164 protein-coding genes, 13 tRNA genes and 1 pseudogene (1 of these 178 running past the window's edge) are annotated in these 230,686 nt (G+C 46.6%); 73 read left to right on the forward strand and 105 right to left on the reverse strand.

Annotated features, from left to right (window positions below; translation table 11 throughout):
• Nucleotides 1–125: 125 nt before the first annotated feature.
• Nucleotides 126–914, reverse strand: a complete 789-nt coding sequence (locus ACSF8X_RS10975; protein ID WP_500849948.1) for an HNH endonuclease signature motif containing protein — start codon at nucleotides 912–914, stop codon at nucleotides 126–128.
• 351 nt (nucleotides 915–1,265) lie between these two features.
• On the opposite strand from ACSF8X_RS10975, the gene ACSF8X_RS10980 reads away from it, so the two are divergent.
• Nucleotides 1,266–2,222: an IS110 family RNA-guided transposase gene (locus tag ACSF8X_RS10980; RefSeq protein ID WP_500849941.1), complete on the forward strand. Its 957-nt coding sequence runs from the start codon at nucleotides 1,266–1,268 to the stop codon at nucleotides 2,220–2,222.
• Nucleotides 2,223–2,261: 39 nt separating this feature from the next.
• Here the strand turns inward: ACSF8X_RS10980 and ACSF8X_RS10985 are convergent, their stop codons facing one another.
• Nucleotides 2,262–2,666, reverse strand: a complete 405-nt coding sequence (locus ACSF8X_RS10985; protein ID WP_080544944.1) for an SH3 domain-containing protein — start codon at nucleotides 2,664–2,666, stop codon at nucleotides 2,262–2,264.
• A 410-nt stretch (nucleotides 2,667–3,076) separates the two neighbouring features.
• Between ACSF8X_RS10985 and ACSF8X_RS10990 the strand changes: the two genes are divergently transcribed.
• Nucleotides 3,077–4,039 (forward strand): integron integrase, encoded by a 963-nt coding sequence (locus ACSF8X_RS10990; protein WP_500849949.1) that lies wholly within the window; start codon nucleotides 3,077–3,079, stop codon nucleotides 4,037–4,039.
• A gap of 501 nt (nucleotides 4,040–4,540) precedes the next feature.
• The gene (locus tag ACSF8X_RS10995; RefSeq protein ID WP_500849950.1) at nucleotides 4,541–6,199 is read left to right on the forward strand and encodes a putative transporter; all 1,659 of its coding nucleotides are present in this window, start codon (nucleotides 4,541–4,543) and stop codon (nucleotides 6,197–6,199) included.
• A 222-nt stretch (nucleotides 6,200–6,421) separates the two neighbouring features.
• Here the strand turns inward: ACSF8X_RS10995 and rlmC are convergent, their stop codons facing one another.
• Nucleotides 6,422–7,561, reverse strand: a complete 1,140-nt coding sequence (rlmC, locus tag ACSF8X_RS11000) for a 23S rRNA (uracil(747)-C(5))-methyltransferase RlmC (RefSeq protein ID WP_500849951.1) — start codon at nucleotides 7,559–7,561, stop codon at nucleotides 6,422–6,424.
• Nucleotides 7,562–7,798: 237 nt separating this feature from the next.
• Between rlmC and ACSF8X_RS11005 the strand changes: the two genes are divergently transcribed.
• From ACSF8X_RS11005 to ACSF8X_RS11015, 3 genes are all read left to right on the forward strand, one after another.
• Nucleotides 7,799–8,776: a LysR family transcriptional regulator gene (locus ACSF8X_RS11005; RefSeq protein ID WP_500849952.1), complete on the forward strand. Its 978-nt coding sequence runs from the start codon at nucleotides 7,799–7,801 to the stop codon at nucleotides 8,774–8,776.
• 154 nt (nucleotides 8,777–8,930) lie between these two features.
• Nucleotides 8,931–10,040 carry an NAD/NADP octopine/nopaline dehydrogenase family protein gene (locus tag ACSF8X_RS11010; RefSeq protein WP_047880541.1) on the forward strand — a complete coding sequence of 370 codons (1,110 nt, stop codon included), beginning with the start codon at nucleotides 8,931–8,933 and terminating at the stop codon, nucleotides 10,038–10,040.
• Between the two features lie 50 nt (nucleotides 10,041–10,090).
• Nucleotides 10,091–11,497 (forward strand): YfcC family protein, encoded by a 1,407-nt coding sequence (locus ACSF8X_RS11015; RefSeq protein ID WP_500849953.1) that lies wholly within the window; start codon nucleotides 10,091–10,093, stop codon nucleotides 11,495–11,497.
• A gap of 437 nt (nucleotides 11,498–11,934) precedes the next feature.
• Here ACSF8X_RS11015 and ACSF8X_RS11020 read toward each other — a convergent pair whose 3' ends face one another.
• The 12 genes from ACSF8X_RS11020 to pheS all read right to left on the reverse strand — a co-directional run bounded on the left by ACSF8X_RS11020 (nucleotide 11,935) and on the right by pheS (nucleotide 28,644).
• Nucleotides 11,935–13,794: a methyl-accepting chemotaxis protein gene (locus tag ACSF8X_RS11020; RefSeq protein ID WP_500849954.1), complete on the reverse strand. Its 1,860-nt coding sequence runs from the start codon at nucleotides 13,792–13,794 to the stop codon at nucleotides 11,935–11,937.
• A gap of 450 nt (nucleotides 13,795–14,244) precedes the next feature.
• A complete protein-coding gene (locus ACSF8X_RS11025; RefSeq protein ID WP_500849955.1) occupies nucleotides 14,245–15,768 on the reverse strand; it encodes a DUF1501 domain-containing protein in 1,524 nt (507 codons plus the stop codon).
• A 3-nt stretch (nucleotides 15,769–15,771) separates the two neighbouring features.
• Complete coding sequence (locus ACSF8X_RS11030) at nucleotides 15,772–17,295, reverse strand: DUF1800 domain-containing protein (protein ID WP_500849956.1); 1,524 nt, start codon at nucleotides 17,293–17,295, stop codon at nucleotides 15,772–15,774.
• Between the two features lie 720 nt (nucleotides 17,296–18,015).
• On the reverse strand, nucleotides 18,016–18,384 hold the full coding sequence (locus ACSF8X_RS11035; protein WP_500849957.1) for a hypothetical protein: 369 nt from the start codon (nucleotides 18,382–18,384) through the stop codon (nucleotides 18,016–18,018).
• Complete coding sequence (locus ACSF8X_RS11040) at nucleotides 18,385–19,185, reverse strand: hypothetical protein (protein ID WP_500849958.1); 801 nt, start codon at nucleotides 19,183–19,185, stop codon at nucleotides 18,385–18,387.
• A 259-nt stretch (nucleotides 19,186–19,444) separates the two neighbouring features.
• A complete protein-coding gene (locus ACSF8X_RS11045) occupies nucleotides 19,445–21,235 on the reverse strand; it encodes a M3 family oligoendopeptidase (protein WP_500849959.1) in 1,791 nt (596 codons plus the stop codon).
• A 67-nt stretch (nucleotides 21,236–21,302) separates the two neighbouring features.
• Nucleotides 21,303–22,064, reverse strand: coding sequence for a vitamin B12 ABC transporter ATP-binding protein BtuD (gene btuD / locus ACSF8X_RS11050; RefSeq protein ID WP_500851182.1), 762 nt, complete (start codon nucleotides 22,062–22,064; stop codon nucleotides 21,303–21,305).
• A gap of 37 nt (nucleotides 22,065–22,101) precedes the next feature.
• Nucleotides 22,102–23,094: a vitamin B12 ABC transporter permease BtuC gene (btuC, locus tag ACSF8X_RS11055; RefSeq protein ID WP_047880546.1), complete on the reverse strand. Its 993-nt coding sequence runs from the start codon at nucleotides 23,092–23,094 to the stop codon at nucleotides 22,102–22,104.
• Between the two features lie 147 nt (nucleotides 23,095–23,241).
• Nucleotides 23,242–24,297: a succinylglutamate desuccinylase gene (locus ACSF8X_RS11060; protein WP_500849960.1), complete on the reverse strand. Its 1,056-nt coding sequence runs from the start codon at nucleotides 24,295–24,297 to the stop codon at nucleotides 23,242–23,244.
• A gap of 188 nt (nucleotides 24,298–24,485) precedes the next feature.
• The gene (gene ihfA / locus ACSF8X_RS11065) at nucleotides 24,486–24,782 is read right to left on the reverse strand and encodes an integration host factor subunit alpha (RefSeq protein ID WP_047880548.1); all 297 of its coding nucleotides are present in this window, start codon (nucleotides 24,780–24,782) and stop codon (nucleotides 24,486–24,488) included.
• 466 nt (nucleotides 24,783–25,248) lie between these two features.
• Complete coding sequence (pheT, locus tag ACSF8X_RS11070) at nucleotides 25,249–27,636, reverse strand: phenylalanine--tRNA ligase subunit beta (protein ID WP_500849961.1); 2,388 nt, start codon at nucleotides 27,634–27,636, stop codon at nucleotides 25,249–25,251.
• Nucleotides 27,637–27,660: 24 nt separating this feature from the next.
• The gene (gene pheS, locus ACSF8X_RS11075) at nucleotides 27,661–28,644 is read right to left on the reverse strand and encodes a phenylalanine--tRNA ligase subunit alpha (RefSeq protein WP_047880550.1); all 984 of its coding nucleotides are present in this window, start codon (nucleotides 28,642–28,644) and stop codon (nucleotides 27,661–27,663) included.
• Between the two features lie 418 nt (nucleotides 28,645–29,062).
• Here pheS and ACSF8X_RS11080 point away from each other — a divergent pair, with 418 nt between their 5' ends.
• Nucleotides 29,063–29,323 carry a YiaA/YiaB family inner membrane protein gene (locus ACSF8X_RS11080; protein ID WP_047880551.1) on the forward strand — a complete coding sequence of 87 codons (261 nt, stop codon included), beginning with the start codon at nucleotides 29,063–29,065 and terminating at the stop codon, nucleotides 29,321–29,323.
• Between the two features lie 6 nt (nucleotides 29,324–29,329).
• Complete coding sequence (locus tag ACSF8X_RS11085) at nucleotides 29,330–29,800, forward strand: hypothetical protein (protein ID WP_500849962.1); 471 nt, start codon at nucleotides 29,330–29,332, stop codon at nucleotides 29,798–29,800.
• Here the strand turns inward: ACSF8X_RS11085 and ACSF8X_RS11090 are convergent.
• The 6 genes from ACSF8X_RS11090 to ACSF8X_RS11115 form a co-directional block, all read right to left on the reverse strand.
• Nucleotides 29,797–31,380 carry a trypsin-like serine protease gene (locus tag ACSF8X_RS11090; protein ID WP_500851183.1) on the reverse strand — a complete coding sequence of 528 codons (1,584 nt, stop codon included), beginning with the start codon at nucleotides 31,378–31,380 and terminating at the stop codon, nucleotides 29,797–29,799. The genes ACSF8X_RS11085 and ACSF8X_RS11090 overlap by 4 nt on opposite strands.
• Before the next feature lie 510 nt (nucleotides 31,381–31,890).
• Nucleotides 31,891–32,244, reverse strand: coding sequence for a 50S ribosomal protein L20 (rplT, locus tag ACSF8X_RS11095; RefSeq protein ID WP_005367388.1), 354 nt, complete (start codon nucleotides 32,242–32,244; stop codon nucleotides 31,891–31,893).
• Between the two features lie 41 nt (nucleotides 32,245–32,285).
• Nucleotides 32,286–32,480, reverse strand: a complete 195-nt coding sequence (gene rpmI, locus ACSF8X_RS11100; protein ID WP_036832349.1) for a 50S ribosomal protein L35 — start codon at nucleotides 32,478–32,480, stop codon at nucleotides 32,286–32,288.
• 97 nt (nucleotides 32,481–32,577) lie between these two features.
• On the reverse strand, nucleotides 32,578–33,129 hold the full coding sequence (infC, locus tag ACSF8X_RS11105; protein ID WP_047880552.1) for a translation initiation factor IF-3: 552 nt from the start codon (nucleotides 33,127–33,129) through the stop codon (nucleotides 32,578–32,580).
• A gap of 3 nt (nucleotides 33,130–33,132) precedes the next feature.
• Complete coding sequence (gene thrS, locus ACSF8X_RS11110) at nucleotides 33,133–35,061, reverse strand: threonine--tRNA ligase (RefSeq protein ID WP_047880553.1); 1,929 nt, start codon at nucleotides 35,059–35,061, stop codon at nucleotides 33,133–33,135.
• 309 nt (nucleotides 35,062–35,370) lie between these two features.
• Nucleotides 35,371–36,114 carry a sporulation protein gene (locus ACSF8X_RS11115; RefSeq protein WP_500849963.1) on the reverse strand — a complete coding sequence of 248 codons (744 nt, stop codon included), beginning with the start codon at nucleotides 36,112–36,114 and terminating at the stop codon, nucleotides 35,371–35,373.
• Between the two features lie 211 nt (nucleotides 36,115–36,325).
• On the opposite strand from ACSF8X_RS11115, the gene hutI reads away from it, so the two are divergent.
• The 7 genes from hutI to ACSF8X_RS11150 all read left to right on the forward strand — a co-directional run bounded on the left by hutI (nucleotide 36,326) and on the right by ACSF8X_RS11150 (nucleotide 44,166).
• Complete coding sequence (hutI, locus tag ACSF8X_RS11120; RefSeq protein WP_500849964.1) at nucleotides 36,326–37,582, forward strand: imidazolonepropionase; 1,257 nt, start codon at nucleotides 36,326–36,328, stop codon at nucleotides 37,580–37,582.
• A complete protein-coding gene (gene hutG, locus ACSF8X_RS11125) occupies nucleotides 37,575–38,591 on the forward strand; it encodes a formimidoylglutamase (RefSeq protein ID WP_500849965.1) in 1,017 nt (338 codons plus the stop codon). Before hutI ends, hutG begins: the two co-directional genes overlap by 8 nt.
• Nucleotides 38,592–38,606: 15 nt before the next feature.
• Complete coding sequence (gene hutU / locus ACSF8X_RS11130) at nucleotides 38,607–40,307, forward strand: urocanate hydratase (RefSeq protein WP_500849966.1); 1,701 nt, start codon at nucleotides 38,607–38,609, stop codon at nucleotides 40,305–40,307.
• Between the two features lie 16 nt (nucleotides 40,308–40,323).
• Nucleotides 40,324–41,859, forward strand: coding sequence for a histidine ammonia-lyase (hutH, locus tag ACSF8X_RS11135; protein WP_500849967.1), 1,536 nt, complete (start codon nucleotides 40,324–40,326; stop codon nucleotides 41,857–41,859).
• A gap of 161 nt (nucleotides 41,860–42,020) precedes the next feature.
• Nucleotides 42,021–42,890, forward strand: a complete 870-nt coding sequence (locus ACSF8X_RS11140) for a fructosamine kinase family protein (protein ID WP_047880559.1) — start codon at nucleotides 42,021–42,023, stop codon at nucleotides 42,888–42,890.
• A gap of 87 nt (nucleotides 42,891–42,977) precedes the next feature.
• Nucleotides 42,978–43,637 (forward strand): hexitol phosphatase HxpB, encoded by a 660-nt coding sequence (gene hxpB, locus ACSF8X_RS11145; RefSeq protein WP_047880560.1) that lies wholly within the window; start codon nucleotides 42,978–42,980, stop codon nucleotides 43,635–43,637.
• Nucleotides 43,638–43,962: 325 nt separating this feature from the next.
• The gene (locus ACSF8X_RS11150; RefSeq protein WP_047880561.1) at nucleotides 43,963–44,166 is read left to right on the forward strand and encodes a CPXCG motif-containing cysteine-rich protein; all 204 of its coding nucleotides are present in this window, start codon (nucleotides 43,963–43,965) and stop codon (nucleotides 44,164–44,166) included.
• A gap of 84 nt (nucleotides 44,167–44,250) precedes the next feature.
• On the opposite strand, the gene ACSF8X_RS11155 is transcribed toward ACSF8X_RS11150, so the two are convergent.
• Nucleotides 44,251–44,859 (reverse strand): riboflavin synthase subunit alpha, encoded by a 609-nt coding sequence (locus tag ACSF8X_RS11155; RefSeq protein WP_500849968.1) that lies wholly within the window; start codon nucleotides 44,857–44,859, stop codon nucleotides 44,251–44,253.
• A 226-nt stretch (nucleotides 44,860–45,085) separates the two neighbouring features.
• On the opposite strand from ACSF8X_RS11155, the gene ACSF8X_RS11160 reads away from it, so the two are divergent.
• From ACSF8X_RS11160 to ACSF8X_RS11175, 4 genes are all read left to right on the forward strand, one after another.
• Nucleotides 45,086–46,456, forward strand: coding sequence for an MATE family efflux transporter (locus tag ACSF8X_RS11160; RefSeq protein ID WP_500849969.1), 1,371 nt, complete (start codon nucleotides 45,086–45,088; stop codon nucleotides 46,454–46,456).
• Nucleotides 46,457–46,787: 331 nt separating this feature from the next.
• Entirely contained in the window at nucleotides 46,788–47,744 is a 957-nt protein-coding gene (locus tag ACSF8X_RS11165) for a DUF3080 domain-containing protein (protein WP_500851184.1), read from the forward strand.
• Between the two features lie 134 nt (nucleotides 47,745–47,878).
• Nucleotides 47,879–48,139: a DUF5062 family protein gene (locus ACSF8X_RS11170; RefSeq protein ID WP_047880565.1), complete on the forward strand. Its 261-nt coding sequence runs from the start codon at nucleotides 47,879–47,881 to the stop codon at nucleotides 48,137–48,139.
• Nucleotides 48,140–48,209: 70 nt separating this feature from the next.
• Complete coding sequence (locus tag ACSF8X_RS11175) at nucleotides 48,210–48,995, forward strand: ParA family protein (RefSeq protein WP_047880566.1); 786 nt, start codon at nucleotides 48,210–48,212, stop codon at nucleotides 48,993–48,995.
• Nucleotides 48,996–49,120: 125 nt separating this feature from the next.
• On the opposite strand, the gene ACSF8X_RS11180 is transcribed toward ACSF8X_RS11175, so the two are convergent.
• From ACSF8X_RS11180 to ACSF8X_RS11210, 7 genes are read right to left on the reverse strand one after another with little or no spacing between them, the layout of a single operon-like run.
• A complete protein-coding gene (locus ACSF8X_RS11180) occupies nucleotides 49,121–58,291 on the reverse strand; it encodes a retention module-containing protein (protein WP_500849970.1) in 9,171 nt (3,056 codons plus the stop codon).
• 7 nt (nucleotides 58,292–58,298) lie between these two features.
• A complete protein-coding gene (locus tag ACSF8X_RS11185; protein ID WP_500849971.1) occupies nucleotides 58,299–60,227 on the reverse strand; it encodes a bifunctional diguanylate cyclase/phosphodiesterase in 1,929 nt (642 codons plus the stop codon).
• A 1-nt stretch (nucleotide 60,228) separates the two neighbouring features.
• Complete coding sequence (locus tag ACSF8X_RS11190; RefSeq protein WP_047881128.1) at nucleotides 60,229–60,909, reverse strand: transglutaminase-like cysteine peptidase; 681 nt, start codon at nucleotides 60,907–60,909, stop codon at nucleotides 60,229–60,231.
• A 5-nt stretch (nucleotides 60,910–60,914) separates the two neighbouring features.
• Nucleotides 60,915–61,520, reverse strand: coding sequence for an OmpA family protein (locus ACSF8X_RS11195; RefSeq protein WP_500849972.1), 606 nt, complete (start codon nucleotides 61,518–61,520; stop codon nucleotides 60,915–60,917).
• Nucleotides 61,517–62,824 carry a TolC family outer membrane protein gene (locus ACSF8X_RS11200; protein WP_500849973.1) on the reverse strand — a complete coding sequence of 436 codons (1,308 nt, stop codon included), beginning with the start codon at nucleotides 62,822–62,824 and terminating at the stop codon, nucleotides 61,517–61,519. Before ACSF8X_RS11200 ends, ACSF8X_RS11195 begins: the two co-directional genes overlap by 4 nt.
• A 45-nt stretch (nucleotides 62,825–62,869) precedes the next feature.
• Nucleotides 62,870–64,243, reverse strand: coding sequence for an HlyD family type I secretion periplasmic adaptor subunit (locus ACSF8X_RS11205; RefSeq protein WP_047881131.1), 1,374 nt, complete (start codon nucleotides 64,241–64,243; stop codon nucleotides 62,870–62,872).
• The gene (locus ACSF8X_RS11210) at nucleotides 64,233–66,368 is read right to left on the reverse strand and encodes a type I secretion system permease/ATPase (protein ID WP_500849974.1); all 2,136 of its coding nucleotides are present in this window, start codon (nucleotides 66,366–66,368) and stop codon (nucleotides 64,233–64,235) included. The genes ACSF8X_RS11205 and ACSF8X_RS11210 overlap by 11 nt, the downstream gene beginning before the upstream one ends.
• A gap of 614 nt (nucleotides 66,369–66,982) precedes the next feature.
• Between ACSF8X_RS11210 and ACSF8X_RS11215 the strand changes: the two genes are divergently transcribed.
• From ACSF8X_RS11215 to ACSF8X_RS11255, 9 genes are all read left to right on the forward strand, one after another.
• Nucleotides 66,983–67,059 (forward strand) — tRNA-Val (locus ACSF8X_RS11215).
• 36 nt (nucleotides 67,060–67,095) lie between these two features.
• Nucleotides 67,096–67,172, forward strand: a tRNA-Val gene (locus ACSF8X_RS11220).
• 53 nt (nucleotides 67,173–67,225) lie between these two features.
• Nucleotides 67,226–67,301, forward strand: a tRNA-Val gene (locus tag ACSF8X_RS11225).
• Nucleotides 67,302–67,310: 9 nt separating this feature from the next.
• Nucleotides 67,311–67,387, forward strand: a tRNA-Val gene (locus ACSF8X_RS11230).
• Nucleotides 67,388–67,423: 36 nt separating this feature from the next.
• Nucleotides 67,424–67,500, forward strand: a tRNA-Val gene (locus ACSF8X_RS11235).
• 53 nt (nucleotides 67,501–67,553) lie between these two features.
• Nucleotides 67,554–67,629: transfer RNA gene (locus ACSF8X_RS11240), tRNA-Val, on the forward strand.
• 8 nt (nucleotides 67,630–67,637) lie between these two features.
• Nucleotides 67,638–67,714, forward strand: a tRNA-Val gene (locus tag ACSF8X_RS11245).
• A 36-nt stretch (nucleotides 67,715–67,750) separates the two neighbouring features.
• Nucleotides 67,751–67,827: transfer RNA gene (locus tag ACSF8X_RS11250), tRNA-Val, on the forward strand.
• 52 nt (nucleotides 67,828–67,879) lie between these two features.
• Nucleotides 67,880–67,955: transfer RNA gene (locus ACSF8X_RS11255), tRNA-Val, on the forward strand.
• Nucleotides 67,956–68,019: 64 nt separating this feature from the next.
• Here the strand turns inward: ACSF8X_RS11255 and ACSF8X_RS11260 are convergent.
• Nucleotides 68,020–70,566 (reverse strand): Ig-like domain-containing protein, encoded by a 2,547-nt coding sequence (locus tag ACSF8X_RS11260; RefSeq protein ID WP_500851185.1) that lies wholly within the window; start codon nucleotides 70,564–70,566, stop codon nucleotides 68,020–68,022.
• A 522-nt stretch (nucleotides 70,567–71,088) separates the two neighbouring features.
• Here ACSF8X_RS11260 and ACSF8X_RS11265 point away from each other — a divergent pair.
• Together ACSF8X_RS11265 and ACSF8X_RS11270 are read left to right on the forward strand one after the other, a co-directional pair.
• Complete coding sequence (locus ACSF8X_RS11265; RefSeq protein WP_047876969.1) at nucleotides 71,089–72,171, forward strand: hypothetical protein; 1,083 nt, start codon at nucleotides 71,089–71,091, stop codon at nucleotides 72,169–72,171.
• Between the two features lie 37 nt (nucleotides 72,172–72,208).
• A complete protein-coding gene (locus tag ACSF8X_RS11270; protein WP_500849975.1) occupies nucleotides 72,209–74,854 on the forward strand; it encodes an ExeM/NucH family extracellular endonuclease in 2,646 nt (881 codons plus the stop codon).
• A 31-nt stretch (nucleotides 74,855–74,885) separates the two neighbouring features.
• Here the strand turns inward: ACSF8X_RS11270 and deoR are convergent, their stop codons facing one another.
• Entirely contained in the window at nucleotides 74,886–75,635 is a 750-nt protein-coding gene (gene deoR, locus ACSF8X_RS11275) for a DNA-binding transcriptional repressor DeoR (RefSeq protein WP_500849976.1), read from the reverse strand.
• Between the two features lie 277 nt (nucleotides 75,636–75,912).
• Between deoR and ACSF8X_RS11280 the strand changes: the two genes are divergently transcribed.
• From ACSF8X_RS11280 to ACSF8X_RS11290, 3 genes and pseudogenes are all read left to right on the forward strand, one after another.
• The gene (locus ACSF8X_RS11280) at nucleotides 75,913–77,022 is read left to right on the forward strand and encodes an efflux RND transporter periplasmic adaptor subunit (RefSeq protein WP_500849977.1); all 1,110 of its coding nucleotides are present in this window, start codon (nucleotides 75,913–75,915) and stop codon (nucleotides 77,020–77,022) included.
• Nucleotides 77,022–80,102 (forward strand): annotated as a pseudogene (locus ACSF8X_RS11285) (efflux RND transporter permease subunit); the annotation flags it as partial. The gene ACSF8X_RS11280 and the pseudogene ACSF8X_RS11285, both read left to right, overlap by 1 nt.
• Before the next feature lie 413 nt (nucleotides 80,103–80,515).
• Nucleotides 80,516–81,763, forward strand: coding sequence for an NADH:ubiquinone reductase (Na(+)-transporting) subunit B (locus ACSF8X_RS11290; protein WP_500849978.1), 1,248 nt, complete (start codon nucleotides 80,516–80,518; stop codon nucleotides 81,761–81,763).
• A gap of 98 nt (nucleotides 81,764–81,861) precedes the next feature.
• Here the strand turns inward: ACSF8X_RS11290 and ACSF8X_RS11295 are convergent, their stop codons facing one another.
• Both ACSF8X_RS11295 and ACSF8X_RS11300 read right to left on the reverse strand, forming a co-directional pair.
• Entirely contained in the window at nucleotides 81,862–82,743 is an 882-nt protein-coding gene (locus ACSF8X_RS11295) for a GNAT family N-acetyltransferase (RefSeq protein WP_500849979.1), read from the reverse strand.
• A gap of 165 nt (nucleotides 82,744–82,908) precedes the next feature.
• Nucleotides 82,909–84,795, reverse strand: a complete 1,887-nt coding sequence (locus tag ACSF8X_RS11300; RefSeq protein WP_500849980.1) for a diguanylate cyclase — start codon at nucleotides 84,793–84,795, stop codon at nucleotides 82,909–82,911.
• Nucleotides 84,796–85,725: 930 nt separating this feature from the next.
• Here ACSF8X_RS11300 and ACSF8X_RS11305 point away from each other — a divergent pair.
• Nucleotides 85,726–86,655: a carbamate kinase gene (locus ACSF8X_RS11305; protein WP_047876975.1), complete on the forward strand. Its 930-nt coding sequence runs from the start codon at nucleotides 85,726–85,728 to the stop codon at nucleotides 86,653–86,655.
• Nucleotides 86,656–86,744: 89 nt separating this feature from the next.
• On the opposite strand, the gene ACSF8X_RS11310 is transcribed toward ACSF8X_RS11305, so the two are convergent.
• Entirely contained in the window at nucleotides 86,745–89,105 is a 2,361-nt protein-coding gene (locus tag ACSF8X_RS11310) for an ATP-dependent helicase (protein ID WP_500849981.1), read from the reverse strand.
• 269 nt (nucleotides 89,106–89,374) lie between these two features.
• Between ACSF8X_RS11310 and ACSF8X_RS11315 the strand changes: the two genes are divergently transcribed.
• Nucleotides 89,375–90,478: a phosphoribosylaminoimidazolesuccinocarboxamide synthase gene (locus ACSF8X_RS11315; RefSeq protein WP_047876977.1), complete on the forward strand. Its 1,104-nt coding sequence runs from the start codon at nucleotides 89,375–89,377 to the stop codon at nucleotides 90,476–90,478.
• Between the two features lie 77 nt (nucleotides 90,479–90,555).
• On the opposite strand, the gene ACSF8X_RS11320 is transcribed toward ACSF8X_RS11315, so the two are convergent.
• A complete protein-coding gene (locus ACSF8X_RS11320) occupies nucleotides 90,556–90,945 on the reverse strand; it encodes a hypothetical protein (RefSeq protein ID WP_500849982.1) in 390 nt (129 codons plus the stop codon).
• A gap of 357 nt (nucleotides 90,946–91,302) precedes the next feature.
• Nucleotides 91,303–93,477, reverse strand: coding sequence for a catalase/peroxidase HPI (gene katG, locus ACSF8X_RS11325; protein ID WP_500849983.1), 2,175 nt, complete (start codon nucleotides 93,475–93,477; stop codon nucleotides 91,303–91,305).
• Nucleotides 93,478–94,078: 601 nt separating this feature from the next.
• Here katG and ACSF8X_RS11330 point away from each other — a divergent pair.
• Nucleotides 94,079–94,681 carry a hypothetical protein gene (locus ACSF8X_RS11330; protein WP_500849984.1) on the forward strand — a complete coding sequence of 201 codons (603 nt, stop codon included), beginning with the start codon at nucleotides 94,079–94,081 and terminating at the stop codon, nucleotides 94,679–94,681.
• A gap of 248 nt (nucleotides 94,682–94,929) precedes the next feature.
• Here the strand turns inward: ACSF8X_RS11330 and ACSF8X_RS11335 are convergent, their stop codons facing one another.
• The 3 genes from ACSF8X_RS11335 to ACSF8X_RS11345 all read right to left on the reverse strand — a co-directional run bounded on the left by ACSF8X_RS11335 (nucleotide 94,930) and on the right by ACSF8X_RS11345 (nucleotide 99,645).
• Nucleotides 94,930–95,328: an NUDIX hydrolase gene (locus tag ACSF8X_RS11335; RefSeq protein ID WP_500849985.1), complete on the reverse strand. Its 399-nt coding sequence runs from the start codon at nucleotides 95,326–95,328 to the stop codon at nucleotides 94,930–94,932.
• An 82-nt stretch (nucleotides 95,329–95,410) separates the two neighbouring features.
• Complete coding sequence (locus ACSF8X_RS11340; protein ID WP_500849986.1) at nucleotides 95,411–96,508, reverse strand: efflux RND transporter periplasmic adaptor subunit; 1,098 nt, start codon at nucleotides 96,506–96,508, stop codon at nucleotides 95,411–95,413.
• A 92-nt stretch (nucleotides 96,509–96,600) separates the two neighbouring features.
• Nucleotides 96,601–99,645: an efflux RND transporter permease subunit gene (locus ACSF8X_RS11345; RefSeq protein WP_500849987.1), complete on the reverse strand. Its 3,045-nt coding sequence runs from the start codon at nucleotides 99,643–99,645 to the stop codon at nucleotides 96,601–96,603.
• A gap of 500 nt (nucleotides 99,646–100,145) precedes the next feature.
• On the opposite strand from ACSF8X_RS11345, the gene ACSF8X_RS11350 reads away from it, so the two are divergent.
• A complete protein-coding gene (locus ACSF8X_RS11350) occupies nucleotides 100,146–102,599 on the forward strand; it encodes a hybrid sensor histidine kinase/response regulator (protein ID WP_500849988.1) in 2,454 nt (817 codons plus the stop codon).
• Nucleotides 102,600–102,689: 90 nt separating this feature from the next.
• On the opposite strand, the gene gnd is transcribed toward ACSF8X_RS11350, so the two are convergent.
• From gnd to ACSF8X_RS11385, 7 genes are all read right to left on the reverse strand, one after another.
• A complete protein-coding gene (gene gnd, locus ACSF8X_RS11355) occupies nucleotides 102,690–104,138 on the reverse strand; it encodes a decarboxylating NADP(+)-dependent phosphogluconate dehydrogenase (protein WP_047876984.1) in 1,449 nt (482 codons plus the stop codon).
• A 10-nt stretch (nucleotides 104,139–104,148) separates the two neighbouring features.
• Complete coding sequence (gene pgl / locus ACSF8X_RS11360; protein ID WP_500849989.1) at nucleotides 104,149–104,871, reverse strand: 6-phosphogluconolactonase; 723 nt, start codon at nucleotides 104,869–104,871, stop codon at nucleotides 104,149–104,151.
• Nucleotides 104,868–106,367 carry a glucose-6-phosphate dehydrogenase gene (gene zwf, locus ACSF8X_RS11365; protein WP_047877475.1) on the reverse strand — a complete coding sequence of 500 codons (1,500 nt, stop codon included), beginning with the start codon at nucleotides 106,365–106,367 and terminating at the stop codon, nucleotides 104,868–104,870. The genes pgl and zwf overlap by 4 nt, the downstream gene beginning before the upstream one ends.
• Before the next feature lie 329 nt (nucleotides 106,368–106,696).
• Nucleotides 106,697–108,289, reverse strand: coding sequence for an ABC transporter ATP-binding protein (locus tag ACSF8X_RS11370; protein WP_500849990.1), 1,593 nt, complete (start codon nucleotides 108,287–108,289; stop codon nucleotides 106,697–106,699).
• A gap of 30 nt (nucleotides 108,290–108,319) precedes the next feature.
• Nucleotides 108,320–109,336 carry an ABC transporter permease gene (locus ACSF8X_RS11375; protein WP_047876987.1) on the reverse strand — a complete coding sequence of 339 codons (1,017 nt, stop codon included), beginning with the start codon at nucleotides 109,334–109,336 and terminating at the stop codon, nucleotides 108,320–108,322.
• Between the two features lie 2 nt (nucleotides 109,337–109,338).
• Nucleotides 109,339–110,424 (reverse strand): microcin C ABC transporter permease YejB, encoded by a 1,086-nt coding sequence (locus tag ACSF8X_RS11380; RefSeq protein WP_500849991.1) that lies wholly within the window; start codon nucleotides 110,422–110,424, stop codon nucleotides 109,339–109,341.
• Nucleotides 110,425–110,426: 2 nt separating this feature from the next.
• Nucleotides 110,427–112,361: an extracellular solute-binding protein gene (locus ACSF8X_RS11385; RefSeq protein WP_500849992.1), complete on the reverse strand. Its 1,935-nt coding sequence runs from the start codon at nucleotides 112,359–112,361 to the stop codon at nucleotides 110,427–110,429.
• A 161-nt stretch (nucleotides 112,362–112,522) separates the two neighbouring features.
• On the opposite strand from ACSF8X_RS11385, the gene ACSF8X_RS11390 reads away from it, so the two are divergent.
• Both ACSF8X_RS11390 and fusA read left to right on the forward strand, forming a co-directional pair.
• On the forward strand, nucleotides 112,523–112,840 hold the full coding sequence (locus ACSF8X_RS11390) for a c-type cytochrome (RefSeq protein ID WP_047876989.1): 318 nt from the start codon (nucleotides 112,523–112,525) through the stop codon (nucleotides 112,838–112,840).
• Nucleotides 112,841–113,464: 624 nt separating this feature from the next.
• On the forward strand, nucleotides 113,465–115,552 hold the full coding sequence (fusA, locus tag ACSF8X_RS11395; RefSeq protein WP_500849993.1) for an elongation factor G: 2,088 nt from the start codon (nucleotides 113,465–113,467) through the stop codon (nucleotides 115,550–115,552).
• A gap of 111 nt (nucleotides 115,553–115,663) precedes the next feature.
• Here the strand turns inward: fusA and ACSF8X_RS11400 are convergent, their stop codons facing one another.
• The 4 genes from ACSF8X_RS11400 to ACSF8X_RS11415 all read right to left on the reverse strand — a co-directional run bounded on the left by ACSF8X_RS11400 (nucleotide 115,664) and on the right by ACSF8X_RS11415 (nucleotide 119,283).
• Nucleotides 115,664–116,446 carry a DUF4922 domain-containing protein gene (locus ACSF8X_RS11400; RefSeq protein ID WP_500849994.1) on the reverse strand — a complete coding sequence of 261 codons (783 nt, stop codon included), beginning with the start codon at nucleotides 116,444–116,446 and terminating at the stop codon, nucleotides 115,664–115,666.
• A gap of 334 nt (nucleotides 116,447–116,780) precedes the next feature.
• Complete coding sequence (locus ACSF8X_RS11405; RefSeq protein WP_047876992.1) at nucleotides 116,781–117,956, reverse strand: amino acid permease; 1,176 nt, start codon at nucleotides 117,954–117,956, stop codon at nucleotides 116,781–116,783.
• A 450-nt stretch (nucleotides 117,957–118,406) separates the two neighbouring features.
• Nucleotides 118,407–118,847 (reverse strand): DUF6691 family protein, encoded by a 441-nt coding sequence (locus ACSF8X_RS11410; protein WP_500849995.1) that lies wholly within the window; start codon nucleotides 118,845–118,847, stop codon nucleotides 118,407–118,409.
• A gap of 10 nt (nucleotides 118,848–118,857) precedes the next feature.
• Nucleotides 118,858–119,283: a YeeE/YedE family protein gene (locus ACSF8X_RS11415; protein ID WP_500849996.1), complete on the reverse strand. Its 426-nt coding sequence runs from the start codon at nucleotides 119,281–119,283 to the stop codon at nucleotides 118,858–118,860.
• 224 nt (nucleotides 119,284–119,507) lie between these two features.
• Between ACSF8X_RS11415 and ACSF8X_RS11420 the strand changes: the two genes are divergently transcribed.
• On the forward strand, nucleotides 119,508–121,181 hold the full coding sequence (locus ACSF8X_RS11420) for an FAD-dependent oxidoreductase (RefSeq protein ID WP_500849997.1): 1,674 nt from the start codon (nucleotides 119,508–119,510) through the stop codon (nucleotides 121,179–121,181).
• A gap of 73 nt (nucleotides 121,182–121,254) precedes the next feature.
• Here ACSF8X_RS11420 and ACSF8X_RS11425 read toward each other — a convergent pair whose 3' ends face one another.
• The gene (locus ACSF8X_RS11425; protein WP_157037757.1) at nucleotides 121,255–122,151 is read right to left on the reverse strand and encodes a hypothetical protein; all 897 of its coding nucleotides are present in this window, start codon (nucleotides 122,149–122,151) and stop codon (nucleotides 121,255–121,257) included.
• Between the two features lie 289 nt (nucleotides 122,152–122,440).
• On the reverse strand, nucleotides 122,441–122,842 hold the full coding sequence (locus tag ACSF8X_RS11430) for a DUF805 domain-containing protein (protein ID WP_500849998.1): 402 nt from the start codon (nucleotides 122,840–122,842) through the stop codon (nucleotides 122,441–122,443).
• 180 nt (nucleotides 122,843–123,022) lie between these two features.
• Here ACSF8X_RS11430 and ACSF8X_RS11435 point away from each other — a divergent pair, with 180 nt between their 5' ends.
• Nucleotides 123,023–123,397, forward strand: a complete 375-nt coding sequence (locus ACSF8X_RS11435) for a YcgJ family protein (protein ID WP_500849999.1) — start codon at nucleotides 123,023–123,025, stop codon at nucleotides 123,395–123,397.
• 48 nt (nucleotides 123,398–123,445) lie between these two features.
• Here the strand turns inward: ACSF8X_RS11435 and ACSF8X_RS11440 are convergent, their stop codons facing one another.
• The 14 genes from ACSF8X_RS11440 to ACSF8X_RS11505 all read right to left on the reverse strand — a co-directional run bounded on the left by ACSF8X_RS11440 (nucleotide 123,446) and on the right by ACSF8X_RS11505 (nucleotide 139,210).
• Nucleotides 123,446–124,723, reverse strand: a complete 1,278-nt coding sequence (locus ACSF8X_RS11440) for a glycosyltransferase family protein (RefSeq protein WP_500850000.1) — start codon at nucleotides 124,721–124,723, stop codon at nucleotides 123,446–123,448.
• 183 nt (nucleotides 124,724–124,906) lie between these two features.
• Complete coding sequence (locus ACSF8X_RS11445) at nucleotides 124,907–126,052, reverse strand: hypothetical protein (RefSeq protein WP_500850001.1); 1,146 nt, start codon at nucleotides 126,050–126,052, stop codon at nucleotides 124,907–124,909.
• Complete coding sequence (locus ACSF8X_RS11450; protein ID WP_500850002.1) at nucleotides 126,049–127,443, reverse strand: DUF3131 domain-containing protein; 1,395 nt, start codon at nucleotides 127,441–127,443, stop codon at nucleotides 126,049–126,051. The genes ACSF8X_RS11445 and ACSF8X_RS11450 overlap by 4 nt, the downstream gene beginning before the upstream one ends.
• 24 nt (nucleotides 127,444–127,467) lie before the next feature.
• Nucleotides 127,468–128,865 (reverse strand): DUF3131 domain-containing protein, encoded by a 1,398-nt coding sequence (locus tag ACSF8X_RS11455; RefSeq protein ID WP_047876999.1) that lies wholly within the window; start codon nucleotides 128,863–128,865, stop codon nucleotides 127,468–127,470.
• Nucleotides 128,866–128,891: 26 nt separating this feature from the next.
• Nucleotides 128,892–130,211 (reverse strand): DUF3131 domain-containing protein, encoded by a 1,320-nt coding sequence (locus tag ACSF8X_RS11460; RefSeq protein ID WP_500850003.1) that lies wholly within the window; start codon nucleotides 130,209–130,211, stop codon nucleotides 128,892–128,894.
• A complete protein-coding gene (locus tag ACSF8X_RS11465) occupies nucleotides 130,201–131,691 on the reverse strand; it encodes a glycosyltransferase family 2 protein (protein ID WP_500850004.1) in 1,491 nt (496 codons plus the stop codon). The genes ACSF8X_RS11460 and ACSF8X_RS11465 overlap by 11 nt, the downstream gene beginning before the upstream one ends.
• The gene (locus ACSF8X_RS11470; protein WP_500850005.1) at nucleotides 131,679–132,065 is read right to left on the reverse strand and encodes a hypothetical protein; all 387 of its coding nucleotides are present in this window, start codon (nucleotides 132,063–132,065) and stop codon (nucleotides 131,679–131,681) included. Before ACSF8X_RS11470 ends, ACSF8X_RS11465 begins: the two co-directional genes overlap by 13 nt.
• Nucleotides 132,066–132,079: 14 nt before the next feature.
• The gene (locus ACSF8X_RS11475) at nucleotides 132,080–133,777 is read right to left on the reverse strand and encodes a glycoside hydrolase family 9 protein (RefSeq protein ID WP_500850006.1); all 1,698 of its coding nucleotides are present in this window, start codon (nucleotides 133,775–133,777) and stop codon (nucleotides 132,080–132,082) included.
• Nucleotides 133,778–133,787: 10 nt separating this feature from the next.
• On the reverse strand, nucleotides 133,788–134,210 hold the full coding sequence (locus ACSF8X_RS11480; RefSeq protein WP_500850007.1) for a hypothetical protein: 423 nt from the start codon (nucleotides 134,208–134,210) through the stop codon (nucleotides 133,788–133,790).
• A gap of 238 nt (nucleotides 134,211–134,448) precedes the next feature.
• Entirely contained in the window at nucleotides 134,449–135,927 is a 1,479-nt protein-coding gene (locus ACSF8X_RS11485; protein WP_500850008.1) for a glycoside hydrolase family 2 protein, read from the reverse strand.
• Between the two features lie 77 nt (nucleotides 135,928–136,004).
• Nucleotides 136,005–136,451: an ATP-binding protein gene (locus ACSF8X_RS11490; RefSeq protein WP_500850009.1), complete on the reverse strand. Its 447-nt coding sequence runs from the start codon at nucleotides 136,449–136,451 to the stop codon at nucleotides 136,005–136,007.
• Nucleotides 136,452–136,465: 14 nt separating this feature from the next.
• On the reverse strand, nucleotides 136,466–137,653 hold the full coding sequence (locus ACSF8X_RS11495; protein WP_047877004.1) for a nucleotidyltransferase family protein: 1,188 nt from the start codon (nucleotides 137,651–137,653) through the stop codon (nucleotides 136,466–136,468).
• Between the two features lie 13 nt (nucleotides 137,654–137,666).
• On the reverse strand, nucleotides 137,667–137,999 hold the full coding sequence (locus ACSF8X_RS11500; RefSeq protein ID WP_500850010.1) for an STAS domain-containing protein: 333 nt from the start codon (nucleotides 137,997–137,999) through the stop codon (nucleotides 137,667–137,669).
• Nucleotides 137,951–139,210 (reverse strand): PP2C family protein-serine/threonine phosphatase, encoded by a 1,260-nt coding sequence (locus ACSF8X_RS11505; RefSeq protein WP_500850011.1) that lies wholly within the window; start codon nucleotides 139,208–139,210, stop codon nucleotides 137,951–137,953. The genes ACSF8X_RS11500 and ACSF8X_RS11505 overlap by 49 nt, the downstream gene beginning before the upstream one ends.
• A 244-nt stretch (nucleotides 139,211–139,454) precedes the next feature.
• Here ACSF8X_RS11505 and ACSF8X_RS11510 point away from each other — a divergent pair, with 244 nt between their 5' ends.
• Nucleotides 139,455–140,459 carry a hypothetical protein gene (locus ACSF8X_RS11510; RefSeq protein WP_500850012.1) on the forward strand — a complete coding sequence of 335 codons (1,005 nt, stop codon included), beginning with the start codon at nucleotides 139,455–139,457 and terminating at the stop codon, nucleotides 140,457–140,459.
• Between the two features lie 239 nt (nucleotides 140,460–140,698).
• Entirely contained in the window at nucleotides 140,699–146,041 is a 5,343-nt protein-coding gene (locus ACSF8X_RS11515; RefSeq protein ID WP_500850013.1) for a beta strand repeat-containing protein, read from the forward strand.
• Between the two features lie 161 nt (nucleotides 146,042–146,202).
• Here ACSF8X_RS11515 and ACSF8X_RS11520 read toward each other — a convergent pair whose 3' ends face one another.
• The 3 genes from ACSF8X_RS11520 to ACSF8X_RS11530 form a co-directional block, all read right to left on the reverse strand.
• Entirely contained in the window at nucleotides 146,203–146,979 is a 777-nt protein-coding gene (locus ACSF8X_RS11520) for a hypothetical protein (protein WP_500850014.1), read from the reverse strand.
• A gap of 291 nt (nucleotides 146,980–147,270) precedes the next feature.
• Entirely contained in the window at nucleotides 147,271–148,569 is a 1,299-nt protein-coding gene (locus ACSF8X_RS11525; protein ID WP_500850015.1) for an HlyD family type I secretion periplasmic adaptor subunit, read from the reverse strand.
• Complete coding sequence (locus ACSF8X_RS11530) at nucleotides 148,562–150,289, reverse strand: type I secretion system permease/ATPase (RefSeq protein ID WP_500850016.1); 1,728 nt, start codon at nucleotides 150,287–150,289, stop codon at nucleotides 148,562–148,564. Before ACSF8X_RS11530 ends, ACSF8X_RS11525 begins: the two co-directional genes overlap by 8 nt.
• A 153-nt stretch (nucleotides 150,290–150,442) precedes the next feature.
• Between ACSF8X_RS11530 and ACSF8X_RS11535 the strand changes: the two genes are divergently transcribed.
• Nucleotides 150,443–151,891, forward strand: a complete 1,449-nt coding sequence (locus ACSF8X_RS11535) for a DUF3131 domain-containing protein (protein WP_500850017.1) — start codon at nucleotides 150,443–150,445, stop codon at nucleotides 151,889–151,891.
• A 193-nt stretch (nucleotides 151,892–152,084) separates the two neighbouring features.
• Nucleotides 152,085–152,879 (forward strand): family 16 glycosylhydrolase, encoded by a 795-nt coding sequence (locus tag ACSF8X_RS11540; RefSeq protein ID WP_500850018.1) that lies wholly within the window; start codon nucleotides 152,085–152,087, stop codon nucleotides 152,877–152,879.
• A gap of 158 nt (nucleotides 152,880–153,037) precedes the next feature.
• On the opposite strand, the gene ACSF8X_RS11545 is transcribed toward ACSF8X_RS11540, so the two are convergent.
• The 7 genes from ACSF8X_RS11545 to ACSF8X_RS11575 all read right to left on the reverse strand — a co-directional run bounded on the left by ACSF8X_RS11545 (nucleotide 153,038) and on the right by ACSF8X_RS11575 (nucleotide 166,044).
• The gene (locus ACSF8X_RS11545) at nucleotides 153,038–154,255 is read right to left on the reverse strand and encodes a NupC/NupG family nucleoside CNT transporter (protein ID WP_047877011.1); all 1,218 of its coding nucleotides are present in this window, start codon (nucleotides 154,253–154,255) and stop codon (nucleotides 153,038–153,040) included.
• 253 nt (nucleotides 154,256–154,508) lie between these two features.
• Nucleotides 154,509–155,432, reverse strand: coding sequence for a LysR family transcriptional regulator (locus tag ACSF8X_RS11550; protein ID WP_500850019.1), 924 nt, complete (start codon nucleotides 155,430–155,432; stop codon nucleotides 154,509–154,511).
• Nucleotides 155,433–155,546: 114 nt separating this feature from the next.
• Complete coding sequence (locus tag ACSF8X_RS11555; RefSeq protein WP_500850020.1) at nucleotides 155,547–157,175, reverse strand: methyl-accepting chemotaxis protein; 1,629 nt, start codon at nucleotides 157,173–157,175, stop codon at nucleotides 155,547–155,549.
• A gap of 346 nt (nucleotides 157,176–157,521) precedes the next feature.
• The gene (locus tag ACSF8X_RS11560) at nucleotides 157,522–159,150 is read right to left on the reverse strand and encodes a methyl-accepting chemotaxis protein (RefSeq protein ID WP_047877013.1); all 1,629 of its coding nucleotides are present in this window, start codon (nucleotides 159,148–159,150) and stop codon (nucleotides 157,522–157,524) included.
• Nucleotides 159,151–159,854: 704 nt separating this feature from the next.
• Entirely contained in the window at nucleotides 159,855–161,483 is a 1,629-nt protein-coding gene (locus ACSF8X_RS11565) for a methyl-accepting chemotaxis protein (protein ID WP_047877014.1), read from the reverse strand.
• Between the two features lie 546 nt (nucleotides 161,484–162,029).
• On the reverse strand, nucleotides 162,030–163,658 hold the full coding sequence (locus ACSF8X_RS11570; RefSeq protein ID WP_500850021.1) for a methyl-accepting chemotaxis protein: 1,629 nt from the start codon (nucleotides 163,656–163,658) through the stop codon (nucleotides 162,030–162,032).
• Nucleotides 163,659–164,415: 757 nt separating this feature from the next.
• Nucleotides 164,416–166,044, reverse strand: coding sequence for a methyl-accepting chemotaxis protein (locus ACSF8X_RS11575; RefSeq protein ID WP_047877016.1), 1,629 nt, complete (start codon nucleotides 166,042–166,044; stop codon nucleotides 164,416–164,418).
• 368 nt (nucleotides 166,045–166,412) lie between these two features.
• On the opposite strand from ACSF8X_RS11575, the gene ACSF8X_RS11580 reads away from it, so the two are divergent.
• The 6 genes from ACSF8X_RS11580 to ACSF8X_RS11605 all read left to right on the forward strand — a co-directional run bounded on the left by ACSF8X_RS11580 (nucleotide 166,413) and on the right by ACSF8X_RS11605 (nucleotide 172,505).
• Nucleotides 166,413–167,231 carry a phosphate ABC transporter substrate-binding protein gene (locus tag ACSF8X_RS11580; RefSeq protein WP_047877017.1) on the forward strand — a complete coding sequence of 273 codons (819 nt, stop codon included), beginning with the start codon at nucleotides 166,413–166,415 and terminating at the stop codon, nucleotides 167,229–167,231.
• 100 nt (nucleotides 167,232–167,331) lie between these two features.
• Nucleotides 167,332–168,243: a phosphate ABC transporter permease subunit PstC gene (gene pstC, locus ACSF8X_RS11585; protein WP_047877018.1), complete on the forward strand. Its 912-nt coding sequence runs from the start codon at nucleotides 167,332–167,334 to the stop codon at nucleotides 168,241–168,243.
• Nucleotides 168,244–168,248: 5 nt separating this feature from the next.
• Nucleotides 168,249–169,115, forward strand: a complete 867-nt coding sequence (gene pstA / locus ACSF8X_RS11590) for a phosphate ABC transporter permease PstA (protein ID WP_047877019.1) — start codon at nucleotides 168,249–168,251, stop codon at nucleotides 169,113–169,115.
• 16 nt (nucleotides 169,116–169,131) lie between these two features.
• Nucleotides 169,132–169,881, forward strand: coding sequence for a phosphate ABC transporter ATP-binding protein PstB (gene pstB / locus ACSF8X_RS11595; protein ID WP_047877020.1), 750 nt, complete (start codon nucleotides 169,132–169,134; stop codon nucleotides 169,879–169,881).
• Between the two features lie 227 nt (nucleotides 169,882–170,108).
• A complete protein-coding gene (locus tag ACSF8X_RS11600; protein WP_500850022.1) occupies nucleotides 170,109–171,800 on the forward strand; it encodes a mechanosensitive ion channel family protein in 1,692 nt (563 codons plus the stop codon).
• 261 nt (nucleotides 171,801–172,061) lie between these two features.
• Nucleotides 172,062–172,505 (forward strand): META domain-containing protein, encoded by a 444-nt coding sequence (locus ACSF8X_RS11605; protein ID WP_047877484.1) that lies wholly within the window; start codon nucleotides 172,062–172,064, stop codon nucleotides 172,503–172,505.
• 73 nt (nucleotides 172,506–172,578) lie between these two features.
• Here ACSF8X_RS11605 and metE read toward each other — a convergent pair whose 3' ends face one another.
• Nucleotides 172,579–174,870 (reverse strand): 5-methyltetrahydropteroyltriglutamate--homocysteine S-methyltransferase, encoded by a 2,292-nt coding sequence (gene metE, locus ACSF8X_RS11610; RefSeq protein ID WP_500850023.1) that lies wholly within the window; start codon nucleotides 174,868–174,870, stop codon nucleotides 172,579–172,581.
• A gap of 213 nt (nucleotides 174,871–175,083) precedes the next feature.
• Here metE and metR point away from each other — a divergent pair, with 213 nt between their 5' ends.
• A complete protein-coding gene (gene metR / locus ACSF8X_RS11615; protein WP_047877023.1) occupies nucleotides 175,084–175,995 on the forward strand; it encodes an HTH-type transcriptional regulator MetR in 912 nt (303 codons plus the stop codon).
• 48 nt (nucleotides 175,996–176,043) lie between these two features.
• Here metR and ACSF8X_RS11620 read toward each other — a convergent pair whose 3' ends face one another.
• Nucleotides 176,044–176,232 carry a DUF4250 domain-containing protein gene (locus ACSF8X_RS11620; RefSeq protein WP_047877024.1) on the reverse strand — a complete coding sequence of 63 codons (189 nt, stop codon included), beginning with the start codon at nucleotides 176,230–176,232 and terminating at the stop codon, nucleotides 176,044–176,046.
• Between the two features lie 211 nt (nucleotides 176,233–176,443).
• A complete protein-coding gene (locus ACSF8X_RS11625) occupies nucleotides 176,444–177,112 on the reverse strand; it encodes an HI_1241 family integral membrane domain (RefSeq protein ID WP_500850024.1) in 669 nt (222 codons plus the stop codon).
• 192 nt (nucleotides 177,113–177,304) lie between these two features.
• On the opposite strand from ACSF8X_RS11625, the gene ACSF8X_RS11630 reads away from it, so the two are divergent.
• The 4 genes from ACSF8X_RS11630 to glpC all read left to right on the forward strand — a co-directional run bounded on the left by ACSF8X_RS11630 (nucleotide 177,305) and on the right by glpC (nucleotide 183,008).
• Nucleotides 177,305–178,474: a GGDEF domain-containing protein gene (locus tag ACSF8X_RS11630; protein ID WP_500850025.1), complete on the forward strand. Its 1,170-nt coding sequence runs from the start codon at nucleotides 177,305–177,307 to the stop codon at nucleotides 178,472–178,474.
• A 316-nt stretch (nucleotides 178,475–178,790) separates the two neighbouring features.
• Nucleotides 178,791–180,449 carry an anaerobic glycerol-3-phosphate dehydrogenase subunit A gene (glpA, locus tag ACSF8X_RS11635; RefSeq protein ID WP_500850026.1) on the forward strand — a complete coding sequence of 553 codons (1,659 nt, stop codon included), beginning with the start codon at nucleotides 178,791–178,793 and terminating at the stop codon, nucleotides 180,447–180,449.
• Nucleotides 180,446–181,783, forward strand: coding sequence for a glycerol-3-phosphate dehydrogenase subunit GlpB (gene glpB, locus ACSF8X_RS11640; RefSeq protein ID WP_500850027.1), 1,338 nt, complete (start codon nucleotides 180,446–180,448; stop codon nucleotides 181,781–181,783). Before glpA ends, glpB begins: the two co-directional genes overlap by 4 nt.
• 13 nt (nucleotides 181,784–181,796) lie before the next feature.
• Nucleotides 181,797–183,008: an anaerobic glycerol-3-phosphate dehydrogenase subunit GlpC gene (gene glpC / locus ACSF8X_RS11645; RefSeq protein ID WP_500850028.1), complete on the forward strand. Its 1,212-nt coding sequence runs from the start codon at nucleotides 181,797–181,799 to the stop codon at nucleotides 183,006–183,008.
• 76 nt (nucleotides 183,009–183,084) lie between these two features.
• Here glpC and ACSF8X_RS11650 read toward each other — a convergent pair whose 3' ends face one another.
• The 4 genes from ACSF8X_RS11650 to ACSF8X_RS11665 all read right to left on the reverse strand — a co-directional run bounded on the left by ACSF8X_RS11650 (nucleotide 183,085) and on the right by ACSF8X_RS11665 (nucleotide 186,624).
• Nucleotides 183,085–184,287 (reverse strand): MFS transporter, encoded by a 1,203-nt coding sequence (locus ACSF8X_RS11650; protein ID WP_047877030.1) that lies wholly within the window; start codon nucleotides 184,285–184,287, stop codon nucleotides 183,085–183,087.
• A gap of 67 nt (nucleotides 184,288–184,354) precedes the next feature.
• Nucleotides 184,355–184,999 (reverse strand): lysophospholipid acyltransferase family protein, encoded by a 645-nt coding sequence (locus ACSF8X_RS11655; protein WP_500850029.1) that lies wholly within the window; start codon nucleotides 184,997–184,999, stop codon nucleotides 184,355–184,357.
• A 9-nt stretch (nucleotides 185,000–185,008) separates the two neighbouring features.
• Nucleotides 185,009–185,941 (reverse strand): phosphatidate cytidylyltransferase, encoded by a 933-nt coding sequence (locus tag ACSF8X_RS11660; RefSeq protein WP_500850030.1) that lies wholly within the window; start codon nucleotides 185,939–185,941, stop codon nucleotides 185,009–185,011.
• A complete protein-coding gene (locus tag ACSF8X_RS11665) occupies nucleotides 185,938–186,624 on the reverse strand; it encodes a CDP-alcohol phosphatidyltransferase family protein (protein ID WP_047877032.1) in 687 nt (228 codons plus the stop codon). The genes ACSF8X_RS11660 and ACSF8X_RS11665 overlap by 4 nt, the downstream gene beginning before the upstream one ends.
• Before the next feature lie 325 nt (nucleotides 186,625–186,949).
• Between ACSF8X_RS11665 and ACSF8X_RS11670 the strand changes: the two genes are divergently transcribed.
• On the forward strand, nucleotides 186,950–187,651 hold the full coding sequence (locus ACSF8X_RS11670) for a hypothetical protein (RefSeq protein WP_500850031.1): 702 nt from the start codon (nucleotides 186,950–186,952) through the stop codon (nucleotides 187,649–187,651).
• Nucleotides 187,652–188,117: 466 nt separating this feature from the next.
• A complete protein-coding gene (gene dcuC, locus ACSF8X_RS11675; RefSeq protein ID WP_047877034.1) occupies nucleotides 188,118–189,485 on the forward strand; it encodes an anaerobic C4-dicarboxylate transporter DcuC in 1,368 nt (455 codons plus the stop codon).
• 641 nt (nucleotides 189,486–190,126) lie between these two features.
• Here the strand turns inward: dcuC and ACSF8X_RS11680 are convergent.
• Entirely contained in the window at nucleotides 190,127–190,582 is a 456-nt protein-coding gene (locus ACSF8X_RS11680) for a putative periplasmic lipoprotein (protein ID WP_047877036.1), read from the reverse strand.
• 618 nt (nucleotides 190,583–191,200) lie between these two features.
• Here ACSF8X_RS11680 and ACSF8X_RS11685 point away from each other — a divergent pair.
• Entirely contained in the window at nucleotides 191,201–193,552 is a 2,352-nt protein-coding gene (locus ACSF8X_RS11685) for a YgiQ family radical SAM protein (protein WP_500850032.1), read from the forward strand.
• Between the two features lie 54 nt (nucleotides 193,553–193,606).
• Here ACSF8X_RS11685 and ACSF8X_RS11690 read toward each other — a convergent pair whose 3' ends face one another.
• The 3 genes from ACSF8X_RS11690 to ACSF8X_RS11700 form a co-directional block, all read right to left on the reverse strand.
• Entirely contained in the window at nucleotides 193,607–193,762 is a 156-nt protein-coding gene (locus ACSF8X_RS11690; RefSeq protein ID WP_500850033.1) for a hypothetical protein, read from the reverse strand.
• A 67-nt stretch (nucleotides 193,763–193,829) separates the two neighbouring features.
• Entirely contained in the window at nucleotides 193,830–195,581 is a 1,752-nt protein-coding gene (locus ACSF8X_RS11695) for a diguanylate cyclase (protein WP_500850034.1), read from the reverse strand.
• A gap of 690 nt (nucleotides 195,582–196,271) precedes the next feature.
• On the reverse strand, nucleotides 196,272–197,033 hold the full coding sequence (locus ACSF8X_RS11700) for a DUF2884 family protein (protein WP_500850035.1): 762 nt from the start codon (nucleotides 197,031–197,033) through the stop codon (nucleotides 196,272–196,274).
• A 186-nt stretch (nucleotides 197,034–197,219) separates the two neighbouring features.
• Here ACSF8X_RS11700 and ACSF8X_RS11705 point away from each other — a divergent pair, with 186 nt between their 5' ends.
• Nucleotides 197,220–197,699, forward strand: a complete 480-nt coding sequence (locus ACSF8X_RS11705) for a LabA-like NYN domain-containing protein (RefSeq protein ID WP_047877486.1) — start codon at nucleotides 197,220–197,222, stop codon at nucleotides 197,697–197,699.
• 82 nt (nucleotides 197,700–197,781) lie between these two features.
• On the opposite strand, the gene ACSF8X_RS11710 is transcribed toward ACSF8X_RS11705, so the two are convergent.
• Nucleotides 197,782–198,444 (reverse strand): cation efflux transmembrane domain-containing protein, encoded by a 663-nt coding sequence (locus ACSF8X_RS11710; protein ID WP_500850036.1) that lies wholly within the window; start codon nucleotides 198,442–198,444, stop codon nucleotides 197,782–197,784.
• Nucleotides 198,445–198,627: 183 nt separating this feature from the next.
• Between ACSF8X_RS11710 and ACSF8X_RS11715 the strand changes: the two genes are divergently transcribed.
• Nucleotides 198,628–199,512 (forward strand): LysR family transcriptional regulator, encoded by an 885-nt coding sequence (locus tag ACSF8X_RS11715; protein ID WP_047877041.1) that lies wholly within the window; start codon nucleotides 198,628–198,630, stop codon nucleotides 199,510–199,512.
• A 152-nt stretch (nucleotides 199,513–199,664) separates the two neighbouring features.
• Nucleotides 199,665–200,357, forward strand: coding sequence for an aquaporin Z (gene aqpZ, locus ACSF8X_RS11720; RefSeq protein ID WP_500850037.1), 693 nt, complete (start codon nucleotides 199,665–199,667; stop codon nucleotides 200,355–200,357).
• Between the two features lie 107 nt (nucleotides 200,358–200,464).
• On the opposite strand, the gene ydiJ is transcribed toward aqpZ, so the two are convergent.
• Nucleotides 200,465–203,545 carry a D-2-hydroxyglutarate dehydrogenase YdiJ gene (gene ydiJ, locus ACSF8X_RS11725; RefSeq protein WP_500850038.1) on the reverse strand — a complete coding sequence of 1,027 codons (3,081 nt, stop codon included), beginning with the start codon at nucleotides 203,543–203,545 and terminating at the stop codon, nucleotides 200,465–200,467.
• Nucleotides 203,546–203,649: 104 nt separating this feature from the next.
• Nucleotides 203,650–205,116, reverse strand: coding sequence for a phosphatase PAP2 family protein (locus ACSF8X_RS11730; protein WP_500850039.1), 1,467 nt, complete (start codon nucleotides 205,114–205,116; stop codon nucleotides 203,650–203,652).
• 165 nt (nucleotides 205,117–205,281) lie between these two features.
• On the opposite strand from ACSF8X_RS11730, the gene ACSF8X_RS11735 reads away from it, so the two are divergent.
• The 5 genes from ACSF8X_RS11735 to ACSF8X_RS11755 all read left to right on the forward strand — a co-directional run bounded on the left by ACSF8X_RS11735 (nucleotide 205,282) and on the right by ACSF8X_RS11755 (nucleotide 212,999).
• Complete coding sequence (locus tag ACSF8X_RS11735) at nucleotides 205,282–206,961, forward strand: VRR-NUC domain-containing protein (RefSeq protein ID WP_500850040.1); 1,680 nt, start codon at nucleotides 205,282–205,284, stop codon at nucleotides 206,959–206,961.
• 176 nt (nucleotides 206,962–207,137) lie between these two features.
• Nucleotides 207,138–207,962: a pirin family protein gene (locus tag ACSF8X_RS11740; RefSeq protein WP_500850041.1), complete on the forward strand. Its 825-nt coding sequence runs from the start codon at nucleotides 207,138–207,140 to the stop codon at nucleotides 207,960–207,962.
• A gap of 411 nt (nucleotides 207,963–208,373) precedes the next feature.
• Nucleotides 208,374–210,425, forward strand: a complete 2,052-nt coding sequence (locus ACSF8X_RS11745; RefSeq protein ID WP_500850042.1) for a TonB-dependent receptor plug domain-containing protein — start codon at nucleotides 208,374–208,376, stop codon at nucleotides 210,423–210,425.
• Nucleotides 210,425–210,991 (forward strand): YfiR family protein, encoded by a 567-nt coding sequence (locus ACSF8X_RS11750; RefSeq protein ID WP_500850043.1) that lies wholly within the window; start codon nucleotides 210,425–210,427, stop codon nucleotides 210,989–210,991. Before ACSF8X_RS11745 ends, ACSF8X_RS11750 begins: the two co-directional genes overlap by 1 nt.
• Nucleotides 210,984–212,999, forward strand: coding sequence for a sensor domain-containing diguanylate cyclase (locus ACSF8X_RS11755; RefSeq protein WP_500850044.1), 2,016 nt, complete (start codon nucleotides 210,984–210,986; stop codon nucleotides 212,997–212,999). The genes ACSF8X_RS11750 and ACSF8X_RS11755 overlap by 8 nt, the downstream gene beginning before the upstream one ends.
• A 63-nt stretch (nucleotides 213,000–213,062) precedes the next feature.
• Here the strand turns inward: ACSF8X_RS11755 and ACSF8X_RS11760 are convergent, their stop codons facing one another.
• The gene (locus ACSF8X_RS11760; protein WP_047877047.1) at nucleotides 213,063–213,536 is read right to left on the reverse strand and encodes a DUF2947 domain-containing protein; all 474 of its coding nucleotides are present in this window, start codon (nucleotides 213,534–213,536) and stop codon (nucleotides 213,063–213,065) included.
• 136 nt (nucleotides 213,537–213,672) lie between these two features.
• Nucleotides 213,673–213,891 carry a hypothetical protein gene (locus ACSF8X_RS11765; protein ID WP_084722126.1) on the reverse strand — a complete coding sequence of 73 codons (219 nt, stop codon included), beginning with the start codon at nucleotides 213,889–213,891 and terminating at the stop codon, nucleotides 213,673–213,675.
• Between the two features lie 307 nt (nucleotides 213,892–214,198).
• Here ACSF8X_RS11765 and ACSF8X_RS11770 point away from each other — a divergent pair, with 307 nt between their 5' ends.
• Entirely contained in the window at nucleotides 214,199–215,743 is a 1,545-nt protein-coding gene (locus ACSF8X_RS11770; protein WP_500850045.1) for a long-chain-fatty-acid--CoA ligase, read from the forward strand.
• 153 nt (nucleotides 215,744–215,896) lie between these two features.
• Nucleotides 215,897–216,607: a DUF3108 domain-containing protein gene (locus tag ACSF8X_RS11775; protein WP_047877490.1), complete on the forward strand. Its 711-nt coding sequence runs from the start codon at nucleotides 215,897–215,899 to the stop codon at nucleotides 216,605–216,607.
• Nucleotides 216,608–216,644: 37 nt separating this feature from the next.
• Here the strand turns inward: ACSF8X_RS11775 and ACSF8X_RS11780 are convergent, their stop codons facing one another.
• The 11 genes from ACSF8X_RS11780 to ACSF8X_RS11830 form a co-directional block, all read right to left on the reverse strand.
• A complete protein-coding gene (locus ACSF8X_RS11780) occupies nucleotides 216,645–217,244 on the reverse strand; it encodes a gamma-glutamylcyclotransferase family protein (RefSeq protein ID WP_500850046.1) in 600 nt (199 codons plus the stop codon).
• A gap of 93 nt (nucleotides 217,245–217,337) precedes the next feature.
• A complete protein-coding gene (locus ACSF8X_RS11785) occupies nucleotides 217,338–218,273 on the reverse strand; it encodes a 5-oxoprolinase subunit C family protein (RefSeq protein ID WP_500850048.1) in 936 nt (311 codons plus the stop codon).
• Nucleotides 218,255–218,944 (reverse strand): 5-oxoprolinase subunit PxpB, encoded by a 690-nt coding sequence (pxpB, locus tag ACSF8X_RS11790; protein ID WP_500850049.1) that lies wholly within the window; start codon nucleotides 218,942–218,944, stop codon nucleotides 218,255–218,257. The genes ACSF8X_RS11785 and pxpB overlap by 19 nt, the downstream gene beginning before the upstream one ends.
• Entirely contained in the window at nucleotides 218,941–219,681 is a 741-nt protein-coding gene (locus tag ACSF8X_RS11795; RefSeq protein WP_047877052.1) for a 5-oxoprolinase subunit PxpA, read from the reverse strand. The genes pxpB and ACSF8X_RS11795 overlap by 4 nt, the downstream gene beginning before the upstream one ends.
• A 115-nt stretch (nucleotides 219,682–219,796) precedes the next feature.
• The gene (locus ACSF8X_RS11800; RefSeq protein ID WP_500850050.1) at nucleotides 219,797–221,842 is read right to left on the reverse strand and encodes an EAL domain-containing protein; all 2,046 of its coding nucleotides are present in this window, start codon (nucleotides 221,840–221,842) and stop codon (nucleotides 219,797–219,799) included.
• 458 nt (nucleotides 221,843–222,300) lie between these two features.
• Nucleotides 222,301–222,885 carry an HdeD family acid-resistance protein gene (locus ACSF8X_RS11805; RefSeq protein ID WP_047877054.1) on the reverse strand — a complete coding sequence of 195 codons (585 nt, stop codon included), beginning with the start codon at nucleotides 222,883–222,885 and terminating at the stop codon, nucleotides 222,301–222,303.
• 153 nt (nucleotides 222,886–223,038) lie between these two features.
• Nucleotides 223,039–223,114: transfer RNA gene (locus tag ACSF8X_RS11810), tRNA-Gly, on the reverse strand.
• A gap of 3 nt (nucleotides 223,115–223,117) precedes the next feature.
• A tRNA-Leu gene (locus ACSF8X_RS11815) sits at nucleotides 223,118–223,204 on the reverse strand.
• Nucleotides 223,205–223,276: 72 nt separating this feature from the next.
• A tRNA-Gly gene (locus ACSF8X_RS11820) sits at nucleotides 223,277–223,352 on the reverse strand.
• Nucleotides 223,353–223,355: 3 nt separating this feature from the next.
• Nucleotides 223,356–223,429 (reverse strand) — tRNA-Cys (locus tag ACSF8X_RS11825).
• A gap of 171 nt (nucleotides 223,430–223,600) precedes the next feature.
• Nucleotides 223,601–224,542, reverse strand: coding sequence for a sugar kinase (locus ACSF8X_RS11830; protein ID WP_205626046.1), 942 nt, complete (start codon nucleotides 224,540–224,542; stop codon nucleotides 223,601–223,603).
• 326 nt (nucleotides 224,543–224,868) lie between these two features.
• Between ACSF8X_RS11830 and ACSF8X_RS11835 the strand changes: the two genes are divergently transcribed.
• Nucleotides 224,869–225,069: a hypothetical protein gene (locus tag ACSF8X_RS11835; RefSeq protein ID WP_047877055.1), complete on the forward strand. Its 201-nt coding sequence runs from the start codon at nucleotides 224,869–224,871 to the stop codon at nucleotides 225,067–225,069.
• Nucleotides 225,070–225,082: 13 nt separating this feature from the next.
• On the opposite strand, the gene gloA2 is transcribed toward ACSF8X_RS11835, so the two are convergent.
• On the reverse strand, nucleotides 225,083–225,472 hold the full coding sequence (gloA2, locus tag ACSF8X_RS11840; protein ID WP_500850051.1) for an SMU1112c/YaeR family gloxylase I-like metalloprotein: 390 nt from the start codon (nucleotides 225,470–225,472) through the stop codon (nucleotides 225,083–225,085).
• 391 nt (nucleotides 225,473–225,863) lie between these two features.
• Here gloA2 and brnQ (ACSF8X_RS11845) point away from each other — a divergent pair, with 391 nt between their 5' ends.
• The 3 genes from brnQ (ACSF8X_RS11845) (at nucleotide 225,864) to brnQ (ACSF8X_RS11855) (ending at nucleotide 228,906) form a co-directional block, all read left to right on the forward strand.
• A complete protein-coding gene (gene brnQ / locus ACSF8X_RS11845) occupies nucleotides 225,864–227,192 on the forward strand; it encodes a branched-chain amino acid transport system II carrier protein (protein WP_084722127.1) in 1,329 nt (442 codons plus the stop codon).
• 178 nt (nucleotides 227,193–227,370) lie between these two features.
• Entirely contained in the window at nucleotides 227,371–227,493 is a 123-nt protein-coding gene (locus ACSF8X_RS11850; protein WP_276203175.1) for a hypothetical protein, read from the forward strand.
• A 117-nt stretch (nucleotides 227,494–227,610) separates the two neighbouring features.
• A complete protein-coding gene (gene brnQ / locus ACSF8X_RS11855; RefSeq protein ID WP_500850052.1) occupies nucleotides 227,611–228,906 on the forward strand; it encodes a branched-chain amino acid transport system II carrier protein in 1,296 nt (431 codons plus the stop codon).
• Nucleotides 228,907–229,005: 99 nt separating this feature from the next.
• On the opposite strand, the gene ACSF8X_RS11860 is transcribed toward brnQ (ACSF8X_RS11855), so the two are convergent.
• Nucleotides 229,006–230,686, reverse strand: the 3' portion of a protein-coding gene (locus ACSF8X_RS11860; RefSeq protein WP_240478233.1) for a methyl-accepting chemotaxis protein. It continues 104 nt past the right edge of the window; only the last 1,681 of its 1,785 coding nucleotides appear in the window; the start codon falls outside the window, past its right edge — the gene reads right to left on this strand; it ends in the stop codon at nucleotides 229,006–229,008.

The raw sequence follows: 230,686 nt of genomic DNA on the forward strand, positions 1-230,686 counted from the left end.
GTAAGCGACGATAATCGACAGAGCGAAGTAGACAGCTTTGTTGTTCGATTATATTGGCTGCTACGCAGCCAAGGGGGACTGCTTTACCCCTTGACACCCCAAAGGCTCATATGTGTTATGCCTCTTTACCACTTAATATCTTTGAATTGAAAACGAATATAATCGACCAATGCTGTATGACTATAGATAAAACTTTGTACAAGTGGGCTCACAGTCTGTTCGACAAGACCTATTTGTTCATCTGAGAGGAATCTCTTGTTAATTACAGCAAATTTTCCATTGTCATCTCCAACATACGTGTTGTAACAGGTATAGTCAGTTCCAAACTCACCGAATGAATAAAACTTATCCCCACATATATTACTTAAAGTAAAATTTTCTATTTCCTCTGCATTTGATAAGAATGTTTCCCACAACCAAGTGAGTTCCTTATCCCAAAAAGGATATGCTTGAGGATTCCCCTTCCTAAAGTTAAAAAAAACGTCTGAGATGTCAAAGTCTAAGGATAGTTTATGAGGTAAATCCATCACCATTCCTCTCAACTTCAAAAATGGTATAAATTCAAAGAGAACATTTAATGAGTTGAGATCCTGCTCGTACTCTCGATTCCTATTAAGACGCGCTGTGATATCAGCCTCATGTTTTGATTTAACTTCACGAAGCCAATGTTCAGGATAGTCTGATGGTCGTGAATCTACTTTTTTATGATCAATCGAGCAAAGCAAAATCAGGTTATCATACGTGTCGTTTTTGGGAGTATTTTCATTGCCTCTGGGGCCTTTGGGGCTTTTTGCAATTATGTGGGCCATTTCCCCAATAACCACTTCGTCCTCTATTACATTCCGCTTGCAAATATTGCACTGACCCGCCGAACGACTGAACAGTTTTTTTATATCAGTTTGATTAATTGCCACTTTTCTATCCTTTATACTCCGCGAGGCATAACGCCCTGTTAAGGTGTGAGCAACGCAATACCGAAGCTCCCGCATACCACCTTAAACACTAAACGCAACGCATAGTGAAAATGCCACGCGTTGCGAATCACACTTAAACAGTTTGTATGGATAATAAGCTTGTCATTTGGGTAATGTGAGACCCAAGCTTTAGCTGCAACTAAAGCTTCTTATGCGGCAGTTCGTTTGAACGCTGGCTCCTCTATCGAGAGACCGATAACAAACATGAACGCCGCATAGGACTCCAAGCATCAACCTCGAATAGTCGACTGGGTCTCGAACCCGCATTTCGCAAGCAAGAGTTAGCTTATTATGAATACAAGCACACATCAAAACATTCATGTCGGTGTTGATACAGGTAAGTCACAACTAGACATTTTCATTCGCCCACTTGATATCTTTTTTACTGTTAACAACGACGAGAAAGGTATCAAAGAGGCCATCAAAACAATCAAACAATATGTCCCACAGCGCGTTGTAGTCGAAGCAACTGGACGTCTTGAAATGCCGTTCATCATTGCTTGTTCAGAAGCAAAACTTCCCTTTGTTATTGCTAACCCCATACATATAAAACGGTTCGCCGGAGCCATTGGTCAGCGAGCTAAAACAGACAAATTAGATGCTAGACTCATTGCTCACTATAGCGAGGCCATTCAACCTAATCTGACGCAACTGAAACCTGAAAATATGCGTTTAATGAGTGATTTAGTCGCTCGCCGTCATCAACTGCTGACCATGCAAACCATGGAGAAAAACCGATTACAATCACTTCCCAAACATCTTGTGAGCACCATCAAACCTGTGCTCACGACCTTTAAAAATCAGATAGAAAAAACTGAGCAAAAAATCCTATTTCTTATTGAATCATGCCCTGAGTATCAAAACAAAAATCGTCTTCTGCAGAGCGTTCCTGGCATCGGAAAAGTCGCAGCTGCATCCATCATTAGCAACGTTCCTGAGCTTGGGCTTATTACCAACAAACAAGCCGCTGCACTCATTGGCGTTGCCCCCATCAATCGAGAAAGTGGACGCTATAAAGGCAAGCGAGTCATTCAGGGGGGACGAGCACAAGTACGCACCGTGCTCTACATGGCTATGATGTCTGCGATGCAGTGTAACCCTGTTTTTAAAGCTACTTACCAGCGACTTTTAGATGCAGGAAAACCGAAAAAAGTCGCCATTATTGCGTGTGTAAGAAAGATGGTTGTGATCTTAAATTCGATGATTCGAGATGGCGTCATGTGGAACGAAAACATAGCCAGAAATTAGCTATTGACGCCATAGTCGTTTGTTAGCCGTCTTTGCCAGTTACTTGTAACTTACATATTGCTTGCTCACGTAACCAACCTGACTATCGAATGCAATCTGATAAAAAAGCGGATTGGAAGAACTCAAAACCCGCAACTTCATGCCTCTTGTCACTTTTCCCAACACTTCAGCGTCAGCCGATGCGGCTTTTCGTACATTCAAGACACTTGCAGTAACTACATAACTCTTTGATGCAGTGCGTGTCTTGTTGTTAGAAGCTGAATAACTGTTGTTTGTGGGCGTATACGAAGACCTGAATGAAGACGTGTAACGTTTTCTTCGACTGGTACTTCTACCGCCACGCTTTCTACCTCTCCTAGCTTCAACGTCTAGAGGCGTTAAGCCCAAAAGGAGGGCAAAAAAGCCACCAATTAAACCAAATGATTTTCTTCTGTTGCTGTTCATACATTAATGCAAAATAAAAAGGTGCAGCATTATATATGCAACAGAGACAATTGATATAGAAACTTAGACGGCTAACAGTGTATTAAACAGCATGCTCGCTTTTCCCAGCCTAATACACGCTTAATTTCACACAATTTTCTTATCAGCATCCTTTTAAGTCAATAGGTTGCATAAAATCATTGTTGCTTAACGGCTGTTTTTCGCTCGCACAAAGCGAGCATTCGGTATTAATGAGACCTCATTAACACCGAGAAACACCATAAATAACCATAATTATCAATAATTTAAAGGAAACTAGTGAGATAAATACCTGCATTCTTTGTCTCATTATTAGCAGATCAATGTTGGTCATTTTCTATCATTCCATTATAACTGTGTTTATATACAGTTATTTAAAACGGAAGATATTGATGACAGGCTCACCTTTTATGCAACAAGTACGAACGGAATTACGTACACGTCAATACAGTATTCGCACAGAAAAAAACTATATGTACTGGGTTCGCTACTTCATACGTTTTAATGACAAAAGACACCCTGCTGATATGGGAAATAGAGAAATTGAACGTTTTCTAAACCATCTCGCTATCAACAGAGATGTCAGCGCCGCTACGCAAAATCAAGCTCTATGCGCTCTTATATTTTTATATCGATTCGTTATTCGCCGTGACATTCAAGGATTAAAATATAGTAATACTCGCAAGCCTAAACGCATACCAATAGTTCTTAACAATGAAGAGGTTAGTGCTATTTTCCAGCATCTTGATGGAAAATATTGGTTAATTGCAGCGCTTCTCTATGGATGTGGTTTACGTATTCAAGAAGCATTAGCTCTCAGAATCAAAGATATCGATTTTACTTCAAGGTCAATTTTGATTTTTAATGGTAAAGGAAGCAAAGATCGATACACTTTACTACCAGAAAAACTCATTGCGCCTTTGCAATCACAAATTATCCTTGTAAGACAAAACCACCAAAAAGACTTAGATGATGGTGCCGGGAAGGCTTCAGTACCTCCCGCCTTGCTAAGAAAGTACAAAGGTGCATTAAAACTCTACGGCTGGCAATTCCTCTTCCCATCCAGTCATCGCTGCGTCCATCCTTATGATGGCTATATATGCCGCCATCATTTACACGCAACAGCATTTTCAAGAAAACTTAGAGAAGCTGTCATAGCCAGTGACATACCCAAACGAGTCACGGCCCATACATTCCGCCATTCGTTTGCAACGAAACTGTTGGAAAATGGCACTGACATTCGCACAGTTCAAGAGCTACTTGGGCACTCAGATTTGCGCACAACGGAAATCTACACCCATGTTATAGGCAACCGCCGGGCGGGAACCAAGAGCCCTGTTGATTTCATCGTTTAGTGGCAAAGCTCTCACTCTTGGTTTTCTGAGTGGCTAATTTCATGAGCAAAATCTCACTTTTAGTTTGCTCCCTCACAGTTTTTGTAACCAAATATTACAAAGTCTTGATGTGCGCCACAGTTTGCCTGTCGGGCTCTTAACCTCTTGTCGAGACAGGCGTATTTTGTTTACCACACATAAATTTTGTCCCTGAATATGGCGACGGTGTTGTTATCCACTAACAGGTAGTTGATACACGGTTTTTCCCGCACCGATTTTGGTTCCACCAGCTGTAGATACCCGCTCTCTAACCACTCCTTTCGCGCCACGGCGAAATCAGTTCTTACCGAGTTGTTGCTACCCCTGGCGTTTCATTGCCACCAAAAGGGGCTGGCGACTCTTTGCCATCAATTTGACATTCCGATCTGGCAAGGCGCCAGTAGGCCGGTCTCGGTTTCACTCCAGCCCTGCTCGGCTTTCTGCTAGCGCCTTGCCAGATCGATATTCAATTAGGAGAAAAACATGAGCGACATTGCACTCTCTATCAGCATCCTTGCGCTGGTGGCGGTGCTGGGCTTGTGGATCGGCAACTGGCGCATCTATGGCGTTGGGCTAGGGATTGGCGGGGTACTCTTTGGCGGTATCTTGGTTGGTCACTTCACCAACGACTGGGGCATCGTGCTTGATTCGCACACCTTGCACTTCATCCAGGAGTTCGGGCTGATTCTATTTGTCTACACCATAGGTATACAGGTCGGCCCGGGCTTCTTTGCCTCGCTGCGAAGCTCTGGCCTGAAGCTAAACGGATTTGCCGCCCTCATCGTTCTGCTGGGGTGTCTGGTTACCATTGCGCTTCACTATCTGTTTGAAGTCCCGCTGCCGGTTATTCTCGGGATTTTCTCCGGCGCGGTCACCAATACCCCCTCTCTGGGTGCTGGCCAGCAAATCCTTGCTGAACTGGGTGCCCAAGAAAGCATGCAGGACCTCACTGGTATGGGTTATGCCATTGCATATCCATTCGGGATCTGCGGGATCTTGCTGACCATGTGGATCCTCCGCTTGATCTTCCGGGTCAATGTCAGTGACGAGGCCACAAACTTCGACCAGCAAAATGGCCATAAGAAACTGAGCCTGCATACCCTCAACGTGGCTATCAAGAACCAGAATCTCAATGGGTTGATGCTCAAGGAAGTCCCGGCCATTACCGAAGGGGATATTGTCTGCTCTCGCCTAAAACGCGGCAACAAACTGTTTGTGCCAAAGCCGGATTCCAAAGTTGAGGTTGGCGATCTGCTCCATCTGGTAGGCAACCGCAATGCCTTAGAAAAAGCCAGGCTGGTTATTGGTGATGAAGTGGATGCCTCGCTCTCTACCCGAGGTACAGAGCTGCGGGTGCAACGCTTGGTGGTAACCAACGAAATCGTTCTGGGTAAGAAAATCCGCGATTTGGGGCTGAAGGAAAAATACGATGTGGTGATCTCGCGGCTTAACCGAGCCGGTGTCGAGCTTGTACCAACCAGCCAGACAACCCTACAATTTGGCGACATTCTCAACTTGGTCGGCCGTCAGGAATCCATCGAATCCGTTAGCGGTATTGTCGGCAACGCGCACCAAAAACTCCAGCAGGTGCAAATGCTGCCGGTCTTCCTCGGTATTGGCCTTGGGGTATTGTTGGGCTCTATTCCTATTTACCTGCCCGGCTTTCCTGCTGCGGTCAAACTCGGCTTGGCCGGCGGCCCGCTCATTGTCGCCTTGATCCTGGCGAGAATCGGCAGCATCGGTAAACTTTACTGGTTCATGCCACCAAGCGCCAACCTTGCCTTGCGCGAAATCGGGATTGTATTGTTCCTTGCGGTAGTCGGCCTCAAATCTGGTGGCGGCTTTATCGATACCCTCGTCAACGGCGAAGGGATGAGCTGGATGGGCTACGGAGTACTCATTACCTTTATTCCGCTTATCATCACTGGGGTTGTCGCCCGAATGTTCGGTGGCCTCAACTACCTGACAATCTGCGGCATGCTGGCCGGTTCGATGACCGATCCACCCGCGCTGGCTTTTGCCAATAGCCTGCATCCAACCAATGGTGCGGCGGCGCTGTCTTATGCAACGGTCTACCCGCTGGTGATGTGTTTGAGGATATTGTCACCCCAGCTGCTGGCGCTGCTGCTATGGGCGCTATGATGCCCCAGCGTTTACCTGTTATCGCTTTATCAGTAACAGTGATATAAGCAAGGGCGACATAAGCACAATAGCTACGCAGATAATAGCTACATAGGCAAATTACCATATAGATAATAGCGGCATAAACAACAGATACACGCTATCAATACAAACAAGCCAGACATCATGTCTGGCTTGTTTTTTTAAGGTACTTATTTAATAAAATATCAGGCTATGGATGGATTATGCGTTTCGCTCCAGCAACACCATCACTTCGGCATGCTCGGTATGCGGGAACATATCAAACCACTGCAAGCGCTTAGGCTGATATTCAGGCATCGCGTCGATATCCGATTTGAGCGTCTGCGGATTGCAGCTTGAGTACAACACATAGCGCGGCGCCAATTCCACCAGCTGCTCTGCCAGCACCTTGCCCAGTCCACGTCGCGGCGGGTTAACCAGCACAAGCTCAGGAACGCTATCATGCATCAAGGCAAACTTGGCAGAATCCAATGCATCGAAGTCCAAATTGGTAATACCCATTTCGTCCGCCGAACGCTTGGCACTGGCAATGGCTTCTGGCTCGATTTCAATCCCCGTCACCGCATCCGTTACCGATGCACAATGCAAGGCAAAACCACCTACCCCGCAGAACAAGTCCCACATTTTTTCAGGGGCAAGCTCTTTAACCCAATCGCGGGCTGTCGCATAAAGCTGCTCGGCCACCTTGGGGTTCGTTTGGAAAAAGCTCTTAGGGCGAACAACCAAAGGCACATCGTTGAAGCGCTCAACCAAATGCTGATTCTCGGTCAGGAATATCTCCTCATCACCTTCCAGACGTGCCATATGCACCGGTTGCAGGTTTACCGACACCACAGTCACTGCCGGAAATGCCTGTTGCAGGCGGGCAAGGTTTTGCTCAATACGCCCCATTGCATCGCGGCTGCGCAATACAAAGCGCAACATGAACTCGCCACTGTTCTGGCTGCGGGTTAGCAATACGAACTTCAGCTCGCCTTTTTTCTTGGCTTTATTGTAGGGCGGAATGCCGGACACGCGGATCCAATCTTGGATGTACGCAAGCAACGCCTGCATATCATCGGGATATAATGGGCAATGTGTCAGGCTGACAAGCGTATTGCTGTCGTTGGTTTGCACATCAGCACCCAGCACGGGCGCATGGGCAGCACCAAGCACGACCATCTTGGCCTTATTGCGGCAGCCGGTTTCATCGCTCAGCACTGGCTCCAGCCACTGCTCTGGCATACGCTGGGCAAACAATGATTTGAGTGCCTGATCTTTTTGCGCGACCTGTTGGGCGTATGGCATGCCCATGTTCAGGCATGATCGACACTGCTGCTGGTTAAAGAAGTCACATTGCATCGTGCTGTACCGGATGAAAAAAGCGCTAGTCTATGCTTATTGATGAAAATCACCATATAAATAATTCATCATTACGATAAGCAATATTGATTTTCGTGATTTCCTTATTTCCCCGCTGAAAAACTGGTCATATTTAAGTCGCTTATCATTTCTCTGTCAGCTAAATCCTTGCTGCTTCAAAGAAATTATTTCAGCGCTTTGCTAGCCTTGCGCCATTCTTCCCCATACGGCCTACTCATGAAGTTTTCCCAGCTCAATGCCTTCAAAGCAATTATCGAATGCCAAACCGTGACCGCCGCCGCCGAGCGCCTTCACCTAAGCCAACCTGCCGTCAGCCGCCTGCTGTCCAGCCTTGAACAACGGCTCGGCTTCAAGCTCTTTATACGCAAAGGCAACCGCCTTGTACTGAGCGACGAGGGCCAAGCTTTCTCTCTTGAGGTTGCCAAAGTGTTTGACGCCGTATCCGGCTTGGACGAAGCAGCGATATCAATCCGCTCCAACCATTTTGGCAGCCTCAATATCGCAGCAATGCCGTTGCTTTCTAATGCCTACCTGCCTCGGGTACTGGCCCGATTCCTCAGCAATGCGCCCAAACTCAAAATCGGCTTTAAAACCTACCGTTCGGGCGATGTGGTTCGCCATGTACAAAGTCAGACAACCGATATCGGCTTTGCCTTCATTGATAACACCAGCATCGCAGGGGTTAAAGCGCAGCGGGTTGAGTGCGAATGTGTCTGCCTTATTCCAGCGTCATCTCCCTTGGCCAAGCATCAGGTGATCGATATCTATGATATTGCCGACCAAGTGCTGATCCGCCATGAGAAAGATGCCACCCAACGGCGCATCGATGCCCTGCTCCGACGCTACAACCTCTCGACCATCGAGCAAATTGAAGTCTCGCTAGCCAGTACAGCGGCGGCTCTGGTTCGCGAAGGGCTCGGAATCGCCATCACCGACCCTTTCACCGGCGTGATAGACAGCGAACATGCCCACGTTGTCATGCGCCCCTTGGTCTTCAGCCTGCCATTTGAATTCGATATCCTTTACCCGGCCCTCAAACCGATCCACCGTCATGCCGAGAGTTTTATCGAGCACTTCATGCTGCTGGCCGACGCGCTGGATATCCAGCTGAAAATTGGGCCAATGCGGGATCTCGATCAGCCGCCAGTTGCGCCACCTCACAATTCGCCACAGCTTGCCACATCATGCAAATAAGTAAGTTATCATTTAAATTTCAAAAGGTTAAAAACAAAGAAGCACGTCAGTATAACTTTTTTGCATGGCTGATTGTGCCTTCGGCATTGGCGAGAAATACCGAGTTTTCCTTACTGTGTATCCAACAAAACGCACAACACATTAAGGAATAATTATGACAACGCGTGTCGCTGTAATCGGCTCAGGCAATGCCGGGCTAACCGCCGCCTACCACTTCACTCTTCAGGGTGCGGATGTCTGCCTGTATGGCGCAGCAGGTTTCGACCAGCCCCTGACAGATATCGAACAACGCGGTGGTATCGAGGCACTAGCGAGCTTCAATGATGTGTCCCTAAGCTACGCCGGGTTCCAAGCCATTGATAAAATCAGCCGTGATCTGGCCGAAACACTGGCCTATGCCGATCTGATCGTTATGCCGGTTCCTTCGTTTGCCCAAGAGCCACTGTTCACCAATATGCTACCCCACCTGCGCAACGGCCAAATCCTGATGCTGATGCCGGGCAACTACGGCTCGCTGGTTCTCAACCGGATCAAACACGAACAGGGCTATGACGATCTCGATATCACCTTTGTCGATGCAATCTCGATCCCTTGGGCAACCCGCATTGTCGGCCCTGCCGAATTGGCGATTCTCGGTATGAAAGAGTTCCTGCCCGTTGCCGCCCTACCCGCTCACCGCACTGCCGAGGCAATTAAAGCCCTACAACCTGTCATGCCGTTGCCGCTCACCCCACTGGGCAACGTCATTGAAGCCGGGCTAGAGAACATCAACTTCGGTGGCCACCCGCTGCTAACCACGCTGAACATGGGCCTGCTGGAAAACTTCGACGGCCAATTCAACTACTACAAAGACTGCTGCTCAGTCTCTACCGCCAAGGCGGCCGCCGTCATGGAAAACGAACGCCTAGCTATCGGTGCAGCGCTGGGACTGTCACTGAAGCCCGAGCTGGAGGCGATGAACGCCCTCTACGCGATGGACTGCAAAGACGTTTACGAAGTCAACCGTACCTCCGAGACCCACGGCAAACTTAACAGTGCCCCGAACTCGGCCAGCAACCGCTACATCACCGAAGATGCCGCCTACCTGCTGGTACCATGCTACGAGTTTGCCCAGCTTAGCGGCATTGACACCCCGATGCTGACAGCCTGCCTGCACATCGACAATGCCTACAACGACACCGATTACTTCGTTACCGGACGTACCTTGGAAAAAATGGGGCTAGACAACCTGACAGCAAAAGAAATCATGGAATTTGTTGCCTGATATCGGCAACCGAAACAATGGGGCCATGCGCCCCATTTAAGGAATACATAATGAACAAAATAAAATTCCCCTCTGCCTACACTATCCTGATGCTTTTGACCGTTCTGATGGCATTGCTGACTTGGCTGATCCCTGCCGGGCAATACCAGATGGTCACCAACGAGACTCTGGGCCGCATGGTGCCGGTGGTAGGTTCCTACCAAACCGTCGATGCCAACCCGCAAGGGATCATTGATATCCTGATGGCCCCGATTCAGGGCTTTTACGATCCGGCCAGCTATGCCGCCCGCGCTGTCGATGTCGCCTTGTTCGTGCTGGTGATCGGCGGTTTCCTTGCCGTGGTGACCCAAACCGGCGCCATTGACGCAGGGATTGCCGGTACCATGAAGCGCCTTGCCGGCCGTGAAAAGTGGATGATCCCTATCTTGATGGGCTTGTTTGCCCTCGGCGGTACCGTCTATGGCATGGCCGAAGAAACAATCCCCTTCTATGCCCTGCTGATCCCTGTGATGATCGCCGCCGGTTATGACAGTATCGTCGGTGTGGCAATTATTATGGTAGGCGCGGGGATCGGCTGCCTTGGCTCAACCATCAACCCCTTCGCGACGGTGATTGCCTCTAACGCCGCAGAAATCAATTTCATGGAAGGTTTCGCACTGCGTGCCGCGATTCTGGTCATTGGCTGGCTCATCTGTGTGTTCTACGTCATGCGCTATGCAGAGCGGGTAAAACAAGATCCGTCCAGCTCAATTGTTGCCCACCAGCACGACGACAACCTGCGCCATTTCCTTCACAGCAAAGAGCAACAAACCCCTGAGCTGAATACGACCCGCAAGGCCGTACTGGCAATCTTCGGCCTGACGTTCTGCGTCATGATGTGGGGAGTTTCAAGTGCTGGCTGGTGGATGGCCGAACTCTCTGCCCTCTTTATCGGCTCCAGCATTCTGGTTGGCTTCGTTGGCCGCCTGTCTGAAGTGGAAATCACCGACAGCTTTGTTAACGGCGCGCGCGATTTGCTCGGCGTGGCACTGATCATCGCCATCGCCCGTGGTTTGGTCGTGGTCATGGACAACGGCAATATCACCCATACCATTTTGAACTACGCTGAAGGCCAGCTGGGCGGTTTGAACGAAATCGCTTTCATCAACGCAATCTACTGGGTTGAGGCCGTACTGTGTATCGTGGTGCCATCGTCTTCTGGCTTGGCGGTACTCTCTATGCCTGTTCTTGCCCCACTGGCCGATTTTGCCGGGGTGGGCCGCGAACTGGTTGTAACTGCGTTCCAATCAGCCTCTGGCCTGCCTAACCTAGTAACCCCGACATCCGGTGTTGTTATGGGTGGCCTTGCTATCGGCCGCGTCGCCTACTCCTCATGGCTTCGCTTCATCGGCCCGCTTATCGGTATCCTGACAGCAATGGTCATGATGCTACTGAGCCTCGGCGTCATGATGAGCTAACCGACCATAATTATTATCTTTCGAAATTAAAACAACCCTTTCAGTTGGCACAAAAAAAGCCGGTGATACCCTCACCGGCTTTATTGCGTTGAACGATATAGAAGCCATTAAAAGCCGCACCTCCATCACCGATTCACTCCCAAACTTAGCACCATGATAGGCACATCAACTACTGTAGCTGTAGCTGTAGCTGTAGCTGTAGCTGTAGCTGTAGCTGTAGCAACAATCTCAATACCTTTGTTGCCTCGTCATAGCCAGATATCTTTGTCAGCACAGCAGGAAAGATTAATTAATCAAGCCAGCCCCGCTCACCACCGAATACACCGGCAATAGGCAAAGTGATCTTAATAGCATCACTGACGTGGAGATAAAAAAGAAACAAAAAAGGCAGTGATTACTCACTGCCTTTGCCAATACCTATCCGGTTATTTTCAATCTTATCCCATCTTAAAGTAAGACATTTCCTGTCGCATCGCTTCAATCAATGCGGAGATTTCCCGGTTAACGTCGCTAATCAAGCGGGCGTTATCCAAACTGATCTGTACGGTATGGTTAATATTCTCTACTCGGCGGGAAACATCCATCGTCACCGATGACTGCTCTTCCGAGGCCGTTGCCACCAAGGTATTGATATCAGACATTGCTTCAACTTTCGCCATGATCCCTCTAAATGCCTCGGAGATCTCCAGCGACATCCGGTATGACTCTTCCACCAAGCTAGAATTGCTCACCATGAACTCATCAGCTTTCTTCGATTGCTCCTGCAGCTGCAAAATAATCGACTGAATATCAATGGTTGATTGCTGAGTCTTGGCTGCAAGCGATCTCACCTCGTCGGCAACAACGGCAAAACCTCGGCCCTGCTCACCAGCGCGCGCGGCTTCGATTGCAGCATTGAGAGCCAGAAGGTTAGTCTGTTCCGAAATCGACGTGATCACATCCACCACAGAGCTGATCTTGTCGCTATATTGGCGCAACTCGCTGACAATCAACACCGACTCTTTGATTGAATCACTCACCTGAACCGAAATAGACTCAGAACGCTGCAAGGTTTCAGAACCCACGGCAACCACCTGAAGAACGTCACTCGCTTGGGTATCAGCCTGAGCCGCGTTATGCGCCACGTCAGTGGCTGTCGAGGATAGCTCGGTAATCGCCGCCGCCACCTGCTCAACTTCCATCGACTCGCTCTGGGCATTATCCTTGTTATCTTGGATAATCGATTCAATTCGTGATTGGTTGGCAAGTAATGAATCCGTCACCGTATTCGTGGTTTGAGTTATCGTTTTGATACTTTGTTGCATATTACGCAAGGATTGCGACACCAAGCCATTTGGGTTGAACTCAACCGATACGATATGGCCAAGAGCAAATTGCTCTATTTTTTCCGCCAGGGCTTCCGGCTCCTCGCCCAAGTTGGTATTGATCTCTTTCTTTACAATAGCAAATACGATAAGCGCAAGAATAACGCCGACAGAAAGCAACAGCATCACGAACATTGTCAGGATAGTGTTTCTATTTTCAAACGTACTATTTTGAAGCGTAAACGCGAATATATCGTATTGGTTATTATAGTCCTGCTTCGAAACAGTAAAATATTCACCTTTATCATTTTCATACAAAAACGGTTCATCGGTTACCGACTTATAAATCGGCATAATATCGTAGACATTTTTGCCTTTCCAAGATGCTGTCTGGCTATCGACAAACAATACATGGCCATCTTTGGCCGCTATTGTAAATTCCATCTTGGTTCTCAGCAGATCCTGAGTAATATCAACATCTATGCTCAAAACACCGATAATACGATCGAACTCATTACGAATAGGCGATGCTACACTGATAATCGTCTCACCCGTGGAACTGATATAAGGTGAGGAGATAACATTTTTTCCAGACATCGGCACCATAAACCATTCACGCTGCTTCTCTTTGGCATTGAACCCATGCATGATACCGCTTAATTCATTGGAATAAGTGAATGTTTCACCTGATGGCTTACTAAAATAAACCCCCATATACTTGCCGTTTGATTCTGTAACGATCTTTTTCATTATCGCCAATGTTTCATTGTCAAAATCAAATCGAGCAAACGTATTTGCCAAGGCATTCACGCTATTCTGTGTATTCGATAACGTACTTCCTAATGCCGATGTCAGGGTATTAACGACAACCTCATTCTCTTTCTTGATATTTTCGTTTGTCCAGCTTTCAAGATAACGATAGCTAACCAAACAACTAATAAATATCAAAATAGTTAATGTTGAAACAAAATAAAGCGTAATTTTCTTAAGCATGTCCCTCTCCTAGGGCGATCATGAACGACCTATCACTATCCAAAGCTTTCCGAAATCATTGTATTTATACAGCTTTCGCTCATAATCAAAAACGATAGTGCTACTTTCTGTTTACATTAATTTAAGCTGGCTTAATAACTTAACAATACAACTGTATTTTTAATATAGTTATCCATCTAGCGAATATGCTTATTCCAGATAAGAATACTTATATTTCTATATCAAGCATTCTAAATAGATGGATAAGCACCATTATTCGCGGCGCAAAACAAAAATACCCCAATACCAATATGAAGACATGATAAATACTATACACAAATTACTGATAATATACATATTTGAAAATAATAATTGTGCGTAATACACGACTTTGTATTATGTAAATACAATAAAAAAGGCAGCGATCACCCGCTGCCTTCCTTCGTTGCTATTAGCCAATATCGCTAACGTTTAGATTTTATTCCATGCATCCTGCCAATAGAGACTATCGCCCGGGGCATATCCAGAATTTGAACACCACCCCGAATACGGCCAAGGCTTACACTGATACAAAGCATTATCCTTACCCACGACAATATCACCTTCGTTATAAGCCGTTCCCGCTGTATAGGTTGGATATTGCGGCGGAGGATCTGGCAATTCTGGTCCTACCGCACCTGCCATAAACGGAATTGTCTTCTGCTCGAACTGTGACAAGGAGGCAAACAGGGTTTCCGGCAGATCATCATAACCAAACCACTGAGCCAAACTGGCATTGACCTGATCCGCCGCGATCTCCGGGATCAAGCGACCATTTTTATAATCATACTCACTACCCGGCTTGAGATCCGGCCACTTACCATAGGCTTTTCCACCCTGTACTGCTCCGCCCATAATAATCTGATGACCAGCCCAGCCATGATCCGTTCCTGTTTCGTTAGGCATAATTCGGCGCCCGAAATCAGACATGGTAAAGGTGGTTACATTTTCTGACAGCCCCTGCTGCTTGATTTCATGGTAGAACGCCGCCATTGCATCAGCGACCTGCTTCAATAACCCAGCGTGGGCATTAAGCTGATCTTTATGGGTATCAAAACCACCGAGTCCAAGGAAGAATACCTGCCGGCGGTGGCCCATCGCTTCGCTGTTCCTAGCCTTGATCATCTGCGCCGTGGTATGAAGCATGTTACCAAGCCCCGTATCAGGAAACCCCGGTAGTTTGCCCACAGAGGCCAATGCCTCATCCAACTGGGCATTCTCATGGTATCGGCTTGCCATCGTTGCTGAGTAGTTATCTTCATACAGGTTGGTAAACTGCGCATTAAAATGGCGCATCATGGCATCAACACGATCAGCGGTCGTCAAACCGCTATAGCTACCCGCTCCAGCACTGGTCGTCACCAACTGCTCTTTGATGTTATTGCGCAACCATTTCTTCTCGCCGCCTAACGAAATCATCGGCGAGAGCTTACCCGGCAAATACATCTGCTCTACCATTCGGCCAGCCCAGCCTAGCTTGATATCCATCTCATCGGCACCGGACTGCCACATCGTTTGCTGGAGATTGTGCGCCATCAGGAACTCAGGATAACGCGCACTAGTCTGATCACGACCAATAATCGGCTCAACCAACTGGCCGGTATTAACGATCACTGTTGCGCTTTTCTCAACGGCAAAAATATCCTGCAGGCTTTGCATTGCCGGATGCAGGCTCAACGCAACATTATTGTCGGTTTTAATACCTAGCGGCACGGCAGCACTACGCTCAATCGCCAGTTTAGGACGGGCAGACAAATACTCCGCGTACGCGCTGTCGTCATCGGGGATCACCATGTTATAGGCATCGTTACCGCCAAGCAGGAAGATACACACCAGCGCCTTGTAGTCTTCATCCGTATTCGCCACGGGATTAAGAGCAGCAACCGACGGGGCAACAACCGAGGTCGCTCCCAGTGCTGCCGTCCCTTTCAAAAAGTTACGTCTTGATAGTTTCATGGCTTACCCCTGACAACGGAATTCTGGTGAACACTGGATGGCAAATAGCGTATCGATAACCTTACGGTCTTCATTACGGCGATCTTGCTCTAATTGTGCCAGCATGGCGTGCAGGTAATCGGCCAATGGCTGTGACATCAAGCCACCGAACAACCGCTCATTGACCAAAGCAACATACGCCTGCGGATCGCTGACTACCGCCTTGAACTCACTACGGTCCCAATGCCAACGCTTAGGCTTGGTTGAATCGACCGACGTGATCATCCCCCACATCCGATTTGAAATTCGACGCATCACATCCATCGATAGAATCGCAAACTCAGGGCCACTTAATTGCTTGTCGGTTAGCTCACCTTTAGGGGCGTAATCGGGCTCATAGAAGTTAAACACACTAGAAGCCTGTAGCGGCGCTTGGCCAAAGTTGCCTTGAATCCCAGCGAAATCCCACCAGCGCAATGGATCATTATTCTTCACCTCAAGGGCGCGACATAGATTGGCCATCGCAATCACCGGCTCCTTCACTTTGCCAAAATTGCGCTTGCTCGCCCCCGATGCTTGATGATCCGCCATAGCACGTCCCGCCAGCAAATCTTTATCGAGCAGAATTGCACGTACCACGGCCTTCATATCGCCACGGACACCATAACCGTTATCTTTGAACACATCAGAAACACGCTTGATATAATTGCGACGCGGATTGCTGATAGTCAGGCGTTTAATCAACAAAGTAGAAATGAACATTGGGGTGTTACGGTGCTCAAACAGCAGATCGATAGCTTGATCCAAATCCTGCTCTGCAGTTTGCCCTGCCGGGAAGACCTGCCCCATCACCACTTTCTCGTCCGTATCGTGACGGCTGGCCACGGCATACATAGGCTCAAGGTAATTACGGCGGCGCCAGCCGGTAAATACTCGCGCCAACTCTTCAACATCATCTTGCGAATAATTGGGGATTTTGTTGCCGTTAGTATCAAGACTCGCCGTACCGTTGGAGTCCAAGCGCCACAAACCGATGCTGAACAGCTGCATCACTTCACGAGCATAGTTCTCGTCAGGGAATGTATTGCGCTGCGGATTAGCCTTACAGCTTCCCTCCATCGTGAGGAACTTGCCCATAGCAGGGCTCAATGTGACGGCCTTGAGCAAGTCGCGAAAATTGCCAAACGCATGCTCTAGCAGCAAATCGTAATACTCTGCCAACGACTGAGAGTCAGGGCCGCCATAACGCGAGACAACCAGAATTTGGCTCAATGCATAGGCAACACGCTGTCTTAGCTGATCACCCCCGGTAAGTACACGGCACCACCAGGCACTCATCCTTGCTACCTCATTGATTTTTTCATTGCTTGCGGAGGAAAATTGCTCTGTCAGCTGACGGTGACGAACCAACGGCTGCTCAAACTGTTCGCTAAGCCATGCCTCTTCCCCAATTTCAAGCAGCGTGCTGATATCCCCCGGTTTCGGACCAAAGGTTGCACGGTATATAAACCTAGCCGCCTGACCGGGATCATTGATTATATGGGTCACTTTACTTTCCCTTTAATTATTATAATTCCAAAAATTGTGACACAGCATCTTGTAAAAAATCGAATTTAATGTTTCAAATTGGAAGTAGCGTAACAATTTACTTTATGCTTTGGGGATGAGCTATGGATTTTGAGCTACGCAAAATTTTTATTACTACTACAATTCAATATGAGAAACAGCAGATAACAATTACATATAAAAATGAAAAAAATCTCATCTTGATATATTTTATAATCAACAATAAATTGATTTATTATCATATTAGACATTTCGAAAACATTAATCAAACAAGACCAACAAACTGAAATATTAACTATTAAAACACACAGACTTTATTATTAAATAAGAACATTACAACACTGTTGATATTATTACTCTACTATTGATATCATCCAGATCTTGGAATTGTCATTATTTTAAAAATCATACAAACAAAAATAATTACCATCGATAGTAATAAAGTGATGAGAGAAAAAGCGTAAGGGCCATTAGAATCCGAACCAAATCTGGATTGTATACTCATTAAACCAGAATCAAAAAGAATACAAATATAATAACTTAATGAGATAATTGCAAAGGCAAATAGAAATGATAAAAGTACCTTCACTCCTAAATCCATCGTTTTATTTTTATCTATAGGTTCCTGATAAATGGCATAACTCAACATAAAAATAACACCACTTAATAAAAATAAAAACACTGAAAGCACGATGTTAATTATCATTGAACTTGATAGCACTCTGTTAATAATGACCAGTTTTCATTTGATAGTGAAATAGAAACTGAACTATCACCATTGAAAACCTCTTCAGCAATTGCAGTTGCTGTATATCCTTTATTAGATTTCAGCACAACCAAAAAAGAGTAAATTTCATTTTTGTCATTTATATTCACAACAGCATGAGGTTTTATGCTGACCATGACATGGTTAAAATCATACAGATTAACAAGTCCATCTGAAGATTCTAATGATACACTTTTTTTAACAACCTCTTCCCTATCTTCATCATGAACCATGATACAATTTATATTAATATTTGCATTAACTGATGATGCAAAAAAAATCAAAAAAATAATTAACGCTCTCATTTAATAAAAAACTCCCTTCCCAATATTCTTACTATTTGCAATTTTCCATCTCAAATTATCCTCAATTTCCCATGCTGTTTTCTTGGCCTGCTTTATGGTTTTTTCCTCAAGTAATTGGGCTAACCGTTCTGTGATTTCATTCTTTTTATCTAATTTATCTAACGCAAACCCCGTAGCTACACCAACAACTATCGCAACAGCAATAGGAAATGATACTATCGTTGTTACTGCACCAGCACTAACAGAAAAAACAGCCCCTACAATACTAGATATACCAACTTTAATAAGAGAAACCCCCAAATCTGCGAATAATTCTTCCATTAAAAATCTATCTTTCAAAACATGCTGAAGTACAATTAGAGGTACAGTTAAAAAAATTGTAAGTCGAGAACCTTGTACTGCAGATTTGATTATGCCTCTTTGTCCTATAATCATATCGATAACTTTTGTATTATTAATTAAATACTTTGTACCAGTAAAAATCTTACGCAGACCAGGTCGTCCTTTGAATATAATATACTTTTTACCATTAACCAACTTAATATAAGCTCGTCCAGTAAATCCTAGATCTTTTATAATTTTACGTAATGTATTAGTATCTAAAACTGGCGCAACATAGCCACTAATAGTCCTCGCTAAACTGACAGAATCTACATTATTATTTTTTGCCAACTCAATAAGCTCTTCTTCACCAATAACATATAAACAATCATGTCTATTTATACTTAATTTTTCTCTGTTTATCCCATTATAATGAAAGCTTGTATTTACGGCATTACGATTATAACTATAAGGACCCATTCCAAGATCTCCAAATTCAAATTTAAAACAATACTAGACTTTAAATTATCATCAAAATTATAATCTTCAACTTTACGACCAACATCAAACTATCAATTTTAAACATTGATAATTTGCAATAAAATCTAAAAATTTTGATGAACACTCACAATATTCGTTTATAAACTTTAGATTTTTATTATTTTCTAAAATTTAATAATAAAAAAGCCTGACATTAAGGTCAGGCTTTTAAAATTTCAGTTCAAATAATAAACAAGGGTCACTTATTCAACGCTTCCAATGACCGCTCAAACTCATCAATCTGCTTGGCAATCATATCGACACTCTGCTGCCAGAAAGCCGCTTCACGAATATCCATCCCTAAATGCTTGGCAACCACCTCTTCTGCTGTCATTGAGCCAGTATCACGCAGCAAGGCTTTATAGTCGTCATAGAAAGACGCGCCTTTGGCTTCTCGCTGGGCATAGACCCCCTTGCTGAACAGGTAACCAAATAGGTATGGGTAGTTATAGAAACTCACTTCAGCAATACTAAAGTGAAGCTTGCTGGCCCAGAACATCTCATTGGTTTCGTCCATGGCATCGCCATACCATTCACGCCATGTTTCAGACATTAACGCCTTGAACTGATCAGCCGTGAACTCACCGCCGCTACGCTGCTCGTAAAACGCCTTTTCAAATTCGTAGCGAACCGGAATATTGACCAAAAGTGCCAATGCCGACTGTGCTTCTTCCCACAGCATCAGCAATTTTTCTTCTTCGCTGGTGGCTTTTTCTAGCAAAGCGTCACGTACAACGTTCTCGGCAAAAATGGAAGCGGTCTCGGCCAAGGTCATTGGGTATTTGGTTTTAACCAATGGCATGTCACGCATAACCCAGTTATGGAATGCATGGCCCAGTTCATGTGCCAAAGTCAGCATATCTGACATACTCCCCCCCCATGTCATAAAGACCAACGGGGTTCGGCTACTGGCCAATTTCGTGCAGTAGGCACCCAAACGCTTATTCGGCTGCGGTGCGGCATCAATAAGTTGCCGCTCAACCATCATATCGACAAACTCAGCCATCTCTGGATCGACCCCAGCAAAGGCCTCGCGAATAATAGCGATGCCTTCAGCAAAGCTGTAGGTCTGGCTGGATGTGTTTGACAATGCAGGCATCGATGCCTGCTCATCCCAAGGCTTGAGCGTTGACGTCCCGAATAGCCTTGCCATTTGCAAACCGGCCTTCTGGCCTACGCCACGGTTGGCCTTGGCAACTCCCATCATGGCATCCAGTGTGGCCTTTTCGATATGGCTACCGTGCAAACTCGGATCCAGAAAATGCATCGGTTTAGTATGGCTGCGCTTTTCATATTCGGTGAGGCGAGCCCCGGCCAACGCATTCAAGATCGCGGCAAAGCTTTCCTGATGCACAGTCATCGCCTCTGCAATAGCGCGCCATGCCGGCTCACGGCGCATCGCATCACCGCCATAAATAATACTGGCAGCCTGTGATAGTCCCATTGTTTCTTGCGTACCGTCTGCCAATGTCAAGGTGACTTTCAGACAACCGGTAATATTGTCGTACAGGCGTCCCCATGCAAGTCGACCGTCCTGATCCAGAGCCGTCAGCAACTGCTCTTCGCCAATCGTGAGCTGGTGCGCTTTCAGCAACCGGCTGCGTTCGAAACCAAAGCGCCAGTCTACCACCTCATTATCGGCCAACAACGCCTCGAACTGGGCATCATCGAAATTAATAATCGCCTGCTCAAACGGTGTCCATGACTGACTTAAGCGCGACAGCAGGCTATTCACCTGCCCTTGTAGCTTCTTGGCACCGACATCCGTCGCGTCAACAGACAAAATACAGCTACTGAATGTATACAATGTATGAAGCTTGACCTTCAGCTCGGCGAATATCAATACCGCAGCCGTTACGCCTGCAACTGATGCCGAATCCAACGCAACCAACTCCGGCAGCTTTGCCTCAACGAAGGTTAGGTCCTGAGAAATTTGCGGATCATTCAGATCCTGATAGGCAGCAGAAAGATCCCAACTAGGTGTCGTCATGGTGTCTCCTTTTGTAGCCAGCCTGCCCATTCTTCGCAGGCTGCAATAATAAATATGTTCCGAGTCGTTAATCAGTAAACAGCAGGCAAGATTGCCCCTGATGCTCAATACGCTGGATTTGAGTTGAAAATACACTTTGCAGTCTATCAACCGTCATCACAGTTTTCGGCGTACCCTTAGCGACACAAGAACCATTGTTAAGTAACAGCACGGTATCGGCTTCACGCAAGGTGCGATTCAAATCATGGTTTGCCATGACCACAGCAATACCTTGAGCAGCCATCTTTCTTACCAATTGATACATAATTGCTTCTTGACCAATATCCAGTGCAGCAGCAGGCTCATCCAATAACAGCAGGCGTGCTTCTGGGTTCAGCGATGGCCATACCTGCAAGCAAGCGGCAGCAAGCCTGACCCGTTGCCACTCACCACCTGATAGCTGCTGGATTGTACGACTGAGCTTATCTGTGATCTTCAGTGCATCGCATATTTCTTCCAGTGCCATTTCAACCTGAGATATCGGTACATCCCCCAACGCCGATAACGACAACACAAGGTAGTGATAGACACCAACGGCAAATGCGGGCTTGTCTTGCTGGGCCAGATAGCAACGCTGCCTTGCCAGTTGGGACAAATCCAACTGCTTAATATTCTGGTCCGAGAGGATCACCTCACCGTCCCCTTCTCCCAAGCCCGAAACGATCGACAGCACGGTACTCTTCCCGCTACCGTTAGGGCCAATCAGATGAACGATTTCACCTTGGCGCACATCAAAGGAGACGGGCAGTAACCGGGGTGGCATAGCTAAATTTTTCGCACTAAGTACCACAGAAGAGGTTTGGAATTTATCAGACATGGTATTTGACCTAATCAAACTGTGAACGAAGCAGCATCCAGATAAATACCGGGGCTCCAATTGTCGTGATCACGACCCCCACCGGAAGCTCTGCGGCAGGCAGCATCACTCTGGCTAGCGTATCGGCAGATGCCAACAATATCGCCCCACATAATGCAGATAAAGGCAGCAGGTATCGATTTTCGGTTCCCAATGCCAGTCTGATCAAATGAGGAACAACCAAGCCGATAAAACCAATCACTCCGCCAAGTGCAACGGCGGCTCCAACTAGCAAAGACACCACCAAAATTAAACGCCATCGGAAACGATCTACATCCAAACCAAGCTGGCGGGCCTGATGCTCACCAAGCATCAGAATATCCAAGGTTCGCCCTTTGCTGCACAACCACACCAACACCGGCACAACGACAAACAACAAACTCAGCTGGGCCCAACTGACACCCGCAACGCTTCCCATTAGCCAATACATCAGTACCCGCAAGTTCAAATCATCACTGAAATAAAACGCCCAGGTAACAACCGCACCGGATAATATCCCCAATGCGACACCAATGAGCAGTAACCGAGCGGTTGATACCTTACGCCGGCGCGACAAACCAACAAGCACCAAAGTAAAGGCCATCGCCCCCAGCATCGCTGCAATCATCATCACCATTGGGCCTGGGGAAAAAGGAAGGATGAACAGCACAATAACCAATGCCAAACTGGCTCCGCCAGAGATCCCTAAGACACCGGGTTCGGCTAAGGGGTTACCGAGCAAAACTTGAAGAACTGCGCCAGAGGAGGCCAAAGAGGCGCCAATTGCCAAGGCAGCCAACAATCGAGGAAAACGCAGCTGTAACAGTAGCTTTTGTTCGATATCGCCAGATGGTGACCAAGGCCAGATAAAGATCTCACCCACGGCCAAAGCAAAGAAAACGGCAACCAGCAACATCGCAGCAGCAATATAGCCTGCGCGTCGCCACCGGGCCTGTCGGTGGCTGATCAATTCATTTAACAACATTAGACTTTCACGATTGGACTTGTCCGCTTACCTTACCCTTTCACCTATAAAATGAAAAGCAAGGATAACTAGGCAACTGATATTTATACCCAAATTGCTTGAGACGCAGCAGACTGATTACTCCATGAGAATTCTATAAATTAGCATTCAATCATTGACAGCATGTACTTGACCGTTGGAAACAACCGCTGTCTTTTTCACCAATAAACATGCCCGCTGACCAACAGCAACATTGGCATTGGGAAATACGATAGCTTCCCCTCCTGCCAATGATAGATATTCCACCCCCACATCAGTTCCCAATAGCTCTCCTTGCTCAAAAAATGAAAAATTTGCCTGATGGCTAGGGAAATTCAATGCGAAATGCTCACTTTTCTTAACCAAGGTCCGTGTCACTTTATATACTTGCGGATAATAACCATCCCACGACGATAGACACAGTGAACCCGTTACCCACTTTTCTAGGGCCTGATAAAAGCCTGCCAGTTGTTGCAAATCGTTTTGACCAAATTGAGCTACTTTACCGAGTTCCAACGTTAATGCTTGTGCCGAAAAATACTCGGCACTGTACCAACTAAAGGTTGGCGAGGCCGTTTGAGACAATAATACGGCTTCAATACATGCCGCTTCCAAAAAGGCAAATAACGAAGAATGGCGGGTGGGATTTTCCGTTGCCGGACTAACAGCAAAGGTGTAATGGGCCGAATCACGTATCGCACAATGGAGATCCAAGTGCCAGCGCGTCGCCTCTTGCCGTGGTGCCTCGGGCTGACCGAAAAAGCGATTGACGGCCTGCTGAAGTTCATTGGCACGACAGCAATCTAAATTAGCGGTGCTGTTAGGGCCCTTGAACAATCTGTTCATGTTCTCGGTGAGATAACGCTGGTGATGCTGTATCGCTTCAGGATGACCGACAATAAATAGCAAGCGGTGTGCGGGCACTAACACTCCGACCAACACTTGCGTTACCAAACGGTCAATTAACTCGATCGGGGCGGTTTCATCACCATGAACACCACAAGACAATACGACCTCATGCTCTGATACCGTTGCCGCAGGTGGATCACAAACTAATATCCCCCGCCCCCAAAGTCTGCAACGCACCCCTGTCAATGTTTTCCATATTCCAGTCTCTACTGGCAAATCCATATCCAGAGCCGATGCTACAAACTGTCCTTCTTGGGTTAAATGCAACATTCCCATTGAACGTACTCCCTTCGCTCAAGATTAATGCCACTATGATACCTTAGCCCGCATCCATAGACACTATTGCAATACAACTCGGTAACATCTTTATTACCTAGGTCACGCTATCGTGGACTTTAGGCAATAAAAAACCCAAGCAAGTTCTACACACCTTGCTTGGGTTCTTATTCACACAAAAGTCGCGATTACTTTTCGATTTCGATGTTTTCTACGCGAGCTTTCAATTTTTGACCTGGACGGAAAGTCACAACACGACGAGCGGAGATTGGAATATCCTCTCCCGTCTTCGGGTTTCTTCCGGGACGCTCATTCTTGTCGCGCAAATCAAAATTACCAAAACCTGATAACTTCACTTGCTCGCCATGTTCCAGAGCTTTCCTTATTTCTTCAAAGAAGACTTCCACCGTATCCTTGGCGTCCCGTTTGCTTAACCCAACATTTTCAAACAGGTTCTCAGCCAAATCGGCTTTTGTGAGCGCCATAGATAATTCCCTCAAGACTATGTTGAATGGATCGCAGCCATAGCAATCACTATACCTGCAGCGAATCAGTCTAGCTGGTCTGAGCCTTAACAACACCATGTGATCTACACACGATTAATGCTTCAGTCCTAACTAGAGACAAGTTTAAGCCAACTTCCTGATTTCCGCCAACTTTTTTACGTTAAGTTCGTGTCAAATCATTGATTTCTTCTAGCAGCATTGTGCTCCTTCTGTCACCCCTATCACGCTTAAAACGAATGACTTTTGACAAAATCGACCATAACTCACTCATTTTGCGATATATATATCTACAACCATAGGTTGAAATAGGAATAATTGCTGGGTTACAAAAATTTTGCATTCTTAGATTTAGATCAAAAAAAAGCAGCCCATAGGGCTGCTTTCTATTGCTATGCATTGATTAATCAGCAAATTAGCTCTAATACTTTTGAGCTAGTCTGAACAATTAGTCACGTAGCGATGCACCAAAGCGTGATGCCAATTCAGCAACAATCGCTTCAACTGCGGCTGCAATGTCTGCTTCTTCCAGTGTACGTTCTGCTGACTGAAGTGTCAGGGCAATAGCAAGGCTCTTATTGCCTTCTTCTACGCCCTTACCACGGTAAACATCAAACAGATTTACGTCTTTCAGCAGTTCACCACCATTGGCAAGACATGCTTCAACGACATCACCAGCGGCAACACCTTCGTTTACAACCACGGCGATATCACGACGGTTTGCCGGGAACTTAGATAGCGCAACGGCTTCTGGGATCACTTTAGTGTTGATCGCAGACCATTCGATTTCGAACACGATAGTACGGCCGTTTAGGCCAAACTTACGCTCAAGTTCTGGGTGAACCGTACCGATCACGCCCACTTCTTTGCCGTCTACGATGATAGCCGCAGACTGACCTGGGTGAAGTGCTGGGTGCTTAACGGCTGCGAATGAGTATGCTTTCTCGTTAGCAGACAGTTCTAGAATCGCTTCTAGATCACCTTTAAGATCGAAGAAATCAACGGTGTTGGTTTCGATATCCCAGTGCTCTTCGCTGCGCGTACCAGCAATAACACCAGCAAGCATTGGCTCTTGGCGCATGCCGTTTTCAGCGGTTTCGCAAGGGATGAAACGTAGGCCGTATTCAAACAGACGAACGCGAGGCTGCTGACGCTTCTGGTTGTGAACAACAGTGTTCAACAAACCTTGGATCAGGCCAAGACGCATTGCTGACATTTCCGCAGAAATTGGGAATGGCAGGATCAATGGCTCAACGCCAGGAACAACCAGTTTCTGCTGCTCAGGCTCAACGAAGCTGTAAGTGATCGCTTCTTGGTAACCACGGTCAACAAGCAGGTTACGTACACGCTTCAGCGGTAGATCCGCTTCTTTGTGATCGTTCATGCTTAGAGCAGCCACTGGCGACTGGTTAGGGATGTTGTCGTAACCGTAGATACGGCCAACTTCTTCCACTAGGTCTTGCTCAATCGCGATGTCGAAACGCCATGTTGGTGCAACAGCTTCCCAACCTTCAGCCGTTGTTTCAACGGTCATGCCTAGACGCTCTAGGATCTCAACCACGTCTGCATCTGCAATGTGGTGACCCAGTAAGTTGTCTAGTTTAGTACGACGAAGTGCGACTTTGTTTGGCTTAGGTAGATCTGCTTCAGACTCAACTGCCACAACAGGCGCTACTTCACCGCCACAGATTTCAACAAGCAGTGCCGTTGCACGCTCCATTGCGTTCACTTGTAGTGCGTAATCCACACCACGCTCGAAACGCATTGAAGAATCAGTGTGCAGACCGTAGCTACGTGCGCGACCACGGATGTGATCCGGAGCGAAGAATGCACACTCTAGTAGTACGTCTTTCGTTTCAGTCGTAACGCCAGACTGCTCACCACCAAAGATACCAGCGATAGCCAGTGCTTTGTTGTGGTCTGCAACAACCAGTGTGTCAGCGTTCAGTTCAGCTTCAGTGCCGTCTAGCAGCGTCAGCTTCTCGCCTTGCTCTGCCAAGCGTACCACGATGCCACCTTCGATCTTAGCCAGATCAAATGCGTGCATTGGCTGACCTTGCTCTAGCAGAACAAAGTTAGTGATATCAACAACTGGATCGATTGAACGGATACCACAACGACGCAGCTTTTCTTGCATCCATAGTGGAGTTTCAGCCTGAACATTCACGTTCTTAACCACACGGCCAAGGTAACGTGGACATGCAGCCGGCGCTTTCACGTCGATAGATACAGTGTCTTCGATTGAAGCAGCAACCGCTTCAACTGCAGGCTCAGTTACGTCAGCGCGGTTTAGAACACCAACTTCACGAGCCATACCGCGAATGCTAAAACAGTCAGCACGGTTTGCAGTCAGGTCAACATCAACAGTAACGTCATCCAGACCTAGGAACTCACGGAAGTCAGTACCATTCACTGCGTCTTCTGCCAGCTCCATGATGCCGTTAGACTCAACATCAATACCCAGCTCAGAGAACGAGCACAGCATACCGTGTGATGGCTGACCGCGTAGTTTGGCTTTCTTGATCTTGAAATCGCCAGGTAGTACAGCACCAACTGTCGCTACAGCAACTTTAAGACCCTGACGGCAGTTAGACGCACCACAAACGATGTCTAGCAATTCTTCTTCGCCAACATCTACTTTGGTTACGCGCAGTTTGTCTGCATCTGGGTGCTGAGCGCACTCAACAACCTGGCCAACTTTAACGCCAGTAAAAGAGCCAGCAACAGGCAGTACGTCGTCTACCTCTAGGCCAGCCATAGTGATTTGGTGAGTTAGTTCATCAGTGGTAACCGCAGGGTTAACCCACTCACGAAGCCAAGATTCGCTGAATTTCATTATTTTTCCTCTCGGGACCCTGAATTACTTGAATTGTTTTAGGAAACGCAGGTCGTTCTCGAAGAACGCACGCAGATCGTTTACGCCGTAACGCAGCATAGTCAGGCGCTCTACGCCCATACCAAATGCGAAACCAGAGTATTTCTCAGGGTCGATGCCTACGCTACGAAGTACGTTCGGGTGAACCATACCGCAGCCTAGGACTTCAAGCCATTTGCCGTTCTTGCCTTTCACGTCAACTTCAGCTGAAGGCTCGGTAAACGGGAAGTAAGAAGGACGGAAACGAACTTCAACTTCTTCTTCGAAGAAGTTGCATAGGAAGTCGTGCAGAATACCTTTCAGCTGCGCAAAGTTTACGTTCTCGTCAACCAGCATACCTTCCACCTGGTGGAACATTGGCGTGTGAGTCTGATCGTAATCGTTACGGTATACACGGCCCGGTGCGATGAAACGGAATGGTGGCTTACCATTTTCCATCGTACGGATCTGTACGCCCGACGTGTGAGTACGCAGCATCAAATCAGGGTTAAAGAAGAAGGTATCGTGATCGGTACGCGCAGGGTGATCAGCAGCGATGTTCAGTGCGTCGAAGTTATGGAATGCATCTTCGATTTCAGGACCAGACTCAACGTTAAAGCCTAGCTCACCAAAGAACTGTTCAATACGCTCAACGGTACGCGTAACTGGGTGTAAGCCACCGTTTTCAATACGGCGACCTGGCAGAGTGACATCAATGGTTTCTGCAGCCAGTTTCGCTTCAAGCTCAGCGCGCTGAAGAGCATCTTTACGTGCTGTAATGGCTTGTTGCACTGCACCTTTCGCTTTGTTGATCTCTTGACCCGCTTCGCGACGTTCTTCTGGTGGCAGTTTGCCCAAGCTTTGTAGTTGAAGGGTTAGTTCACCCTTTTTGCCCAGGTACTGGACACGCACTTCGTCCAGAGCGACTAATGAATCAGCCTGCTCAATAGCTGCCGTTGCGTTGGCAATAATCTCGTCTAGATGTTGCATCGTTTCCTCATCCACCTACAGGTGGCGTCCTTTAGGGAGATATAAATTCGCGTAACGATACATACTAAAGAAACATCCGTCCAAATCCAAATCCAATCGCACTAAATCGACAATATTGGATGAAAAAAAAACGCCTTTATTCAATTCCCTCCGTCATTTCCACACTCTTGACCAAAATTCATCACACCCCCCCCTGCTATCCAGCCCCTCCTCTACACACCCGAAATCCATCGAGCCAGCATGGCTAGCTACCGGTTGTTACCTACAACTAACATTTTCCCCAAGCATTATTTCCACATTTTTTTTCGGGTAACCCTTGCATTGTTCAAATAAACCCATTAAATTAAAAACACTGTTCGATTAAGGCAAAAATCAATCAACACATCATTTTCAAACAAACTTATCAAGGAGATAGATTATGTTCCAACAACAAGATAAATACTGGCTAGTTTATGCGAAAGCGACCTTTATCATTGCCGTAATTGCTATGACGATCAGTATCATCAAACTACCGGGCGACCTGCTTATCAAAGGCTACTACAGCATCTGCAGCTTATTTCTTGTCAGTGCCACGATTACCCTAAGTAAAGCTGTGCGGGACAATGCGGAATCACATCGTCTTATCAATAAAATTGAAGAAGCCAAAACAGCGCAAATCCTTAACGATATCGGTGATTAAACCGTCATGAGGTATCAGCAAGACTCTACGCTCAATATCACAGTACACTCGCTGGCCAAGCAATTGCAGCAGCTCCGGCTGCTGCGAAGCATACTCATACACAAAATAGAGCAACGAGCAGAAATGGTCACAACACGCCAGCAAGAACAACAACTAGCCGCCAATCAGATTGAGCAAGCAGCGGCCACTGCCAGTACCAAACCTAAAGAATACACGGACTTAATACACCATCATCGGCACGTAGGAAAAGATCTCGATAAAATCACCCGCCAGCTGGCAGGCCAAGAGAAAATACTGCGTACTATCGACACTCGCATCGCTGATAGTACGCAGCTATTAAAGTCTCCTTTACGTCAGGCAATCACCGACCCGCTTGCTAGCAATACATTCATATTGACAGCAAAAAACCAGATCCGGCGCAATGAGATCACACTGGCCTTGACGCAAACAAGCCTGCCCCCGCAACAATACATTTAGAACCGCGTCCAGGCATCTTGCCACACGACCCCACGTCCCGGCTCATAATGCACAGGGCTTGACGAACACCAGAGGCCATTCGGCCACGCTCGGCATTGGTAGGATGCTCCGTTATGGGTGACAATATCACCGGGCTGATAACTACCGCCGGCAACGTAAGCATTGCCACCAACAGGCGGTGTTGGCTCAGGATCAGGTGTCGGCACAGGTACGGGTGGCTCAGGAGTAGGATCGGGGGTTGGATCAGGGTTATCACACCCATTGCCATTCACCTGCTGCCATACGCCCCAAGGCCCTGACTGAGCAGGATCTGCCCCTTGATTCCACCACTGCGCCTGCCATAAGGAGCCTTGCCAGAACACGACATCCCCCTTATTGTATACTTGGCCTGCTTGCCATTCATTGGCGCAATTTCCTGTCTGCCCGCTATTGCTCACCTGTGCCTGTACAACAGACTGGTAAACGGTGTTCGTTTTATCGATTTCAAATGCCAAGGTTACCGTTGCTTGCCCAACGTTGCTCGCACCAAACTCAATAGCAACCTGACAGGCACTTCCGCTCGTCAACGATGTCTGGCTACAACCATCACTCACAACAACCGGCTTCGTCGCTACGCCGCTTGCTGATAGACTCGCCGTCGTGACTGTAAATGGCACAGTACCGCTATTTTTCACCGTAAATCGATGCGATACCAATTCACCAAGTTTAAAGCTGGCTAATTGCTTCGTGGTTTCATAACCCACAGTAACCGTATCAGTCGGGGTTGATCTCACGCTATCCAGCCAACCACGCAATGCTGCAATATCGCTATATACACCATATTTACCCGGCCTTGCACAGCCAATACCCCAGCTCACCACACCAAGCTGAGTTATAATCCCCCCTTGATTAACAATTATCGGACCACCACTGTCACCTTGGCAGGCATCTTTGCCCCCCTGAGGTATGCCAGCACAAAAACTTACCTCACCGATAGTGCTATAGTTACCGCCGGCCTGCCGACAGACAGAATCTGTCACTAAGGGAACATCTACCGACATCAAGTGCGATGGTGTATTCCCCCCTTCCTGCAAACGCCCAAGCCCGGCTACACTCAAAATATCACCTGCAACGGCATATTGTGACAATGCACCAGCAGCTATCTCGACTTTGGTCGCCGTAGGCAGCTCACGATCCAGCTTCAAAACCGCAATATCATTCGTTAACGTCCCGCGGTTGTAATTGGGGTGTACATAAATATTCGCCACATTGGCCCGCTGGCCATCCATACCGTTGTATTGAAATCCCCCAACCTTTACAGCAAGCTGGCTTGGTATATCCCCAGCTACACAATGGGCAGCCGTAAGCACATAACCATCCCCTAGGTAACTAGCCCCGCAAAAAGGGCGATTTCCATTACGCGTTACCAACTGGGTATAGAATCCCCATTGACTGGTCTGGGCAAGATCTCCCCCCACTATCGCCGGAGCGACCATTCCCGGTTGAGCACCGCTCTCTCCCGCACTGATCTCTCCTACATTAATAGCCCCACTCATTGTCAATATTGCAGCACAAGCCAGTGCCAACGGTGTCTTTGTCATTTGTTTCACGTCAATCCCTCGATTTAGCTTTCATTTAACGCACCTATCATCGGCGCAGTCGCCAATTTGAATACCCCCTACTTCAGCTAGTGGCGGTACCAGTAGTTAAGTGAAAACAATTCGCATAGAAGCACAAACCTGCTTTGCGATATCTTGCATGAAATATGACAGGTGCTAAGGGGAATATATAAACGCATGTGAGTACACCAGCTTAAGCGTGAAAGCCATCACAACGGGTACCATACGATCGAATGGCACAAATACACAGAGCGATGTGAATATGTTGGTATCTCATCAAAGAGTAGATTTGTATACCCGAGTTCTCCCCAATATGCAGAATTGGGAGAAAGCATTAGTTTGAGCTACAGGGGTTCGAGCTACAGGCGAATCTAGAAAGACGACAAGACAGCTTCAAGGCATGAAGGGAATGATATGGGTCTTGGGATAAATGGTAAAAATGAAAAAAGGAGAGCCGAAGCTCTCCTTTTCCGTAAAAACTAAACTGTAAAATTACAGAGCAGCTTTTGCCTTCTCAACAAGCACTGTGAAAGTTGCTTTGTCGAATACAGCGATATCAGCAAGGATCTTACGATCGATTTCGATAGACGCTTTCTTCAGACCGTTGATCAAACGGCTGTAAGACATACCATTCTGACGAGCAGCAGCGTTGATACGTGCAATCCATAGTTGACGGAAAGTACGTTTCTTCTGACGACGGTCACGGTAAGCGTATTGACCAGCTTTAGTAACAGCCTGGAAAGCTACGCGGTAAACACGTGAACGTGCACCGTAGTAACCTTTAGCTTGTTTTAGAACTTTCTTGTGACGTGCACGCGCTTGTACACCACGTTTTACGCGAGGCATAGGAGACTCCTAACTAATTAAATGTAAATACTGAAAAACTATTAAGCGAACGGAAGCATGCGAGCAACTGCAGCCACTTCACACTTAGGAAGGATTGCATTTGGACGTAGCTGACGCTTGTTCTTAGTAGTACGTTTAGTCAGGATGTGACGCTTAGTTGCGTGCTTAAACTTGAAACCACCAGCAGTTTTCTTAAAACGCTTAGCAGCACCTTTGTTGGATTTCATCTTAGGCATGATGAGACTCCGCATTGTTGAATGTTAATAACATAGTAATCAGGCGAACAAAAAGCGCTGCAGCTAAGCAGCGCCTTATGCTACTTGAATGCCGTAATTACTTCTTCTTAGGGGCAAGCATCATCGTCATTTGACGACCTTCAACCTTATTAGGGAAGCTTTCTACAACCGCTAGGTCGATCAAGTCTTCTTTAATACGGTTTAGAAGGTCAATACCAAGACTCTGATGGGCCATTTCACGACCACGAAAACGTAGTGTGACTTTACCCTTGTTGCCCTCTTCTAAAAAGCGACTCAGGTTGCGCAGTTTTACCTGATAATCGCCTTCGTCTGTACCAGGACGGAATTTAACTTCTTTTACCTGGATTTGTTTCTGCTTTTTCTTTTGCTCTTTAGCAGCCTTGCTCTTTTCGAACAGGTACTTACCATAGTCCATCACACGACAAACAGGTGGCTCGGCATTAGGGCTGATTTCAACCAGATCGACACCAGCCTCATGAGCAGTTTCCATTGCTTCTTCGATAGAAACAACACCGATTGACTCACCATCAATACCAGTCAGACGCACTTCGCGTACTCCGCGGATTTCGCCATTTAGACGGTGTGCATTCTGCTTAGCTGGTGCTTGGGTTCTTTTTGTGCCTTTAATACCTTATTCCTCCACAACATTGAGTGTGCGACTGCTAATATCCTGCTGCAAGAAAGCAACAAGATCGTCAATCTTATATTTACCCAAATCTTTACCCTTGCGAGTACGTACTGCAATCTCGCCTGCTTCGACTTCTTTGTCACCGCAGACAAGCATGTAAGGTACACGCTTCAAAGTATGTTCGCGGATTTTAAAGCCAATCTTCTCATTTCTCAAGTCCGCATTGACACGAATTCCAGATTTTTGAAGTTTTTCGACTACTTGTTGTACATATTCCGCTTGGCTATCAGTAATATTCATTACAACAGCCTGCTGTGGTGCCAACCAAGTAGGGAAGAAGCCCGCGTACTCTTCGATTAGAATACCGATAAAGCGCTCTAGAGAACCAAGGATAGCACGGTGGATCATAACAGGCGTATGACGCTCGTTATCTTCACCTACGTAAGTAGCGCCTAGACGCTCAGGTAGTGCGAAGTCTAACTGAACTGTACCGCACTGCCAAGCACGATCTAGACAGTCGTGCAGTGTAAACTCGATCTTAGGACCGTAGAACGCACCCTCGCCCTCTTGAATTTCATATGGGATATCCATAGAGCCAAGAGCAAGTTTCAGGTCAGATTCAGCTTTGTCCCACATTTCGTCAGAACCAACACGCTTCTCTGGACGAGTTGATAGCTTAACTACAATGTTATCAAAACCAAATGTCTGATAGGTATCATAAACCATCTTGATACAAGATGTCACCTCTTGTTGTACCTGACCTTCAGTACAGAAGATGTGTGCATCATCCTGTGTGAAGCCACGTACACGCATCAGGCCGTGAAGCGCACCTGATGGTTCGTTACGGTGACAGCAACCGAACTCAGCCATACGCAATGGCAGATCACGGTATGATTTCAGACCTTGGTTGAAGATCTGAACGTGGCCCGGACAGTTCATTGGCTTGATTGCATATTCACGGTTTTCAGAAGACGTCGTGAACATGTTCTCTGCGTACTTGTCCCAGTGACCAGAACGTTCCCAAAGAACGCGGTCCATCATTAGAGGACCTTTAACTTCCTGATAGCCGTATTCGTTCAGTTTGTCACGAACGAAAACTTCTAGCTCGCGGAATACAGTCCAGCCGTTGTGGTGCCAGAATACCATACCAGGTGCTTCTTGCTGCATGTGGTACAGGTCAAGTTGCTTACCTAGTTTACGGTGGTCACGCTTAGCGGCTTCTTCAAGGCGAGTCAGGTGAGCTTTCAGGGCTTTCTTATCGGCAAATGCTGTACCGTAGATACGCTGCAACATCTTGTTATCGCTGTTACCACGCCAGTAAGCACCAGCAACGTTCAGCAGTTTAAAGTGCTGGCAGAAGCTCATGTTAGGAACGTGTGGACCGCGACACATGTCGATGTATTCTTCGTGATGGTAAAGACCTGGACGATCGTCACGTGAAACGTTCTCGTCTAGAATTTCCATCTTGTAGGTTTCACCACGTGCTTCAAACGTATCACGTGCTTCCTGCCAGCTGACCTTTTTCTTGATGACATCGTACTTGGTTTTAGCAAGCTCAATCATGCGCTTTTCAATCGCGTCAAGATCTTCTTGAGTCAGCGATTGCTCTAGGTCTACGTCGTAGTAGAAACCGTTGTCGATTGTTGGACCAATCGCCATTTTCACATCAGGGAAAAGCTGCTTGATAGCATGACCCAGAAGGTGAGCACATGAGTGACGGATGATTTCCAGGCCATCTTCATCTTTGGCTGTGATGATTTCAAGGCTTGCGTCATTTTCGATTAGATCACACGCATCAACGCGCTCACCATCTACACGACCAGCGATACAGGCTTTTGCCAGACCAGGGCCGATTGACATTGCAACGTCCATAGTAGATACGGCGTTATCGAATTGACGCTGACTACCGTCAGGAAGAGTAATTACAGGCATGTATATATCCTTTACAGTGGTGTTGCATACCAAGCAACACATGTTGAAAAGAGAAAAATGAAGGCTCGGCAACCGTCACTCAGTAATACGAATACCGGAACGTGCCGAAGACCGAATTGTACCTAGCTCATTTTTATAATGCAAAGCGCATTTCGCCGCGAGTTACGTTCGCGGCGAATAATTGGCATAATAATAAAGCGCAATATTGCAATCTTAATTTACAGGGAGGATAAAGGATTTTCTCCTTGAAATGTCAAGCACCAATAAGCACTTATCAGTGATCACTGCTACGCGCCTTATTTGCCGAAATTATAAACCCAACGTCGGTAACAGGGCTTGGCGGATCTCCCCTTCAGTAGCTGACCGCGATAGAGTAAATGAACGATATTGGTCACCGCCGCTAAAACGCCGATCAATTTCTGTCAGGCAATGAACATAATTTCCATTAAGGATAAATGTCAGCTCAATCTCTTTCTTATCCAAGAAAGCGCCATTACTAAACTCCAACTCTTGATAGCAACCGGATACAGATTCAAATCCATTACCTCGGCAATAGCCGCTTTCCACATCCGCCTTGACCATTTCGAAACCGGCCTGCTCAATAATTGATATTATCTTTTCGACCACAGGCAGCGGCTTGATCTCAATATAATCGCGATCACTCGGGTCAAGGGCAAAATCAATATCAAGTTCGGTTTCCAGCCAGACTTTGCACTGATTGTAACGGGCATTAACGGCCGTTACCGGTATTTCATCATGCAACTGGAGGGTAAACGGAACATGCCTTTCCTCCCCCACCCCGATCTCAAAGGGTTCCGTCGCACAAACATGTCCGAGGGTGATCGTCTGATAGCTCACACCATTATCGTCGCTTTCAACTTTCATTTCACAGTTGAGCTTAATTGTAATCGCGTCGATATGCTGCTCGACATCTCCCCCTGTTATCTTGACCAATCCGCGCAGAGACTCACCTTGGAATACACTGGTTTGTTCAAGCACAGTATCAACCTTTGCTGCACCAACACCCAATGAAGCCATCATTTTCTTGAACATACGTATTTGTCCTTTTTGCCGCTAATCCGTTTGGCACCCATTAATTCAAAACACCATTACCCAATACAGGCGCTTCAATCAAGGGGGTCGCTTGAAAGTTGCGTAACCCCACAAACTTCAACACCGTTTTTTTGCCCCGATTAATTTTCAACTATGTTCAATATACCCATTAAATTTCAATTATTTGTATATGCCCGCAAAGGAGACCGTGATGGGACTGCTAATCACCAATGCCAACCTGACATCTGCAACACCGGGGGATATGGGATACGCCCCAAGCACGGCAACGGCTATCGCAATCCACAACGGTCTTATCGCTGCAATAGGCGACGAGAAACGTTGCCTGCAGGCGCTGTCATCCACCAGCACAATCACCACAATTGATGTTCAGGGACAGCTCATTACCCCTGGACTTATCGACTGCCATACCCACCTTGTCTTTGCCGGCAACCGTGCTCGTGAATTCGAACAACGACTCTCTGGTGTGTCCTACCAAACCATTGCCGAATCAAGCAGGGGGATCCTCGCTACCGTCAGCGCAACTCGTGAAGCAAGCGAGGAAATACTCTACCAACTCGCCAATGAACGCCTGCAAGGATTCAAGAATAATGGCGTAACTACCATTGAAATTAAATCAGGTTATGGCCTGACCCTTGCGGACGAATGTAAGATGTTGCGAGTTGCCCGCAGGCTTGGCCAGCAGGCCGATATCAAAGTTGTAACGACACTGCTTGCCGCCCATGCTACCCCACCTGAATTTACCGGCAATGCCGATGGGTATATCGACCATATCTGCCAAGCGATTATTCCAGCCGTCGCTAACGAACGTCTTGCTGACGCTGTTGATGTATTTTGTGAGAAAATCGCTTTTACACCCCAGCAGTGCCGACGCGTATTCGAAACAGCTCGAGATTACGGGCTGGCAATCAAAGGCCATACCGAGCAGCTTTCAAATATGGGTGGCAGTGCCCTCGCCGCTCGGTTAGGCGCCTATTCTGTCGACCACATAGAGTATCTCGATACCGAGGGCGTCGCGGCACTGGCAGCTTGCGGCACTGTGGCGACACTGCTCCCTGGCGCTTTCTATTTCTTGGGCGAAACCCAACTTCCCCCTATCGATCAACTCCGCAGGCTCGACGTTCCCATGGCGATTGCCAGTGATTTCAATCCGGGGACTTCGCCTATCGCCTCTTTGCGAACCATTATGAATATGGCTTGTACGCTTTACAGGCTCACCCCTGAAGAATGCCTTCGTGGTGTCACCATTCATGCCGCCAAGGCCCTAGGCTTAGATCATGACAGAGGTGAAATACGGGTTGGTATGGCAGCAGATCTGGCTATTTGGCGACTCTCGCACCCCGCCGAGCTCTCTTATTGCATAGGCGTACCTGATCTCACGGCACGTATTGTTGACGGCCACTATTTCCCACAGGCCGTAGGACAGTATTCTGGAGGACAATATGCCTAGTGATATGTCTGTTTGGCAAGGTCGCAGTGATCCCGAAGACGGTGATCAGGGCTTGCATTGGCATCAACTCATCCAACCCGCAGAGGATGCCAACGATGAGGGCATCATGATTCTGGGGTTCGCTTGTGATGAAGGCGTAGCCCGCAACAAAGGCAGAATCGGTGCCTACGATGCGCCGATATCCATCAGACGAGCCCTCGCCAATCTGGCTTGGCACCATAACAAGCCAATTTACGATGGTGGCGATATCCGATGTGATGACGGTAATTTGTCCCTTGCACAATACCGTCTCAGCGAAGATGTCTGCCAGTCGCTACGGCAACGTCACCGACTCATTGTTCTGGGAGGCGGCCACGAGGTGGCTTGGGGTACATTCCAAGGGATAGGCAACTACTTGTTGCAAAAACAGCAACCTGAACCACTTACTGCACAAGAATATACATGCCATCCTCCAACCGTGGGGATTATCAACTTCGATGCCCACTTTGATTTGCGCAATCCCCCAGTTCAAACTCAGGTAGAACAAGGTAGCTCAGGCACCCCCTTCCACCAGATAGCCCGCTTTTGTGAACTGCAAAACTGGCCTTTCCATTATGCATGCCTTGGGATCAGCAGAGCCAGTAACACCCAAGCACTATTTTCGAAAGCCGACCAGCTTGGTGTGCTCTATGTTGAGGATAATGAATTAAACGCCAGTGATATTGCAGCCGTTAGTGAAAAGCTATCGTTGTTTATCCAGCAATCTGATTACCTGTACCTGACTATCGACATGGATGTATTCCCAGCATCTGCCGCCCCCGGTGTCAGTGCCCCTGCCACTTACGGTGTACCACCAACCGTTGTCGACCAGCTACTCCATATTGTTCTTGATGCCAAAAGCCAATCTGGCGAAAGCAAAATACTGGTCGCCGATATCGCCGAATATAACCCAAGGTTTGACATTGATGGTCAGACCGCACGCTTGGCCGCGCGGCTAGTTTGGACGATCGCCCGCGCCTTTAGCCGATAGCAAAGGAGAGCTCTTATGCCTACTTCCCCCCCTTCATGCGACCGCTTTGACATAGACCGAAAAATATTTGCGCCAACAGGTTCACAGCTCAACGCAAAATCCTGGCCCACGGAAGCACCACTCCGGATGCTGATGAATAATCTACATCCTGATGTCGCCGAGCATCCTCATGCTTTGGTTGTCTATGGTGGGATAGGCCGAGCCGCACGCAACTGGGAATGCTTCGACAAAATTATCGATGTGCTAAAACGGCTCGAGTCTGATGAAACCTTACTCATCCAATCAGGCAAGCCGGTAGGCGTATTTAAAACCCACAGCAATGCACCCAGAGTACTTATCGCAAACTCGAACCTTGTTCCCCATTGGGCCAACTGGGAGCATTTCAACGAGCTCGATAAAGCAGGCTTGATGATGTACGGCCAGATGACCGCTGGCAGCTGGATCTATATTGGATCACAAGGGATCATCCAAGGCACTTATGAAACATTTGCTGCTATGGCCCGAAAACATTTCAATGGTGACGCAAGAGGACGCTGGATCCTCACAGGCGGATTGGGGGGAATGGGTGGCGCACAACCTCTCGCGGCAACGATGGCTGGTTTTTCGTTGATCGCCGTCGAGTGCGATGAATCCCGTATTGATTACCGAATAAGAACTGGCTACCTCGATAAAAAAGCCACCTCGCTTGACGAAGCGCTATCTTTCATCGTGCACAGTCAACATATCGATGCTCCCATTTCTGTCGGCTTACTCGGTAATGCTGCTGATATCTTTGAAGAAATTGTAGCCCGAGGTATTGTCCCCGATTGTACCACAGACCAAACCTCCGCCCATGACCCCCTCAACGGCTATTTGCCACAAGGCTGGACACTCAAACACGCTGTGGAAATGAGGAAAACGAATGAGGCAGCCGTCATCGCAGCAGCCAAACAATCGATGGCGAATCAAGTCAAGGCAATGCTCGCTTTGCAGCAAGCCGGTTCCGCTACCGTCGACTACGGCAACAACATCCGCCAAATGGCCTTCGAGCAAGGGATCACCAATGCTTTTGATTTCCCGGGCTTTGTCCCGACCTATATTCGCCCATTATTCTGCGAAGGCATCGGGCCATTTCGTTGGGCAGCCCTTTCCGGCGATCCTGATGACATCTACAAAACGGATCAAAAAGTCAAAGAACTGATCCCTCACAACCCCCAACTCCATCACTGGATCAACATGGCGCAAGAAAAGATCCAATTCCAAGGACTGCCAGCACGGATATGCTGGGTCGGACTGAAAGATCGAGCTCGCCTCGGGCTAGCTTTCAATGAAATGGTCAGGAATGGCGAACTCAAAGCCCCTATTGTGATCGGGCGGGATCATCTCGATTCAGGCTCTGTTGCCAGCCCCAATCGCGAAACCGAAAATATGCTCGATGGCTCAGATGCCGTATCCGACTGGCCACTACTCAACGCCATGCTCAATACCGCCTCTGGCGCTACTTGGGTATCACTGCACCATGGCGGAGGCGTTGGTATGGGGTTTTCCCAACATGCTGGCATGGTCATCGTTTGTGATGGCACAACCGACGCAGACCAACGGCTCCAACGGGTCCTGCACAACGATCCGGCAACCGGCGTTATGCGCCATGCAGATGCAGGCTACGACATTGCCATACGCTGCGCAGAGGAGCACTCGCTTGATTTACCTATGCTAATGAAAAAAAAGAATAAATAAGCAAAAGGATAATGATATGCCCCACATAGAAATCAAACCGGGTGAACTGTCACTGAACGAATTACGGACGGTCAGCCGGAATCGCGTGACACTGTCACTCCATCGTAGTGCTTATGGAAAAATGGCAGAAAGTATCCGAATCGTCGAGAAAATAATTGCAGAAGAACAAGTGGTATACGGTATCAATACCGGCTTCGGATTACTTGCCAACACCCACATCGATGCGAAGGATCTCGAGATTCTTCAGCGTAGCATTGTCCTTTCCCATGCCGCTGGGATTGGTGATTTTATGGCAGACCACACCGTCCGCTTGATGATGGTACTTAAAATAAACAGTTTGGCCCGTGGATATTCAGGGATCCGGCCTCTGGTCGTCGATTCTCTTATCCGCTTGCTCAATGCCGACGTTTATCCTTGTATTCCCAAAAAAGGATCCGTTGGTGCGTCCGGTGATCTCGCGCCACTGGCTCATATGAGTACCGTACTGCTTGGTGAAGGCCAGGCTCGATACCAGGGAGAGATCATCAAAGGTGATGCCGCTCTAAAAATAGCAGGGCTCATCCCACTGACCCTCGCCCCCAAAGAAGGGTTGGCCTTGCTTAATGGCACCCAAGCATCCACGGCATTTGCCCTTGAGGGACTCTTTGCTACCGAGGATCTCTATGCTGCCGGAACGGTTTGCGGCGCTATGTCTGTCGATGCTGCTTTAGGCAGCAGAAAGCCTTTTGACAAACGGATACATCAGGCCCGTGGTCACCAAAGCCAAATTGATGCTGCGAGGGCTTACCGTCACCTTCTTGATGAGCATAGCGAAATAGGCCTATCCCACCAGCAATGTGACAAAGTACAAGATCCCTACTCGCTTCGCTGCCAGCCACAAGTCATGGGGGCCTGTTTGCAACAAATTCGCCAAGCGGCGGAGGTATTGAGAATCGAAGCCAATGCTGTCTCAGATAACCCTCTTATTTTTGCCGGCGACACAGAGATCCTCTCTGGCGGGAACTTTCATGCCGAACCGGTGGCGATGGCGGCCGATAACCTCGCTCTGGCTATTGCGGAAATAGGCAGTCTATCAGAAAGACGCACGGCACTGCTTATTGACAGCAATCTAAGCAAGCTGCCACCATTTTTGGTGAATAACGGCGGTGTTAATTCCGGGTTCATGATTGCACAAGTCACCTCTGCAGCCCTTGCCAGCGAAAACAAAACTCTTGCCCATCCCGCGTCCGTCGACAGTCTGCCAACCTCGGCAAATCAAGAGGATCATGTATCAATGGCCACCTTTGCCGGCAGACGGCTTGCCGATATGACAGACAACACCCGGGGAATAATCGCGGTCGAATTACTTGCCGCCAGCCAAGGGCTGGACTTTCGCTTACCCAACCGAAGCTCACCGCGGTTAGAACTAGCCAAGTCCATGTTACGTGCCCGTGTCAGCTTCTACGACAAAGACCGCTATTTTGCTCCGGATATAGAACAAGCCACCATCCTCGTTGCCGAGGCAAAATTTCATCAACTTATGCCAACCGGATTACTGCCAAGTACGCATTAAGATAATGGCATTTTCCGTACGTCCACTCTCATTCAAGCGTGATGAAAGGCACAGCATCGGTAAAAGCATGATAAATGCCTAATTCTTAATACCATAAATAGTCTACTATGTTTGAGAGGTTATTTTCCCCTCACCTAGATTGATGTTTCGTGGAGGATGCTATGTGGCAAGCGATTTCACACCAACTTTCCGAGGTACTCGGTAAGCCGTTTCAAATCACAGAACGGGAACCCGTTGAAGGCGGTGACATCAACGCCTGCTATTGCATAGGAAATGGCCAAGAACGCTATTTTGTGAAAATCAACGATCGCGACCAACTGGCGACATTCGAAACTGAAGCCGATAGCTTGCGCTTACTCAATGAAACTGACTGCATCGCAGTCCCACAATTCATCCATATCGGGACAGCTAAGGATAAATCCTTCCTAATATTGAATTATTTACCGACTAAGGTAATCAACGATCAAGCAGCCTTCGAGCTCGGACAGCAGCTAGCCAATATGCATGCTTGGGGAGAGCAAGTCGAATACGGTTTTGATCTGGACAATTATATTGGCCTGACCCCTCAACCTAACCAATGGCGTCGCAAATGGTGTCGTTTTTTCGCCGAGCAACGTATTGCTTGGCAATTACAACTTTGTAGTGAAAAAGGCATCCACTTTGCCAGCATTGATACGATCACAGCCAAAGTCATCAACCTATTGATGCACCATCAACCCAAGCCCTCTTTGCTGCATGGTGATTTATGGCATGGTAATACGGCGCTAACCGTTGATGGTCCGATCATTTTCGACCCGGCGAGTTACTGGGGGGATCGTGAATGTGACATCGCAATGACTGAACTATTCGGAGGCTTCCCGACATCTTTCTATGACGGCTACCAATCCATCTGGCCGTTAGACGAGGGCTATATCGCACGTAAGCCCCTGTATAACCTCTACCATATCCTTAATCACTGTAACTTATTTGGTGGTAGCTACATTACTCAGGCTGAACAGGAAATGCGGAAACTAGGGCTTATTGGCGACTGAGGATACCTCGATTAGTCTTGGGCATAAAGGGTTATTATGTTAGTTTATCAATACTTACATATCAGTCCCCTACCAGAGAACCGCACAATGTTACAAGCAGCTGTATTTGATATGGATGGCCTGCTGGTCGATTCCGAGCCATTCTGGCAACAAGCCCAAGTCGAAATATTTTCATCCCTAGGCGTCAACATTACCACTGAAGATACACACCAAACGATGGGATTGCGTATCGATCAGGTTGTTGAATACTGGTATGCCAAGCAACCTTGGCAAGAGCATAGCATTTCAGCAGTAACCGACATGGTCGTCTTGCGCGTTGAAGAGCTAGTAAAAGAGCATAAACCCATGCTGCCTGGTGTTATCGAGGCCATTGCAGCTTGTGAAGCTGCCGGATTAAAAATAGCCCTTGCTTCATCGTCACCCATGCAGTTGATAACCTCAACATTGGCAGCCCTATCGCTTGAAGACAAATTCAGCGCGGTACTGTCAGCTGAAACTCTGCGCTATGGCAAACCCCATCCTGAAGTCTATATCAATGCCGCTGACGCACTTGGTGTAGCTCCTCAGCATTGCATTGCTTTTGAGGACTCGGTCAATGGCCTACTTGCAGCGAAAGCCGCGCAAATGAAAGGTATCGCCGTTCCCGACGCCGCCTACGCGAATGATCCTCGCTGGGCAATCGCTGACAAAAAACTTAACTCGCTGCTCGAAGTAAATACGCAGTTACTTTCTTCGCTTAAGTGCTAATTTTTCCATGACAATGAATGCAGGACTAAGCAAAAAGCGCCTGCATTTATTTTTAGGCAATAAAGCCTGAAATTTGAGGCAATATTGCCCGATGTTTTTTCATCTCGACATTCGCCTTTATCAAAACATCTAGTCTTTTCTTCCAACATCGATACCCCACTCATAACTGAATAGCAAAATCCTCTACCCAGTCAAAATTTACAGTTAATTTTGAGCGAAAACGAACAGCAATCGCTAAAGTTAAATCAACAGAAGAAAAAAGATTTGTTGCAAGGTCAGGTAATCAAATCACCTCTCCATAACGCATCATCTCGAGGAGTTGATAATGAAAAATTATTCTGAAAAATCAGTCGAGTGCCCTCACTGCGGCCATCATATCCATATTACTCTCGATGCCAGTGCTGGTAGTCAAGAATTTTACGATGACTGCCCTGCCTGCTGTCATGCCATCCATCTAAACATGCAAGTTGATGAACTTCACAAAACCATCAACTTATTTGTTGATGCTGACGACGAGCAGATTTTTTAACCCATCTATATCCAAATCCAAGTAACCTCCAATTTGATTAACACTGATTAATTAACGCTGAAGGTTACTTGGTTAAATACTTCCTCACCCTCTCTGGGCTAACACACGTTCAACGGTATCAACTATCGCCTGAGTTTGAGGATCAATTTCCATATTGACCATATCGCCAACCTGCCGAGATCCAAACAATGTACGCTGAAGGGTTTCTGGAATAAGGTGTACGCAAAAACGCCCCTCCTCAACGTGGCCAATCGTCAACGAACAGCCGTCTAAACCAATGTAACCCTTACGTAAAATATACTTCTGGTATTGTTCAGGAATGGTAAACCAAATCGTACAGTTATTAGGCGTTGTATCAATCTTGGCTATTTCTACAACTGCGTTAATATGGCCCGACATTGAATGGCCGCCAATTTCGTCACCAAAGCGAGCAGCACGTTCAATATTGACATGATCACCCGTGTTTAACTGGCCCAGATTTGTCACTGCCAACGTTTCTTGCATCAAATCAAAGCTGACTCGATCCCCATCGACTTTTGTCACGGTAAGGCAACACCCGTTATGCGCAACCGATGCACCCAACGCCAAACCATCCCGCATCGACTCGCTCAATTCAAGGACGTGTGTTTGAAATTGCTCTTTCTTTTCAATAGCCACAACCTCTGCGGTCCCTTGAACAATACCCGTAAACATAATTATTCCCCCCTATGTGTATTGCACCATTATACCAAAGCCACTACACAGAAGAGAGCGCAATAAAAGGCGAGCTCGATACATGATTTAACGTACTCTAAATCCTGCATCTTATGTAATTGGGAGATACGCCTTATCAATTGTATGAACTAACTACACATAACAATTGTAAGGTAAACGTTTGCCGCTATAATGCCCGCGTTTAGTACATTCAAAGGATTCTCTCGTGCAAAATTACCGACGTGAAACACGTCACTTGTTAAAACTTGCGATCCCCGTTCTCATAGCCTCTATTGCCCAAACATCTATGGGTTTTGTTGATACTGTTATGGCGGGAGGCGTGAGTGCGACAGATATGGCGGCAGTCTCAGTAGCCACAAGTATCTGGCTACCATCCATTTTATTTGGCGTCGGACTACTTATCGCTCTCGTTCCTATCGTGGCAACCCTTAACGGCTCTGGGAAAAAAGATAAAATACCTTTCGAGGTTCAGCACGGCTTTTTGCTGGCCCTGATTATGTCTGTACCTATTATGTTAATTCTGTACAACGCAGGTGTACTGATCAACATGATGGATGTTGAGCCGGCCTTGGCAGAAAAAACCATTGGTTATCTCCATGCCGTCGTCTTCGCCGTACCTGGCTTTTTGTTTTTCCAAACATTAAAATGCTACTCCGAAGGCTTGTCACTCACCATTCCCGCTATGGTGATTGGTTTTATCGGCCTTGCGGCAAACATCCCGCTTAACTGGATTTTCGTTTACGGTAAATTCGGCGCACCAGCGATGGGCGGCGTGGGTTGTGGTGTTGCTACCGCGCTAGTCTATTGGCTAATGTTTTTCTCGATGCTGGTTTATATCAAGTTCAACAAACACTTGAACCGTATCGGGCTATTTGAAAAATGGCATAAACCACAGCTTAAAGCACTCACTCGTTTGTTCAGACTTGGCCTGCCCGTTGCTGCCTCCATTTTCTTCGAAGTTTCTCTGTTTGCAGCCATTGCCTTGTTGATCTCACCTCTAGGTTCAATCACAGTTGCAGCCCACCAGATCGCAAGTAACTTCTCATCACTGATCTTCATGATCCCGATGAGTCTGGGATCTGCCTTGAGTATCCGAGTGGGATATCTGCTCGGTCGAGAGAATGTCTTCGAAGCGAAGATCGCTAGCCGCTGTGGTTTACTCGTTGCCTTGACTATCGCAATCCTCACTGCAACTTCAACAGTACTGTTCCGTGAGCATATTGCACTGATGTACACTGACAACCCTGAAGTTATCCTCATTGCTGGCCAACTACTGTTTCTTGCCGCTATCTACCAATGTACCGATGCCATCCAAGTGGTCGCGGCCGGTGCTCTGCGTGGATATAAAGATATGCGAGCTATCTTTATCCGCACATTCATCGCGTACTGGATTCTGGGATTGCCAATTGGCTACATCTTAGGTATTTCCGGTTTGTTTATTGAACCTATGGGTCCACACGGATTCTGGATTGGTAACATCATTGGCTTGACCTCGGCAGCCATAATGCTGGCTACGCGACTACGATGGGTTCATCGCCAAGATTTCAATGCACAGTTAGCAATGTCGCACCGATAATCATCGTTTATAAAACAGACTCTTAAAGGTGGCTCTGGCCACCTTTTCTTTGGCTCGATTTTCCCGTAAAGCCACCGTCTAATCAAATCTACACCTTGATTAGACATCAATGTATTCTCACTAAAACAAGCCTATTGAGGTTACTTGGGTATATAATTTCTATAACAATGTTGCATAACGGAGCATCATTATTTCTGACCCGATACAGAGCCTTATCTTTACCCTATTCCATTCTGCCCGACGTCATTGGCAGAAAGTAGCTATCTTTTCTTCCGCTCTCCTACTTTCAGCCATACTCAGTGGCTGTGAGCAGAACAGTACAATTGCCAGCCTGAAGCAATACCAACAAAGGCTCGCCAATGTTCTCGATATCCCCTCCCCAGCTCTGCCTGAACCAAATGTCATTCCCTTCCCCGATAAACGAGACCTGTATATCCCGATTGATGACATTCGGATCAACTTAATTGATGCCTATGAACTAAGAAAATGCGGACTATTTAATTTAATCGCAGAAAGAAACTCGATCCTGGGTAAAGTCCAAGATAAAACACGACAACTCCGCTATGAAATTATGCTCACCAATGGCTTGCAGTACTGCATCCAAAACTTACCCGCAGATTCAACGTTGATTCATACCCTGCAAGATATTCATAAACAAAAACAGACCCAATTGCCCTTGCATATCTGGAACATGCTAACCACAGGCCAAGAATGGCGGCAACAATGGGTCATTCACCACCAAGTATTTCCGTTAACCTCATTCTATGGCTTCGATGAACTCATGGGAGCTATATCATATTTAACCTTGATCAACGCTCAAATTGAAAAAGCGAAATACATCGAAAACACTGAACTTGAACGGCTACTCACCCATCAGCAAACACTGCATCCATTTCACTATTTCGGGCAACTTATCTACTCTATGGAAACCGCGATTGTCTGGCTCAATAGCATTACCGGTATGCTGGCAAACCAGCAGAAACATATCATTTGCGGCAAAAACCATAATCAGCAAAAAGCTGAATATCTCAGCAATGTTTTCTATAAATTCTTTGCCAAAGATATTCAACCTTACCTTGCAAAATTAGACTCACAGTACAACCAGATCCAACCCAAACTCAATGAACTGTTCTCAAGTCAATTAGAACAGCACCTCCACCTACAGGGTTACTATAATCACTATCTTACCAATGAGCTTCAACTGCGCTTCAGGACTGCAACTCTCAATCATGTTGAGCAATGGAAACAAATCTTCCAGCGTTGCAACATCAAAGTCGGAACACGTTAAGATACAGCAAGGTACTTTAGATGGTATATTCAATATACCCAAGCAACCTCAAGATGCAGGGTTCAGAGTGAGATAACGTGGGTATAGACCCCTGTAATAAATACTGGGCAAATAATTTGAAAAGGATGTACTTGATGAAAAAAATCAAGAATGAGGCCAAATTACTAAAACAAGCCATCACCCTCGGAATGGCTTTCGCCAAAAAGCAAGGATTTGCTGATCTTGACCGCTCAACCTCACCCAAAGACAAAGTGGAATGCATCTATCGACTTCTTGTTGCAGCTCAGCAAATTACCCCTTTACCAGCGGATAAAGAAGATGGGCCCAACATGAAACATAAACTTGTTTTATGGATATCGCGTTTATTACCACCGGATCACGAGTTACTACAATAAGCATTGCGGCGCATAAATTGGTCATGTACCGTATTCGGTATGAACATAGTCCAAGGCAGGATACCCAAATATGCGTCGTGTTATTTTCAATCAAAAAGGCGGGGTGGGCAAATCAAGTATTGCAGCTAATCTCGCCGCTCTCAGTGCCGCACAGGGTTACAAGACCTTACTTGTTGACCTTGATGTACAAGGAAATAGTAGTCATTACCTCGGGCTCGGTGAGCTCAACAATCACGATAAAAGCATTGCCGATCTTCTCAATCAAACTGTCGGTTGGTTTTCGGTTTCAACACCAATAAAAAGTTACCCCCAACAAACCGCTTATGACAATCTGTTCCTTATCCCTTCTAGTCAGAAGCTTGAAAAAATTGAAGCCGAGTTAGAACGTCGCTACAAAATCTATAAATTACGTGATGCGCTTAAAGAACTAGAAGAGGACTTTGACCGGATCTACATAGATACGCCCCCTAATCTCAACTTTTACAGCAAAGCCGCGCTAATTGCCGCAGATCGGCTCCTTATTCCTTTTGATTGTGACAGTTTCTCTCAGCAAGCTCTGATAACCCTACTTAATAATGTCGCTGAACTACGCGAAGATCATAATAGGCAACTCAGTGTTGAAGGGATCATTGTCAATATGTTTAACGCACAAGCAAAATTCCCAACACAGATCGTTAATGATCTTCAAGATCTTGGGTTACCCATCCTTCAGCCCTACTTGCCGCTCTCAATCAAGATGAAAGAGTCACACTATCAGCAAACGCCATTAATCCATCTTTTCCCGCAACACAAACTCACTTTGGCATTCAAACAACTCTTTGAGCATATCGACAAAACACAAACTGTTACCCTGTAATACCAATCACAGTCAGTAATGGACGGACATAAATAGCGTAGGAAAAATAGTTGGTATAACCCAAGCCCAAAACACAAAAAGCCCATTGTCACCAATGGGCTTTACTTTCTTTTATGTGCTAACAATTATTTATCAATAGTCAACTGACCCTGGATCAGCAAGTCATCAATCAAGGTATTAACATCAACCCTGTTGGCATCTCCTTCCAAGATAATTTGCTGTGTTACCCCACGTCCACCCAACCCATCGGTATCAACGTGAAGAATAACGTCATTCCCATCAACGGTGGCTGACAAGTACTGATCCAAGTTACTTTCATTTTCACCGACCAGTAAGCCAGACAGGTCCAAAATATCAGCTTCTGTATTAATGTCGATATGACCAAATTCGAAGTCGGTAATAATATCTACAGCGACACTATCATTCGCGGTAATACTCTGCGATTCATGCTGCAACTCAATATCATCACCCGATAGCCAACGGAAAATATCCTGCCCTTCACGGCCTTCCAGTACATCACCGTAATGCCGCCCATCGGCTTTACCTGCACCGCCACCATTTTGCTGGCCGTTCACTCCACCCATAATGACGTCATTGCCGGCCCCACCAATAATATGATCATTGCCATCAGCACCATTGATAACAGCACCAAGCGTAGGGTCATAAGCCTCTGGATTTTTAATACCCGGTGCGATAGGCATTCCCTGATCATCAAATGTTGCACCGAAGGCATAAGTCATTTCACTATTGACGACATATAAGTTGTCATCACCACCACGACCTTCAGCCATCACTGGCTCAGCAACGTCATCAACGAAGTAATCAAATTCCACCACTTTGATATTACCAGCAGTGTCTTCTGTTTTAACAGTATAGCCATCCGTTAAACTACCACCGTTCTGATTCGTCATGGTTATCCACGTCTCGTAGTCATTAACACCCGCGTCAATCCCTACTTGAGTGACTGTAATTTTCCCTTGGCTATCAATAGCAAAATATCCATCCTCAGTTAGCGTATTTAGCTGGTTGTTATGATAGAAACCAACTGCAACGATATCAGTTTCAGTCCCACTCAATACACTACCGACAACATCACCGGTAGCTAGGGTGTTTTCATCAACGCGTGCACTAACATCATTACCCGAGGAATGAGTATCAATTGTCACTTCCAGTGGATTATTAGGATCAAGCTGCGCGGTATTACCCGCGGTATCAGTAACGATAACAGCCAGTTGATAGTCGCCATCCACTAATGGAGACTCAGGGCGATAACGCCACTCATCATTGACAAGCTCAATGCCACCATCAACCAGCCATTGACCGTTAACATATACTGCTTTCGCCGTAATCTGACTCCCATCAGTTTGCGACGTCAACACGATAGAGATCTCTTCTACATCCGAATCTATTGCACCAATAGCAAAAACCGGCTTAGTAATATTTGTAATATTGTCACTATCACTACCGCCACTATCACTGGCAGCCATCAAATCTGCTGTAGGAGTAGAAATCGTTGCATCAACCTCGAACTCTAACTGGTTGCTTGTCGTGTTGCCGGCTAAATCTGTCACCCCTACATCCACTCGATACTCACCATCAGGCAATGGCTCATTCGGCTGATAGGTGCCATCATCAAGCAGCACAATTTCGGTACCAACCGCAGACCATTGTCCATTAGGTCCTTTGACCATCAGCTGAATCGTCGCATCAGCATCTGCATCAATTTGGCCGATATCAAAAACGGGCTGCTTAACATTTGTTAGGTTATCACTACCGTTCGTACCGCTGTCACTAACATCTTGAAGATCAATAAGTGGCTTACTCAACCAAATATCAACTTTGCTACTGTCAACAACCTCTCCAGAACCATTACCTACCTTATCTATGACTTCTGCAGAAACTTCCACTCCCGGCTCTTGCTGACCATTGACTTCAATAGAACCAAGGCTAACTTCAACGAATATGCCATTATTCAGATCATCCAATGTTACTAGTCGGTCAACCAAAATAGTTCCATCGGTATCTTTAACAATGATGCGGTCATCAACTGCTGTATCTGCATTTAATGTCACTTTCGCGGTAACTGTTGATTCATACCCCGCCGACATTTCATTAATGTTGTAGATACCATCAGCATTAATATCGCCCAGCAGCTCAACACTCGGGGCCGGAGCGGCGCCAGTATCGACCAAGGCGCTGTCGCTGGCTTCCGGCGATGGGTTACCAACCTTGTCGATCACCTGCGCGGTGACTTCAACCTTATCGCCGACTACTGAACCTTCAACCAGAATACCGTTGGTTAGATCGTCTGCGGTCACCTCACGGTCAACCAGCACGTTGCCATTGGTGTCGGTAATAATGACGCGATCACCCTCAACGGTGCCCGAGGCGAGAGTCACTTTGGCGGTAACGGTACCGTCTGCACCCAGTTCGGCACTGTTGTAGATACCGTCATTGTTGCTGTCACCCAGCAGCTCCACAGATGGGGCCGGGGCGGCATCCGTATCCACCAAGGCACTGTCGCTGGCTTCCGGTGATGGGTTGCCGACCTTGTCGATCACCTGTGCGGTGACCTCGACCTTGTCGCCGACTACTGAACCTTCAACCAGAATACCGTTGGTTAGGTCAGCAGCTGTCACCTCACGGTCAACCAGTACGTTGCCACTGGTGTCGGTAATGACGATCCAATCGCCTTCTGCCGTCGTGGCATCCAAGGTGATCTTGGCTGTGACCGTACCGTCAGCACCCAGTTCGGCACTGTTGTAGATACCATCATTGTTGCTGTCGCCCAGCAGTTCTACAGATGGGGCCAGTGCAGCACCCGTATCGACCAAGGCGCTGTCGCTGGCTTCCGGTGATGGGTTGCCGACCTTGTCGATCACCTGAGCGGTCACTTCGACCTTGTCGCCCACCACCGAGCCTTCAACCAGAATACCGTTGGTTAAGTCAGTAGCAGTCACCTCTCGGTCAACCAGCACGTTACCATTGGTGTCGGTGATAATGATCCGATCGCCTTCTGCCGTCGTGGCATCCAAGGTGATCTTGGCTGTGACCGTACCGTCAGCACCCAGTTCGGCACTGTTGTAGATACCATCATTATTGCTGTCGCCCAGCAGTTCCACAGATGGGGCCAGTGCGGCACCCGTATCGACCAAGGCGCTGTCGCTGGCTTCCGGTGATGGGTTGCCGACCTTGTCGATCACCTGAGCGGTCACTTCGACCTTGTCGCCCACCACCGAGCCTTCAACCAAAATACCGTTGGTTAAGTCAGTAGCAGTCACCTCTCGGTCAACCAGCACGTTACCATTGGTGTCGGTGATAATGATCCGATCGCCTTCTGCCGTCGTGGCATCCAAGGTGATCTTGGCTGTGACCGTACCGTCAGCACCCAGTTCGGCGCTGTTGTAAATACCGTCACTGTTGCTGTCGCCCAGCAGTTCTACACTCGGGGCCGGTGTAGCACCCGTATCGACCAAGGCGCTGTCGCTGGCTTCCGGCGATGGGTTGCCGACCTTGTCGATCACCTGCGCGGTCACCTCGACCTTATCACCCACCACAGAGCCTTCAACATAGATGCCGTTAGCCAAGTCAGCGGCGGTCACTTCACGGTCAACCAATACGTTGCCGTTGGTGTCGGTGATAATGATGCGATCGCCCTCGACAGTGCCCGAGGCCAACGTCACTTTGGCGGTAACGGTGCCGTCAGCACCCAGTTCAGCGCTGTTGTAGATACCGTCATTGTTGCTGTCACCCAGCAGTTCTACAGATGGAGCCGGTGTAGCACCCGTATCGACCAAGGCACTATCGCTGGCTTCCGGTGATGGGTTGCCAACTTTATCGATCACCTGCGCGGAGACCTCGACCTTGTCGCCGACTACTGAACCTTCGACCAGAATACCATTGGTCAAATCGTCTGCTGTGACCTCACGGTCAACCAGCACGTTGCCGTTGGTGTCGGTAATAATGATCCGGTCTCCCTCGACGGTGCCTGAGGCCAACGTCACTTTGGCAGTGACCGTACCGTCAGCACCCAGTTCGGCGCTGTTGTAGATACCGTCACTGTTGCTGTCACCCAGCAGTTCTACAGATGGGGCCGGAGCGGCGCCCGTATCGACCAAGGCGCTGTCACTGGCTTCCGGTGACGGATTACCAACCTTGTCGATCACCTGCGCGGTCACTTCAACCTTGTCGCCGACGACTGAACCTTCGACCAAAATACCGTTGGTCAAATCATCTGCTGTGACCTCACGGTCAACCAGTACGTTGCCATTGGTGTCGGTAATAATGATGCGATCGCCCTCGACAGTGCCCGAGGCCAACGTCACTTTGGCTGTGACCGTACCGTCAGCACCCAGTTCGGCACTGTTGTAGATACCGTCATTGTTGCTGTCTCCTAACAGCTCTACAGCAGGTGCCGCTGCACTATTATCAACAACTGCACTATCTGTAGCTTCAGGCGATAGATTACCAGCCTTGTCGATCACCTGCGCGGTGACCTCGACCTTGTCACCGACTACAGAGCCTTCAACATAGATGCCGTTAGCCAAGTCAGCGGCGGTCACCTCACGGTCAACCAGCACGTTGCCATTGGTATCGGTGATAATGATCCGATCGCCTTCTGCCGTCGTGGCATCCAAGGTGACCTTGGCAGTAACGGTGCCGTCAGCACCCAGTTCGGAGCTGTTGTAGATACCGTCACTGTTGCTGTCGCCCAGCAGTTCTACAGATGGAGCCGGTGTGGCGCCAGCATCGACCAAGGCGCTGTCGCTGGCTTCCGGCGATGGGTTACCGACCTTGTCGATCACCTGCGCGGTCACTTCGACTTTATCGCCGACTACTGAACCTTCAACCAGAATACCGTTGGTCAAATCGTCTGCTGTGACCTCGCGGTCAACCAACACGTTGCCATTGGTGTCGGTAATAATGATCCGATCGCCTTCTACCGTAGACACATCCAAGGTGATCTTAGCTGTGACCGTACCGTCAGCACCCAGTTCGGCGCTGTTGTAGATACCGTCATTGTTGCTGTCGCCTAACAGTTCAACACTCGGGGCTGGTGCGTCGCCCGTATCGACCAAAGCGTTGTCGCTGGCTTCCGGAGATGAGTTACCAACCTTGTCGATCACCTGCGCGGTCACCTCGACCTTGTCTCCCACCACTGAACCTTCAACATGGATGCCGTTAGCCAAGTCAGCAGCGGTCACTTCGCGGTCAACCAGCACGTTACCGTTGGTATCGGTGATAATGATCCGATCGCCTTCGACGGTGCCCGAGGCCAACGTCACTTTGGCGGTAACGGTGCCATCAGCACCCAGTTCGGCACTGTTGAAGATACCGTCATTGTTGCTGTCTCCCAGCAGCTCTACAGATGGCGCCGGTGTAGCACCGGTGTCGACCAAGGCACTATCGCTGGCTTCCGGAGATGGGTTACCGCCCTTGTCGATCACCTGCGCAGTGACTTCGACCTTATCGCCGACTACTGAACCTTCAACATGGATGCCGTTAGCCAAGTCAGCGGCGGTCACCTCACGATCAACCAGCACGTTGCCATTGGTGTCGGTAATAATGATCCGGTCACCCTCGACAGTGCCCGAAGCCAACGTCACTTTGGCGGTAACGGTGCCGTCAGCCCCCAGTTCGGCACTGTTGTAGATACCGTCATTGTTGCTGTCGCCCAGCAGTTCTACAGATGGAGCCGGTGTAGCACCGGTGTCGACCAAGGCACTGTCGCTGGCTTCCGGTGATGGGTTGCCGACCTTATCAATCACCTGCGCAGTCACTTCGACCTTGTCGCCAACTACTGAACCTTCAACATGGATGCCGCTAGCCAAGTCAGCAGCGGTCACTTCGCGGTCAACCAATACGTTGCCATTGGTGTCGGTGATAATGACCCGATCGCCTTCTGCTGTAGACGCATCCAAGGTGATCTTGGCTGTGACCGTACCGTCAGCACCCAGTTCAGCGCTGTTGTAGATACCGTCATTGTTGCTGTCGCCCAGTAGTTCTACAGATGGAGTCGGTGTAGCACCCGTATCCACCAAGGCGCTGTCGCTGGCTTCCGGTGATGGGTTGCCGACCTTGTCGATCACCTGCGCAGTCACCTCGACCTTGTCGCCAACCACAGAGCCTTCGACCAGAATACCGTTAGCCAAGTCAGCAGCGGTCACCTCACGATCAACCAGCACGTTGCCATTGGTGTCGGTAATAATGATGCGATCGCCCTCGACAGTGCCCGAGGCCAACGTCACTTTGGCTGTGACCGTACCATCAGCACCCAGTTCGGTGCTGTTGTAGATACCGTCATTGTTACTATCACCCAGCAGTTCAACACTCGGGGCTGGTGCGTCGCCAGTGTCGACCAAAGCGCTGTCGCTGGCTTCCGGCGATGGGTTGCCGACCTTGTCGATCACCTGCGCGGTCACTTCGACCTTATCGCCCACCACAGAGCCTTCAACCAGAATACCGTTGGTTAGGTCCTCGGCTGTCACTTCGCGATCAACCAGCACGTTGCCGTTGGTGTCGGTAATAATGATCCGGTCACCCTCGACAGTGCCTGAGGCCAATGTCACTTCGGCGGTAACAGTGCCGTCAGCGCCCAGTTCGGCACTGTTGTAGATACCGTCATTGTTGCTGTCGCCCAGCAGTTCCACAGATGGAGCTGGAGCGGCACCCGTATCCACCAAGGCGCTGTCGCTGGCTTCCGGTGATGGGTTGCCAACCTTGTCGATCACCTGTGCGGTCACCTCAACCTTGTCGCCTACTACAGAGCCTTCAACATGGATGCCGTTAGCCAAATCGGCGGCGGTGACTTCACGGTCAACCAATACGTTGCCATTGGTGTCGGTAATAATGATGCGATCGCCCTCGACAGTACCCGAGGCCAACGTCACTTTGGCGGTAACGGTGCCGTCAGCGCCCAGTTCGGCACTGTTGTAGATACCGTCATTGTTGCTGTCGCCCAGTAGTTCAACACTCGGGGCTGGTGCGGCGCCAGTGTCGACCAAGGCGCTGTCACTGGCTTCCGGAGACGTATTACCAACCTTGTCGATCACCTGCGCGGTGACCTCGACCTTATCGCCAACAACCGGAGTTTCCACCAATATTCCGTTGGTCAAATCATCTGCTGTGACCTCACGGTCAACCAGTACGTTGCCACTGGTGTCTTTAATAATGATGCGATCGCCTTCAACCGTATCGGGAGCCAACGTTATCTTAGCTGGAACAGTACTATTGCCACCCAATTCAGCATCATTATAAATACCGTCATTGTTAGCATCACCTAACAATTCAACGATAGGGGTTGATGCAGATAAGTCCGCTGGTGGAGCCTTTTCTGATACCAGCTCCGATGTATTTCCAGCAGAATCTTTAATATAAGCACTTACACTCGTATTAGGCACAACCTCAATATTCACATACCCTAGCGATGCTTCTTCGCTTGTAAGAACATGAACCTGCCCATTTATATATAAGGTATCAAGACCCGCTATAAAATCTGATGGTAATGAAATAGTCGCAGTCACTGTCCCATCAGGTCCTACTTCCTGTGCATTATAAATTCCATCAGCACCTGGGGATTCAAAGAAAATGACCGGGGGCAATGCTTCTGTATCTGCACTTGGTGCAGTACCCGTCACCAAGCTAGATACATTACCTGCTACATCTGTTATTTGAGTTGTAATTGTCGAATCTGGCGCTACCTGAAGCTCGATTAAACCAGACAGTATTTCGCTTTCTGACGGGTAATAGCTCTCACCATTAATGAGCATTGAATCAGTTTCAGGGTTGAAATCTGACGGTATCGTAATCGTTGCGGTTACGGTACCATCAGGACCTAGTTCATCACTGTTATAAACATCATCAAATCCAGTGCTTTCGAAGTCGATTGAGGGGTTTAATATGCTGGAATCAATCGTTACCTGAATAGTATTTGATGACGCCTCATTACCAGCATCATCTTGTGCAACAGCCGTAATCGTATACGCTCCGTCAACGAGTGGAGATGATGGCCTAAAGACCCAATTGCCATCAACAAGACTTGCATCCCCCTCCTGAACTTTACCCGTCTCGTCAGAAACGACAGTCACTCGAATCGATACCACATCATCATCAATATTCGATAACTCAAAACTTGGTGATGTAATGTTCGTTAAGGAGTCACTATCACTTACACCTGTATCTTGTGACGATGGCAAACTAATTATCGGAGATGAAATCCATACATCAACTTCCGCTTCATCGACAATCAAGCCGGAACTGTTTCCCGCACCATCAATAACTTCTGCTGACACATAAATACGGTCATCAACAGGCAACACTTCCAACTCAAAACCATTGGTGATGTCATCTTCTGTCAGCGACTTCTCAACTAATACATTATTATTTGCATCTCGAATAATAATGATCTCACCAACTTCAGCGCTTTCAGGAACCGTTACCGTAACTGTCGCTGTTCCATCTTCGCCTAATTCTGTTTTATTAAAAACGTTATCGCCACCATCACCTAAAATTGTGACTTCAGGAATTGAAATGTAGACATCAACATCATATTCATGTGTATCTTCAGATGTCCCGTTCGAGGTAACCAATTCCGCTTTTACTTCGGAATTGTCAGCTAAAACACTACCCGGAACATAGATAGAAAACGAACCGTCTGAACCGACAGTTGTAACAAAAGTATGATCACCAACAATAATGTTGACCTCAACACCCGGTTTTACCCCATCTTCAACGTGACCGGTAATTAAAACATCACTTTGTGACTCAGCTATATTAATGATGTTATCACTCGTGATTGGGCCATCGAGGAATATTTTGGGGACGCCCTCTGATAAACTGTCAGCATTCCCCAATAGTCCATTTACATCAAATGAAACGTCATCTGTATCATGGCCTGCATCTGCAATAACATCTCGACCGAGACGGGTAATTTCGACAAAGCCCGAATTCACACTTGAAACACCAAGACCAGCAGCTGGCGCATCAAAATCTTCAGTTGGATCAACGCCATCTAAAATGGCCTGCTGAAGTCGTGCAATTTCATCATCGCTATCAAGGGACTTTAGGCGTCCCCCTTCATTGATAGAATCACATGTCGCACACTGTCCCTCGACGTTAAAACTGACATTAGGCGACGTAAATTCATAACTACTACCAGCAAGGCTAATGACAATAGCACCTGCGGGTACGGTATCTCCCGATTGAATAAAATGCTGCTCACCATTAACGTCAATGTAAAACACGCTACCTTTGACATTTGTAATGACTGTCGCTTTAGAGATTACTTGTTGTTCCATAACTTAATTACCCAATATATTCTGTAACAACGTGAGAGACGCCGGTGACATACCCTTGATAGCCATCAACACCTAACTCAAGGAATTTCACGCGTTGCTGATGATTTTCCACACGCGTAGCAATAACATCGATATCGAAGTTCTTCGCTGACTTGATTACACCTTTCACTAACTCGATACCTGCTGAACTATCACTTAGCATCGAACCATAAAAATAATCCAACTTCACATAGCTAGGCTTATACGAAATAACAGCATCCAATGATTTGAAATGACGACCAAAATTATCAACCCCCCAATTCAAACCATAACGCTCTAACAAACAAACAAACTTGGAAACTTGCTCTTCATAATAAACAAAAGCGCTTTCAGGGATCTCAAAAAAAACATTTATAAATTTATTTTTATTATATTGCAGATTTACATCCAACCACTGGCAAAGTGAGTCATCATAAAATGTACCCGCCATGATATTGACAGCGACATTGTTTTCACAGGAATTATTATCAAGTAAATATTCAATTACCGATTTATCAAATTCAGCACAGAGCTTCTGCTGCTCAATAAAATGAACAAACTCTCCTGCCTGATAGGATTTCCCATCAACACCAATAGATAATAAAAACTCTTGATGTAAGACAGTTTTATCATCATTCGCAATAGCTGGCATAACCCTAAATTTGTAATTTTTTAGTGAAATAGCTTTACGTATAACATATAACCAATCCATTTTACCTAGTGCATCATTATTCTGATGCTGGACAGAAAAACCACATTCCGAATTTTTCGCAGACTGAACAGCATTATCAACCATTGACAGTAGCTGCTTTACGCTCCCCACCCCATCGGTAACCACAGATCCAGAATATACATTGATATCAGATAATTTATGGTAGGGTACAAACTGCTTAATTATACTATAGTGACATTTTTTAACTAAATCTTCAGCGTCTGATAATGCCATCTGTGGTAGAAAAAAAATAAACTCTGTATTTGATATACGAGCTAATACAACCTGTTCAATAGCATCAACTTGATGTGACAACTCTCGACTTATTTGATAAACCATTTTATCGCGAGTACCAAAACCATACTTTTGATAGATTTCATTAATACTGTCGCATGCAATCATAAAAATACTACAACTCGTATTTTCCTGAAGGTATGACTCTATCTGGGCATAAAGATATTCTCGATTACCTAAACCTGACACCTTATCTTGCAACACTCGTTTACGAAGCTCATACGCTTCTTGCTGCTGGTTCTCATATTCATGCTTAAGCTTTTCTGCCATTTTTTGCATAGCACGACTTAGTGTCGATAATTCACTTACCCTCGGTTCAATCACCGTCGCATCAAATTTATTTTCACCTAGAAATTCAGCATAAACGGTTAGGTGAGCAAGTGGCTTTAAGATAAACTTCAACACGCGATTTATCACTAATGCTGTAGTTAAAAAAGCAGCAAGAAACCACAGAGACAAGTTCATCGTGCTATACCATAACTGCTGCATAGCCATGCCGGTATTACTGATAATTGTCAATTCACCGATTTGAAGCCAACCAGATGATATAACAAACTTTTCTTCAATAGGTTGAAAGCCAAAATAGGTTTCGAACCATTTAGGAACCTGTGTCAATGAAGTTTCTATCTCTCGCTGGAACACTCGCTTATCTTTAAATGCCTGAAAGCTAATTTTTTTATAATATCCACTATCAAATGCTGCAAATATCGCTGTTTCGATCCCAACATTGCTGTTTTTTTCATACTGAATAGGTATGACAAGTGCAAGTGAATTCGCTGTATTGTTTACAGTATTTATCTGTTGCTCACTCAAATATCCACGAACAGAATAATACTGAATACTAAAAACCACGCTGTATAGCGCAGTCAATATAAACAAAACTGAAAATAAGATTCTCTTATATAAGCTCATATTAGTAACTTAATCTGATTGCTGGGACTTTTAAATCTCCACGACTATATCTATCTCTCATCAATGTCCATTTACTCAATCTTGTCGACTTCCCTGTTAACTGTCCCCGTCCACGTTCCTTCATTAACCAAAGGTGTTGGGCATTAAAGCTATAGATAGGAACCAAGTCTTCCCTCTGTGTTGCCAGCTTCATATCAGGATCAATATTATCCAATATATAAGGAATTGAAGAAGGTTCAGGATAATATGCTACAACCATGTGAAACTGATCCAAACTTAGTGCCTTAACATATATCAACCTAATTTTTTCATCAGAAACCCCTAGTTCTCTAAGGGTGAAATATTTCGCAATGCTAAAATCTTCACAGTCACCACCTTTCGCACCGATAAACTCGATAGGCGTTGCCCAATAATCTTCAAGTCCCCATAATTTCACATCATCAATAAATGTAAGTTGGTTAAAAAATTGATTCACATCGCCAAGTCTCTGCATTTCAGTACGACTTTTAGCTTGTGATTTATAAATCAATTTCTGCCATTCGTTCAGTCTCAACTTAGCATCATCACCATAAATTTTAGCGGCTTTCTCAATATCTTTATCATCAAGAAAATTTTCAGTATGGGCATACCCTATAAGCACCCCCATACAAACAACCACGATAACAAGTACCTTCAATTTCATTCTAACTATAAAGTCGATTCCATTGTGTAGATATGCCATTTATAGTCAGTATAGGTATCTGATGACTTGAATTGAGTCGTTACACGTCTATTTAATGTGTCAGCCTGGACAGTGTTATTGTTAAGCAATAACTTTTGCTCACCGACCGGTAATATTTCCAATCGTTCTGCAGACAACCCTCGTGAGACAAAAAGCTGTTTTACAGCTTCCGCCCTTTTCTTCGATAACTGTAAGTTATATTCAGCGGAACCTGACGCACTTGCATGTCCCTCAAGCACCAACGACAACCCGGGGTTTTTATTTAAAACACCAACAATGCGCTTAACTTCTGCTAGCTGATTAGAGTGGATATTGGCTGAATCGTGATCAAACAACACAATGAGTTCACCATCTGCAATGCTGGTAATATCAAACGGACAACCATCGTTGTTCACAACAGCCCCCATCACCGTATCAACACATAGATCACGCTCATTAATTACGCCATCGCGGTCGTTATCAAATTGATCAGAATCCTGATTAGCAATCATCCCTACCGGCGAGGTTGAACATCCCGACAATACCAAGGCTCCAACAATAGGAAGCCAGAAGAATTTACTACGCAACATCATTTTTCTCCTGCTTTCCAATCCTTCGGAACTGTTACATATAAAGCATCAAGCAATTTACCCGTCGAATTAATCAAGCGGTATTGCGCTTCAAGGTGGTCATAATCAGCAGCAACATAAGATTTTCTAGCCTCAAATAGCTCATTTTCCGTATTAAGCACATCTAGTAACGTACGCGAGCCTAGCTTGAACTGCTGTTTATACGCTTCAAGAGTCTTAAAGCTTTGCTCAACGTGCTGCTGGTAATAACCTTTTTGCTGCTCAAGAATTTCAGCGGCGCTCCAAGACAAGCGGGTACTCTCTTCAACCTGACGAACAGTATTGGCGCTGATATTTTTAGCTTGCTGAATTCGAGAAGCCGATTCAGAGACGCGCGCTTGGTCTCGACCACCACCAAATAAGTTATAGTTCAAGCGGAGCATCGCACTGAACTCGTCGTCTGTCCCTCTTACGCCGTCATAGTCTTTGCTGAAACTCTGCTCGACATACACATCAATTTCAGGGTAATAACCGGATTTAGAAGCGTCATATTGTGAATGAGCAGCCTCTACATCTTTCAATGACGATGACACTGTCGGGTTGTGTTGCTTGGCTAATTCCAACGCCGCCTCAAGTGATGCAGGAATAAAGCGATCATCGACATCAGGCTGAATCAAGTTACCCGGCATTTCATTAACTAAACGAAGATACTGATCGGTAACGTCACTAACATTATTCTGAGCCGAAAGAACATTGGCTTGAGCACGGGCAACACGACCATTGATCTGCGATACATCCGCACTTGAACCTAATCCCGACTTGGTTTTCTTGGTAATATCTTTCTGATAGCGCAAATGCGTCTCAAGGTTTTTCTGCGCTAAGCCAAGTAGTGTCTGCTCGCGGATAACATCTAGATATGCCTGTGTAACTTTCAGTGCATAGTTTTCTGCAAAGTACAAAACACGGTAACGTTCGGCTTCAGCTTCAAACTCCGTCCGATCAATATTCGAAGAAACACCAAAACCATCAAAAATTAGCTGACGCAAACGCAAAGAGGCTTGCCGACCGGTCAATTCTTCGGTTGTTGATGCAATTTCTCGATCACGTTCGCGACGCTGGTAGCCGACTTCGCCGCTGAGATCCAACGAGGGCAAGTAATCAGCGGTAGCTTGATCAACAATTGAAAGTCTCGCGTTGTAGCTTTCAACAACTTCTTTTACTTCCGGGCTAGTTGTAAGGCCTTTGGTCACCGCTTCTTCAATAGAAATGGCCCATACCGACGGAACGCACAATGCACCTATGCATAATGATAACAACTGCTTTTTCATAAACTCTCCATGAATGACAAACTCCTAACAAGCCACAAGGTATTACTACCGCTCTCTCAGGGCGTTTTGTTTGGCCTTAAGTAATGGTTTCAATAAGTAATCCATCACTGTCTTTTTTCCTGTGAGAATGTCTGCCTGAGCAAGCATCCCCGGTTTTATCTTGTAAGGCTTATCGCCAGAAATAAGCTCATTGGCATAAGTACGAATACGTACCAAATAAAATGCATTGCCTTCTTCGTCTTGAATTGTGTCTGCAGAAACATGCTCGACAACACCCTGCAGCCCTCCATAGATCGTAAAATCATATGCCGTGAACTTAACAATACTCTCCAATCCCTGACGTATAAAAGCGATGTCTTTCGGGCTGATATTTGCTTCTATCAATAACGTATCTTGGCTAGGTACAATTTCCATTAGCTCCATACCTGGCTGGATAACCCCACCGACGGTATTTATATTGATTGTTTTGACGATGCCATTAACTGGCGAGATAACCGTTGTTCGCTTAACCCTGTCTTCCAAGCCAACATTGGATGCAGACAAAGTATTCAACTTATCGTTGAGATCATTAAGCTCAGCCTGTGACTCGCTGCGAAACACAAAGGCTGCCTCGCGATAGCGTGTAATAGCACCACGGATCTCGGCGTCTAGCTTCGGCAGTGACAACGTTAACTGACGAAGTTTGCCTTCTAAGTCATTAACCTGTCGTTCCAGCTTCAGAATATCGACCATCGGCACAATACCTTCCTCAGCCAAAGGTCGGCTCATTTGCAACTCTTTTTCCGCCAAGGCAACGCTACGCTCTAGAGTTTTGATCTGTGATCGGGCTTCTTGAATTGATTGCTTTTTCTCTTCGACTTGATGGGTGAAGGTTTGGAGCTGATTAGCCAATTCCTCCAAGCGTGTTCGAGATTCCTTTTGCTGCCCATCGACAATACTTGGGTGTTCTGCTGCGAAATCAGAAGAAAAAGGGATCGGAACAATCGTGACTTTTACACTTTTCTGCCAATCGGATAACGATCTAACGGCACTTACCTGAACACTGCTTATCTCATGCTTAAGCCGAAAAACAGCCGCATGAAGGCTGTCCGTTTCACTCTTTCCCGCAATCAAATCAGAACGAAACAAGGTGTCATCAATAACCAATAATGATTGCCCTTTTTTTACCTCATCACCCTCATCAACTTGAATAGACTTAATTATTCCTCCTTCAAGGTTTTGGATGATCTGAACTTGATCAGCCGGAATTACCTTGCCAATACCAACCGTGACCTCATCAAGTTCGGCAAAACTCGCCCATACAATCGCAACTAGCACAAAAGCAAAAACCATTCGAACCAAAGCCCGCGCTTGGCCTGGTACATCCATCGCTACTGCGGCTGAGGTCTGACTGTAATATTCATGAGCCCTATGCTGCATGCACCCTCCTTACCGCGGCGAAATTGCCATCTGACAAGGCTTTAATCACGGAATCCCTTTCGCCATCAAGTACGACTCGGCCACCATCAAGTACAATGACTCGATCGACAATATCCAACATGCTTGTCTTGTGAGTAACGAGGATCAAGGTTTGATCAGGAGAGAGCTGTGACAGTTGATTCTTGACATGATGCTCTGTGCGAGTATCCATCTGCGATGTAGGCTCATCCATAATATAGAGCGATACCGGATTCAAAAATGCGCGTGCTAATGCGACTGACTGACGCTGCCCGCCAGACAAATAACGCCCAGATTCGCCCACCTGCCTTTCCAACCCTTCGCTATCATGCCGGGTAAATTGTGTTACTCCAGCACGCATTGCAGCATCTTGAATACTGGCCATATCAGCATCAGGCTGACCAAGCGAAATGTTATCTCGAATCGAACCGTAAAAAAGCTGTATATCTTGTGGTACTGCCCCTATTTGACGACGAACAAATGCCGGGTTGTACTGCTGAATATTCAATCCATCCAGCAAAATAGCCCCGCTATCTGGCTCATAAAAGTTAAGCAGCAACTTCTCTAAGGTCGTTTTCCCAGCCCCAATACGGCCAATAATCGCGACCTTTTCACCCGCCTGAACCTTGAATGAGATATTTTTTAGAATTTGCTTATCATCTGATTTATAGCGAAATGATACATTCCTCAATTCAAGCTCACCGCGCAGATTATCTTTAGAGATATAACGTCTTTTCGGTTGCTGCTCTTGAGGTGTATTCATAATCTCATCAAGCTGGGCGTATGATGTCATTACCTGCGAATAACGAGTTGCCAAACCTGCAATCTGCATCATGGGCTGTAAACAACGGCCTGAAAGCATTACGGTGGCAATGATCGCCCCCATTGATATGACATTTTCTGCCAGTAGATAAACCCCGTAGACAACAAGACCTACACTGACTAACTGCTGCATGAACCCAGTCAGAGTCATCACTAAATTAGTTAACCAACGAGTCTTGTTGCCCCATGTCGCCATATGGGTTACAGCTTGCTCCCATTTAAACTGAAACTGCCCCTCTGCGTTATGAGCTTTTACTGATTCGATACCCTGTAGGCTCTCGTATAAATTGGCATTTTTCTGGGCTGCAAGTTGATTAGACTGCTCTATCGTTTCATTCAAAGGCTTTTGAATCAGCAAACTGGCAATCACTACCAACATCATGGCAATGATCGGCACAATAACCAAAGGACCCGCTATGAGCGTTATCACTCCAAGCATAAGAATCGCAAAAGGCAAATCAATCAAAGACGTAATAGTCGTTGATGCCAAAAAACCACGAACAGACTCAAACTCTTGAAGATGTTTGCTATATACACCAACAGATTCCGGCCGGTTACTTAATTTCATCCCAAGGGTTCTTGCATAGATCACAGCCGACATCAATATATCCGTTTTCTTTCCGGCTAAATCAATGAACCAGCTACGCATTATTTTCATGACAAAGTCAAAAACAAAAACAATACAGACACCAGCGGCTAGCACCCATAATGAATCAAACGCCAAATTAGGCACAACACGGTCATAAACATTCATCGTGAATAATGGCGTTGCTAAAGCAAATGCATTAATCAGCAACGAAGCAAATACGACATCAATATATATCCGCTTAGTTTTTAGAACTGGTCCCCAAAACCAGTGATCACCTAATAATATTGATTGCGATATTTTAGCCCGAGCCTCAACGGCTGGTTGAGTACTAACAACGGCACTCACGCCCGTCATGGCTTCCTCTATAACGGACACTGGCATTGTACATACGCCATTATCAGTAAGGCATTGAACACCCTCACTATCAACTGATAAAACAATAAGATAACATTCGCCATCCACTTCAACGACTGAAGGGAAGCCATTAAGTTCTGAAATAGCTATAGTATTAGGTTGATGCTCAACAATAATACCTACATTCTGACAAGCTACTGCTAATTGAGTGAAGTGTAAATTATTATCCGGCGATGATACACCAGACATTAATAAATCCTCACTAAATGGAAGGTTAAAATATGATGATATACGAGACACTGTATCAATTAACGTCATAGATGCTATATGAATATCTGTCACAACCCCTCCTTTCAAATTCGAGTCAGAAATTTGACAACATATTACATGATAATTGCGATATTTCGCCAGTAAATCAACCAGTAACAAAGAAGCGCTATGAATAATAACAAACCAGATAATAATATATATCACCACAAAAAATCACACAGGGTATATATAAATATAAAACGAACTGGACAGAAATTATTTAAATGCTCATCGGGTATTAATCATCATTTTATGATGATATATATCCAAAATATTTTTTTATATAACGTAATATATTACAGCATGCCAGACTGTTTAATTCCTTTAATTTTAAGTCAAGTTTCACCCACTTTGATAAATGCACCTGTAGCGGTTCAAAACAACAGTTTCACTTCGGCCTCATAACAACGTGACGACAACTAGCAAGACGAGTATCACAACGCATCTTTCTCCCTCCGATGTACAATAGAGACCGAATTTTCCGGAGTGATCAAACTCACACTTTAACGCACGCTATGCTTATTATTAGCCCTTTGCGCTCAAAGGCTAGGCAGTTGATGCCAGCGAATGAAAAAAGCGAACTCAAACACTTGCGTCAAAGATCATCACTCGCTAATATTCATCTCGTTCTCAGGAACATATATAGTACGACCGTAGCTCAGTTGGTTAGAGCACCACCTTGACATGGTGGGGGTCGGTGGTTCAAATCCACTCGGTCGTACCACTACTTCTTGACTAACCTGCAGGAAGTACAGAATTTGGGTCTATAGCTCAGTTGGTTAGAGTACTACCTTGACATGGTAGGGGTCGGCAGTTCGAGTCTGCCTAGACCCACCAAATTCAAACCGCCACACCGCTTCAATAGAGGCATCCCAAGCGTGACGGTTTTAGGGCGATTAGCTCAGTTGGGAGAGCACCTGCCTTACAAGCAGGGGGTCACTGGTTCGAGCCCGGTATCGCCCACCATTTTTTTATACGACCGTAGCTCAGTTGGTTAGAGCACCACCTTGACATGGTGGGGGTCGGTGGTTCAAATCCACTCGGTCGTACCACTACTTCTTGACTAACCTGCAGGAAGTACAGAATTTGGGTCTATAGCTCAGTTGGTTAGAGTACTACCTTGACATGGTAGGGGTCGGCAGTTCGAGTCTGCCTAGACCCACCAAATTCAAACCGCCACACCGCTTCAATAGAGGCATCCCAAGCGTGACGGTTTTAGGGCGATTAGCTCAGTTGGGAGAGCACCTGCCTTACAAGCAGGGGGTCACTGGTTCGAGCCCGGTATCGCCCACCATTTTTTATACGACCGTAGCTCAGTTGGTTAGAGCACCACCTTGACATGGTGGGGGTCGGTGGTTCAAATCCACTCGGTCGTACCACTACTTCTTGACTAACCTGCAGGAAGTACAGAATTTGGGTCTATAGCTCAGTTGGTTAGAGTACTACCTTGACATGGTAGGGGTCGGCAGTTCGAGTCTGCCTAGACCCACCAAATTCAAACCGTCACACCGCTTCAATAGAGGCATCCCAAGCGTGACGGTTTAGGGCGATTAGCTCAGTTGGGAGAGCACCTGCCTTACAAGCAGGGGGTCACTGGTTCGAGCCCGGTATCGCCCACCATTTTCTTCTGAAAAGAAATAAAAAAGCCTGCACTTAGTGCAGGCTTTTTTGTTATCGACCAATATTACTGGCCAGCATTCATCGCCTTCAACTTGTCCCCAACCGGACCAGAGAAGTTATAACCATCATGCTTATCCCAGTTGATAGACCAAGTCATTACCCCACCGTAATTCGGGTAATTAAACGCCGGTTTTACCGCCCCACACTTCGTCCCTTTTGTCAGGCAGTCCAATGCATCCAAAATATTCTGGGTTGGAGCCTGTCCAGAGTTAGCAGAGCTAGGGCCTGAAGGCAAACCAATCGCAACCTGATCATCACGCAATGGTGCGAAGCGCTGGCCATTTGCAAGCTCAAAGCCCTCGATCAGCATTTTCGATTGAGCAACCATCATATCCACAGATCCTTCTGGTGCAGAACCTGGCAGGTATGGGTTAGGCAAGCCCCCGTTGTTATATAGCTGTACGTGTAACAGATCCAATGTATCGCGCAGCTCGTCAATCAACGGAATGTACGCCCCCCAAATACCGCTGTAGGCAATCATACCACCGTGTACATAAGGGTGCTCAGGAGCCATAGTCAGGTACATGTCCCCGCCCATGTTCGCTTCAATCTTCTTCAGGGCTCGCGGCAAACGTGCTTGGATCTGAGTGCCGTGCAATAAGTTTGAACCGCTCTCAAGGTCGATATCCAACCCATCGAAGCCCCACTCTTTCACGATATCCGTCAAGCTGCTTACAAAGTTCGCTTCATCCGTATCAGTATTTAGCGTGATTGTACCTTCCGCACCGCCCAGAGACAGAACGAACACTTTGCCTTCTGCTTGAAGCGCAGCCATATCTTGCTTGAACTTCTGAGGATCCAACGCCGGACAATCGCTGTAGATATCACCGCTGTACAGGTTGAAATGTACCGTACCATCACTATTACGGTCATTTTCTGCAAACGCAATATCAATGATGTCCCATGCTTTGGACATTTCGCTCAAGTTGATCGGGCATCCAGCACCATTGACAAAGTTATGCCAGTAACCAATCAATTTGTGCTTCACTGCCGATTGCTCGAATACCTTGACAGTCGCCCCGGCTGTCGTTGCCGTCAAACCACTGCTGTCAGTTGCCATTGCAGAAACGGTATAGCTGCCTACAGCACCCGGCGTCCAGCTGACACTATATGGCGCTGTCGTATCGGTAGCCTGCACCGCACCATTGACCAAGAAATCAACTTTGCTGACACTGCCGTTCAACGACGAAGCTTCGGCTGCCAGAGTAACCGCCTTACCTAAACCGACCGTCGTACCACTTGACGGTGATGTTAGCGAAGCAACAAGTGGCTGATCGCTCACTTTGACCAAGACACCAGCATCACCGGTATTGCCTTCATTGTCAGTCGCAACCGCAGTTAGACTTACAGAGCCTGCCCCAGCAGCCAACCAGTTCATACTGTACGGTGCCTGAGTATCCGTCCCCAAACTCTGCCCAGAGGCAAAGAATTCGACCCCAGCAATCGAACCGTCGGCATCAGTAGCATTGACAGCCAAAGCAACAGTCTCACCAGCCAGAACCGTGGCATTATCAGCTGGCGACGTGAAGTTAACTACGGGAACAATGGCGCAAATACCCAATTCGGTCCATGCATCGCTCCAATACAATCCCGTATTAGGCTCATAAGCCCAGGCTGCATCAGACGAACACCAACCGGCCACGTCACACTCATATTTGTAATTACCGTTTTGAACAATGTCACCGACACCATATTTCGTACCGGCTACATACTGTGGAACACCGGCACAACCGCCACCAACAGAAGCCCCCGTAACGGCAACGCTCACTTCCTGAGACCAGACTTCAAGATTGTCATTATCTTTGGCTTTTACTTTGAAGGTATGGTTGCCTTCAGCTGCAAGCCATTGACTTGTATAAGGGGCGGTATCGTCCGTACCGACCAAGGTATTATCAACATAGAATTCCACCAATGCCACGTTGCCGTCTTTGTCTGAGGCATCGGCCTTCAATGTGACTTGATCGCCTTCTTTAAGTTGAGCGGTCGCGGTTGGGTATACCAGATCCACCACCGGAGGAAGCGCCCCACCAGCAGCTACCACTTTTACAACGACGCTATTCTGGCTTGCCGCACCTTGATTATCGGTAACAACCGCTTTGATCGTGTGTTGACCAGCGACAGCCGTCCACGAGATTTGATACGGAGTCTTTGTCACCACCCCTTCGCTCACACCGTCGACAAAAAATTCGACATCGGCAACTGTGCCATCGCTATCCGTAGCCTGAGCCGAAAGCGTAATCACATCACCATCATTAAACTGGGCATTATTCAACGGAGAGGTAACCGTAACTGCAGGAGGTTCATTGCCACCAGCGGTATCACATACGCCAAGTCTCTCCCACTCTTGCCATTGGCCTGAATGTGCTTCTGGCGCATTGCCCGTTGTCCACCAGTTCGCCTTAAATGCCTCGCCATTCTGTTGGACTTTAGAACCGGTGTTATAAACTGCATCACCTTGCCATTGCGGTAATGACGAGCAATCAACAGCCAACGCCGGATACGCATAAGCAATACTTAGCGCTATCGCTGATCGCAAAAAGATTTTATGCATCATGAATTTCCTTACTCATAGGTAAAAGTACAGAGGATTTTTGCTTTTTTCTCTCGGCAAAATATCCAACTGATATCATGAGCAATAATTCTCAAAGCAGCCATAAAATCACAGCTGTATCTATAAAGTCTTAATAGAACTTCGCAATGTTCATCCCGCTGTTACTTTTTATTCATTACGAGTGGTATTGCTATCACTTTTTACCCCCCTCATTGCAGGATCCTTCCTCTTCGACTCTCACCGAAGAAGTCATCAAACATCCCCCCATTGATACACACTGCGCACCACGAAATAACGCCATTCAGCGCACACATGTTCACTCAAATGCTTTGTTTCGATTCTAACATTGGGTCACTTATAACCCATGACATCTTTGATATTTCACATTTTTAACGAGTAGCACCCTCGATAATTGATAGGTGTCTCATTAGTAAAAGACAATATTTGCTCATATAAGCTCTTAAATGTGACCATTTGAACAAATCTACATCAGTATGTTTCAATACTAACAAAGGTCGCATAATGGACGTTGCAACTCCTAACAAAACAGTTTTAGCTTCTCTCGTAGCAGCCCTTTTACTTGCTCCCGCAGCACACGCCGCTTCCGTTTACAAACATGAAAATGGTGACTACCTCGATCTCTACGGTGAGGTCGGTGTCGGTGGCCATTTCGGTGCAAATTACAACTCAGGCGAGTTCTACAAAGACCAATACTACATTGACGACTCTTTTGCGACGATGGGTGTAAAAGGCCGCAACGGTGGTTTGCTTTACCGTTTGGAGCTTGACTACGAACGCGAAAACTGGAAATACGGCTCTGGGGATATGGTCCTGAGCATCGATAAAGTCTATCTTGGCTATGAGTTCAACGATCACCATTATGTTGAAGTCGGCTTAACCGACACGGCCTTTGACGACTATGACAAATACGGTGACTTCACCTTCGACACAACCGTAGAAACCGGAGAGGCTGGCGACCAAGATGGTACCGTCAAGTACGAAGGCCGCTATGGTGATTTCAAAGCTGGTGTTTCTTACAGCTACGATACACAGTCAAGTTCTGGTGCCGTACTGGGTAACATCGTCAACGGCTACACCGGCTACTTCGGCAAGCGTTTCTCCGTTGTTGTAGGTCTGGAAGGCCGTAGCGGCTCGGAAGGTGAATCTAAATACGGTGAACAACGCCTATTGGGGCTAGGTATGCGCCTGGCTGTGACGGATCAGCTAACTCTTGGTTTCAACGGTTTCCTTGAGCACGAAGATATTGCCCAAGATAAAACAACTGTTGATGTGACTGACCCAAACAACAAACAATACGTCTATAACAATTACCAAACTCTTGAACATGAAGGCGCCTTGCTTTCTGCCAAGTACGCACTGACTCCGCAGTGGGAAATTGTTGGCTCAGCAAACTACGAAGCCTACGAGCACTGGGATAGCGAAAGTGAATTCTGGGATGAGAAAGATACTGAATGGGGCAGCAGCCGCACATGGGGAACATTAGGCATTAACTACAAGCCAACCCGCTCATCGGTAATCGCCGTCGAAGGCAGTATTGGCGAAGCGGCCCAAGATTTCTACGTCTACTCTCGCGTTTACTTCTAAACCACCAGAAGAACTTATTTAGATTTAAGGATATAGAATGAATAACACACTTTCTCTGGTGGCCGTTGCTATCGCGGCCGCCTTGTCAGCCCCAGTCATGGCAGGCACTACCGATACCCTCGCTTCTAACAATAACGATGCTGTCGTATCTGCATCCATTATTGATACTACTGTAGGCCAAATCCAAGGCGAAGGATTCCGCTCGCCGCTACTGGCCAACGGTGAATACCTATCATCTGAAAGCTACCGTGTCAGCGGTGTAGTGACCGCTGTCACCACCAGTTTGGTTAAGGGCTTCTATATTCATGATGCCGACGGCAACGAGAAAACATCTGATGGCCTGTTCATCAAAACAAATGATAAGCCAGCAGCCGATCTCGTTGGTAAAGAAGTCACGGTTACCGGTAAAATCAAAGAAGATTACGGTCTGACTCTACTGATGGCTGACAATATTGAGATTGGCGCTCACGTCGGCACACCTGCTGCAACACCACTACACAAAATCGCAACCGATGGCGATAACTTTGATCTGACCCTAGAGCGCCATGAAGGTATGCTTGTTGCCCTGCCTGCCGATATTGACCCAGCAACACCGACAGTCAGCGAAAGCATGCGCGTAGCCCGTACGTTCAGCTACGATTACGCCGCACGTCGTAATAACATGGTATTGGCGTACAAGCGCCCTAATATGCAACCAAACCAAGAGCATATTGCCGGCAGTGAAGCCTCTTTGGCCCAATCCAAGCAAAATGCTAATTACCGTTTGGTTGTTGAAAGCGATAACAAGCCAGATAACGGTGAGATCCCTTACTACCCGGCATTTAAAACAGATCCACAAAACAACTATATTCGAATTAATGACAGCATTATCGGCCTAGAAGGTGTGATTCACTACTCGTATGGTGAATACCGCTTTATCCCAACCAACCAGATCGATGATTCTAACGTCATTCACAATACCGATCGAACCAAATCACCAGCACTAAACGACAAGGCGGCCGATGGTCATTTTGCCATTCGTCTGGCTACCCAGAACGTGCTGAACTACTTCAACTCACCTTATGGTGGCTCGGCCAACCAGCACGGCGACAACCGTGGTGCAGAAAGCCAAATTGAGTTCGAACAGCAGCAAGCCAAGATCGTCAAAGCGATCTACGGCCTGAACGCTGACATCATCGGCTTGATGGAAATTGAAAATAACGGTTTTGGCGATTTCGGTGCAATCAAACAGCTTCTGAACGCAATCAACAGCGAATACTACGACGAAGACTACGCTGACCGTAACAAGGAGCGTTCAATTCACAACCGTTATGTCTTCGTCGGCTTTGACTCCAATGGCGATGTCGTCATCAATGAGCACGACAGCATTGGCGGCGATGCTATTACTTCAGGCATGCTCTACCGTCCAAGCAAAGTATCTCTAGAATCATCGCGCATCATCGAAATGCCGCGCCAAGACGCGCCAACGATTACCGATGAGAGCGGCGCGGCCATTGTCGACAACAAAGGGGAAGTGCGAGAAAGCGGCAAGAACTACCAACGCAATACCGTTATGGCAACCTTCCGCCTTAACAATACAGGTAAATCACTCTCTGTTGCGGTTAACCACTTCAAATCAAAAGGCTCAACCTGTTGGGAAGACTGGCAAGGCTGGGAAAAGTGGAAAGGTTTTGACCCAGTTAAAGACCGTGTAAAAGATCTTGATTTCCAAGGTTCATGTGAAAACTTCCGCGTTGCCGCTGCCGTTCAACTTGGCGAGCAAATGGGCAAAGTTGGCGGTGACCAAGTGCTGATGGGCGACTTCAACTCTTATGCGCAAGAAGACCCTATGCTGGTGTTGACCGACATCCCAGCGACATTGCCTGAAAACAAAACTATCCGTGCGGCACGCGATACCTTTATCGGCAAGAAGCAACAATTTGGTTCAAGTGGTGCGGAAATCACCCAATCATTCGGCTATATCAATGCCGTTAGCTTGAAAGATGCTGAAAAGCAACAGTCTAGCTGGAGCTATTCATATAATGATGAAATCGGCTCGCTGGACCATATGCTGATCACCCCATCGCTGAAATCACGCCTTCTTGATGCCGGTGACTGGCATATCAATGCGGCAGAATCACCACTGTTTGACTACAGCAACAAGTACAAAGACACGGTTTGGGGCAACAACCCATTCTATGCTGAAACCGCGTACCGTTCTTCCGACCATGATTCTGCAATCATCGCTCTGAACTATGGCTACGGTGAAACCGACGGCAACCGCGTACTGCTCTCATCAAAGAGCAACCGATTTGAAGTCGCCTACCCAATCACGTTCGCCGGTGCGAAAAAAGGCGACATCGCCTCGATCCAATTCTCGCCGATGCCTGAAGACCTAAGCCAGATCGCACTGCCGAAAGTCACATTGGAAAAAGACGGCACCCAGACCGTATTCTTCGATGTAAACGGTATTCCTGAAGGCCGTTACACCGTCAAGATGTCACTGACCCAAGCAGATACATCAGTAAAAGCAACAACCATGTTCAGTGATTCTGTGGTGAAAATGGATGTTACAGTCCAAAAACGCGACGGTGTGAAAACGGAAGTTACCGTTCCACCGTATGATGGCAGCGGCGGCTCTACCGGCCTATGGGGACTCCTTTCCCTACTAGGTTTGGGGTTCATTCGTCGAAACCGTAAGTAAACAAACAGCCACCGCCCAAGGGCGGTGGCTGTTATTTTTTCCTACCGATTAGCGCATACCACTCTTGCGGTAGTTCTTCATCACAAAACACATCATCCACCCCTTCCAATCCACATATTGCCGCCCGCCTTACACGCCCCAATTTACTGCTATCAACCACAAGAACTCGATGCCGCGATTGCCGCAAGGCGCGATGTTTATATGGTAATTCAGTTAATTCATGGCATGTTAGGCCCTGTGTTGCATCAACTCCAGCAGCAGAACAAAACATCAGGTCAAAGCGAATGTGGTCTAAATCTGTTTGTGCCGACAGCGGATAAAAATGGTTAGTTCTTGGCTCAAACTGACCACCGCATAATATCGCTTGGCAGTTACTTTTATTTCTCAATGCCGTCAACACATTCAAAGAAAAACACACCCCTGTAAACGGCATATCATCAGGAATAGCATGAATGATATGGACTATCGTGGTGCCGTTATCAAAAAAAACCGTATCATTAGGCTTAACCAGCTTCGCGGCTTGCTTGCCTATGAAACTCTTCTCCCTAACGTTATTCTCACTCTGAACATACAGCTCATATTCAGTATCATTACGCGACTGCTTATTAATGATATAGCCACCAATAACAGCCAACGTCGGATGCGGGGAATATAAATCACGCCGTAATGTCATCTCTGACACTTCCAGGGAATCGGCAGCCTGACGAAGATGCACTTTATCAATTCCCTGCATCAATTCTACCAATTGTCTAAGGCGTTTTTCTTGTTTCGTTTCCGTCATCGAAATCCTATCGAAATGGCTAATACAACAATCAATTATAAACTAAGCCCATTCGCAACGGCTTTTGTTCGACAATCTCTGTGATATTAATCATTCGAATAATCAAAGATATATAGTAGTACGTATGGTCTTGAAACATATAGACAAAGCACCACTATAATTTAACAATAGATGTCATAACAAAAAACCTTAAGACAATCATGTGTTAACATCCATTTTCAACACTGTTACACTCACCATATATATTCAGTGATTAACTGTCACAAGGATCGTGGTAATGGTTAAATTCAAAAACCCTTTTTCGCGCAGACCGTGGATTCTATCGGTAATAATATTTATTGCCATCGGGCTCTGGCTGCTCAGTGGCATATCCAAACCCGATCCTTCAATAAATGACAATACCGACACCCCCTCTCAAGATCTCGCTCCCAACACTCCCCCATTAGCCAAAGTTGTCGTTACGTCATTTACCACCCAACCAATCACCCGCACCATTTCACTCTATGGGCGAACAGCCCCGAGTAGAACGACAACCCTAGGGGCCGAAGTCGCAGGCAAAGTTGAGAGTCTCTTGATTAAAAAAGGACAACATGTCAAAGCAGGGATGCCGTTGATCCAACTGGATAAAGCAGATAGAGAGCTACAGCTAGCCCGAGCAAATGCTCTTCTGAAAGTAAGAAACCAAGAATTCAACGCAGCTAAATCACTCAAGAAAAAAGGCCTCCAAGGCGAAGTCGCTTTCACTCGGGCAGAAGCCGCTCTGATTGAAGCCAAAGCCTCGGTTAGAAGTCTACAGATAGCCCTCGACAACACGGTAATCAACGCCCCCTTCGATGGTATTATTGATACACTTCATGTCGAAAAAGGGGATTATCTAGGCATCGGCGACCCAATACTCTCCGTTGTCGATCTTGACCCCTTGGTGATTGCGGCAGATGTCAGCGAACGCCATATTGGTAAGGTATACCAAGACCAACCTGCAAATATAGATTTGGTCACAGGGTTTAAGACCACGGGTAAGCTGACCTTCCGTGGCTCAGTCGCAGACCCCGCTACCAACACCTACCCCATTGAAGTTGAAATCGAGAACCCCGGCATGACCTTACCCGCAGGGACAAGTGCCAACCTTGATCTCATATTGGCGACCGAGCCCGCCATCAAAATAACCCCCTCGATGCTCGCCCTGGACGAACTAGGCAACCTCGGCATCAAAACGCTTGGTAATGCAGACAAGGTCAAGTTCATCCCCATCTCTATCGTCAAAGTCGAACCTGATGGTGTATGGCTGGGCGGAACCAATGACAAGGTTGAAGTGATCACGGTCGGCCAAGGATTTGTCCGCAATGGCGATACCGTTATTCCTGTACGGCTTGATGAGGAGCAATAATGTTTGCCTTAATTGATGCAGCAATCCATCGCTCTCGTACCATAGTGACATTGCTGGTACTCATTCTCGCTGCAGGACTTATCACCTACAAGTTAATCCCAAAAGAATCGAACCCCGATATTACGATTCCTATTATTTATGTATCTGTCAGCCATCAGGGCATCAGCCCCAGTGATGCCGAACGTTTGCTCGTCCGTCCGCTTGAAAAAGAACTGCGGTCGATAGAAAACGTAAAAGAAATGACGTCAACAGCATCCGAAGGACACGCCTCGGTGACGCTTGAGTTCAATGCGGGTTCGGATATCAATATTGCCCTTACCGATGTCAGAGAAGCCGTCGATTTAGCCAAAAGCCGTTTGCCCGAAGACTCAGACGAACCAACCGTCAATGAGGTATCTCTGGCCAGTGTCTCACCTGTCCTTTCAATGGTGCTCTACGGTACAGTCCCTGAACGCACAACGATTCAAATTGCCCGTGAACTCAAAGACCAGCTCGAAGCCTTCAAACAAATCCTGGAAGTTGATATTGCCGGCGACCGTACCGATGTCGTCGAGGTTATCGTCGAGCCGCTCCTTATGGAAAGTTATGGTCTCGACCAACAGGATGTGTTCAATTTGGTCGCCCGCAATAACCGGGTTGTTGCAGCAGGGTTTATCGATACAGGTTATGGGCGTTTTTCCGTTAAAGTGCCGTCTGTTTTCGAATCGCTCAAAGATATTCTTGAGCTTCCGATTAAAGTAGAAGGCAGCACGGTGGTCACTTTCGGTGATGTTGCAACAATCCGAAGGGCTTACCGTGATCCCGACTCTTTTGCTCGGCTCAACGGTGAAACAGCGGTCGTACTCGATATCAAAAAACGAGCTGGCGAAAACATTATTGAAACCGTCGATATAGTGAAAAAAGTGGTTGCCGAAGCCCAGAAACTCAACCAATGGCCCGCCAACCTGCTGGTTGAATACACCTGGGACGAATCAAAAGATGTCAACACCATGCTCAACGACCTGCAGAATAATATTCTGTCAGCAGTGATTTTAGTTGTTATCGTGATATTGGCCATACTCGGCACACGTACAGCCTTTCTGGTCGGCGTATCGATACCCGGCGCTTTCCTTACCGGCCTGTTAATGCTGGCCGTCGGCGGGATAACGATAAACATGATCGTGCTTTTCGCGCTGATCATGGCTGTCGGTATGCTGGTTGACGGGGCCATCGTCGTTACCGAATATGCCGATAGGAAAATGCAAGAAGGCATCGAACGCAAACGGGCTTACCAAGAAGCAGCCAAACGGATGGCTTGGCCCATAACGGCCTCTACAGCTACCACCCTTGCTGCCTTCGCCCCAATGTTATTCTGGCCTGATACCACGGGCGAGTTCATGCGATACCTGCCCTTAACCCTTATTGCGACCCTCTCAGCATCGTTAATTATGGCGCTGGTATTTGTACCTGTCCTTGGCAGCGTTATAGGCAAACCTCAATACCTCACAGATAAAAAGAAAGCCCAGATAACCGCGCTGGAAAAAGGCGACTTTAGCCAGACCAACGGGATAACCAAGATTTATCTTGCCAGTTTGGCGGGCGCAATCAAACACCCACTCAAAATCCTTTTGGCCGCTCTGATCTTTTCGGTTTTCGTGGCTTTTGCCTATGCCCAAGCAGGCCTTGGGGTCGTATTTTTCCCGGACGTTGATCCCCCACAATTTACGATCAAAGCGCGCTCACACGGTGACTTGTCTATTTATGAAAAAGACCAACTGATGCAGGAGATCGAACAACGGGTTATAGACACTCCGGGGATCAAAAGCGTTTACACCCGGACTGGCGGAGACGATCAAATCGGCCAAATACAAATTAACCCGCTAGATTGGCAAGATCGGCAACCCGTCAAAGAGATCATCGCCCAAATGCGGGAAAAGACCGCTAATATTGCCGGTGTTGAACTGGAGTTCAAAGCCCCCAATGCTGGCCCCCCTAGCGAACACGATCTCATTATTGAAATATCAGGCAAAAGCAGTTCGGATATGAACGATGCCGTAGATAAACTTCGGGCATGGATGGAAAGCCAAGCGGCGTTTACCAATATTTCAGACTCAGCCAACAAACAAGGAATTGATTGGAAAATCAATATTAACCGTGACGACGCAGCACGATTCGGCGGTGATGCCACCTTGGTAGGAAATACCGTCCAGTTCGTTACCAACGGTTTGAAAATCGGTGATTTCCTACCTGACGATACCGATGACGAAGTGGACATTCTGGTTCGTTACCCAGAAGACAAACGTGATATCGGCCGTTTTGACGAACTACGCGTGAAAACACTCTATGGCATGGTGCCAATCACCAATTTCGCCAGTATCACGCCCTCCCCCAAACAGGACACCATCAACAGAATCAACGGCAAACGTGTTCTTGAAGTTATGGCTGATATGGCAACGGGGTATAACCTTAGTCTCCAACTGCCCATTGTCGAAAATGCTATTGCTAACTTGGATTTTGCCGATGGCATCAATGTCAAAGTAAGGGGGCAAAATGAAGATCAAAACAAATCCTCGGCTTTCCTCCAGCTGGCATTTCTCGTGGCATTGGCAGTAATGGGGCTGATCCTTATTACTCAGTTCAACAGTTTTTATCAGGCATTGTTAATATTGAGTGCGGTGCTGTTCTCTACAGTTGGGGTGTTTCTCGGCCTGTTAATTTTCCAACGCCCATTCGGCATCATCATGTCTGGTATTGGCGTCATTTCGCTTGCCGGTATTGTGGTTAATAACAATATCGTGTTAATCGATACCTATAACCAACTCCGCCAAAATGGTTTAGACAAAATAACGGCAATTATGCACACCGGCGCGCAACGACTGCGACCCGTGATGCTCACAACCATCACAACAATCCTCGGGCTCATGCCGATGGTTCTGGAAATGAACGTTGACTTAATCAACCGCAACGTCGAGTTTGGTGCGCCAAGCACCCAGTGGTGGTCCCAACTAGCAACAGCTGTAGCTGGTGGCTTGGCATTTGCCACATTATTAACACTGATCCTTACTCCTTGCCTGCTGATGCTAGGTCGCGACAAAATATCTTATCAACCGGAGATCCCTCAACAAAAGCCACGATTTGATAATCACGATAATATCCCCGACATACAGCGTGAATATTGGTCAAACTACAACAGCGATTATGGCGCACACCCCGACGATCCTGCCGTAGTCGCACGCAAAGAGATAGCCAGAGTCATGGGTAACCAGCCCGATGATACTGTTTCCTCCTCCGATTCTGAACATAAGCCTTGACCGAACTTCCATACTCCAACCCTTCCCTCTCCCTAAATGAGCCCCATTAAAAGAGACCAAATAAATACTTGCGGTTTTTGGGGAGAGGTACTCCATCGCTCGCTCATATCGACTATATTTAACGTACAACCACTCAGCCGTCACCAAGCATATTGGCGCACACTGTTGCCAGTAGGTATCCATGCGATCGTGAGGGCACAAGCATGAGTTTAAAATCGACACTGGAAAAGTTGGAACCCGCCTTCGAACCTGGCGGAAAATACCAAAAATGGCACGCACTCTACGAAGCCATCGCAACCTTGCTCTATACACCCGGCCAAGTAACCCGCACCCATACCCATGTCCGCGATAGTATTGATCTGAAACGTATCATGATCATGGTATGGCTGGCTGTCTTTCCGGCGCTTTTTTGGGGTATGTACAATGTTGGCCATCAAGCTATCCCCGCCCTTCATTCACTTTATGATATTTCTCAAATCAATCAATTAGCGAGTGAGAACTGGCGCTACAGTACGGTCTTAACTCTAGGTGGAAGCCTGGCTGAAGATGCAGGCTGGGGCAGTAAAATGTTACTAGGGGCAACGTACTTCCTACCCATCTACCTTACCGTATTTATTGTGGGGGGCTTCTGGGAGGTGCTCTTTGCGATGGTAAGGAAACACGAAATCAATGAAGGCTTTTTCGTTTCCTCTATGCTTTTTGCTCTGATCGTTCCCCCAACTCTTCCCCTGTGGCAAGCTGCGTTAGGGATCACATTCGGTGTGGTCGTCGCCAAGGAAATTTTCGGGGGGACAGGGCGTAACTTCCTCAACCCGGCTCTGGCTGGCCGGGCATTTCTCTACTTTGCCTACCCAGCCCAAATATCCGGCGCACAAGTATGGACAGCCGCTGACGGCTATAGCGGAGCTACCCCGCTTAGCCAATGGGCTGAAAATGGGCAAAGTGCAATGGCACACAACCTTACGGGGCAACCCATTAGCTGGATGGACGCTTTTATCGGCAATATTCCCGGCTCTATTGGTGAAGTCTCCACAGCCTTCCTCCTGCTTGGCGGACTCGCCATTATCTTTATGAAAATTGCGTCGTGGCGAATTGTTACCGGGGTAATGGTAGGGATGATGCTGACATCCACCATGCTGAATGTCATCGGCTCTGAGACCAACCCAATGTTCTCCATGCCATTCTGGTGGCACTTGGTACTTGGCGGCTTTGCGTTCGGGATGTTATTTATGGCTACCGACCCCGTCTCAGCCGCCTTCACCAATAAAGGGAAATGGGCTTACGGAATACTGATCGGTGTCATGACCGTCTTTATCAGGGTCGTCAACCCCGCCTACCCTGAAGGGATCATGCTGGCGATTCTCTTTGCCAACCTATTTGCCCCGCTATTCGACAACCTAGTCACCAGAGGAAACATAAAACGCCGCCAAAATCGGGCGGCTTCGCCGTAGCCTCTCACCAGCCTGTTGTCATAAAAAAGAACGCCCCAAGCAAAATACATTGCTTGGGGCGACTATCTGAACAGTATCAAATTGCTTAAGGGATAACGTCAATAAGCCGTATCGACCGCAATCATCGGTTCGTTATAAGAAACTGCAACGCCGTCATCGATCAGAATATCGACCAAATCATCGTTCATGTCGACAATCGCCTCACTCATGGCATCACATAGCGCCTCGCCGCCAAGAGAAATGGCCAGAGCCGAAAACCATATCTTCAAATTGATCCCGTATTCGGACAAACTACGATATAAACTCTCGCAATCTCTTTGCACAATCTCCACGATCACCTGAGTCAGCAACGTGGCAATCCCCAATCCTCGATACTCGGGGATGACATACACCGTATGAAGCGACAATTCATAATAGAGGTCGCCTTGCTTTAGCGGAAACCGGTGATCCTCCAAATGACGACTGAATGTCGCCACCGCGATAGCTTCTCCTTCGGAATATAGCTGCAAAGCCAGATCATATTCGCCATCATGAGAGCGCTTGCCTCCCAAGAAAGCGGGCAGTACCTGCTTTTCAATCACTTGAAGATCTTTTCTTTCACCAAAATCACAGTGACTATAATCAGCCAGTGGTTTGGCTATCAAATTAACGCACCCCAATGCCAACGTTTCCGCGAGCTGGGATTGGAAGTCCACCAGCAACGGGTCAAAGGCCAGCTGGCTTGCTGATATCAGGCGTAATGAATCAAGCTGCTTGCAGGCCCTATGGCTCGTGGCGACCCATTGGCCCATCGTATCGATCTTATAAACATCTGGCTCGCCTTCACTCGCCTGCTGATCGTAGATCCAAAGTTTCTCTTTATGAGAACGGGTTCCGATAAAACGTCCGCATTCCAACTGTTGCCGGACTTCAACCCAGCTTGAATAGCATTCTTGTTGAAATATGCCATCGTCTTTTTTTACAAATACTTGAAAGCGCAATGACCTCACCCTGTCCATGTCATAACGGAGGTGCGGTCAGTGTAGCAAAGGGATGCAGGACACTATACTGATAACAACAATAATGTGATAAGCATGACATTATGTAGGTGTAGCAAGCAGCATTAACTGCCTAAATGGCCTATTCATGCCTTATTGCGGTCAAAGTCACACCTCTTGATAGTATGAAAAATCAACATTGTTACGCCCGGATGATTTGACGCGATACAACGCTTTATCCGCCTCGCGAAAAACAAGTCGCCAGTTCTCGCTAAACGTCTCGGCATCCGCAACACTCACCCCACCAACAGAAATCGTTGCCCGTAACGGACGTTTGGCTAATTGAAAAGCATCACGGCAAATAACGTCGCAAAAACACCGTAATCGCTCTTCGCATTGAGTCCCAGATAGGATGGCGACAAACTCTTCCCCTCCCCAGCGGATCAAATGCTCATCTTCACCAAGAACCTGTCTCAGTCTATTCGCCAGTATCTTCAATACCTCATCCCCAGTATCATGGCCAAAGTGATCATTGATCTTCTTGAAATGGTCTACGTCAATAACCGCCAATGTCAGTCCATCCGGGTATATCTCCTGCAATGGCAACGATAACCACCATTCAAAATAACGACGGTTATTCAAGCCGGTCAGCGGATCTTGTGTAGACTGATTAACCAGCATCTTATTCGATGTAAGCAGCCATGCCTGTTCTTTCTTCAGTTTGTTATAGCGCCGAAACAAAAAATATAGCATGACAACAGAAAGCAGCCCCAAAAGACGAACCGTATTTTCCATCGCCTTACGTTCGGCCAATCTGGCACGGGCCAGCGCATTTTCTGCTTTCAATAACTTAATTTCTTTTTCATTTACACTATTATCAAATACTTCTTGGATATCAATAAGCTTCTGACTACGCACATCAAAAAGAAGATCCCGGCCCTCTTCAGTAAAGCGCTTATAATACTGGAGTGCCTTTTCATAGAGATGCTTCGCTTCATAGATTTTGGCCATCAACTCATACATATATACGACACGAGCCTTTTCTTTCGTTTCCTGATAAATCCCCATCGCTTTATCGGCATGTTCAAGTGCACCATCAATCCACCCGGAACTCAAATATGCCTCGGACAGACTCTCGTGGCAGCTCGCGACACTATGACCATTGATCCCACCAAACTGCTTTGCTATGACCAAACACTGGTTTGCCGCATCCACCGCCTTATCTTCTTTTCCAACATCAAGGTAATAAGCAGACAAGTTAACCAAAGCCGCTATTTTTACCCTGAGCACACTCGACTGCTTGGCCAATGCCATCGCGGTTGTAATATGTTTTTCACGCTCTTCACGGTTACCGATATATTTTGCAATAACCGCCGCATTGATATGAATATAAGACTCGATATAGGGATTATTCAATTTATACTTGCTATATAAATCTAATGCCTCGCGACTGTAATGCAGAGCGATATTCCACTCTTGCATATCAATATAAACAGAAGCAATATTGGACATGACCCTAACCAACTGTTGATAATTATTACACTTGGCAAAAATATCATACGACTGGTTATACTTGTTCAAAGCAGCTTTATATTCAGAACGGTCGGCATCTAAGTTTCCTAACCATTTCAGCGTACGTCCAAGCAACATATTGTAATCCATCTCCTCGGCTTGCTCTTTCAAATTCTCCAGTTGAAATTGAGCCAAGGCGTACTCCCGTTGATCCATCAACTCAAAGGCTTCAATAAATTTGATCTCTGCAGATAGCCACACTGATTTATGTTCCTTGGCTATTTGCTTCATTTTCTCAAGGTACGGGCGAGCACGACCAACATTTCGCCCCTGCCCTATCTGTATATAATACTGTGCAAGATATACTAATGCCTGCTCATCAACAGATAGCATATTTGATTGTGACTCCAAGACATTCACTATATCCCTCTTCGCTGTAAAAGGATCACTAAGTGCCTGAAGATACAAATTGAAATAACGATCTGTGCCAGGATGTAATGAATTACCATGATATTCACTACAAGAAAGTGGCTTAAATGCCATATCTTTCTCAGATGCATTAGCACTAGAATAAAAAAAGATATTTAAAATAAAAAATATCAACAAATACAAAAATCGGTTATGTCGAGCTAGCAGCATTTTACTCTTAATTACATGTAATATGCTTCCATGCACTTACTCGTTTCCCAATATAAATTCTGTCAATACTAAATGATCGACAACGACACTCTCTGGCTATCATCCGCAAGAATAAACAGGTTTAATATAATTAAAACAATAATATATATAATGATACTATTATATTTCAGTCGTCAAACCAGGCATTACCATGGTTATAGACCACCATCATTCGAAACATCACACTATCGATAGCATGCATAGCAAGGAGTAAGTCTCCTATTTTCCCAGAGTCATCCTCAGAAATACAGCACTATTGCGTTCTCATCGACCGCTCTAGCCCTGTGGGGCGAGACTCAGCCGCGATGATGTGAGTGTATAGGTTTGGTCACACAACCTTCTGTCACCCAGCGACTCTCCAACTGCAGGCCCCAATGGCCACCTCTAAAATAAAAACTGTGATCTACCATGAATTATTTATATTCTAAACACGTGGAACTCTATTCACTTTTATAGAATCGCTATCTAAATAGTTCATTGATTCCTGATAAAATCATTACAATTTTCGCTATTAGCAAGCATCCATCTAACGTCTGACAGCCCCCGTCATCCTGTTTTTCATTATCAATAATCTAATATGGAAACCGAGAATAATAATCTAAAAATGACACGCTATATTCACGCTGCGAATTAAGCAATTAGTATTATGATTTGAATAATGTCACATTTATTAATGTATTTTTCCCCTAATCTAGCGCCACCTAATAATAGTGAACATATAGACCCAAGAAACTTTATAAAGCTCGTTTCAACGAGCATGTAACTTGGGCATAAAAATATAATGGAGATACGATCATGCGCATAGTACTAGCTCTAGGCGGGAATGCCTTATTAGCTCGCGGACAAGCCCTAACTGCAGAAAACCAACGCGAAAATATTGTAAAAGCAGCTGCAAGCATTGCCGCTATTGCCCAAAAACACGAAATCGTGATTGTACACGGCAACGGCCCACAGGTTGGCCTGCTAATGGAACAGAATGCGGCTTACCAAGAGTACTCACCACAGACTACACCATACCCAATGGATGTACTGGGTTCTCAAACCTGCGGCATGGTTGGCTACATGCTTCAGCAAGAGCTACGCAACATTGACCCTACACTATCAATCGCAACACTGGTAACCCAAACAGAAGTCAGCACCGATGACCCGGCATTTGCCAACCCAACGAAATTTGTAGGCCCGGTTTATACTAAAGAGCGCGCTGAAGAGATCATGGCTGAAAGCGACAAGATCTTCAAAGCAGATGGTGAGTACTACCGTCGTGTTGTACCGTCACCACTACCAAAATCCATCATTGAAAAACAGCAGATCGAAACCTTGCTTGATGCTGGTGATGTGGTTATTGCTTGCGGTGGCGGCGGCGTACCTGTTTGCAAGAACGGCAATCATCTAACTGGCGTTGAGTGTGTGATCGACAAAGATCTTACTGCCGAACTTCTGTCTGAAGTGATCGACGCGGATCTATTCATCATCCTGACTGACGGATCAATCTACCGCAACTACGGCAAACCGGATCAGGCAGAAATGAAGGTAGCAACACCAGCAGGTCTGTCACAGTTCCAGTTCCCTGCGGGCTCTATGGGACCGAAGATCGACGCTGTATGCAAATTCGTGAACTCTGGTCGCGGCAATGCTGCTATCGGCTCCCTGTTTGATCTAGACCGTATCATCACTAACGAAGCGGGTACGCTAATCAAAGAAGGCGAAGGGATCGAGTACTACTGATTTCCAGATCTTGAATAACACCTCTTGCTAACACCACAAAGCCCCTTTACGGGGCTTTGTTCATTCTCGACACAATATAACGGGATACTTTATCGCCTGACTTGACTTCTGGCATACGAGGTGGCGATTAAGCGGTTGACCAACACCGACTGCTTGGCCTTATCCGCTGTTTTTAGCTCACGCAAAATACGGCTGATTTCCCCATCGAGATATTTCGCCGTTTTGCTACGGGTCATTGCTTGAACGACCTTCAGGCCATTTTCCGGCAAGGGTTGCCGCAGTGCCCACTGGTAACTGTATTCATCAGGCTCATCGCCTGTTTGCCCAACACCGCGCTTGGCGCTTTTCCGCTCACCCTTATCGACCCTTGTCTTTTTCGCCAATGGCGAACGTTCATCTATTTTGATATCCCCTTCCCGTCCCAGGTGGCGACAATATGCTTCAGCGACAGGGCTTGAATAAGAGGGCAAGTCCCCTACCTGATACAAGGCAGGCCCCAACTCGGCGGCAATTGCCAACTTGGTTTCAGCAACAAAGCGGCTCGCATTCGTCGCCTTGCCGGCAGGCCTCTCGGGTTCAGTGTGATAAATAACCGCTTGCCTCTTGGCGCGCGTCAACGCCACGTAAGCCAAACGCCTTTCTTCTTCGATATCGGCCCCGACACTGTTACCCCCCATTCTGATATAGGGGAAAGCATCCTTATCCCAAAACGGTAAATGAACATGCTCATACTCACATCCCTTTGCTCGAAATATGGTTGTCAACTGCACGCCATTTTGCCGCTGCGTGTCATCCTGCTGAGCCGAATGCACCCCTGACTGATAGGTATAATACTCAAAATATTGCAGTGCCTGTTTACAGTTCTGATCCATATTGTCGAGCACCGTTTCAACGCTATCCAACCGCTCGATGGCTTCTTCTATCTCACTGGCCGTCGCTTCGGTTTTCCAGATCCAACTATCTAGGCCGCTTTCGTTCCTGTACTGACGGAAAACCTCATGGGCCTTGAAACTGCTTTTTTTCTTGAGCCTCAACAACAAATCCAAACGCTCTACAAACGTTTCCAATTTCAATGAGGGGTTGGCTTTCTCATAACGACGGATAAACGTCAGCCACTGGCCAGGCTCCATGCCAGCCAACTGCTCACATAGCGGTTTCAGGGTCTTGTTCGGCACATAGCAATGAGGGTAACTATTGAAATTGAATAACATGACGGAACGCTTACCCGAATCGGCTTCGTCATAGCCCCCCGTCGCCCACGACATCAATGCCATAAGCATCGACACTTCTTTACTATGGGCCAGCACGGATGGCACCGGCATATGATAAGGCAACTGCTTGCTGAGGAAGGCCAGTTCGAACAACAGCGTCTGCGACCAGCGACGAACCAGTATCGCAATCTCCGACGGATTACCACCTTGATCGATATAGTCTTTGACCGACTGAAGAATCTCGCCAACCTGACGAGATGAGCCACAGCCAACCACTTTGGTATCACGGCTTTCAGGCGTCGCGGTGGTTATAAAATCACTGAATCGTTGCTTATTATTGGCAATAAGGTGGCTGGCAGCCAATGCCAGACTATGGCCAAAGCGAAAAGTCTGCGACAAGGTATAAACCGTTGCCGGCGCAAAATCCTGCTCAAAATTAAGCATGAACTGCGGGGCACTTCCCCGCCACTTGTAGATACACTGATCCACATCACCCACGGCCAATATCTGAGCCTGAGGGCCTAATAATTGTTTTAGCAACCGGTATTGGGCAGTATTGATATCCTGAAACTCGTCCACCACGATTAATTTGCATCGTTGGTGCAGGCGCGCGCGAATAGCCTCGTTGCTTTCGAGCAACTTCACGCTCTCCACCAGCCAGTCATCAAAGAACAATAATTTGAGTTCCTTTCGGCGACGCTCGAACTCCTCGTAACAATCGATAATAAACAGGTAGTCCCGATTGATATCAGCCAGTTTGAAAACCTCGTAAGGCGGCAACATATAGGCCTTTACCAAACCGATGAAGCTAAGCAGCAACTCAATGGTCTTTGGATCTTTGATCATTTGCTGGCGGATATAGGTCGTTTCCTTGCCGGAAAATTCGCGCAAGATCAACTTAACCAGCGACTTGTCACTTTCCCCGCTCTGAAAATCTACCCTGAAACCCGTTTCCCTGAAAAATCCCGATTGATTGAGAAACTTCAGGCAAAAACTATGGAACGTGTGTACTGACACCGGTTGGTTGATCCCGCTACTGCGGAGTTTTTCCTGAAAATCCCCGCGGATATCCCGGTTGAACATCAAGACCAGCATCTCTTGTGCAGGAAGTTGCTGTAGCTTCTGGCCAATTAAGCCCACCAGGGTTGTCGTCTTACCCGTGCCAGCACCAGCAATGCAAAGTGCATTACCGGCCCCGTGGTGAATAAATTCGGTTTGTTCAGGTGTATAGCGGGTCATTGTTTGCCAATCACTGTCAAAGAGCCGTTTATTTTGCCATAAACCCACAGCGCTCACCGAATAGAAAATAGCCTTTTGAACATTCCGCTGGAGCCATTATCCCGAACTTGGAAAATAAATTTACGCAAACGTTTGCTTTTATGGCTGCAAGCCGAATTAGCTTCTGATATTATCGCAGGCATCGAAAGGCTGCGGAGCAACACTTCCGCATGAATAAGCCCGACTGACACCGGTTTACCTTCGTCCACTTACCGAAATAGGAATTCGCCATGAGCCTTGCCGATCAAGTTCTCGCCGTTAATGATGACCTGCCAATCCGTACCGACAAACCCGTTCATAGCGGCAAAGTGCGCTCTGTGTACTGGCTGACAGAAAAAGACAGTCGTCGTCTGATCAAAGAAAAAGGCTACAACGTCCAACCGGATGCCCCTCTCGCTATCATGGTCATCAGCGATCGTATATCAGCATTCGACTGTATCTGGCATGCCGAGGGCGGCTTAAATGGCGTTCCGGGCAAAGGAGCCGCGCTCAATGCAATCTCCAACCACTGGTTCAAACTGTTCCGAGACAATAACCTAGCTGATAGCCATATTCTGGATATCCCCCACCCGTTTGTATGGATTGTTCAAAAAGCCAAGCCGGTGATGGTTGAAGCCATCTGCCGTCAATACATCACCGGCTCCATGTGGCGTGCATACAGCCAAGGTGAACGCCATTTCTGCGGCATCGAACTACCGGATGGCTTGAAAAAAGATCAAAAACTCCCATCGCTTTTGATGACCCCCTCTACAAAAGGGATCCTCAAAAATATCCCGGGCGTCCCCGAAGTTGACGATGTCAACGTATCCCGACAAGATCTAGAAAACAACTTCAGCGCCTTCAATTTCAGCCACCCTGACGATATCAGCCATTACGAAAAACTCCTGCAAGATGGCTTCGAGGTGATCAGCAATGCGCTGTCCCAAATTGACCAGATTTTTGTTGATACAAAATTCGAATTTGGCTACGTGACCGATGCGGCCGGACAGGAAAAGCTCATTTATATGGATGAAGTCGGCACGCCAGATTCATCGCGTATTTGGGATGGCGCGGCCTATCGTGATGGTGAGATTGTTGAGAACTCCAAAGAAGATTTCCGCCAGTTCCTACTCAACTACTTCCCTGACCCTGATATCCTATTAAACAAAGACCGTATGGATGAGCGATTTGCCCTCGCTCGTGACAATGACTTACCAGTCAGCGCACTTATGGATATTTCTAAAACATATACTGCAATAGCCGAAAAGATCACTGGGCAAAAAATCGAACTTAGTGATAATCCCAAAGCTGAAATCATTGCCATATTACGTGATGAATACTCGCTGATCGACTAACTATTGCCCCCTTTGGCTTAGGTTATTGCTTTCAACCAAGCGGCGCCTAAGCCAATCAGAGCTATTCCCAAATAAACCTATCCGCGACGGAGACTTTCAATTTTGGCGGGCAGCATTTTAAACCCTTCAAAATGCGTAGAAATAGAAAACAATAATTCCATCGCCTGAGTCTTCTGCTCTAAATCATAGAGCCCCTCGCGCTGCTTGAGCCTAAACTGCTTCGTTGTGGTCTCAAGGTGCTCACGCAAAACAGCCCCTTCTTTAGTTGCCATTTCTTTGTAGTTTTCACATGCTGGCGTTTCCCAGCCATCTTGCTTGAGTAACGTCATTTGAACATAACACTTAACAGCCGTTATACGCAGTTCCGATGATCGTTGTTCCAAACTCACTAAATTATCTAATACAGCATCAGCACGAGCTGGCATGGATAAAATCATCAATGTCAGGGGAATAATATACAGCTTCATTCAATAGCTCCAAAATATAGAAGACTCTCTACAGCCAATATTATTCACCCCCTTTAATATGTCATGATTCAAAATCAATCTTTTCAATTAATTCATTGACTTAGTAACACTTTTTCGATGACCTTCACAGCTAAGCCCTTACATTTCATGTAATTACATATTATTCAGAAGCATCTCACTCATGAAGCAAAGCACTTCAAACTCACCTCACATCAATAAAGACAACCCTATGATGTAATTTCACAAATAGTCTTTTTACAACCGATTAATACGCGCTGATTGACAGACAGGTCATAGCATAAAACATAAAAAAACCCCGCAATGGCTCAGCCATTACGGGGGTTTTTATTGGGATGATTATACTAGATCGAATCGGTCTGCATTCATCACTTTGGTCCAAGCGGCAACAAAGTCTTTCACGAATTTTTCTTTGTTGTCATCTTGTGCATACACTTCGGCGTAAGCACGCAAGATAGAGTTAGAACCGAACACCAAGTCAACACGGGTTGCCGTCCATTTTACATCACCGGTTTGACGAGAAACGATGTCGTAAGAATTACGGCCAGTTGGCTTCCAGTTGTAATTCATGTCTGTCAGGTTAACGAAGAAGTCATTCGTCAATGCACCGACACGGTCAGTGAACACACCATGAGTGCTATTGCCATAGTTGGCACCGATAACGCGCATACCACCTAGCAGTACTGTCATTTCAGGCGCAGTTAGACCCATCAATTGCGCGCGGTCTAGCAGCATTTCTTCTGGTGCTGATGCGTAGTGCTGTTTCTGCCAGTTACGGAAACCATCGGCTAGTGGTTCAAGTACCGCAAATGACTCAACATCGGTTTGCTCTGCCGTTGCGTCACCACGACCAGGTGCAAACGGTACCTCGATATCAAAACCAGCTTCTTTCGCCGCCAATTCAACGCCTAGGTTACCGGCCAGTACAATCACATCGGCAACGCTTACGTTGCTTTCAGCGGCAATACCTTCAAGAACAGACAATACGTTGGCCAGTTTTTCTGGTTCGTTACCTGCCCACTCGTTTTGTGGCGCTAGGCGAATACGCGCACCGTTGGCACCACCACGTTTGTCAGAACCACGGAATGTACGTGCACTGTCCCAAGCAGTCGATACCAAATCGCTAATGCTCAAATCAGTTGATGCAATTTTCGCTTTTACAGCAGCCACATCGTAATCGGTACGACCAGCAGGAACAGGATCTTGCCAGATTAGCTCTTCAGCCGGTACATCTGGACCTAGGTAACGAGCCTTAGGCCCCATATCACGGTGTGTCAGTTTGAACCAAGCACGGGCGAACACATCAGAAAAATGCTCAGGATCATTGTAGAAACGCTCTGAAATCACACGGTAGTCTGGGTCCATTTTCAGGGCCATATCCGCATCAGTCATCATTGGGTTACAACGCAGGCTGGCATCTTCTACGTCAGCTGGCTTGTCTTGCTCTTCGATAGACACAGGTTCCCACTGCCATGCACCCGCTGGACTCTTGGTTAGCTGCCAGTCGTGGTTCAGTAGCATCTCAAAGAAACCGTTATCCCATTGTGTTGGGTTGGTTGTCCATGCGCCTTCAATACCACTGGTTACCGTATCACGACCAATACCGCGAGAGGTGTGGTTGTTCCAGCCAAGGCCCTGCTCAGTCACGTCTGCACCCTCTGGATCTTTACCTAGGTGCGCCGCATTACCGTTACCGTGTGCCTTACCCACTGTATGGCCACCGGCAGTCAATGCCACGGTCTCTTCGTCATCCATACCCATACGGGCAAATGTTACGCGCATGTCTTCGGCTGTTTTTAGCGGATCTGGGTTGCCGTCAACACCTTCTGGGTTCACATAGATAAGGCCCATCATTACCGCGGCCAATGGATCTTCAAGATCACGGCCATTTGAATAACGGCTGTTTTCTGCATCACTAGTGGCTAGCCATTGTTTTTCAGAACCCCAGTACACGTCTTTTTCTGGCGCCCAGATATCTTCACGACCAAAGCCGAAACCGAACGTTTTCAGGCCCATTGACTCGTAAGCCATAGTACCGGCAAGCACGATCAAGTCAGCCCAGCTGATTTTGTTACCGTATTTTTGCTTGATAGGCCAAAGCAGACGACGAGCCTTATCAAGGTTCGCGTTATCTGGCCATGAGTTAAGCGGCGCAAAACGTTGGTTACCAGTGTTAGCACCACCACGGCCATCGTAAGTACGGTAAGAACCGGCTGAGTGCCATGCCATACGCACCATCAAACCGCCATAATGACCCCAGTCTGCAGGCCACCACTCTTGGCTGTTTGTCATTAGCACTTTCACATCATTTTTAAGCGCTTCTACATCCAGTTTCTGTACTTCTTCGCGATAGTTAAAATCAGCACCTAGTGGATTGGTTTTTGTATCATGCTGATGAAGAATGTCGAGATTCAGAGCATTGGGCCACCATGCAACATTGGATGCTTCAGATGATGTCATTGCGCCGTGCATTACAGGACATTTGCCGCCTGTGTGGTTGTCATGTTGATTCATGTTCACTCCATTCCCTATGTGGGTTTTATTCAGCGAAATACAAACAAAGTAAAAATTCGCTTATTATTTTGATTAGATTTATCGAAGATTCTTGCATTCTTGGCAGCGTCTGTGCGGGGCACTATCCACCACACGCTATAGCTACCTGAACTTATGGAATGAACAATACGCCTACTTTTACCCATCAGAAACGTGCTAGTACCTATTAATTTGATAGTTATAATTGATTAGTCACACAAATTAATCGCTGTATAGTAGTCTAGCCATACCTTGTAGGGACATGATGACGATTTTTTACTCACAAACAACGAATGGGATTGCTTCCAGCATGAAGAGTTACCTCTGTCCTCTTTCCACAACATAACTCTCGTAACTGGAGAATAAAATTCAGAACCATCTGAACATTCGCTTTGATTTCACCAATCAATCCGGCGGTATAATCATCGAGATCAATGATGACTCTTAGTTGATTCATTAGATTTTCCCTGATCTATTTTAACGATTTGAGTCTCTAGCATGTTTCGTATTTTCACATGAAAGTAGTATAAACATAAGAATTTAAATGATAAAATTTTAACAAATAAATACTCTAGAGATTTTCATGACCCCACAAGAGTTTGTAGAAAAATACCAAAATAAACAAATCGAGAGTAACATTACATACAACCAGTCATCAATTGTTTATTCCATTTTCAATCATGAGCGTTTAAAGCCTATCCCTTTTATATTTTCAGTATCTACAATAGTCTATCTACTTATTACGATCGCTATATTTATTGATAGCGGATTTAACCTTAATTTTGATACCAAATTCGTGGCATTGCTTTTTGCATCTAATTACTTACCAGCAATATTCGCCGCCTATCTCCAATACAGATATACCCTACCTATCATCATCAACTTTCAAAATAACACCATCCGGCAAGGAAAAAAGCCAAAGCTATTTCGTAACATTGTCTATATAGAAGTAGAGCGAGACAACATTAAAAGTAAATTAAGTAAGAGTTATGTAAAAAGACATCCTGATGAGGATTTACCCAAGATAACTGTTAATATTCATATGGGTATGTTTCGTCATTATTGCGTAGGAAGCTTTAAGTCAACGGAACTTGCCTATGAATATGCGACTGATTTAGCCTTGCTATTAGAACACAAATCTAGCGTCACAATTAGCAACCCATATATTCCATACACACAACTATGAATATTAATTTCATATTCAGCATATAGACTGATACCCTTTTGTTATGGAGGAGGATGGCTTTTGGACACATCATCCTCCTCTCAATGGTCGGGTTCTCTTCTTGATGCAGTTACCACTCACCAATGTGTTTAACTTAAGAGCTTCCAACGCTTTTTAATGCCGCGGCTTCGTTGTATCACATTTACGCAATATGCATATTAATCACATCACTCATATTGCAAAAAACAAGCAATACATACGAATAGGTATTAAATAAGTTGTTTTTGGTTCAATTCCACAAAGAGTTTTTGAACAACCACCGAACACTTTTCAATATCATCAAAACCAAGCCATGCTAACTCTTCAATTTCAGAGTCAGGTGCCAGATCACCGATATAATCCGCTTGATAACAACGTACCTGTACTACCGTTCCTTCCGGTTTGCCATCAGCAGGAGCAACAAATTCACCATAGAACGCCAATGACTCTGGATTAATCTCAACTGTCAGTTCTTCCTTGATTTCTCTCACCAATGCCTGCGCATCTGTCTCGCCCGGATCACGCTTGCCGCCAGGAATATAATAGGTCGATTTGCCTTTTGAGCGAGCACATAACACCTTGCCATTTTCAATCTGAAGCCATGCCAATTTATCAATAACTGTTTTCATTACTATTCCAATACATAGTTTGCTAATCGGGCATAACGTATAGTCAACGCCCTAATATGGCAAGGTTACATTAACCAATATGTTATGACCGTGTCGCTGTCACTTCTACTTTCTGTCCATCTGACAGGCCCGTCGCACCACGTATCACAATCTCCTTACCGATAGCCACATCGGCTTTGACTACGACATGGCCGTCTACACCGTATAATATTTCAACCGGGATAGCCTTGACCCTGGCTTGCTCTGATTCATCACGGTTTACAACAAACATCACCTTTCCTTGAGCATTAGTCACTATCGCGTCATGGGGTACCATTACCCCCTCCACGGTATAGCGTTCAGGGATTGCCACTCTTACAGGCTGGCCAATAACCAACGTCTGCCCTTGCGGCAGCAACCTAAGTTCGAGCAAACGCGATTTAACATCTGCGCTGGCCCCGACTGTCGATAACGTCGCTTCAAATTCCAATGCACCGGCGGTGATCACAAAACTTGAATTTCTCTCCAATTTCGCCGCAATGCTAATGGGGGCTTGCAACCGGATCTCCTGCTGACGGGTATTAACCAAATGCAGCATAGCCTCACCACGACTGACATATTCCCCTTCGCGCAGGTAGACTGTATTGACCGTTCCATCAAACGGTGCTCTCAATGTCGTTCTTGCTAATTGATCTTTTAACAAGCTGACCTGCAATCTGGCATTTTCCAATTCATACCGACGTACCGCCAATTCATGGCTGGCCTTGTCGCGGTCAGTCTCCGATACATTCATGTTGCGTCCGAGTTGTTCCAGACGATTTAGCTCCACAGCATAGTGCTCAACGTATGCCTTGGCTTTTTTTAGCTTCAACTGTTCAATTTTCAGCTGCAGTACCAACGCCTCGGCATCGACTTTCGCCAATACATCCCCTTTTTTAACCACTTGACCAAAATCAGCGACGGTTATTAGACGCCCCGTCGCTTCCATACTCAATTTGGCTTGCTGCGGACTATGTACTGTGCCGCTGTACCAACTTACCGGTGCCGTTGTTACCTGCTCGACAATACCCAGCGTCACCGGTTTTGCCGCCATAGCAGGAAAAGCGATCCATATAATGGCCGTGCCCCATATCCTCAGCCATGATGAAGATATCCCGTTCTTTGCCCATAGACTTGTAAAAGTCATTGTCTTTTCAGTCATTTCGTCATCCTTTATCGCTCTACCGGCAGTGTAGTTTCCGCCTGTGCATCTGATTTCGGAATGTGCGGCTCATCTTTTTCTACGGTACAGGATCATCGCTGGCCCATCCGCAATAGTGCTGGCAGCAAAATAAGCGAGAACAATGTGCTTACTAGCATGCCTCCAACAATAACGGCGGCAAGGCCGCGGTATATTTCACTGCCCGTTGCCGGACTCAACAATAGCGGCAACATACCGAAGACACTGGTAAATGTTGTCATGAATATCGGTCGTATCCGTTGCGCTAACGCACTGCTCACAGCATCATCGCGCGCCATCCCCTCACGCTCGTTACTCCGGGTTTGATGAACCAACAATATGGCGTTGTTCACCACTAACCCCAACAGGATCACAAAACCGATCATGGTCAGCAAATCCACTGGCTGCCCGACAAATCGGTGCATAATTTGAATCGCGATAATTCCACCTACCGTCGCCAGAGGCAGCGTCAATATAACGAGCAACGCATCTCGAAGCCTACCGAATACCCCCCATAACAACAGCAGCAAAATCATCAAGGCAAAACCAAAAATCGACAGCATATTGCTAATCGCCTGCTTTAAGCTATCCGCATTACCGAATAGCTGTACCGTACCACCAGCCGGCATGATTCCCTCAAGATCTTCCAATACGTGAGATTGCAAATGCTCCATCGCTTCTTCAAGCGTCATGTCATCGCTGGGCTGAACAGAAATCACAAACGAACGTTTGCCATCTGTCCTTTCTATTTCCTTGGGGCCGAGTACCGTTTCAACCGTCAGCAATTCCCCCAACGGGACAATCGCCCCCGATGGGGTTGCCAATGGCACCGAACGAAGTTCGTCAGCAGAACGAGCCCCTGTCGTCATCAGCATCATGTCTAACTGCTGATTGCCATCAAAGAAACTCCCCAGATACCGCCCTGACCCCAACGCACTGATCACTGACGGCAACTCGCCTCTGCTCCAGCCAACCTCGGCCAAGCGTCGGTCATTGGGGATCAAACGTAACTCAGGGGCGGTAAATTCCAATGAACCATTCGGCCATACTTGCGCATCCGGCAGAGCCTCTTCCACCATCGCCTTGGCCTTCTTCGCACTCTCGAACAGGCTGGGCAAATCATTGGCTTTGAGCATGATCGAAATTTCTTTCCCTGTACCTAAACTGCCAAACAAAGAACCCTGCCGGGCGAACGCTCTCACATCCGGTAAACCGACCGCAATTTCATCTCGGACAATGGCCTCTAGTTCCTTGATTTTACTTTGATCCTTTGCCCTAACTCCCATCGTGGCACCACCCGGCCACATAATAAAATAATAGTTACGCAACGCAGGCTCGCGCTCGCCATCCATATAGGGCTGCAAACGATCAACCATGGTCTCCATCACTTCATCGCGAACCGTATCAATACCTATCCCCGGCGCAATACGAAACCACACATCGACAGCATCACGCTTTACGTCAGGCAGGTAATCCATATTTGGAAATCCCATGCGTGTCACACCAAGCGGCAAGGCCAACAACACAATGATCACTATCAGTCGCCGTAGCGACGTAGACGACAATGCCATGCTCATTCGGGTAATGCGCGGCCATAATCCGGCATGCTTATCTTGCAGCTTTTCATCTTTTAGCCAGCGAGATGCCGCCACCGGCAATACGGTAATGGCGACAATTAACGACATGGTTACCGCAACTGCAATCGTGATCGCCAAATCAGCAAACAGCTGGCCTTCTACATCATTGAGCATCAAAATCGGTAAAAAAATAGCCACCGTCGTCATGGTCGATGCCAGCAAGGCGCTCCATACCTGAGCCGTTCCTTTTTCGGCCAACAGGGCTGATGTTGCAGGCCTATCGCTGCTACCCTTCTGCTCTTTGAGCCGGATAATATTCTCCAGAACCACAATAGCAGCATCCAACACCATGCCCACCGCGAACGCGAGACCCGCCAGTGAAATCACATTCAATGTGCGGCCCGTCAGTTTCAGTACGCAGATAGTGAGCAAGATACTGATCGGAATCGACATGGCGATAATTAACGTGGCCCGTGCTTTTCGGATGAAACACCAGAGCACAGCCACCGCCAGCAACACGCCAAATAAGAGGTTACCGGTCACCATATTGAGCGCACGCATGATGAAGACCGAAGCATCATAGGACATTTCCAAATGCACCCCATTTCGGGCTAATACGCTGCTATTCAGTTGCTCAATGGTTTCTTTAACCGAAAGGAGGGATTCCAGCGCATTCGCACCGCTTTCTTTCATCACACTGATATTGATGGCGGGATTTCCATTTTGCACCCGCAATGTACGAGGTACTGCACGTTGTACACCCACTTCGGCCAAATCGCGCAGGTAAACTGGTAAGCCATCACGCCACGCAACCACCATGTCACCAAACTCATTCAGCTCATAACGTCCCGCATAACGCAGCTTGTATTCTTTACGACCGATATCTAATCGCCCCGCTGACGCATCACGCCCCGCAGAAATACGCCCCACCAGTTCAGGAATGGTGATCCCCAACTCAGCCAACCGGTACGGGTCAAAGCGAATTTCAACTTGACGATCGCTCTCCCCACGCACATTAATTCGGGAGACCCCATCCACGGCAGTTAACGCCGGTTCAATTTGTGCTTCCACCAGATCCTGATAGGCCTGAATCGGCGTATCATTGCCCGGTAGCTGTTGCAAAAACAAGGAAGTCAGTTGATCGTTATTGGAACCACGGTGAATAAAAGGCCCATCAATATCGGAAGGTAAGTTCGTCGCCTGATTCACCCGGCTAATCACCTCCAACATGGCTTTTTCCATATCAGTCCCGATTTCGAACTCGAGATCAATCTCTGCCCGTCCATTACCCGCTTCGGTGTATATGGCCTTCGTGCCAGAGATCCCTTGTAAAACCTGCTCCAACGGTTCAGCCACTTCCGATTCCATCTCTTCGGCTGCCGCCGCACGCCAATGCACAGTGAGTGACAAACTCGGTCGGGTAATGTCTGGAAACAATTGAATCGGAAGGGTTTTGATACTGAGCAGCCCAAACAAAGCCGTCAGTGCAACAGCCACCGCAATCACAGCGGGACGAGAAATGGCATAGCGTGTAAGAAACATAACATCCTTTGTCTTTGTGCTTCGTGTACTGCGCGTGTCTACAGCCTATAGCTGCCGACGGGGGCTAATGAAAGCACCTCCTTCGCTTTCATCAGGCGAACAGTTGTCGTCTCCTCGGCGAGATAAGTTGGCACACTCGCCTTCACACAAAGCCGACAACAATTTAGCAACACACCTTAGCAAAATCGACTGGTTTTTACAGAGCCTTGTTATATTTTAGTTACAAATCCATCTCTCACGCAGTCTATCTCGCCGTAGCATCTGTGTTTTGGGTCAGAAACGTAAACTTCCCGGAAAACATAAAGATTGATTGACCAGTTCAATGTATATGAAAAGACTTACTCCGAGCGTCACCGCCCTCATCTTTTCACTCACCCGCGAAAGATGTCCAACATCGCATATTTGAAAAATACCCTATCTAAACAGGCACTAAGTCTCACTAAATCGGAATAGTTTAGTACGTTAAAAGATAGGATATTTTATGTTCAAGGATGACATCAATGAGCACGAAAAAAACGCACTCCATACAAACGCTCCTCTACTGGGGTACGGGCATTATCATGTCTTTTCTTCTCATTTTCTTCTATGCCGACAACCAAGTAGATAAAAAAGAAAATGCGCTTCACCTTTTGCAACTCGACATTGCCCTCTCCTCTCAGCAGATGCTCATGATGCGCAGGCATGAAAAAGATTTTCTTGCTCGCCACGATAATAAATACATAGAAAAAATGATGGATGAAGCAAACGCCATCAAAGCACGTTTGAACACAATCAATGACAATATGACAGTGTATGGACTCGCCACCGATTTTGATTACAAAGAGACGGTTTCTGCCATTGATGCTTACCTTGCACAATTCAACCGCTTAACCAAGACCGTTTATCTTATCCATGGCGACAGCCAAAACAAAGGCGCGATTGATGACCTCAAACAGTCCACATTGGGCTTTGAGCGCGTCGCATTTGTCGCCAATGATGCGCAGTTAACGAACCAGTTAATCGACCTACAATCGTTACTAATCTCGTTTTTCAAAGATTTTGATACCGCGCTTATCCCACAGATAAATACCGCCTTAGATGCACTTCAACGGCAAGTGGATACCCATTCAGAAAACACACTGCTCGCCACACAATTCTCACGGTTTTCCGAACATTACTCTGTACTCAAAAATGACTTTGAAACTCTTGGCTATAGCCATAATGAAGGACAATTGGGGCTGTTACGTTCCACCATCCATCGTGTTGAAACGAGCTTAAAAACCCTCTACGACGATATGCCTACATTAATAGAAAGCAAGCTATCTGCGTATATGTTTTATCACAACCTGTTAGCGGCCTTGCTTGGCGCATCTATTCTTGCCGTCCTCTTTTTTGTGATTCGCTCCGTCTCAAGTTTGGAAGCGGCGCTGCTTGCTTCCAAAGAAAAAGCCACCCGCGCTAACCGTGCGAAAAGTTCGTTTTTGGCCAATATGTCACATGAAATCCGTACCCCACTAAATGGCATTATCGGGATGACGGAAATACTGGCAGACTCTAAATTATCAGCCATTCAAAAAGACTACCTCACCACCATCAATTCATCATCGCAGACATTGCTGATGTTGATTAATGATGTCCTCGATTTGTCTAAGATTGAATCTGGTCACTTGGAAGTGAACGCCCATACCTGTGATATTCGTGAAATCATATACGACACCGCCGCGCTTATAGCCCCGAAAGCACAGCAAAAGAACGTTGATTTACGCATTAACATGGATGCAAACATTCCTGATTATGTACGTGCTGATGAACAAAAAATCCGCCAAGTCATGATGAATCTGGCATCCAATGCCATCAAATTCACGCAAACGGGCTCTGTCACTTTCACCCTGAATCTTGTTCAACAAGACGATCAGAGTTGTGATTTCTACTTTGCGGTGAAAGACACCGGGATCGGTATTGATAGCAGCAAGCATGACCAAGTGTTTGAAGAGTTTAAACAGGAAAGTAATAGCACCTCGACAACGTATGGTGGTACCGGACTTGGATTGGCGATTTCATCCAAAATGATAAAAATGATGGGGGGTGAGATTCAAATTACGTCCGAGAAAGGGCAAGGCTGTGAGTTCTACTTTACGATTCGCCTAGCTCAAGACCCAGAGCAAAGAGTGCGTAAAGGTAAGCAGAAATCTGTCATTTATTGCACCCCAAAACCAGATAGCTTGTTGCTTCAAAATCTAGCGGCAATGCACTACCCCGTTTCACATATCGCCTCACCGGAGGAAATCGCTAGAACCTTGGATAATCCTAGCGCGAGCAACCCACATGCTGTACTGATTCTGGATGTACCCTGTTTTGATAGTCAGGTTGAGACAGTCCATCAACAATATCCTCACCTGCCACTTCTACTGTCACGCCCTAACAATGCTGATAAAGTGGATTATGGTGACATCATTGCTGGTTACATCACGCTACCACTGCTAGGCAGCCGATTAGATGCGTTGATTAAATCCGCCAAAGCCCACAATGCGGACACAAAAGAAGGTGATGAGGCATCAGCAGCAGACGCAACTGAAGATTCAGCCACAAACGGTATGGTATTGGTGGTCGAAGACAACACCGTGAATCAGAAAGTGGTTTCCATTAACCTGAAGAAACTCGGCTTCCAATATGAAATTGCCAATAACGGTGCTGAAGCCCTTGAACTCTTCAAGCAACATCATGATAAAACACGTTTAATACTCATGGACTGTATGATGCCGATTATGGATGGCTTTGAAGCCACCACAGAAATTCGGAAATTTGAACACCAAGAGAAACTCAATGAGACGCACATTATTGCCCTTACTGCGTCCATTCTCGATGACGATATTCAGCGTTGTTTTGATTCAGGGATGAATGATTACCTACCCAAGCCGTTCCGCCGAGAAGTGTTAATCGAAAAGCTGGAAAAACATGCGGTATGTGAAAGCTAGCATACCGTTTATAGCGAGTACGCTTCTCTAGCAAACATAAAAAACGCGGGTCAAAGCCCGCGTTTTTCTGTTCAGCAACGGTAAGTGAAATTACACGTCGTAAGTGGTCGATGAAATGTCGCCACCTTTACCTGTCCAGTTTGTATGGAAGAACTCGCCACGTGGCTTGTCAGTACGCTCGTAAGTGTGCGCACCGAAGTAGTCACGCTGTGCTTGCAGCATGTTTGCAGGCAGACGAGCTGTGGTGTAACCGTTCAGGAATGTCAGTGCAGAAGACATACATGGCATTGGTAGACCTGTCTCGAACGACTTCGCTACCACTTTACGCCATGCAGGCAAGCAGCTTTGCAGAATATCTTTGAAGTAGTTATCCAAACCTAGGAACGCTAGCTCTGGGTTGGCTTCAAACGCATCACGGATATTGCCTAGGAACGCACTACGGATGATACAACCACCACGCCACATTAGCGCTACGTTACCGTAGTTCAGTGACCAATCGTTCTCTTCAGACGCTTCACGGATCAACATGAAGCCTTGTGCGTAAGAGATGATTTTAGACGCTAGCAGTGCCTGACGCAGTGCATCAACCCACTGTGCCTTGTCGCCCTCAATCGCTAGGATTGGGTTGTTGAAGGCTTTTTCTGCTTCAACGCGCTGATCTTTCAGAGAAGACAGGCAACGAGCAAATACAGAGTCAGTGATCAGAGTCAGCGGAATACCATGATCCAGCGCATTGATACCGGTCCACTTACCTGTACCTTTCTGGCCTGCGGTATCAAGGATTTTCTCAACCAGTGCTTCACCGTCTTCATCTTTATAACCCAAGATGTCAGCAGTAATCTCCACTAGGTAGCTATCCAACTCTGTTTTGTTCCACTCGGTGAAAATCGCCTGCATCTCATCGGCAGACAAACCCAAGCCTTCTTTCATGAAGTGGTATGCTTCGCTGATCAGCTGCATGTCACCGTATTCGATACCGTTGTGTACCATCTTAACGAAGTGACCTGCACCTTCTTTACCTACCCAGTCGCAGCACGCTTCACCTTGCTCGGTTTTCGCGGCAATGCCTTGGAAGATAGGCTTCACAAATGGCCATGCTTCTGGATCGCCACCTGGCATGATTGAAGGCCCGAAACGCGCCCCTTCTTCACCACCAGACACGCCAGCACCGATAAAACGGATGCCTTTTTCACGCAGTGACGCGTAACGACGGTTGGTGTCTGGGTAGTTTGTGTTACCACCATCAATGATGATGTCGCCTTCTTCTAGTAGCGGAACCAAGCTGTCAATAAACTGATCAACAACATCACCGGCGCGTACCATCAGCATCACTTTGCGTGGCGTCGCCAATTTGCTGACCAAATCTTCAAGAGAAGTTGCACCGACAATGTTAGTGCCTTTAGCCGGGCCTTCTAGGAACTCGTCCACTTTGGCAACAGTACGGTTAAAAGCGACTACTTTGAATCCGTTATCGTTCATGTTAAGGATCAGGTTCTGACCCATTACTGCCAATCCGATAACACCAATATCAGCTTTCATTTTCTTCTCCTTATACCAGCTCTTTGGCTGCTTCTAAATCTAGATACCACTCGGTTGTGCCAGCAACTGCGCTAACATTAGCAGCAGGATATGCCTGTGCCGCAGGGGCACCATCAGCAATCTCTTTCAAGACCGAAGCCTTGCTTGCACCTAATACCAAGTAAGTAATACGTTTTGCGTGTGCCAATAGATGGGCGGTTTTAGACACCCGGATCTGACGCGTTTCAGGATGGGCGGCGATCACGGCCAACTCAGTTGTCTGGTAATCAGTTTGCCCCGGGAACAAGGAAGCCGTATGGCCATCAGTCCCCATGCCCAGCAAAATCCAGTCGAATACCGGCGTGCCATCCTGTTCAGGAATCTCTGTTCGCATCTCTTCAGTGAAGCGAATCACTTCCATTGCTGCGAATTCTTCACCACGGATACGGTGAATGTTCTCGGCCGGAATATTGATATGGTCAAACAACAGTGCCTTAGCCTGGCCGTAGTTGCTCTGCTCATCGTCCGGTGCAACGCAACGCTCATCACCCCACCAGAAATGCAGGTTTTGCCACTGAATGCGCGTGGCATAATCTGAACCGGCCAAGAAAGAAAAGAGCTGCGAAGGCGTGCTCCCGCCCGATAGCGAAATATGAACCGGACGCCCTAGCTCACTATACTCAAGCATACTGTTCGCCAACGCCTCAACCACCAGCTGGGCATTATCGAAAACGTGATAGTTCATTTTGCTCATAGCTCGCAGTAATCCGTATTGGTCAAATTTTTACATGGGAATCGCCAATGACGACCATCCCGTGATAGCAATTCGTCAGCTTCCTTCGGTCCCCATGTCCCCGCTGCGTAACCGTACAGGTGCTCAGGCTCTTCTTTGTAATCGAGAATTGGCTGAACAAACTCCCAACATGCTTTCACGGCATCGGTACGAGCAAACAAAGTCGCGTCACCCTTCATCGAATCCAGCAATAGGCGCTCGTAGGCTGTCAGCATATGGGTTTCTTCCAAACTTTCGTAATGGAAATCCATAGTGACTTCTTTGGCTTCAAAACCGGCACCCGGCTTTTTCAGACCGAAGCTCATCAAAATTCCTTCATCTGGCTGAATACGGATAATGAGCTTGTTTTCTGGCGCGTGGGCACCAAATACAGGGTGAGGAGTCTTCTTGAAATGGATAACCACTTCGGTTACCCGTGTTGGCAAACGCTTACCGGTGCGGACATAGAACGGCACGCCGTTCCAACGCCAGTTGTCGATAAACATCTTCAAACCCACGTAGGTTTCAGTGCGAGAGTCTTCTGCCACACCGGGTTCATCACGGTAACCTTTGAGCGGCTCGCCGCGTACGTCCGACTCGGTGTACTGACCCAAAACCAGGTTATTCTTGAGATCACTTTCAGACAGTGGTTGCAGGCTGTTTAGCACCTTGACCACTTCGTTTCGCATGGAATCAGCATTGATTGCGGCTGGTGGCTCCATACCTACCATTGCCAAAACCTGAAGCAAATGGTTTTGGAACATATCTCGAACGGCACCGGCGCCGTCATAATAACCACCACGTTCTTCAACACCCAAGAACTCTGCCGCCGTAATTTCAACATAATCAATAAAGTTACGGTTCCAAAGAGGCTCGAACATGCCATTGGCGAAACGGAAAACCAGTAGGTTCTGAACCGTTTCTTTGCCTAGGTAGTGGTCGATACGGTAGATTTGGTGTTCCTGAAAAGAAGCATGGAGATCTTTATCCAGCTGCTCGGCCGTTGCCAGATCATAGCCAAATGGCTTTTCGACAATCAGGCGTTTCCAGCCGTTATCTTCTGTATTGAGGCCATGGGCTGCAAGGCAGCTAGGGATAACACTGTATAGACTTGGCGGTGTCGCCAAATAGAAAGTTGTATTACCGTTAGTCTGGTAAGCCTGTTCGATCTCAACCAAACGATCTTTCAACTTGCTGTAATCTTCTACGTCAGCGGTATCAAGCGCCTGATAATGTAGACGCTCACAGAAAGCATCCAGCACTTGCGGATCAACTTTTTCATTGGCAGTCAAAGAGGCTTTCAACTTTTGCTGGAATTCAGCATCACTGTAATGCGTACGGCTTACACCAAGAATGGCAAACTCTTCTGACAGTAATCCGTTAGCAAAAAGATGATAAAAGGCGGGAATCAATTTGCGATGGGTCAAATCACCCGACGCCCCGAAGATGACGATACAATTATTTTCAGGCTTAACCATAATGCTTTCCCACTCGCCTGAATCCATCAGGACAAGTATTCATATTATTAGTGTTGCGAATGTTATCACTTAGGAAAAAAAGTGACAGACGGTTTTATCTATAATCTCGATAGGCAAAACCGATAGCATCACAGCCAACACTCTGTACCGCAATGCTGCTGCTCACATTTTAGTCGCTCGTAACAAAGTCGCCGCTTTCGCGTCTCATTATGCGGCACTAATGATAATACTCATAATAGAAATATCTGGTTGTACCAGAGCAGTAAGTCCCTACTATTCATGGGGAATATATAAAAGTGGGAACTAAACAATGCAGATATCCAACGTTGCTAGATTTGAGACAGCGTCACCAATTGCTGGGTATAGCTATGTTGCGGTGAGGCAAACAGGCTCTGCGTATCGCCCTGCTCGACAATCTCTCCTTGGCGCAAGACCACGGTATAATGGCAAAGCGATTTCACGACGGCCAAATCATGGCTGATAAACAGATACGTCAGTTGATACTTGCGCTGGAGATCCTTGAGCAATGTCAGCACTTGATATTGAACGGTTCTGTCCAGCGATGACGTTGGTTCATCCAACAAAACAAAACGCGGCCTGAGCACTAATGCCCGCGCAATCGCAATACGCTGGCGCTGCCCGCCTGAAAATTCATTGGGATAACGATGACGGGTAGCCGGATCCAACTCTACGTCAGACATCACTTCGCAAATCAGGGCATCTTCCTGCTCAGGTGTCAGCGCTTGATGTACCTTCAAGCCTTCGCCAATAATTTGTGCTACCGACATTCTTGGGTTTAATGCTGAAAACGGGTCTTGGAAAACAACTTGCAGTTTGCTTCTGTATGGCAGCATCTGGCCCCGGTTAAATGCGGAAATATCCTCGCCGTCAAAACAGATTTTCCCCTCGCTATCGAGCAACCGCAATATCGCCATTCCGATAGTGGATTTGCCCGAACCACTCTCGCCGACCAACCCCACGCTCTGACCGGTACGCAGCATAAAACTCACATCGGTCACCGCCTTGATATGACTCTTAACCCGCTTAAGTATGCCGCCCTTAATCGGAAACCACACCCGCAAACGATCGATATCAAACATCGGGGACGCCCCAGCGGGAACCGCAACCGGCTCCCCGGACGGGTCAGCATTGATTAGCGTCTGGGTATAGCGCTCTTGGGGATCAGTAAAAATAGCGTCTTTCTCACCCACCTCGACCAACCGCCCCTGCTGCATCACCGCAACCCGATCCGCCACCCTGCGGACAATGCTCAAATCATGGGTGATAAACAGCATCGCCATCCCCAGCTCTTGTTGAAGTTGGCTGAGCAAATCCAAGATCTGCGCCTGTACAGAAACATCTAACGCTGTGGTCGGCTCATCGGCTATCAACAATTCGGGTTCGTTGATCAGTGCCATTGCAATCATCACCCGCTGACGCTCCCCGCCTGACAGTTCATGCGGGTAAGACTCCAGCCGGGCCGCAGGGTTACGGATCCCCACCTTCCCCAACCACTCCAATGCTTTTTGCTGGGCAGCCTGCTGCCGTGTCCCGCGATGAATGGCTAACGTCTCGCAAAGTTGGCGGCCTATCTTATGCAATGGATTCAGTGACATCATCGGCTCTTGGAAAATCATGCCGATACGATCCCCTCGGATCCGCCGCATCTCTCGCTCGCTGCAACGCAGCATATCGATGCCATCGTAATCCACCGTCCCTTCTAAATAGCGGGTCGACGATACGGGCAGCAGCCGCAATACGGCATTGGCCGTCACTGATTTACCCGACCCGCTCTCCCCAACCAATGCCAACGTCTCCCCCTTGGCCACATAGAGAGATACCTTTTCCGTAACCTGACTGACCGTCTTCCCGTCATGAAAGCCGATCGAAAGGTTCTTGATTGTCAGCAAAGGGGTCGCCATCCTGTCACTCCTCGCATTCTCTTTTTTGATTTACCGCTGCCGATGCGGGTCAAAGGCATCGCGTACTGCCTCACCAACAAACACCAACAGGCTTAGCATGATTGACAGCACTACAAAGGCAGACAAACCAAGCCAAGGAGCCTGCAGGTTACTCTTTCCCTGTGCCAGCAATTCCCCCAACGATGGTGAACCCGCAGGCAAACCAAACCCCAAAAAATCCAGCGAAGTCAGCGTTGTCACTGAACCGCTCAAAATAAAGGGCATCATGGTCAGTGATGCCACCATCGCATTTGGCAGCATATGGCGCAGCATAATACGCCCGTCACCAACCCCCAGAGCCTGAGCAGCACGGACATAATCTAAATTTCGACAGCGCAGGAACTCCGCCCGCACCACCCCAACCAACCCCATCCAGCTAAACAGCACCATGATCCCGAGCAACCACCAAAAATTCGGCTCGACAAAACTCGACAGGATGATCAGCAAAAATAGCGTCGGCATTCCAGACCAGACCTCTATAAAGCGCTGGCCAAACAAATCGACCCAACCGCCATAATAGCCCTGGCACGCGCCAACAATGACACCGACAACAGAGGAAATTACGGTCAACGCAAAACCAAACAACACCGAAATCCGAAAACCATAAATGATCCTTGCCAACACATCCCGTCCCTTGTCATCCGTACCGAGCCAATTCACGCTATCAGGGGGAGAAGGCGCAGGGCCATTAAGGTTGAAGTTAATCGTGTTATAGCTAAAGGGGATCAGCGGCCAAACCATAAAACCGTCTTGGTTGATAAGATCCGCGACATAAGGGTCGGTGTAGTCGGCTTCTGCATCAAACTCACCACCAAAGGTGGTTTCGGCATATTGAACCCATATAGGGAAATACCATTGGCCGCTGTATTTCACCAACAGCGGCTTGTCATTGGCGATAAGCTCGGCAAACAGGCTGATCACAAACAAAGCAGAAAAAAGCCACATCGACCAATAGCCACGTTTATGAGCTCGAAACCTCGCCCAGCGCTCCTTCGTAATTGGTGTCATCCTTAGCGCGCCTCAAAGTCAATCCTCGGATCAACCAAGGTATAGGTAATATCCGAGATGATATTCAACAACAGCCCCAACAGAGTCATGATATACAACGAGCTAAACACCACCGGATAGTCACGCTGTATCGTCGATTCAAACCCAAGCAGCCCAATTCCCTCTAACGAGAACATCACCTCAATTAACATCGCACCGGTAAAAAAAATACTGATAAAGGCAGCGGGAAAACCTGCGATGATAATCAGCATCGCATTGCGAAACACATGCCGATACAAAATACTGCGCTCATCCAGCCCCTTGGCTCTCGCCGTGACCACGTACTGCTTGTTAATCTCATCCAAGAACGAATTTTTGGTCAACATGGTCAACGTGGCGAAGCCGCCAATGACCATCGCGAGGATCGGCAATGCCAAATGCCAGAAGTAATCGACAACCTGCTCAATACAACTCAACTCATCAAAATTAGACGAAACCAGCCCGCGAAGAGGAAACCAACTAAAGTAGTTACCGCTGGCAAAGAAGATGATCAAAATAATGGCAAACAAAAAACCGGGGATAGCATACCCAACTATCACCAAAGCACTGCTCCAAACGTCAAACCGAGAGCCGTGTCGAATTGCTTTTGCTATGCCGAGTGGGATTGAGACCAAATAAATGATCAACGTGCTCCAAAGACCAAGGGATATCGACACCGGCAGGCGATCAACAATCAAATCAATGACGTTCCCGCCTTTGAACAAACTCTCGCCAAAATTAAAGGTGGCGTAGTTTTTGAGCATTTCCCAGTAACGTTCCAGCAACGGTTTATCAAACCCAAACTGTGCCTTAATTGCATCGACAACCTCCGGGTCTAATCCCCTCGAGCCTCGATAGCCACTCTGCTGCTCGGCCACATCCTGACCGCTCACTTCACTGCCACCGCCAGCAAAACGTTCCATGATCCCAGAGCCGTGACCTTCAAGCTGGGCGACAGCCTGCTCAACTGGCCCTCCGGGGGCAATCTGAATCACGAAGAAGTTAATAGTGATAATGGCCCATAGGGTCGGAATAACCAGCAACAGGCGCCGGATAATATATGCCCCCATAGCTAACGCCTCTTCACTGGCAGTTTGCTGACCTTATCCTTATCAACCCACCATGTATCCTTCCCCAATGAATACTTGGGCCTGATCTCCGGTCGGGCAAACTTATCCCACATTGCCACCCTGAACATGCTGATATGCCACTGGGGGATCACATAGAAATTCCATTGCAATACGCGATCGAGCGAACGCCCCAAACTCAGGAGCTTGTCCGGATGTTTCTGGTTGTCTGCGATTTGATCGGTCAAGTAATCAATCGCAGGATCACTCACCCCTGCCGTGTTGTAGGTACTGTCTATAAAATGGCTGTTCCATGCGATAAGCAAATTCGGGCTCGGATAGGGATTGGCGGAATACCCTGAAGAAACCATCTCAAAATCTCGGTCACGAAGCCGTTTAATATATTGGGTGGTATCCACCGTCCTCAAGCGCATATCGATACCCATTAGCTTGAGGTTCTTTTGCATCGGAATAGCAATACGCTCCGTGGTAGGGCTGTACATCAGTAGCTCGAAACGGAAAGGCTCACCGGTTTCGATATTGGTCATGACTTTATTTTTGACCTGCCACCCAGCCTCTTTCATTAACGCCAAAGCCGTCCGCAACTGTGAGCGGATCCTGCCACTACCATCACTGACCGGAGGCTGGTACTCTTCAGTAAATACTCTGGGTGGGATCTGGTCTTTTATCGGTTGAAGCACAGCGATCTCATCAGATGAAGGAAGCCCTTTGGCCTCGTAGTCTGTATTTTGAAAATAGCTGCGGGTACGGGTGTACTGATTGTAGAAAAGGGACTTGTTCATCCAGGCGAAGTCCATGGCGTATGCCAATGCCTCACGAACCTTGGGATCTGCAAACATCGGTGACTGAGTATTGAATACGAATGCCTGCATGCTCTGGGGAATTTGGTGGGGGATCTCCTCCTTAATAATGTAGCCTTTATCAAAATTAGCGCCCTGATAGAGAGTGGCCCAGAACTTGGCGACATTTTCCTCCCTGATATCGTATTCGCCCGCCTTAAAGGCTTCTAGCGTCACCGTCTCATCACGATAGTAGTCATAGCGGATAGTATCGAAGTTGTGACGGCCGATATTAACAGGCAACTCTTTGGCCCAGTAATCCTCAACCCGCGAATATGTCACACTCTGCCCGGACTTGTAGCGGGTAATTTTATAGGCGCTACTCCCCACTGGCGGACTATTGAGGGGCTCAGACAAATCAAGGTCTCGCCAAATGTGTTCAGGCAGTACACTCATCCCCTGCACTAACGCCAACAACACTTCGCGATTAGGCTCTGCCATTTCAATCTTTGCCGTCAAAGCAGCGGTTGCAGTGACTGACTTGACCGCCTTGAAATACACCTTGTATTGGGCAACCCCTTCTTTCATAAACTTGTCGTAGGTAAAGGCAACATCTTTTGCGGTAATCGGCATCCCGTCGTGAAAACGGGCCTTAGGGTTGATATCAACCTCCATCCAGCTATATGTTTCGTCATAGCGGACCTTTTCCGCAATCAATGGGTAAAAACTATCAATTTCATCTTCCGAGGAAACAAATAAGGTATCGTAAATAGCATCGCTGCCTGCCGCCGACACCCCTCGTGACGCATAGCGATTGAAGCTATCAAAAGTACCAACCTGAGCATAAGTAACCTGCCCCCCTTTGGGCGCATCAGGGTTAACATAATCAAAATGCTTAAAATCCGATGGATATTTGGCAGTACCAAAACCAACCAATGACGTAGACTCAATCACTGAAGGGAGGGCTGCATTATCGCTGGCCGGTTGGCTTGTGGATAAAGACTTGGCGTCTTGCTCTACAGCATAAGCGGATGAGGTCGAGAAGATTACGCCAGAAAATGACAAAAAAATCACTGCGGCTGTGGAAAGCGCCAGCCTGCCATGTGGTGCGACGCTAACTGCGGTAGTCCATAACGCCATAATTTTACTCCCAACCCAACTGTGTTCCTCATCTTTTTACGATAGGTCAGGAATAGGAAATCACCAAACCGCAAACATATACCACAAAATATGCTTCCGAATTGGTCAGTATATAGGTATAACCTAACCTGCTATCCCATACACACCTTTTATTTTACCTTATGAACAAGCTATTTATCCCTTGCCTACTTGTTGCCTTGATGAGCACACCAAGTATTGCCATGCCCAACGGCAATGCCGAAACAGGCAAAACCAAAGCATTCTCTTGTCAGTTCTGCCACGGTGCGACCGGCAAAGCAACTCAAACCACTTACCCTAATCTCAACGGACAAGATGCCCTTTACCTCTTCCGTTCCATGCAAGACTACCAACAAGATCGGCGGACTGGCCCATTGAGCGCGATGATGAAACAGCAATTATCTGCACTCAATGAACAAGATCTGGCTGACGTCGCTGCCTTCTATGCCGAACAGAACTAACGAAAGCCCAAAGCAAAAATGAAACCAGCGGCATATCGGTATTCTTGACTCACTCAGCCTACCGCTGTGCCCTGCTCTACCTTCTGAGTCTAAATACGGCAAAATAAGGGCAAACACGCCTTATCGTAATAAAAACAATAATCTCAACGCGTTAATCAGCGCACCTTCACGGCTCACCCATACACTGAAAGCATATTTTTGAAGCATCAAAAAATATTAGATCATTGAAATAGCAAAAATATGAGGTTTGTAGCCCTATAGAAATGGCTTTATTGTCTCTGCCACTGGTATGCCGTGTTAATAACGTCTAAAATTAACCCGACCTGATGGCAGCAGCCATCTACCTTTTCTGGTGCAAGGCGCCAGTAATAGCGAAGTCAACAGCTATGGTTGCTGTGTTCTGGTTATCTGAACACCAGTGTTCAGACTCGAGAATCTACCGCCGCCATGGTTTCTTGCATCGTGCTTGTGGGAATATTGACCATTTACGCCTTTTAATACAAAAAGGCGGAGCAAAAACAAGCAAATGTTCATTTTATCGTAAATGAACTATGTAATATTTGTCTAAATCAGTGATATACTCCCCGACCGAATAGTGACAGTAATTGTTTATAGAGAAAAACAATGACAGATTTATCTAAATACAGAAACATTGGTATTTTCGCGCACGTTGATGCGGGTAAAACCACTACTACTGAGCGTATCCTTAAGCTTACTGGTAAAATCCACAAGATCGGCGACACGCACGACGGCTCTACTACTACTGACTTCATGGAGCAGGAAGCTGAACGTGGTATCACAATCCAGTCTGCAGCAGTTAGCTGTTTCTGGAACGACCACCGTCTAAACGTTATCGATACTCCAGGACACGTTGACTTCACAGTTGAAGTATACCGTTCTCTGAAAGTACTTGACGGCGGTATCGGTGTATTCTGTGGTTCTGGCGGTGTTGAACCTCAGTCAGAAACTAACTGGCGTTACGCTAACGAATCAAACGTATCTCGTCTGATCTTCGTTAACAAACTGGACCGTATGGGTGCAGATTTCTTCAACGTTGTAGAACAAGTTAAGAACGTACTAGGTGCTACTCCACTTGTTATGACTCTACCAATCGGCCGCGAAGAAGACTTCGTAGGTGTTGTAGACGTTCTAACTCGTCAAGCTTTCGTATGGGATGACACTGGTCTTCCAGAAAACTACGAAATCAAAGAAATCCCTGCGGATATGGTTGATGACGTAGAAGCTTACCGTGAAGAGTTGATCGAAACTGCTGTTGAGCAAGACGACGACCTAATGGAAGCGTACATGGAAGGTGAAGAGCCTTCTATCGAAGACATCAAGCGTTGTATCCGTAAGGGTACTCGTGACCTAGCATTCTTCCCAACGTTCTGTGGTTCTGCTTACAAGAACAAAGGTATTCAGCTAGTTCTAGACGCAGTTGTAGATTACCTACCTGCTCCAAACGAAGTTGACCCACAACCTCTAACTGATCCAGAAACTGGTGAAGAGACTGGCGAAGTAGCAACTGTATCTGCTGACGAACCATTCCGCGCACTAGCGTTCAAGATCATGGACGACCGTTTCGGCGCCCTAACTTTCGTACGTATCTACTCTGGTAAGCTAAACAAGGGTGACACCATCCTTAACGCAGCTACTGGTAAGACTGAGCGTATCGGCCGTATGGTTGAGATGCAAGCTGACGAGCGTAACGAACTAACTTACGCTCAAGCTGGCGACATCATCGCTATCGTTGGTATGAAGAACGTTCAGACTGGTCACACTCTATGTGATCCTAAGCACGAATGTACTCTTGAACCAATGATCTTCCCAGTTCCAGTAATCTCTATCGCTGTTGCTCCTAAGGACAAGGGCGGTTCTGAGAAGATGGGTATCGCTATCGGTAAGATGGTTGCAGAAGATCCATCATTCCAGGTTGAGACTGACGAAGAAACTGGCGAAACTATCCTGAAAGGTATGGGTGAACTTCACCTAGACATCAAGGTAGACATCCTTAAGCGTACTTACGGCGTAGACCTAATCGTTGGTCAGCCACAGGTTGCTTACCGTGAAACTATCACTACTCCAGTAGAAGATAGCTACACGCACAAGAAGCAGTCTGGTGGTTCTGGTCAGTTCGGTAAGATCGACTACCGTATCAAGCCTGGCGAGCAAGGTTCTGGCTTCAAGTTCACATCAACAGTTGTTGGTGGTAACGTGCCTAAAGAATTCTGGCCTGCAGTAGAAAAAGGCTTCGAAGGCATGATGAACACTGGTCCTCTAGCAGGCTTCCCAGTGCTTGACGTTGAAGTAGAGCTATTCGACGGTGGCTTCCACGCAGTTGACTCATCTGCAATCGCATTTGAAATCGCAGCGAAAGGCGCATTCCGTCAGTCTATGCCTAAAGCAGGTCCTCAGCTTCTTGAGCCAATCATGCACGTTGACGTGTTCACTCCAGAAGACCACGTTGGTGACGTAATCGGTGACCTTAACCGTCGTCGCGGTATGATCAAAGATCAGCAAGCTGGTGTAACTGGCGTACGTATCAAGGGTGATGTACCTCTATCAGAAATGTTTGGTTACATCGGTACTCTACGTACTATGACTTCTGGTCGTGGTCAGTTCTCTATGGAGTTCGCACACTACGCACCATGTCCTGCAAACGTTGCTGAAAAAGTAATCGCTGAGCAGAAAGAAAAGAACGCTAAGAAGTAATTTTTAATTACGACTAACGTTTAAAAAACCCGGTTGCTTCGGCAACCGGGTTTTCTTTTATTCGTATGTTTTTGTTATAAGCCTTCTCGCCAATAACATCACCAGAAACGACTATTCATTCGTCCCTACACTGCATTCAGCCAAGAACCGCAGCAGACCATACTGCTTCAACCATTCGAGCTGCTCTTTTCGCTTAACCAAAAAACGACCGCTGTAATTCATTCCGTTAGCAAACACACCTGCGATATTGTTCACCGCACGAGGCAAGACCAAGAGCCAGTCCTTACTCAGCAGAACATTGTGCGGACTACACTCTCCATGCTCATCAGGGCCAAGCTGTAACTTTGCCAAGGCAGCCAGATAGTTACCATAAATGGATTCAGTATCTAAGTTATTTGAGCGACTAACCACATGCTCAAACGGTAAAGCACCCTGCCCGATCAACTCAGACAATGGGACTGCCGTTTTTACCAACTGCATATGCCGATGTGGCTGGCTGGCCCCCGCTACCGGGCCGCAATTATAAAAGCCCAGCACATCGTCAGCATCGAAACCAAGCAGCCAAGCCTTGAAGTCAGCAAGACTTAAGACCTGCGTTTGCGATACAAAATCCTTGGAACAAATAAGTAGATGTGGCGAAATGACCGGAAACTTATTAAGCAGACAAACGTGGCTGTCACCCGCCTCAGCAACATACATGGCAGATTCATATGGCAAAAAAGGATTTGCATGGCTACTTGATGAGATGAGTTTCTTACCCGCATTTTCCGTCACCACATGACCCAAATAACACACCCCGTCTTGCTCAATCGTCACCGCCTGAGTCGCAATTGGCATCAGATCCCCAGATGCCATCGACTTTTCCGTAACCCGTTCCGCCATTTTCCAAAACATTATTGATATCCCATTGAATTACATACAAACACTATACGCCCGCAGTATATAACGCATCAAGTGTACTGGAATATTTACACTCCACTCCTTCTAAGTAATCTATATATTTCTGCTATCTATGGCTCGAATTATCAAAACTTTGTATCATCGAAGCCATTGGAAACAACTGCTTTACCCTATTTATTAGCGTACTCCAAAGCAGTATGAGATCTTTGTTTGGTCACTGAGATTTCACCGGTAATCTTGTTTGGTCGCAAATTACCACTCCAACCCAATAAAAAAGGCGCTTACCCTAAGGTAAACGCCTTTTTGCCGTACCTGATTATCTGATTGTTCAAATCAACTCAGCGGCTAACATAAAGCAACCGAACAGGAAGCTCAGCCCTAGAGCCAACTGGCCGCCACCAACACGGTATAGCGCACCAGAAGCATCAACCTCAAACTGCGAATCATCTTGACCACGCAGCTTCATTGTCATTGCCATCGGAATAAAGACGGCAAGGAAAACCAAGATAATACCGGCATAGCCCAGTACCGATAGGAACTGGTCAGCCGCGACAACCGCACCAACCAATGGCAGGATAAAGGTCAATACATAGGTCACTGCACGGTTCTGACGGAACATATCGACATTCTGATCAAACAATGCCATCGCCACCCCCAAGAATGACGTCAATAGCGCCAAGCCAGTAAAAATCGACAATACCGCATTAATCATGCTGTGCTTGGCGCCCAATGCCGCAATCAGCTCAGAGACATTCGAGAAACCCACCATTTGATCAGCATTCAGATTACCCATTGCAGCATATAGCCACAGTAGGTAGCTAACCAACGGGATCATCGAACCCACGATAACCATATTACGCAATTGCTTATGGCTGGCCCCCTCGTTGTATGTCACCAGTGAAGGAATCACAACCATAAAGCCGAAACTGGTGAACAGCACCGAACTTGTCTTAATCAACGCAACCTTGCTGTCGCTTGTCGCCAACATCAAGTTATCCACCGTCATGGTCGGTACCAATGACATTAGAGTAACCGCCAGCATCAGCACCATGATGGCAAATAGGATACGGTTAATCTTATCCACAGTTGCCGTCCCGGCTGCGACCACCAAACCTGCCAGTACAGTGAAGACAATCTGGCTTTGTAGCATAGTAAACTCAAGGCCGATTCCTGATAGCAATTTCTTCAGCAAATCACCCGCACCAATGATATAAGCCATCAGCAGACAAACTAGCAAGGCGTACAAAAGGCCATTTGTCACAACCTGACCACCTTTACCCAGTGTCTTACGTGCGATGGTATTCATACCCAAGCCACCACCTGCTTTGATACTGGCTTCAAGCAGCAATAATGCCGCATAGGTGGTACCCAACCAGATAAAGAGCATCAATAGCGTGCCCCACACCAGGCCAAATTGAGCCAGCACCATAGGAATGGCCAACATACCGGCACCTAGTGCGGTACCCGCGATAATTAAAGAACTTCCAACTAATTTCAGGTTCACGATTTAAATCTCAACAGTTATCGCAATGCCCATCGCATCCGCAATGTACAAAGCATTAAAAAAGGACAGTGAAGAAGACCACCATGCCAAACGGCAAGCTATAGCTATGGATTAATAGCTAAAGTGGCTAAATCGAAATGCGGTGATAAAACCGTAAAACTGAAAATGCTCAGAAGTCTTATGGGCAAGACTCTGCTTGATAGAGGGGGTTATAGAATGTTTAGGGGCAGAATTATGCCGCCCTGTGGGGTGCGTGTTCATGTATCGTACTCCAAAAAACGATATTTCCCTGAGTATCAGGTAATCATCCTATGATTAGCCTGTCTTTGTTTGGTCATTAAGCAACTTATCCGGCTATCTGTCCTACATCAACAGGCATTTGGCATTTTTTTGCAGCACGTTACATAAACTTGATATAGATCACAAAAACACAGCTATCATCACTAGCATTCAGGAGGTTTGTTTAACCATTAACCGCTCCCCCAGTGGCGCTATTTTCATCCCTAGCAGCAGTGCTGCCAAAAATATAATCATGGCCGGATTCAGACCCGAGATGGAGGTAACCGCAGGCCCAGGACAAATGCCCGCCATCCCCCAACCCACACCGAACATTGTCGCGCCAAGCAACAGCTTTTTGTCCAGTATTGTGGAGGTTGGTAAGTTAAACACCCCACCAAAGACAGGCTGTTGCCGCCTGTGTACAAGCAGCCAGTAACCCGGAGCAAAAACCAACAGCGCTCCCCCCATGACGAAGGCTAAGCTAGGATCCCATTGACCTGAGATATCCAGAAAACCGATTACCTTCGCAGGATCAACCATTCCGGACAGCATCATCCCAAACCCAAACAACAATCCCGACACCAATGAAACCATCATAACTCTGAACGACATAGCCCACTCCTCAAACAATGTATAGACGCAGGTAGGTTGTAATCACAGCCACGGCCATAAATACCCCGGTAGCAACCACTGAACGCTTCGACAAACGCCCAAGACCACAAATACCGTGGCCACTGGTACAGCCATTTCCCAAGCGTGTCCCCATCCCCACCAATAATCCCGCTATGGCTATGACCAAGGGGTTACTAACAGGCAAACTCTCCGGCAACGAAACACCAAAAGATGGCGTCACCAATCCGGCCAACACCATACCCAACAAAAACAACCAGCGCCAACTACGCTCGGCCTGAGGTGATTCCGTATTCATTGCTCCGGAGACTATCCCACTAATCCCAGCTATACGACCGCTAAACAAAAGCAGCAGCAATGCCGATGTACCCAACAGCATCCCTCCCACTAAGGCCAACCACGGAATTTCAATACTCATCACGGTTCCTCCACCAAAATGCCTGCCTGTATCTATCCACGTTTTTCCACAGCACCACTCCAAGGTATCGTGTTTGGGGTGACTCTTTTTACAGAGTTACTCAGGGCATATAATTAGTCAACACTAAATTAGAAAAAACTAAATTAGACAAGTGCAATGAATGTTTTTATAGTAGCCCTAATATTGTCATTGCCAACTTGGCGATCTGTGAAAAAGGGAATCGTATGACCAAGATTTTAATTATCGGCGGTGTTGCAGGTGGGGCGTCGGCAGCAGCTCGAGCACGACGACTAAGCGAAGATGCCGAAATCATCATGTTCGAAAGAGGCCACTTTGTTTCATTTGCTAATTGTGGATTGCCTTACCATATCAGCGGAGATATTAAGGATAGAAGCAAATTACTCCTGCAAACGCCAGAGAGCTTCTTGGCGCGCTTCAATGTTGACGTTCGGGTAATGAATGAGGTTATTGCCATCGATCGTCAGAACAAGACCGTAACGGTTAAAAATCTTGTTGATGGCAGTGAGTATTCCGAGACCTACGATTTTCTATTACTCAGCCCTGGAGCCGGACCTGTCATCCCGCCGATTCCCGGAATCGATAACCCGCTGACACATTCGCTGCGTAACATTCCTGATATGGATCGCATCATTCAAACGCTCCAGTCAAATAAACCCAAGCATGCTACTGTCGTGGGCGGTGGCTTTATCGGCCTAGAAATGATGGAAGCGTTCCACCAGCTAGGTATAAACACCACTCTCATCGAGATGGCAGACCAAGTAATGACGCCTGTCGATAGGGAGATGGCGGGGTTTGCCCACGCTGAAATCCGCGACAAAGGTGTAGATCTTAAATTAGGGGCTGCACTTACGGCCGTTGAGTATCAGATATCAGATCAAGACAGCCAACCTGATAACACAGGCCATTTAAGCCTGACATTAAGCAATGGTGAAACACTCATTACCGATATTCTAATCATGGCTGTTGGTGTTCGTCCCGAAACCAAGTTGGCACAGGATGCAGGTCTGCAGATTGGCGAACTAGGTGGCATTTATACCAACGACATAATGCAGACCAGTGATCCTGCTATTTATGCCGTGGGTGATGCCGTCGAAGAGAAGGACTTTGTGACGGGCGCACAAACACTTGTTCCGCTTGCTGGCCCTGCCAACCGTCAAGGCCGTATGGCGGCAGATAATATGCTTGGCCGCAGTGAGAGCTATCAAGGTACTCAGGGCACGGCGATCTGCAAGATCTTCGACTTAGCTGTTGCCTCTACGGGCAAAAACGAAAAGCAGCTTAAACGTGATGGTATTGCGTACGAGAAAGTATACGTCCACACCGCCAGCCACGCGAGCTACTATCCCGGAGCAGAAACTGTGTCGTTCAAGATGCTGTTTGACCCACAAAGTGGCAAGATTTTCGGGGCACAAGCAGTCGGTAAAGATGGCATCGACAAACGTATCGATGTCATGGCGGTGGCACAACGTGCAGGAATGACGGTCGAGCAGCTGCAACATCTAGAACTGACATACGCACCACCCTATGGCAGTGCCAAGGACGTGATAAACCAAGCAGCTTTCGTCGCCACCAATATTATCAAAGGTGACAGCACCCCGATTCACTTTGATGAAATAGACAAGCTCAATGACAATCAGCTGCTGCTCGATGTTCGCAATCCTGGTGAGCTAAAAAATATGGGCTTTATCGACGGAGCCATCAACATCCCGGTAGACCAATTACGCCAACGCATGGACGAATTGCCGAAAGACAAAGAGATCATCATCTACTGTGCTGTCGGCCTGCGTGGCAACGTCGCATACCGCCAGTTAGTCAACAATGGCTACAAAGCCCGTAACCTTATTGGCGGATACCGTACTTACACATACGCCCAATAAGCCACTCTTTCCAAAAGCAACCAAGAAATACCATCTGCCTACACGCCGTCATGATGTAGGCAGATGGCGCAACTCAGTAATCTGATGACTTATCTTTGTCCCTATACCCTACGTCCTTGCCACTGTCGTCATGATGATATCGACGATCATAACTGTCATCTTGATAGTGTTGATGTCGGTACCAGTTATACCAATATGGCCATTTCACACTTTTTTCTTGAATATTAAGAACAAATAGGCAATCAAAAAACATCGGATCACCGACATTACCGGCAAAATTGGTAAGATCAACCATCCCCGAAAGCCTTACTGTCCCTTTGTGCCGCCAGTACTCACCATACCCCTTGAGGATACTATTTTTATCACTGGCCGCCCCTGTGATATGGGTCACCGTATTGCCTTCAGGCGTCACCGTTTCTTGCAAAGCAGGTTGAACCGTCGTTAATCCCCGACTCACGATTAGGCCATCAGGAAGATAAAAGAAAGTCGTACCAATGAGCTTAAGGCCATCACCTTCTGGCGTGATTTCAGATAAGCAATCAGTCGCCGAACCAATAAACTCTCCAGTTGCATGATCCTTTAATCCAACATCAAAACATATGGCAGGATCTGGCACCTCATCTCCGTCGATGTCTGGAACCTCACCTTCATACATTTTCCCTGTACCCACCAGATTCAAGACAAGCCGCTTTGATGATCCAGAATCACTGTCTGATGAGTCATCATAACTATGACTATGATAAGTGTTGCTAGAATGCGTATATGAGGATGTATAGTGTGAAGAATACGAACCTTTGTCATCATCGTCGTCATCATACTTACTGTCTGTCTCATCACTATCCGAATAACTCTGATGATAATACCGATCATCATCATCGTCATCGCGATCATATTTGCCCGAAGCCACACTCACTCCAGACAACCCCACACACATTGCTGTGAGCAAAAGGGTTAGAGTTTTCTTTTTCATCTTGATACTCCACGTATATCGCTGGCATCATTCATTTGTTACCCGCCAACTTTGAATCTGTGTTACTTGTTGCACCTCGACAACAAGATGCACCAAACAGACATTTATACTGTAGATGAATTAAGAATTAGCTTCAGATGTGAGGCCTTAGCTCAATATTGAAATACAATGCCAAATCAAATCATTGCCGTTTAATATGGAACATTGCGCATATCAAATAACATCGATATTCTTAAATTTAAGACAAGCGAGCCAGTGCGAAATACAATGAAATCGCACTATCAGCAAGCTATATAGCAATATTGGAAGCGTGCGGATCTTTGGGATTCGGACCATACTCGTTCGCCTCAGGATGGCTATCCTGAACGAAGAAATACACCAATACCAAAACACCAATTAGCGGGATCAAGCTAATCAGCAGCCACCATCCACTCTTTCCTATATCATGCAAGCGACGTACGCCCACGGCAATGCTCGGTACCAACACCGCTAGAGAATAGACTGAACTCAATAATCCCCCCTCTTCGGTACCAGCCGGTATACCCAGCAATGGATTGATAATGTAGGTATCGATCAGTGACAAACAAACAGCAATAAGTACATTAAACAGAAGGAAATACCAATACTCTTGACGCCTAGCCCTACCATTAAAGACCGCATATTTCTTCAATACAGCGATATACCAATTCATACCCTATCCTTCTCTTACTGCACTATTGATAGATTCAAGTATATCTAAGCTAATTCAAGATGCGTTTTCACAACCTCACAAAAAACATCGGGTGTATAATTCCCTAAAGGAATTTCACACAGCTTAACACGGCACGATTTTCGTACCGAAGCCCTTACTCACCGTCCTAGAGAGCGAACTATGAAAAAAATGTCAGGTCTACTTATTCTACCTGCGGCCTTACTAATGGTATCAAGCATAACCAGTGCATCAACACAGCTATCTGAAAATGTTTACTCACCCGATCAGGGTGTTATATGTGACAAAAAAGCAGGATTTTGTGCCGATAGCTATGGAATCTCCATGGAATTTACCAAAGAGTTTCTCGGTCAAACCGCACAAGACAAAATGATGGCGATGGTTGATAAAGTGGGAAGCAGTAACTTTGACACAACTCGCTATTCAATGAGCAACAAAGTGTACTGTGATGCGGAAAAACAGAGTTGTTATACCGACCGTTTCTCCGATACAAAAGCCGAGGCTTATAACGCTATTTTATACCCTACTCAACATTAACAGCAGGGCTTGATACCCTGCTGCTGTTTAAGTCAACCAAGCGGTTGCTTAGGATACCAGAGCTTGCGGTGATTGCTTTACTTCCCTCAGCCACTGCTCAATTTCAGAGGGTGGGAACAAGAGGGGATCACCCAGCTCATCATCATCAACCTCCATCAACTGCGGCGGTAAGAGATCAATAATCTTTTCTAAGTCTTCATGGCTATGAATATGATTTTCGAAAACAGCCACCATCTGATGGTTATGGTCAATACCTCTTGCCTGAGCCGCTTTGGCCAAGCCGCTGAGCAAGGTATACCACGTTGTCATAGGCCCCTGGATCACAGACGCGGACTCAGCGACAGAATCAATAAACGCAAAGGGTACGGTTTCCATCAAATATTCCGCTTTCATCGCCGCAAAAATCCAATCAGTATCAAATGAGAAATCATAAACCGTTGGATTGGCGAGTATATCGGCAATAACATGCCTGTCATATAATTTAAATGCAGCTTGGGTATCGCAGATATTATTACGGAAAATTTCTCGACCAATCATTCGTTGCATATGGCGCAACGTTTTAATGCCTACCCCCCAACGTTCTTCCTGCTTAATCAGTATTGAATCCGGATGCTTTCTATTGCCCAAGACCACTTTGGCCCGATCGACGATATAAGGTCGTAAAAGCAATCCAAGCTGTCCTAAATGTACCGAATTATCCGCATCGGTATATACAACACAATCTCGCTTATCGTTTAGTGCCTGCTGACAACCATAAATAATCGCGCCCCCCTTACGAGAGTCATCCACATTGGAGAGATTCAATAATGGCCCGACTCTCGCCGGTAGAGCCTCGGCCAAGCGTAGCACCGTAACTTTCTGCTTATCAGGGTGTGATTCAAGCAACGACTCGGCAATCCCTGCACTATCATAAGGGCAGCCATCATCGACGGGATAGAGATGCCAATCAACAACCGAGCCTTGAGTGATCCAATTGAGCTGGTTGATTTTCACCCGCAACGAATCTTCACCATTAGGGTTTTCAGTCGATTTCGGAAGCAGACGATTTTGTTCCCCCCACATCGCGAAGACAACCCCGACAGAAATAGGGCGAGTTAATTTCAGTACATATCTTTTCGATTCAACCAACTTCACTGCCAATCGGAATTCTAAAGGACAATCTCGCTCAAGCAGCAATTGATGATAATAAGCCGTAGGGACATCGGTAAGGCAATACAGTGTATTGGCCAAGGCCAACAGGCGTTTCTGATGACGGCTATCCGTCAAATCAAATTTATCCTGTGCTTGCGCTAACGCGTCCAAAACTATTTTTTTTGCTGCTGTCATCACGAGTCCCTCATGGCAATTCCACTTACACTTCTCACCCAGACAACACCAACAGGGTTTAAATTAAGGGTAGTAATCGCGATTTAGAACTCAAAATTTATTAAGCAAATAATTGCATTAAGTTACGATTTTGTGATGGCAATTCCTTTAAAGAATAACAAACTCCGTACCCGTCTCTTATTTTTACTGGACCGGATAAAAACTACGCCGCTGATTAGATTCAACAGGCGGAGGATCGTTGGCACTCACGTTGGCTTTGGGAATCAATTGCGGTACTGGGGATTTTATCTGTTCTACCTTCTCACTTTTGAAAGACGATTTCACCGCCCCTGCGGGTTGCTCTTTGAACTCTAAAGGTTCAACCACCAACTGTACGGTCGTCGGCGCCACATCAGTATTCTCTTGGGCTTGAGCTTGGTCATCATGCTTTGCTGCAGACGACGGGCTATTATTATCAATCAATCCAGCTGCATGGCTTCTTGTCTCTTTTTCGGGTGTCACAATAAAACCTTTACTCATCACCGGAGCGGTTTCGACAATAATGGATGACTCGCCTGTCGATAATTGACGACTAACCTTATTTGGCTCAATATCTTTTGTGCTTTTTTGCTCCGATAACGGAGCAACCTCTGTCTGTTTCGCACTGGGGCTATCTGCCTCAACGTTAGTTGGAGCAAATTGCTGCTCATGACTAAAAGCGTTACTCATACCACTGAGTTTCTTTTTGCCCTGAATAGAAACGGCTGCGGGTTGATATGCCGGTACTGATGGCACTGACTGTGGCATAACTCGATCCGCTTGCGTATGATCACTCAATCCTAACTTCGGACTCTGAAAGTGAAAGACCCCAAGTTTTTGTTCCCATGTTTGCAAAACAACATAATCCTGCTCCCACTGGCTATCCATTCCCGAGGCCAAATCGGCAACTTGCAACTGGGTTGAAAGCAACGTGCTTGCATGCTCATAACGTCGATGGAGGGACTTGCGGACACGTTCCCACGTTGTTCCCCCTGTCATCAAATAGCGAGTACTATCAGCCCAATATTGATAGGCGACGGCATCATTAGCCTTATCCGCAGCAATGGCTGCCAGTGCTTCAGACAATCCGGCATATTGCCACATCCGCTTGCGTCCCAATTTCGCCTCAGAACTCAAAATTACAATCGTCAACCGATGCCACTGTTCGGCAGCTTGGTGGTATTTACCGGCATTGGCCAAATGGCTGGCCTTGGAAAAATAACTAAGTTCAACTTCCATCGGCGAAGCCAGTAAAACCGCAGACCATAACATCCAACAACTACAATAAAACAAGGTACGAAGCCGTCTCATCGAAATGTCTCCACCAAACATTTGCCAGGATGATAAAAGCGAGAGTCGAACTGCACATCACGGTATTCCCTGTTGCCCTTTGGCTGATACAACTTACCATTTGCTTTATACAACAAAGCCTGAAGTACCCCGGCATTTGTCTGCAAGCTGATGCTCTTCTCATAACTACTGGTAAGCTCATAGCGCCCTTCGTACCAACCACGCTCAGGGTCGTATAACTCCTGCACCAACGTCAGCAATTTATCGGTATAGTCGGTTTTCCATAACACCCACATCTGAAAAGCAACCCGGGTAGAGACCAACGCCTTTTCGTCATGATCACTACCATCCTCAGCCACACTGATCCACGGGGTACCCAATGCATAAATGCTGTCATAAACAAAATAAGGAGGACCGCTTACAACATGTTCGCCCCGCGCGGTATAGATCCTATCTTGTTCCCAGCGAGATTGCTGAAGCCTATAAACTGAATCCGCCATAGCAGAAAGTGTATGGTTGGTATGCTCAGCATCGCTACTTCGAGTATCGTCAATATTGTCCCAGTTGAATTCCATCCCCATTAATAAATAAGGCGTGCTGTAAACCGGGCGCAATACGTCGTAATGCCGGGGATCACGACCATCAAACAACAAATCAATACCATTGATTGTCACAACCTCGTAAGGCTCTAGCATCATGGCTTTTTGCGGTACCACATGCCAATCCAGATAACCATACGAGGTATACTCTTCGATGCCCAATCGGCCTTCTTTATACCGGTGAACCTGCCCTTCATGAACCGTACCACCGTACAACTCACCATCTTGCGTCACCAGTTCACAGAAGTTCCAGCGCAACACAGCCTTATCGACATATTCCGAAAACTCTGGATAACGTTGTTTTGTCATTGCCAGCACAATTAACAAACGGCCAATATCAATAGAAGACCACCCCAACTCGGCAGGCTGATTTGCATAATTGACCATTTGGGACGTATTGGTGCTATAGACCTTGTTGGGCACTCCAGTTAAGCCAAGTGGCATTTCATTGAGAAAACCAAGCACCAATGTCAGGCGCTCGTCATGCTCTTTGCTGGTAATAAATTCGAATTCACGTGCCGCCATCAATGCGACAAGATAGTCGGCAAGGTTGGACATGTTTGTGGTGGGGTAATTATCCAGCGCATTCACCAACCCGGTTGTCAAATTGGTATTATTCTCAACGTACTTCCATGCAATTCTTGCCCACTCTAGCTCTTGTTCACTCAAGCCACCGTAACGGCCCTGCCTGAATATCTGTGATTCATTGACCGTGGTGATCCCATCTTGCACACCGTTATAAACCACGCCGCACGCAGACACAGACAGCGCCAAAGCAACAGATAATAACGAATGCACCTTCCATCGGCTCAAAAGCACTACTCCCACCAGCGACAACTAGCCCTGATTAGGCTTCTTACGAGGCAAACACTGCCCCTCATAACCAAACGGTGACTCCAGCGCTTTTTCCCACAGACTTGGGGCAACATTATCTTGATACTGCAATAACTTGCCTTGTTGCTTATAAAGCAGGATTTCCAACGTTATACCGTTATTATTCGATGTAAAGGTATTGATAAGGCCCGTACCGTTTTCAAAAATCCCCTCGTAAAATCCTTTTTCTCGATCGTACAAGTGCGACACATGATCAAACAGCAAATCAGTATAATCGGTGTCCCATAATACCCACATCCCCATCGCGCCCTTGATGGCAACAGCCGCAAACTGGGGTAGGAACTCTCCATTTTCCGCAATCGTATTCCATGCAAAACCATCGGTATAAATCGTGTCATACACAAAATACGGCGCGCCGGCCAACTGGTGCTCTGTTCTTGCCGTAATGATACCTGTTTGCTTGTAACGCTCTTCCTGAACCCGGTAAATCTGGAGGGCAAACTCCGCTATCCAATCATTGGAGTAGTTATGGTCGTGACCACTGCGGTCCTCGGTGAGATCCCAGCCCATTTCAATACCATCAAGCACATAGCTTTCTGTCACAACATAGCTATGCGCCTTCAGCTTACGTGGGTCTCGGGTATCATAAGGCACATCGTATCCATAAAGGTTAATGGTGCTATAGGGCTCGGGCATTGATGCTTGTGTTGTATCAAAGCCCCACAGTTGAAAACCTTTCGCGGCATACTCCTCATAACCAAGTCGCCCTTCCTGCAAATACTGCACAGGCTTATCCTTTTCCTGCAACGCACCAAACATCGTGCCGTTTTCGTCCACCACATTGCAAAAGTTCCAACGCAGCACAGCCGAATCAATCCCGGTGGCGTATTCAGGATAACGGTGTTTAATAATGTGCAGCCAAATCAACAACCGTCCAAGATCCAATGCCGAATAACCGATTTCACCGGGCTGGTTGGCATAGTCTACCTTCGCCGCTGTTTGCGTGTTATAGGCCTTGTTCGGCAATTCCCCCTTAAACAAATCCAAAGTATTCAGGGTTGTCAGCATCCGGATAAAACGTCTGTCAAATTCCTCTTTTTCTATAATCCCCAACTCGTATGCGCTAACCATACCGGCCATATAGGAAGCCGCATCCCACCACGTAACCGACGGATAATTATTTACTGCATTAACCAGACCTGTTGATTCCTGATAATTATTTTCAAAATACTTCCAGGCAATCCTGGCCATATCCATTTCTTTTTCAGTCAGCTGTCCAGAACGTGCTTTCGGTATACTCCAGTGACTCTTTCGCTCAATAACATCGTCCGAAAAACTGTTGTATTTATTTCCGCAACCAGTGGCCAGCAAGCCCAATAAGCACACGGTGATATAACGCATACGATACTCCCTACCCTGATTGCGCCTTACCTAACACCTACGTTCAGTAATGAACCATTTTCGATATATGCCAATGACTCCAAAACAATCCCATTTGTATTGGCAGTCACCGCTTTATTCACACGCCCATCCAGCTCGTAACGGCCTGAATACCATCCCTTGTCTTTAGAAAACAAATCTTTGGCATCATCGATCAACAATTCGGTATAAGGGGTGTCATACAGCGCATACCAACCGAATGCCGCTTTGGTCGACAGTGTCTTCAAATGAGAAGCATCATCCCCCTGATCAGAGATCGCATTCCATTCCTTACCGTCTGAAAACACGGTGTTATAGACAAAATACGGTGCCTCATCGACGTTATCTTCGCTGACAGCCGTCAATATCCCCGTACGCTCATAGCGATTTTCCTGCGCCTTATAAACACGGTGAGCAAAAATCTTAGAAACGCTGTCGGCACCGAACTCCAAACTGTCAAGAATATAGGACTCACTCACGACATAGTTGTGTGCATGGTATTTGGCGGGGTCACGCAAATCCGTCGGAATATCAACGCCATCGATTTGTCGCATTTCAAGATAATCAATGTATTTCATTGCATTGAAAACATCTCGCCCCATCAATGACATGGCTTTCGACGCATACTCTTCATAGCCGATTCGACCCTCCTGAACCAGTTCCATACCGGAACCATCGGCATTGGGACGCGAGCCGTACAGATAACCATCGATAATCATGGCACTCACATCCCAATGATTGAGCACATCATTAACCTGCTGGTTAAACTGCGGGTATTGCCAAACCATTATATTAAGCGGCACCAAAATCCGGCCGATATCGATTGCCGACCAGCCAATGCCATTTTCGACAGGTTGGTTTGTATAATCGACCATCTGCAACGTTTGGGTATTGTAGGCCTTGTTCGGTAACTTACCGTCAATAAGAGGTAAACGGGCCAGCGTATCCAACACCTTCTCCATGCGTAACTCAAACTTGCCCTGACTAATAATATTCAGCCGCTCGGCAGATAGCAGCCCCATCATATACGAAGCCGTATCCCACATCGTCGTAGACGGATAACCATCGACCGAATTAACCAACCCTGTATTTTCTTGGTAATTATTTTCAAAATAAGTCCAAGCCGTTCCAGCCCAAATATATTCGTCCTCAGTCAATACGCGGCTATCCCTGACCGGGATTTCTTCCGTTGCCTCAAAAGTAATGTTGCCTAAAATCCGGCCATAATCACGATTTTCAATGGTCAATGCGATAGCCAACGCCGTAAACAGGCCTAGCAAGAACACAATATGGTGCCTAGCATTCACCACAGCTTGTTTAAATTCCATATTCCAACTCCTCTGAGCCTTGCTCTTGCTTCTTGGCTGACGGTGGTGGCGTCCAATAGGCTGCGGCAATCATGCCCCACATCGCCATCATATTGTTGATTGTCCAAAAACTATTGAATATCAGGCCGCCAAGTGAGTAACTGCCAAACATCCCCGTGAAATAGCAGAACCACGCAAAGGCCATGCTAATTAAACTCAGGCCAAAAATGATCTTCTGCGGAATCACCAAATGGCCAAATGTCCCGTCTTGCCTCTCCTTCGGCGTTGCAGGGAAACTAATTTTCTGCCCCCTGAGCACCGTCCACAAAGCCCTCATATTCACCGGGAAGAAAGAAAGGAAGTTGGTTTTTCCCTTGTAGCCCGCTACCCCCCACGTCCCTATCATCATGGCCAATTCGGCCGTCAAGACATAAGGAATAAAATGCAAGTAGAAGGTCACATCATAGGCGCTGACTGGCGCAATACTGGTAAAGAAGTAAATGATTGGACAGGTCAGGAAAATGATGTTCCAGATAGCCGACAAGTTCGACCAGAAACTCGCCCCGTACATAAGCTTTTGTTTTAACCCCATCCCCTTACGGAACAGTGGGTTATCATTCATAAAGATATCTATCGAACCGCCTGAATACTTGAAACGCTGCACCGTCCATGTCTGGAGGTCCTGGGGGGAAAGCATCTTGCTCTCGACCTGCGGGTGCATAACGGAACGCCAATTACGCTCAGTATCCGAGTGGAGCACAATCGAGGTATAGATATCCTCAGAGACGTGGAATTTGTATGGCGTGAACTCCGTATCGAAAATAATTTCCTGCCGTAAATTGTCAGAAACGGATTTCTCAACATGCTTTTCCTTGGTGATCTTGCGGATCTGTTTCTCAATTTCTGACTGCTCTTTACTGATTTGCTCGCTGTAACTCCGCAAGGCAGCTTCCATCACCGCCTCGCGACGGTGGATGGAACCCGCCCCACAGCAAAACGATGCATTCACCCAGTTACGGCGGCGTTGGATCACGTCATAAAACATTTGCGGATCATTCACAAACGGGTCTTCGCCAATTTTTATCGGCCCATATAAGCGCTCAACCCCTCGACCAAGGCCTGATGCCCAGCGACCTAACTTACGCCCTAACCACTGAGGCAGGCGCTCACCTTCCGGCAAGTCGAAAAACCACTGCGGTGTTTGTACCCAAGCAACGTCAGGATCACGGAAATACCCCATGGTATGCTCAAGAATGGTCGGAAATGGTCGTGTATCAGCATCACAAATCACAATAAAATCACCGTAGGTCTGCTCGAGGGCATTTCTCAAATTCCCCGCCTTGAAACCCACGTTGTTGTCTCGGGTAATGTACTCAACCCCCATTTCAGTAGCCAAAGCCTGCATTGTCGGCCGCCGGCCGTCATCCAAGATAAAGATCTTCATTTCAATATCATGTGGATAGCGGATTTTTTGAGCATCCTCGATACTCAGCTTAACCAACTCGGGCTCTTCATCGTAAGTGGGGAAAAATACGTCAATACTAATTGGCCGCTTTCCCCCGCTTCCGGACTATCGGCCGCAACACACTCGTTGATAGTATGGGGCGGCGATTTTCGAGGCTCATCCTTGGTCTTCCACAGGTTAAATGTGAACAAAACCGATCCAATAAAGGCACAAGACTCCGCAAATACCAGCGGAAACGAAAACCACATCGCATCGTAGTTAAGCGCAAAACTCCAGCGCCACCATAAATACCAAATCCCAAGAGTCAGATTGCAGGTTGCCAAGTACTGATATAACAACTCTCTTGGCATACTATGTGGCACGGGCTCTGGCGGCTTACGGTGCTCAAATTCCTTGAAATAAAAATCCATCCGTATTGCTCCCGTTATCGACGGTTAAAATAAGCTTGGTGAACTGCAATCAAGCCAATCAGGCTGGCGTTGTAATCTATCGCGAACTCATTAACCGCATACGAACGATCGCTGTCGATATAACTCAGCATGCCTAAATTCTTTGGTGCAACACCCGCCTGAGCCATTTCATTTGGCCCCCCAACCATAAAGCCCGGCAGAGAAACGCCTGTCGCTATTTGGTATAAGTGGTGCAGGTTTTTAACGGCATACGTTCCGCTTGCCGTGACGTAGCTCATATTGAACGGGTTGGCACCCAATACGTAATCCATTTGAGACTGAACGCTCTGACGCCGTTCCACTTTACCCGTCGCCAGATCGGCCCAAGCCATCAAAATGCCAGCTTCAGCCGTCATCTTGTTCGAGCCCCAAATAAAACGTTGGTTGGCAACATAAAATGGTGATTGCAAGGCCTGTTGATGATAACGCTCGGCCACCGCATCAAGGTCAGTCACTAATTGGGCTGTAAATGGTGAGTCCACCGCTTCAACAAGGTGCCATACCCCCATCAGTGCAGGGTTTTTCCATTCGAAAATTTCCAGAAGATCTGATTGGTACAGATTTTCAAACTGCTGCAAATATTTATCTTGGCCGGTCGTTAAATAAAGCTCGGCATAGGCCCACAGCCGATCATCGGCGTCGGTCTCCAAGGAAGGCTCCATATCATGCTTGTTTTTAACATAGGGGCCAGAACCACTGTCGTCGCCAGGCTGCCAATCAATATATTGCTCGGGATGCTGTGACAAGTAATTGGCTGCATGAATGGCCGCGGAGAGATACTGACGAGACAAATCATGGTTAAACGGCTTTATAACCCTTGCGGCAAAAGCCATTGTCGCCGCGAATTTAGCGGTTTCAGGCGTGCTCACACCGTAGATATAACGAGGTTGAAGATCTTGCCAAGGCGCAATTTTTGCTGGCCATTGCGCACCTGAAACCTTCCGGTACACAGCACCATCTACACGTTGCATTTTCCTCAGCCATTCAAGTGCATAAATAGACTCATCAAGCACTGCGGGTAACTGACTGCCACGATAATGATAGCCAGAGAACAACGCCGGTGACTGGCGGTAAGCTTCCAATAAACGAGCAACAGTTACTGTTGTTGTCGCGACATATTTACCGAAATCGCCAGCATCATACCAACCGCCCGTCGTATCTTGGCGACTCCCTGATTTGTTAAATGCGTCACTACGATAGATGACACCATCGTTCATATGGCTCGGCGGGCGCATCATCCCGGTAACCGCTTCTCTTACCTCAGTACCTGAACGCTGTAAATACAGGGCATGTACCAGCCTCTGGTTCAAATCACGATAGTTATCCGACCCTATTGCAAACGGAACGGATGAAATATCCCCAGACTCAAGCTGATACCAGCCGGGATGTTCAACTTTACTAAAATCAACAAGGCTCACATGGCGCCCATCGACCAATTTCGGCATTGCCTTTATAGGCAATGATGCTAAACCCGGCTCTCCAGATAGGGAACGCAATGCTACAGGAGGCAGAGACTCATCAGAGCGACTAATGATATATCCAGATTTGTCAGCTGATTCCAGATAACCGACCTGATTCACCACAATAGATTCCACACTGGCATGAGCACCAGACACCAGCACTACGCCAGCCAATATCATTGATAACCGTGAGTAAACCGTCGAGCTGTCCATGAATCGTCCCTCAAAAATCTTCTGCCCGGTATTGGTTAATAGCCAAAACCTCTCCACTGCTGTCTAACAACACTATTTCCATTGCGGCAGATAATCCAGCAAGCACTTTGTTCTCTACCAACATCTGGATCTGGTTAGGGGCTAGAGTCAAACCCTCAAACCGCCATAGTTCCTTCCCATAACGATTGCGAACAACGAGGCTAATATTGTCCCAAGCCTGCAATGTATCGTTGATTGCCATGATCGTGACTTTGGAAACCAAATCCCGAGGATTGAAAACGACAACAGGCAACACAGGCTGATAGGCAATGGCCAACTCGGTATATGCTGGTTTCACCTGCCGCTCCACATCCACCACAGACCAAGTAATCGCAGGCCAGCTATCGACAAACATGAACTGATAAATCGCCGCAATGCCCTCATCCTTTCTCAACCTTAGATGCTCAGCTGCAAATTTGGTTACTACCCTTTGATATTCCTGAGAATTATTCCAAAACTGTGACAGGGATTCACCTTGTTGAATATGGGCTATGTTGAGTGTTTCATGGGATTGATAATTGTGATACGCGAGCGTCGCCAACGCTTCCTCACTCAAAGGCCATGGTGGTGGAGACGATGAGCCAATCAAGGATTGCACCATGAGCCAATTGGGCATGGCCTGAGCACCGAATTCACTCACAATCATTGGGGGGGGAAAAATCAGCATAATCCCGGTACGAGCCCGAATACCAGCCTAGCCAGGGGTGCTCATGGGTGTAAGAGGCTTTTCGAACAACCCTGCCGTCCTTGGCATCACGCAGGGTTTGGTAGACCTCATCGGTCAGGACGACATTTTGCTCTGGTCGATAGCTGGAATATTTATACTGCATCCAACTTGCGTCCCAAGGCGGTTCATTATGGCCACACCAAATAACAATCGATGGATGATTTGACAGCAACTGTGTCATAGCCTTCGCTTGCTTCGTCGCTGCATTCTTCAATTGAGGAGTATCCGCATAGCCCCACTGCAAGGGAAAATCCTGCCAAACCAACATCCCTTGTTCATCAGCCAAGTCATAAAATACCCTGCCTGCGACATGGGCATGCACGCGAACGCTGTTGATATTTGCCTCTTTCATTAAGCCAAGGTCGGCTTGATATTGTTTAGGTGATACCTCACCTAGCCACTGGCTGGCAATGTAGTTGGTCCCCCGGATGAAGTAAGGATGACTGTTTATTCGAAATTGCTTCTCATCGCTATCCAATACAACCTGGCGAAACCCAGCCACTGTCGTATGCTGATCAGAAACTTGGCCTGCAACAACAACGTCGACCCTCAAATCATACAGGTTGGGTTTCCCCCAGTCCCAAGGCCACCATAATAGGCGATCCTTAATAGGTACCGTTGCCAATACCGTATTGTCACCCATCTCTAATTGCTGCCGGCTAGTCCACTGCTCAACCTCTCCGGTCTCACGCTCTGTCAAGGTGAAGGTCAATTCCGTTGCAATTGGCTGCAAGCTATTTAATTCAATCGTAATATCAGCCGCTGTTGGCCAGCGTCTTCCCGGCTTGGGAAGACGAGCATTTTGTTCTAACAGTTGAGGAACTATCGCTAATTGATTTATTGCAACAGGCCCCGTCTGCCTAATAGAGACATCTCCCCATATGCCCCCAGAATTCCAATCCTGACCATGATCTGACCACGCTCCGCCAGGACGGGTATCATGATGATTAAGCACCCCTTTAATCAGATGCTTATTCAAGGACCAATCTTCGCCAAGGGGCTCATTAGGGCTATGAACCAATATGTCGACTTGGTTATCACCAGCAAAAATTGCCGACGTTATTTCTGTTCGATGCGGGAGAAAATACCCTTCCTGTCGAGAAAGAACTTGATTGTTAACTGTTATATCAGATGCGTAATCAGCAGCCCCCACGATCAGCCAATATCGGCTATTTGCAGAGAGCGGGGCCAATTCGACTTGCCGAGAGTATTTCACGGTTCCCGCATAGTCCAAACCGACCGTTTTCCAATGACCCGGTACAATCATCGAGCTAATAGCAGAAGGTTCAATGTCAGAACGTCCCTGTTCCCCATTGACTAGTTGGAATTGCCATACTCCGTTTAATGACTTTTCTGTTACTATCCAACTATTATCTTCTTGCATAACCACACACGAAGATAATGAGAATAATAAGCACAATAGGATTATTCTCATAACTTCCCTGCTGTATTTATTAACAACTATGTCCGTTTAAGTAATTTAAACGTATTTCTTTTTTCTGTATTAATGTACTCAAATTCATCCGTTAACTGCACGACAATAATGAAACCCCTACCTGATGTAGTCCATGTTTCCGGATCATCAGGATCAGGCTCAATAAATTCACCTTTTACCGCACGGTTAAACTCATCTTGTGACATTGATTGACCATAGTCAGAAATTTCAATAACTAACTCTGATTGAGAATTCACAAAACAAGTTAATTCTATCGGCAAGTTATCGGAATATTTATAAGCATGCTCATAGGAATTATTAACCACTTCAACCATGCATAGTTCGACTTGATCTATTGTTTCTTGAACAACATTATTTTTACGTAAATAACTTATCAGATCATCAGCAATACAACGGGAGACATCTGGTGAAGAATGATATTTACGGGTAAAACGTTCAGTGACCACATCCATTTATAGTCCCTTACTTATTTAGTTAGTATTTCTTCATTTTCACTTTCTGGCGTTGATTCTACGTATGCAGCCAGTGAACCCATTGACCCCATCATTGGCGATGACTGACGACGATCTTTCAACATATGAACAGCATCTAGCTCGACAAGTGACTGGGTAAATCCGTCATGACTAATAAAATAATCACCAAAAACGGTTTTATTTTCAATATATGCAGGTGCTGCGATATGAATATAATCACTAACCAAACTATGCTTCACAACCGCGCCACTTTCTACTCGACAATTCGCACCAATAACTGCCGGCCCTTCAATAATTGCTCCTGGTTCTATTTCACAACCGCTACTTATAATAACAGGTGGTGTGATCTGACATTTCTCATAATCAAAAACTGTATTAATCCCAACCCATACACTGGGTTTAACCTGCGTACCAGGAATAGGATAACCCGGTACTTTGCCATATAAAATGTCGCTAGTAACCGTCCAAATATCGCTAATATTACCAACATCCAACCATTGGAAGTCCATACTCGTCGCGTAGAAATTGATCCCGGCATCAACTAAACTCGGGAAAAGCTCGCTACCAATATCGAACTCTTTACCCTCTGGAATAAAATCAAAGATTGCCGGCTCAAAGATATAGATACCCGTATTGATCTCATTAGAAAGCGCATCTTCAATTGCTGGTTTTTCTTGGAAACTAGTCACCTTACCGTAAGTATCTGTTACAACGACGCCATATTTAGATACTTCGTCATTGGCGACCTGGCGGGTAATAATAGTCGCTATTCCACCTTTTTCCTTATGACGGCGAACAGCTTCGGTTAAATCCAAATCGATCCACGCATCACCACATACAACCACAAACGTCTCATCGAAAAAGCCCGAGAAATCTTGAATCTTCCTCATCCCACCAGCAGATCCAAGCGCCTTACTTACGAACTTCCCATCAACCATTTCGCCTTCATAGGAATATGATAGCTGTACTTTAAAATGGTGACCGTCACCAAAATAGTTTTCGATGACTTCGGCAAGATGACTGGTATTTACAACAATCTTATCAATACCATGTTGAGCAAACAGCTGAATCATGGACTCCATGACCGGTTTACCTAATATAGGGATCATCGGCTTAGGAATAATATGGGTAATCGGTTTTACACGGGTCCCTTTACCTGCGGCAAGAATCATTCCTTTCATTTGTTTTTCTCCTTTACACCGCTGTCGCAACTGCATCTTCAATAGAATCATAACTGGTGATCAGCTTGTCCATACGGGTAAGCTTCAGCAGTTCTTGCACAGGCCTTTGAGGATTTACCACACTGATCTTCTTACCTTTAAGTATTTTATAAACAGCCATTATTGCCCCTAGGCCACTGCTATCCATAAACCGAACGTGTGTCAGATCTAAAATCATATGTTCGCCGATATTGCCACCAAGATTTTCTACTTCGCGCCTAAAACTCGGTGCCATCTTGGCATCAAAGCGCTCTTCGTTTATTTGAAGAATTGTGCATTGACCTTGGTTGATAATCTCGTATTGCATGGTTGTTCCCCTTCTAGATATCCAGTCCATTCCACAACAAGCACACTGACATCGTCCTCAAACTGTTCAGCTTGCTGCCAATCTCTCACGCGATTTACTAGTAATTCTGTTTGTAACGTTGTTGGTTGCCCATTCAATTCCATTACCGCTTTTCTAAAGCCCTCTTCAGAGAATTGCTGCGCCCCTTTTTCTGCTTCAGTAATACCGTCGGAATAGAGCCATAGCTTATCCCCAGGCTCAAGCTGCAAATAAGATGTCTCATACTCAACGAAATCAAACGCCCCCACCACAAAGCTATCTTGCCCAACAAATTCAGCATCGCCTTTGATGCCATGAAGCCATACCAATGGTGGGTGACCTGCAACGGCAAAAGCCATTTTTCCTGTTTTGATATTCAACACGGCGTAGACCATGGTGAAATAAAGCATATTTTCATCGGTACTGATGTAACGCTGATTCAACTGATGGAGCACTTCATGGGGTTCATTAAGCCGATAATAAGGAGGCGTGTCCGTTGCCGATTTCACAATCGAACCACGTTCGTTGCTAGCGCTGATACTTTGCTGGACAGAAAAAGACATTAATGCGGAAGAGACGCCGTGCCCGGCAACATCGAGCAAGTAGAAAGCAACATGGTCTTCGTCCAACTGCATGTACCCCAGCATATCACCACCAATTTGGGCACTAGGAATAGATACATAGCTCAACTCGACACCATTTAGCTTACGGTCTGAAGGAAGTAAGCGCTTAAGCAATTCCCCCGCCGATTCTAAATCCTTCTTAATGGTGGCGTACGCTTCATCCAACTGCGTATTTTTCAACGTGACTTCATTATGCAGCGCAAGATTTCGGAACCCCGCTTCTATCCTGGCCACCAGCTCATCGACATGGGTGTCTTTAACAACGAAATCATCAGCCCCGGCATTTATACCGTGGATAATGGATTCCTGATCATCCTTTCCAGAAAGCAATACAAAAAACAAGTAACGGCCAAAATCCGCCCTTTTCACTCGGCGGCAAAGCTCGACACCATCCATTTCGGGCATCATCCAATCGCTCAGGACAAACTGGATATCCTCGCTGGCCTCTAGGATTTCCAACGCCTGCATCCCATTTTGCGCCGTTGTGACAATAAAGCCCCGCTTAGAGAGCACTTTCTCCATGAACAGCAACATGGTACGGTTGTCATCGACAAGGAGTATTTTTTTCATTGTTGCTGCCCCAGTTTTATGCTTTTTATGTATAAACAACATGTTGCATTTGTTTTAAATGCCTGTCAATTCATATACAACCATTCCCTTATACCAAACATTCTAGTAACCTTTATTGGGCACAACAAAAATTGGTTGGCAATTTTGTTCGTGACATCAAATATTTGCTCTGCAAGCGTTGCAGTATTGAATTTATCAACTAACGAATATCTCAGCATTAACGCAAGAGGCTAAGAAGAGGATTATGGCCAAGAGTTGTTTCTGTTCTCTATGTATTACCCTCTTGATGCCTTCTTTATCTATTGCAGGTGAGTACCTCACCGAAACCCAAAAGCATGCGCCATCCCCCCAATCCCCCTCGCTCACCTCTTCAAGCAACATCTCAGAACAGGAGAATGACAGCGAAAACGAATCTGAGAGCTCATTAATTTGGAAAGGGGTCTCTAGCTCTTTTGCTTTGCCTTTCGAGGAATGGGACGACAACAAAGACCAATCGATTTTCCACGGCCTGAGCAGTAACCTCGGTTTGGGCTATCCGTTACTAGAAACGCCTGCGGCAAACATCCCGCCCAACACCACCAATGGTCCGAGCAACACCAACATCACGGGCACGCTCTCTTTGAAATACACCATTTTAGGCAATTGGTTTGTTTCAGGAACCCTCTATTACTACCACGACAGTGAGCAGCAACAACCTTGGAACCCAGACTTCACGTATGTCTTTGGCTATAGCGATTGGCGCCCCTATACCCTGAGCTTGATGTATGCCAATTACGGGGGGAATAGGTTTAAGGCCACTGACGAACAACCTGTCACCAATTTTGATCAAGGTACTTGGTCGCTGGGCTGGAAATTCCCTATTGTTGATCCGGTAAAAAGTTGGCTGACCTTTACCGATGAAGGCGCGATTGGATGCCAGATTGATTTCAACTATACCCATGAATATTTTGACCTTGCGTCCACCAGTTACAAGAATGGCCACAAAACCCTGAGCCTAGGTTGCAAATACGCCATCAGCGGCAACTGGTACGTTAACGGCACAGCCTTCTACTATTTTGATGAAAGCCAAAAACAGCCTTGGAATCCTGACTTCACGTATGGATTTGGCTATTTCGATTGGCGCCCTGGCACTATCACCATTCAATACAACAATTACTCTGGCAACCGCTGGCATCCCTCTGAACGTGGTGAAAACACGGGCCGATTTAAAGACGGTGCTATCACCATTGCATATTCATTCCCGTTTTGAGACCCCCATCCCCTTCGTTGTGCAAAATGCTCATAAAAGCAAACTGTAATGTCTGAAATTCCGTCTACTCTAAATGACAGACAAAGAGAAACACAGTGCATATCAACTCGTGTTGATATTCTTGCACAGCTAACAATGTCAAATAACGTCTGAAAATAGAAAATGGCATATATCTTGCCACTCTCTATTCAACCGATGGATAACATAACTCTGCAAACCGGAGAGTAAGCGAGGTCAGCATGGAAGGAACTAAACACAACGATAAAGTCACCGGCACAGAATTAGACGACAGCATTGATGTTCTCTCTGGCAGTGATCAGGTTGATGCCAAAGGCGGTGATGACTTTGTCGTCGGTGGTGAGGGAAGTGATAAGCTCTCCGGTGACAGCGGAGATGACACCATCTTTGGCGATATACAATACGGTGATAATCCCCCTGCAGAACCAGCCGTTGATGACAGTTGGGGCAATGCACAAACCGTTTACAGCTACTCGGCTTCCGGCGAACCCGAAGAGTCAGTCTCCCATACCGCTCGCCTTGGCAACTACCTTGTTGACGGAACTGGCTCTATAAACACCCGCTTCACAACGACTGAGACATATGCCGCAGTGCTTGTCGAACTGGTTGATAGCTCCGGCACCGTGATTGATCGCGTTCCGGCAATGGTTTCTGAAACGGGTGAAATCTCCCTTGATTACACCTATTCCCAAGACAAATTCAATAACACAGACGAAATTGCGTTTCGCCTAACGACCTCCGAAGGTGACCCCATCACCGATATAGAGAGCGTGGATATTATTGCCAATAATATCTACGACGACACCATCAGCGGAGGCGATGGCAATGACACGATTTTCGGCCAACAAGGGGCCGATACACTAAGTGGCGGAGCTGGAAACGATTTCCTTGATGGTGATATCAACAACGACATCCTATCAGGTGGCAGCGGCGATGACGTTAGTATTGGCGGCAGCGGCGATGATGTCCTTTATGGTGATGAAGGAAATGACACGCTATTGGGCAGTGATGACAACGATACCCTCTATGGGGGGGATGGAGACGACCTGTTACTCGGCGAGTTGGGGGACGATGTTCTCTTCGGCGGTGAAGGTGCTGATATTCTGGTGGGGGATGATGGTGACGATACCCTAAGCGGAGATGCCGGTGATGACAAACTGTTCGGCGGGCTTGGTACCGATACCCTATCAGGCGGTGAAGGCAAAGATGAAATTCACGGTGATGCTGGCAACGATATTATCAAAGGCGATGCCGGTGATGATTTCATCATGGGCGGAACTGGGGATGATCTCATTGAAGGCGGTGATGATAATGACCTTATCCTCGGTGGAGACGATAACGATACCCTCTACGGCGGAGACGGCAACGATCTCGTTTTAGGTGAGGTCGGTGACGATATTGTTGATGGTGGTGAAGGCGATGACAAACTCTTCGGCGGTATAGGCAACGATACCCTCACCGGTGGCAGCGGCCACGATGAGCTCTATGGTGGCGAAGGTAACGATCATCTTTCTGGGGGCGATGGTAGCGACCAACTCCATGCCAATGAAGGGGACGATGTCATCGATGCGGGTGCCGGAGATGATTTTATCTTTGCAGGAGATGGCAACGATGTCATCGATGGCGGCAGCGGCAATGACACGATTTTTGGAGAGACCGGTAACAACACCATCAATGCAGGTGATGGCGACGACATGGTCTACAGCGATAGCGGCGACGATACCATTGTAACCGGTGACGGGCATGACAGTGTGTTTGCCGGTTCAGGGAATAACATCATAGATACAGGCTTGGATAACGATACCATCTATGCCGAAGATGGCGACGATAAGATCGATGCTGGCGAAGGTCATAATGTGGTGTATGCCGGTGATGGTGACAATACCGTCATCACAGGCAGCGGCGACGACGATATATTCTCCGGAGAAGGTGTCGATACCATCACGGCAGGTTCTGGTAATGATGAGGTCTTCTCAGGTGGCGGTAACGACAATATCGATGCTGGCAGCGGCAACGACAGTGTCTATGCCGGTGCTGGTGACGATAATATCGATGGTGTGAGCGGGTTCAACCAACTCTTTGGTGAAGACGGCAACGACAATATCTCTGCCGGACTGAATGCATCAACGCTTTACGGCGGTACAGGTGAAGACACACTCATCGGCTCCAATGAGAGCGATTATCTCCACGGCGGACAAGATAATGATCTGCTGACTGGTAACAAGGGCGATGACACCTTGGAAGGCGCTGCAGGTGATGATGTACTAGATGGTGGCGAAGGCGACGACATCCTGTTGGCGGGCACCGGGGATGACTCCCTCGCCGGAGGCATCGGCAACGATACCCTCGTCGGAGGAACTGGCAACGATACGCTATCTGGCGGCGAAGGCAAAGATGTGCTGGTCGGCGGTGCTGGCAACGACAAACTTGATGGTGGAAGCGGCATCTCTGAGCTCTACGGTGACGATGGTGATGACACCCTGATCAGCCAAGACGAGAATGACTTGCTCAGTGGCGGAAGCGGCAATGATACCCTCCTCTCCTCTGGCGGTGACGACACAGTTTTTGCAGGTAGCGGTGACGATACTATCGATACCGGGGACGGAAATGATACTGTTTTTGGCGATGCCGGCACCAACACCATTTCAACAGGAACCGGCGATGACGCTGTGTACGGTGGTGTTGATACCGATATTATCCAAACTGGCATCGGTGATGACACCGTACTTGCGGGGCAAGGGAACGACACCGTCGATACCGGAACAGGCAATGACTACGTTGAGGCCGGAGACGGTGATGACCATATCACAGCCGGTACAGGTGACGACATTGTTCTTGGTGACGATGGCGATGATACCCTCCTCGGCGGCGAAGGGGATGACTTATTAATTGGTGGTGCAGGCAACGATCTCCTTGATGGCGGCACTGGCGTGTCTGAGCTATACGGCGAAGGCGGCAACGATACGCTCATAAGTGGCGAACAAGACGATATTCTTGGCGGCGGAGCGGGTAACGACACCATCGTTGCCAATGCCGGTAATGACACCGTCTACGCAGGGGCTGGTGATGACAATATCGACACCGGTAGCGGTGACGACATGGTTTACGGCGAATCAGGCCAAAATACCATTCAGACTGGCAGTGGGATGGATACCGTTTATGGCGGCATAAATGCCGATACTGTCGACACCGGTGACGGCAACGACCAAATTTTCTCAGGAGCGGGTGATGACAACCTCTCTGCCGGTGATGGTATCGACCAGGTTGATGCTGGTGACGGCAATGATATCGTCGATGGTGGCGCAGGTGACGATAGCCTATTTGGCGGCGGTGGCGATGATATTCTGATTGGCGGCGCAGGGGCCGACTATCTGGCTGGTGGCGAAGGTAATGACACGATTACCGATGATGGTACTGATACGGTATTAGGCGAAGGCGGTGACGACACCCTTACAGCCGCGACCGGTGGTAGTCACCTTATCTTCGGCGGCGCTGGGGATGATACCCTAATAGGTAGTGAGGCTAGCGATACGCTATATGGCGGTGCCGATGAAGATACGATCACTGGCGGTGGTGGTGATGACATTCTCTATGCTGGCGACGGCAACGATAATATTGATGCCGGTGACGGTAATGACATCGTATATGGCGAAGCTGGTGACAATACCATTGATCTTGGCGAAGGTACCAACATCCTATATGGCGGTGCGGGTAACGACTCAGCTATCTCAGGTAGCGACAATGATACCCTCTATGGAGCCGGGGGAAATGACAACCTGGATGGCGGACTTGGCGATGATCTGATCGAAGGGGGGGAAGGTGACGATACCCTACTTGGCAATGACGGCAATGATACCCTGGTAGGCGGTGATGACGACGATACGCTCAGCGGTGGTATCGGCGATGACAAACTCTTTGCCGGTGAAGGCAATGACAACCTCGATGGTGGCCAAGGAGATGATGAGCTTCACGGTAATGCGGGCAACAACCAACTTATCGGGGGCGATGGACAGGATACAATTTATGGTGGCTCTGGTAACGATACCGCTAGCGGTGGCGAGGGCGATGATAAGATAGAAACCTTTGCTGGCAACGATAACATTAGTGGCGGCGAAGGCGATGATATTATCAAAGCCGGAGAAGGCAATAACGTCATTGATGGTGGTGCCGGTGACGACATCATTACCGCGGGCGACGGAGACAACATGATCAACGAGCTCAGCGGTGGCGATAACACTATTACCCTTGGTGACGGTAACAATACAGTCCAAGGCGGTAGTGGCAATGACAGCATAACAACTGGCAGTGGGAATGACACCATCAATACCGGTGATGGCCATAACAATGTTAATGCGGGTGCTGGCACCAATACCATCGTTGCAGGCTCTGGCAATGACACCATCATATCAGGGGCTGGCGACGACAATATTGATGGCGGAGCGGGCAATGACACAATCAATGCCGGTGATGGTCTCAATACATTAACGGGTGGCCAAGGCGATGATAGCCTTGTGGCTGGAAGCGGAAACGATTCACTTTCCGGCGGGGACGGTAACGATACCCTTACAGGGGGGAGCGGTGACGATATCCTCAAGGGCGATTTAGGTAACGACAAACTTTACGGTGGCGCGGGTAATGATACCCTCGAAGGTAGCGATGGCACCGACAAGTTATACGGTGGCACCGGTGAAGATATTCTTCGTGGCGAAGACGGTGATGACTTCCTTAAAGGCGATAGTGGTAACGATACCCTCTACGGCGGTGAAGGAAATGATACCCTAAAAGGTAGCGGCAACGACGATACCCTCTTCGGAGAGATGGGTAACGATAAACTCTACGGTGACAGCGGTACGGACACTCTCTTTGGTGCGGAAGGAGATGACAAACTTTACGGTGGCTCAGGCAACGATTCACTCTCCGGTGCCGAGGGTAATGATTCTCTGGATGGCGGCAGCAATGATGATGTTCTTGACGGTGGTATTGGTAACGATACGCTAAGTGGTGGTTCTGGCTCAGATATACTCTTTGGCCAAGACGGTGATGATATCCTTGACGGAGGAGATGGACTGGATCAAATCTTCGCGGGTAGCGGCAACGATATATTAATCTTCGACAAGGAGGATATCGATAGCACGGATGGTTCTACAGTCCACTTTAGCGGGGGTGAGGGTTTCGACCTCATGCAGGTAGGCAGTGATGCTAATGGGCAGATCATTGATATGACTGCCACCGCTTACCAAGAGCTGGAAGCTGTGGTGATCAATGCCACCGACGCTGAACTCAAAGTTGGGCTAGACAAAATACTGGCAAACACAACGGCAGAATCAAGTAACGGGCAGTTTGTCTGTACAGGAGCAGGGAAACTTGACTTGGAAGGTTTCGGTTGGCAACTTTCTGATACCACAACCAGTATGTCCCAAGATCTGCAAACTGCCTACGAAGCAAATAGCATTGATACATCCTCATTAACCGGCTATACCTTTACCAATAACGAAGGCAAAGCCGTAACAATCTGGAGCGATAACGACTCTGAAGAGATCAGCTTCAACGGTGCCGATATTTAACCGATAGCCCCCTAAAACAAAAACCTCCCATTGGGAGGTTTTTTTATTCCACAACATCCAAAGTACAATCAGCGTATGCCGTATTCAGGTATCACTTTTTTCCACTGTCACTGTTTACCCGCAAAGTGACTAATATCGTTTCCGTCCTATGTACACAGTGACTACTTAGTTAAACATAGACGCCGATTTTGCTGAATAATAGAGCTTTCATTGGAGATAACAAAATAATAAAACTCTTCTTTCATCTCGTATTTTTGAATGAATGTACGAATATGGCTCAACAAGCTCTTGGCTTCATTATAACGATAGAGATAATCCTTATCGCATACATTTATAACACCAAGATCAACCTGTAATTGATTAAATTGCTTCATCAGTGCATCGACCCGTTTTTCATTTTCAACCTCACGGGCAGAATTTGCGTACAGGCCTTCTAGTTCTTTTCGCTTCTTTTCCCAATCTTCAGATACTTTCGCCGTCAATTCATTTTCCTTTAACTCCAACAATTCACGCTCTCTCTCAAAACGAGCAACCGTATCATTGGCTTTTCTACGCTCTCGGCTAATGACTGAGTTCATTCTTTGCTGGTAGCGCTTTTCAGCCTCAGCCTGCGCCGTTTGGCTAGCAAACAATGCTGCCTGAAAATGCGTAATTTCCGCCTCAAACTTACCAATATCAGCTTGATACTGCTTCAATAATTGATTCTGTCTTTCTGTCTCAATCTCAAATTTTTCAATTACCGAACCCAGCTCTGCACGATAGAGATCAAGTTCATCAATCACCATTTGTTGAGCATCAAACTGAGCATTATTCACGATCCTATCGTAACTGTAATGCTGACTCTGGATATACAAAAAAGCAGCTTGCGCGATAACAACTAGAGTTAATCCGACCATGGCCGGCTTATACCAATAGCGACCCTCTCTTATGCCTTTCATACCCGCACCTCAATTCCATAAGTTACGAATGCAGAACTTTGATACCCACTTTAGAACGGCAATGCGGACATATATACGCATTCTTTTCAATTAATTGTTGGCAAGATGGGCACGTAACATGCCGGCGATCCTTACTAAAGTACATCAATAAAGCACCAATGGGCCCCAAGACATAACCCAATAAGATACCGGCAATCAGGTTCCCTTTTTTCTTGCCAAGAAAAACAGACAAAACAAAAAATAACAAATAAAAACAGAACCAGAATATGATATTAAATTCCATTTTTACCTCTACGATTCTCTAAAGGCTCGGTAATACGAATTGAACAACGGCGCAGTGAAATATTCCCACATCGTTTGCTCTTCGAGCAAAATAAACACTTCGGTGGGCATCCCAGGGTACAGTTCAATACCCTGTAATCTAGCAACCTCTTGATGATCCAAACGCACTCTTACCAGATACCCTGCTAGCTGATCACGAGATTGAGGTTGTAGACGATCAGCCGCAACATAGATCACCTCACCAGTAACAGGAGGTGTTCGTCGCACATTGTATGCACTCAACCTTACCTTCGCAGCAAGGCCATTATGCACAACATCAATATCTTCAGGCTTGATCAGCGCCTCAACAAGCAGCGCATCACTCTCCGGTACGATTTCCATAATAACGTCACCGGGGTTAATCACCCCACCAACACTATGGACGTTCATTCCTACCACTGTACCCGTGTGTTCACTCCGAATTGTCACTCTCGAGCGTACATCCGTCGCGGCATCAAGCGCCTGCTTAACATCACGCCACTCTCTTTCTACATTAGACAACTCTTCTGTCAGGCGCTGTTCGCGCTCAACAGCCTCCGCCCGATAATCTTGTTCCAACGTTAACAACTGACCATTGACTTGCTCAGTTTCCGCAGTTAATTCCGCTACTTGTGCTTCAATTCCCGCCTGATAACGTTGCAGCTCCAGCATTCGAGTCTTGGAAACATAGCCTTTTTCCACTAGCCCAACCGTCATCTGAATCTCTTGGTTAACTAACTGAAGCTGCCGTGCTATCGCCTTCAACTGAAATTTAGCGCCTCGTAATTGCTCATCCAAAACCAGACGCTGCTGCTTATATTGCCCCTCACGCAAATCACGCCGTAAGACAGATTGGTCAAACTGTAACTTCTGGGTACTATAAATACTGGCTAATTCAACGGAATCAACGCCTCCTATTGGCTGTTGGCTCCATTCTATACTTCTAAACAGAGAAAGATCGGCATTGAGGCGATCACGTTTAGCCCCCAAGGAAACCGAACGTAAAAACAACCGCTGATAATCCGTTTCAGCTTTCGTATTGGAAAGCTCTAACAGCACATCACCAGCTTTTACATACTGCCCTTCCTGAACATAAATCGCCTTTACCCAGCCACCTTGCAGGTGTTGCACCTTCTTGCGCTGTGATTCAACCACCAAGGTACCTTGAGCAATAGATGCCGAGCTCAGTGGCGTCGTCAGAGCCCACAAACCAAAAGCCCCGATGGTGAGAGTAAGGAACAGACAACCAAAAATAATAATATTCCGGGTACTAAAGGGTTGATTATCCATGCTTCACTCCTTGCTCCGCCGTATTGCTTTGTGTGCTTTGTGGTTGATCAACCTCAGACATTAACCCCAAGAACTTATCGCAGGTTCCTGCTTTTTCTATACGCCCCTCTTTGAGTACAATCACCCAGTCCATCTGACGTAAAAAACCAGGCCGATGGCTAATCATCACGACAGTAATACGGTTTTCCTTGCAGTACTGGAGCACAATAGCAAGCGCCACTTCGCCTTCAGGATCTAAATTCGAGTTTGGCTCATCCAGCACCAGAATACTGGGCGTTGAAAATACGGCCCTGGCCAAACCAATTCTTTGCTTCTGCCCACCGGATAACTGTACCCCTCCTTCGCCCAAGTATGTGTCATACCCCTGCGGGAGCGACACGATTAGCTCATGGATACAGGCCAATCGGGCTGCATGGATAATTTCCTCTGCGGGCGCATTGGAAAAACGACAGATATTTTCAGCGACTGTCCCTGCCAGCAGTCCCACTTCTTGCGGAAGATAACCGATATGCTTACCGAATTGCTCTTCAGGCCATAGTTCAATGGAAGCGCCGTCAATTTTTATATTTCCCGTACTGGGCTTATGAATCCCCATAATGAGCTGGGCTAGCGTCGATTTCCCCGAGCCGCTATTACCCATAATCGCCAGCGCATTTCCGGCCCCAAGTTTAAAACTGATATTTTGTAAAACAGGTTGATTTTGATGCGGTAGTTTAAGGCCGACATGGTGAAGCAGTAACTCACCTCTCGGCTCGGGAAGCGCCGTTTTGGTCCTTGTGGGACCACTCTCCCCATAGCGGGCTAAACGTTGTAGTGCCTGATAGGCGCTGAACCAACTCTTCCAACCACTAACAGCCTGTTCGAACGGTGACAGTACCCTCGCCATGATAATAGAACTTGCAATGATTGCCCCAGCACCAAGCGAATTTTGGAGAACAAGCACTACCCCGACCGTCAATACTGCAGCCTGTAACAAGGTGCGGAAATAACGGCTTATCGATAACAACTGTCCCGTTCTTGCATTTAGCCGCCACTGCAAATCCATTAGCTCAACATTGCGCTTATTCCACACTCGACCAATGCTGTCTGACATCCCCATCGCTCTTAGCATCGGCGCATTACGGAGAAAATCATTCAACTCCATGGAGGTCTTCACACCTAGCGACTGGGCTTTTTCATTAGGCTGCTTTGCCGAAACCAGCATCACCACAGACAAAAAACAAAAAACCAAACAGCCAATCAAGGCCACAACCCCTATATAAGGGTGAAGCAAGAACAAAATAAATAAGAAGAGTGGCACCCAAGGGATGTCGAACACTGCTGACGTTGAAGGCGTTACCAAAAACTGGCGTAGCTCAGCTAAGTCTTGCAATCCTTGTTTTTCAATACGGCTACATTTTGAAGAACAACGAATACTTTCAGCCAATAAATCTGAACTCAATGCCGAATCTAGCTTCAATCCCGTTCGCTGCAACAGCAAAGTTCGTGTATGTTCCAATATAGCTTGGGCGGTTAATAGAATAAGAGCAATAGCGGCTAACGCCATAAGCGTATCCATACTTCCGCTGCTGAGCACCCTATCAAACAACTGCAAACTGTATATTGGCAGTGTTAGTACTAAAAAATTGATCGCAAAACTAAACAAAGCAACAAAGTACAGATCCCGCTTGCATGCCTTGAATGCCTGATTGAGTGTATGCTGCAACAAAGCGCCTCCCAATACTCCACTTGATGTATATAAAAGTATAGGACAGCACTTGAAAAAATAAGCGCTAAGATTAATTATATTTCTTTAACATCAGAGACTTAAAACATGAGGCATCGATCACACCTTTAAACATTCATTCCGCAGCACCAAGGGTATTGAGAATATATGGCACACAGATACGGACAATTTAACTGCTTATTAAAATGGCTGGTGACATATACCCTATTGGTGATAACCAATACCTCCTCAGCTACGGACACTAAAGAAGACGAAGCGCCTAGTTTCTACGGTAACCGTACGATTGCCATTGAGATAACCCAACCAACTAAACAAGACATCCAGTTCCAAAGGCGATCAATCGCCCCTGCAATTACAGGAGACGATACCAACAGATCATTGTCGCCCAATACGGAATTTCACCATCCGCACATTATCGTCCCCGTCAAAGCAGATACGGTGAAAAATACGCTTGATTTGAATCGCAATGAAATGCTGCTGGCAAAAAAAGCCTTTTATTATTTTGAAAGAAACTGGCAGGAAACAACAGGGTTAGTCGACTCAGTACAAGGTTACCCACATACGACGATGTGGGATATTGCCAGTGTGCTTGCCGCGACCATATCAGCAGAAGGCCTTGGCATCATAGCACTAGACCAATCACACCAACGCATCGAGCTCCTCCTTGAGACCTTAGCGACCTTGCCTCTTTATGACAATCGGCTCCCGAACCGCGAATACAATACACGCACAGCCCAACCATCCGGCAGATATAGCACAAGCCCCAGCAAGGGAAACGGCTGGTCAGCGCTGGATATAGGCAGGCTATTGCTATGGCTCGATATAACACGCCGCTATCATCCAGAGCATCAGAAAAAAATTGAACATATTAAAAAACGCTGGGCGTTAGATGCATCAATAAAAGACACAAATTTGTACGGTGAACTGAAAACCGGATCAACCGTCAAGTACAGGCAAGAAGGACGACTTGGATATTTACAATATGCAGCAACTGGCTTCAAGCTGTCAGGGTTCGATGTTTCAAATGCCTTTGATAAAGGCGATACCCTAACCGTTAACGTCGATGGCATAGATTTACTGACAGATAATCGTAATCTTCCTTATTTCACATCCGATCCTTATGTCCTCTATGCGATCGAAATTGGCCAAAACAACGCATGGTGGGATCAATTGGATCCGCTATTTACCCTCCAAAAACAAAAATCAAACAAAGAGCAGTCGTTGTGGATCTTCGCAGAAGATGCCTTAAACCGTGCTCCCTGGTTTAGTTACAACAATATCTTTATCTATGGAAAATCATGGTTAAGTACTGCACCTGGCGGGAAAACCATAGAGAACCCGCAAATATTCAGCAACAAGGTGGGGTTTGGATTTAGCGTCCTGTTCCCTGATGATCCCTTCAGCCAAATCTTATCTGAAGCTGTTATTAGCCACAGTCTGGCACACCGCTCTATCCCTACCGGCATATATCAAAACGGAGGACCCAACACTGCATATAATATCAATACTAACTCTCTTATCCTTGCCGCCCTTTGGTATAAGCACCGCCATTATCGGCCTCTCATTGAACAAGGCACTCTCTCTGCGCGCCCATAAAAATACACGAGGTCTCTGCCAATCTATTTTGTCATCCTGGTCTAGTTTCTTCCTTCCACCATTGCCCTATTTCCCCAGAGTTCACGCTTATCTCATAAATGCGACAGGTTTCTGTACTGAAAAAAAAACTAAGATTCACAACAGCTATGGTTGATTTATCCGTAGCACAATTTTGTGTAACTAGGACGTTTTTATGAAACCCACATTAACAACCAACGCGATATTCACATTGTTTATTATGGGCTTATCACTACCGGCAAGCGCTCAGAATAGTATTGATGACTTATTAACGGATTTTGACCAAACCATCTGGTGGAAATCCGATGGCTGGAGCAACGGTTTCCCTTTTCTTAATCGCTGGGAAGGTGAAGCTATCGAACACAGTGACAATGGAATGACCATTATTCTGTCACATCAACCTAGTACAGAAAGTAACTACGCTTTTCAATCGGGGGAACTACGTAGCCATAATTTTTATGGCTATGGCTGTTATGAGGTGGAGATGAAGGCCGCCGCGGTGCCTGGTGTGATTAGTTCTTTTTTCCTCTTTGCCGGACCTTATGACAAACCCGTTAATGGAAACGGTATGCACAATGAAATCGACATTGAATTTTTAGGTAACAATACCAACGCCGTCCAGTTTAATTTCTGGACCAACGACGATCGATATGCACGAAGCCATGAACATCTCCACTACCTCAGTTTCGACGCTTCACAGGAATATCACCGCTACGCGATTCAGTGGACCGCCGACGGTATTGAATGGTACATAGATGGCGTGCGAGTTTACCGTGTCGATAATTTACCCTCGGATCCAACCCCGACCATCGATGATAATCGACTACGAATCATGGCTAATTTATGGGCAACGGATCCTCGTATTTCCAATTGGGCTGGTGAATTTGATACCTCTCCCTCAAACCAGGCCACGGCACAATATAAAGCCATCCGCTTTATCCCTAATGGCCAGTGCTCAACACCACTGTAAGACAGGCAAAGATCCTCAAGGCGCACTATACTCCTATAGTCCTTAGGTCTTACAGCGATAAATGAACAACAAAGTACACTTGCCATAACGTACTCGGTGTAAAAAAAAACGGCGTGCTAAGCACGCCGTTTTCATATCTGCTATTTATCACATTCCCATCAGAATGATAGGAATACACCTGCAATAGTCGCACTCATCAAGTTAGCAAGCGTCGCTGCGAAAATTGCTTTAAAACCAAGACGGGCAATATCCGGACGACGGCTTGGAACAACCCCGCCTAAACCACCCATAAGCATCGCAATGGAAGTCAGGTTTGCAAAACCACACAAGGCAAAGGTCACTACAGCTTGAGAATGCGTACTTAGCTGATCTTTTACTGCCATCAAATCGGCAAAAGCAACAAATTCGTTTACCGCAATCTTTTTACCAATCAGGCTAGCGGCAACTGTCGCTTCAGACCATGGCACACCAATCAACCATGCCACAGGAGCAAACAGGTAACCAAAGATCATTTCTAGGCTGAAGTTCTCGATGCCAATCCAGCTACCCACATGGGCAAGACCACCATTGATCAGAGCAATCAAACTGATAATAGCAAGCAAGCTCGCACCTACAGCCATCACAATTTGCAAACCGCTTAAAGCGCCCTGAGTTGCTGCATCGATAATATTTACCGGTGCATCATCATCTTCGTCTTCGTTGCCTTGGTCTTCAGAGATTTGTTCTGTTTGCGGCACCAGAATTTTAGCCATCATCAAACCCGCAGGGGCAGACATGAAGCTTGCAGCAATCAGGTAACTGATATCTACACCCAAGCCAGCGTAACCAACCAATGTGCCGCCAGCAACCGATGCCAAACCGCCAACCATAACGGCAAAAAGCTCTGAACGTGACATTTTGGCTAGATATGGACGTACTACAAGCGGTGCTTCAACTGAGCCCACAAAAATATTGGCCGTTGCAGACATAGATTCAGTGCGGGTTGTACCTAGCAGGCGCTGCAGCATGCCGCCGATACTACGGATGATGAAGCCCATCACACCAAGGTAGTAAAGCACAGAAATCAACGCTGAGAAGAAAACGATTGTTGGCAGTACATTGACTGCAAAAATGAAGCCCAGCTTGAATTGTGCCAATTGGCCAAACAGGAACTCGGTACCGATACGGCCGTAGTCAATAATGCCAGATACCGCATTGGACACGCTGTTCAAAATTTCGCGGCCAACAGGTACGTATAGAATGAAACCGGCAAAAACTAACTGGATGGCAAAAGCCCCGCCAACAGTGCGCCAGTTAATCTCACGTCGATTTTCAGAAAACAGAATTGCAATCGCAAAAAGCGTTATTACGCCAAGTGCGCTGACCAAGTAGTGCACGGCCAACTCCCAGAAAGTTATTTAGTAAACGATTGCGGAGGCATTCTATTCATAACTAAAAGTGTGACAAGCATCAAATTGTTGCACTTTTTTACACTTAAAAAACATATGAAAGTAAAACGATTAAATCACAGACGATATCAGCGATTTAGCAGGGATTGGTGCAAATAGGGGATACTATTGTCACCCTGAGTGACAATTAGGGCGAGAAATCATTATATCTATAACCTCTTTCGCCCAAATAACAACCGCCTCAGTTGAGCACTTTATCCCAATAAGCCGGCTCACCAATATGAGATTTAGCAAATTCAATGAAGGCCTGAACCTTCTTTGGTAGGAACTTGTGGCGAGGATAAACAGCATACAGTGGCATATGTTGTGAGAGTTCCCAGTCAGGCAAAAGCCGCACCAACTTCCCCTCCTGAAACTCTTTGTCCAGCAAATAAGTCGCAAGGTACCCGATCCCATGTCCTGCAAGTGCCGCATCCAAAATAGCATCTGCTGAATCGACCCGGTAATTTCCCTTCACTTTTATCGCCCTATCCTCTCCCTCTTGGCGGAAACACCACACATTATCTTTACGCTCACGACTGTAATAAATAATGCAGTTATGTTGCTCTAGCGCCTCAGGCGTATAAGGCACGCCTTCTTGGGCCAAATATTCAGGGCTAGCAGCCAAAATAAAATGACAGTCGGTCAAATGTCGTGCGACAAAACCTTCCGGCGGCGAGTCTGTCATCCCTATCCACAGATCAAATTGCTCGGCAATTAAATCCACCCGGTGGTCAAACAAACTCATCTCAACATCTATATTGGGGTAAAGGGCATGAAATGACTTAATGTATGGAGCAATATGATGCTTTGCAAAAGACTGGGCGATCCCCACCCGAAGTCGGCCCTGCATCGAGTCCGATGCGGTAACTAACTCGCTCTCAGCCTCATTAATTTCGTCTACGACATTATTACAATGTACAGCAAACCGCTCCCCAGCTTCAGTCAATGAAAATGAGCGCGTAGTCCGCTGAACCAGCTGAACGCCAAGACGCTCTTCTAGCTGCTGGACTTGCTTGCTCACCTGAGTCCGAGAAATATCCAACAGCTGCGCTGCTTTGGTAAAACTGCGCTGCTTAGTCAACGCATTGAATACCACCATTTGCTGGGCTTTTTTGATCACCATTCAGCTAATCCGATTCATTTATTTTTCTACCACCCACTATACCAAACCCCCTTACAATGAAAAACGGCTGGTCTTTCGACCAGCCGTTTCATCAACCAAACCGACTTAGAATGCTTAAATTTTGAATACGGACAACTGCTGCTTCTGCTGCTCTGCCAAACGTGACAACTCATTGCTCGCCAAGGCACTTTGACTGATCCCAGCCACGTTCTGATTCACAATCGCAGACATATTCGTGATATTTCGGCTGATATCCTGAGTCACCTGTGATTGTTGTTCCGCCGCCGTCGCTACCTGCGTGTTCATATCGCTAATCTGCATCACCGAATCAGTAATACCCAACAAAGCGTCATTGGCCTGAGTTGACAACAACTGATTACGCTCAAGCATCTCAAGGCTGCTCTGCATACTACTGTTAGCATTCACTGATTGTGACTGTAGCTCTTCAATAATTGACTGAATTTCGATGGTCGAGTCTTGGGTCCGAGCCGCAAGCATCCGCACCTCATCAGCAACAACGGCAAAACCGCGTCCCAATTCACCCGCTCGCGCCGCTTCAATGGCCGCGTTTAACGCCAACAAGTTTGTTTGCTCAGAAATACCGCGGATCACTTCAATCACTTTGTTAATCTGATCTGACTGGTCTTTCAACTGAGTAACCACACCTGCAGCTTCCCTCAGTTGATGAGACATCTCTCGGCTCGCAGCATTGCTTTGTTCGAAAATGCTTAACCCCTGTCGAGCTAGCTCATCTGTTTGCTTAGCTGTTGAATCTGCCAAGGTCGCATTATCGCTTACATTATCAGCCGTACTCGACAGTTCATTCACCGCTGAGGCAACCTGATCAATCTCATTAAGCTCTGATTGCGCATTAACTTCAGACTGCGTCATTACCGTTGCCAGCTCCGTCGCTGCCGCTGCAACGTCTTCACTGATGCGAATCAAAGACTCAACTGTACCGTTCAATTGGCTCACTGTCGCATTCACATCACTACTCAGCTTAGACAGCTCATTGTCGCCCTCAGAGTCAGCGCGTATCGTTAGATTACCCTTAGCCACTTCACGCATAACCATTTGAATATTGATAATAGGCTTAACGATCAGACCAGAGAGAACCCAAGCCAAAATAATGGCAACCACAAACACCGCCATAATCCCGAAAGCAACGGAACTCATCAAATCCGTGTTAGCAATTTTGCTCTGATCCATGCTGTTCTTCGAGTAAGTATTGACCTTTTGTGACAACGCATCGATAGCCTTAACCATCTCATTGCCTGACTGACGATACTGACTAATAAAGCTGTCGAATTCACTCTTGCTCTTAACACCTGAATCAACCTCGGCAAAAAAAACTATTGCCGCTCTTGAAAGATCAATATAACGCTGGATCGCCAGCTCAACCTTGACCGCATCCTCTCGCAAAGCATCGACATCTTCCAACACTTGAAGATCATCATTAAGCGACTTAATCTGGCCCGATATTTCATCTAAAAATAATGCGCGACGAGACGGATCGTAGATAGCGTAAACCGCTGAAATACGCAGTGGGTAAACGGCATTAGTGATATGAGATAACGTATCCTTATATGAGACTAAGTCATTGGTATTATTAAAAATAACACCTTGCTCTGTCTCAAGCTTTGACTTCGTTGTTGTTAAAGCGGCAAGTAAAAGAACAACTAAAATCATTACAGGCAGCAATACCTGATAACGAACAGATAAGTGGCTCAATGAAAAACGCATGTAGACGACCTTACATATTAGAATAATAGAAGCGCCACAACGGCTATGGTTTTAGCGCGCGCGCAATATATTCAAAGTCAAAAATGCTGTCTACATCCATTTTATGAAGTATTTGTTTAACATAGTCACTGATGACTAGTATTTAGACTCAAAACAAATGATAAATTAAATAATATCAACACTATAGATAAAACAAAAACATCACTAATATCTAAACAAGAGAGTCATTACTAGCACAAGTAACTATACTTTTTTAATCAATAGATGCCATCTAAATAAATTAGGTGACTAATTAAACAAAAAAAGCCGATCTTACGATCGGCTCTTCATCAACACACTATCTAGACTAGATTCTAAAGAATGACAGTTGCTGCTTCTGTTGTTCCGCCAAACGTGACAACTCATTACTTGCCGTCGCACTCTGGCTAATACCTGTTACGTTTTGATTTACAATCTCCGACATATTAGAGACGTTACGGTTAATATCTTGAGTAACTTGAGACTGTTGCTCTGCTGCTGTAGCCACTTGGGTATTCATATCACTGATCTGTACCACAGATTCCGTAATCCCCAGCAATGCATCATTGGCCTGATTGGCCAACTGTTGATTGCGCTCCAGCATCTCAAGGCTACTTTGCATGCTGTCGTTGGCATTAAGCGACTGAGACTGTAATTCTTCAATAATGGTTTGAATTTCTTTAGTTGAATCCTGCGTACGAGCAGCCAACATCCGAACCTCATCGGCAACCACCGCAAAACCACGGCCTGATTCACCGGCACGCGCCGCTTCAATGGCCGCATTCAGCGCCAACAGGTTAGTCTGCTCTGAAATACTGCGGATAACCTCAATAACCTTGCTAATTTGATCCGACTGCTCTTTCAATCGAGTTACAACATCTGCCGCTTGACCCAATGTCTCAGACATTTGTCGACTCGCCGCACTGCTTTCCTCAAAGACTCTCAAACCCTGCCGTGCCAATTCATCCGTTTGTTTGGCTGTTGAATCGGCTACCGTCGCGTTATCACTGACATTATCGGCTGTACTTGACAGTTCATTCACCGCTGAGGCGATCTGATCAATCTCACTCTGCTCCGCTTGGGCATTCGACTCCGATTGCGTCAACACTGCAGCCAACTCTGTCGATGCAGCTGCTACGTCTTCGCTGATGCGCATCAAAGATTCAACTGTCGTATTCAATTGGCTAACAGTGAGATTCACGTCACCGCTAAGTTTAGCTAACTCGTTCGTACCATCTTGCTCGGCACGTACTGTCAGATTACCGGCCGCAACATCACGCATCACAGTCTGCAACTTCACGATAGGGTTCACAATCAAACCAGATAGCCACCAAGCTGTCAGCATAACCGAAATGAATACAACAAAAATGACAATCGATGACCAGTACATCAAGCTCGCATTATTTGCTTGGCTTTCTTTCATGCTCTGAGAAGAAAAGTCATTAACTTTTTGCGACAACATATTGATGGCCTCAACCATCTCATTACCCACTTTGATATATTCAGCGGTATAACGATTGAGGTCTCGCTGCTCTACGTCACCAGAACTCAATTGCTCCAGCATTTTCATCGCATTTCGCGAATAATCGACATATTTTTGAATCGCAGCTTCTACTTTCTTGGTATCAGCCAAGAACACCGGTTCGCTCTCCAGCAATTCTAAATTGTCATTTAGAGTACTGATTTGCTTATTAACTTCATTTAAAAAACTTTCACGCTTGTTTGCATCAAAGATTGCATAAGCAGCTGAAATTCTGAGGGGGTAAACCGTATCATCAATACCGGCCAATGCATCTTTGTATTTCACCAAATTGGCCGTATTAGAAAAAATTACGCCTTGCTCCGTTTCTAATTTAGACTTTGTGGTTAACAAAGCAACAAGCAACACAACAACCATAATCATCACAGGTAATAATACCTGGAACCGCACTGATAAATTTTTCAGTGAAAACTGCATGACACGTGATCCTTACTAACATCGAATTTTGGCATACCTAAGCCTCTTCTCAACCATCAATTGTATAGGTGGCCGTCAGTAGCTCCCCATAAAAATACAATCTAACGATTACAATAGTTATATCTCTAATACTTATTTACATTGAGAAATTATATTAAACACGATTCATTACGTATCTTATAGAAGGAGCTTAGGTATACTTAGAGTAAATTAATAATACTATCAGGAATATAAGACTCAATCTGGGTCTTGTCTATAAAAAAAGGATATTTCAACAAAAAAAAAATATATAACTCACCTCACTTTCGTGATATTCCTCACATAAAGAAATCCTATTTGGAATAAAATATAATTTTCCATTTTTGTTAATACAAAAAGGTATATTTTATTCCACTTACATTGAAACATTCGCACCAATGACCTGTCCAATAACTTAGGCAATAAAAACACACAGAACAACAGTGTAGAAGCAATCTGGAAACAATATCAGCCAACTTAACTTACATTTACCGATCGCTTATAAATATTTTGATGTAATGAAACATTCAGACTGAATTAAGCTCTGCTCTATAAATGGTGCTGTCTGATTATTTATACCATTTCAGCAGATATTTATTTTACATTCCATTGCGGGTATTTATCACTTGTAACATTAAAAAAGACAGGTTATTAAACCTGCCTTTGATGCTTATTTTAATTATTATTTAAATTCGGAAAAATGAAAGCTGCTCTTTCTGCTGTTCAGCTAAACGGGACAACTCATTACTCGCTGTCGCACTCTGACTAATACCCGCAACATTCTGATTGACGATTTCCGACATATTGGAGACATTTCGGTTTATGTCTTGCGTCACCTGAGATTGTTGCTCTGCCGCTGTAGCCACTTGAGTATTCATATCACTGATCTGTACCACAGATTCCGTAATCCCCATCAATGCATCATTGGCCTGATTAGCTAGCAACTGATTTTTCTCTAGCATTTCAAGGCTACTCTGCATACTGTCATTGGCATTTACTGACTGGGACTGTAGCTCTTCAATAATGGTTTGAATTTCTTTGGTTGAGTCCTGCGTGCGCGCCGCAAGCATACGTACTTCATCAGCCACCACAGCAAAACCACGTCCCGATTCACCGGCACGTGCCGCTTCAATAGCAGCATTCAACGCTAACAAGTTGGTTTGCTCAGAAATGCTACGGATCACTTCGATCACTTTGCTGATCTGATCAGACTGTTCCTTCAAGCACGTCACCACATCCGCTGCTTGTGACAAAGTCTGAGTCATTTGGTGGCTAGCCGTATTGCTTTGCTCAAAAATTTCCAAACCTTTGCGTGCAAGTTCATCTGTTTGCTTAGCGGTAGAATCGGCTGTTGTTGCATTGTCACTCACATTATCTGCTGTACTCGACAGTTCATTTACAGCTGAAGCGATCTGATCGATTTCACTTTGTTCCGACTGCGCATTCGCTTCAGATTGCGTCATAACAGAAGCTAACTCTGTTGCCGAAGCCGCAACATTTTCACTAATTCGAATCATCGCGCCAATTGTCGTTTTCAATTGATTGACAGTAATGTTGACATCCGTCCCTAGCTTAGCCAATTCATTGCTACCATCTTGTTCAGCCTTAACTGTAAGATCACCAATAGCAACTTCGCGCATCACTCTTTGGATCTGAAGAATTGGCGTTACAATTAATCCTGATAGCCACCATGCCACAAATGTTACAGTGAAAAACACTACACTCAGCACCACTGTCACTTTCTTCATCAAAGCGGCATTGATAGATTGGCTGTCATTCATACTTTGTGTGCTGAACTCACTCACTGCTAGTGAAAGCGAATTAATTGCACCAACCATATCATCACCCGCCTTGCGATACTGCGAGATAAATCGAGCGAACTCCTTAGCTGTTACCTCTCCATTTTCTTGGCCTCTGGTCATTTCAACCATTTGCTTTGCCATTTCAAGATACTTATGTACTGAGGATTCAACATGAGAAATTTCATCACTGAACGTTGACTGCTTTTTTAGTAATGTAAATTCATCATTCAAACTGCCGATCTTAGAATTAATTTCATTTAAAAGTGTGTCTCGGCGAGACGAATCATACATTGCATAAATTGCCGATATCCTTAATGGGTACACCGTATCCAATATAGTCGCTAGCGTGTCTTTATAACCAACTAATGAAATTGTGTTTGAATATAAATTTTCTTGTTCCTCTTCTAAACTTATCTTTGTTGCTGATAGTGCAATAAATAATACTATAACCATTAATAGAACAGGCATCAGTATTTGATAACGTACCGAGATATTCTTTAATGAAAATACCATTTTATTTAACCCTTATTATTCTTTTTAGTACCTAGGTTATTCCTAAAACCGAGGCTTCGACAGGAAGATATGTCCTAAATGCCGCATTGTCTAGCGTTAAAATCAGCAAAAAACAACAAGAGGACAACAACCCCCTCCTTTTTACACATACTTATACTCGCTGTAAAATTCCAAACAGAGAACAAAATACAAAGCTTTATCGTGCATTTATTATGTTTTTTAGAATATATATCCTTAAATGATTACTAATATCTCCCATATTTGTAGAAATATAATGTTCAATAAACATAAGTAGTCAAATTAATTGCACACGATGCAATTAAAAAAAACAGTTAATACAACACATTACACTCGCTAGTGACTGCAATGTGGAAGTACAACATGATTCATAGCGAATGCGAGAGTTTGTTCTCCAATAAATAATCGGCATTGCAGAGTTTTGATGTATAAAAAATACATATTTATTAAAGCTTTTCTAGAGTAAATAAAAAGCCACCGATATTATTCGGTGGCTTTTCTTAATGGATGCTCAGATAAAATCAGCAATTAAATTCTAAAAAATGACAATTGTTCTTTCTGCTGTTCAGCTAAACGGGACAACTCATTACTCGCTGTCGCACTCTGACTAATACCCGCAACATTCTGATTGACGATTTCCGACATATTGGAGACATTTCGGTTTATGTCTTGTGTCACCTGAGATTGTTGCTCTGCCGCTGTAGCCACTTGAGTATTCATATCACTGATCTGTACCACAGATTCCGTAATCCCCAGCAAAGCATCATTGGCCTGATTGGCCAACAACTGATTGCGCTCCAGCATCTCAAGGCTACTTTGCATGCTGTCATTGGCATTTACTGACTGGGACTGTAGCTCTTCAATAATGGTCTGAATTTCTTCGGTTGAGTCCTGTGTACGAGCAGCCAGCATACGTACTTCATCCGCCACCACAGCAAAACCACGTCCCGATTCGCCGGCACGTGCCGCTTCGATGGCTGCATTTAATGCCAGCAAATTAGTTTGTTCAGAAATGCTACGGATCACTTCGATCACCTTGCTGATCTGATCAGATTGCTCCTTCAAGCACGTCACCACATCCGCCGCTTTCGCCAACGTTTCAGACATCTGCTGACTAGCCGTATTACTTTGTTCAAAAATATCTAAACCCTGACGAGCAAGATCATCCGTTTGTTTGGCCGTAGAGTCAGCAGCGGTCGCGTTATCACTCACGTTATCTGCAGTGCTCGACAACTCATTCACAGCAGAAACGATCTGATCAATTTCACTTTGTTCCGACTGCGCATTCGCTTCAGATTGAGTCATTACCGACGCGAGTTCCGTTGAAGCTGCAGCCACGTCATCGCTAATTCGCATCATAGAATCAACCATTGCATTTAGCTTACAAACCGTGAGGTTAACATCACTACTCAAATTAGCGATTTCATTCGTTCCATCTTGTTCAGCTTTAGTCGTTAGGTTACCAGTAGCCACTTCACGCATCACAAGTTGCAATTTCACAATTGGATGAACGATTAAACCAGACAACCACCATGCCCCCAGCATTACCACAACGAATATGAAAAGAATCACCATCGTTACAGACGACATTAAACTTGCACTGGCTGCTGCACTGTTTTTCATGCTCCGCGTAGAATATTGATTGACCTTTTGTGACAAGTCATTGATAGCATCAACCATCTCACTACCTACTTCAAGGTACTTTACGATATGCTCATCAAAAGCCTGTTTACTGATATCAACGACTCTTCTTTCACCTAAAGACTTAATCGTATCACGTGAATAATTTATATACTTTTGAATAGAGGATTCAACTAATAAAGTTTCACCTTTAAACTCAGGATGAGAACCCAAAAACTCTAACTCTTTATTTATTGAATCAATATTATTATTCATCTCAACTAAAAAAGAATCACGCTTACTGATATCATATATTGCGTATACAGCTGATATCCTTATCGGATACATCATATCATCAATACTCGCTAGTGAGTCTTTGTATTTAATAAGATCTATTGTATCCTTATAGGTAATGCTTTGTTCTTCATCCAGTTTTGATTTTGTAATCCATAGAGCTATAAATAAAACAATAGCCATCAAGATTACAGGTAGTAATACTTGTTTGCGCACTGATACGTTTTTCAGTGAAAAAGGCATAATACATATTCCTTGATATATAATATTATTCCATATCTAAACATCTATTAAATTTATAGTTAAGGCAAATAACAGTGTTATTTATTGCAAAGGTATATTTTAAAAATGTTCTATAACAGCAATAAGACAGCACTATCATTTATTTAAATGAAATATTAGATACGAATTCATAAAGCGTTAGCTCAACTAAAGTATAATTTCACCAAAAACCGCTGTCCATGCGCAAAAGGTATTATAAATCAATAAAATGCTTTGAAAGCAAACTTATGAATGTTCAATAATTACAAACAGAATATTGCACGGTATAACCTATTTTACATATAGGCTAGTTACCAGATTCCACCTGTTCACAAATACGTCATGTTTGTAAACATTACCCTTCTATTTATTACCTATTTCCAATTACAATATTAATCGAGACTTTTAAATTTAATGACCTATCAATCCACTCATTAATACTTACCAAAATTAAAAAATAAGAAACCAAAAATAAATTTCGCATTATACATATATTATAAGACCATATGCCAATAATAAGAATCATTTCATTTTATCAAAACAGCGAATCCTAGTTTCCCTTAAACATCCCAATGAAAATCAACATCGTTTACCAACTTACTGATGTAATAACTATATTTATATAAGATTAATAAAAACAGATTATAATCCACTGTAATACATATAATAAAAAAGGCCCTTTTATTAAGGGCCTTTTATTAAAAATCTATTCGATAAAGATTAGCAGAGATAATTACAATTAAATTCTAAAGAATGACAATTGTTCTTTTTGCTGCTCAGCCAAACGTGATAGCTCCGTACTTGCCGTTGCACTTTGGCTTATTCCGGAAACATTCTGGTTCACAATTTCCGACATATTGGAGACATTTCGGTTTATATCTTGTGTAACCTGAGACTGTTCCTCTGCGGCCGTTGCAACTTGAGTGTTCATATCGCTAATCTGTACTACAGATTCCGTAATACCCAACAGTGCATCATTCGCCTGATTAGCTAGCAACTGATTTTTCTCTAGCATTTCAAGGCTACTCTGCATACTGTCATTGGCAGTTACTGACTGGGACTGTAGCTCTTCAATAATCGTCTGGATCTCTTTGGTTGAGTCCTGCGTGCGCGCCGCAAGCATACGAACCTCATCAGCAACGACAGCAAACCCTCGGCCAGATTCACCGGCACGCGCCGCTTCAATAGCCGCATTCAATGCCAGCAAGTTTGTTTGCTCAGAGATACCGCGAATCACCTCAATCACTTTGCTGATCTGCTCAGACTGATCTTTCAGGCAAGTCACAACACCTGCCGCATCTGACAACGTCTGTGACATTTGACGGCTCGCGGCATTGCTTTGTTCAAAAATCTCTAAACCTTGGCGTGCAAGATCATCGGTCTGCTTGGCCGTAGAATCAGCCGCTGTGGCATTATCACTTACGTTATCTGCTGTGCTCGACAATTCGTTTACCGCCGAAGCAATTTGATCAATCTCGTTATGCTCTAGCTGGGCATTGGCTTCTGACTGTGTCATCACCGCCGCCAACTCCGTTGCAGCCGCGGCCACATCCTCACTGATCCGGATCATCGACTCAACAGTACGACTTAATTGATCAATAGTGCTGTTTACATCCTCACTCAATGCCGCCAGTTCATTATCTCCGTCATGCTCAGCACGCACGGTCAAATTACCACTGGCAACTTCACGCATAACCGTTTGCAACTTAACGATCGGTGTGACGATAAGGCCTGTCAGCCACCAAGCAATCATGATAACAACCGCAAACACTGCAATAATTGCCAACGATGCATTTCTCATCAACGTTGCATTATTTGCATCACTCTCTGCCATACTCTTGGCGCTGAAGTTATTTACCTCTGACGACAGAGTATTAATCGCTTCAACCATTGTGTTACCAATAACACGGTACTTAGCTGTGTATTCATTGAACACCTTATCGGTGATCTTGCCTGTTTCATGATCAGCGAAGACCCCCATCGCACGGCGTGAGTAGTCGATATAATCCTGAATCGCTTTTTCTACTTTCATCGTCTCATCGCGAAACGCTGGCTCTTTTTCCAAAGAATTAAGCGATTGAATGATAACGCCCGCATTACTATCAAGTTCACGCAAAAACGTTTCACGCTTGCTCTGATCATAGATGGCATACACTGCAGAAATACGCAGTGGGTAAATACTATCATCTACATTCGCTAGTGCGTCTTTGTAGGTGACCAAATCTTGTGTATTGCTATAAATGATATTCTGCTCTGAATCTAATTTTACTTTTGTGGTGTATAGAGCAGCAAATAGAACCACGACCATCAGCATTACTGGTAGCAAAACCTGATAACGCACTGATAGGTTCTTTAGTGAAAATTGCATGTGCGGACCTTACTTATATACGCAAATTGAATCAAAACCCCATCCCTAAGGTTAAGTTAACGGCGCAAATATAGGTTTTGAAGCCCTGCTTGTCCATATTAAACAATGAAAAAAATCAACATCATAAGATTTTTTTGATGTCAAAAAAATGACACTTATGGATAAATTTTTTTAGACTTAAGAAACAGCGTTCTATTTCAATAAGATAGCAGTTCTCAATCAAGAACTGGTCAATTGTTAAACATTTATTGCTAACGTCATAGAGTGTTCAATTTTCTGAAACATGACTGTCATATTTCCTGCTTAACCTTTATTTCGTTCATTCGACACCTACTGGCAATAACGCCAAACGCTTAAGGATTAGGAAAATGAAAACACAGGTTATTGGTGCACTAGCCCTCGCTGGTTCTATGGCATTTAACTCAGCGTTCGCAAATGAAACGGTCTCTGTTGTTGGTTCAAGCTCCGTATCACCAATCATGGAAGTTCTCGGTGAAACCTATGCACAATCTCGCAATGTAACGGTTGAAGTACAAGGTCCTGGTTCATCCGCTGGTGTGCGAGCAGCTCATGATGGCTCATCAGATTTCGGTATGAGTTCTCGCGAATTAAAAGAGTCAGAAAAGTCAAATGAAATCAAAGAAGTAGTAATAGCAAGGGATGGTATAGCCGTTGTAGTTCATAACAATAATCCTGTTACGGATCTGTCCAAGGATGAAGTGTCTAAGATCTATAAAGGTGAAATCACTAACTGGAAGCAAGTCGGTGGTGAAGACAAGCCTATCGTTGTTGCAACTCGTGATACCGCATCCGGCACACGCGGTGCTTTTGAAGACATCATGAACCTCAAGAAAAAAATCAACGGCATTAGTGTGTCAGCAATTTCACAGCGCGCACAAGTTGCCAGCGGTAACGGACAGCTAAAAACCATTGTTGCCAACAACCCATTTTCTATCGGCTATATTTCATTAGGATCAGTCGATGCTTCCGTTAAAGCCTTGTCGATCGATAACCACAAACCATCGGTTGAGGCTATCAAGGCCGGTGACTACGGCGTGCAACGTCCATTCTTGGTTGTTTACAAAGAAGGTCGCCCGTCTCCTGCTGCCCTTGATTTTCTAACATGGGTAAAAGGCCCTGAAGGCCAAAAAATTGTCGCTGATAAAGGCTTTATCTCTGTTAAGTAACTGTTGATTCTTTACCTGTCGCGGCCACGTGCCAGCGGCAGGTTTTTAATGATTCCTTGGTATGAACAACAACCTGTTGTCTGTATCTGGAGTAATATGTATGACCATCGCAAACAATATAGAAAACACAGCAAAGCAGCCTACGCTGAAAGCCAAAGCAAAAACTGACTGGCGTGAGTTGTTCTTTAAATACCTATTTCTAACCAGTGCCGCGCTAGGTATTCTCTCACTAGTAACTATTGGTTACTTTATTTTCCGTGAAGGTTACGCCGCTTTTGCCGAAGCAGGCGTCACTAACATCGTTCTGGGCAACGACTGGTTACCACCCGCCCTTTACGGTATTGCCCCAATGATTGTCGCCTCGCTGGTATCCACTGCCGGTGCCGTTATTCTGGGTGTACCTGTTGGGGTACTTACGGCCATTTTTATTGCCGAAGTTGCGCCGAAACGACTCGCTAATCTGATCCGCCCGATGATCGAACTGCTTGCCGGTATCCCTTCCGTGGTTTATGGCTTCTTTGGTCTAGTGATCATTGTTCCTCTAATTCAGGATGTATTCTCTGTACCTGCCGGTAACACCATTCTTGCCGGTATCATCGTTCTGTCAGTGATGATCCTGCCAACGGTAATTACCGTTTCGGAAACCTCAATCAGAGCCGTACCACGCAGCTATAAAGAAGGCTCCTATGCGTTGGGCGCATCGCAGATGTTCACCGTCTTCAAGCTACTGGTGCCCGCAGCCCGATCCGGCATTATGACAGGCGTTATCTTAGGGGTTGCCCGCGCCTTGGGTGAAACCATGGCTATCATCATGGTAATGGGTAACTCGCCAGCCATGCCGCAGGGTCTACTGGAATCAGCCCGAACCTTGACTGCCAATATCGCGATTGAAATGTCGTACGCAACCGGCATCCACGCCAGTGCGTTGTATGCCACCGGTATTGTTCTTTTGGTCTTTATCATGATGCTAAACGGCGCGCTTCTTTATCTAAACCGTGAGCGTGCGAGGTAACCACAATGGCTCTACAAGCAACCAATACAAGTAGACAGAAACTCAAAGACAACATTTCCCTCGGCCTTATTTGGACGGCTGCATCTATCACCGTCGGGTTCTTGGTCTGGGTAGTCTGGTACATTCTGAGCAACGGTCTCTCACACGTTAACTGGGAGTTCATTTCTAGCAATTACACCACCATCGGCCAAGAATCAGGTATTTGGCCAATGATTGTTTCAACCCTGTATATGGTAGCCGCCTCAATCGGTGTTGCTGCCCCACTCGGCATCATGACGGCTATCTACCTGACCGAATATGCAAAAGTTGGTAGCCGTTTGGTAAAAGTGATTCGTTTCTGTACCGAATCGCTGGCCGGTATTCCGTCGATTATCTACGGTCTATTCGGTATGACGTTCTTTGTTGTTGTCATGGGCTTTGGTTACTCAATTTTGTCAGGTGCCCTGACCCTGAGTATCCTGATCCTGCCGGTTATCATCCGTACAACCGAAGAAGCACTAATGGCAGTACCGCAAACTTACCGTGAAGGTTCATACGGTTTGGGTGCATCGAAAATTTACACCATTTGGAGACTGATCCTACCAAGCGCCATGCCGGGTATTGTCACCTCCATCATCCTCAGCGTAGGTCGTGTTATCGGTGAATCAGCACCGGTATTTCTGACCGCAGGTATGGTTGCCCGTATTCCAGAAAGCATGTTCGATTCTGGCCGTACGCTAACCGTCCACCTGTACAAGTTAACTCAGGAGCTTTACACCGTTCACGAATGGAACCAGGCCTATGCAACGGCCACTGTTCTGATCGTTGTCGTGCTCGTGATTAACCTGATTACCAAACTGATTGCAAACCGTTTCAACACTGCGACTTACTAATTGAGGAAGGCTTACCATGAATAAATTCAACATTGAAAATCTGGATCTTTATTACGGCCAGAACCAAGCTCTAAAACAAATTAACCTACCAATCCCTAGCCGTCAGGTTACCGCACTTATCGGTCCGTCAGGCTGTGGCAAATCAACCCTGCTACGCTGCCTGAACCGAATGAACGATTTGATCGAAGGGGTCAAAATAAACGGCAAGCTAACAATGGATGGCGAAAACGTCTATGGCAATATCGACGTCGCCCAGCTTCGAATCAAAGTCGGGATGGTTTTCCAGAAACCGAACCCGTTCCCGATGAGCATCTACGAGAACATCGCGTATGGTCTGCGCGCTCAGGGCGTCAAGGACAAAAAGGTACTCGATGAAGTTGTTGAGAAATCTCTGCGCGGCGCAGCCCTTTGGGACGAGGTGAAAGATCGCTTGAAGTCACACGCCTTTGGCCTTTCTGGCGGTCAGCAGCAACGTCTGTGTATCGCCCGTACTATCGCCATGCAACCCGATGTTATCTTGATGGACGAACCAACATCGGCGCTTGACCCTATTGCGACAAAGAAAATTGAAGATCTGATGGAAAGCCTGAAAAAAGACTTCACCATCGTGATCGTCACCCACTCCATGCAGCAAGCGCGTCGTATCTCGGATCGCACCGCGTTCTTCCTGATGGGCGAGCTTGTCGAACACGACGATACTAACACGCTGTTCAACTCACCGCGTGATGATCGCACCCGTGGCTATGTGAACGGTGACTTTGGCTAACAGTATCACGACGAAGAGCATCCTCAATAACTCACTCGCCGCTTTATACGGATAATAACAGCGATGGTAAACCTTGCCCCCACGTGTTGGGGGCTTTTTTTATTACGATATTTTCATACCTCTTTTATGCGCTTTTATTTTTGGGTGTGTTATCAACAAAAAACACCAACAATTGCTCTATCATTCACTAAAATTAATGATTATTTTGCCAGTTATAGAGGTATGCAATGCGCTGGTCTTTACTCTTCCTGATCCTCTTCTCCCTCACCTGTTTCGCTGAAAACTCTCCAACAGAAACACCCAGCCCAACAGAAACCACCAGCACCGAAGCAACAAAGCCTCTCTCTGAAACAGAGCGTATCATCGGCAACATCGACCAGCTCGATGCCGACCTTGGCGAACTCCTCAGCCAATCCCGGGGCAAAACAGGCACGGAAAAAAATGTCATCGACATGCAGATGCTCAAAAAAAATGAGGAAATCAGAGCAGAACTGCAAAAACTCATTGGGTTGGAAAATGATGAAAACCGGCCTCTAATCATCGAGCTGGTCAATGAACAAGTCGGCTACCTCAATGAAGCGGCCGACTTTCTCTCAAAGCAGATCACGACCAAACAGGCACAGATCGACAGCGCAGAACCCGAACAAAGGCTGTTGATGCAAAAATCCCTGCAAGAAACCACCAACTTCTACCATCGCATGCTCAAAGAGCAATGGATCAACTTCCAGTGGCTTAACCGTCTTGACGTTCCCAAGCCCAAAGAACAAGCTCAATTGGTTGAAACCGTCCGTCAACGATTGGATTTCATGTCGGCAATGCTCAGTTTTGACAGCCAACAAGAGAGTACGCTGTCAAGCCAGCTGAAAACCGCAGCGGAAGGCGAAAAAGCCACCTTGCAGCTTCAGCAAATTCTTACCCAACGCAAAGTGACCGGGGATATAGAGTCCGTTCAATTTCTTGCTGATCTTGGCAAGGACATGGGGCTAGAGACCACCGAGTACACCAAGCAGCTATTTGAAACCACAGGTAACCTAACCAACGAACTGCTTGATGTAAAAGTGATCTTTTCAATCCTGACGGGATGGGTGGGTACAGTAAAAATCTGGCTGGCTGAAAATACGCCGCAGATGCTGTTCAAGCTGTTTATATTCCTGCTGATCGTCTTTATTTTCAAAATCCTCAAAAATATCACTCGCCGTATTGTCACTCGAGCTGTGAGCTCGCCCACCCTGCGCATGTCGCAGCTGATGAAGGACTTCTTCATCTCGATTACAGGCAATATCGTTTTGTGTGTCGGGTTGCTTTTCGCATTGGCCCAAATCGGGTTGGATTTAACCCCCATCCTTACCGGTTTTGGTGTCGCGGGTGTGATCATCGGCTTCGCCTTACAAGATACCCTGTCTAATTTTGCCTCCGGTATGATGCTGCTTATCTACCGCCCATTCGATGTGGACGACTTTGTCGAGGCAGGCGGCACATCAGGGAAAGTAAGCCATATGAGCCTGGTCAGTACCACTATCAAAACATTCGACAACCAAATCCTCATCGTGCCAAACAGCAAAATCTGGGGCGACACCATCAAGAACATTACCCATGAGCGTGTTCGCCGAGTCGATATGATCTTCGGTATTGGCTATAGCGATGATGTCGAGAAAACCGAAAAAGTACTGAACGAGATCGTCACCGAACACCCTATGGTACTGCGCTCTCCCGAGCCAATGATCAAACTGCATACCCTCAATACCTCATCGGTCGACTTTATCGTCCGCCCTTGGGTAAAAACGGAAGACTACTGGGACGTATACTGGGATGTTACCCGCGAGGTAAAAATGCGCTTCGACCGAGAAGGGATCTCTATCCCATTCCCGCAGCAAGATGTGCATCTGCATATGATTAATACCGACATAGACAAAAAATGACAACCAGCTAACAATATTTTGGTCAGTAAGGTGTAGCATACTATGCTGAATTAAAACGCTTTTCATCGCAGTGCTACCTGTCGTCTTGTGCGCAGAATATCAGCCAGAAAAAAAACTGATATCCAAGAAAGTACAAAGCTGGTATAACTAGCTGAAAGGCATTAAAAACAATGTACAATTAAAATGTGCTTTGCCCAGCTAACATTCAGCATTGCTGTGGTTTACTGGTCTACAAAGCTATTATTCGGGGAATCATACACCATGAAAAAACGTTTTCTTGCTGCCGCTCTTGCGCTTCCAGTAATGCTTGCGGCTTGTTCTACTAACAGTGAGACGACTTCTGTGACTTCAGCATCTGATCTAGCGAGCCACAACTGGGTTCTAACCAAAGTTGATAACAAAGCTCTTGACCTACCAGAGCCATTCACTGCACCAAACCTAGAGCTTTCTAACGATCTTGGTGCCAATGGCCATGCTGGCTGCAATCGCTACTTCGGTCAGGCAGAATTCAAAGACGGTCAGCTACGTATTGAAAAAATGGGTATGACGATGATGGCTTGCCCTGAGCCAGCAATGAACATGGAGCAAGTAATGAGCTCTACCCTGCAAACTTGGAGCAAAGCTAGCATCAACGGCAACGAGCTAACGCTTACCGGTGCTGACCACACGCTAACATTCAACCGTGCTCCGGCTACAGCACAATAACGATTACCCATTATCGTTACGAAATTCAAAACGCCTGCGCATGCAGGCGTTTTTGTTTTTGCTGTCAGCAAAGTTAGCTAACTTTTGCCTGCCACTGTTCACGCAGCTGTTTGGCCGCTTCCACCATATTGGCCAAAGCTGCTTCTGTTTCTTGCCAGTTCCGTGTTTTTAACCCACAGTCAGGGTTCACCCATAACCGCTCGGCAGGAACTAGATTCTTAGCTTTTTCCACCAGCTGAATAATCTGCTCCACATCCGGAATATTTGGCGAGTGGATATCGTAAACACCAGGGCCAACCTCATTCGGGTAATCAAATGCCTCGAATGCTTTAAGCAGTTCCATATCCGACCGTGACGTCTCAATGGTGATCACATCAGCATCCAAAGCGGCAACTGACTTGATAATGTCATTGAACTCGCTATAACACATATGGGTATGGATTTGCGTTTCTGGCTCGGCACTGGCCGCTGAGATCTTGAAGGCTCTCACAGCCCAATCCAGATACGACTGCCACTGGCTGGCCTTGAGCGGCAACCCTTCACGAATTGCTGGCTCATCAATCTGAATGATGTTGATTCCGTTATTTTGCAAATCCGCTACTTCGTCGCGCAATGCCAATGCTATCTGATTGGCTATCTCTTCACGGGTTAAATCCTCACGAGGGAAAGTCCAGCCCAAAATCGTCACGGGACCGGTCAGCATCCCTTTCACATGCTTGTCGGTCAGCGATTGGGCATACTTGGCCCATTCCACCGTCATCGGCGCTGAACGGTAAATATCTGACACAATCACCGCCGGCTTCACACAGCGTGACCCATAACTTTGTACCCAGCCAAAACGAGTGACGGCAAATCCTTCGAGCAATTCAGCAAAATACTCCACCATATCATTGCGCTCAGGCTCACCATGAACCAGTACATCCAGTCCGAGCTTATTTTGACGCTCAATGGCATCAGCAATATGCCCTTGCATGGCGATCACATAATCATTCTCGGCCAATCGGCCAGCTTTAAAATCACGGCGCTGGGTACGGATCTCGCCCGTCTGTGGAAACGAGCCAATCGTGGTCGTCGGTAATAAAGGCAGCCCCAATGCACTGCGCTGCAATCTCGCACGTTCCTGATAAGGCAGCTTACGTTCAGCCAGACTATCCGTTATCGCAGCAAGGCGCTGGCGTACCTGAGGATTATTGACCCGTTCACTGGTCGCTCGGGTTTTAATCGGCGCACTGTATTGTTCAATCTCGCTAAGCGCAGCCTCATTACCGTCGAGCGCCTTGGCAAGCAAAGTCACCTCACGGCATTTTTGCTTGGCAAACGCCAGCCATTGGCGCACTTCCGGATCAAGCTCTGTTTCCAGATCAAGATCGATAGGGCTATGCAGCAATGAACATGAGCTGGCAACCCAAAGTCTTTCTCCCAGATCAGCCTTCACCGACGAGAGACGCTCAAGCCATGCACTCAGATCCGCCCGCCAAACATTTCGACCGTTAATCACACCAGCAGAGAGTACCCAAGACGAAGGCAACGCCGCCAGCACCGGCTCCAACTGTTCAGGAGCCGCGGCCAAATCAATGTGCAGACCATCGACCTTCAATCCGGTTATCCGGTCAAGATTATGGGTAATGGTGTCAAAGTAGGTGGTCAGCAACAGCTTTGGTTTTCCATGCAAAACCTGGTAGGCAAGCTTGTACGCATCCAACCATTGTACGGGCAACTCAAGAGCAAGCGCCGGCTCGTCTATTTGCACCCACTCTACACCCAGCTTGGCCAGCTTGGTCAGTATTTGCTGATAGGCAGTAAGCAGACGAGGCAACAGAGAAAGGCGGTCAAAACCGGCTTCTTTTTCCTTGCCCAACCACAAGTAGGAAACTGGCCCTAACAATACCGGCTTCACCTCGTGACCTGCTTTTTTCGCTTCCGCTACTTCCTCGAACAATTGGGGCCAGCTGACATTAAACGCATCATCGGCACTGAACTCAGGCACGATATAATGGTAATTGGTATTGAACCATTTGGTCATATCCGATGCGGCACAGGCACAGCCTGACGGGGCTTTGCCGCGTGCAACACGAAACAAGGTATCTAGGTCAGGAAAACCGCTGCGATGACGTGCAGGTAGGTGCCCAAGTAACATGCTTGTTCCCAATACATGATCGTACCAGGCGAAATCACCGACAGATACGCAATCCAATCCCGCACCGACCTGATCCCCCCAATGACGATGGCGCAACAGACGACCAACTTGCTTCAACTCTTCCTGCGACGACTCACCTCGCCAATATTTTTCCTGCGCAAATTTCAGTTCGCGCTGGCTGCCGACCCGCGGATAACCCAAAATGTGCGTTTGTGTTTTATTCGTCATTGTTCTTCCATCCATGCCTATTCAAGATGTTTTTACAATGAAGTAAGGCACCGAAATGAACAATTTCTAATGTTTAATGTTTAACTTGAGCAAATCTCATGTTAAATCACTTGATTTTTTACATAGACGTCTAGATGTTTACACTTCTGCGAAATATACGTAAAGTGTGTGAACCTCCAACTTGGTACAGACATCAGCATAAGGATTAATGCTTTGATTGAAATTAAACATCTGCGCACCCTAACCGTCCTGCGTGATACCGGTTCGTTGACTGCAACGGCCAACACCCTCTGTTTAACTCAATCAGCACTATCGCACCAATTAAAAGATCTCGAGCTACGGCTTGGCAACCAACTGTTTCTCCGTAAAACCCGTCCGGTAAAATTCACTGCTGAAGGGGAAGTACTGCTCAAGCTGGCCGATGATGTGATTCCGCGTATTGCCCGTGCCGAGCATGAGCTGGCAAGCCTCAAAGAAGATACCAACGGCCGCCTGCATATGGCTATCGAATGCCATTCCTGCTTCCAGTGGCTGATGCCTGCCCTCAAGGAATACCAAGTACACTGGCCAAATGTCACCCTCGATTTCTCTTCCGGATTCGGATTCGAGCCACTGCCCGCTCTCGGGGCCGGCGAGCTTGACTTGGTGATTACATCCGATATTCAACCCCGCAACGAAATCCACTTCGAGCCATTGTTTGATTTTGAAATGCGTCTTATTGTTTCGCCACAATCACCATTGGCGCAGAAAGAAACCATCGAACCTGAAGACTTGGCACAACAAACATTGATGAGCTACCCGGTCCAAAAAAACCGACTTGATGTTATCAAGCATTTCTTACAGCCAGCGGGCATCGAACCGGCAAATTGGAAACAAGCCGACAATACCCTAATGCTCATTCAGATGGTCTCGGCGGGACTAGGCGTATCGGCACTACCTAACTGGGCGATTTATGATTTTGCGCGGCAAGGCTTAGTGGTCAGCAAGCCGCTCGGAAAAGGATTATGGCGAAGATTGTTTGCTGCTATTCGAGCACAAGAGAAAGATCGCCACTACCTGTCGGCTTTTTTTGCTACTGCCAAGCAGCAATGCCAGACCCATTTGGAAGGGATAAGAGCCACCTGATACCTAATACCCCGTACTTAATATCAGATGGCCTAAAATACAACGGGGTTACTTGAACTGGTTGTTGATCGGATCGTAGTGGTAACCCAGTGATTCCATTTTTGCATTTAATTCATCGAAATCTAACTCATAGCGGCTTACCAGCTCTTCGACTGTTGAGCACTCCAAGCGCAGTCGCTCATTGACGATACCCAGCACGATATTGCCGTCCATGCGAAGTAAATTATCAATCTCCATACCTACCCCCTTGATGACCTTGCAGTGTATATCCAAGCGATGCCGTTAGCATGCGTACATATTGACGCTGCTTGGATTAAGCATAGTCACTCGGCCCCAGAAAGAAAAAGAGCGAACTCACACTCTGGCATCCTGCATTCGCAATGGCTCAAACAATAAAGGCCAGCTCTTTTACAGGCTGGCCTTTGTTTGTTAACGGTTATCGCTTACATCAGAACAGTACAGTTTGCAGCTGCGCCGATCCAATCAGCAACACTGCCGCCGCCAGCAACTGCCAACGATTCACCGCTTTACCTGTTAGCAAGTGCATTGCCCATACCAAAACGCCAACCACCAGCAGCAATAGTGCAGCCACAACGTGCTTGGTCGCGACGGTCAATGATTCTGGATCCATTCCCGATGCCAACCACAGCACACACAATGCACTTAGCATGGCCCCAGCAAAACCAGCAAACGGCAATAGACGGTGAAAAGCCTGTAAGCGAGTTCTTGCTTGCGTAAGCAATAAGTGGGCGATCAGTGCGCCAAACATCACCACTGCTACCAAACTCATACCGATTTTAGGCAAAGTCTCACCCTGTAGACTGGCAACTAAAGCCACCACAGCCAAACCAATGGCCAAGTAAAACACACGCAGTGGCCCGGCATCACGGGTTTTACCCGTTTTAACCTTCAGGGTGAAATAGCCCAAGGCCGCCAATGGCAGCAATGCCGCAGGGGTGATCATGAGCGAAATCGCCCATCCCACTAATAACACAGGCAATGTTTTATGCACCCGGCCGCGCTGTCCAGGGCAAATCTCACCTTTCGTGAGCACCAAAGACAACACCAGCTGAGCACCCAATAAGGCAGGGATCAGAAAAGTGGTTACAACATCCATAACGAAAACGCCCGCAAAAATTAAACTGCCGCGATGATACCAACTCCCTAGAGATATACCAACTCTCGACCAAAGCTAAACTCAAAATTATCAATATCACGGTCACGACAATAACATTTTTTACTTTATCCCTATAATTCATGGATTTATAATTGAAACCTTCTCAAAACAACATACTTTTCAGGCATATCCATGCATGAGTCTCCCGCCCATAGCCTTCGTAAGTTCGCCTTGTATATCCCTGATCTATTCAGTGCCCGCCACCACTCTACAAATTTCAGGAATACGCGAAGCAGCTATCTGCGTAGTCGGTTGACCCTGCTCGCCTCGCTCTGGGGAGGGTTAGTGCTACTGTGGATACCTTTTGACCTTATGCACCTGCCGGGTAATGAGGGGCCGACCATTGCGATTTCACGGGTATTTCTCGCGCTTAGCCTATTCGTTATCGCGCATTGCAACTATCATCGGATCGGGTTAAAGAAAGTACTGCACGCCCTACTACTGGTTATGCTCTGCATCAATGCGTTCTATTTTCATGCCGTATGGGTACTGGGATTTCCCACGGTATATAGCGGGTATATCTATGGCTATACTCTGCTGCCTATTATTCATATTGCAATGTTGACTATTTTACCTCTCACCCTCAAAGAGAGCCTGTTCTTACTGATCATCACCGCCATACCCCAATGGATCTCAGATACCCAGTCTCAACGCTGGCTAACCCCAGAAAATCTGGCTGACTATTGGCTTCAGTTACTGCTGGCTCTTATCGTGATTTGGTCTCAGCTGTCCAAGCTCTATATGCTAATGCGTCTCTACCGGCAAGCATCACTTGATCCACTAACTGGCGTTTTCAATCGCCGGGTATTGCTGCAGCTGGCCTTAAAATCACTCCATACGACTCAGCTCGAGGGTAAGCCTTTTTCAGTTCTGTTGTTTGATCTCGACAAATTCAAACGCATCAACGACAACTGGGGGCACACTGCGGGGGATCATATCCTTCAGGCATTTGCCCAACATATCCAACAATACAGCCCCAAAGGGGGGCTGTTCGGACGTTATGGCGGCGAGGAATTTATCCTGTTCGTTCCGGGGTACTCGCCCAAAGAGGCGATTGATTTAGCAAACCAGTACCTAACGGGTATTCGTCAGCTTCAAATCCATATCGACAAATATTCACAGCCACTATCAATTACCACCAGTATCGGCATCGCAACCTATTCACATTTTGAATCGATCAGCACCCTAATTGATCGTGCAGATAACGCCTTGTATGAATGCAAGAAAAATGGTCGAGATTGCTGTCTCTATCAATCGTCGTGCAATAACCACATCACAGAGCAAAAACCTATACCGGCATAAGCACTGCAACCACGTCCCTTCTGGCCTCTCAAAGTGCGCATTTATACGTAAACGAACCCGTGAATATAAATGCGCAACTTTTCACCACAAACAAACCACAACGCCCATAATACAAGCGACAGAAACGCGCTTAGTTTCGAAAATCATTACTCTATATCGATAAACACGGCACATTTATGCGCGATCGAATGCGCGAACGCTCATAAGTGTGGAGGTGATCAATAAATACCCCCACAAAAAATGGCATATTTACACCATACCGAGAAGGAACTCATCAATTCCTGATCCACACCTATAAGAATAAGCGAAAACGAACATGACTAGCTGGTTTGAAACAGATGTTGTGATTATTGGCGGAGGCGCCACAGGAACAGGCATCATGAGGGATTGTGCCCTACGCGGGATCCCTTGTATCTTGATTGAACGCGATGACCTGGCATCCGGCACCACTGGACGCAACCACGGCCTACTCCACTCAGGCGCCCGATACGCTGTCACCGATCAGGAATCTGCCCGGGAATGTATCCAAGAAAACCGAATCCTGAAAAAAATTGCCCGTCACTGCGTTGAAGACACGCAGGGTCTGTTCATCTCCCTGCCTGATGACGACCTCGATTTCCAGAAAAATTTTATCGATGCCTGCCAGCAAGCAGATATCGACGTAGAACAGCTAACTCCCGAAGAAGCCCTTCGCCTTGAGCCAAACTGTAACCCTGCACTGATTGGCGCGGTGAAAGTCCCTGACGGTACGCTCGACCCGTTCCGCCTCTCGGCATCCAACGTACTTGATGCCGTCGAACACGGTGCACGCCTTTTCAACCACACCATGGTAACAGGGCTGATCCGAGAAGGGGCTACCGTAAAAGGCGTAAATTGCCTATGCCTGAAAACCGGCAAACACTTCGAAGTCCGAGCCAAGCAAGTCGTCAACGCTGCCGGTATCTGGGGACAGCAGATTTGTGAATACGGCGATCTGTCAATCAAGATGTTCCCGGCCAAAGGATCCCTACTGATCCTTGACTACCGCATCAACAACCTGGTGATCAACCGCTGCCGCAAGCCTTCTGATGCTGACATCCTTGTTCCGGGTGACACCATCTCGCTGATCGGCACCACCTCCGAGCGGATCGACTACGACAAGATCGATGATCTTCATGTCACCAGCAAAGAAATTGATATTCTGCTGGAGGAAGGCACCAAGCTGGCGCCTATCATGGCCAACACCCGCGTCCTGCGTGCCTACGCAGGTGTCCGTCCTCTCGTCGCCGTCGATGGTGATACCAGCGGCCGTAACATCAGCCGCGGCATTGTTCTACTTGACCACGCAGAACGCGACGGTCTTGACGGCTTTGTGACCATTACCGGCGGTAAGCTGATGACCTACCGCATGATGGCAGAGTGGACCACAGATCTGGTTGCCAAGAAGCTGGGCAATACCCAGCCATGTATTACCCACACCAAGCCGCTACCGGGCTCTGAGCAAGCTGCTCCGAAAAAGCAGCCAACCGCAAGCCTTGCCAAACCAGTGTACCAATCGGCCTACTACCGTCACGGCGAGCGTGCCGAGAAGTTCCTCAGCAACAACCGCAAGAGCCAGGCCGTGATCTGCGAATGCGAAATGGTCACCTGCGGTGAGGTGGAATACGCAATTAAGGATCTCAACGTCCACAACCTTGTCGACCTGCGCCGCCGTACCCGAATCGGCATGGGCCCATGCCAAGGCGAACTCTGCTCGTACCGCGCCGCTGGTCTCTTCTCCGAGTACGGCAACAAGAGCGGTAACGAAGCCAGCCACCTACTGGAAGACTTTCTGGAAGAACGCTGGAAAGGGATCAAACCCGTATTCTGGGGCGATGCCCTGCGCGAAGGTGAATTTACCTACTGGATTTACGAAGGCCTGTTTGGCGTCAGTGACCTGCCAGACAATCAGCAGCCGCAGGTTGCCGCGACCCACGCCGACGAGGAAACACTATGAAATTTGACAGCATTATCATCGGTGGCGGTGTCGCCGGCCTAAGCTGTGCCATCCGCTGTGCCGAGGCTGGCCTGAAAACCGCCGTTATCGCAGCAGGCCAGAGCGCACTCCATTTTTCGTCGGGTTCTATTGATGTACTGAGCAACCTACCATCGGGTCAGGCCGTCAGCCATCCTTTCGATGCATTTGATGCATTGGCAGAGCAAAGCCCTCACCACCCCTATGCCAAGCTGGGCAATAAAGCGTGCCGCGAAGCTATCGACTGGTATCAGGGCATGATGGAGGATTGCGGGGTTTACCTCTCAGCCCAAGCTGACGAACAAAACCATTACCGAGTGACACCGATGGGGACATTCCGCTCCACTTGGCTATCACAACAAACCGTCCACCAGTTTCCGGCACACCAGCTATCAGACGGCCTAGCCAGCATTGCACTGGTTACCCTTGACGGCTTCCGCGACTTCCAGCCTCAGCTTGCCGCCGACAACTTGGCACGCCTACCTGCATTTGCCGATGTCAGCATCAAGACAGCAGCCGTTCAGCTGCCCGACTTCGATGAGATGCCGCGTAACCCTTGTGAGTTCCGTTCTATTGACATCTCACGGGTACTGCGTGACGAAACCAAACTCCATGCCTTTGCCAAGCGCCTGATTCAAGCTGTGGGCAAAGCCGATTTGGTGGTATTGCCTGCTATTTTCGGTAACGGTGACGGGGCTGCAACTATCAAACTGCTCGAAGGGCTGACCGGATTCAAGATCTGCGAACTGCCAACCATGCCGCCATCCCTGCTGGGCATTCGCTTAGAAGAAGCGATGAAATCCCATTACAAGAAACTGGGCGGCCTATTGCTAACCGGTGATGAAGTCAAAGGCGGGGATATCGAGAACGGCAAGCTGTGCCGGATCTACACCCGTAACCACGAAGATATCGCCCTAAGTGCGGAGCATTTTCTAATCGCCACGGGCAGTTTCTTCAGCAAAGGACTGAGCGCTGAGCGCCATCAAATCAACGAGCCTATTTTCGGATTGGATATGGTTGAACCAGCACACCGTGATCACTGGTATCAACCTCAGTTTTTCAGCAAACAAAGCCACCCGTTTATGAAGATGGGCGTTACTTGCAATACTGACCTGAACCCTAGCATCGCAGGTTCGACAATCAGCAACCTATTCTGTGCAGGTGCCATTCTGGCCCACTATGATCCAGTACAGGAAGGTTCTGGCTCTGGCGTTGCAATCTCTACCGGCTACTATGTCGCCCAACAAATAATCCGGGCACAGCAGCACTCCACTGAACATGAAACAACTGCGTCTGAACTGACGGCAGCACTATAAGAAGGGGCAACCGATGAGCCTTCCAAAAAAAGACACCAGTTTCGACCAATGCATTAAGTGTACGGTCTGTACCGTATACTGCCCGGTAGCCAAAGCTAACCCTCAATACCCGGGTCCTAAACAGTGTGGCCCTGATGGCGAGCGACTACGAATCAAGAGCCCGGATTTCTACGATGAAACCCTGAAGCTATGCACCAACTGCAAGCGCTGTGAAACCGCTTGTCCTTCTGGGGTAAAAATCGGGGATATGATCGCCGTCGCCCGTGACGAACATGCCAAACTGGCTTTCAATATCAAAACGATCCGTGATTTTGTGCTGAGCCATACCGACCTGATGGGAACGGCTGCCACTCCGTTTGCGCCAATTATCAATACCATCACTGGTATGAAGACGGTCAAAAAAGTGATGCACAAGACCATTGGTGTCCACGATCACAAGAGCCTGCCTAAATACTCGCATGGTACTTTCCGTCGCTGGTACAAGCAAAACTGCACCAGCCAGGCACTGTATCCAAAACAGGTACACTATTTCCACGGTTGTTTCGTTAACTATAACCACCCGCAACAAGGCAAGGACTTCATCAAGGTCATGAATGCCATGAGTGTGGGCGTCCAGCTCATGGACAAGGAAAAGTGCTGCGGCGTACCGCTGATCGCCAACGGTTTCTTCGACAAGGCCAAGAAAAACGCCCAGCTCAATATCAAGAACTTTGCCGCTGCCGTCGAAAAGCACAACGCACCGATCATTTCGACCTCGTCAACCTGCGCATTCACTCTAAAAGAAGAGTACCCAAATGTGCTTAAGGTGGATAACAGCCAAGTTGCCAACAGAATCGAATACGTGACACGCTACTTGCTCAAAGAATTCATGAACGGCAATGCGCCGAAGATGAAACCGTTGAACATGAAAGTGGTATACCACACACCGTGTCACCTCGACCGTGTCGGCGGCAGCCTTTACACCATTGAACTACTGAAGATGATCCCTGGACTGGAAGTCGAGGTGTTGGACAGCCAATGCTGCGGTCTGGCGGGAACTTATGGTTTCAAAACAGAAAACTACGATACCTCGATGGCAATCGGCAGCAACCTGTTCAAGCAAATTAACCAATCAGGGGCCGATTTTGCAGTCACCGACTGTGAAACCTGCAAGTGGCAAATTGAGGAAAACACCCACCTTGAGGCCCTTCACCCTATTTCGCTGTTGGCAATGGCAATCGCCTAACCCATAGCACGATTTCCCTCCCATCCCGGATACGTTCCCCAACATTTCAATGTGTATCCGGGATTTTCCCACCTCGCTATTGCGACGCAAGATCCGTCGGTGCCTCATGCTCTTGGCGAGACAAACAATAACACAGCAGACACAGAACGACATAAAGCACAGTACCTGCGACAATTACCCCGCCCCAGCCCCAATGCTGCCAACAGTAGATCAGGTAAAAGCCACCCAAGCTCCCCCCTGCGTAGTAATGCACGAGATACAAGGCAGTGGCCGTCGCCTTGGCCGTCTGCGCTTTCTGGCTGACCCAGCCATAGGCAAGTGAATGGGTGAAAAACGAACCCGAACTGATCAACAACAGTCCTATCACCATCGCAGGAATCGACTCGAACCAAGCGACCCATAGACCACAAGCACTGACCATCGCCCCCAATACCATGCCGGAAACACTGCTGAATCGTAGGGTCCAAACCCCGCTCAGTTTAGCGGTAACGGTTCCGGTCAGATAACAAAGGAAAATCATTGACGCCCAGCTGACAGGGACTAGGTAGGGTTCAGCCACTAACCGGAAGCCCATCACGGTATAGAGGTTAACGAACAACGCAAAATTGACGCCACCGATCAACATCGCCGTCCATAGAACCGGATTACGCAAATGGCGTAACACACCGCGGATCTGGTGGCGCAATTGCCCATGTGATGGCTTGAAATACCGTTGCGGCGGCAACAGCTTATATACCAACAGCGCAACGGCGAGGCTGAACAATGCCATCACAATCACCGCGACCTGCCAGCCATAAGTTTCGGAAAGAAAGCCTCCGCTGATCCGGCCTGCTATCCCCCCGAGGGAGTTGGCGCTGATATATCCCCCCACTGCCAGCATCAAGGCCGCGGGGGTAAACTCCTCGGCCATATAAGCCACGGCCACGGCAGCAAACCCAGCCAAAGCAACCCCCATCATCGCCCGGGCGACACTGAGCATCAGCAGCGACTGGGCAAACACCGTCAGCAAACCGACCAGCGGCATCAGCATCAGGCTGATCATCATTATCTTCCTGCGCCCCACCCGTTCTGACCATACGGCCCAAGGCACCAACGACAACGCCAATGCCAACGTGGCTGCAGCTACCAACCAGTTAACCCGCGTTGCCGAAGCCTCAAATGTCACAGCCATCAGCGGCAGCATCGGCTGGAACAGATACAAGTTGCAAAAAATCAAAAAGGAGCCCAGACAGAGGGCAAAGCTAGCCCGGCGATACTCGGCGGTACGAACATCTATCATCGTTCAATCCTACGAAGGGAGGTACATCGAACGCCCCCAACCTCAAGCAAATCAAAAGATGGGGCTATCAATCATCACATACTGTAACGATACAGTATTCACTCAACGCATCATACTGGGTTTGCATCGTAACAAGAAAGTCATCAGCATCAACAAACTGTTCAATACCCTGACCAATAACAACATCGCAGTTAAACGGAACCAGCATCGCTGTGCCCTTCGGCAATGCCCGCCCCAGCCCTCGCATCACGACAGGCACAACCGGGCAGTGGTCATGATCTTTCACCAAATGATAAATACCCTTCTTCAAGCCACTCATCACTTCCGGTTCGCCCCGGCTTCCCTCGGGGAAAACCAGTAAAATATCGCCATTATCGAGGGCCTGATGACACTCGTCGAATACGGCGCTGCGCTCTCTTTGGGACGGAGAGCGACGGATAGGGATAATGCCAAGAACATTCAGCGACAACCACGCCGATAACTTGTTCTTCAAAAAGTAGTCAGCGGCAGCTACAGGACGGATTTTATGGACCATGCTAATAGGAAAAAGAGCCAGCAGCACCAAGGTATCGAGATGGCTATTATGGTTGGCGGCCACCACCGCCGGGCCATGCAACGGCAAGTGCTGCCGCTGAATGATATTCAGCCCCAAACCGATAAACACCAGCGGCTTTACCAACAGCAATACAAAAAGAAATTTGAATAATTTCATTTGCGTCACCTAATAGTAAAGATAATAGATGTAGTGGAAGAACAACGGAGCCGTGAACATCAAACTGTCAATACGATCCAATATGCCGCCGTGGCCGGGGATAAACTGGCTGGTATCTTTTATCTGCAAGTCACGCTTAACCGAGGAAATCACTAAATCACCGATAAAACCACTGAATGCGATGATCATCCCGGCCACCATCCCCTGCAGCGATGTTAACGGCGTCAGGTAAGGCGCTGCAAAGTAGCTGATCGCAATAATAGTGACCGCGCCGCCGACAAAACCCTCCCATGTTTTATTCGGGCTCACCTTAGGCACAATCTTATGCTTTCCGAAAGTTTTCCCCCACACGTACTGGCAGACATCATTGAACTGGGTAAAGACAAGCAGGAACAGCAGCATCCCCATCGAGCCGGCTTCGGGATTTTTGCTTGGTAATACCAACAGATAAGCCATATGGCTTACACAGAAAACCGTCAGCATCAGAGCCCAATGAATAATACCGGCAGATCGGATAAACCCTTTGGTTTCGCCAATCAATACCGCAACCATTGGCAAGTACAGAAACATATATACCGGAATAAAAATAATATACATGCCGTACCAACCAATCGATAACCAGTAATACTGGAACGGAATGGACAGATAGGCCCAGAAAATCACCCGGCGATCAGCCATCCGAGTCGGTACAATCGACAGGAATTCTTTTAACGCCAAGAAACTCAAAAAACCAACAAAGACCAGCGTATAGTTAAGCGGTAGGTACAGCACCACAAAAACAATGGCTATCATCCACCACCATGAGCGGATCCGCAGCTTGAGTTCGTGGTAATCCTTATCAGGATGACGCCGCGATAGGTACAAATAGGCCAGCGTGCCGGCAATCAATACCATGAGGATCACGGCCATCATATGTAACGAATGAATCGGGATACTCGTCATTGGCTGCATCCCTCACCTTTTTGCGCTTGCTCCGCTTTGGCAGCATAAATACCGCTCAAACGCCGCCATACGGTTATCACACAGCCGACAGCCATCGCCACCAAAGCCATATCCATTGCATAGAAAGAATAGGCAGGCAGCAAAACAAATAACTGATCGACAAACATCAGCAACGACACAAAGGTCAACAATGCCATCCGATGTTGTTTGGCCATCGGCCCTCGAAAATCCGCCTCACAACCCATACTGACCCCCAGCACACGAACATAGGCGGTTAATACAGCAAGCAAAGCCGAAACCCAAGCAAGAGGCATCGCAAATTGAGACTGAGCAATCAAGCCAGCAGCAATAATCAGTAGGGGATCAGCAATACGATCCGGCACATCATTAAAAAGCTCACCTGCAGGTGTCTTTTTGCCCCCCTCAACGGCGACCATGCCATCAAACAAATTACACAAAAGGCGCAGTTGTATCGCCAATGGAAATAAGATCAACCATATCGGTGATGGAAAATAATAATAACCCGCAGCAAAAGCCAAACCACTCCCGGCAAAGACCATGCTCATCAGTGAAATTTGGTTCGGGGTTATATTTTTTTTGCTGAGCCAAACGGCTATACGTTTAGTTACTGATAAACTGCGCACCGCAAGTGGACGGCGATTTGCTTCATCTTCATGTTCCATAAGAGCTTTTATCCATTAATATCATTAACGGCATTATATACACAAGTTACTTAAATATGCAGGAGCCAAGGTGTTATCCTGCAAATACAACACGAAAAGATGACATTTCAGATCTAATACCCATCCCCCCTTTGGGTATATAACTGTTATTACTATGCTCACCTGAATCCTGTATATTGGGGAATTGGGGAATATTCCATCACGCACACTCCATCACGTATGGGTAACATTCATGATATTTAAACGAAACACTCTAAAACGATCTGGGCTCTACTTTAACCTTCGCTCTCACAGGCACGATGCATTGAATCTACTATTGTCTTCAATGAAAGAAGATAAAATAAAAATGAGCACAGACCTACTTGAAGACATTTTTGAGATTGCAGAGCAAGATTACCAAAAAAATGAACTCCAGTGTCTTGGCGCACACCTTGAGCCATTTCTGAAAAAAACACGTTCCGACATGGATATTTCTGATGATGTAGTTTGTCAGTTTTACCGTTACCTATTGAGCGGCGGTTGCATCCCCAAAGTCACCAACCAACACGACCTTGACCTACTGACATCAACATACAAAGAAATCGACCACAATAACAAGCTTGTCAATAAGTTCATGTTCTTACTGATCTTTGGTTATCATGGCAAATATAAAATTGATGAAAGCAACGCTCTCAATATCCATGATTTCAAGCTGTATTTTAGTGCATGGTCACAGTTCAACAAATACACTAACATGCGCAATATGGGGACAAAAAAAGACAAATTTATTCCGTTTGCAGAGTGCAACTCTCTCACAGAACATTTAACAAAAATATTGAAAGTCACAGGGGGAAACTGCACGTTTACTGAGACTCTTCCTTATTGGGCAATGATATTTACTGTTTTGTTAAATGACACTAAGGCATTGGATTTTTTAGACTATCTTATTGAAAATGAAAGTGATATTGAGTCTCTTGATTTCTTTGTCTCTGCGACAAATAATCCCCAGTTAAAATTACATTTCAATCAAATACAAACCAATAGCTAATCACATACCAAGCTACGTCTTAGAGCATTACCTCATGTAGCTTGGTGACTCAATGGCTTGGTTCTCTCCTCCTCAATAAAGACCAATTGAGCAAATTCCATACAACAAGCTCAAATTTACACCACTAGACATAAATTAACATTTAATTTACACCTAACTGGTTGTTGTAAATGGAATTTTTTTAACAACGCTTAGATTACAATAAATTAAAATCACAATGCTCAAATAACGAGCAATCTATACATTTAACTCACAACAAACAATTGAAAAAACATTAAATACCATTGTTGTAGCGCAAAATTAACAGGTTACTTAAAATACTGTCTGAGATCATAAAGTCGCTGAATTGTTAATGTCCTATTACCTCTTTTTATGTAAATTAGCCACAAACAATCTGTAAGAAAAAACCCAACTTATTCATATTTTTTCTTATTTTATGCAAACAATGGATTAAGAGGATTATTCCATGCTGGAGCTATTGATTGGCCTTGCAGTTACGATTGCTGTTGGCTATTTCATAATTAAAGGATACAAACCTGCAGGCGTTCTACTAACAGCAGGTTTGACACTGCTTCTTATCACTGGCCTATTAGGCTATAAAGTTCTTCCTGCCAAAGTAGAAGCAACAGGCAACTTCGTCACCGACTCACTCGAATACGTGAAGTACATGCTGCAGTATCGTGGCGGCGGCCTAGGTATGCAAATCATGCTGCTTTGCGGTTTTGCCTCTTACATGACGCATATCGGCGCAAACAACGTTGTTGTTAAGCAATTCTCCAAGCCTTTGTCTGTCATCAAATCCCCTTATGTGCTGCTAGTTGCGGCATACATTGTTGCCTGTTTGATGTCACTAGCGGTGAGCTCGGCCACAGGCCTTGGCGTACTACTGATGGCGACCCTCTTCCCTATGATGACAGCCATGGGGATTTCTCGCCCGGCGGCTGTTGCCATCTGTGCATCACCGGCAGCAATTATTCTATCGCCAACATCCGGCGATGTTATCGTCGCAGCTGAAAAATCAGGCTTGCCACTGCACGTGTTTGCCGTAGAAACCGTACTGCCGGTATCTATTTGTGCAATCATCGTAATGGCCGGTGCCGCGTTCTTCTGGAACAAGTACCTTGATAAGAAAGAGAATATCGTGATGGAAAAAATCGATATTTCTGAAATCGAAGTCAAGGCGCCATCCTACTACGCTATTTTGCCATTCCTGCCAATCATCGGTGTCTTCGCTTTCAACGGCGAAACTATCCCTGGCCTTACCCTAGACATCTACACTATCGTCGTTATGTCTATTGTTATTGGTGCTCTGGTTGATTTCGTGACCAAGCGATTCAAAGGCAAGGAAACACTTGAAGATCTTGAATCGTGCTACCAAGGTATGGCGGAAGCATTTAAAGGCGTGGTCATGCTGCTGGTTGCCGCAGGCGTATTTGCCCAGGGCCTAATGTCTATCGGTGCTATCGATAACTTGATTGGTCTGGCTGAATCAGCCGGTGCAGGTGGTTTTGCTCTGATGCTGCTACTAACCGGCCTTACTGTTGCGGCAGCTATCGCGACAGGTTCAGGTAACGCACCGTTCTATGCTTTTGTCGAACTCGCACCAGCTCTTGCGGGCAAGATGGGTCTAAGCCCTGCATTCCTGATCATCCCTATGCTTCAGGCATCGAACCTTGGTCGTACTATCTCGCCAGTATCTGGTGTTATTGTTGCCACATCTGGTATGGGTAACGTCAGCCCGTTCGAAGTCGTGAAACGTACTTCAGTACCGGTTCTGTGCGGCCTACTAACCGTAATCATCGGTACTATGGTATTGGTACCTATGCACGTTTAATTGAAAACGATTAGCGTAAGCATCAAAGCCCTGCTTCGGCAGGGCTTTATATATCAATAGATAATATCTGCAACATAGAGCTCCCTAAGCGAATACCCATCCCCCCTGCCGTTGGCGATCAAATCAACCGATTCAATTGCATAAATGCCCAAGGCGGTATGCAACAGTAACATTGAGGCTAAGCTCTGCGTAAATTGCTTGAACCTCGTCAAGGTCGCAGGCTTCATTCGTCCCGTTTTCACCAAATAAATCAATACGATCCATTTAAGCAGGGAAAATATCGTATACATACTCTCTCGCTATCAAGATATTATATTATTGCTATGCCTGCGATCCTAACAATACCGTACGGCATCCTCAAGTATACGAAAGCCGTTATACCGAATCGTTATTCTTATTGCTAAAAGAAGCGAAAAGAGGAATAGAGCCCAACACCGTACTAAGTGCTAAACGGGGAAAGCACAGACTAACGGTGCAAAGATTTGCAGATAAATAAGACTATTATTTTTAAGACCGGAAAGATTGAAACTAACTTAGCTGCTTACAAAATGACCTTGCAGAGGCGTTGAGCCTCAATCACTTAAACAATTAAAACAATAGGTTATATACAGAAAGAGCCGCTATTGCGGCTCTGCTAACAATTACAGATTACTCTCTCTTTTCGAGAAGTAATGCTTGGCACTATTAACTTCATCCTCTGAAGGTACATAGATCCGCCAAGCGTCTCCCTCATGCTTTTTATATTTCACCTCACCCGTTACAGCATTAAACTCATAGTAAGGGTAGAATTCACGCAGATTGAAAAACATGGCTGGTGCAAAAAATAGAATATCTGCCGCTAAATACCCACCATTAAATTTCAATGGAACCAATCCATATTTGGTTTCATTGGTTGTGGAGTCAGTGATTTTATAACGATAATTGCCAAAACTCGTTGTTGAATATGTCTCCTCAATGCCCGTTCCCGGTTCCAAAACGATAGGAGAAAATTCGTTAATCATAATGCTTGTTTGGTTATCTGCCGCTGTCATTGACGTCGTCGCACTACAACCCGCCATCACAGTGCAGAAAGCAAACAATGCAATTTTATTTTTCATTTTTTATTACATCCATAATAATATGTTGATTGGCACATCGTAACAATTAATAAAACACAGTTCAATAATTGACTCGATGATATACCTGATTATTCCTTCAATCTTATCGATATAACCTACATACACACTTTTCAGATAGAAATATATACCCATAATACTTCGTCAGATACAGCGTCCAACATATTTCCTGTGCGCGCGATTCAAAGAGAGACATAACGAAATAACACGGCCTCTCAAGGAAACTCAATTCCGAATTGCAGAGATTAAAAACGTCAACCCGCCCTCTCTGGCCCCACCTATCAGCCTCTTTACAAGCCTGTTAACGTCACTGTAATGAGAAATTGATGTTTTACTGCCTGTTCATGGTAAACTCTGTCCCCTTTTATACGCCCTATACTATCGCTTAGAGTCGTGCTGGCATATTGCCTGCCTCTGCTAAGGTTATCAGCGCCGATAGGCGGCCGGGGCAACGAACAGAATGACGTACAATTTGGATGGGCATTTGAATGTAACCCTTCAAAGATAAGGGGTATCTTCTTTTATAAGAGTGCTATTTTATCTTTATCCATTACGGATGCCCCACTGCGCCCCGAACTTTAAGAATTTTACTGTAAGCCAATGAATGTAAATAAAATTAACGAATATCCAAAATACTGGGCTGAATGCTACGGCACGTCGCCTTTCCTGCCAACCTCACGCAAAGAGATGGAAGCACTAGGCTGGGACAGCTGCGACATCATCATTGTTACCGGTGATGCCTATGTCGATCACCCAAGTTTTGGTATGGCGGTCATTGGTCGTTTGCTCGAATCACAGGGTTTCCGTGTCGGTATCATTGCCCAGCCTGACTGGAATAACAAAGATGCCTTCATGCAACTAGGCAAGCCAAACTTATTTTTCGGTATCACCGCCGGCAACATGGACTCGATGATCAACCGTTATACGGCCGATCGTAAACTACGCCATGATGATGCCTACACACCGAATAACGAAGGAGGCAAACGCCCTGACCGTGCTGTACTGGTATATTCACAGCGCTGCCGCGAAGCTTACAAAGAAACCCCTATCGTACTGGGTGGTATTGAAGCGAGCCTCCGCCGCCTTGCCCATTACGATTACTGGTCAGACAAAGTTCGCCGCTCAGTGCTGTTCGATGCCAAAGGCGATATCCTACTGTTCGGTAATGCTGAACGTGCATTGGTTGAAGTTGCCCACCGCCTGGCTGATGGCGAAGACATCGCGAACCTGACCAATATTGCTGGCACCGCAGTGATCCTCAAGGAAATTCCTGCTGGTTACAAAGAGATTGATTCCAGCCGCATCGAAAAACCAGGCAAAGCGATGCCGATGCCTAACCCATATGCGACAGAAGAAACCTGTAGCACCAACCAGAAAGAAAATGCCCAGCCAGCAGCGGCACAACCGGTCCAAATCCAACCTTCGCGTCATGATGCCACCAGCACGGTAGTGCGCCTGCCATCATACGAGAAACTGCGTAATGACCGTATTCTGTACGCCCATGCCAGCCGTGTCATGCACTTGGAAACCAACCCGTATTCTGCCCGCGCATTGGTTCAGACCCACGGTGACCGTGAGCTGTGGATCAACCGCCCGCCAATCCCGCTAAGTACGGAAGAAATGGATTTTGTGTTCGGCCTACCCTATGCACGCGTACCGCACCCTTGCTACGGCAAAGCTAAGATTCCGGCTTACGACATGATCAAAACCAGCGTTAACATCATGCGTGGCTGTTTTGGCGGTTGTTCTTTCTGCTCGATTACCGAGCACGAAGGGCGGATCATCCAGAACCGTTCCAAGGAATCCATTCTTAACGAGCTTGAAGAGATCCGCGACAAAGTTCCGGGCTTTACCGGTACAATCTCCGATCTTGGAGGCCCAACTGCCAACATGTACCGTTTGGGCTGCTCGGATCCACGCGCTGAGGCCAACTGTCGTCGCCCGTCTTGTATTTTCCCAGAGATCTGCAAGAAGTTGGACACCGACCATAAACATACCATTGATCTTTACCGTAAGGCTCGCCAGGTGAAAGGGATCAAGAAGATCATGATTGCCTCTGGGGTACGTTATGATCTGGCTATCGAATCGCCTGAATATATCCGTGAGCTTGTCACCCACCACGTAGGTGGCTACCTGAAAATTGCCCCTGAGCACACAGAGAAAGGCACGCTTGACCTGATGATGAAGCCGGGAATGGGTACCTATGACCGCTTCAAGGCGCTATTTGAGAAATACAGCAAAGAAGCAGGCAAGAAGCAGTACCTGATCCCGTACTTCATTTCAGCGCACCCTGGCTCGACAGACGAAGACATGCTGAATTTGGCATTGTGGCTCAAAAAGAATGAGTTCCAGTGTGATCAGGTTCAGAACTTCTACCCGTCACCGATGTGTAACGCGACTGCGATGTACCATTCGGAAACTAACCCGCTTAAACGTGTTAAATACAAAAAACGTGAAGACCTGTTTGTTGCCAAAGGTGAGCGCCAACGCCGCCTGCACAAAGCACTGCTGCGTTACCATGATCCAGCCAACTGGCCATTGCTTCGCGAAGCACTGATCAACATGGGCAAAAAGCACCTGATTGGTGATGCGCCGCACTGCTTGATCCCGCATGAAGGATCAGATGCCGAACTGACACAGGCCGACCGCCGCAAGTCGGGACGCCATAGTGCGAAACGCTTTGCAACCAAGCACCCAAACCAGCCGGATATCCGCAAGGATGGTCAGCGCGGTAACCGAGGAGCTAACGGCCAAAACAACAAGGGAGGCAAACCAGGCAACCGCAATGGCACTTCTGCTAGTGGCCGCAGTACTCCAGCTAACGGTAACAAGCCAACATCTGGCAAGCCGGGGGCAAACAAAGCAGGTAACAAACCTGGACAGCGCCCTGCAAAAGCCTCGAATGGCGGGCAGCGCCAAGGCGGCAAACCGCAACGCACTCGCCAGCGCTAATCGCCAGCGATTATCAGCCCCACCATAATCAAAAGGCCCGCACAAGCGGGCCTTTTAACGCATCAATTCCATTGCCATAAAAACAATCACCGCGATGACAACCAGCCCCCCGAATACCATCAGGGCCCGTTGCTGCGTGCGCTCATCCAAACGTTGAGCCGCCAAACCACCAATAATCAGCAGCAGCACAATAACGGCCACTTTAATCATTGCGAACCACCTATAATGAGAAATATCTTATAGTATCAATAAATTAGTCGATTTAATGCAATACTGCTCATACTTTGACCAAATTCATAACTCCAACGTCACCATAGAGACGGTCTTGATAATACAGCACTTGATTCTTGCCTTGTGACTTAACTCTATACAAAACAAGATCTGCCCGTGCAATGGTACTATCAACCGAGTCTTCCACTGCGGCGACACCAATACTGACAGTGACCACACAGCGTTTCTTATCGTCACTAATAACCGTTTGATTCAGCCGCTGTCGCACCTTATTCATTATCGAAGCGGCCTGTTTGCCGCAACTAGCAGGAAACAGTACCGCAAACTCCTCCCCGCCATAGCGCGCCACCACACACTGCTGATCACAAGACTCCTTGAGTATGGTTGCCACCTCGAGGATCACCTTGTCACCAAACAGATGCCCGTGAGTGTCGTTGATCCGTTTGAAATCATCAATATCGAGCATCGCCAGATAGTGACGGCTATCGCGCGTCAATTGAGCCTCTACCCGACAGCACAAGTACCGTTTGTTCATCAAGCCTGTCATCGCATCGGTATTCTTGATACGCTGAGTAAGACGGACATGGTTCAATGCACTTTGCGTATAATTGCGCAGGATATTAGCGAACTGTGGCAACAACAACTGAGATGTACGAATATATAGAATACCGATTAGTTTATTTTGGTTAGTCAACGGTACCCTGAGGCAAGACTGACAAGCGAACAATCTCGTGACAAAAGGATCATCATTGAGTGCAGGTAGCCGCTGAATTCGATATTGACTATCGGCAAACAATCCCCTTACCGTCTTCTTATCTATCGCACAATCACTCTGGTATACCTGATAGGTCTGGGTATTCTCATCATATCGTACCAACGCAATTTGAGATGACCCTAACACTTCCCGAACCATTGTCTGAAGCTGGGTATACAATTTATCCATGCTTCGCACTTCATTGAGCTCGCTGCCATATTGGTGGATCCGACGAGAAATCAAAGACAAAAAGAGAGCAAGAAGGATCATTGCAACCAAAGCAACCGTCGAGACCCCCATCCCCAATGTCTGCCACAAAATTTCAGACTGGGCCGTTCCAGAGAAAACAACCCACCCATAGCGCGAAACAGGGTGAAAAACACTGAATTTATCGTTCCCCTGATAGCTATAATTCAGTAATTTAGCCGGATGATCTTTTTTCCCCGGTAGCGGCAATTGCTCTCCTGTCAGATAACTGACCGACGACGAGGCAATACGTGAGGGGTCGGGATGCATAATAATACGGTTGGTTACTGCTTCTACGGCATAGAAATAGCCATTTGCCGATGTTTTTAAACCTGCCAGGTTGGCGTAAATTTGATTGACATTAATTTCAAGGACAAAACGGATATCACGATGCCGATCATTGAGTACCTTCACAATCGAAACCGTCCAGCTCTCCATACTTTTACTGTAGTAGAGCCGACTCACGTAATACTGCCCTAACGGCGCATCCTTGATATACCAAGGGCGCTGAGAGACTCCCCCACTCACTTGATAGCGGGAGAATCCCCCCGTTGCGACATAATTCCCGTCAGCTAACAGTGCAATTTCCAAGTAGGTATTCTGGCCTTGTAATATTCGTTCTGCAGCCTTAATCACTAATTGTGGATCTTCTTCGGCCAACCACAATTGCTCCAGCAAATATAAATGCCCCGCCGCCGATGAATAATGGTGGCCAAGATATGCACTAGCAATCGTGACATTGTCAGTCGCATGACTAATTTCACGGCCTTTTAAGGTTTGGTATTCATATACAGCCATGTATATCAACGCGGCTATCACCAATGTGACTAGCGGTGCGATACATCGCATAAACAATCGAGGTTGAATAAAATTTCGCTTCAATAAGCGAAACATTGATTGATAGTCCATTATAATCAAATTACCTTATTTGCTCTCTTATTGGCATAACTCGAACCAAAAGTTTCAATTGCGAATATCAACGTTAATCCTGATATCCACAGAAAGTAGAGCAAAATACAATACCACTGCATAACTAATGTTTATCTGGGTGGTGTTTCAAGCAGAATGCCTCAATATACCATAAAGACAGGTATACTGTGCAACTTCATTCATTTAGTTGATAATAGAGCATCTAAAACAGCCTACATAAACTCATAGGCTATAAAAAATATCATTTTTTATTCACTTTATAGGAACGTAAAACACAAAAAGGTAGCCAGAAGGTAAATGAAGGGTTAGGCAAATGCACCGACCAGACTACAAATAATATACATCCCCCACCCCAAAAGCAGGAAGCTCTAATAACAACAACCGGTAGTTAGCCTATGAAAGTGATTCAGCGTACTCACTTCTATCTCAAATACCTTTTATTCATTCAAGTATTTGCCTTAATTTGAGTACGCTGAAATCAATCTGAGCTCTGAATTAAATTAGATATACTCAGTATTTCTAAAACGAGAAATTTAATACTCACCCAATATCCAAGATTTATATTTCGAACATTGGATAATTTTTCAACTCAGGGATCATTTCATGTAATGCTTTTTCTTCCTGAGCCAACGACTGCATTGAACCACAAACAGATTCGGCTTCTTTTTTTACCTGTTCAGTATTGGCTTTAAAATCATTATTCAATGTTTTCTCTAACTCAGACATCTTCCCTTTAAAATCACCGAAACTAAGCTCACCTTTCTTCATCTCATTCGTCAATGCCGAAAAAATAGCCGAGGCAGAAGCCAAACTAACATTATCCATCGCAGCCTCAAACTCCTGCCGCCAATCTTTATCCATCACTGAAAATGTATCGGCAGGCATCACAAATTCACCATCTTGGTAGAATTTCGCTTTTGCTTTTGTACTGTATTCATTAATCAGCTGATTAACCGATGCAAACGCCTCTGTCTCTCCGAATGCCTGCCCCAAAGCATTAATTGCAGAATGTGCAAGTTCCGCCCCCTTCTGCGTCAACTCCGGAAGTTTTGGTAGCTCACTCTGTACATGCAAGCTATAGGCTTCTACGGCCTCCTGCTGCAACGCCGTTAAGTCAACTTTCTCGCCATTGACAAACAATTGGTATTCATCGTCAATTTGCCAGATCGGTTTGCCGTTTTGATATACTTCTACCGTTTTACCTACAATATGAATGTCATTTTGCACATCTATCGGGCATGTCTGAGTTTGTGCATTGGCTGATGCCGATAGAGAAAACAAGTTTGCGCCGATAAGCGCCGAGAGTAGATATTTTTTCATGACTGACCCATTTCCTTTTTATTAAGGCTACTGTCACACTTTTTTACGCTGACGACAAGTCAGGTTCAAACGGACAAAAGCGGTTATGAGTCATTTTTGAACATTGAGAAGCAAGTTGCAGCATACTTGCTCCTGCTAACCTGTTATAATTTTACCGATATCTTAAACAAAACTATCTGGTTTATTGTGGAAAAAGTCGCTATTTTCGTGGATGTACAAAACATCTACTATACCGTTCGAGACACCTACCACTGTAATTTCGATTACAACGCTTTCTGGGCAGAGGCGACTGAGGGTAAGCAGGTTGTGGCTGCCTATGCCTATGCCATCCATCGGGGTGACGAAAAACAACGGCAATTTCAAAATATCCTGAGGGGAATAGGTTTTGAGGTTAAGCTCAAGCCTTTCATCCAACGTAGCGATGGCTCGGCAAAAGGTGACTGGGATGTGGGGATTACACTTGATGTTATCGAACACGCCAACGATGTTGACCGTGTCATATTACTCTCTGGTGACGGCGACTTTTCCTTACTGGTCGATAAGGTACAATCAAAATTTCATACGCCCGTTGAAATTTATGGTGTGCCGGAATTAACGGCAAGTTCACTCATTAATGCCGCCGCTTTTTTCCGCGAAATTGACCACAGCTTATTGCTGCAGCGCTAGAGCATCCCTCAAGAAAACTCAGATCTAAAAAATCACAACCGTCTTTCTGTCGATAGAAACTGAAAGACGGTTGTGATTCTTCTTATGCAGCCATCGCCTGTTGATCTCGCAACTGACCTATGGCATTTCGCACCATTTTAATTGGAACGATACCGAAATAGAGTGACGCAATAACAACCATTGCAGGGTCAGCATAAACGGCATATTCCGAATAACCCGCATAGGTCATCACACTCGAGGTAATAAAACCAAGCATAACCGCAGCACTGATAACCGTATCCATCATCCACTGTTTAGCCTCAGCTTCCACTAACAACGAACGTGTCCTCTGGCTAAATTTATGCATTAGGGTAAAGGTTGCCAAACAGCCTGCTACGTTGACCACACCAAATAAAAGGGCCATACCACCATCGACTTCACGGCCGCCACTCAAAATGGCATTCACCGCAGAAACCAGTGACAAACCACACATCAGGGTAATCACCATGCCTTTGAAAGCGATAACCATCGGCTCTAGTTTGCCTGATATCTCTTTGTTACGCTTACCAACGGCGGAATGCATATAAGCCGCTGCGCCTAGTGATACTAGGGTCAATGCCAGACTTACCAATGAATAGGCACCGTCGAAAACAATAACTAGCGACCCCATCCATAGACCAAGTCCGATACCCATCAGGGCAAACAGCAACGCAGAAAAAGTAGAAACCGAAAGTAATTTGCGTTCTAAAGCTATATTGATACTCATAATAATCTTTGAGCTGACCGTTTTGTTGTCAGCTTCCTCTTTGTATTTTGATTACAGAATCATAATAACGCTTTATCTAGCATGCAGTGAGTCGCCCAGCGTCGTGTTTTTCGTCGCTGAACTTGCCTCGCTTCCTCGGCCGGATTAATCTATGTTGGCAATATATTTAGATGGCGAATAAAAATGAAAATTCACCAATTGGAAATGTTTCTAGAAACCTGCATCTACGGCTCCATTGCTGAGGCCGCGCGCCGCCTAGGCAAAAGCCGTACCACCGTGAGTGCCTCTATTAACGCATTGGAAGACCAGCTCGGAGTAACGCTACTCCACCGGACGGGCAATCAGGTCATACTGACGGAAATTGGCGAGGCGATCAAAAACGACTGTGAGAGAATGGTAATGATAGCCGGAGATATCCGGGCTAAATGCAGCCAGTCAATGGCCGGTATCGAATCGGCAATCCGCATAGCCAGGGACGATGCGCTACCGGAGCCTTTCTGGCGCCAGCTAATCACCGAAATGAGTTTGCAGTTCCCCACAACGAACGTTTCGGTATATGTCGCACCGCCCCCTGAGCTGCATGAAATGGTCAGCGACAATATGGTCGATGTCGCCTATTGCCTGCTACCAATGACCGATACCCTGCCACACAACCATCACCATATCCTCGGTCAAATCCGAATGATGTCCGTGGTACACAGCAGCCATCCCCTCAGCAAGCTCAGTCGTATCATCAGTGCAGATCTGGCTCGCTACACCGAATTTACCCTGTCCGCCATCGAGGATGACAACCTGGTTGCCGTTGCGCCTGCATCAAGCAACTATATTGCCCTGCCTTTTTACGAACACCTGCGCAATGCCGTTCTCGATGGTACCGGCTGGTCCACAGTCCCTTCCGTGCTTATCAATCCCTATTTGCGCAGCGGCGAGCTGAAAGTGCTCAACCACTACCGGGCGATGAAGTGGCAACCTTATGGCATGATCGTGGGTCAAAATACCAATCTAGGCACACTCAACCAATGGCTCAGTGGCCGTCTGGAGCAGTATCTCAACGAAGCCTCGCTATAACACCTATTATCTAATGCCATTCATTTTGATGGATACGGCAATTTGTTGCAGCTATGAGCCACCTTGCGGGTAAGCGTCTGGCTAGACTATTTGGATAGTGTGGTCTTACTTTGCGCATGATGCGCAACACAAACGCTCGAGGAGGCACTGGCATGCTCAAAAAACTGGTTGCGGAATTTATAGGCACATTTTGGCTGGTACTGGGTGGGTGCGGAAGCGCTGTACTTGCCGCCGCCTTCCCTGACGTAGGTATTGGCCTACTGGGTGTGTCGCTCGCTTTCGGCCTTACCGTTGTCACGATGGCCTATGCGATCGGCCATATTTCAGGCTGCCACCTCAACCCAGCAGTGACAGTCGGACTATGGTCAGGCGGACGCTTCCCTACATCGGAAGTCATTCCGTATATTTTCTTCCAAGTTCTTGGCGCGATTGTCGGTGCTTTCGTACTGTACGTTATCGCCAGCGGACAAGCAGGGTTCTCTTTAGCCGGCGGGCTAGCATCTAATGGTTATGGCGAGCATTCTCCCGGAAACTACAACCTTGTCTCGGGGTTCATCACAGAGTTTGTCATGACCTTTATGTTTTTAATTGTCATCCTTGGGGCAACCCATAAGCTGGCTACGCCAGCAATGGCAGGCTTGGCTATCGGCTTGGCACTAACGCTCATTCACCTTATCAGCATTCCTGTTACCAACACATCGGTTAACCCCGCACGAAGTACCGGCCCAGCCCTCTTAGTCGGTGATTGGGCAATGGCGCAGCTATGGCTATTTTGGCTAGCACCTCTACTAGGAGCCGTTGTTGCCGGATGGGTATACCGCTGGCTTAGCCCGCAGACTGACTAAGCTACATTTTCCTTGCACCCCCATTCAAACTCTCTGCCTATTCACATTCAAAAAGGGGCTCGCGCCCCTTCCGTTCGTTTCACCCAAATGACGTCAATAAGCTAGGGTCACATTGCCCGCAAAACCTGAAGCAAAACCTGCACTGGGTGTTTCATCTTGATGTGCTCAAGCCGTTTTACTTGGCTACGGCAGGAATAACCCGTCACCATACAGCGCTCAGGATCCAGCTTGGCAATATTCGGCTGCCAGCTTAATCCATAGACCGACTTAGAGAGTTCAAGCTTATCTTGTTCATGGCCGAATGTCCCTGCCATACCGCAACAACCAACGGCAACAGGCCGTAACTTGGCACCAAAGTGGGCAAATATTTGTCCCCACTCTTTTTCAGCATTTGGCAGTTTTGTTTTCTCGGTGCAATGGGCAAACAGATACCATTCCTCACCCTGTACAGGCAAAGGCTCACTGCTACCAAGTTCTTCCAGTAGCCATTCATGGGCTGTCAGGACTTGGAAATCCCCCCGCCCGTCACCGAGGATCTCGTTGTACTCATCGCGATAACAGAGCACCAGCGCCGGATCCACCCCGATCATCGGGATCCCTAGCTGGGCCAGCTGATTCAAAAACGCTGCCGTATTCTGAGCCGTCTTGGCAAACTGACGCAAAAAACCCTTGATATGCTGAGCCTTGCCATTGGGTTTGAACGGCACCAACATCGGCTTCTTACCCAGCTTGTCAGCCAGCAGCACCAAGTCCTTTACCACATCGGCGTCATAGTAACTGGTGAATGGGTCCTGAACGATCAATAGGTACTTCTCACGCTCCGCAGGCGACAATGCTTCCAGCCACTGCTGATCGAAACGCAAAGCATGATGACCATCGAGACTCTCCATCAACGTCGGTACTGACAACAACGGCATATCAACATATCCGATCGTCTTTGCCGTCAGTTTCTGCGACCAAGATGGCCTCATCAGTGCATTGAAGGTCGCAGGTGCTTTCGCCATCAACGGCAAGTAGCTCTCAACATAGGCAACCAGATAATCTTTTACCGGTCGCTGGTAACGGCTGTAATACATATGCATAAAGCGTGAACGGAAACTGGGCACATCCACTTTTATCGGACATTGACTGGCGCAAGCCTTACAGGCCAGACAGCCATTCATTGCCTCCATCACCTCATGGGAAAAATCATATTCATCGCGATGTTTACCGAATGTATTGCGAAAACGGTCAATAATGTGCTTAACAGTGGGTGCGGTAAGCATCAGCTCCTTTTCCAGCACAACCGGATCGATACCTTGTGCAGCAAGCTGCCGTAACCATTCTCGTACCAGTCCCGCCCGGCCTTTCGGTGAATGGCGGCGGTCAGCCGTTACCTTCATCGACGGGCACATTGGCGAGCTATTATCGTAGTTAAAACACAGCCCGTTACCGTTACACTCCATTGCCTGTTTGAAACTATCACGGACTTTCACTGGGATCTGGCGGTCGTAAAATCCGCGCTTGATACTGTCTACCTTCACCAGTTCGGCATCACTGCCAAGCGGGGTGCACACTTTTCCCGGGTTCATCCTATTATCCGGATCAAAAGCCGCTTTTATCCGCCGTAATTCCGTGAATAGCTCATCCCCGAAGAATGCAGGGCCGTACTCGGAACGATACCCTTTGCCATGCTCACCCCACATCAGGCCACCGTACTTGGCCACCAGCGCAACCACCTGATCAGACAATGATTTCATCAGACGCTCTTGCTCGGGATCACAAAGATCCAATGCTGGCCTGACGTGTAACACACCCGCGTCGACATGGCCGAACATGCCGTAATCAAGGTGTTTGTCATCAAGTAACTGGCGAAACTCGGCGATGAAATCAGCCAGATTTTCCGGCGGTACGCAGGTATCCTCAGCGAAAGCGATCGGTTTTTTGCGCCCTTTCGCCGCACCCAGTAAACCCACCGCTTTCTTACGCATGTTATAGATCTTCTGGATCCCAGCCAGATCATCACAAATCTGATAACCAATAATGCCGTTTTGCTGACTGGCCAGCATCTCATCCAAACGCTGGCACAACCCGGATACCAAACTGCTGTTCTCGTCTGCATTGTTACCCGCAAACTCGACCATATTGATGCCCAGCATTTCCTGCCCCGGCACGTCTTCCAACAGATCACTGACCGTGTGCCAGACAATATCCTGCTTGGCCAAGTTCAACACTCGCGAATCCACCGTCTCGACAGACAGGGCCTGTGCTTCAACCATCATTGGTGCATTGCGCAAGGCCGAATCAAAACTGTCGTATTTGATATTAACGAGGGTGCGCGCCTTGGGGATAGGGGTAATATTGAGTTTGGCTTCGGTGATAAATGCCAGTGAACCTTCAGCCCCGCATAACAAACGAGTGACATCAAATTGCTCAAGGCGTTCATCAAATACATTTTTGAGATCATAACCGGTAAGAAAACGGTTAAGAGGAGGAAACTTGGCAAGGATCTGAGAGCGTTTCTGGTGGCATACCCTAGCTGCAGCCTGTACGGCATGAACGGCCAGCTCGCCGCTATCCGATACTACCGCAGGATCTGCCTCTTCTAAGAGGTCACCAAAAGGCTGAGGGCCGCTGTACAAAACAGACCCGTCAACCAGAACGGCTTCGAGCCCCAATACATGATCAGAGGTCTTGCCATATTTTAATGACCCCTGCCCCGATGCATCGGTATTGATCATGCCACCGATAGTCGCTCGGTTGCTGGTCGAAAGATCAGGAGAGAAAAAATAGCCGAAGGGACGGAGCGCATCATTAAGCTGATCCTTAACGACCCCCGTCTGTACCCGAACCCACCCCTGCTCGACGTTGATCTCAAGCACCTTGTTCATGTGGCGCGACAAATCAACAACTATGCCCGGGGTCAGCGACTGGCCATTGGTACCCGTGCCGCCCCCCCGAGCAGAAAACGTTATCGTCTTGAAAGACTGATCTCGGCCAACAGTACCGATAAGAATCACATCAGCAGTATTCTTTGGCAACACAACGGCTTGTGGCAACTGTTGATAAACGCTGTTATCTGTCGCAACGGCCAGTCGGCTGGCATAGCTAATTTCAATATCGCCCTCGAACCCCGCCAGCTCAAGGGCAGTGAGGTAAGACAATACGCGCTCATCGGTACTGTCTCGGTAAGTCAGTGCAGGTAACATTGCTCTCCTTGTCCAGTATCTCGTCGTATCCTACGACTACTGGCCTCCTAAATCTTATTGTCCTGACACTTTACCCTACCGCTACAGGGAAAAAAAGTGTGACCTCAACGACACTTGCCCCTTACCCACGATGCGCCGGCAACAAACCACAAACTCATCAGGAAACAGCCAAATGCATTGATCCCTAAAACAATCAAACTAACGGTTTGTACGGCCGCCAATTCCTCCGTGCCACACCAGATTACAGCTGCACCACCCCCGAGCATCAGCAATGCCAATATTCGCCCCTTAAGGGTCTCGGGGGCGGGTTGATCAAATCGAACTGCTGTTTCCATCGCAACCATCACTCCCAACATTGCAGAGAATGCGTAGGCATGTAATGGGTCCAAGGTATAGCTGGCTCCCACACCAACAGCAAACGTCATGCAGAGCCAGAATGTTTTGCTCGTCATACAACGCTGCAAACTGTCTGGATTCATCTCTCGCCATACCGCCCAAGCAGAAACAATAACTAACCCCAACATGATACTCAGCACAGTATCGCTGATAAATTGCACGCCATACCACACACGGACCATCCCTTGTGCCAATATCAGCATCAACATCGAAGCCATTAACACCCTTTTGTATCGCCCTTTGGTTAGCCTATTTAACCCATACCATGCACCACCCAAAACCATCGTTGCGGTCATCGTATGAGAACTCGGAAAACCAAATCCGTAGGCCTCGATTCTTTGCAATTCAGGAAGGACAAAAAAAGGCCTTGGCGATGCAAACCAATATTTAAGAGTCGACGAGGCCACCAGCATAACCAAAGAAAACAAAAGACATTCAAGCAATACAGAACTACGGCAGCTTACTGCCACTAATAACCCCAAGCACAGCAATACCCATAATTCACCCGGCTGATTGGCGATAAACATCACCCCATCGAAACCCGCTTGCAGCCAGTGTGGCCAGTTCTCAGTGAGCGCTTGGAAGTTAATGACGAACGGTAACTCAATACGATGCAGCATAGATAGTTGATGAGTAAGCGAATCATAGTACTGAATCTGACTTTCAGGCGTTCTTGCCAGCCACTTCGGCAACAAGTTCACATCTTCAGGATAACGATAGTTACTAATATCCAATTGCCGAGGGTCAAGAAGATAGACCCGTTCAACTTCAGTGGCAAAATGTTTGGAAAACCATGAAGCAACGATCATGAAGCCATTATGATCCCGAAAATTTGACACAGGAATCGGGCTAGTTGCCACGCACGCATAAACGGCTGCCCGAGAGCGGTATTGCAATAGTTCAACAACCTCAACATCTACGCCCGTTTCTTCCAATACTTCCCTGACAGCAGCTTCTGGTGCTGTATTACCATCATCAATATACCCCCCAGGAAGGGAGTATTTCTGGGTAATCACTTCCGAGAGCATCAACATTTTGTCTTGGTGGCGTATGACACAGACAGAGCCGACAATATGCTTAGGTAATTTAATGCTTGATTCTAATTTAGGATTAGCTGATATCTGACCGCTGATCAGCAAACAACAAATAAAGCCAAGCCAGTAGACAAATTTCATCTTAGTTATATGCTTCCAATGTCAAGCCACCCATTTAGAGGGAAAGATGTGAAAATAAACACAAAATGTATAATATCAATAGCTAGCCCCATAAACCATTGAGAATAATAATGATTCTTTTATGCTCATAATAAAAACCATTTCTATTCCCAAGGCAAATAAATTATGAACAATTCACACCCTCAGAAAATATCAAATCCGCTGCGACCTGAGTTGCCTTCCGATTACTACCACACAAACTTTCTCGAACTTATTCATACCGTCTCAGAACAATATGCAGATTTACTTCGCGAAGAAGAGCAACATTGGGTTGATACCTTTAATCAACTAACGCACCCCGCTCAACAACTCTACATCCGCTTGCTTTCTCGAAAAGGAGACATATACCGGCAGGGCAAACTTCACTACACCGAAATTAACAATATTCCAAAAGCTTGCCAGCAACTGGCTAATGCAAAACTCATCTCCGTTATCTCTGAGCATTCACCACATATCGATACATTACGACCAAGGGTTTTCAATCTATTTACCAAGCCCGAGCTTGTCAGCAAATTCCCCCATGTTTTAGTGAACAAAGATCTTCCAAAGCCAAAGATAATTGACCTTTTATGCAAGGAAAATATAGAGATAAACGCATGTGGGGAATCTATTATTCAAGTTAGCCATCCACAGTTTCTCACTACCTTTTTACTGTGTTTTTTTGGTAATACCCACCAAGCGCTCAGTCAATTTGTTATTTCAGATCTGGGGATCCAGCAGTTTGAAACTTACACGATTGACCGCAATACCCGTTTTTTCAAACATCGACGTGATATGGAGTCCTGGCTGTTATTAAGCTCACTCAACGAGGCGTATTGGCAGGCTAAACAAGAAAAAAATACCGAGCAGTTCAACAAACTCCTGACACAACTTCCGCCACCATTCAGCTGGGCCAAACTTGAAAGGAAGCGCTGTCGGCTGCTCAATCACCTAGCCAGAGAGCTGGAACGCCAAGCGGGCTCTGACTCAACCAAGCTCAAAGCAGCATTGGCACTGTACAAGCAGAACGATTTACCCCCGTCCCGCGAACGGCAGGTACGCATTCTAGATAAACTTGGCGAACACGCAGAGGCTGACTCGATCGCCAAAGAAATGCTCGCCAGCCCACAAAATGAAGAAGAGCGGGATACCGCCACCCGTTTATGCCGCAACCTTGCTCGCAAGCTCAAGCGCCCTTTCACTCCAGCCACAAAACCGCCTATCACTCAGAGTAAACTATCCATCCCCAACACAGCTCTTCGGGTCGAACGGGCCGTCGCCGATTATTATGAACAGCAAGGATGGCAAGCCTATTATGTTGAAAATACACTATTTACGGCATTATTCGGTTTGTTATTCTGGGACATCATATTTTCACCCGTAGAAGGCGCGTTTCAGAATCGTTTTCAACGCTCCCCCTACGATATGTTTTCATCAGAGTTCTACCCAACACGCCAGAAAGCAATTGATCACCGTCTAGACATGCTTGAAACGGGTCAATGGCAAAATTGGTCTGTGGTCTACCAATCCAAATATGGTATCAGCAACGACTGGGTTGCCTGGCATTTGGTTTCATCGACTTTGGTCGACCAAGCCACAGCTCTTCTTTCTCCACAAGCATTAAGTGGTATATTCCGCCGTATTCTGTTCGATCCGCGCAATAACCGAAGCGGCTTTCCCGACCTCATTCTTATAAGCACAGATAACATCAAACTTGTTGAAGTCAAAGGACCTGGCGACAAACTTCAACACAACCAAATCCGATGGTTTGAGACATTTACTGAGCTTGGAATTCAGGCTGAAGTGGCTTACGTTGAATGGATATAATGCCACTCAATATTCCTAGGATCTCAACCTTCAGTGGCGCCAAAGAATAAGCCCTCTCTTTCGTGCCATAACATCCACATGAAGAAAATATTCATGGTTAAAACCGAGACTTCGGTCTAATCTTTTAGAAAAACAGAGGCAGTAGCCCAAGAGCTTTCATGATGTTGGTGGCAATCATGAGTAAAACCCGGCAAATACAGAACGTCCGATTCGGCATCAAACACGGCCCGCGAACCGCTTTCATCTCACCGCGAGATCACAATCAATGCAACCCATTCATGTCATGGGATCATTTCGAAGCATCCAAAATCACGGCCAAGCGTCCCTTGCAATACCACGGGTATTCTGGCGTTGAAACCCTATGTTACCCCGTATCCGGTAGCTTGCTTCAAAATGACTCTATCGGCTCAAGAATCTTAAGAAGCGGTGATATCAATGTCATGAATTCAGGCTCTGGAATGATACAACGTAATACCTTACTCCCACACAATGGACATATTGAAACCTTTAGCCTGTGGACCGCTCTACCTGCAGGCAAAGAAGAAATGGCAAACGCAGCCAGCCAGTCATTCCCGACTCAATCCCTACCACTTGTTGAAGAAAAAGACAGTACAACGAAAGTACTGCTTGGCAACTACCATGCTGCGACAAGTCCTGGAAGCTGCCGCACTCCCGTCACATTACTCGATATTATTATTTCCCCGTATGGAAATTGGCACTTTGCCCCACCGGAAAACCTCACCCATGGGTTCATCTATATCCGTTCGGGTTCTGTCTACATTTCAGGACATCAACTACACCCTAGTCAAATGGCAACGCTTAAACCTTCTCACCTCGAAATTTTACTAAAAACAGGAAAAATCGGGGCGAGGCTTTTTGTTGCATTAGGTAAGCCTCTGCAGCAACCATTTTTTACTAATCGAAACTCAGTGCATTCAAGCCCAGAAAACGAGTCAAAATCAACTCAAAATATTATGCAACTTTTAGCAAAGAGGCCGTGACGATTGCAGCCTTTTCAACATATATGGTATCCGGATCACAAATCTCACTATTCAATTTTTTGACACCATCCACGTCACCACCAATCATTTTTGAGTCAAATAAGCAACAAAATAAGAGAAAATATATCAACCTCGAGCAAAACACGTTCCATAAACGACACCAGCGTCAAATTCACAAACACAGACCTCGCAACAACATACCCAAAAAGCCCAAACAGATAAGTATCCATCCCTATTTGGAATTTTCGGACATTTTTTAATCCATGAAAAATCTTTTTAAAAATAAGGCATTAGTGACTTTTTTGGTAATATATAGTGGTCTTTTTTATTTTGATTTCATTGAATATGTCTACACCGACACCGCAGCAGAAAGCCCTATTTATACAGCCATCATTTCTGGCTAGTGTACTTATGCTGACAATGTCTTGTTACGTTAATGCTAACGACTTGGATATTCTGCTGGCAATGAGCCTTGAGGATCTCAGTAACACAGACATTAGCGTCACTTCGGCTGCCAAAAAGCCACAGAATATCGAAGATATCCCAGCCGCTGTTTATGTCATCACCAATGAACAAATTCGCCGCAGTGGCGTTCGTTCGGTTGCCGAAGCCCTTGCCTTGGCTCCCGGGGTACAAGTTACCCGTATTTCAGAATTTAACTGGCAAGTTTCATTACGCAGCCTTAATGAAGTCCTTTTCAATAAACTGCTGGTAATGATTGATGGACGAAGCGTCTACAGCCCGCTGATGTCCGGCACCTTCTGGCATACTATTGACGCCCTCTTTCAAGATATCGACCGAATCGAAGTTATACGCGGTACAGCAGGCACCATGTGGGGAGGTAATGCCGCTAACGGTGTGGTCAATATCATCACAAAAAGCAGTACAGACACGCAGGGACATTACGCCGAAGTTGCTGCTGGTGAAAAAGATTATCAAGAATTCAATTATCGCTATGGTTTCAGCCTCGACGATAACACCACTGCCCGTTTCTATATGAAAGGGGTAACAAGTGATTACTATCTGGTTAATGATGATTCATGGCGTAATCTCAGCGGGGGATTCCGAGCCGATCATAACGTTGATAATCGAAATATTTCAGTACAGGCTGGCGGCTACCAAACACGATCGCAACACTATTGGTTCTACGGTAACTTCTACTTACCGCCAGAAGATGTCTTTACCAATACGACCTTAAATGTCTTCTCGCGCGGGGCCTATGCTAGCTTTGACTGGATAGAGCAATATAACGACAAAACAACCTACGAATTACACTTGTGGGCAGATGCCAACAGCACTAACGAACCCTCGGCCCAAGGTGAATTCTATACCTTGGACCTTGATACACTCGCTCATCACGCCTTATCGGAAAAACATCAATTAACTGCCGGTGGTGGTGTCCGTGTTATTCATCGCCGTACTGAATCCTATCCCGATGACTTCTACTCGCATGTCGAACCTTGGGGGCGTTATAGTCACGACCCGATCGGTACCGATTTCATCGTCAATGGCTATGGCCAGATCGAATCTCAGCTAAATGACCAATGGTTTTCGACCATTGGTGCCAAAATCGAATATTTCAGCCTCAACGACAGCGTAGAGTTTCAGCCTCAAGCACGCTTTCTTTACCGTCATAATGACCAGCAGCAATTTTGGTTCGGTGCAGGCCGGGCAGCCGTCACGCCATCATTTGTCGAAAGCAAAACAGACAGCTACATGCTCGGTACTGTTGGTATTACCGATGGTAATGGCAACATCATAGATTCAAGGCCGGCGGTGGTATATACCGTAAATAATCAGAACCTGAAAAATGAAACGGTACGTACCATCGATGCGGGTTACCGCTATTCACCAACCCATTCCCTGTCTATCGACAACACAATTTTTTACAGTAAATACAAAAATTTAAGAATGGAAGGTGACAGAGCTTGGGCATGTGTCTACGGTGAATGCATCGACGGCAGCACCCTGCCTTATGAAATCTTCACTCTAATCAATACATTCTCAGACGGATTAAATGCCGATAGCTACGGTTTTGAAACCGCCATTCAATGGCAGCCATTATCAGCACTTAAGCTCAACACCAGTTACAGCTATATGAAAACAAACGCTGAATGCAGTGGTTCTGCAGGATGTGATGCGAATGCGACATCCGGCTACCGGCTTATGTATGACCATCAACCAGCCCATTTCGCGTCGATACAAAGTCTTTGGCAGATCACCCCTGCCTGGCAATTGGATCTCTGGCTCAAATACAAAAGCAAAGTTGAAGCCGATGTTCCAGCCTTCTCAGCACCGTCAATCACCACGCTGGATGTCCGCCTAGCTTGGCAGCAAAAACCATGCTGGCCAAGAATTGAATGGATCATCGATGGTATTGGTAAAGATCCCTATGAAGATTTACCGGGTAAGAGCCTGATTGAAGAAACCTTTTTCATGCGGGCGGCTTGGGATCTACCATAATGAACAAACCATTATTACCGACATTCTTGATTGTGCCGCTAACCGGTCTAATTCTGATGCTAATCTCAGCATGGGCCAAAGCAGGCAGTGAGCCCGCAGCTGGATTTGCAGCACACCAAATCAAGGCCGTTTATATCTACCGACTCGCCAGCTTTATTCGCTGGCCGGGCGACACTGTGCTTCCGAAACGCTTTTGCGTAATAGGAAGAAACAGTATCACCCTCACTTTGGGCACCTTACTTGATAAAAATAAGCTGCAATTACTCAGCCCGACGAGCATGACCGAGGCCAGCAAGAAGTGTGACCTGCTATACATTACAGAACAAAAATTATCAGCATTTCAAAGCTTGCCGCAATATCCGGGGCTTCTCACGATCAGTGATAACCCTAATACCCTAGCCATTGGTGGGATGATTGAGCTTCGCACAATTAACAATCAAATTAAGCCTGCGATTTCGAGCCAACATATACACAATGCCAATCTATCGGTCAGTTCCATGTTAATGCGAATCGCTATTACCGATGATGAACAAACCGCCCTCCAGCAGGAGGATGCTAATGAATAACTGGATAAGTAAACTATCGCTCAACCAACGCCTCTCTTTCCCAATTATGGCGTTTATATTAGCGGTCTTTGCCTGCTTCCAATTTACCAGCTACCGAAGCTACCTCAATATTGAGCGAGACAACCTGCTTACCCGGACCCAGATTCTGGCTACCGGGGTCGGAGCGAACCTAACCGCCGCGATTCAGTTCAATGACTTCTATGCCGCCGAAGAGATATTAGCGTCATTCAATGCCGACAACCTCATTACCATGGCCAGCCTTGAACTACCCAACCACACTGTTTTTGCTCAATACCATAATGAAAACAACGTATATGTAGCCCCAACTCAAAAACAAGAGACCAGAATTCGTGACAATGGCTACTATTTCAGCCACGAATTACTGTACATGATTGTACCTGTCACTATTAATAGCTCAGAAATAGGCCATATCCATTTAGCTGTTTCTTTAAACAAACTCCATCAAATACGAGTAAATCACCTACAAGTCAGTTTGTTTCTGCTGATTTTGATCTCAGCTACCGGTATTTATATTATCAATCGCCTCCAGCTTTGGGTGGTCACCCCCATCACCAAGTTGAACGACGGTATCAAGCGGATAATCAATGACAAACAATATCTGCCGATCCTAGAACAAAAACACAGCAATGATGAGTTCTATGAGCTGACACGTAGCTTTAATAACATGGTCTCAACCATCAGCCAGCGAGACAATGAACTGCAAACGGCAATGAAACATCTTTCAGATGAAAAGTCCTTCGCAATGAACATCATTGAAACAGTGCAACATGCCCTTCTTGTCGTTGACCAGCAAGGTAATATCACATTAGCCAATAATACCTGCCACAGTGTTTTTGGCCGTCCCGTCGCCATGATGATGTACCAGCCACTGACTGACATCCTACAGCCTGTCGACAAAGACGCATTCACTCTGCTGTTTAACCAGGCCCTAAAACAAAACCACCAATTAGATAATTTGCTAATTGAAGGCCTCAACAACAAAGGGGAAGTTCGTACCTACCAGATCATCAGCCGACCATTGCACCAACAATACCAAATATTGTTTGCAATCAGTGACGTCACTATCAGTCATCAGGCAGCAAGGCAATTGCAACTAGCGGCAAAAGTCTTCGACAACAGTCAGGATTCTATCTTGGTGCTGGACAGTAAGGGGGTCATCTCTATGGTCAACTCCACTTACCTGAATATTACGGGATTCACCGAAGAACAAATCAACGGCCAACATTACAGTTTTTTGGTCGATATTAATGAGTTTAATCAGGTCAGCCCCGTTCTCCGTCGAGAATTGTCGGCCAACAACCAATGGCACGGTGAGATCAATTCTCATACTGCTAACGGCGAAGTACTGCCACTGTTTGTACGTACCCATCGTATAACAGACCCTTATACCCAAGAAGTACAGACTGTTGTGGTTGCCTCTGACCAGCGTTCATTGCATGAGATGCAGCGTCTCGAACATATGGCGAACCACGATCCTCTGACCAGCTTGCCTAACAGGGTCAAGCTAATGCAAACACTGGACAGCTTTCTCAGTCATCAGGTATTAACTTTTGAATCATTTGCGGTTTTGTTTATCGATCTTGATGGGTTTAAATCGGTAAATGATACCTATGGCCATAACATCGGTGATGAAGTACTAAAGATCATTGCCAAGCGCCTCAACGATTCTGTCCGCAAATGCGATATGGTCTCTCGTCTGGCGGGTGATGAGTTCGTTATCCTACTGTCACCGACAATCAGCGAGGAAGGCGTGAACGTAACTAGCGAACGCATTCTCTCTTTGCTTCGTGAACCGTTGCACATTCCAAAGATAAAAAACCATATCGAGCTAGGCGCCAGTATTGGTTGCTACTATGTCAATGCTACCGATTTTCAAAACAGTGATGACATTTTAAGACGGGCCGATAAAGCAATGTATGAAGCGAAAATGAAGGGAAAAGGCCAGGTAGCCCATTTCAACAGCCTGAATAATGACTTAATTCTATGAAAAAACAGCCTAGACGGCTGTTTTTTCATATCCAGTATGACCTAGATTTGAGCAATTCAACGACTATGGGCGATTGGCCAACTTGAATTGTCCGTCAGAGCTAAACCATATTGCTTGTGTTTTCTTGCGACCAAGTAAGATAGGACCGTCATCAAAGAACAAGAAGTTTTTCCAATTGCGCTTGAACACCGACCATTTCGTTTCAATAACGTTGTACTTTTCATAGCAGAAAAATACCGTCGTATTATCTTCCCAATCAATAAAATTCAAAATAGCCTCTGGCAATTCAGGCTCATCGCCATCCCAAGCCAATTGCCAATCTTGTGGTTCAGACCAAATTTTATCGTCAAAGGCCCAATCACCAACACCAAAATGATCGGCATCTGAACTTTGGCTGCTGACATGCTCACGCCAAATTTGAGATGCACGGGCTTGAGTAAACGGTTTGATCAATGCCAAATCGGTTTCTGCCACTGGCATTGAAGCATGAGTGAAAATCCACTTGCGGTTATAGCTATCTAAATCAACGTAGTTCATTGGGTGACCTAATCATCTTTGACCTGAGGAATTTACCTGAGACAACCTTGAAGTGCCAGCGGAAATGGTAAAATTACCGATGATTAAGTCCGGGATTTCGGGGGGCACTGCACAAAGGCCCCCTGAGCGGTCAGTGCTATTTTTTCACGTCCCATAAATTACTTACCCACCCCCCTATATCAGGATCATAGTGGCAATTGGTGAACCTCTGCTCTGAACGCTGCTCGACATGATTTCGGGATTCCAGTAACTGAGAAATGTGGCAAGCCATAGGATCGCCATCGCTTGTCAAACGGCGACGCATCGCGACCTCTTTGATGATTTGTAATCGATATGCCGAGTTCATCTTCTTCATCTTTCCACGCCTCTGTCAGTGAAACCCAGATAAAAATAGAACCTGGTTAAAAAAACGTCAAACAGCTCACACGATACTGTCATATTCTTCATGTAAGGCTCGTAACTAACATCTCCTTACTTTTCATGTTGTTATTAAACAATGATTTAACACGCCTACGAATTAGCCGATCTATACAAAGATAAAATAATGATTTTGAAGTAAAATATATTTATCGATCTAACGCACATAATTTACCGAGCAACCTAAAACCTAACCGGGCTGCCTATATTAGAATTGTCATAAACGCCAGAAGATAAAAAATAGAATGTATAATTTAGCTACCAATCTCGAACGCAATGCCGAATTTCGCAGTAAAGACACCGCCATTATCTTCAACGAAGACAAAATTGATTACGCCACCCTCAACCAACAAGTCAACAAAGTAGCCAACCAGTTGGTAAGACTCGGGCTGCAAGCCGATGATAAAATCGCTCTTTCCTGCCCCAATACACCCGCATTCGTTATCGGATACTATGCAATCCAAAAAATTGGAGCCATTACTGTTCCACTAAACGTCATGCTCAAAGGCCCAGAAGTCGCTTATCATCTTGCCGATTCTGATGCTGTTGCTCTTATCTGCTTTGAAGGCAATAGCACACTGCCAACGGGTGAATACGGTTTTGAGGGCTTTAGCCAAACCCCTAGCTGCAAACACTTTATCCGCATTGAATCAGGAGCAGAAACCCCTGCCCCCGAAGGATCCCACAGTTTCCAGCAATGGCTTGCAGGTGCCCCCGTCCATTTCGATGCGGTTTATCGTCGAGCCGAAGACAGTTGCGTCATTCTCTACACATCAGGCACAACCGGTCGCGCCAAAGGGGCGGAACTCAGTCAAAGCAATATGCTGTGTAATGCTCAGGCATGTCAGGCATTAACCAATCAAAAAGGCACGGATGTCAGTATGGCGATTCTGCCGCTCTTCCACACCTTCGGCCAGTCATTGATCATGAACACTTCAATCCTTGCCGGTAGCGCGTTGGTTCTAGTGCCGCGTTTTGTTCCTAAAAACGTCATGCACTTAATGCAGACACATAAGGTGACACACTTAGCAGGCGTACCAACAATGTTTATTGGCCTGCTCGCCTTTGCCGAAAAACATGGTGGCGACTATATAGAGGACATTGCGGCCAACCTGAAAGTTGCCATCTCTGGCGGCGCATCAATGCCCGTTGAAGTACTCAAACAATTCGAGCAAAAACTCAACGTACCGGTCATTGAAGGCTATGGCCTGTCTGAATCCTCGCCAGTCGCAGCGTTCAACCATCTGGAGTATCAGCGTAAGCCAGGCAGTATAGGCCAACCCCTGCCGGGTGTGACCATGAAAGTCGTGGACAACGAAGGCAACGAGGTACCCCGGGGCAAGGAAGGCGAGTTGCTGATCCGTGGCCACAATGTAATGAAGGGCTACTATAAAAAACCGGAAGAGACAGCGAAAACTGTCGTTGATGGCTGGCTCCATACCGGCGATATCGTACGTATGGATGATGACGGTTATGTCTTTGTGGTCGATCGCCTCAAAGAAGTGATTATCAGAGGCGGGTTCAATATTTATCCTCGCGATATCGAAGAAACCTTCATGGCTCATCCAGCCGTGCACATGATCGCGGTGATCGGTGTACCCCATAAAACCTACGGCGAAGAAGCCAAAGCCTTCATACTTCTCAAGGAAGGGGCTAACGTATCAAGCAAAGAACTGGCGGCATGGGGCAAAGAACGTTTGGCTGATTACAAATACCCTCGCCTAATTGAGATCGTGGCCGAGTTGCCAATGACAGCAACGGGAAAGATCCTCAAACGCCTGTTGAAATAATCACATCTGGAATAAAAGAAAGCGGTCTGGCTGGCCGCTTTCGTCTACCCTTAACTATGAGCTTGTCGGCTGACAATCTGCTTTTTATTGGTTCAGGATGTGGATGTTATAGTGCTACGATTATCAACACTGTGTTACCTGATCGGCTTTTTGATGATGAAGCCGACATCAGTACTCGCCCAACCTTCAACGGCTTTCCACCAGTGCAACAAAACCTTTAATTATCAACTGTATTTCAATAATCTCAAAATCGGGCAGTTTACCCGAACCCTCAACTGGAAAGACTCTCAGGCTAACATTAATTCTTACAGTACAGTCAACGTATTAGCGACAAAAACACGCTTTCGCCAACAATCAATAATATACTGGTCAGCACAGCAACAAAGTTTTCTGACCAAAAGCTTTAAGCGAGATATCAATGGGCTGCTTGGCGGTTCAACCCAAGCGACGTTCAGTAATCACGGATTACAATCTGAAGTCAGCGTCGATGGTACAAAAAACAGTTACACCAGTAATAAACAACCCTTACTCGATGCCGATGCCATTGGCAGCCAAATTCGACTGATGTTAATCGAAGGTAAGACGCAATTTAATTTCAAAATGCAAGATACCGATGAAGTGAATCATTACTATTTCCAAGTAAAAGGGAAAGAGACTATCAATTCAAACTTCGGAAAAATCAGAACCATCCGTGTTGAGCAGATCAAGAAAAATGACCGCAAATTTGTTATGTGGTTTTCTCCGGATATTGACTACCAACTAGTACGTGCGACCTACCAAAGAAAGATCCTCGACTTAAAAGCCGTCATGCTCAGCAAACGAATTTCCTGCCCACCCCAGCAGGTCGTGGTTAAAACCCCTTAGGCATTATTTTCTTCATTTCACTATGACAATCGCCTTATCAGCCCTTCTCAAATTTTGCTGTTGTTCTTGGTATCTGTGCCAAAAGTTGGTCAATATGCGCTAAATGCTCACGTTCAACCCCTGCATGCTTGCCATACTTTGGCTGATGGCGATCATTTTCCCTTGGGTAATTCCAACCATTTGTCGTTTCAACAAAAGTTTTGGCAAAAATTGGAGAGATAGACAAACATCCGGCCAGCACTGTATCAACGTAAGTTTGCATAATTGGCCAGTGCTGGCATGGAGGTTCCGTTTCATCCTTGGTATACACCCACAATGGCAACTCCCGATTAAAGCAATTTAGCGCGCTTTGGTCGCGATCGAAAGTTTCAATTTGCCCTGGTTCTAGCGCTACACGCGTATAGCCCTTTTCCCTTAAATCAAACTGAGCCAAGGCAGCCTCATCCACTTCGACCAATACCCCATTACAGTGCCCCTTACCCATCCTCGCCACCAAGGGAGCGATTTGGTAACTCCCATTCACTTTTCCCCAATGACGCTCAAGGCCATGAACGGTTACGGGTATCGCCGCTTGGGTATTCCCCGTCATCTGGCGAGAATATTGATTAATCAAGCTGCCGTAGCCAAAGATATACATACCATTGCTCCCTTATTACCACGCTATCTCACTATGTTCAGTTCGGCGCATTCGCAGTGACACTGCTATCTAAAGTTGAAAAGGATTGTATCTCTACACGCCAAAAAAGCGCCCAAAAGCCAACCATTCCTTTTGCAACAGCGGCAAATCCCCTTTCTCAAACCGGATCTCTGCACCGGGCCGAGCCTGTGCCAATAGCGACAAATCAACTTTAGCCACGCAGCCAATCTTCGGGTAGCCACCCAAGGTTTGCCGATCGTTGAGTAAAATAATCGGTTGCCCATCGGGAGGAAACTGAATCGCCCCAAGCGCAATCCCTTCAGAGACCATTTCAGGTACTTCCATAGAGATTGCAGAACCACTGAGCCTGCATCCCATCCGATCACTTTCCTGCCTCACAGTATAAACGGAGTGGTAGAAGCGCTCTTTATCATCAAAAGAAAATAGATGGGACTGGTAAGACTCGATAACCCGCAGCATAATCGGCTGAGAGTAGTCAGGAATAAAACGAAACGACGTCATCCTCCCCACAAAGCCTTGCCATTGTGTAGGATCGGCTTCGCCTAACGGAATAATGTCACCAGCCTCTAATGCCTGCCCATCGACAAGACCACCGAGTTGATTGCGAGGTACTGTCGAGCGACTTCCCAGCACCTCTGGTGTTGCTATGCCGCCACGAATTGCAATATATGCCCTGATTCCCGTGCAAGCATAACCGAACGTCAGCACCTGACCCTTTTTGACCTCGAAGCTCTGCCACAAGGGGCACACATCACCATCCAATTGCGGACTCATATCAGCACCGGTAATCGCCACCAGTAAATCACTGCGCGCATGCAATTGCGTCTGGCCAATTGTCACCTCGATGACAGCACTCGACGATGTGTTACCAACCAAGTGATTGGCCCAGCAGGCCGCATGCAGATCCAAAACTCCGCCTTGGCTCAATCCCTGCTGAGCAACGCCAAAACGACCCAGATCCTGCACCAACGCCAACATCCCGGGACGGATCACTTCCAATGCCGGCATAGCCTCCCCCCCTTGGCAAGAAACACCGCTTTTGTCACAGGCTCAAAACAAACTTCATCTCCCACTTCGACAGGTGAAACTGGATTGGCATGGGGATCAAACAGCGATACGGGACAATTACCGATAATCTGCCAGCCACCCGGAGAGTCCAGCGGATAAACGGCTGTTTGCTGCCCTGCAATCCCAACACTGCCTGCCGGAACTAACTTTCTAGGTGTCGCATGGCGAGGCATGGCAATGCGCTGGTCAACGGAAGCCAAAAAAGCAAATCCCGGGGCGAAACCTATCGCGCATACCCTGTATGTTTGTCCACAATGAATATCAATGACCTCTTGCTCGCTGAGACCGCACTGGGAAGCAAGCATGGGCAGATCTGGGCCAGCCTCGCCACCATAAAATACCGGTAATACTATCTGCCTCCCCAATAACGGGCTGCCATTATTTTCCCAACAAGCCAAAGCGCTTTGAATCATAGAATCAATCATTTCGATAGTGAGTACATCAGCACGGTACTCTATTAGCAGCGAGGTGTAGGAAGGAATGCGTTCAATAATGGCCGGGTGATTGAGCGAATCAGCAACATGCCGTATGAGAGGGATCAGTGACAGATCAATATGGTTACCGAAATAAACAATCGCTGTCGTTTCGGAAACAGGCTGCAATTGAATCATCGCCGAAGATCCTCGTGCAGCTGTTTGACCAGCATGACAGACTCTTCGTTGTCACCATGCACACAGACCGTATCCGCATATAGCTTCAAGCACTGATTGTCGATAGTCGTCACCCAGCCGCCGGCCAGTTCAGCAACCTGCTGGCGAATACGCTCGGTATCATGATACACAGAGCCAGCTTGTGATCGCGGTACGAGCAAGCCCGTTGATTGGTAGGCACGATCGGCAAATGCTTCAAATAACAACGGCACCGCATACTTGGCCGCTTGTGCTATATATTGGCGATTATCAGTACGAGCAAGGATCATCAACGATAATGATGAAGGACGCTGCATATTAAGCAAAGATACCGCAGACAAAATCGCCTCGTAAACCGAGGGATCTGCCATCATATCGTTATACAGCGCACCATGTGGCTTAACATAATTCAGCGTTGCGCCATATAAACGACAAATGGCATCTAACGCACCAACCTGATAGGCCACGAGCTGGGTAATTTCTTGTGATGTATGAGGGATATGCCGACGCCCAAATCCTTGCTTGTCGTCGTAGCCGGGATGCGCACCTATCTCAACGCCATGCACTAACGCCAATTCGACTGTCTTCGCCATATGAGACGGATCTGAGGCATGAAAACCACAAGCCACGTTTGCCATGTCGATCCAAGGCATCGCCGCCGCATCATTCCCCATCTCCCAACTGCCGAAACTTTCCCCCATATCACAGTTAAGTTTCATCGCTATCCCTGCCTTTGTGCTTAGTCATGCTCACAAACCTTGATATCATTCTATTACCATAGCTGACATCAGGCCGCAACATCCTCACAACACAAGAATAGCGATGTGACTAATCTTATTCGGCACGCAGCGCTTCAAGCACATCCTCAAGCGGCTGTGGTCGTGCAATCAGAAACCCCTGTACGATATCCACACCACTGTTGGCGACAAACTCATACTCCTGATCGGTTTCAACACCCTCAGCCACAATCTTACAGTTAGCTATTTCACCAATTTGAGCAACCAGCGGATAGAGTGCCCGCCCCTTGTCCGTAACGGCATCAAGCAACAGTGAACGATCAATTTTCACTTTATCGAACGGGTACTTCAGCAAATGCGGAAACGAGGCATAACCCGTACCAAAGTCGTCCATTGCGACCTTAATACCCTGAGACTGTAGAGCTTCCATCGTCCGACTCAAATGCACATTATCACTGAGTATGGCTTCTTCGGTAATTTCAATCTCTAACCATTGGGGCGAGATCTGGTAATGCTGCAAACGTGCAAGTAAATGATCAACAAAATCAGGCTGCTCAATCGATGCAACCGAAATATTGATTGCCACCCGTCGCTCGGATGATAGAGGCATCTGTTGCATATCAGCCAATACCTGTTCGATAACGGCTTTATCCAGCATCGGCATTGCATTGAGTAACTGAAAATCACCAATAAACGTAGGTGGATATAGCTTACCCGCAGCATTCTTATAACGAATCAACGCCTCGAACGAGCAGATTTTTTTATCACTAACCGACTGCAACATTTGATAATGCATAACAAGTCCACCATCTCGCAACATATTTGCCAATCGCTGCTGTGCCGAAGACTTATTAATACTTGTCGCCGCTGAACTTCTTACCCCATCAAGCAAGTTCTTGAACATGGTTTGTTCCATACTCGTATATTGCGCAACAGACTTGAAGTGTACTGAATATTTCCCTGCAAATTCCTGATAAAATGGTCGATATATAAAAACACCCACGCCAATAATAAATAGTTGCAACAATGCCCCTTCAATATTATTACCCATAGCAACGTAACCACTAAATAATGGCGGAGTCATCCAATTTACAATATTTTCGACTGGCGAGACTAAACCAGATGCAATGCAGGCATAGGTTATTATAAAGCTCACCAAGGGTACCGTAACAAATGGAATAATCATTACAGGGTTAAAAATTATAGGCAGGCCAAACAACAAAACTTCATTAATATTAAATATTACAAGCGGTAATGCAGCTAAAGCCAGCATGATATGGTTGCGGGTTTTAGAAAATAGTAAAATACAAAGCAGCAGACTAATACTATTGCCCGATCCGCCCATAGACATAAAGGCATCATAAAAACCCTGGCTAATGACATTTAGCGAGGCTTCTCCCGCATGCCAGGCAGCCACATTCAGCTCCGTTGCGGCAAACAATTGCTGCTTTGTCGCAAATAGCATGTTGTGCCCATTGATACCAATCGCGCCAAGCAAACCTAGCAGCGTCTGGTAAACCAAACCACCAGTAAATGTCAAAGGATCTGGCTCTACTGTACTGATCTGTTGAGACAAGAAATTGATAGACTCAGCACTGAATTTTGAGAGTATTAATGCAACACACACAAATACAAATAAATGGAGGACCTGCTTCGCCAACTTAGTTGCAAAATCAAGAGACTGCGGTTCAGTTAGTTGTACATTAAATCGAGCACAATAAGCAAATGTAAGTAACGCACTCAATAGCGCTAACAATGGGTTGTTGGGCAAATAATAAGCGACGGATAATGAATCTGTTTCTAATGAAACTAAATATAGCATCACAACAGAGTATATAATTACAATGACGCTACTTGTATTGGTTTTATGTGAAAAATAATAAGCAGAAATAATACAAAAAGATAATGGGTAAATATTAATGAGCAAGTTAGATAGATGGAAAAATAATTTTGCCAACTCACCGTAATGAATAATATTAAGCCCATGGCCCAATAACATAGCTAAAGCATTTGCCAATGTAATTGGTAATAATAGCAATGCAATTGATGATAGATCATATAGATAAGAACGAGCATTATTTTTATTAAATACCGATTCCAAAAAGATCTTATATGAATTATTGAATCTAATACTAATTGTCATAAATTATTAACTACAGAAATAACCTTCAAATAGAAAAACAATCATTATGATGGCTATGTACTTTATTCTTTCTCTCGTACTTAAACCATACTCACAGCTTGCCGATCCATCCTTGAACTTGGTTCTACTGTAAAATGACACCAAAATTGCGAAGATAGTTATTTTATTAATACAAATCAGTATATTATTTATACTAAAAAAGTTCCAGTACAGAATTTTATCATCGCCATGAAAAATACAAATATACCCTCAGAGACTAAGCCAAGCAACGCTTAGCCTCTCACGGCAGCATTAATTTATTAGCATAAGATATTAAAGCAGAAACACAAGAACAAAACAGAGCCGTCTAGAGGGAAAACTCAGCGCACTCACTCCATCCATTTGAACGAATAAAGCCATTATTGCTTCAAACATCTTGGTTGAGCGAAATGCGCTGATATGGTGCGATACTGACTTCACTACCCGCGTTGAGATACCACTTTCTTTAACTGCAATCCCAAAAATACAAAGCTTACCCCTTCGAACAATAGAGATACGCCGACAAACACACCGAGCAGAGACAAGGAAAACTCAGGATCATTTAACAATGAGAAGAAGTAAAAACCGATCAAGGTCGAAATCAAACCACTGACAATTACCCAACCGCTTCCGGATAGCGAACGATGGCTAATCCCAAAAACCATACGGGTAATACCATTGAAAATCATTACTAGCACCATCAGCATAGTAATTGTCACGAGTCCAGCTAATGGCTTAAACAAAATAAACAAGCCACCAACAATATAAAACACAGCCCCCAGCACATACCACAGCTTGATACTCCAAGGGGTTATGCTAAAAGTATGATATGCCTGTACCAATCCGCTAAATAAAAAAATGGCCCCTACTATTGTCGTAATCGTCACTCCTGCCATCACAGGTAGACTCATAGCAGCAATACCAGCTAACGATACAAGGATGCCGACAATAACAAACCACTTCCAGCTTTTAGACAGAAAGGATGAATTGCCAGATTGAGCAGGCTCTTGAATAGAATTAGACATTTTATACCCCAGGGTTTTATAGAATACCCCTGAAGTCTAGAACAGTTATGGAATAAATCGTAATTCGATGTATTAAAAGTAAAATTACAAAAATAGCAGGTACTGAGAAAGAGATATTAAAAAGCCCCGTCATTACTGACGGGGCTTATAATTTGGAGCGACACACGAGGTTCGAACTCGTGACCTCAACCTTGGCAAGGTTGCGCTCTACCAACTGAGCTAGTGTCGCAAATGGTGCCCCGGGCCGGACTTGAACCGGCACGACGCGAACGTCGAGGGATTTTAAATCCCTTGTGTCTACCAATTTCACCACCAGGGCACGCAAATTCTTTGCGGTGCCTGAAAGGATGCACCATTTGATACCGCCGATTTCGGCCATATCTTAATTATTTGGAGCGACACACGAGGTTCGAACTCGTGACCTCAACCTTGGCAAGGTTGCGCTCTACCAACTGAGCTAGTGTCGCAAATGGAGGCGCGTCCCGGAGTCGAACCGAGGTACACGGATTTGCAATCCGCTGCATAGCCACTCTGCCAACGCGCCTCTGAATAACCTAGCGAACCATTGCCGCTGGGGTATGCCGTGCATTCTACGCAATGCTGCTTATGAGTCAATAAAAATTTTATTTAATTATCGCCAACTGACTGATATATGAACAATTGATCGTGAAGAGTACGCATTTTGCCCATACAGCCTCCCCCTTTCAAAGATCAATCACAGTAAAGATGTCATCGCTGTAGCAGGAATAATCGCGCCAGGATGCTGGATAACTATCGATGCCAACCGATGTCCCAGTTCTGCAGACTGTTTTTCATCCACCCCACTCAGACGTCCAGCTAAATAACCCGCAGCAAAGGAGTCACCAGCGGCGCAAGTATCAACAACATTGCCAATATCATTAGCATCAACATAAATACGCCGAGGTTTAGGCGACTGCAAATGGCTAACAACTTCACAAGGATCACTGCCACGCTTTATAACCACTTCATTGCAACCAAAACGGCAACAGCGGGCGACTATATCGTTATCACCCCAAACCCGTTGATCATCCTCTTCCGTCATCAAAGCGATATCAACAAATGGCAGTACCTGCGAATACCAGTACTGAGCTTGTTTCTCCGTCCATAGCTGGGGCCGGAAATTATTATCAAAAAGAACTTTACCGCCAAGCTGACGATGCCTATCCAGTAACGTCACTAACGTCGCTTTGGCATCTTCAGCCAAAATAGCCAGGCTTATGCCGCTAATATACAGAGCATCGAACTCGTTACGGTCAATCGCCTGCTCCAGTGGAGTCGCGGCTGCCGTTGAAAAATAAAACTTAGCGGCGCTGTCATTCCTCCAATAATGGAAATGACGTTCACCATTAGGTTCTGTTTCAACTAAATACAATCCCGGCAGCTTGTTTTCTAATTTCCGCACCATATGGGTATCAATCCGTTCCCGCTGCCAAGCCGCCAGCATTTCCGCACTAATATTATCAACCCCTAAGGCCGTAGCGTAGCTCACTGATATGTTGCGACTAATACCTAATCTCGCCAAATAAAGCGCGGTATTAAGCGTATCGCCACCGAAAGTGCGCTGTAGCGGCTGCCCGCTGAGCTCAACCATACACTCACCAAAAAAAGCCACTTTCACATAATCACCTTCATTCATTCGATTATCTTTAAAGCGTAATGGATTATCCGCACCTTACATCACCACAAGTCTCTGCAATTCGATGACTTTTAGAAGATTATTTTGCATTACATTTTAACAAGTTGAAAAATACATCGGCATGTAATAGTCCACCAAGATTATTTTCATACTACCCCCGATTTTTCTCACTTGTCGTATTAATCACCCACAAAATTTCATTATTTATCATTGCTCATTAACACTCTGTTTTTATTGCGTTTTAGTGTCGAAATTCCTTCCTATCGTGCAATTCGATGTGTATGATCCAGCCATCATTTTCGTGCCACAATGGATTAGGCCTGTTTATGAACTTTACCTACCTCATTGAGGGGACGTTATTTGCCCTGATCGTTCTGTTGGTATGCCTTTCCATCGGTGCGTTTTTTATCATGGCAACCCTAAAACCCCAAGATGGTGATAACGTGACAGAATCACGTATCGAGTTTGGTTTTTATGGTGTGGCAAGTCTGGCATTTGCCGCCTTGCTGGCAGGTATAATCTACTAAAGCAAGTCACTTCTCAGTGGCCATATTGATAAAGCTCTAGTGGCAGCCCGTCTGGGTCTTGGAAAAAGGTGAACGCCTTCCCCGTGTACTCATCCACCCTAACGGGCTCAACCCCTATCCCTTTCGATGACAGGTACTGCGCTACCCGTTCAACATCCTCCACGGCAAAAGCCAAATGCCGTAACCCACAAGCCTCCGGATAGGAAGGCCGCTCGACGGGTGAGGGGAAAGAAAACAACTCCAATTGACTACCATCAGGCAGTTGCAAGTCTAACTTCCAAGAATCTCTAGCCTCTCGATAATGTTCAGCAATAATCTCCAATCCCAAAATATCAACATAAAACGTTTTTGAACGCGCATAATCAGAACAGATCACGGCAACATGGTGAATGGCTTTCAACACAACTTGCAACCTCTTAAAAACGTCACTTACTACCTCAAAATACTCATTTCGGCGAAAATGTCTTTGGCTTAATGCAAATTTAATCACCATTAAGTGTTTACATTTCGAAATATAATTTATATGTTAAATAGGAATCCGATACTTATGTCTAGGAAATGACCATGCTCAACCGCCAATGCCGACAATCTGTTTGCGCAACTGTCTTCAGGACAGGCGGGACATCTGTATCACATAACATTATTGCTGCTATTCTAGTGATTATTAACTAGGCTGGCGGCTATACCCGTCAGCCTAGCTGACGGGAGAATCATCATATCCATCCTATTCTTTCATCAGCTTATCTGACGGTCCAAAACAAAACTGAATAAATTCAGTAAGAGGACTAGTCCGAATGAACAAACACAACACACTCGCCATAGGTCTTATGACCTTTGCACTGTTTCTCGGTGCGGGCAATATCATCTTTCCCCCATTCCTCGGCCTTCAAGCGGGTACCCACTTTTTACCGGCCATGCTCGGTTTCTTAATTACAGCCGTTGGCCTACCAGCCCTGACACTGATCGTTCTAGGACGCCTAAGCAACAGCCAACAGCTTACTGCCGCACTACCTGCACCAGTGGCCACATTATTTTGGGTATTGCTGTTTACTGCCATTGGTCCGGCTTTTGGTATGCCCCGCGCCGTTACCGTCGCCTACGAAATGGGTATAGCGCCATTCGTTGGCTCAAACATGTTGCTACCGTTTTCCATTGCGTTTGTCAGCTTGACCCTGATACTGGCTTTTCAACGTGGGAAACTCGTCGATTACATCGGAAAAATTATGACTCCGTTGTTAGTCACTTTACTCGCTATACTGGCTATCGCTGCTTTTACCCACCCAATCAGCCCAATGGCTGCACCAACAGGTGACTACCAACATCAAGCACTGACCCAAGGCTTAATTCAAGGCTATATGACAATGGATGCCATCGCCGCGGTTGGCTTTGGCTGGGTCATCATCAAAACTATCCGCGACAAAGGAGTCGCATCTCGCCAAGGCCTGTTTCGTTCTACGATTCAAGTTACCATGATCTATGCGGTACTGATGTCAGCCTGCTACCTTGCAATGGGGTACGTTGGCGCAACGTCCTCCGGTGTAGCTGGCGGCGCTGAAAATGGCGGAACAATCCTATCGCTGTACGTCGCCAAGCTTTTCGGTATCTATGGCCAATACCTACTTGCTGGCATTATCGTCATGGCCTGCCTAACGACAACCGTTGGCCTAACCAATGCCTGTGCCGAGTACTACCAGCAAACATTCAATGCCCCATTCTCATTTACATCGTTTATCGTATGCCTTCTTACAGGCATTATTGCCAACTTCGGCCTCAACCAAATTCTCGCAGTCAGCCTGCCTGCCATTCTGATACTCTGCCCTGTCGCTATCGCGCTTGTCATAACGGCACTATTCATCAAAGCGGAGCGCAATATGCGCAGTGTTTACCTTGCCACCGTTACCGTGACTCTATTTTTCGGTATGCTTGATACCCTGCATATCCTCGACAAACTGCCAGAAAGCCTCAACACATTATTTAGCCAATATTTACCGCTTTATGGCGCTCATGCCAGTTGGTTCTTACCTTGTCTCGCATCCCTGTTCTTTGCCCGGCTATACCGACACAAATTACCTTGTGTAGCCCTCAAAAAAAATAAAGCAGAATACAGCACTACCGAGCAGTAACCCCCTTCTACCACATGCCGCTGGCTATTGCTGGCGGCCCATTCATTTGATCCCTTGGTATATCGCCCACTTAACCAGCACAAAACTCTCGCTTTGATAAATTTCTCAGTTTGCGGTTTACAGCACCCGTAAATACTTATATGTTGTATCCGTTGTTCGCAGAAGGAATAAAAGCATCATGCTTATTCATACTAAATCAAATGCATTTCTTGCCCATTCGGCACTGGCACAAGCCCAGAATGCACTTATGCGTGCAACACAGACAGTCGTCGCTGTCGTCGTCCTAGTCATCGTTATCTAGGCTGGCGGCCATTTCCGTCAGCCGGGCTGACGGAAAGTAAGTATCCCTTCTCTTATCTCTCCTTTAGCCACTGACGGTCCTAACCCAAATTTTTGGAATGCAAATACAGGACTTGTAATGAAAACAAATGACATCTTGGCTATCGGCCTCATGACGTTTGCCATGTTCCTCGGGGCTGGCAATATCATATTTCCCCCGTTTCTCGGCCTTGAAGCTGGAACCCAGCTATTGCCGGCTATGGCAGGTTTTTTAATCACGGCCGTTGGCCTGCCCGCATTAACCCTCATTGTTTTTGGCCGCTTGAGCAGCAGCAATCAGCTGACCAACCCGCTACCTAAGTGGCTGGCTACGCTAATCTGGGTTTCGCTACTCACTGCTGTTGGACCGGCCTTTAGCATGCCTCGAGCCGTCACCGTGGCCTACGAAATGGGGATCAAGCCTTTTGTTACTGATAACCACCTTGCCCTGTTTTCAACACTTTTTTGCCTGCTCACTCTATTGCTAGCCTTCTACCCAGGTAGACTTGTCGACTACATTGGCAAAATCATGACACCAATGCTGATCCTAATGCTGTTTGCTTTAGCTATCACCGCGGTAATCAATCCCCTTGCACCACCTTCTGTTCCGCGCGGTGATTTTGCCGATATGGCTCTTACCCAAGGGTTGGTTCAGGGCTATATGACAATGGACGCTATCGCAGCTGTGGGGTTTGGCTGGGTGGTTATCCGAGCCATTAACGACAAAGGCGTAACCGCAGAAAAAACCGTTCGCCGTATTACCTTCAAGGTCGCGCTTATCTACGCTTTCTTGATGAGCCTATGCTACTTGGCTATGGGTTATGTAGGGGCAACATCATCACCTATTGCAGCAGGTGCCAGCAACGGTGGCGAATTACTAAGCCTCTACGTAGCTCACGCATTCGGTGGCTATGGGCAGCTACTACTGGCTGCAATTATTATCATGGCATGTTTGACAACGACTGTAGGCCTTACAAACGCCTGTACCGAATACTACCAGCAAACATTCAATGTACCGTTCCGTCGCAGTGCCACTATCGTCGTTGTGATTACAGGTCTTATTGCCAATGTTGGCCTTGACCAAATCCTCGCTTTGAGCCTGCCTGCCATTCTGATTCTATGCCCGGTGGCCATTGCCCTGATCCTTGCAGCCCTGTTCTACCCAGGGGACAAGAAATTTAAGCGAACTTATGTCGCAACAATCGTAACCGCCTTTGTTTTCGGTAGCTTAGATGCCATTAGCATTCTTGATAAAATGCCACCGTCACTCAACGAAACATTTAACCAATGGCTACCGCTCTATAGCGCCCACGCCAGCTGGTTGCTGCCATGCTGCATCGTGCTGCTAAGCCAGAAAAAGTGGTTGGTTCCGAGTCTGAAAAAACACACCGCATAAAAATAAAAACAAACACAACAAAAAAAGCCTGCCATTTAACATGGCAGGCTTTTTTAAGTGTCACCCCATATCTGGGCGGGTTAATGAAAATAACCGTTATTACTTAGGTAATTGAAATACGTCCAATTGGCTATTTTGATTTTCAGCCTGCAGCGAAAGATGACTGCTTGCCTCAGCGGCTTGGCCAATGCCTGCTACATTCTGAATAATAATGTCATTGATACCATTAATCGTCGCCGTAATGTCAGAAATCGCCGTATTTTGCACTTCAACAGCTTGACTCACAGCAGCATTGACCTGACTAATATTGGCAATAACCTCACTGATCTTCAGCAACTGCTGATCGGCTTGCTCGCTCATTTGACGATTGCGACTAACCTTATCCAACGTACAGTTAACCACCTCAACAACCTCTGAAGATTTATGTTGAAGCTGTTCAATAATCGATTGTATCTGCTGGGTTGATGCTTGTGTTTTTCCTGCCAAGGTTCGAACTTCCTCAGCAACAACAGCAAAACCACGTCCGCTTTCTCCCGCCCGCGCGGCTTCAATCGCTGCGTTTAGCGCCAGCAAATTCGTCTGCTCCGAAATGCTGTCAATAACCGTCACAACCTCGCTGATTTTGATCGTCTGCTCGTTGAGCCCCATAACTTGAGCTGACATTTCATTTAACTGAGCTTGTAATTCATCCGTCATCTGGCGGGCCTGCTGGGCGACCTGGGCACTGCTTTGCCCCAAATCAAAAGCACGTCGCGCTTCTGTCTCAGCCAATTGTACGTGGCCATCCACTTGTGTTGCTGTCTGAGCCAACTCGTTAACGGCTGAGGTAATCAATGACACCTGATGCTGCTGCTCCTTGCCATTGACTTCGCTTTGCGTCATTACCGCGGCCAACTCAGTGGAAGAAGCCGCAACCTCCTCACTGATCCCACGCAAAGCGGCAAGGGTAGCGGCTAATTTATCAATGGCATTATCTAAACTTTGTCCTAACTTGCCTAGTTCGTTATAGCCATCTATCCCTGTCATAGCATCGAGCCTGCCATCTGCCAATTGACGTGTTGCGTCAGACAGAGTGGCAATAATCTTGCTGATACCAGCCGCCATCAGCACACTCAGGCTGAGAGCCAATAATGCAGCCACCGCTGTCGCAGCCCACTGACTGGCCGTTACAGACTCTAACAATGACGTCGTTTGTTGTCCCAATGCTTGGCTAGAACGAATAGACTGCGCCAATAGTTCCGTAACCATTGCCGTATTTTCTGAACCTAGTTTTGCCATTTCACCTGAAATAACAATTACTTGATTTTGAAGCAGGATAATATCACTGATTTTTCGGCACCAATCATGGGCATGTTGTAACAGCAATCCAACTTCTGGCCATGACTTAAATGCCTTCAGATCTTCTAGCAGAGACTCTGTCATAGTCAGTGTTTTCTGACTATCGTCGAGGCTTCGTCCCTTCACACCTTCGGCAATATGATGAAGCATCAACGCCCCGGTATCAGAGATTGCCGCTAAATTACGGTTCCACTGCGCAATATCATCCGCATTGCGATTGGCCCCAATGGCGAGATCGACCTGAGTAATCGTTGAAGTGATCCAACTTAATGACGCATAAGTCTCATTCATCGCCATTCGTTTATCACGCATAACGACTGACAGCTCAACATAGCGAGCGTAATTATCAAAAAATTGAGCCAGAGTCTGCCGAATATCAGATGTCAGCACTATATTGCCAGATTGCAAGATAGTGTTGTAACGTTCTTGCAACGATTCAAGA

The organism is Photobacterium panuliri, from assembly GCF_059920555.1.

Excerpts from the sequence above, each read along its gene's own strand:
- ACSF8X_RS10980 (WP_500849941.1), top strand. The coding sequence starts at position 1,266 with ATGAATACAAGCACACATCAAAACATTCATGTCGGTGTTGATACAGGT.
- ACSF8X_RS10985 (WP_080544944.1), bottom strand. The coding sequence starts at position 2,666 with ATGAACAGCAACAGAAGAAAATCATTTGGTTTAATTGGTGGCTTTTTT.
- ACSF8X_RS10990 (WP_500849949.1), top strand. The coding sequence starts at position 3,077 with ATGACAGGCTCACCTTTTATGCAACAAGTACGAACGGAATTACGTACA.
- ACSF8X_RS10995 (WP_500849950.1), top strand. The coding sequence starts at position 4,541 with ATGAGCGACATTGCACTCTCTATCAGCATCCTTGCGCTGGTGGCGGTG.
- rlmC (WP_500849951.1), bottom strand. The coding sequence starts at position 7,561 with ATGCAATGTGACTTCTTTAACCAGCAGCAGTGTCGATCATGCCTGAAC.
- ACSF8X_RS11005 (WP_500849952.1), top strand. The coding sequence starts at position 7,799 with ATGAAGTTTTCCCAGCTCAATGCCTTCAAAGCAATTATCGAATGCCAA.
- ACSF8X_RS11010 (WP_047880541.1), top strand. The coding sequence starts at position 8,931 with ATGACAACGCGTGTCGCTGTAATCGGCTCAGGCAATGCCGGGCTAACC.
- ACSF8X_RS11015 (WP_500849953.1), top strand. The coding sequence starts at position 10,091 with ATGAACAAAATAAAATTCCCCTCTGCCTACACTATCCTGATGCTTTTG.
- ACSF8X_RS11020 (WP_500849954.1), bottom strand. The coding sequence starts at position 13,794 with ATGCTTAAGAAAATTACGCTTTATTTTGTTTCAACATTAACTATTTTG.
- ACSF8X_RS11025 (WP_500849955.1), bottom strand. The coding sequence starts at position 15,768 with ATGAAACTATCAAGACGTAACTTTTTGAAAGGGACGGCAGCACTGGGA.
- ACSF8X_RS11035 (WP_500849957.1), bottom strand. The coding sequence starts at position 18,384 with ATGAGAGCGTTAATTATTTTTTTGATTTTTTTTGCATCATCAGTTAAT.
- ACSF8X_RS11040 (WP_500849958.1), bottom strand. The coding sequence starts at position 19,185 with ATGGGTCCTTATAGTTATAATCGTAATGCCGTAAATACAAGCTTTCAT.
- ACSF8X_RS11045 (WP_500849959.1), bottom strand. The coding sequence starts at position 21,235 with ATGACGACACCTAGTTGGGATCTTTCTGCTGCCTATCAGGATCTGAAT.
- btuC (WP_047880546.1), bottom strand. The coding sequence starts at position 23,094 with ATGTTGTTAAATGAATTGATCAGCCACCGACAGGCCCGGTGGCGACGC.
- ACSF8X_RS11060 (WP_500849960.1), bottom strand. The coding sequence starts at position 24,297 with ATGGGAATGTTGCATTTAACCCAAGAAGGACAGTTTGTAGCATCGGCT.
- ihfA (WP_047880548.1), bottom strand. The coding sequence starts at position 24,782 with ATGGCGCTCACAAAAGCCGATTTGGCTGAGAACCTGTTTGAAAATGTT.
- pheT (WP_500849961.1), bottom strand. The coding sequence starts at position 27,636 with ATGAAATTCAGCGAATCTTGGCTTCGTGAGTGGGTTAACCCTGCGGTT.
- pheS (WP_047880550.1), bottom strand. The coding sequence starts at position 28,644 with ATGCAACATCTAGACGAGATTATTGCCAACGCAACGGCAGCTATTGAG.
- ACSF8X_RS11080 (WP_047880551.1), top strand. The coding sequence starts at position 29,063 with ATGTTCCAACAACAAGATAAATACTGGCTAGTTTATGCGAAAGCGACC.
- ACSF8X_RS11085 (WP_500849962.1), top strand. The coding sequence starts at position 29,330 with ATGAGGTATCAGCAAGACTCTACGCTCAATATCACAGTACACTCGCTG.
- ACSF8X_RS11090 (WP_500851183.1), bottom strand. The coding sequence starts at position 31,380 with ATGACAAAGACACCGTTGGCACTGGCTTGTGCTGCAATATTGACAATG.
- rplT (WP_005367388.1), bottom strand. The coding sequence starts at position 32,244 with ATGCCTCGCGTAAAACGTGGTGTACAAGCGCGTGCACGTCACAAGAAA.
- rpmI (WP_036832349.1), bottom strand. The coding sequence starts at position 32,480 with ATGCCTAAGATGAAATCCAACAAAGGTGCTGCTAAGCGTTTTAAGAAA.
- thrS (WP_047880553.1), bottom strand. The coding sequence starts at position 35,061 with ATGCCTGTAATTACTCTTCCTGACGGTAGTCAGCGTCAATTCGATAAC.
- ACSF8X_RS11115 (WP_500849963.1), bottom strand. The coding sequence starts at position 36,114 with ATGTTCAAGAAAATGATGGCTTCATTGGGTGTTGGTGCAGCAAAGGTT.
- hutI (WP_500849964.1), top strand. The coding sequence starts at position 36,326 with ATGGGACTGCTAATCACCAATGCCAACCTGACATCTGCAACACCGGGG.
- hutG (WP_500849965.1), top strand. The coding sequence starts at position 37,575 with ATGCCTAGTGATATGTCTGTTTGGCAAGGTCGCAGTGATCCCGAAGAC.
- hutU (WP_500849966.1), top strand. The coding sequence starts at position 38,607 with ATGCCTACTTCCCCCCCTTCATGCGACCGCTTTGACATAGACCGAAAA.
- hutH (WP_500849967.1), top strand. The coding sequence starts at position 40,324 with ATGCCCCACATAGAAATCAAACCGGGTGAACTGTCACTGAACGAATTA.
- ACSF8X_RS11140 (WP_047880559.1), top strand. The coding sequence starts at position 42,021 with ATGTGGCAAGCGATTTCACACCAACTTTCCGAGGTACTCGGTAAGCCG.
- hxpB (WP_047880560.1), top strand. The coding sequence starts at position 42,978 with ATGTTACAAGCAGCTGTATTTGATATGGATGGCCTGCTGGTCGATTCC.
- ACSF8X_RS11150 (WP_047880561.1), top strand. The coding sequence starts at position 43,963 with ATGAAAAATTATTCTGAAAAATCAGTCGAGTGCCCTCACTGCGGCCAT.
- ACSF8X_RS11155 (WP_500849968.1), bottom strand. The coding sequence starts at position 44,859 with ATGTTTACGGGTATTGTTCAAGGGACCGCAGAGGTTGTGGCTATTGAA.
- ACSF8X_RS11170 (WP_047880565.1), top strand. The coding sequence starts at position 47,879 with ATGAAAAAAATCAAGAATGAGGCCAAATTACTAAAACAAGCCATCACC.
- ACSF8X_RS11175 (WP_047880566.1), top strand. The coding sequence starts at position 48,210 with ATGCGTCGTGTTATTTTCAATCAAAAAGGCGGGGTGGGCAAATCAAGT.
- ACSF8X_RS11180 (WP_500849970.1), bottom strand. The coding sequence starts at position 58,291 with ATGGAACAACAAGTAATCTCTAAAGCGACAGTCATTACAAATGTCAAA.
- ACSF8X_RS11185 (WP_500849971.1), bottom strand. The coding sequence starts at position 60,227 with ATGAGCTTATATAAGAGAATCTTATTTTCAGTTTTGTTTATATTGACT.
- ACSF8X_RS11190 (WP_047881128.1), bottom strand. The coding sequence starts at position 60,909 with ATGAAATTGAAGGTACTTGTTATCGTGGTTGTTTGTATGGGGGTGCTT.
- ACSF8X_RS11195 (WP_500849972.1), bottom strand. The coding sequence starts at position 61,520 with ATGATGTTGCGTAGTAAATTCTTCTGGCTTCCTATTGTTGGAGCCTTG.
- ACSF8X_RS11200 (WP_500849973.1), bottom strand. The coding sequence starts at position 62,824 with ATGAAAAAGCAGTTGTTATCATTATGCATAGGTGCATTGTGCGTTCCG.
- ACSF8X_RS11205 (WP_047881131.1), bottom strand. The coding sequence starts at position 64,243 with ATGCAGCATAGGGCTCATGAATATTACAGTCAGACCTCAGCCGCAGTA.
- ACSF8X_RS11260 (WP_500851185.1), bottom strand. The coding sequence starts at position 70,566 with ATGCATAAAATCTTTTTGCGATCAGCGATAGCGCTAAGTATTGCTTAT.
- ACSF8X_RS11265 (WP_047876969.1), top strand. The coding sequence starts at position 71,089 with ATGGACGTTGCAACTCCTAACAAAACAGTTTTAGCTTCTCTCGTAGCA.
- ACSF8X_RS11270 (WP_500849975.1), top strand. The coding sequence starts at position 72,209 with ATGAATAACACACTTTCTCTGGTGGCCGTTGCTATCGCGGCCGCCTTG.
- deoR (WP_500849976.1), bottom strand. The coding sequence starts at position 75,635 with ATGACGGAAACGAAACAAGAAAAACGCCTTAGACAATTGGTAGAATTG.
- ACSF8X_RS11280 (WP_500849977.1), top strand. The coding sequence starts at position 75,913 with ATGGTTAAATTCAAAAACCCTTTTTCGCGCAGACCGTGGATTCTATCG.
- ACSF8X_RS11290 (WP_500849978.1), top strand. The coding sequence starts at position 80,516 with ATGAGTTTAAAATCGACACTGGAAAAGTTGGAACCCGCCTTCGAACCT.
- ACSF8X_RS11300 (WP_500849980.1), bottom strand. The coding sequence starts at position 84,795 with ATGGCATTTAAGCCACTTTCTTGTAGTGAATATCATGGTAATTCATTA.
- ACSF8X_RS11305 (WP_047876975.1), top strand. The coding sequence starts at position 85,726 with ATGCGCATAGTACTAGCTCTAGGCGGGAATGCCTTATTAGCTCGCGGA.
- ACSF8X_RS11310 (WP_500849981.1), bottom strand. The coding sequence starts at position 89,105 with ATGACCCGCTATACACCTGAACAAACCGAATTTATTCACCACGGGGCC.
- ACSF8X_RS11315 (WP_047876977.1), top strand. The coding sequence starts at position 89,375 with ATGAGCCTTGCCGATCAAGTTCTCGCCGTTAATGATGACCTGCCAATC.
- ACSF8X_RS11320 (WP_500849982.1), bottom strand. The coding sequence starts at position 90,945 with ATGAAGCTGTATATTATTCCCCTGACATTGATGATTTTATCCATGCCA.
- katG (WP_500849983.1), bottom strand. The coding sequence starts at position 93,477 with ATGAATCAACATGACAACCACACAGGCGGCAAATGTCCTGTAATGCAC.
- ACSF8X_RS11330 (WP_500849984.1), top strand. The coding sequence starts at position 94,079 with ATGACCCCACAAGAGTTTGTAGAAAAATACCAAAATAAACAAATCGAG.
- ACSF8X_RS11335 (WP_500849985.1), bottom strand. The coding sequence starts at position 95,328 with ATGAAAACAGTTATTGATAAATTGGCATGGCTTCAGATTGAAAATGGC.
- ACSF8X_RS11340 (WP_500849986.1), bottom strand. The coding sequence starts at position 96,508 with ATGACTGAAAAGACAATGACTTTTACAAGTCTATGGGCAAAGAACGGG.
- ACSF8X_RS11345 (WP_500849987.1), bottom strand. The coding sequence starts at position 99,645 with ATGTTTCTTACACGCTATGCCATTTCTCGTCCCGCTGTGATTGCGGTG.
- ACSF8X_RS11350 (WP_500849988.1), top strand. The coding sequence starts at position 100,146 with ATGAGCACGAAAAAAACGCACTCCATACAAACGCTCCTCTACTGGGGT.
- gnd (WP_047876984.1), bottom strand. The coding sequence starts at position 104,138 with ATGAAAGCTGATATTGGTGTTATCGGATTGGCAGTAATGGGTCAGAAC.
- pgl (WP_500849989.1), bottom strand. The coding sequence starts at position 104,871 with ATGAGCAAAATGAACTATCACGTTTTCGATAATGCCCAGCTGGTGGTT.
- zwf (WP_047877475.1), bottom strand. The coding sequence starts at position 106,367 with ATGGTTAAGCCTGAAAATAATTGTATCGTCATCTTCGGGGCGTCGGGT.
- ACSF8X_RS11370 (WP_500849990.1), bottom strand. The coding sequence starts at position 108,289 with ATGGCGACCCCTTTGCTGACAATCAAGAACCTTTCGATCGGCTTTCAT.
- ACSF8X_RS11375 (WP_047876987.1), bottom strand. The coding sequence starts at position 109,336 with ATGACACCAATTACGAAGGAGCGCTGGGCGAGGTTTCGAGCTCATAAA.
- ACSF8X_RS11380 (WP_500849991.1), bottom strand. The coding sequence starts at position 110,424 with ATGGGGGCATATATTATCCGGCGCCTGTTGCTGGTTATTCCGACCCTA.
- ACSF8X_RS11385 (WP_500849992.1), bottom strand. The coding sequence starts at position 112,361 with ATGGCGTTATGGACTACCGCAGTTAGCGTCGCACCACATGGCAGGCTG.
- ACSF8X_RS11390 (WP_047876989.1), top strand. The coding sequence starts at position 112,523 with ATGAACAAGCTATTTATCCCTTGCCTACTTGTTGCCTTGATGAGCACA.
- fusA (WP_500849993.1), top strand. The coding sequence starts at position 113,465 with ATGACAGATTTATCTAAATACAGAAACATTGGTATTTTCGCGCACGTT.
- ACSF8X_RS11400 (WP_500849994.1), bottom strand. The coding sequence starts at position 116,446 with ATGTTTTGGAAAATGGCGGAACGGGTTACGGAAAAGTCGATGGCATCT.
- ACSF8X_RS11410 (WP_500849995.1), bottom strand. The coding sequence starts at position 118,847 with ATGTCGTTCAGAGTTATGATGGTTTCATTGGTGTCGGGATTGTTGTTT.
- ACSF8X_RS11415 (WP_500849996.1), bottom strand. The coding sequence starts at position 119,283 with ATGAGTATTGAAATTCCGTGGTTGGCCTTAGTGGGAGGGATGCTGTTG.
- ACSF8X_RS11420 (WP_500849997.1), top strand. The coding sequence starts at position 119,508 with ATGACCAAGATTTTAATTATCGGCGGTGTTGCAGGTGGGGCGTCGGCA.
- ACSF8X_RS11425 (WP_157037757.1), bottom strand. The coding sequence starts at position 122,151 with ATGAAAAAGAAAACTCTAACCCTTTTGCTCACAGCAATGTGTGTGGGG.
- ACSF8X_RS11430 (WP_500849998.1), bottom strand. The coding sequence starts at position 122,842 with ATGAATTGGTATATCGCTGTATTGAAGAAATATGCGGTCTTTAATGGT.
- ACSF8X_RS11435 (WP_500849999.1), top strand. The coding sequence starts at position 123,023 with ATGAAAAAAATGTCAGGTCTACTTATTCTACCTGCGGCCTTACTAATG.
- ACSF8X_RS11440 (WP_500850000.1), bottom strand. The coding sequence starts at position 124,723 with ATGACAGCAGCAAAAAAAATAGTTTTGGACGCGTTAGCGCAAGCACAG.
- ACSF8X_RS11445 (WP_500850001.1), bottom strand. The coding sequence starts at position 126,052 with ATGAGACGGCTTCGTACCTTGTTTTATTGTAGTTGTTGGATGTTATGG.
- ACSF8X_RS11455 (WP_047876999.1), bottom strand. The coding sequence starts at position 128,865 with ATGCGTTATATCACCGTGTGCTTATTGGGCTTGCTGGCCACTGGTTGC.
- ACSF8X_RS11460 (WP_500850003.1), bottom strand. The coding sequence starts at position 130,211 with ATGGAATTTAAACAAGCTGTGGTGAATGCTAGGCACCATATTGTGTTC.
- ACSF8X_RS11470 (WP_500850005.1), bottom strand. The coding sequence starts at position 132,065 with ATGGATTTTTATTTCAAGGAATTTGAGCACCGTAAGCCGCCAGAGCCC.
- ACSF8X_RS11475 (WP_500850006.1), bottom strand. The coding sequence starts at position 133,777 with ATGGACAGCTCGACGGTTTACTCACGGTTATCAATGATATTGGCTGGC.
- ACSF8X_RS11485 (WP_500850008.1), bottom strand. The coding sequence starts at position 135,927 with ATGCAAGAAGATAATAGTTGGATAGTAACAGAAAAGTCATTAAACGGA.
- ACSF8X_RS11490 (WP_500850009.1), bottom strand. The coding sequence starts at position 136,451 with ATGGATGTGGTCACTGAACGTTTTACCCGTAAATATCATTCTTCACCA.
- ACSF8X_RS11495 (WP_047877004.1), bottom strand. The coding sequence starts at position 137,653 with ATGAAAGGAATGATTCTTGCCGCAGGTAAAGGGACCCGTGTAAAACCG.
- ACSF8X_RS11500 (WP_500850010.1), bottom strand. The coding sequence starts at position 137,999 with ATGCAATACGAGATTATCAACCAAGGTCAATGCACAATTCTTCAAATA.
- ACSF8X_RS11505 (WP_500850011.1), bottom strand. The coding sequence starts at position 139,210 with ATGAAAAAAATACTCCTTGTCGATGACAACCGTACCATGTTGCTGTTC.
- ACSF8X_RS11510 (WP_500850012.1), top strand. The coding sequence starts at position 139,455 with ATGGCCAAGAGTTGTTTCTGTTCTCTATGTATTACCCTCTTGATGCCT.
- ACSF8X_RS11515 (WP_500850013.1), top strand. The coding sequence starts at position 140,699 with ATGGAAGGAACTAAACACAACGATAAAGTCACCGGCACAGAATTAGAC.
- ACSF8X_RS11520 (WP_500850014.1), bottom strand. The coding sequence starts at position 146,979 with ATGAAAGGCATAAGAGAGGGTCGCTATTGGTATAAGCCGGCCATGGTC.
- ACSF8X_RS11525 (WP_500850015.1), bottom strand. The coding sequence starts at position 148,569 with ATGGATAATCAACCCTTTAGTACCCGGAATATTATTATTTTTGGTTGT.
- ACSF8X_RS11535 (WP_500850017.1), top strand. The coding sequence starts at position 150,443 with ATGGCACACAGATACGGACAATTTAACTGCTTATTAAAATGGCTGGTG.
- ACSF8X_RS11540 (WP_500850018.1), top strand. The coding sequence starts at position 152,085 with ATGAAACCCACATTAACAACCAACGCGATATTCACATTGTTTATTATG.
- ACSF8X_RS11550 (WP_500850019.1), bottom strand. The coding sequence starts at position 155,432 with ATGGTGATCAAAAAAGCCCAGCAAATGGTGGTATTCAATGCGTTGACT.
- ACSF8X_RS11555 (WP_500850020.1), bottom strand. The coding sequence starts at position 157,175 with ATGCGTTTTTCATTGAGCCACTTATCTGTTCGTTATCAGGTATTGCTG.
- ACSF8X_RS11560 (WP_047877013.1), bottom strand. The coding sequence starts at position 159,150 with ATGCAGTTTTCACTGAAAAATTTATCAGTGCGGTTCCAGGTATTATTA.
- ACSF8X_RS11565 (WP_047877014.1), bottom strand. The coding sequence starts at position 161,483 with ATGGTATTTTCATTAAAGAATATCTCGGTACGTTATCAAATACTGATG.
- ACSF8X_RS11570 (WP_500850021.1), bottom strand. The coding sequence starts at position 163,658 with ATGCCTTTTTCACTGAAAAACGTATCAGTGCGCAAACAAGTATTACTA.
- ACSF8X_RS11575 (WP_047877016.1), bottom strand. The coding sequence starts at position 166,044 with ATGCAATTTTCACTAAAGAACCTATCAGTGCGTTATCAGGTTTTGCTA.
- ACSF8X_RS11580 (WP_047877017.1), top strand. The coding sequence starts at position 166,413 with ATGAAAACACAGGTTATTGGTGCACTAGCCCTCGCTGGTTCTATGGCA.
- pstC (WP_047877018.1), top strand. The coding sequence starts at position 167,332 with ATGACCATCGCAAACAATATAGAAAACACAGCAAAGCAGCCTACGCTG.
- pstA (WP_047877019.1), top strand. The coding sequence starts at position 168,249 with ATGGCTCTACAAGCAACCAATACAAGTAGACAGAAACTCAAAGACAAC.
- pstB (WP_047877020.1), top strand. The coding sequence starts at position 169,132 with ATGAATAAATTCAACATTGAAAATCTGGATCTTTATTACGGCCAGAAC.
- ACSF8X_RS11600 (WP_500850022.1), top strand. The coding sequence starts at position 170,109 with ATGCGCTGGTCTTTACTCTTCCTGATCCTCTTCTCCCTCACCTGTTTC.
- ACSF8X_RS11605 (WP_047877484.1), top strand. The coding sequence starts at position 172,062 with ATGAAAAAACGTTTTCTTGCTGCCGCTCTTGCGCTTCCAGTAATGCTT.
- metE (WP_500850023.1), bottom strand. The coding sequence starts at position 174,870 with ATGACGAATAAAACACAAACGCACATTTTGGGTTATCCGCGGGTCGGC.
- ACSF8X_RS11620 (WP_047877024.1), bottom strand. The coding sequence starts at position 176,232 with ATGGAGATTGATAATTTACTTCGCATGGACGGCAATATCGTGCTGGGT.
- ACSF8X_RS11625 (WP_500850024.1), bottom strand. The coding sequence starts at position 177,112 with ATGGATGTTGTAACCACTTTTCTGATCCCTGCCTTATTGGGTGCTCAG.
- ACSF8X_RS11630 (WP_500850025.1), top strand. The coding sequence starts at position 177,305 with ATGCATGAGTCTCCCGCCCATAGCCTTCGTAAGTTCGCCTTGTATATC.
- glpA (WP_500850026.1), top strand. The coding sequence starts at position 178,791 with ATGACTAGCTGGTTTGAAACAGATGTTGTGATTATTGGCGGAGGCGCC.
- glpB (WP_500850027.1), top strand. The coding sequence starts at position 180,446 with ATGAAATTTGACAGCATTATCATCGGTGGCGGTGTCGCCGGCCTAAGC.
- glpC (WP_500850028.1), top strand. The coding sequence starts at position 181,797 with ATGAGCCTTCCAAAAAAAGACACCAGTTTCGACCAATGCATTAAGTGT.
- ACSF8X_RS11650 (WP_047877030.1), bottom strand. The coding sequence starts at position 184,287 with ATGATAGATGTTCGTACCGCCGAGTATCGCCGGGCTAGCTTTGCCCTC.
- ACSF8X_RS11655 (WP_500850029.1), bottom strand. The coding sequence starts at position 184,999 with ATGAAATTATTCAAATTTCTTTTTGTATTGCTGTTGGTAAAGCCGCTG.
- ACSF8X_RS11660 (WP_500850030.1), bottom strand. The coding sequence starts at position 185,941 with ATGACGAGTATCCCGATTCATTCGTTACATATGATGGCCGTGATCCTC.
- ACSF8X_RS11665 (WP_047877032.1), bottom strand. The coding sequence starts at position 186,624 with ATGGAACATGAAGATGAAGCAAATCGCCGTCCACTTGCGGTGCGCAGT.
- ACSF8X_RS11670 (WP_500850031.1), top strand. The coding sequence starts at position 186,950 with ATGAAAGAAGATAAAATAAAAATGAGCACAGACCTACTTGAAGACATT.
- dcuC (WP_047877034.1), top strand. The coding sequence starts at position 188,118 with ATGCTGGAGCTATTGATTGGCCTTGCAGTTACGATTGCTGTTGGCTAT.
- ACSF8X_RS11680 (WP_047877036.1), bottom strand. The coding sequence starts at position 190,582 with ATGAAAAATAAAATTGCATTGTTTGCTTTCTGCACTGTGATGGCGGGT.
- ACSF8X_RS11685 (WP_500850032.1), top strand. The coding sequence starts at position 191,201 with ATGAATGTAAATAAAATTAACGAATATCCAAAATACTGGGCTGAATGC.
- ACSF8X_RS11690 (WP_500850033.1), bottom strand. The coding sequence starts at position 193,762 with ATGATTAAAGTGGCCGTTATTGTGCTGCTGCTGATTATTGGTGGTTTG.
- ACSF8X_RS11695 (WP_500850034.1), bottom strand. The coding sequence starts at position 195,581 with ATGGCTGTATATGAATACCAAACCTTAAAAGGCCGTGAAATTAGTCAT.
- ACSF8X_RS11700 (WP_500850035.1), bottom strand. The coding sequence starts at position 197,033 with ATGAAAAAATATCTACTCTCGGCGCTTATCGGCGCAAACTTGTTTTCT.
- ACSF8X_RS11710 (WP_500850036.1), bottom strand. The coding sequence starts at position 198,444 with ATGAGTATCAATATAGCTTTAGAACGCAAATTACTTTCGGTTTCTACT.
- ACSF8X_RS11715 (WP_047877041.1), top strand. The coding sequence starts at position 198,628 with ATGAAAATTCACCAATTGGAAATGTTTCTAGAAACCTGCATCTACGGC.
- aqpZ (WP_500850037.1), top strand. The coding sequence starts at position 199,665 with ATGCTCAAAAAACTGGTTGCGGAATTTATAGGCACATTTTGGCTGGTA.
- ydiJ (WP_500850038.1), bottom strand. The coding sequence starts at position 203,545 with ATGTTACCTGCACTGACTTACCGAGACAGTACCGATGAGCGCGTATTG.
- ACSF8X_RS11730 (WP_500850039.1), bottom strand. The coding sequence starts at position 205,116 with ATGAAATTTGTCTACTGGCTTGGCTTTATTTGTTGTTTGCTGATCAGC.
- ACSF8X_RS11735 (WP_500850040.1), top strand. The coding sequence starts at position 205,282 with ATGAACAATTCACACCCTCAGAAAATATCAAATCCGCTGCGACCTGAG.
- ACSF8X_RS11740 (WP_500850041.1), top strand. The coding sequence starts at position 207,138 with ATGAGTAAAACCCGGCAAATACAGAACGTCCGATTCGGCATCAAACAC.
- ACSF8X_RS11745 (WP_500850042.1), top strand. The coding sequence starts at position 208,374 with ATGCTGACAATGTCTTGTTACGTTAATGCTAACGACTTGGATATTCTG.
- ACSF8X_RS11750 (WP_500850043.1), top strand. The coding sequence starts at position 210,425 with ATGAACAAACCATTATTACCGACATTCTTGATTGTGCCGCTAACCGGT.
- ACSF8X_RS11755 (WP_500850044.1), top strand. The coding sequence starts at position 210,984 with ATGAATAACTGGATAAGTAAACTATCGCTCAACCAACGCCTCTCTTTC.
- ACSF8X_RS11760 (WP_047877047.1), bottom strand. The coding sequence starts at position 213,536 with ATGAACTACGTTGATTTAGATAGCTATAACCGCAAGTGGATTTTCACT.
- ACSF8X_RS11765 (WP_084722126.1), bottom strand. The coding sequence starts at position 213,891 with ATGAAGAAGATGAACTCGGCATATCGATTACAAATCATCAAAGAGGTC.
- ACSF8X_RS11770 (WP_500850045.1), top strand. The coding sequence starts at position 214,199 with ATGTATAATTTAGCTACCAATCTCGAACGCAATGCCGAATTTCGCAGT.
- ACSF8X_RS11775 (WP_047877490.1), top strand. The coding sequence starts at position 215,897 with ATGATGAAGCCGACATCAGTACTCGCCCAACCTTCAACGGCTTTCCAC.
- ACSF8X_RS11780 (WP_500850046.1), bottom strand. The coding sequence starts at position 217,244 with ATGTATATCTTTGGCTACGGCAGCTTGATTAATCAATATTCTCGCCAG.
- ACSF8X_RS11785 (WP_500850048.1), bottom strand. The coding sequence starts at position 218,273 with ATGCCGGCATTGGAAGTGATCCGTCCCGGGATGTTGGCGTTGGTGCAG.
- pxpB (WP_500850049.1), bottom strand. The coding sequence starts at position 218,944 with ATGATTCAATTGCAGCCTGTTTCCGAAACGACAGCGATTGTTTATTTC.
- ACSF8X_RS11795 (WP_047877052.1), bottom strand. The coding sequence starts at position 219,681 with ATGAAACTTAACTGTGATATGGGGGAAAGTTTCGGCAGTTGGGAGATG.
- ACSF8X_RS11800 (WP_500850050.1), bottom strand. The coding sequence starts at position 221,842 with ATGACAATTAGTATTAGATTCAATAATTCATATAAGATCTTTTTGGAA.
- ACSF8X_RS11805 (WP_047877054.1), bottom strand. The coding sequence starts at position 222,885 with ATGTCTAATTCTATTCAAGAGCCTGCTCAATCTGGCAATTCATCCTTT.
- ACSF8X_RS11830 (WP_205626046.1), bottom strand. The coding sequence starts at position 224,542 with ATGAATGAAGGTGATTATGTGAAAGTGGCTTTTTTTGGTGAGTGTATG.
- ACSF8X_RS11835 (WP_047877055.1), top strand. The coding sequence starts at position 224,869 with ATGAACTTTACCTACCTCATTGAGGGGACGTTATTTGCCCTGATCGTT.
- brnQ (WP_084722127.1), top strand. The coding sequence starts at position 225,864 with ATGAACAAACACAACACACTCGCCATAGGTCTTATGACCTTTGCACTG.
- ACSF8X_RS11850 (WP_276203175.1), top strand. The coding sequence starts at position 227,371 with ATGCTTATTCATACTAAATCAAATGCATTTCTTGCCCATTCGGCACTG.
- brnQ (WP_500850052.1), top strand. The coding sequence starts at position 227,611 with ATGAAAACAAATGACATCTTGGCTATCGGCCTCATGACGTTTGCCATG.